Below are 223,970 nucleotides of genomic sequence, written 5' to 3'. Positions count from 1 at the left end.
GCGCGACGGCCATCGACCTCGCCGGCCGCGACGTGTTCGAGGCCGTCCAGGTGTCGGTCAACCCCAAGGTCATCGAGACGCCGTCGATCGCGGCGATCGCCAAGGACGGCATCCAGGTGCGGGCGCTGGCCCGCGTGACCGTCCGCGCCAACATCGAGCGGCTCGTGGGCGGGGCGGGCGAGGAGACCATCATCGCGCGCGTCGGCGAGGGCATCGTGTCCACGATCGGCTCGTCGAACACGCACCTCGTGGTGCTCGAGAACCCCGACAACATCTCGAAGACCGTGCTCGCGAAGGGGCTCGACTCGGGGACCGCCTTCGAGATCCTCTCCATCGACATCGCCGACGTGGACGTGGGCGAGAACATCGGGGCCAAGCTCCAGACCGACCAGGCCGAGGCCGACCTCCGCGTCGCGCGCGCCAAGGCCGAGGAGCGCCGCGCGGCGGCCGTCGCCGCCGAGCAGGAAGAGCGGGCCAACCTCATCCGCGCCGAGGCCGAGATCCCGCAGGCGATGGCCGAGGCGTTCCGGGCCGGCAACCTCGGCATCATGGACTACTACAACCTCCGCAACATCGAGGCCGACACCCAGATGCGGACGACGATCGGCGGGGCGGAGGGCCGGGCGGGCCAGGACCTGTCGTAGATGGCTGAGCCCCCGACGGATTCCGGGCGGACCGCCGCCCTCGCCGCCCGGGTCGTCGCGTTCGCGGCGCCCGCCGCGCTCTCGACCACGCAGGACGTCGTCCGCCGCGCCCTCCCCGCCCTCACGGACCAGGCCGACCCCGGCCTAGTGGCCGAGGAGACGCTCACGCTCCTGGCGACCGTCACGGCGCGGGCCGCCGAGGTCGGGCTCCGCCAGAACCGCCCCGCCCTCGAAGCGGCCGGGCCGGCGCTCGCCGAGCTCCCGTTCCTCTACCACGACTTCCTCCTGGGCGCCGAGTACGTGGCGGGCGGGGCGGAGGGCGACGTCGAGCCGGACCAGAGCGTGTACGCGCGGCTCGAACGGAAAGCGGCGTTCTACGGCGCGCACCTCCCGCCGGGCCGGTTCCCGGGGCCGAGCGTGCTCGGGGAGAAGCTGCCGCTGTGGATGGGCCGCGTCTCGCCGCCCAAGCTCCCGACGACGCCCGACGCCCGCCTCGCGGACCTCGGCGTGGTCGAGATGGTGGCGGCCCACGCGCGGCTCGTCCTCGCGTTCGCGCAGCGGGCGGCGGGCGGGTAGCGGCGGGCGGGGCGGTCAGGCGGGCGGGGCGGTGCCGGCGACGAGCGCCGCGACCTCGCCCGGTTCCGCCCGGCGGCCCTCCGGCGAGGCGGCGTCGAACACGCGCGCGTCCGCCCCGCCGGTTTGCGGTCCGCCCAGGACCTCGACGCGGGCGCCGTCGACGCGGAGCGCCGTGCCTTCGGGCAGGCCGACGACCGGCGCGTCGGGGTTGGCGGCCACGAACTCGGCCAGCCGCTGCGCCCGCGTCTCGCCCTGGTGGCCCGTGGGGTGGGCGTCCGTGTAGTGCGGGTTGATCTGGACCGGGACGAGCCCGAGCGCCTCGAACGACGGCGGCTCGACGACGGGCATGTCGTTCGTCGTGCGGATCGTCGGGCACGCGAGGTTGGCCCCGGCGCTCCACCCGACGTAGGGCGCCCCGGCGCCGACACGCGCGCGGATGGCGTCGACGAGCCCGTGCTCGTAGCACGAGCGGAGCAGGTGGAATGTGTTGCCCCCGCCCACGAACACGGCGTCGGCGTCCGCGACGGCCTGGGCGGGGCGGTCCGAGGTGTGGACGCCCTCGATCTCCAGGCCGAGCCCGTCGAGCGCGTCCGCCACGCGCCGCGTGTAGTCGTCGTAGCTGAAGGTGACGGCGGCGTAGGGCACGAACGCGATCCGCCCCGCCCCGCCGGTTTGCGGTCCGCCTACGGCGTCGGCGATCCAGTCGCGGGCGTGGGCGAGGTACGGCTGGCCGGGGGAGGTGGAGTTGCTGAGCAGGAGGAGCATGGGAGGGAAGAGGGAAGAGGGAAGAGGGAAGAGGGAAGAGGGAAGAGGGAAGAGGGAAGAGGGAAGAGGGAAGAGGCGAGGGGAAAAGTTCCGCCCTGCCTGGCGGCGGGCATTCGTAGGGACACGGCTTGCCGTGTCCGATGCGGGCGGGGCGGGGCGGTCCTGGAACCCTCCGCCCCGCCCTGGCGCGACCGCCCCGCCCATGGCGCGACCGCCCCGCCCATGGCGCGACCGCCCCGCCCGTGGCGAGGACGGGGAGGTCATCTTCCGCTCGCCGCTCGCCGCCGCTACGCCAGCGCGAGCGCGCCGACCGACACCGCCGCCCCGCCCTCGGCGAGCGTCCGGGCCGCCGCCGCCGCCGTGGCGCCCGTCGTGAGGACGTCGTCGACGAGGAGGACGCGGCGGCCGGCCACGTCGGCTCCGGCGCGGAGGGCGAACGCGCCCTCGACGTTGGCCACGCGGGCGGGGCGGGCGAGCGTCGCCTGCCGCTGCGTGGCGCGCGTCCGCGCGAGGAGGTCCGGCGCCACCTCGGCGCCGAGCGCGTCGGCGACGCCGTCGGCGAGCGCGGCGGCCTGGTTGTAGCCCCGCTCCAGCAGGCGGGTCGGCGAGAGGGGGACGGGCACGACGAGGTCCGCCCCGCCTGCCCCGCCGGCTCGGAGGGCACGGCCGAGGAGGCGGCCGAGCGGGACGCCCAGGCTCGGCCGCCCGCCGTACTTCAGCGCGTGCTGGACCCGCTGGACCGCCCCGCCCGCGTCGAACGCCCACAGCGCGACGGCCGCCTCGACCGGCGCCGCGCCGAGAAGGGCGCGCGCCGCGTCGGGCTCGGGCCGCGGCAGGCCGCGGAGGCACGACGCGCACAGCGCGGCCGGCGGCCCGTCCGCGGCGAGCCGCCGCTCGCAGCCGAGGCAGAGGGCGGGGTAGAGGAGCCCGGCGAGGCCGGCCCCGATGTCGCCGATCAGGGAGCGGAGGGAAAAGGGCATCGGCGCGCGGGGAGCAGGGCGGGGCGGCCCCGAGGGGCGGGGCGGCGTCTGGGGAATATCTTGGCCGCCCTCTCCCCTCACAACCCCGACCCCATGCCCGAACGCCGCGGGATGATCATCAAGAACGTGTCCGAGGACCCCATCGACCTCCAGCTCCAAGGGCGGACCGTCCACCTCGACGCGGGCGACGAAAAGGTGGTCTCGGCCGTCGAGGTCCGCGACGCCGTGCTCCGCGAGGCCCTGCAGGTCCGGCGCCTCGCCATCGTGCGCCCGTCGACCGACGAGGAGGCCGCCGGGCTCGACCCGGCGTGACGCGCGCGCCCCGCCCCAGGGGCCGCCGCCCCGCCCTCAGGAGCCGCCCCGCCCCGTGAACGTCCTGTTTCTCGAACCGTGGTACGGCGGCTCGCGCCGGCGCTTCCTCGACGGCCTCGTAGCCCACAGCGCCCACGAGGTCCGCGCCGTCACGATGGCCCCGCGTTACTGGACGTGGCGGGTCCAGGGCGGGGCGGTCACGCTCGCCGAGAAGGCCGGCGAGGTCCTGGACGAGGGCTGGCGGCCCGACCTCGTCGTGGCGTCCGACATGGTCCACCTGCCGGCGTTCCTCGCGCTCACGCGCGATCGGTTGGCCGCGACGCCCGTCGTCCTCTACCTCCACGAGGACCGGCTGACGTACCCGCTGGACGAGGGCGAGGTCCGCGACGACGCCTACGCGTCGGTCAACTACCTCTCGGCGCTGGCGGCCGACCGGGTCGTGTTCAACTCGGCGTTCCACCGCGACGACTTTTTCCGCGTGCTCCCCGACCTGCTCCGGCGGTTCCCGGACTACACGCACGTCGGCGCGCTCCCCGGGCTCCGGGCCAAGAGCGGCGTGCTGCACCCGGGCCTCGACCTCGCCGGCCTCGACGCGGCCCGCCCCGCCGCCGAGGCGCAGCGGGCGCGCGAACGGCAGGTCGGCGAGGGCCAGCCCGGCCTGCCGGTCGTGCTGTGGAACCACCGCTGGGAGTATGACAAGGACCCGGCCGCCTTTTTCCGCGTGATGAACCGGCTCGACGACGCGGGCGCGCGGTTCCGGCTGGTCCTGGCCGGCAAGACGTTCGCCGAGCAGCCGGCGGCGTTCGAGGCCGGCTTCCGGCGCTACGCCGAGCGCGTGCTCCACTACGGCTACGCCGAGTCGTTCGCCGACTACGCCGCGCTCCTCTGGCGCTCCGACGTCGTCGTGTCCACGTCGGTCCACGAGTTTTTCGACCTCTCGACGCTCGAGGCCATCCACTGCGGCTGCCACCCGCTCCTGCCCGACCGCCTGACGTACCCCGAGCTGGTGCCGGAGCGGCTGCACCGGCCGCTCCTCCACGCGCCGGTCCTCTACGAGGGCGAGGAGGGCCTGTTCGAGACGCTCCGCGCGGTCCTCGGCGGCGAGGCACAGCGGCTCCCCACGCCGGTCTTGCGTGAGATCCCGGCCGACCTCGCGTGGCCGCTCCAGGCGCCCCGCTTCGACGCGCTGTTCGAGGAGGTGGCGGGCCAGTAGGTCGGTGGGAATCAGTGGGGCAGTAGAGGACCAGTGAGTCCGTAGGGGATCAGTGGCCTCGACGGGGCGGGGCGGCCGGAGCCGGGCCGGGCGGCGCTGCGGGCGGTGCCGGAGCAAGGCGCCGCCCCGCCCCCGGTGCCGCACGGGCGGGGCGGGCGCTTTTGCTGACTCGCCGACCTACTGACCCACTGGCCCACCGACTACGAGTCCTCCCCCAGGAGACCGCCCAGGAGGCCGCCGGCGGCCAGGCCTCCGAGCGCCCCGAGCGCGCCCGCCCCGCCCCGGCTCGTCTCGCCCTGGCGGCCGTAGGCGCGGCTGGCCGCCACGATGCGGTCGGCGAGGCGCGAGAACGGGAGGCTCTGGAGGTAGACGCGGCCCGGCCCTTCGAGGCGGGCCAGGAACAGGCCCTCGCCGCCGAAGAGCGCGTTCTTGAAGCCGCCCTGGAACTCGATGTCGTAGTCGACCGACGGCGCAAAGGCGACGAGGCAGCCGGTGTCCACGCGGAGCGTCTCGCCGGGGGCGAGGTCGCGCTCGATGACGGTGCCGCCCGCGTGGCAGAACGCGAGGCCGTCGCCTTCGAGGCGCTGGAGGATGAAGCCCTCGCCGCCGAACAAGCCGGCCCCCATCTTCTTCGTGAACGCGACCTCGATCTCGATCCCCGACGCCGCGCAGAGGAACGTGTCCTTCTGGCACAGGAACCGGCCGCCGAGCGCGCCCAGGTCGAGCGGGATAACCTTGCCGGGGTAGGGCGCGCTGAACGCGACGCGCGCCGTCCCGTCGGTTTGCGAGCCGCCCCGCCCGGCGTTCGTGAACGAGGTGATAAAGAAGCTCTCGCCCGTGATCCGGCGCTTGAGCCCCTTCATAAACCCGCCGCCCGTGCCCGTGTCCATCTGGACGCCGGCTTCCATGTAGAGCATGGCGCCGGCTTCGGCGCGGACGGTCTCGCCAGGGTCGAGCTCGACCTCGACGATCTGGAGGTCGTCGCCGATCAGGCGGTAGTCGATGTCGTGGGCGGGCATGGCGTAGGGGAGGGGGTTGTCCTCAACACTACGGATTCGGCCCCGACTGTCGGTCGCCGACTCTCTTAGGCGCGGGCGACGCGGCCGGGCCGGCGCGTGCGGCGGGCGGTCCGCTCGCGGCGGGCGAGGCGGCCCGGGGCGGCCGGCGTCTCGGCGGGCGGGGCGGCGAGGTCGCGGAGGCAGGCGGTGTAGCGGGTCCAGGCGGCGCCGTCGCCGGAGAGCCAGGCGGCGCGGGCCTGGGCGAGCGCGGGGGACGAGATCATGGGGGGCGGGGTGGAATAGGCCTCTCCTCCTGCCAAGACCGGGCCACGGCCCCGCAGAGCGCTCAGCCGCCCCGCCCAGGCCGATTGGCCTGGGAGTAGGCTGGAAAAAAGGAACGCCGTCGTGACGATTCCACCCCGCCCCACGCGGTCCGCGGCGGGGCGCGCACGGATCTCTGGCCCGCCGGTCGGGTACGACTCGGGACATGCCTGCTGCCGCCCCGCCCGCCGCCCCGATCGCCGAGAACGCCGCCCGCGTGCGCGACCGCATCGCCGCCGCCGCCGACCGGGCGGGGCGGGACGCGGCCGACGTCACGCTCGTGGCCGTGACCAAGACGCGCAGCCTGGACACCGTCCGCGCCGCCGTCGCGGCCGGGCTCACGGACCTGGGCGAGAACCGGGTAGGCGAGCTGGTCGAGAAGTCCGACGCGGTCCCGGGCGAGGCCGAGGGCGGGGCGGTCCGGTGGCACCTGATCGGCTCGCTCCAGCGCAACAAGGCCCGCGACGCTGCCGCCCGCGCCGACCTGTTCCACGCGCTCGACTCGGTCCGCCTGGCTGATGCGCTCGAGCGGCGGGCTGAGCAGGCGGGCCGCGTGCTCCCGGTCTTGGTCCAGGTCAACGTGTCGGACGAGGAGGCCAAGGGCGGCGTCGAGCCCGACGCGGCCCACGACCTGCTGGCGTACGCGGCCGAGCAGGACCACCTCCGCCCGGTCGGCCTCATGGGCATGGCGGCCATCGCCGAAGACGACCGCGACCTCGACCGGATTGTCCGCCCGGCGTTCCGGCGGCTCCGCGACCTGTTCGAGGCGTATGCGCCCGCGGGCGGGGCGGGGCCGCTCTCGGTCCTCTCGATGGGGATGAGCGGCGACTTCGAGGTGGCCGTCGAGGAGGGCGCCACGCACGTCCGCGTGGGGACGGCGCTGTTCGGGCCGCGCTAGCCACTGTTGGGGGCTCGCGTGGCGCGTCCGTAGTTTGGCGCCGTGGGGCTCGCCGCGCCGTTTGGTCTCCCGCTCCGCCGGATCGCCCGGCCCTGTAGGCCGTTCGACGTGGTGGACCGACGATCCCGCGTCCTCCGCGCAACGGCGCCCCGCCCCGCCCGCGAGCGACGCGGCCCACCCGGTCGCCGACTGCCCCCGCCGCCCCGCCTCCGCCGCGCCTGCCCGACCATGACCCTCACGCCCCTCGACATCCGACGGCAGCAGTTCACGAAAGCGTTCCGGGGCTACGAGCCCGCCGAGGTCGACGCGTTCCTCAAGCAGGTCTCGGAGCACCACGAGGGGCTCCTCGACCAGATCCGCCAGAGCCGCGAGCGGACGGACCAGATGGAGACGAAGCTGACCCACTACGAGCGCGTCGAGCTCGCGCTCCAGGAGGCGCTGGAGTCGGCGAAGGAGTCGGCGCGGCGGGCCGAGGCGGCGGCAAAAGAGCGGGCCTCGCTGATCGTCGAGCAGGCCGAGCTGCGCGCGCGGGCCATCGTGCAGGACGCCGAGCGCGAGCGGCACGAGCTCCGCCAGGACCTCGTCCAGCTCTCGTCGCGGCAGACCGAGGTGGCCGCCCGGCTCCGCGGCTTCCTGCTCTCCGAGCTCGACGTGCTCGCGCAGTTCCAGGGCGAGGCCCCCGCCGGGTACCCCCAGCTCGCAGCCCCCGCCCCGCCCGACGTCTCCGCGGCCCCCGCTCTGCCCGAGGCCGTCGCCGTGCCGGAGGCTCCCGCCCCGCCCGCGAGCGTTCCTCTGCTGGAGGAGTCCACTCTGCCTGAGACGCCCGCCCCGCCCGCCGACGTCTCTGAGGCGACCGCCGAGCCGTCTCCCGCGCCGGCCGACGTCTCGGACGAGAGCGGCTACGTCCCGCTGTGGGCGCGCGCGATGCCGGACGAGCCCCAGGACCCGTCTCCCGCGCCGGCCACCGAGGACGCACCTGGCGACGCGCCTGCGGGCGGGGCGGACGATGCCGAGGCCGCCGAGGGCGGGGCGGCCGGAGACGAGCTGGGCGGGGCGGGCGACGCCGAGCCGAGCGCGCCCGACAGCGCGCCCGCCGCCCCGCCCCTGGTCGTCGGCGGGTGGGACCTCCGCTCGCTCGTGACTGGCGAGGAGCGCGGGGCGGCCGCGTCGGACGCCGAGCGCGAGCGGATCCGCCGCATCCTCGACGACCTCGACTGAGCGGGGCGGGCGGGGCGGTGCGATCTTTCGCGCTCCCCCAGCCCCACCCCGCCCATGACGCCCGACCCCGACACCGCCCGCGCCCAGGTCCAGGAGGCCGCCGACGTGCTCCGCGACCGCGCCGGCGACGCGGCCCGCGTCGGGATCATCCTGGGGACCGGGCTGGGCGCCCTCGCCGACGAGATCGAGGTCCGCGAGACGGTGCCCTACGAGGACGTCCCGCACGTGCCTGCGCCGACGGTCGAGAGCCACAGCGGGCGGTTCCTGGCGGGGCGGCTCCGCGGCGTCGACGTGCTCGCGATGCAGGGGCGGTTCCACCTCTACGAGGGGTACACCCCGTGGCAGGTCACGCTGCCCGTTCGCGTTTTCGCCGCGCTGGGCATCGAGACGCTCCTGATCTCGAACGCGGCCGGCGGCATGAACCCGCTCTACCGCCGCGGCGACCTCATGCTGGTGACCGACCACATCCACCTCCAGGGGTCGAACCCGCTCACGGGCGCGAACGTGGACGCGTGGGGGCCGCGGTTCCCGGACATGTCGGAGCCGTACGACCCCGCGCTCAGGCAGGCTGCCGCCGACGCCGCCTTGGAGCGGGGCGTCCGTCTCCGAGAGGGCGTCTACGCGTCGGTCCTCGGCCCCAACCTGGAGACGCGGGCCGAGTACCGCTTCCTGCGGCAGGCCGGCGCCGACGTGGTCGGCATGAGCACGACGCCCGAGGTCATCGTAGCCCGCCACGCCGGGATGCGCGTGCTGGCCGTCTCGGTCGTCACCGACGAGTGCTTCCCCGACGCCCTGGAGCCCGTCGTCCTCGCCGACATCCTGGCCGCCGCCGCCGAGGCCGAACCGAGGCTGACGCAGATCCTCGGCGACGTGGTCGCGACGCTGGCGTAGCCGCCCCGCCCAGGCGCGCGGGCGGGGTGGCGGGGGCGGGGCGGATCCTCTACTCTTGAACCACCCCGCCCACTGGCCCATGCCCGTCTCCACCGCCCGAGCCCTCACGTTCACGCCGGAGGAGTACTTCGATTGGGAGGAGACGCAGGACGTCCGCCACGAGTATGCGGCTGGCAAGGTGCACCGGCTTCCAGCTGAGTCCTCCGACCACCACCTCGTCGTCTCCAACTGCATCGCATTCTTAGGGAACGAGGTCGACCGGAGCGGCAGGTACGTCCTGTCGAGTGGGATGCGGCTCCAAATCCACGACGCACGCTACGTCTACGCCGACGCGAGCGTGGTCTTCGGCCCGCCAGCGTTGCGCGACGAGACCCGGCGCGTGCTCCTCAATCCGGCGGTCGTCGTCGAAGTGCTCTCCGACCGTACGGCCGTCTACGATCGGGGAGAAAAGTTCGCTCTTTACCGCGAGGTCCCGTCCATCCACACCGTCGTCTGGGTCGACTCCACGCGACGCTGGGCCGAGGTCGCTGCCAAAACGAACGGGGTGTGGGCCGTCCCGGCGCCGGTCACGGGCGGGGCGGTCCGGCTCCCGTCGCTCGGCGTCGACCTCGCGCTGGACGGCCTGTACCACGGGGTCGAGGTCTAGCCACCCCGCCCCCACAAGCGGCGCGGCGCGAGGGCGGGGCGGCGAATCCGGCCGCGCTTCAACGCCGCGGGCGGGGCGGCGGGCTAGCTTCGGCGGGACCGCCCCGCCCCGTTGAGCCTCGCATCGGGAGGCGGTGGGCAGTGGGCGGGACGCCGCCTGACGCACTGACCCACCGACCCACTGCCCCACCCCGCCCATGCCCCGCTACCCCGAGGTCGAGCGCTTCGACCAGGTCTCCGTCGAGCGCGACGTGCTCGCCCGCTGGGAGGCCGACGACACGTTCGCGCAGTCGCTCGCCGCCCGCGAGGGCGCCCCGCACTTCGTGTTCTACGAGGGGCCGCCGACGGCCAACGGCAAGCCGGGCATCCACCACGTGATGGCGCGGACCATCAAGGACCTGTTCTGCCGCTACAAGACCATGCGCGGCTTCCGGGTCGACCGCAAGGCGGGGTGGGACACGCACGGGCTCCCGGTCGAGATCGAGGTCGAGCGGGAGCTGGGGCTGGAGGGCCGCCACGCGGTCGAGGACTACGGGATCGCCGCCTACAACGCGGCCTGCCGCCGGAGCGTCCTCCGGTACAAGGACCTCTGGGACGACCTCACGCGCCGCATGGGCTACTGGGTGGACCTGGAGCACCCCTACGTCACGTTCCAGAACGACTACGTCGAGTCGGTCTGGAACCTGCTCCAGCGGATCTGGGGCAAGGGGCTGCTCTACGAGGGCCACAAGATCCAGTGGTACAGCCCGGCGAACGGGACCGTGCTGTCGTCGCACGAGGTGTCGCTGGGGTACAAAGAGGTCCAGGACGTGAGCGTCACAGTCCGCTTCCCGCTCGTGGACGAGCCTGACACGTCGCTGCTGGCGTGGACCACGACGCCGTGGACGCTGCCCTCGAACGCGGCGCTCGCCGTGGCCCCCAAGACGGAGTACGTCAAGGTGCGCCTCGTGGCGGAGGCCGGGCCGGACGACCAGCCGGGCGAGGAGAAGGTGTGGATCGCCGAGAAGCTCCTGGGCAAGCTGAAGGTCGAGGACCCCGAGATCGTGGACCGCAAGACGGGCGCCGAGCTCGTCGGCCTCGAGTACGTCCCGCCGTACAACCACGCCGAGGTCCGCCACCTCTACGGCCTCGCCGACGCGCTCCAGGACGACGACGCGCCCGGCGACGTGTGGCGCGTCGTCGCCGCCGACTACGTGACCGTGGACGACGGAACGGGCATCGTCCACACGGCGCCCGCGTTCGGCATGGACGACTGGGCGACGGGCCAGAAGGAGGGGCTCCCCGTCCTCAACCCGGTCGAGCCCGACGGCCGCTTCCGGGAGGGCTTCCCGCTCGTCGGCGGCATGTGGTTCAAGGACGCCGACCGGCCCATCCTGCGCGACCTGCGCGACCGCGGCCTGCTCTTCCGCGAGGACTCCTACGTCCACAACTACCCGCACGACTGGCGCAAGGGGACGCCGCTCATGCAGTACCCGGTCGAAAGCTGGTTCGTCCAGACGACGGCCGTCAAGGACCGGATGGTGGCGCTGAACGAGACCATCAACTGGCAGCCCGAGGGGATCGGGGCGGGGCGGTTCGGCGGGTGGCTCGAAAACAACGTCGACTGGGCGCTCAGCCGCAGCCGCTACTGGGGCACCCCGCTCCCGATCTGGGTCAGCGACCGCGACCCGGAGCAGAAGGAGGTCGTCGGCTCCATCGAGGAGCTCCGCGAGAAGGTCGGCGGGGAGTTTCCGCCCGAAGCCATCAACCCGGACCTGGGCACGATCGACCTCCACCGGCCCTACGTCGACGCCATCACCTGGCCCGACGGGCGGGGCGGGACCATGCGCCGCGTGCCCGACCTCGTCGACGTGTGGTTCGACTCGGGCGCCATGCCCTACGCGCAGTGGCATTACCCGTTCGAGAACGTCGAGCGGTTCGAGGCCAACGTTCCCGCCGACTTTATCGCTGAGGGCGTCGACCAGACGCGGGGGTGGTTCTACACGCTCCACGCGATCGCGGCGATCGTCGACGACCGGGTCGCGTACAAGAACGTCGTCGTGAACGGGCTCGTCCTCGACGCCGAGGGCGAGAAGATGTCGAAGTCGAAGGGCAACGCCGTCGAGCCGTTCGCGGCGATTGATCGCCACGGCGTCGACCCGATCCGGTGGTCCATGATGGCGGCCTCCCCGCCCTGGGAGAACCTCCGGTACTCGGACGCGGCCGTCGAGGAGACGCGGCGGAAGCTGTTCGGGACGCTCGTCAACACGTACCGCTTTTTCGAGACGTACGCCGCCGTCGACGGCTACGCCTACCCCCCCGCCCAGACCGTGCCCGCCGCGGAGCGGACCGAGCTCGACCGCTGGGTCCTCAGCCGCCTCCAGTCGACGGCGGCCGAGGCGGTCGAGGCCCTCGACGCCTACCACCCGACGCGCGCGGCCCGTGCCATCGAAGCGTTCGTCGACGACCTATCGAACTGGTACCTCCGACGGAGCCGCCGCCGGTTCTGGGAAAAGGGTACTTCTGCTAATATGATTAGACATATGCAGCAGGATGGTAAAGATCCTGCAGTGGTCGAGTCAAATCAATCTGCCTTTGCGGCTATTGATCACTTGCTCGGTGGAGTAGAGGAGGGTTACATTCTGCAGTTCCCCAAAGAAAAAAGGGCTGCTTTTGATACCTTGTTCGAGTGCCTGGAGTCCGTCGCGCGGCTCATGGCACCCATCGCCCCGTTTACGGCCGAGTGGCTGTACGGCATGCTCGGCCACGAGGCGTCGGTCCACCTCCAGGACTACCCCGCGCCCCGCCCCGCCCTCCACGACGCCGGCCTGGAAGGGCGGATGGCGCTCGCGCGGGCCGTCGCGACGGCCACGCTCGCCCTGCGGAACGAGGCCGGCATCAACGTGCGCCAGCCGCTGGGCTCGGTCCTCGTGGTGACGGGCGTGGGCGGGGTAGAGGAGGACGTCCTGCGGTCGGTCGAGGACGTCGTGCTCGACGAGGTCAACGTGAAGCGGCTGGAGACGGCGGCGGGCGACAGCGGCGTGGTCCAGAAAAGCGCGAAGCCCAACTTCAAGGCGCTCGGGCGCCGCCTGGGCAAGCAGATGAAGGAGGCGAACGCGGCGATCCGCGACCTCACAAATGATCAGATCGCCGCGTACGAGTCCACAGGCTCGCTCGCCCTCGACCTCCCGAGCGGGGCGGTCGCGTTGGAGCCGGGCGATCTGGAGGTGACGTCCGAGGGCGTCGAGGGCCGCGTCGTCCGCCAGGAGACGGCGGCCGACGGGCGGGGCGGGACGCTCGCGGTGACGGTCGCGCTCGACACGGCGCTCGACGACGCGCTCCGCGCTGAGGGCTTCGCGCGCGAGTTCGTGAACCGCGTCCAGGGGCTCCGCAAAGAGGCCGGGTTCGACGTGGCCGACCGGATCGCCGTCGAGTTTGCCGCCCCGCCCGCGCTCCTCGCCCACGTGGGCGGGGCGGGCGGTCTCGTGGGGCAAGGCGGTCTCGCGGGGCAAGGCGGTCTCGCGGGCGCGTTCGCTCGGCCGGTCCAGGCCGAGACGCTGGCCACGTCGCTGGCCCTCGTCGACGCGCCGGCCGGCGACCTCGTCCGCGACGTCGAGATCGGGGGCGAGACGCTGACGGTCGGCGTTCGCCGAGTACAGGGTGACGAGTGATGAGTGACGGGCGCATCCATCCCGCCCCGAGCGCGGGCGGGCCGGGGCGGGGTGACGGGCGAGGCCCCTTCCGGCTCGTCACCCGTCACTCATAACCCGTCACCCACATGAGCACCGCCGCCGCCCCGCCCGCGTTGGGCGCCCCGAGTCCCCCCGCCCCTATGCGCGTCCTCTGGATCTCGTTTGCGATCGTCGTCTTCGACCAGATCACGAAGGTGGTGGTCAAAACGCAGATGGCGTACGGCGACTCGATCCCCGTCGTTGGCCGGCTGTTCCGGTTCACGTTCACCGAGAACCCCGGCATGGCGTTCGGGCTGACGGTCGGGAGCAAGATGTTCCTGACGATCTTTTCGGTCGTCGCGACGGTCCTCATCTTCGTCTACCTCCGCCACGTCCGCTGGGCGCCGACGGGCTACCGCGTGGCGCTGGCGCTGGTGCTGGGCGGGGCGTTCGGGAACGTGATCGACCGCGTGTTCTACGGGTCGATCTGGGGCGAGTGCGCGCCGTCGCCGCCCGGATCGAGCCGGCTGCTCTACGGGTGCGTCGTGGACTTTATCCACCTCGACGTGTGGCGCGGGGTGATCCCCGAGGCCGTCCCCTTCATGGGCGGCAAGTACGTGGCCCTGTTCCCGATCGGCAACATCGCTGACGTGGCCATCATCGCGGGCGTCGTCCTCATCCTGATCACGCAGGGCGCCTTCCACGAGGCGGCGCTGCGGCACGAGGCGGACCGGCGGGCGACGAACGCCGCGGGCGGACCGCCGGCGGGCGGGGTGGAGGCCGCCCCGCCCGGTGAGACGGTGGGCTAGGAGAAGATGCTGCCGAGCAGGCTCCCCCACGTCTCGCCGGCGGTGTGCACGAAGTGCGTTGCGAAGTAGAGGGCGCCGAACAGCAAGACCGCCACGAAGTACGCCCCGTACGCTACCGTCATCGCCACCCCGCCCCGGAAGAAGGAGCCCAGGGGCGGGGCGGTCGGGTAGAACGAGATCGCCGCCCACGCTACGAGGAGGACGTAGATGCCCGCTGCGACGAACGTCCACAGGATGGACCCCACGGCCCCGAGTCCGAGGACGAAGAACGGGGCGATCACGGCCCCGACGGCGTAGAGAGCGAAGACGCTGACCTCCGCCACGTTCCTCTCGGAGCCAAACAGGAGGCGAAGTGGGGGCACCAGGAACAGGGCCAGGAGGAACGTGAGTGGAGTGTTGAACCGGACCATCCCCTCGTACATGACCCGGACCGCAGTCTGGCCTCCGTCGTCGAAGAGCTCCTCGTAGGCCGCGTCGAAGCGGGCCTCGCGCTCCGCTTCCTCCGGCGTCATCTCGTGGCCGGGCTCGCGGGGCGGGGTGATGTCCTCCGGCGCTCCCGCTGCGGTGTGACCGTCGGAGTAGCCTTGGGCAAACGAACTGGAAGCCGAGACGTCTAGTAGGGCGTCGTCGTACAGCCCGTACATGAGCAGGCTGAGAGCGGTGGCGAGCAGGAAGAAGCTGAGCGGGTTCGTGTACGTCCGCCGCCGCCCCTCGACGTAGTCGCGCGGCACCGAGCCCGGGCTGCGCGCCAGCGACGTGACCGTGTGCAGCAGCCCACGATCGAGGTTGAACACGCGGCTCGAGAACTCGCGCCACAGGCCGCGCAGCGTGAGCCGCCCGCCGAGCTCACGCTGCCCGCACCCGGCGCAGAACCGCCCCGCCCGCGCCTCGCCGCAGTTGGGACAGAGCGCGGGGGCGGGGCGGGGGCCGAAGGCGCGAGGCTCGGGGTCGGTGGCGAGGCCGAGGGCGGCCGCCTCGGTGAGGACGTCGGGCATGGCGCGGTCGGTGAACGGTCTGGGAAGAAACCGCCGCCGCCCCGCCCCGTCAACCGCCCCGCCCGACGGCTCTGCGCGGTCCGGCTACCTCCGCAGCTCCTCGTTGTACGTGTCGACCGCTCGGTTCAGCGAACGGCGGGCACGGAACGAGATGGGAACTGAGACGACGGCGAGGCCGGCTGCCCCAGCCGCCATGCCCACCTCCACGCCGCCGCTGAGGAGGTCGAATGGGTCGAGTGCCCCGAGGAAGTACAGCGCGGTCGCGCCGTTGACGAGCCAGCCCGACGTCCGCAGGTCCCGCTCGTAGGCGCGAGCGTGCATGAGGGCCGCCGGAGAACCAGACACGGCCGCCGCGATTGGAGGGGGGCCGAGGCCGAGCGGCCCCCCATTCGGGAGGGGCTCCCCGGAGCGGACCAGGCGGAAGCTCAGGAGCCTCTGGTCGATCTGGAGCGCGCAGGTCGCGTAGGTGCACGCCGAATCGGGAACGGCCTCTTGGGAACGGGCCGGCGTGACGAACGAGAGCGCGGCGGCGAGGAGAACGAGGCGCATGGGGCGGGGTGGGAGACGGCCCACCCTACGCGCCGCCCCGCCCGGCGGTCAAGGCACGCGACGGCGCCCTTCGGGGGCGGTCCCGCCCCGCCCGGTCAACCGCCCCGCTCAGGCCGCCCGCCGCGGGCGGCCGAGGACGACGACGAGGAACACGCTCGACACCACGAGCGCCGCGCCGCCCACGCTCAGCAGGTCGAGGCTGTCGCCCAGGAAGACAACGCCCCAGACGAACGCGAGCACGACCTGGACGTAGCCGATGGCCGAGGCCGTCCCCGCCTCCAAGAGCTGCATCCCCTTCGTCAGCCCGACCTGGCCGACGTGCGTGGCCAGCCCGATCGCCAGGAGCAGGGGCCACTGCCAGCCCGTCGGCATGGGCCAGCCGCCGAGCGCGAACGGGGCCGACCCGACCATGCCGATCCACGAGAGGTAGAAGATGATGGTCATCGGCTGGTCCGTCTGCCGGAGCTTGCGGACGAACGTGTAGGCCAGCCCCGAGAGCACGGAGGCGCCCGCGACGGCCGCCACGCCCAGCCCGTCGAGCGGGGCGGCGGCGTTCCCGAACAGGATCAACGGCCGCGACACGAGGACCACGCCGCACAGCGACAGCACCGCGCCGAGGAGCACGACGGGCCGGAGCCGCTCGCCGATCAGGACCGCCGCCGTCAGCGCCGTCCACACGGGCGCCGTGTACTGGATGGTGACGGCGTCGCCGAGAGGGAGCCGGCCGATCCCGAAGTAGAACAGGCTGAGGGCCGTCGCTCCGACGGCGCCGCGGAGGAACAGCGTCCGCCGGTCCCGGCCCAGCGCCTTCCCGCCGGTGCGCCGGATGACGGTGAACGTGAGGACGGCCATGAACGCCGAGCGCGCGAACACGAGCTCCATCGTGGGCAGGCTGTCCGAGACCAGCTTCACGCACAGGCTCATGATGCTGAACCCGAGCGCGCTCGCCAGCATCCAGAGCACGCCGCGCAGGCGGTCGCGGCCCTCGGCGTCGACGTCGTACGCGTCCTCAGCGGGGAGCGAGTCCGGCGGCGCGGCGGCCTCCGATGGAGCGACCTCCAGCGGAGCGGCGTCGGGCGGGGCGGGAGCAGAGGGGGGAGCGGTCACTCTGGCCCAACGGACGCGCCGCGCGCCCGTTCACGCGGTCCAGCCGCTTCCGGTCGTCTTCACTGCCCCTGCGGCGGGGCTCCATCGTCGATGACCTCGGCGTCCTCGATGCCGGGGCCGCCCCGCCCGATGTGCGGTCCGAAGGGCGGGGCGGCGTGCGGACCGAACGGCGGCGCGCCCGCCCCGCCCCCGAACGAGGCGCTCCCAAAGGAGCCGCTCACCACGCGGACCGCCCCCTGTTGCACGGCCGCCTCAAACCGGCGCCGCAGGGTGCGGCGGAGGACGGCGCGCGTGGGCGGGAACAGGCCGAGGAGCCCGACGAGGTCGGTCAGGAAGCCGGGCGTGATGAGGAGCGTGCCGGCGATCAGGATGAGGAGGCCGTCGATGAGCTCCGGCCCCGGCACCCCGCCCGCCGTCATCTTCCGCTGGACGCGCTGCCACGCAGCGACCCCCTCGCGCCGCGCCAGCCACGAGCCCAGGAGCGCGCTCGCGACCGCGATCCCGAACGTGGGCCAGAAGCCGATCCGCCCGCCGACCGCGATGAGCAGCGCGAGGTCGAGGATCGGGACGACGAGGAACAGGAGGAACAGGCGTCCAAACACGGCAGGGCGCGGGGCAGACCCGGAGGGCGGACCCCAGAGGGCAGGGGCGGGACAGGGGGAACGGTGAACCCCGGCGCGACCTTGCGGGTCCGCCGCCCTGCCTTTTGAACCCGCCCGCCCCCGACCTGCGCCATGTCTACCCGCCCCGCCCGTTTCGCTCTCGGCCTCGCCGCCGTTCTGCTCACGGGCCTCGCCGCCCACCCCGCCCTCGCGCAAGACGGACCGGCGGTCCGCGCGCTCTCGGTCGACCTGGGCGATGCGCAGCGGGCGCACCTGTGGCGCGTCGGCGCGTGGGGCGTGGCGAACGCCGTGGGCGGGGCGGCGCTCTGGCTCGCCTCCAGCCCCGAGACGTCGGCGGGGTGGCGCGCGTTCGGGCTCCAGTCGGCGGCGTGGGGCGCCGTCAACACGGGCATCGCCGCCTTCGGCCTCGCGGGCGGGGCGGGCGACCCGGCGGCGGACTGGGCGGCGGCGCTCGGGGCCGAGAACGGCTACGCCGACGTGCTCCTCGTCAACCTCGGCCTCACCGTGGGCTACGCGGCCGTCGGCGCGACGCTGTGGGCGGTTTCGGGCCGCGGCGTCGCGGACCCGGCGGCGTGGCGTGGGCACGGGATCGCGCTCGTGATCCAGGGCGCCGGCCTCTTCGTGCTCGACGGGATCGCGTACCTGGGCACGCGCGCCCGCCTCGGCGCGCTCGTGGACCTCGCCAACGGGGCGTCGATCACGGCCGGGCCGGGCGGGGTGGCGCTGGTGGTCGGGCTGTGAGGAGAGGGATAAGCGACGGAGGGATGCGTGGAGTGGCGCCACCCCGCCCATGCCGCGTCGGGCGGGGCGGCGGCTTCCCTCTGCCCATTCCTCAATCCCTCCCAACGACGGTGAACGTGCCCGGGCAGGCGATCTCGACGAGGACGAGGTCGGCCGGGGCGTAGTACGTGTAGAGGATCTCGCGGTCGGGCTCCGACGGCCGCCGGAAGGCGCACGTCGCGATGCGCTCGGCGAGCGGGCACGCGCCGGGCTCGAACGCTGCGGCCGGCGCGCCGGCGCAGTTGGCGCGCGCCGCGCGGGGCGTCCACCCCGCCCCGGTGTAGGCGAAGCAGTAGCCCTCGGTCGCCCGCACGTCGCAGCTCCCCGACGGGCCGCCCCCGGGCGGGGCGGGCGGCGGCGGCTCCGGGCGGGGCGACGGCTGCGGCCCCCGCGGCGTCGGCGCGTCCGGCACCTCGGGGATGCGAACCACGACCTCGGGCGGCTCGGTCGTGTCGAACACGACGGGCGCCGCCCGGCCCTCGCGCAGGGCGGGGCGGACGTCGTGGGGCGGGGCGGTGGCCGGCGGCTCGGGCGGCTCGACGCCGCACCCGGCGACCAACAAGAAGACGGCGAGAGGCAGACGGCCCATGCCGCAGTCTAGCCCCGCCCCGCCCCCCGCAGCGAGTCCACGGGTCCGTCGATCGCCGCCCGGTCGTCCCAGCGGTGGCGGTACGTGTCCGGCGCGCGGTACTGGTCGATCCACCGGCGGTCGACGCCGTGCTTGAGGCGGAGGAACGCGCCGCCCTTCAGGGCGAGCGGGCCGACGGCGTACCACGCCGCGCGGCCGCCGGTCGAGAGCACGAGCGGGGCGGCGGGGTACGGCCGCCACGGCTCCAGGTCGACGGCGTCGGGCGCCCCGCCCCGCCCGAGCGCCCGCGCCACGCGGCCCACGTTCTCGCGGAGCGTCGGCCCCTGCTTGACGGCGTGGACCCCGATCCGCGCCAGCCCCTCGTGCCCCGCGACCGCCGCCGCGTCGCCGGCCACGAACACGCGGGCGTCGTCGACCGACCGGAGCCCCGGGCCGACGCGCACGAGGCCTTTGTCCGTCACCGATAGCCCGGCGGCGCCCAGCCAGTCCGGCCCGACCGATCCCGTCGCCCACAGCACGGCGTCGGCGCCGATCCGCTCTCCTCTCGCCAGACGCACGCCGCCGGCGTCCGATTGCTCGACGCGCGCGCCGAGCCGGACGTCCGCGCCCCGCTCGCGGAGCACGCAGGCCGCCCACGCTCCCACGCGCTCGGGCAGCGACGACACCAGGCGCTCGCCCGGCTCCAGAACGACCACGCGGAGGGCGGGGAGGTCGGGCCGCGCCGTCACGTTGAGGGCCGTCTCGACGCCCGCCGCCCCGCCCCCGACGACGACCAGCCGCCGCGGGCCGCTCGGGTCCTGCGCCGCGGCGTCGAGGAACCGGCCGAGCGCCTCGACCCGGTGGAGCGGCTTCGTGTGGATGGCGCCGTCCGCGTCGCCCGGGTTCACGGCGCCCACGTCGAACGCGACGAGGTCGTACGGGACGCGCTCGCCGCCGCCCGTCGTCACCTCGCGCGCCGAGCGGTCGAGGCCGACGGCCGCGCCCTCGACGAACCGGACGCCTTGGTCGGCGCAGATCCGGTCCAGCGGGACCGTCACGTCGGCGCGGCTGTAGACGCCGCCCAGCCACTCGGGCGTCATCCCCGAGTACCACAGATCAGGCCGGTCGGAAAGGAGCGTGACCTCGGCGCAAAGCTCACGGGCGTGGGCGAGCAGCGGGAGGCTGGCGTGGCCGCCGCCGACGACGAGCAGGCGCATGAGGATGGGGGATGGGGGATGGGGGATGGGGGATGGGGGATGGGGGATGGGGGATGGGGGATGGGGCGGGCGCCGCGAAATGTTCCGGCCGCCCCGCCCCCGTGGCACCCGTAGGGACGCGACTCGTCGTGTCCGGGGCGGGCGGACCCAAAGGGCGGGGCGGCACGAGTTTGTCTAGGCCCCCTCGCTTCGAGCACCCACAGAGCGTTTCACGCCGCGATCAGGCCGAGCGGGGCGGCAAACGCAACCACCCCGCCCTCAACTCCGCACGGGATTGGGTTGACGAGGCGGGGCGGGGCGGGCACCTTCCGCTCTTCCGCTCTTCCGCTCTTCCGCTCTTCCGCTCTTCCGCTCTTCCGCTCTTCCGCTCTTCCGCTCTTCCGCTCTTCCGCCCGTGCCCGCCGCCCCGCCCGCCGATGCCCTCGACGCCCTCCGCAGCCGGTGGGGCTACAGCGCGTTCCGGCCCGGGCAGGACGAGGCCGTCGCCGCGGCGCTCGCCGGCCGCGACGTGCTCGCGGTGCTCCCGACGGGCGGGGGGAAGTCGCTCGTGTACCAGGTGCCCGCCGTCGTCCGCCCCGGCGTGGTCCTCGTCGTCTCGCCGCTCGTGGCCCTCATGCGCGACCAGGTCGACGCGCTCGCGCGGCGCGGCGTGCCGGCCGTCGCCGTCCACGGGCGGCTCTCGCCGCGCGAGGCCGACCAGGTGTGGACGAACGCCGAGTTTGGGCGCTACCGGCTCGTCTACCTCACGCCCGAGCGGCTCCAGACGGAGCTGTTCCAGGCCCGGGCGCCGCGCCTCGACGTCTCGCTCCTGGCCGTCGACGAGGCCCACTGCGTGAGCGAGTGGGGCCACGATTTCCGCCCGGCCTACCGCCGCATCGCCGAGGCGCGCCCGCTCCTCACCGACGCCGAGGGCCGCCCCGCCCCGGCCGTCGCCGTGACGGCCACGGCGACGCCCGAGGTGCGCCGCGACGTGCTCGACCAACTCGCCCTGCGCGACCCGGCCGTCGTCGTGCGCGGGTTCGACCGGCCCAACCTCGTGTGGAGCGTCCACCACGTCCAGGACCCGGGGCGCCAGGTGCTCGACGTGTTCACGGGCGTGGCTGGGGCAGGGCTCGTCTACGCTGGCACGCGGCGGGGGACCGAAGAGGCGGCGCGGCGGCTCGCGCGTGAGGGCATCTCAGCCGAGCCCTACCACGCCGGCCTCGACCCGGACCGCCGCGACGCCACGCAGCGGCGGTGGCTGGAGGGCGAGACGCGCGTGATCGCAGCGACGAGCGCGTTCGGGATGGGCATCGACAAGCCCGACGTGCGTGCCGTCGTGCACACCGCCCCGCCCCTCACGATCGAGTCGTACTACCAGGAGGCCGGGCGGGCGGGGCGGGACGGGCAGCGGGCCTACGCCGCGCTCGCGCTGGGGCCGGACGCCGCGCGCGGCCCGCGTGCGCTCGTCGAGGCCAGCCACCCGACGGCGGCCGAGGTGCAGGCCGTCTATGACGCGGCGGGCAGCCTCGCGCAACTCGCCGTGGGCGCGCTCCCCGACGGCCCGACCGTGCTCGACCTCGCCCGCGTCGCCGCCGTCGCCGGCGTGTCCGGGGCGACGGTCCGCGCCGCCGCCGACCGCCTCGCCGCGGCCGGCGCGTGGGACGTCGTGCGCGAGCGCGAGGGCGTCGTCCATGTTCGCGTCCCAAACGGGCTCGACCGGCTTGCCGACCTGGGCGGGGCGGACGGACTCCGCGCCTTCGTCCGCGCCCTGTCGCGCGAGCTGCCCCCAGCCGCCGCCGCCGGGTGGACGGCCGTCCGCCTCGACCGGCTCGCACCGTCGCTCGGGCTGGCGCCCGCGCGCCTCGACGCCGGGCTCGACCACCTCGCCGGGCGCGGCGCCATCGAGGTCCGCCGCCCCGCCCAGGGCCTCACGCTCGCGTGGGCGGCCCCCCGCTCGCGCTTTGCGCCGACGGACGGCGGCGCCCTCGGCGGCGACCGCCGCCGGGCGGGGCGGCGCCTGGACGACGTGCTCGCCTACGCCTCGGGCGCCGGGTGCCGCCGCCAGCACCTGTTGGCCTACTTCGGCGAGCCCGCCCCGCCCCGGTGCGGGCGCTGCGACGTGTGTCTGGGCCGGCACCGCGCCGGCGAGGTCACGCCGGCCGACGAGCCCGCGCTCCGCGGCCTCCTCCGCGCCGCCGAACAGGGCGAGACGGCCGCCGCGCCGGGCCGCCGCGAACGCGAGCTGGCCGACTGGCTCGCGCACGAGGGTTACCTCCGCCTCACCGACCCGCTCGCCGTCCGCTACGAGCTGACGCCGAAGGGCCAGCGGCACCTGGAGCGGGGCGGGTAGGGCGCGGCCGCCCCGCCCCCGAGTCTGATCCCGGCTCTGACGGTTTGCTATGCATCTGTCTCGCGCCGCCCCGCCCTACGAAGTCCCCTGCTGGGAGAGGGACACCGCGCAGCGTCGGCGCAGCCAGGGTGAGGGGTCTCGGGCCGGGCGGGGTGGTGGACCGACGCGCGGGGCGGGGTGGCTCCACCCCGCCGCCCCGCCCGCCTGTGCGGCACGGCCGCTACCGGACGAAGGTCACGCGGCGCGTGGCCTCGACGCCGTCGCCGACCACGCGGACGACGTAGACGCCGGCCGTCAGCGCGGCGCCGTCAACCGTCAGCGCGAGGTCCCGCCCCGCCCCCACCTCGCCGGCGTACAGCGTGCGGACGTGCCGCCCCGCCGCGTCGTAGAGGTCGGCGCGGACCGTCTGGGCCGTCGCCACCTGGAGCGTGAGGCGGGCGGTCCCGGGCGTCGGGTTGGGGGCGGGCGCCGAAAGGGCGAAGGTGCCGTCGGGGCGGGGCTCGCTGGCCGTAGACCGCAGGACGTCAGGGCGGAGCACGAACAGCCCGTAGGCCCGGTCGTTGGCGATCACCAGACCGCTCTCGAAGTACGGATAGTTGCTCCACTGCCCCGAAAACGACACCGCGTTCGCGTCGGGGTAGGTGTCGAAAAAGGCCACCTCCCGGAGCTTCCCGCTCGCCACCCCGCCCAGGTCCACGATGCGGAGGCCGGCCTCGTAGTTGCTCTCGAAGGCGTAGCCGCCGCGGATGTACAGGTTGTGGTCGGCCGTCGTGAGGCCCGAGTCGTAGGCGCCGATAAACTCCGGTGCGTCCAGGTCCCCCAGGTCGAACAAGATCGTCCGCTGAGTCGGCGTGGTCCCTGTCATCTCGTCGAGTTCGTCGTTGACCAGGAAAAACCGTTGGTCGTCGGTCAGCCACCCCTGGTGCGTGTAGGCCTCGCCGGGGTACTCCGCCTGCGACACGATGCGGGCGTCGCTCTTGTCGGTCACGTCGAAGACGGTCACGACGTCCTCGTTCGAGGCCACGCACAGTTCGCGACCGGCGTAGTCGGCGTCCGGGCCGCGGTAGACGACGCACTGCGCGTCGTGCGTGTAGCCCGGGGTGCGGGAGCCCGTCTCGACGGCGGCGTCCGAGAAGCACCCGGCAAACGTGGGGCTTTTCGGGTCCTGGATGTTGATGGCGTGGAAGCCGGGCACGTCGCACGACGCGGGCAGGCCCGCCTCGGAGGAGGGCCGCGATCCGACGGCGTACGCGAACCCCGTCTCCTCGTCGATCACGATGTTGTGGGCCGAGCTGAGGCGGTCGTACACGGCGTCCGCCGCGAACGTCACGGGCGTTTCGCCCGCGTCGCGGAGCCGGGTCAGGTCGAACACCTGGACCCCGTGGCCGCGGGCCTCGGAGACGACGAACGCGTGGTCGCGGTACGTCTTGACGTCGCGCCACCCGCTCGGCGTGCTCTGCGTCGGCAGCTTTCCGACGAGGCGCGGGCGGGTCGGGATCGAAAGGTCCACGAACGCCGTCCCGTTCTCGGTCCCGACGAGCGCGTACTCGGTCCCCGTCTCGGGGTCGGTCCACCCCCAGATGTCGTTGTTCGCCCCGGCCGCTGGCGATTCTTCCGTAGCGAACGCGTCGACCGGGAGGCGGCCGGCGAGGCCCACGCCGTCGCACGCGAACGCGCCGACGTCTGGCACGGAGACCACCCCGCCCTCGCACGCGAGCTCCTGGGCCTGGGCGGGGAGGGCGGCCGCCCCGCCCACGAGAGTCGCGAGGCCGAGGAGGAGTCTGTGCATGGGGGCGGGGCGGTGGAGCTCGATAAAAAACGGGGGACTCCAGCGCCGGCCGGAGTCCCCCGTGGTACGAGCGGGGCGGGGTGGGTTCCCGCTGCCGTGCCTAGAGCCCGCCCACCGGCTCCACGGCCTCGATACGCGGCATGAGCACGAACAGGCCGTTGTCGCCGTCGTTGGCGACCACGATCCCGCTCTCGAAGTACGGGTAGTTGCTCCACTGCCCCGCGAAGTTGATCTCGGTCCCCTGCGGGTAGGTGTCGAAAAAGCCGACCTCGCGGAGCACGCCGTTCTCAGCGTCCGAGTGGTCGAGGACGCGGAGCCCCGACTGGTAGTTGCTCTGGTAGTTGAGGTCGCCGACGACGTACAGGTTGTGGTCGATCGACGCGAGGCCGGAGTCGTAGGCGCCGATAAACTCCGGGTTGTCGAGGTCCTCGGTGTTGAAGATCAGCGTCCGCTGGGTCGGCGTCGTCCCCGTCTGCTCGTCGAGCTCGTCGTTGGCGAGCACGAACCGGCGGTCCTCGGTAAACCAGTTCTGGTGCGTGTAGGCGTCGCCGGGGTAGGCCGCCGTCGAGATCACGCGGACGTCGTCCTTGTCGGTCACGTCGAAGAACGTGACGACGTCCTCGTTCGAGCCCACGCAGATCTCGCGGCCCGTGTAGTCGGCGTCCGGTCCGTCGTAGTTGATGCACTGGGCGTCGTGCGTGTAGCCCGGGGCCGAGACCGGGCCGGCGTCGCTCGCGGCGTCGGAGAAGCACCCGGCGAACTTGGGGTTCTTCGGGTCCTGAACGTTGATGGCGTGGAAGCCCGGGGCGCCGCAGGCGGCCGGCAGGTCGTCGCCGCGCGAGCCGGAGCCGACGGCGTAGGCGAACCCGCTCTCCTCGTTGACCACGATGTTGTGGACGTTCGTGACGCCGGTGTACATGGCGTCAGGCTCGAACCGCCGCGCCGGGTCGGCCGAGAGGCCACGGAGCTTTGTCAGGTCGAACACCTGGACCCCGTGGTCGCGGGCTTCGGAGACGATGAGCGCGTGGTCCTGGTACGTTTTGATGTCGCGCCACACGGTCTCGACGGTCGCCGTCGGCAGCGTGCCCAGGTGGACCGGCCCGGTCGGCGTCGAGACGTCGACGAAGGCGGTCCCGTTGGTCAGGCCGACGAGCGCGTACTCCTTGCCGGTTTCGGGGTCGGTCCACCCCCAGATGTCGTTGCCGCCCTGGGCCGTCGGGTCCAGCTCGGCCACCGAGAGGCGGGCCAGCAGGTCGACGTTGCTGCACTCGTAGGGGCCGGCGCCGGGGCCGGACGCGTTCGGGAGCGTAGCTAGGCCGTCGACGCAGGGAGCCACCGGCGTCAGCGCCGCGGCGTCGGGCGCCGCGCCGTCGGCGGTCATGGGGTCGGAGGCCGTCGAGGCGCACCCGGCGAGGGCGGCGCCGAGGAGGAGGAGAGAGAGTCGCTTCATCGGGGGGGAGTCAGGGGCAGGGCGGAGAACGGGCGGGCGCCCGGCGGTGGTACGCGGGGGCGGGGCGGTCAAGACGCGGGCGCCTCGACGAAGCGGTTGCCCGCGCGGTCCTTGCGGACGTGCTCGGGGTCGAACACGCGGCCGTTCATGGCCACGTACACGCCCGGCCCGAGCGTCTGCACGGCGGCCGCGGCAAAGCCCACGTTGAACTCGGCGTCGGTCGCCTTGAACCGGGCCGGAGCGAGCGAGCCCACGAAGACGACCGTCTTGGCCGCCCCGCCCGAGTCCGCGGCCAGGCGCTCGGAGACGGCGCGGGCCGTCTCGGGCATCGTGTCCGTCCCGTGCGTGACCACGACGCGCGTGGCGTCGCACGCGGCGATGCGGTCGGCGACGAGGGCGCGGTCGGCGTCCGTCAGGTCGAGGCTGTCCTTCTGAAACAGGGCGTCGACGTCGAACGAGAACGCGACGCCGGCCTGGCGGAAGACGTCAGCGATGAGCGGGTCGCCCACCTCGAACGCGCTCTTGGCGTCGAAGTAGACCTTGTCGATCGTGCCGCCGGTCGTGAATACCTGGACGTGCATGCGGGGCGGGGCGGCCCCGGGGCGGGGCGGGAGGAGGGCTCAGGGGTCGGGGGCGGGTCCCGAGGTCCCCCAGCGCTCGTCGCGGAGGCGCTGGGCGACGGCGGCGTACGTGGCCTCGGCGAGGGCGGGGTCGCGGGCGAGCCGGTCGAGCGCCCGGTCGAGCGCGGCGTCGTCGAGGCCGTGGGCCGCGAGGGCGACGGCGCGGAGGCTGTCGGCCGCCCCGCCCGGCGACGGCGCCCGCCCCGCCCCGCCCGTGGTGTCGGCGAGGGCCGCGCGGGCGTCGGCGAGGGCCACGTCGGCGAGGGCGTCGACGAGCGTCGAATCTACGGCCGGCGCCACCCCGCCCGCCGCCCCGCCGCAGCCGGCGAGGGCGACGAGCGCGGCGGCGGCCCACGGCCTCACGCGGCCCACGGCCTCACGCGGCTTCGGACGACGCGGTCTCGGACGACGCGGTCTCGGGCGGGGCGGGCACGTCCATGCGGAGCAGGTGCGCGGCGTACGTCTTGCCCTGGGCGTCGAGCTTGAGCGAGACCGTGCCGCCGCCGCCGAGCGCCCCGTGGAGCAGGAAGTTGAGGGCCGAGAGGTTCGGGAGCTCGAACCGCTCGACCTCGCCGTCCACGCGCGGCCCGAAGTGCTCTTTCACGCGCTCGGCCGTGACCGTCTCGCGGAGCCAGTCGTAGTGGCCCGGGTCGCGGGCGATGAGGCCGACGTTGACGGCGTCGCCCTTGTCGCCGGAGCGGCCAAAGCAGAGGTCGAGGAGCTTCATGAATGCGGAAGGTTGAAGGCGGAATGCGGAAAAGGGATCGGCAGCGAGCGTTGAGGGATCGGGTGCGAGGCCCTTCCGCATTCAACATTCGCCATTCCGCATTCTACGGGATCATCTTGTTCAGCGGGTACTCGAAGATCCCCTCGGCGCCGAGCCGCTTGAGCTCGGGGATCAGCGTGCGCACCTGGCGCTCCTCGATGATCGTCTCAATCGCCACCCACTCCTCGTCGAAGAGCGGGGCGACGGTCGGGTTGCGGAGGGCGGGGAGGCGCTCGACGACGGCGTCCAGGTCGGTCCGGCGGACGTTCATCTTGAGCCCGACGCGGCCCTCGGCCCGGATGGCGCCCTCCAGCAGCAGGGCCAGGTTCTCGATCTTCTCCCGCTTCCAGTCGTCGGCCCACGCCGCCTTGTTGGCGACGAGCTGCGTGTTCGAGGACAGCAGCACCTCGACGATGCGGAGCTTGTTGGCGCGCAGCGAGTTGCCCGTCTCCGTCACCTCGACGATGGCGTCGACGAGGTCGGGCGCCTTGACCTCGGTGGCGCCCCACGAGAACTCGACCTCGGCCGAGACCCCGTGCGACTCCAGCCACCGCCGCGTGAGGCCGACGACTTCCGTCGCGATCCGCTTGCCCTCCAGGTCCTGCACGCTCTGGATGTCCGAGTCCTCGGGCACAGCGAGCACCCAGCGGACCGGCCGCATCGAGGCCTTCGAGTACACGAGGTCGGCGACGACGTGGACGTCGGCGTTCGTCTCGGCGATCCAGTCGAGCCCGGTGATCCCGGCGTCGAACACGCCGTCCTGGACGTACTTCCCCATCTCCTGCGCGCGCACGAGCATGGCCGTCAGCTCGTCGTCGTCGATCGACGGGAAGTAGCTCCGCGAGCGGACGGAGAACGAGTAGCCGGCCTTGTCGAGCAGGTCGAACGTGGACTCCTGGAGGCTCCCTTTGGGGAGCCCGAGCCGGAGCACGGGGGCGTCGCCGGTCCCGTTCGTGGTGGCGGCGGAGGGGGCGGTCTGCGTGGGCATAGGGCGGGGTGGGGTGGGGGCGGTGGGCGCCGCCTGGAAGCTCCCCCCATTGTCATCCTGAGGAGCGAAGCGACGAAGGATCTCAGCGCCGGCGGGTTGTCGCGGCGCCACCTCCCCCTACGACGGACGCCTCTCGCCGAGATCCTTCGTTTCACTCAGGATGGCAAGAAGAATCCGGAGGAGCACGCCGCCCCGCCCAGACGGTACCGCCCGGCGACACGGCAGGGGCGGGGTGGCCCCTACGACTCCGCCCCGCCCTCGGCCGCCCCGCCCTCGGCGCGCGCCTCGGCCTCCAGGTCGGCGCGCGTGCGGAACGTGTAGGCGACGGCCTCCATCTGGCGGAGGAACGAGCGCTTGTCGAGCCGGCGGTCGGGCGCGAACGTCATCCCGTAGAAGACGTACAGCCGGTCGGTCGCGGGGTCCACGAACGCGTAGCGGACGAACGAGCCGCCCATGATGTCGTTCGTCATGTACCAGAACCCGCGCGTCTCCTGGGCGGGGCGGCCGGCGATCTCGGCCGTGTCCCGCGTCATCGGCCGCTGGTCGTCGAGCTGGACGTAGGAGCTGTCGAGCGTGCCTCGCGCGAACGTCTCCAAGAGGTCGTTCGTGATCCGGTCGATCTCGGCCGGCGGCGGGAGCGTCTCGACGCCGTCGGCGGCGAACACGAAAAAGTCGCGCCAGGTGTCCGAGAGCACGCGGCGGTAGCGGACGAAGCTGCCGTCGAGCCCGCCCGCCGTCGCCGCCGTGTCCTGGACCTGGACGTAGTCGTGCTGGATCTGGACGCGGTAGTCGTGGGCGTCGAGGAGGTCGGCTTCGAGGTCCTCCTGGCGGAGCCGGGCGAACATCTCGCCCGTCGTGTTCTCGCGGGCCAGCGCGTTGAACGCGGCGCGGAGCTCCGGCCCGCGCTGGAGGAACTCGCGGGCGAGCGCGCGCTCGTCGGCGGCCGTGGCGATCACGACGAGCTGGCCGTTGGCCCACAGGTCCGGCCGGAGGTTGAAGGCCGCCACCCCGCCCGAGCGGACGGCGTCGAGCCCGCCCTCGCCGACGCGGGCGCGGATAAAGTCGCCGATCGGCCCATCGGCGTCGATCGGCGCGGCGAACACGAGGGCGCGGCGGAGCTTGAGCTGGTCGAAAAAGCGGCTCGTCAGCGGCTGGAAGTTGAGCTTGAACGCGCCCTGGTTGCCGGGGAGCGTGGCGATGGGCTGCGCCAGCTCGGCGCGGATGGCCTCGCCCACCGGCCCCGCCCAGGTCGCGCTGTCCGAGACGACGGTGATCTCTTCGACGTCGCCGCGCGCGGTGGTCTGCCCCGCGAAGGACTCGCACCCGGCGAGAACGGCGAGAACGACAGCGAGGGCGGCGGCGAGCGGGGCGGGGCGGGGGAGGCCGGTCATGGGCGGGGCGGGGTGGGGGCGCCCTCCTTCAACGCCCGAGCCCACGTTTCCACCTGCTCACGCCGTTCGGAATCGGTGAGACCCGGGTCGTCCCAGAGCCGCTCCACGAGGCGGATGAGGGCGCTCCCGACGATGAACCCGTCGGTGTGGCGCGTGAGGCGGGCGGCGTCGGCCGGCGTCGAGATCCCGAACCCGACGAGCAGCGGCTGCTCGACGAGCGCGCGGGCGCGGGCGAGGTAGGCGTCGGTCGCGTCGGCGTCGCCGAGGCCGGAGCCCGTGAGGCCCGCCACGCTCACGGCGTAGACGAACCCGGTCGAGCGGGCGTCGACGAGGCGGACGCGGTCGTCGGAGGTGTTGGGCGCGATGAGGTGGGTGATGGAGAGGCTGTGCTGGGCGGCGGCCTCTTCCAACTCCTCGGCCTCTTCGGGCGGGAGGTCGGGGAGGATGAGGCCGTCCACGCCCGAAGACGCGGCGTCGGCGCAAAAGTCGCCCGCGCCGTAGCGCAGGACCGGGTTGGCGTAGCCCATGAGCACGAGCGGCGTGTCGGACTCGGCGCGGAAGGCGGCGGCGGTCTCGAACGTGCCGGCCATGGTCGCCCCCTGGCGCAGTGCCCGCTCCGATGCCATCTGGATGGGCAGCCCCTCGGCGACCGGATCCGAGAACGGCATCCCCAGCTCCAGGAAGTCCGCCCCGCCCGCGTCGGCCGCGCGGAGCACGTCGAGCGTGGCGCCGGGCGACGGGAAGCCGGCAGTGAGGAACAGGCCCATCGCCGCCCCGCCGGCCTGCGGTCCGCCCCGCTCGCGGAGAGTATCGAGGTGGGCACGGAGTCGAGTCACGGGAAATGGGAAATAGGAAAAGGGGGCGGGCGGGGTGGCGCCGGCTGCCGCTTTCTTGCTCTACCTGCTCTACCTGCTCTACCTGCTCTACCTGCTCTACCTGCTCTACCTGCTCTACCTGCTCTACCTGCTCTACCCCGTCCCGTCCAGCCACGCCGAGATCGTGGCCATGTCCTTGTCGCCCCGCCCGGAGCAGTTGAGGACGATCGTCGCCGCCCCGCCCATCTCGGCGGCGAGGGCGGGGAGGGCGGCGACGGCGTGGGCCGTCTCGAGGGCGGGGATGATGCCCTCGGTCTCGCTCAGGAGCCGGACCCCGTCCATTGCCTCGGCGTCGGTCGCCGTCCGCACCTCGACGCGGCCGGTGTCCTTGAGGTAGGCGTGCTCCGGCCCGACGCCGGGGTAGTCCAGCCCGGCGGAGACCGAGTGGGCGATCTCGACCTGGCCGTCGGCGTCCTGGAGCAGGTAGGTCCGCGTGCCGTGGAAGACGGCCGGCTCGCCGCGCGAGAGCGTCGCCGCGTGGCGGCCGCCCAGCCCCTCGCCCGCCGCCTCGACGCCGATCAGGCGGACGTCCTCGTCTCCGACGAATGGTGCCCAGATGCCGATCGCGTTGGACCCGCCGCCGACGCACGCCACGACGGCGTCGGGCGTCTCAGACCCGGTCTGCTCCAGCAGCTGCCGCCGCGTCTCGTCCCCAATGACCCGGTGCAGCTCGCGGACGAGGCCGGGGTACGGGTGCGGGCCGATCGCGGAGCCGATGATGTAGTACGTCGAGTCGGGGTTGGAGACCCAGTCGCGGAACGCCTCGTTCGTCGCGTCCTTGAGCGTCCGGCTCCCGCTCTCGGCCGGGCGGACGGTCGCGCCCAGGAGCCGCATCCGCTGGACGTTCAGGTTCTGGCGCTCGATGTCCTCGGTCCCCATGTAGACCACGCACTCGACGCCGAAGAGCGCGCACGCCGTCGCCGTGGCCACGCCGTGCTGGCCGGCCCCGGTCTCGGCGATGATCCGCTCCTTGCCCATGCGCCGCGCGAGGAGCACCTGCCCGACCGCGTTGTTGATCTTGTGGGCGCCCGTGTGGCAGAGGTCCTCGCGCTTGGCGTAGATGGTCGCCCCGCCCAGACGCTCCGTCAGCCGGTCGAGCCGGGTGAGCGGGGTGGGGCGGCCGACGTAGTCGCGCAGCAGCCGGTGGTACTCGGCCCAGAACGCGTCGTCGGCCTGCGCCTCGGCCCACGCCCGCTTCAGGTCCTCCAAGACCGGGTGCAGGATCTCGGGGACGAACGCGCCGCCAAAGGCGCCGAAGCGCCCCCGTTCGTCGGGGGTTTGGGTACGGGGTACGGGGTACGAGGTACGGGGCGGGGCGGAGGTGGCCATGGGGGCGGGGCGGTTCGGGGCGGGAACGTCGGCGTAGGGACACCATGCATGGTGTCCGCATGGGCGGGGTGGCAGGCAGGGCGGGGTGGGGGGCGTACCCGGTACCTCGTACCCGGTACCCGCCGCCGCTAGGCGGCCGTCGCCGCGCGGAAGGCGTCGAAAAAGTCGGCCAGCTTGTCCAGGTCCTTGACGCCGGGGCTCTCCTCGACGCTCGACGACAGGTCGACGGCGTACGGCCGCATCGTGTCGACGGCCTCGGCCACGTTCGCCGCCGAGATCCCGCCGGCGAGGAACACGTCGACCACCCCGCCCAGCTCGCGCGCGACGCGCCAGTTGAAGCTCTCGCCGGTCCCGCCCCAGAGGCTCGTGTGGTGCGTGTCGAGGAGCACGAAGTCGACCACGTCGAGGTAGGGCTCGACGAGCGCGCGGACCTGCTCGGAGGAGGCGTCGTGCTGGACCGAGACGGCCTTGATGACGGGCACGTCGACGGCCGCGCACGTCTCGGGCGTCTCGTGACCGTGGAGCTGCGCGAGCCGGAACCCGACATCCGCGCACCGCGCGTTGATCGCGTCGGCGCTCTCGTTCACGAACACGCCGACCGGCTCCGGCCCCCGCACCCACTCGATGATCTCCTTGGCCACGGGCGGGGCGACGTAGCGCGGGCTCTCGTCGTGCTGGACGAACCCGAGAAAGTCGGCCCCGCTCGCCGCCGCCGTGCGGGCGTCGTGGAGCCGCGTGATGCCGCAGATTTTGACCTTGGTCATGGGGTACGGGGTACAGGGTGCGAGGTACAGGACGAGGTCATGGTGCGGGCACCGTACCCCGTACCGCGTACCCCGTACCGCTCGCCAGAGCCACGGCCGTCTCGCGGCGAAGGGCGGCGAGGGCGCGGCCGGGGTCGGCGCTCCGCATGAGGTGCGTGCCGACCAGAAAGGCGTCGGCGCCGGAGGCCCGGAGGCGGGCGGCGTCCTCGGCGGTGCGGATCCCGCTCTCGGCCACGCGGACGATCCGGGCGGGGAGGTGCGCGAAGACCCGCCCCGCCCGGTCCAGGTCCACTCTGAACGTCTTGAGGTCGCGGCTGTTCGCGCCGAGCACGTCGACCCGGTCGAGGTCGATGGCGTCCAGCTCGCGCTCGTCGTGGACCTCGACGAGCACGCCGAGGCCGAGGTCGCGGGCGGCGTCCAGCAGGTCGTGCAGGAGGGCGCGGTCGAGGGCCGCCGCGATGAGCAGCACGGCGTCGGCGCCGTAGGCGCGGGCCTCGACGAGCTGGTAGTCGTCGACCACGAAGTCCTTGCGCAGGACCGGCAGGTCGACCGCGTGGCGGACGGCGGCGAGGTGCTCCAGCGAGCCCTGAAAATGCGTGGGCTCGGTGAGGACCGAGATCGCCGCGGCCGCCGCTTGCTTGTAGGCCCGGGCCGTCGCGGCCGGGTCGTACTCGGGCCGGATGACGCCCTCCGACGGGCTCGCCCGCTTGCACTCGGCGACGTAGGCCGGCCCGTCCGGGCGGCGGAGCGCGCGCGCGAGCGACAGCGTCGGCGCGTGGAACGCCGGCCGCTTGGTGAGCGCCGCCGCCGGCGTGACGGCCCGGCGCTCGGCGACGAGCGCGCGCGTGTCGGCGAGGATCTGGTCGAGGATGGTGCTCACGGGTGATGAGTGATGAGTAATGAGTGACGGGCGGAATGTGGGAGAGTGACGGCTCATCACTCATACCCCTTCACTCGTCACCTCATGCCGCCTCGGCGAGCTCGTTGGACGCCTCGACGAGCGCGTCCAGCTTGGCCAGCGCCGCCCCGCTCCCGACGCTCTCACGGGCCGCGTCCAGGCAGTCGTCGAGCGAGCCGTACTCGCCGGACGCCAGGAGCGCGTAGGCCGCGTTGAGGAGCACGATGTCCGTCTGCGGCCCGCCCGCCCCGCCCAGGACCGCGCGGACGATCTCGGCGTTCTCGTCGGCCGTGCCGCCCTGGAGCGCCGCCGCCGAGACGCGGGCCAGCCCGAACCGCTCGGGCACCACCTCCTGCTCCAACAGCCCGCCCTCGTAGGCGTGCGAGCCTGTCTGGTAGATCGTCGTCGGGCTCGTCGTCGAGAGCTCGTCCAGCCCGTCGTGGGCGTAGACCACGACGACGTGCTCGCTGCCCAACCGCAGCAGGATCCGCGCCATCATCTTCGCGACCGGGTCCGAGAACGCGCCGACCAGCTGGCGCTTGACGCCGGCCGGGTTGCAGAGCGGCCCCAGGATGTTGAAGAACGTCCGGACGCCGAGCGCCCGCCGCACCGGCCCCACGTGCTTGAGGGCGGGGTGGAACTGGGGAGCGAACAGGAACGCGATGCCGGTCTCCTGGAGGCACCGCGCCACCCCGCCCGCGTCGAGGTCGGACCGCACGCCGAGCGCGCCCAGCACGTCGGCCGAGCCGCTCGACGACGAGACGCCCTTGTTGCCGTGCTTGGCGACCGGCACGCCCGCGCCGGCGGCGACGAAGCTGGCGGCCGTCGAGATGTTGAACGAGCCCGAGTGGTCGCCGCCGGTCCCGCACAGGTCGATGGGGTCGAGGTCGCCGGTCGCGACGGGCACGGCGTACTCGCGCATCACGCGCGTGAAGCCGGTCAGCTCGTCGAGCGTCTCGCCGCGCGAGCGGAGCCCCAGCAGCAGCGCGGCCACCTGGACCGGGTCGGCCTCCCCGCCCAGCATCACGTGCATGGCGGAGGCGGCCTGCGCCTCGGTCAGCGTCTCGCCCTCGGCAACAGCTTGTAAGATCGGTTTCAACGGTTCAGGGTTCGGGGTTCAGGGTTTCGTCGTCGCTGACGTCGAGAGACCATTCGGCGCCAGGCTCCCGAGTGGCTCGGGGCGGGGCGGTTCGGAGGTAGCGAGCGAGCCCGCCGCACGCCCCGCCCGCGCGGCGAGCGAGGTCGTAGAGCGCGTCGAAGGTGTCCGTGTCGAGGTAGCCCAGGTCGAGGGCGAGGTAGAGTTGGGAGCGGACCTCGGCGGCCGAGGCCCGCGCAATCGTCAGGAAGCGGGCGAAGTCGGCGGGAGACCGGCGCGCGTAGCCCTCGGCGACGTTCGAGGAGACCGAGATCGACGCGCGCCGGATTTGGTCCCGGAGCGCGAAGTCTTTGGCGAACGCGCCACCTGCCGTCGCTTCGTACACGAGCCGGTTCAGCTCCCGCCCCAGCTTCCACGCCTCGATCTCCTCGAATCGCCTGAACGTCCCCATCACGCGCCCTCGGCTGTGCCGACCGCCCCACCCCGCCCTTGCGAACCCTGAACCCCGAACCCCAACACCCCCCGGACCCAGTTCCGCACCAGCCTCGGCCCCTCGGTCGTGAGCACGCTCTCCGGGTGGAACTGGACGCCCTCGACCGGGTGCTCGCGGTGGCGGAAGCCCATGACCACCCCGCCCTCGGTCTCGGCCGAGACCTCCAAGACGTCCGGGAGCGAGGCGCGGTCGACGACGAGCGAGTGGTAGCGCGTCGCGACGAAGTCCTGCTCGACGTCCTCGAACACGGTCCGGCCGTCGTGGTGGACCCGGCTGGTCTTCCCGTGCATGAGCGTCGGCGCGTGGACGACGCGGCCGCCGTAGACCTCGCCGATCGCCTGGTGTCCCAGGCACACGCCAAGGACCGGCGTCGACGGCCCGAACCGCTCGACGACCGCCTCGCTCACGCCGGCCTGGGCGGGGCGGCCCGGCCCGGGCGAGATCAGGATGCCCGCCGGCGCGAGCGCCTCGACCTCGTCCAGCGTGACGGCGTCGTTCCGCACCACGCGGTAGGCGTCCGTCTCCGCGCCCACGAGGTGGACGAGGTTGTACGTGAACGAGTCGTAGTTGTCGATGACGAGGATCATAGTCGGTACGGGGTACTCGGTACGGGGTACGAAGGGAGTAGGCGTCGAGGCTAGGCCGTACCCCGTACCTCGTACCCCGTACCCGCATTCAAGAAGCCGACCGCCTCGCGGACCTCGCCCAGCACCTCGGCCGCGCGCGCCCGGGCCGCCGCCCCGCCCGCGGCGAGCACGTCGCGGACGTCGTCGGGCCGCTCGGCGAGGGCGCGGCGCCGCTCGCGGGCCTCGCCGAAGTAGTCGGTGACGAGCGCCAGCAGCTCTTTTTTGGCGTGGCCGTAGCCGTAGCCGCCGGCCCGGTACGCTGCGGCGACCTCGGCCTGCTTCGCCTCGTCCGCGAACAGGCGGATGAGGGCGAACACGTTGTCGGCGTCCGGGTCCTTCGGCTCCTCCAGAGGCGTCGAGTCGGTGACGATCGACATCACCTTCTTCTTGAGCGCCGCGCCCTCGTCGAAGATGCCGATCGTGTTGCCGTAGCTCTTCGACATTTTGCGCCCGTCGAGGCCCGGGACCACGGCGACGTCGTCGAGGATGAGCGGCTCGGGGAGCGGGAAGAGGCCGCCCCGCCCCGGCTCTGTCCCATCGTCCGCCCCGCCCTCGCTGGCCGCCCCGCCCGTGCCGAACGTCTGGTTAAAGCGGGCGGCCGTGTCGCGGCTGATCTCGAGGTTCTGCTTCTGGTCCGCCCCGACCGGCACGATCAGGCCGCGGCCCGGCGCCGCGTAGGCGAGGATGTCGGCGGCCTGGAGGATGGGGTAGGTCAAGAGGCCCGCGTTCGCGCTCGCGCCCTGGGCCGTCTTGTCCTTGTAGGCCACGCCCTTTTCCAGGAGCGACGTGGGCGTGAGGCACAGGAAGACCCACGTCAGCTCGCCGAGCTGGGGCACGTCGGACTGGACGAACAGGTGGGTCCGGTCGGGGTCGAGGCCGAGCGCGAGGTAGTCGAGCGCGGCGTCGAGCGTGTTCCGGCGGAGCGCCTCTGGGGCGCGGAGCGTGGTCAGCGCGTGGTAGTCGGCCACGAACAGGAACGCCTCGCTCCGGCGGGCGGGGTCGTTCGCGAGCGCGATGTTCTGGCGGAGCGCGCCGAGGTAGTTGCCCACGTGGAGCGTCCCCGACGGCTGGATGCCGGACACGAGCACGGGCGGCGCCGCGTGGGCGGCGTCCGTCGCGGGCGGGGCGGGGCGGGGGGCGGGCATTCGGGTGGCGGGCGGGGGGACGGGTGACGAGCCGGGGGCGGGGCGGGGCCGTGCTCCACCTCGCCGCCCGTGCCCGTCGCGCTCTACGCCGTCTGCAAGTCGGCGGCGAGGTCGCGGAGCGCGCCGCGGCGGGCGTCGGACGCCTCGGCGTTGTGGGTCAGGATGGCCCGCGTCCGCTCCTGGTGGTGAACGGCGTCGACCTCGTTGCGGATGGCGCCGCCGAAGTCACGCTCGGCGTCGAGGAGCGCGTCGACGTGGTCGAGGGCGGGGCGGCCGGCGGCCGAGTCCGCCTCGGGCAGGTCCAGCCCGCCCGGCACGCGGCGCACGCCGCTCGGGGGCGTCCCGCCCAGGCTCAGGATCGTCTCGGACATCTTGGCGATCTCGGTGCGGAGGTACGGCATGAGCGCTTCGAGCCGCTCCTTCGGCAGCCCGGCGGGCAGGCCGTCGAGGATGGCCTCGTAGGCGTACATCAGGTCGATGTGGCGCTCGGCGATGGGCTGCAACCGCTCGGCGCTGTGGGCGCGCGAGATGTAGCGCCCGGCGCCGCCTTTGTTCAGGATCGGGCGGAGGGAGGGGAACATGGGCGGGGTGGGTTCGGGGTTGGGAGGTTCAGGGCTCGGGGTTCAACGGCCGGGCGGACGACCCTGAACGCCCCAACCCTGAACCATCAGAGCAGGTCGGAGGTGGCGGAGCGCATGGCGGCAAAGAGGGCGGCGGCCTTGGCGCGCGTCTCGTCGTACTCGGCCGCCGGGTCCGAGTCGGCGACGACGCCGGCGCCGGCCTGGACGTAGGCCGCCTGCCGCCCCGCCCCGTCCTCCTTGACGATCATCGTGCGGATGGCGATGCAGGTGTCGAGCGCGCCGTCGAAGCCGGCGTAGCCAACGGCGCCCGCGTAGGGACCGCGGCGGATGGGCTCGAGCTCGTCGATGATCTCCATGGCCCGCACCTTGGGGGCGCCGGAGACGGTGCCGGCCGGGAAGCAGGCCGCGAGCACGTCGACGGCCCGGCGGTCGCCGACCGCCCCGCTCACGCTCGACACGAGGTGCATGACGTGGCTAAAGCGCTCGACCTCGGCAAAGCGGTCGACCGTCACCGTGCCCACGTCGGACACGCGGCCGACGTCGTTGCGGCCGAGGTCGACGAGCATGAGGTGCTCGGCGCGCTCCTTGGGGTCGGCCAGGAGGTCGGCCTCGCGCTCGGCGTCCTCGGCGTCGGTCTCGCCGCGCCGGCGCGTGCCGGCGATGGGGAGCACGAGCGCCCGCCGCCCCGCCCCGCGCGGGTCCACGCGCGTGAGCACCTCGGGCGACGAGCCGACGAGCGTGAACGGCCCCTCGGCGCTGTCCAGGCCGTCGACGTCGAGGTAGAACAGGTAGGGCGAGGGGTTCACCTGGCGGAGCGCCCGATACAGGTTGAAGCGGTCGCCCGCGAACGGCATCGCGAACCGCTGTGAGAGCACGACCTGGAACACGTCGCCCTCGTAGACATGCTCCTTCCCGCGGCGCACGGCGGCCTCGTAGTCGGCCCGCTCGACTGACGCCTGGGGCTCGTCGGCCAGCAGGCGCACGGGCTCGCCCGTCTGGACGCCCCGCAGCAGGTCGTCCTCCAGCTCCAGGAGCCGCGTGGTCGCCTCGGCGTAGGCCGCGCCCAGGTCGGTCTCGGCGTCCACGAAGACGGTCGCCATGAGCACGAGCTGGTGGCGGACGTGGTCGAAGGCGGCGACGGTGTCGTAGAACCCCCACACGCCGTCGGGCAGCCCGAGCACGTCGGGCGGGCCGGGCGGGAGCGACTCGACCTGGCGCACGGCGTCGTAGCCGGCGAACCCGACGGCGCCCGACGTGAGGCGCGGGAGGCCGGGCACGCGGGCCTGCTCGGTCGCCTCCAGGACCTCGCCGAGCGCGTCGAACACGCTCCCCGCCCGGCTCTCGACGTCGTGCGGCGCCCCGTCGCCGCCGACGGCCCCGGCGGGGCGGTGCGTGAGCACGCGGCCGCCCCGCGACTCGACGACGAGGTACGGCCGCTTGCCCAGGAACGAGTACCGCCCCAGCCGCTCGCCGCCCTCGACCGACTCGAACAGGAACCCGAACTGGCCCGGCTCGCGGAGCGCGAGGAACGCGGCGACCGGCGTGAGCAGGTCGGCCGAGCGGCGGACGTAGACGGGCACGGCCAGCTTCCGCCCGTCGGCGGGGAGCTGCTCGCGCACGGTCGTCTCGAACTCGGAGAGCGTCATCGGGTGCGGAAGGTGGGGCGCGGGGCGCGGGCGGGGTGGGGAGGTCCGGCCAATAAAAAAGCCCCCTGCTCGCTGGAACAGTGGGCTCGCGTCGGGAGGCGCGTTCGCGTCAGGCCACTGGCCGTCCGCCCACTGGGTGTGGGGGCCACCAGGGCCAGACGAGCGGAGTGCGGCGTGCCATGCGGCCAAGCTAGCGGCATTCGGCGGGCGCGGCAACTGCGGGCCGCCCCGCCCGCACGGCCACGCCCCTGGGCTCCCCCCGTCCGCGCGCCCATCGCAGAGGCTCCGCCTCCGCTCAGCGGAGCGACCGGCCGAACGGCGGGGGGAGCGCGGGCGGGGCGGTCGGCCTCGGCTTGTCCGCCCCGCCCGCGCGCTATCGCTCGTGGCGGGGCGGGGCGGCGGGCGGGACCACGCGCCGCGCCGGCGGTCGGGCGGGGCGGCGGACCGGGACGGCCTCGGCCACCCCGCCCGCGCACAGGTTCGGCATCGGGACCGGCGGCGGCCCGGTGCGCTCCGCCTCGGGCATCGGGGCCGGCGCCGCCCCGCCCGCGCCGAACGGCGTCGGCATCGGCGCGCCGGCGTCGCACCGTGGGGTGGCGCCGGGCAAGTTGTCCAGCGTCCTCGCCAGCCGCTCTGTACGTCGGTCGAGGAAGTGGCGGAGCCGCCCCTGCTCTTCCTCCAGCGTCTCGTCCTGGTCCCGCCACGGCTCGAACCCGTCTGGGCTGTCGCGGGGAGCCGCGGGCGGGGCGGGGTCTTGGGCCACGGCCGGCGCGGCGATCAGGAGCGCGAGGGCGGGGAGGAGGCGCATGGCGTCACGAGGCGTCGTCGGGGGCGGGGCGGGCGCGGCCGAGCGCGGCGGCCAGCGCCGCGTCGTAGCCGTACGGGTCGGCATAGAGCCGGAGCGCCCCGCCCTCCTCGGCCCAGGCCGTGAAGTAGACGAAGTGCGTCCGCACCGGGCGCTCCAGGCGGACGCCCCGGCGTGGGCCGCCCCGCCACGCGGCCCGCGCGCGCCCCGGCTCCCAGCCGTTGACCGTCGTCATCAGGTGCTCGGCGAGCTCGTCCGGCGCCGACGCCTGCACGCACCCGCTCGACATCGACGAGCCCGAGCCGTCGTCGAACGTGTACCGCTTGTTCGTGTCGTGGATGAGGATGGCATACGGGTTGTGCATCAAGAACTTGACGCGCCCGAGCGGGTTGGCTGGGCCGGGCCGCTGCACGAACCGGAAGGACGAGACCGAGACCGAGTCCCACGGCACGAGGCGCGAGTCGACCGCCTGCCCGTTCTGGTACACCTCGAACCCCTGGCGGTGGAGCGAGAGGCTGTCGCGCTGGGCCATCGGGAGCACTTGGGCGGCGGCCAGCGAGCGCGGGACGTACCACGCCGGCTGGAATTCGAGCGTGTGGATGGAGTCCGAGATCACCGGCGTCGTCCACCCCGTTGTCTGCGCGTTGCCGATGTTGGCCGGCATCCGCAGGGACTCGGCCACCCCGCCCGTCGAGTCTCGCATGAACGCGCGGATCTCGAAGGCCGGCAGGTTCACCCACACGTAGTGCTCGCCGAAGTCGTCGGGGAGCCAGCGCCAGCGCTCCAGGTTGAGCGCGAGCCGGTCGCGGAGCCCGTCCAGGTCGGCGTTGAGCGCATCCGTCACCGAGGCATCGAGCACGCTGTCGGACGCGAGGCCGTGGGCGCTCTCGAAGCGGGCGAGCCCGGCGGCGAGCGAGTCGTCGAGGAGGTAGGCGTCGGGGCGCGTCCAGGCGTCGAGCGAGTCGGCGGGGAGCCAGCCCAGCGCGTCCAGCCGCTCGCGGAGGTGCGGCACGCGGACCGACCGGCCGCCGGGGCGGAGCGCCGTGCCCTCGGGCACCGGCGCGAGGTCGTCGCCCAGCGCGTCCAGCCGCGCACGCAGCCGGCGGTACCCGGCGTGGGCGGGGCGGAGCCCGCCGAGCGCTGCCGCCACGCGCCGCGCGTCGCCCGAGCGGACGGCGGCCTGGAGGCCGGCCCAGCGCTCGCCGTCCGGGTCGCGGTCGGTCGCGTGCCACACGCCGGGGTAGAGCGAGGCGGGGTCCGCGCGCTCGCCCAGGAGCGCCCCGCCCAGGCGGAGCGCGCCGTCGGTCAGCAGCACGTCGAGCGCGGCGACGAGGGCGGGGCGGGGGTCGGCGAGCGTGTCGCGGGCGGCGCCGTCGAGCGCCTCCCACTGGGCCTCGGCCTCGGCCAGCCGCGCGTCGAGCAGGTCGAGCGTGGGCGCGTGGACTTCGGCCGGGCGGAGCCCGTCGGCCGCCGCCTCGCCGATCGCCCGGCGGAGCGTCCGGCGTTCGGCCGGCAGCGCCCACAGCGCGGCGCCCCCAGCGTACGCCGCCCGCGTCTCGGGCCGGAGCGCGGCGGCCGCCCCGCCCACGCGGATCGTCTGCGCCGAGGCGTGCGCGGCGGCCAGCGCGTCGACGGCCTCGGCGGCGGGCGGGGCGGCGGCCTCGTCGTCGGCGCCGAACCAGTCGGAGAACGGTCCCCACCCGAGCAGGGCGGCGAGGGCGACGGCGAGCAGAGGGGAGACGGGCGGCACGGCGGGGGGGCAGACGAGGGACGATCAACGTCGGGCGGCCGCCGAAAGTACGGTGCGCCCTTCCCGGAGCCGCGTGGGGGCGGCCCTGAAGCGGAGCCGGTCCCGGCTCGGGCGCGTACGGTCCGCTCCCCGCCCCGCCCCCATGAGCGCCGCCCCGCCCGCCCGCACCGACACGCCCGCCCCGCCCGGCGCCGTCGTGCTCGACTTCGACCCCGCCCGCGACGGGTTCTCGTTCCCCAACCGCTTCGAGTGGACCGACGGCGACCTCGACGTGCTCGCGGGCGCGCTCCGCCCGCTCGCCGCGCTCCCGTTTGCGCTCGGCGGCGCGCTCGGCGGTCGCTTCGGCGGGGGCAGCGATCAGGGCGGGGCGGGAACCGCTGCGGGCGCCGCCGTCGCGGGCGGGGCGGGGTGGGCCGTGGGCGGCGGGCTCGTCCGCTCGGTCGCCCGCCGCTGGCCGACGTTCGGGCTGTGCGGCGGGATGGCGCTCGCGGCCGTCGAGCGGTGGCCGGCGCGCGGCCGCGTCGCCACGGCGGCGCTGGAGCGAGAGCCCATGCGCGCGCTCCTCCGGCGCCGCCAGGAGGCCACGCTGCGCGCGTCGTTGCCCCGGTTCGCGCGCTACTGGGCGCTCGTCCGCTTCACGCCCGGCGCCATGCCGCACGCCCCGCTCGCGGGCGCGCTGGCCGCCGAACTCGACCGCGTCGAGGCGGCGCTCCGGGCCGGCCGCCCCGCCCTCCTCGGCCTCGTCGGCGACGCGCCCGACCCGTTCACGCTCCACCAGGTCGTCGCCTTCGGGGTCGACCGCCGCGGCCGCCTCGACGCGACGCTCCAGGTCTACGACCCCAACGCGCCCGGCCAGACGCGCACGATCACGACGGGCGGGGCGGGGGCGGGGCGGACTGCGATCTCGACGGACCTCCCGACGGGCCGCCGCGCCGACGGCCGCGTCCACATCTCGACGCGGCCGGGGCACCTGTCGCACCTGTTCGTGATCGACCCGGACGCGTGACGAGCCGGGGGCGGGGCGGCGCCGCGCCGCCGTGCGCAGGCGGCGGAGCGGTCGCCCCTACGCCGTGTCCCGCTCGGCCTCCGCCTTGATCGCCCGGTTCATGGCCTCGAACCCGCCGCGCGTGTCGGTGTCGAGGCTCCGGCGCAGGAGCGGGACGAGGAGCCCGCCGAACGCTTCGCCGTGGTGGAACCGCGTCCGCCCCGCCCCGAGCGGCTCCAGGCGGAACGCGTGCTCGCCGCGGAAGAGCCACCCCGCCCCCAGCGTGCCCCGCCACGAGAGCGCGCGCCCCGGCTCGGCGCGCGTCACGACGGGCTTGAACGTCATCGGCTTTTTGCCCGGCGGTCCGAGGCGGGCAAAGAGCCGGGCGCCCTCGCGGACCTCGCCGCGGATCTCGTGGATGAACGGGTTCCAGTCCTGGCGCTCAAAGTCCGTGAGCACGGCCCACACGCGCTCGGGCGGGGCGTCGATGTCGATCTGCGTCTGGATCTGCACGGGCGGGGCGGGCTGGAGGAGGCGCCGCGCGTACGTGCCGCTCGGGTGGCGGTTGCGGACGGCTGGGGGAGCCCGCGCTCGCCACCCCGCCCGCGCTCGCCCCTACCCCTGGTTCTTGATCACCGGCGGCTCGGCGGCCGCCCCGTCGCCGGACCGGGCCACGTCGGGGACGTCGGCCTCGCCGGGCGGGGTGGGCGCGCCGGGCGGGGCGGCCCGCTCCTCGCGGCGCGTGGCGATCCACGACGCCACGGACGCCGTCCCGATCGAGACCGCGATGACCGTGAGCGAGACCCACGTCGGGAGGTGGCCGTCGATGAACGGCTCGGCCAGCATCTTCCCGCCGATGAACACGAGCACGAACCCGAGCCCGTAATGGAGGTAGCGGACGCGCTCGATGATCCCGGCCAGCAGGAAGTACAGCGCGCGCAGGCCCACGACGGCCATGATGTTCGAGCTGTAGGCGATGAACGGGTCGGTCGTGATGCCGAGGATGGCCGGAATCGAGTCGACCGCGAACACGACGTCCGTCAGCTCGATCATGATGAGGACCAGGAACAGCGGGGTCGCCCACAGCTTCCCCTTCAGGCGGACGAAGAAGTGCTCCTCGTGGTACGACTCCGTGACCGGCAGCTTGCGGCGGAGGAACACGAGCAGCTTGTTCTGCGACACGTCGGCGGCGTCGTCGTTGTCCCGGAACATGCGGAGCCCGGTGAGCACGAGGAACGCCCCGAACACGTAGAGCAGCCAGTGGAAGCGGTCGATGAGCGCGACGCCGACGAGGATCATGAACCCCCGCATCAGGATGGCCCCGAAGATCCCCCAGAACAGGACGCGGTGCTGGTACTGGGCCGGGACCCCGAAGTACCCGAACAGGACCGCGATCACGAACAGGTTGTCGACCGAGAGCGACTTCTCGACGATGTAGGCCGTGAAGAACGTGAGCGCGGGTTCATGCCCAAAGCCGATCCAGATGGCCGCGTTCACGGCCAGCGAGGCGGCCACGAAAAAGGCCGAGAGCCAGGCGGCCTCCTTCCACTCGATCTTGTGGGCCTCCTTATTGAACCCGAACAGGTCCACTAGGAGGAGCCCGATGATGTAGGCGTTCAGCGCCAGCCAGGCCCAGGCGGGAACGTCGAGGTGAGTCGTAGGGGACACAGGCACGTAGCGATCAGTCGTCCGTGAACGCGGCCTCTGCCGGCCGGTTCGGCGTTTCCCGGAACGTTCCTACGGCGCCTCCCCGCACGGCCCCGGCGGTAAAGCCTGGGGCGGGGCGGCTACCCGCTGAGGTCGCGGTGCCCGAAGTAGTACAGGCAGAACGCGAGCTTCTTCGCCTTCATCGGCCCGAACCCGGGCAGCGCGCGGACCCGGCGCTGGACGTCGGCCGCCCCGCCCTCGGCCCAGATCTGCGCGGCGTCGCCGCCGTAGTCGTCGGCCAGGCGGCGGGCCACGTCTTGCGTAAGGTCGACCATCTTGTTCGTGAAGCGGTGGACGGCCGGGGACTCGGTAAAGACGGCGGCGAAGGCGTCGCGGTCCATCTCCGCGATCCGGCGCATGTCGAGGTGGCCGAGCCGCTGCTTCAGCTTGAGTGGCCCAGTGAACGCGGTCTCGGCGAGCACGCGCTGGTCGTAGAGGAGCCCGAGGAGGACGGCGTTGGGGTCGTCGCGGAGGAGTTGGTCGGCGTCGCGGTCCTTCGTCGCCGTGCCCTCGGCCTGGAGCCGGTCGAGCATGCGGACGAGGCCGCCTTCGAGCGAGGAGTAGTCGGAGGCGTCGATCACGGGCGGGGCGGTAGAGTCGGTGAGTCGGTAGGTCGGTGGTCACGGGCGGGGCGGCCGACCACTCCGCTCGCGCTCGCCCTCTGCGTGAGGGGCGCCTCGCCCTCGGCGTGAGCGGCGGCGCAGCCAGGCCGAGCGGGCGAGAGTCTACGGCCCGCGCCGGGACGGTGCCGAGGGCGGGGCGGCCCGTCCCTATCCTGGCCGTGCCTCCTCACCCGCCCCGCCCCGCCATGCCCACGCTCCCGACCGCCCCGCTCGCCTCACGGTCCGCGCGGCTCCGCGCCTCGGTCTTCGCTGCCCTCCTGGCCGCCCCGCTCCTCGTCACCGGGTGCGACAGCGGCGACGACGACGCGAGCGGCGCCGAGGTCCGCGTGATGAGCCAGAACCTCTACCTCGGCGGCGACCTGTTCACGGTCACCGCCGAGACCGACGCCCAGCGCGTCCCGCTCCGCGTGGCCGAGCTCTACGCCACGATCGAGGCCTCGGACCCCGCCGCGCGGATGGCGGCCATCGCCGCCGAGATCGCCGACATCGAGCCTGACCTCGTCGGGCTCCAGGAGGTCGCGACCTACGCCGTCCAAACGCCGGCGGACAACCTGCCGGGCGGGGCGGCGACCGCGGCCACGGACGTGACCTACGACCTCCTCGACCTCCTCCTCGACGCGCTCGCCGCCGAGGGCGCGAGCTACACCGTCGCCGCCCGCAGCGACAACGCCGACGTCGAGTTCCCGGCGACGGCCGACGGACGGACCTTCTTCGACGTCCGCTACCGCGACGCCGACGTAATCCTCGCCCGGTCGGGCGTCGAGACCTCGGGCGCGACGGCCACCGTGTTCCAGGCCATCCTCACGGTGCCGGTGGGCGGCGTCGAGCAGGCGTTCGTCCGGTCCTACCAGTCGGTCCGGGCGACGGTCGACGGCGCCACGTTCGCGTTTTTCAACACGCACCTCGAAGTGGGCGGCCCCGCCGGTCCGGTCCAGGAGGCTCAGGGCGCTGAGCTGGCCGCGGCCGTCGCGCGCGTCCCGAGTCCGCTCGTCCTCGTCGGCGACCTGAACTCGGACGCGGGCGGGACCGGCACCGCGACCTACGGGATCGTCACGCGCGTCCTCGACGACGCGGCGGGGGCAGGCGCAGGCACGCCCACGTGCTGCCAGGACGCCGATCTCCGCAACGACGCGTCCGACCTGTCCACGCGGATCGACCTCGTCCTCACGCGCGGGTTCCAGGTCGAGGCGTTCGAGACCGTCCTCGACGAGCCCGCGGACCGGATCGGCGACCTCTGGCCGAGCGACCACGCCGGCGTCTGGGCCGACCTCGTCCTGGGTGACGACGCTTAAGAGCTTCGGGCAGGTACGGGGTACCCGGTGCGAGGTACGGCGCTAGCGCTCTGTCGAGCAGTCGTCGTCGGGCGGGGTGGTGCGCCCGGCGCGCGACGGGGGCGGGGCGGGGGAGAGGCGCCGCCCCGCCCTCAGGCTCGGCGCCACTCGGGGCCGGCCGGCGTGTCCATGACCTTGACGCCGAGGCGGTCGAGCTCGTCGCGGACAGCGTCGGCGCTCGCCCAGTCTTTCTGCTCACGTGCGACCATGCGTTCAACTAAGAGGTCCTCGACCTGCTTGCGTAACTTGTCATCGTCCGCGCCCGCGTCCGCCCCGCCCGCGGGCTCGCCGTATTCGGAGCGGACGACGCCGAGCAGCGCGTTCACGCGGTCGAGGAACGCCGCCGCCGAGGCCGCGCTCGCCGCCGAGAGCGGGGCGGCCCGGTGCGCGGCGAGGACCGCGTTCGCGCCCCGGTAGGCCGCCGCGAGGGCGACCGGCGTGTTGAGGTCGTCGGCCATCGCCGCGAGCGCCTCGGCCCAGGCCGCGTCGAGGTCGTCGGCCAGGACGTCCGCCCCGCCCCGCCCCGCTTCGAGCGCGTCGCGTGCGGCGTCGTCGGCCTCGCGGTAGCGGGCGACGTTTTTCTGGGCGTCGGCGAGCGCCTTCTGCGTGAGGTTGAACGGGCGGGCGTAGTGGCCCGAGATCAGGACGAGCCGGAGCGCGAGCGGGTCGACCGGCGCGCCCCAGTCCGCGCGGCCCGTCGGGGGCGGGGCGGTCAGGTCGCGGACGGTGAGGAAGTTGCCCTTCGACTTCGACATCTTCTCGCCCTCGACCTGGAGGAACCGCGTGTGGATCCAGTAGCGCGAGAACGGCTCGCCGGTCAGCGCCTCGGCCTGCGCGATCTCGCACTCGTGGTGGGGGAACCGGAGGTCCTCGCCGCCGCCGTGGAGGTCGATCGTCTCGCCCAGGTACTTCTGCGCCATCACCGAGCACTCGAGGTGCCACCCGGGAAAGCCCCACCCCGCCGCCGGTCCGTCGGTGAACGGGCTGAACCACTGCATCAGGTGGCCGGGGTCCTTTTTCCAGAGCGCGAAGTCGCGGGGGTCCCGCTTGTCGTCGTCGCGGACGACGTCGCGCGTGCCCTCCAGCGTCTCGGCGTCGGTGTTGCCGGAGAGCTTGCCGTAGTCGGGGAACGAGGGGACGTGGAAGTAGACGCCGCTCTCGGTCTCGTAGGCGTGGCCGGACTCGACGAGCGCCTGGGCCGCCTCGATCTGCTCGCGGACGTGCTCGGTCGCGCGCGGCCGCAGGTCGGGCTCGCGGAGGTTGAGGGCCTGCCAGTCGGCCTCCAGCGCGGCCGTGTAGTGGCGGGCGAGGTCCCAGACGGTCTCGAACCGCTCGCCCTCTTTGGAGGCGAGGGCCTTCGCCATCTTGTCCTCGCCCTCGCTGTCGGCCACGTCGTCCTCGGTCAGGTGCCCCACGTCGGTCACGTTCGAGACGTAGCGGACGGCCCACCCCAGCGCCTCGGCCGTGCGGACCACGAGGTCGGCGGTCAGGAACGTGCGGAAGTTGCCGATGTGGGCGTAGCTGTAGACGGTCGGCCCGCACGAGTAGAACCGGAGGAGCGGCCGGCCGTCGTCGGTGAACGCGGCGGGCTCGACGGTCTCGACGCGCCGCGTGAGCGTGTCGTGGAGGCGGAGGGGCGGGGTGGTCTCGGACATGGGCGGACCCAAAGGGCGGGGCGGCCAACCTACCCGCCCCGCCCCGCGGAGGGGAAGAGGAGGGGGAGGAGAAGAAGGGCGGGGCGGCCGGGCGTGGGCACGGCGCCGCCCCGCTCAGTACCGCGCCGACGACGTGTTGAGCCCGGCGAGCAGGCTCAGCCGCGCCCCGCCCGCGCCGAGCACGACGGCCGCGTTCACGGGCACGCTCACGCCGTCGAGACGGGCGTTCACGCCGGCCACGAGCGCGAGCCCCAGGCGGACATCGGCGCCCACGACGTCCTGGTCGCCCCGGCGGTCGGGCCTCTCGTGGACGCTCACCGACACGTTCGGCCCGGCGCCGACCTCGACGCCGCCCGGCGTCCGCAGGCCGGAGACGAAGGTGAGGCTGGGGAGGAGGAGCCCACGGTCGAGCCCGCTGAGCAGCGGGACCACCTCGGCCACGCCCGTCGCCCCGCTCGCCGTCTGGAACGTCTGGAACTCGAACTGCCACCCGAACTGCGTCACGACCGGGAACGACGGGTCGATCCGGTCGCCCGTGCCGCCGTCGCGGGTCGCCTCGTTGATGCGCGCGACGACGCCCGGCGCGAGGTACGTCACGCCGACGCGCGGGCCGCTCTGGCGGTGCGGCCCGACCTGCGCCTGCGCGGCCGGCGCCAACGTGACGAGCAAGACGAGGGCGGCGAGCGGGGCGGGCAACATGGCGGTCGGGGAGCGTGAGGTCCCAACGTCGGTCCCGGCCCGCCCCGCCCGTTGGTCCGCGCGGACGGGGCGGGGTGGTCCTTTCGGACCAGACGCGGGAGGGCGGGGCGGCCGCCCCGCCCAGGCGCCTCCTGAGCCGGCGTCGGGCTGGAACCGGGCGGGGCGGGGCGGGCTTGCACCGCGCGGCGGGCGAGGAGCCCGCTGCCCACCACCCGACCCGCCGCCCGTGCCCGCCACCCCGCCCGGCCTCCGCTACGCCGACGACTCCCGCCCCGGCATCACCCGCGTCCGCCGCGGGACCGGGTTCTCGTACCACCGGCCCGACGGCGAGCTCGTGTCGCCGGAGGTCCGCGAGCGGATCGAGGCGCTCGCCATCCCGCCCGCCTACGACGACGTCTGGATCTGCCCCCTCCCCAACGGCCACCTCCAGGCGACCGGCCGCGACGCCAAGGGCCGCAAGCAGTACCGCTACCACCCGGACTGGGAGGCCCACCGGAACCGGCTCAAGTTCGACCGGATGGTCGGGTTCGCCGAGGCGCTCCCCGCCCTCCGCGCCCGCGTCGAGGCCGATCTCAAGGACGGGGGCACCGACCGCGAGACGGTCCTCGCGCTCTGCGTCCGGCTCCTCGACGAGACGCTGATCCGCGTGGGGAACGAGCAGTACGCGGCCCAGAACGGGTCGTACGGGCTCACCACGATCCGCGACAAGCACGCCACGTTCGAGGAGAAAGGGGTCCGTTTGGAGTTTACCGGCAAGAGCGGGAAGACGCGGGCGCTGGCCGTCCGCGACCCGCGCCTCGCCGAGCTCGTCAAGGCGTGCCGCGACATCCCCGGCTACGACCTGTTCCAGTTCTACGACGAGGCCGGCGACAAGCAGGACGTCGAGAGCGGCCACGTCAACGGCTACCTCCAGGAGACGACCGGCGAGGACTTTTCGGCCAAGGACTTCCGCACCTGGGGCGGCACCGTCACGGCCGCCGAGCGCCTCGCCGAGCGCGGCGACGACCTCCCCGACGACGAGCTCGACGGCGCCGTCGTGCAGGCCGTTAAGGACACGGCCGAGCGGCTGGGCAACACGCCCGCCGTCTGCCGCCAGTACTACGTCCACCCCGACGTCCTCGACGCCTTCCGCGAGCGCGACCTGGCGGGGCGGCTCCGGCGCCGGAACGCCGGCAACACGCCGAGGGGCCTCCGCCCGAGCGAGGCGGCCGTGCTCGACCTGCTGAAAGAGCGGGCGGGGTGAGGCCCGCCGTCGGGCGGGGCGGGGCGGCTAGAGGAGGACGGTGCGGAGCGCGGCGAGGTGCGCCGCGTCGTCGAACAGCGCGCGCGTGGGGACGGAGAACCCCGGCACCACCCCGCTCACGAGGATCGTCCCCACCTCCTCGCTGCGGTAGCGGCCGCCCTCGATCCGGTGGGCGACGACCGTCTCGTCGTCGGCGTCGACGATCCAGTACTCGGCGACCTCGTGGGCCTCGTAGTCTTCGCGCTTGACGCCGCGGTCGCGCCCGGCCGTGCTCGCGCTGAGGACCTCGGCGACGAGGTCGGGGGCGGGGTAGACGAGCGTGTCGCGCCCGATCTGCTCCGCCTTGCCCGCCCCCCAGAACGCCACGTCCGGCCCGTAGTCGTTCCGCGTCAGCCCGACGAGCGCCTTCTCGGCGGCGACCACCCCGCCCACCGCGTTCGCGTCGTTGTAGGCGCGGAGAAGGGACGACAGACGGCCAACGACTTGGTTGTGGGCGTCTCGGGCGGGCGAGTGCATGACGATCTCTCCGTTGATGAACTCGGCCTTCGTGGACGGCGTGAGCTGGTCCCGGAACCGCTCGCGCGCTTCGCCTTCGGCGCGGAGCGCGGCCCGGAGCGCCTCGACGTGCCGGGGCAGCGCGGGCGAGTCGAGGAGCGGCTGGAGGACGGCGTCGGGCATGGGTCCGGGGGCGGGGCGGTCGTCAGAATAGGGAACGCGCCGCGGGCGGGGCGGCGTCTGCCCACCCCGCCCACGCCGAGGGCGATCTCTGACCACGGGCGACCGCCGGTCGCCCCTACGCCACCCCGCCCACGGCGGGGGCGGGGCGGTCCCGGATGGCGTCGCGGGCGGGGTGGTGCATTTTGCCCGCTGCCCGCTGCCCGCTGCCCGCTGCCCGCTGCCCGCTGCCCGCTGCCCGCTGCCCGCTGCCCTACGCGGCCTCCGCCTCGGCGCCCACGAGCGCGAGCGCGGCCCGCTCGATCCCGTCCGGCCCGATGCCGACCTCGTCGTGGAGCTGCCGCTGCGTCCCGTGCTCGACGAACCGGTCGGGCAGCCCGAGCCGGACCACCTCCACGCCGTCCAGCGCGCCCGCGTCGGCCGCCCATTCGAGGACGGCCGAGCCCGCCCCGCCCTCGCGGACGCCGTCCTCGACCGTGACCACGCGCCGGAACCGGCCGAACACTTCGGTGAGGAGCGCGCCGTCGATGGGCTTGGCGAACCGGAGGTCGTAGTGGGCCGCCGAGACGCCCCGCGCAGCCAGGCGCTCGCGGACTTCGGGGACGTAGGTGCCGATGGCCCCGTAGGTCACGATCGCCACGTCGTCGCCGTCGGCGACGCGGCGGCCCTTGCCGATGGGGAGCGCCTCGAACCCGTCGCGGAGCGCCATGCCCGTCGCCGCGCCGCGCGGGTAGCGGATCGCGAACGGGCCGTCGTCGTGGCCGAGCGCCGTGAACATCAGGTCGCGGAGGTCCTGCTCGTCGAGCGGGGCGGCGACGACCATGCCCTGGACGGCCCTCATGATCGGCACGTCGAGCGTCCCGTGGTGGGTCGGCCCGTCGGCGCCGACGACGCCGGCGCGGTCCATGCAGAACACGACGGGCAGGTGCTGGAGCGCCACGTCGTGGACGACGCCGTCGTACGCCCGCTGGAGGAACGTCGAGTAGATGGCGCAGAACGGGCGCATCCCCTGCGTCGCGAGGCCGGCTGCGAACACGACCGCGTGCATCTCGGCGATGCCGACGTCGAACGCCCGGTCCGGCATGGCCTCCATCATGGTGCCCAGGCTCGTCCCCGACGGCATGGCCGCCGTGATGCCGACGACGCGCTCGTCCAGTTCGGCGAGCTCGACGAGGGCGTCGCCGAACACGTCCTGCCACTTGGGCGGCTTGGTCCCGGCCGCCGTCGGGACGGCCAGGCTCTTGCCCGTCACCTTGTCGAACGGGCTCGACTGCGCGTGCCACTTGACCTGGTCGGCCTCGGCCGGCGCGAATCCCTTGCCCTTGACCGTCAGCGTGTGGAGGAGGATCGGGCCGGAGAGCCCGCGGAGCTCCTTGAGGCGCCGGGCGAGCGTGACCACGTCGTGGCCGTCGGTGGGGCCGATGTAGCGGAACCCGAAGGCTTCGAACAGCATGCCCGGCGTGAGCACGGCCTTGACGCCGTCCTCGAGCCGCGAGGCTAGGCGCTGGAGCGTCCCCCCGCCCATGCCTTTGAGCTCGTCGAGCGCGCTCCAGACGCCGCCCTTGAGCGCGTTCCACCCGCCCGACGCCGAGAGCCCGGCGAGGTACTCGTGGAGGGCGCCGACGTTGGGGTCGATCGAGATCCGGTTGTCGTTGAGGACGACGAGGAGGTCGGTGTGGGCCGCGCCCGCGTTGTTGAGCCCCTCGAAGGCGAGCCCGCCCGTCATCGACCCGTCGCCGATGACGGCGACGACGCGCTGGTCGGTCCGCTTCAGGTCGCGGGCCTTGGCCATGCCGAGGGCGGCCGAGATCGACGTCGAGGCGTGGCCCACGCCGAACGTGTCGTACTCGCTCTCGGAGCGTTTGGGGAAGCCGCTGACGCCGCCGTACGTCCGGTTCGTCGGGAACGCGTCGCGGCGGCCGGTCAGGATCTTATGCCCGTACGCCTGGTGCCCGACGTCCCACACGAGCTGGTCGTCCGGCGTGTCGTACGCCCAGTGGAGCGCGACCGTCAGCTCGACGACGCCCAGCGACGCCCCAAAGTGCCCGCCGTGGACCGACACGATGTCGATGATGTGCGCGCGGAGCTCGTCGCAGAGCTGGGGCAGCCGCTCGACGGGCAGCGCGCGGACGTCCGCGGGGCGCTCGATGGTGGCGAGGAGGGGGCCGGGCGTGAGGGGCGGGACGGCCTCGGACATAGACGCTGGGGGCAGACCCAGGGGCGGGTAGCCAAAGATAGAGGGGCGACCGTCGGACACGGGGCCGCCGCGTGTGGTTTCAGCGCGAGTTGAAAGGGAAGTGGGAAGTGGGAAGTGGGAAGTGGGAAGTGGGAAGTGGGAAGTGGGAAGTGGGAAGTGGGAAGTGGGCGGGGTGGCGCCGGTTTTGTTCCACCCCGCCCCGCTCGGGCGATTGGCGAGGGCGGGGTGGTCGGAGGCGAGACTGCCATCAACTGGAGGCGGCGGCAGTTCCCCTCTTGGACACCGCGCAGCGTCGGCGAAGCCAAGAGGGCTAGGGGTGGTCGTTGGGCAGGCGGGGCGGTCTGACCCGGCGCCGCCTCGCCCATCGTGCCCTGACTACGGGCGACCGCCGGTCGCCCCTACGACGCCGCCCCGCCCAGCGAGGGGCACCCGTAGGGACACGACGTGTCGTGTCCAGGGCGAGCGGGGCGGTTCTGGACGCCGCGGCCCGTCACCGCCCCACCCCGCCCATTGCCACCCCGCCCCCGCCGGCGGCGGGGCGGTCTCGGATGGCATCGCGGGCGGGGTGGCGCATCTTCGCTGCCCGCTGCCCGCTGCCCGCTGCCCGCTGCCCGCTGCCCGCTGCCCGCTGCCCGCTGCCCGCTGCCCGCCTCAGCCCAGGCCGCGCCCGAACCCGCGCAGGAGCGCGAGGAAAAACGGGACGCCGCAGATCGCCGTCAGCACGCCGACGGGCACCTCCTGGCCGGGCAGCACCGTCCGCGCGGCGAGGTCGGCGAGGAGCAGGAACAGGGCGCCGCCGGCGAACGCGAGCGGGACGAGCCGCCGGTGCGTGGCGCCGATGAGGAGGCGGGCGGCGTGGGGCACGATGAGCCCGACGAACCCGATGACCCCGGCCGACGCGACCAGCACGCCCGTCGCTACGGCGGCGACGGCCACGAGCGTCCGCTTCAGCGCCTCGACCGGGACGCCCAGCGCCGCCGCCGGCTCCTCGCCCATCGTCAGCAGGTCGAGCGGACGCGCGAGCGCCCACAGCGCCCCGCCCGCCCCGAGCGAGACGGCCAGCGGCGCCCACACCTCCGACCACCGGGCGCGCGTGAGCGAGCCGAGCAGCCAGAACAGGACGGTCCGAAGCTTGTCCGGCTCGGGCGAGGCGTAGGTCACGAAGGCCGTCACCGACCCCAGGAGCGCCGACATCGCCACGCCGGCCAGCAGCAGCCGCGTCGTCGAGAGCGTCGGTCCGCGCCGGGCGACGGCGAACACGGCGGCCACGGCCAGCCACGCGCCGGCGACGGCCGCGACCGGCATCGACACGGCGCGCGAGACGACGGGCGGCAGGAAGCCGAGAAAGAAGAGGGCGGCCCCGGCGCTCGCCCCGCTCGACGCGCCCAGGATGTACGGCTCGGCGAGCGGGTTGCGCACGAGCGCCTGCATCGCCACGCCCACGACGGCGAGGCCGCCGCCGACCGAGAGCGCGAGGACCACGCGCGGGAGCCGGAGCGACCACACGATCGTCCGGTCGGTCGCCGTGCCGCCGCCGACGAGCGCGGCCCAGACCCGCCCCGCCCCCAGGTCCGCGCTCCCCCAGACCACGCTCGCCACGACGGCGAGCGCGACGGCGGCCCCCAGCCCGAGCGCGACGAGGGGCGTGCCGTGCGCGGCGAACGTCGAGCGGGGTGGTTTGGGAGGCCGCCGCCGCCGCTCGGTGCGGGCGGGGCGGTCCGGCGGCAGCCCCGCCCCGCCCCGCTCGCGGACGCGCCGTGCCCGGCCAGGCGGGGCGGGGCGGCTCACGCGGCGCCGGCGGCGAACGCCTCCGGGTGCAGGAGCCGGGCCAGCCGCTCCAGGCCCTCGGCGAGGCGCGGCCCCGCCCGGCTCACGAGGTCCGCGTCGAGCCCGTAGACGCGCCCGCTGCGGACGGCCGGGAGGTCGAGGAACGCCGGGTGTTTCTCGAACAGCCGCTCGGCGTCGTAGTCCGCCCCCCCGAGCACGACGACGACCTCGGGGGCCGCCTCCAGGATCGCCTCCTCGCTGGGCTGCGCCGCGCGGCCGGGGAACGCGTCGGTCACGTTGTCGCCGCCGGCCAGCCGCACGAGCTCGCTCGCGTGCGAGTCGCGGCCGAACGCGTACAGCGACTCGTCTCCGACCAGGAGCAGGACGCGCGGGCGGCTGTACGAGCGCACGGCCCGCTCGACGGCGCGGACGCGGTCCTCGAACGCCGCCGCCGCTGCCGCCCCGCCCGACGACGCGAGCAGCGTGTCGAGCGTGCGGAGCGCGCGCGGCACGTCGGCCACCTCGTCGAAGGCGAACAGGTAGGTCGGCACGCCGAGCGCGGCCAGCCCGTCGGCCTGGTCGGTCGGGTTCACGTCGTCGGAGCCGACTGCGAGGTCGGGGTCGAGCGCGACGACGGCCTCGGTGTCCAGCGGGTACGACTGGAACCGCGGGAGCCCGGTCACGGCCGGCGGGAAGTCGTCGGCGACGGCCACGCCCGCGAGCCGGTCGGCGCCTGCGGCGGCCACGACGAGCTCGGTGACGTTGGGGGCGAGCGGGAGCACGCTCCGCGGCGTCGCGTCCAGGTCGACGGCCCGGCCCAGGTCGTCGGCCACCCCGCCCGGCGCGTCGGCGCGGCAGCCGGCGACGGCCACGAGCGCGGCGAGCACGAGGAGGGCGGGGCGGGGCGGGCGCATGGGCGGGGCTGTCGGAGGCGGGGCCGCTCGGGGGCGGGGCGGAGCCGGCTAAGTTACCGGCCGCCCATGTCCGCCCTCGTCCTCCTCAACCCCGCCGCCGCCGACGGCCGCGCCGGCCGCCGCCGCCCCGCCCTCGTGGCCGCCCTCGCCGCGGCCGGCCTCGACGCCGACGTCGTCGCGACGCGCGGGCCGGGCGACGCCGAGCGCCTCGCTCGCGGGGCCGGCCGCGCCGCCCTCGTCGTGGCCGCGGGCGGCGACGGGACGGTCTACGAGGTCGTCAACGGCCTGACAGCCCACGGGCGGGGCGGCCCGGCGCTCGGCGTGCTCCCGCTCGGCACCGGCGACGACTTCGCGTCGGCGCTCGGCGTGCCGCCCCGGCTGGACGACGCGGCGCGGGTGCTGACCGCCACCCCGCCCCGCCCGCTCGACCTGGGCGAGGTGACGTGGGACGACGTCGCCGGCGCCCACGTCCGCCGGTTTGCCAACGCCCTCGGCGCCGGGTTCGACGCCCACGTCGCGTGGCTCGTGGCGGAGACAAAGTGGCTGGGCGGCCGGGCCGCCTACCTTGCCGCCGTGCCCCGCGCGCTGTGGGCGTGGCGACGGCCCACCGTGTCTGCGCGCGTGTCCGTGGGCGGGGCGGTCGTGTTCGACGGGCCGCTGTTCCTGTGCGAGGTGGGCAACGGGCCGTCCGTCGGCGGCGGGTTCCGGCTCACGCCTGACGCTGTGCTCGACGACGGCCTCCTGGACGTGTGCCTCGCCGGCCACCTCACACCGACCCGGGCGGTCCGCCTCCTGCCCCGGTCACTCACGGGCGCCCACACGGCGGCCCCCGAGGTCGTGACGGGGCGGGGCCGGCGCGTCGAGGTCGAGGCCACCGCGGGCCCCCTCACGCTCCACGCCGACGGCGAGGTGCTCGCGCTCGACGCCCGCCGCGTCCGCGCTGACGTGCTCCCGGGCGCCCTCCGGGTCGTCGCCCCGGCGCTCGCGGGCGGGGCGGGGCGGGGGCAACTCCTTATGGCGGCGGGGGAGTACGATTCGTAACCTGGTGCAAACCCGCGTCCGCCTCTTTCCCCTCGGAGCATGAGTCAAAAGCGCATCTTCGTCGTCGACGACGACCCCAAGATCGGCGAGCTTTTCGCCAAGGTCCTCACCCGCGACGGCTACGCCACCCAGGGGTTCACGTCCGCCGAGCCGCTGCTCCAGGCCGTCGACGACGGGACGGCCCCGGACCTCGTGCTCACGGACCTCATGATGCCCGACGTCTCGGGCATGCAGCTGATCGAGGCGCTCCGCAAGCGGGGGCTTACGATCCCGGTCATCGTCATGACCGCGCACTCGTCGGTCCAGACGGCCGTCGAGGCCATGCGGCTGGGGGCGTTCCACTACCTCCAGAAGCCGGTCAACCTGGAGGAGATGCGGGCGCTCTTGGCCAAGGCGCTCGACCTGTATGAGGACAAAAAGGAGCTCCAGGAGATCAAGAAGGTCCGCAAGAAGAAGCACTCAGTCGGCCGCATCATCGGGACGAGCGGGCCGGTCCAGGCCGTCCGCGACACGATCGAGACGCTCAAGGACATCCCCAACACGACGGTCCTCGTGCGCGGCGAGACGGGCACGGGCAAGAACCTCGTGGCCCAGACGCTCCACTACGCCTCGAAGTGGGCCGGCGGCCGGTTCATGGAGATCAACTGCGCCGCGCTGCCGGACAACCTCCTGGAGAGCGAGCTGTTCGGGTACGAAAAGGGCGCCTTCACCGACGCCCGCGCCGCCAAGCCCGGCCTCCTGGAGGTGGCCGACGGCGGCACGCTGTTCCTGGACGAGATCGACTCGATGAGCCTCGGGCTCCAGGCCAAGCTCCTCAGCTTCCTCGAGAGCCGCCAGTTCCGGCGCCTCGGCGGCACCGACGAGATCAAGGTGACGACGCGGATCGTGTGCGCGACGAACGCGAACCTCCAGGAGAAGGTGGCCGAGAAGGAGTTCCGCAAGGACCTCCTGTTCCGCATCAACGTGGTGTCGGTCGACCTCCCGCCGCTGCGTCGCATGGGCAACGACGTGCTCGCGATCGCCGAAAAGGTGGCCAGCGGGTTCGCCGACGAGTTCGGGAAGCCGTTCGAGGGCTTCACCGACGCCGCCCGCGCCAAGCTCACGGGCCACGAGTGGCCGGGCAACGTGCGCGAGCTGCGGAACGTCCTGGAGCGGGCCATGATCTTCGCCCAGACGCCGACGCTGGACGCGGGCGACCTCGTGCTGCTCCAGACGGATGCCTTCGACGGCGCCGAGTCAGACGCCGACACGTTCCGCTTCCGCGCCGGGGCCTCGCTCGAAGACCTGGAGTACGAGTACATCAAGCACACGCTCGCCAACAACCGCTCGTCGTCCTACGCCGACGTCGCCAAGCTCCTCGGGATCTCGAAAAAGACGCTCTGGGAAAAGCGCAAGCGGTACAACCTGGACGAGGAGATCGAGGAGATGACGGCGTAGAGTGGAGGGATGGAGGGATAGGGGATGAAGAGGGAGGGGCGGGCGGCTCCCTCTGCTCGTCCCTCGTATCCCTCCGTCCCGCATTCCTCCCCACCGATGACCGACCAGCAAAAGACCGCCCTCGCCGACCGCCTCGCCGCCCCGCCCGCCGCGGGTCCGCGCTCCTCGGGGCCGCCCCGCCCGAACGGCGAGGGCGGGGCGGAGGCCTCCCCGCCCGAGCGGCCGGGGCGGGGCGGGGACGGGCTGTCCGGGGCGCTCGAACGGATGGTCGGCGCTGGAGCCGCCCGGTTCGGGCTCAAGGCCGACCGCACGGGGCCGGGCGACGCCTGCGCGCTCGCCCCGACGCTCGCGCGGATGATCGACCACACGGCGCTCAAGCCCGACACCACCGAGGCCGACGTCCGCGCCCTGTGCGCCGAGGCCCGCGAGCATTGCTTCGCGAGCGTCTGCATCAGCCCCGTCTGGGTGCCCGTGGCCGCCGAAGAGCTGGCGGGGCGGTCGCCGCTCGTGTGCACGGTGGTCGGGTTCCCCCACGGCGCCAACCGGACGGCGACCAAGGCGTTCGAGACCGAGCAGGCCGTCCGCGACGGGGCCGAGGAGATCGACATGGTCCTGGCCATCGCGCTCCTCAAGTCCGAGCGCTACGACGACGTCGAGGCCGACATCCGCGCGGTCGTCGAGGCCGCCGCGGGGCGGACGGTCAAGGTCATCCTGGAGACGGCGCTCCTGACCGACGAGGAAAAGGTGATCGCGTGCGTGCTCGCCCAGAACGCCCACGCCGACTTTGTCAAGACCTCGACCGGCTTCGCGTCGTCGGGGGCGAGCCCGCAGGACGTGGCCCTCATGCGCCGCGTCGTCGGCGACACGATGGGCGTCAAGGCGTCGGGCGGGGTGCGGTCGGCCGAGGACGCGCGCGTCATGGTCGAGGCCGGGGCTACGCGGCTCGGGGCGTCGGCGGGCGTCGCTATTTTGAAGGGGCTCACCTCGACCGACTCGTACTAGTCGGGCGGGGTGGGGGATGTGAGGGACGGGCAGAAGCGCCTGGTCCCGCGTCCCTCTGCCCCTCGACTCCTCCCCGCCATGCGCCCGCTCCTCGTCCTCGCCGCCGCCCTCACGCTCTCGGCGTGCGCCACGACCGCCCCGCCCGGCGGCCCCGCCCCGCCCGACGACGAGGCGCCCGCGCCGGGCTACCCGGCGTATGAGACGTTCGACCCGTCGGGCTACGACGCCGAGCCGGAGCGCCGCACCGACGTCGAGCACGACGTGCCGGAGAGCGTCATGGCCGGCCGCGTCGTCGTCCCGGGCGGGGCGGCCCCGACGCCCGCCCCGCCGCCGCCGGCCGGCGCGCGCGAGGTGGACGGGTACCGCGTCCAGGTGTTTTCGAGCAACAGCCGGGGGGCGGCCGAGCGCGTCCGCGCGCAGGCGCTCGCGTGGTGGCAGGGGGCCAAGTCGCAGGCCGGCGCGCCGGCCTCGCTCAAGGCCAGCGTCGTGTACCTCCAGCCGTACTACCGCGTCCGCCTCGGCGCCTTCGCGACGCGCGAGCAGGCCGATGCTGCGCTCCGGCTCGTCCGCGACGAGTTCCCCGAGGCATTCCTGGTGGCCGACCGGGTGACGGTGGGCGGGTAGGGCGGGGTGGTCGACCGCCCCGCCCAAACGGCTTGAGCGGGGTGGACTGTCGTCCCTTACGCCCCGCCCACCTCGATCTGCGCGCCGTCCCAGCCCCACGACGTCTCCGCGAACACGGCCCGCGCCGCCGCGAGCCCGTCGTCGGACGCGTCGGGCGGGGCGTGGACGAGGACGAGCCGCCCCGCCCCGGCGTCGGCCGCGACCTGCGCTGCCTCCTTGGGCGAACTGTGGACGCCCGGCGTCGACCCGGTAGCCTCGTGGATCAGGAGGTCGGCGCCGCGCGCGAGGTCAGCGACAGCGTCTGTTGGCGCGGTGTCGCACGAGTAGGCGACGCGCATGCCGTCGGCCGCGAAGCACAGGCCGATCGTCGGGACCGGGTGGTCAACCGGCGTCGCCGTGATTTCCACCCCGCCCAGGTCCACGACGTGGGCGCCGGGGGCAGCCTCGACGTCGTGGTAGCGGATCTCAGGCAGGCCCTCCCAGCCGTCCGTGCTGAAGACGGCGAAGAGCGCGCGCGCCTTGGCCAGCGTCGGCGCTAGGCCGTAGACGTCGATGGGGGCAGTCCGCCCTCGGAGCCACATCTTCTCGACGAGCAGCGGGAAGCCTGCAAGGTGGTCCGGGTGCTCGTGCGTGAGGACCACGGCGGTCAGGTCCTCCGGCGTCAACCCCGCCGACAGCATCCGTTGGCCCGCGTCGCCTCCGCAGTCGACGAGGACGGTCGTCGGACCGTGCTCGACGGTGAGCATGGTCGTGGTGCGGTCGGGGCCGCCGTCGGCGGAGCCGGTGCCGAGAAGGTGGACGGTCATGGGGCAGGGGCGGGGCGGCTCCGGGGACGTGTCGCTCAGGATACCGCCCCGCCCGCGGGAGAGGGCAGGGAGAAAGAGAGCGGGGAGAAGAGGCGGGGACGGGAAGGGGACGGCCCGCCCCGCCCGGGAGAGGAGGCGGACCGCCGCCCGACCACCCCGCCCACGTCGAGACGAACAGGCCGAGGCGGAAGCGCGTCGCCCTTTTCCTACCGCTTCCGCTCGACGACATACGCGCACAGCCCGACGAGCGCGTCGCGGGCCGGCGACGGCGGGAAGGCGAGCAGCGCGTCGGCGGCGTCGGCCGCCAGCGCCTCCATCCGCGCCCGGGCCGCCGCCGTCCCGCCGGTGCGCTCGACGAACGCGAGCACGTCGCGGACCTCGGCCCGGCTCTTCCGCCGCTTGCGGACGATCCGGCGCACGCGCCGCGCCTCGGCGGGCGGGGCGGCGTCCAGCGCGGCGATGAGCGGGAGCGTCATCTTGCGGTCCTGGAGGTCGAGCCCGGCCGGCTTGCCCACGCTCGCCGCGCCGTCGTAGTCGAACAGGTCGTCGCGGATCTGGAACGCAAGCCCGATCGTCTCGCCGATGGCCTTAGCGCGCGCCACGGTCTCATCGTCGGCCCCGGCGCTCGCGGCGCCGGCCGCGAGGCAGGCGGCGATGAGCGAGCCCGTCTTGTCGGCGATGATCTGGAAGTACCGCTCCTCGGTCATGTTGAGCCTCCGGGCCGTCTCGATCTGGAGCAGCTCGCCCTCGGACATCCGCCGGACGGCGTCGGAGACGACGTGGAGCAGGTCGTAGTCGCGGTCGTCGAGGGCCAGGAGGAGCCCGCGCGACAGGAGGTAGTCGCCGAGCAGCACGCCCACCTTGTTCTTCCAGAGCGCCTTCACCGACGGCACGCCCCGCCGCTCGTCCGACTCGTCGACCACATCGTCGTGGACGAGCGTGGCCGTGTGGAGCAGCTCGACGAGCGTGGCCGCCCGGTACGTCCGCTCGGTGATGCCGCCGGCGAGCTCGGCCGAGAGGAGCACGAGCGTGGGCCGGATCTGCTTCCCCTTCCGCTTGAGCAGGTACTGCACGACGGCGTCGAGCAGCCCGACGCGCGAGCGCATGGCGTCGCGGAACTGGCGGCGGAACACGCGGAGGTGCTCGTCGACCGGCGCCCGGAGCGCGTCGAGCCCCACGGGCACGGCGTTCGCGACGGCGGCGGGCGGGGCGGGGCCGGTCGAGCCGTCGCCGTGCGGCATGTCGGGCAGGGCGGCGAGCGTGTCGGGCGGGGGAGGCATCAGCGAACTTTCAGTCTCGGGTGAAAGCCGGTACTCCCCGACCGACGGCAAGTTGCAGGAGCGGAGAGGAATGGGCGGGGCGGAGGGATGGGGAATGGAGGGATGAGAAATGGGCAGAGGGACAAGCCGCCCCGCTCCTGGCCAGGAAGGCCGACCCAGAGGGCGGGGTGGTTGCCGGCGCGGGCGGGGCGGCCTGGACAGGAGACAGGGCCGTTACGCTCTAGACCCTCGTGACGTATAGACCTTCAAAGTGAACGTCATTCCCGCGCAGGCGGGAATCCAGGAAGGGCGGGCGGGGCGGCCGGCTCCGCCTGGACGGCAACTCGGGCGTCGTCATCGAGACTCTTGGCGAGACGCCGTCCCCACGGGGTCGCTCCGCTCAGGATGACAAGTGGTAGCAGAACGTAGCAGCCCCGCATGCCAGGACGGGATAGGACCCGATGGGCGGACCCAAGGGGCGGGGTGGTTGTCGACGCGGCCTGGGCAGGAGCCGCCCCGCCCGGTGGCGGCGCCCGTAGGGACACAGCGCACCGTGTCCGGGGCGGGCGGGGCGGTCTGAACAGGCACCACCCCGCCCCGCCCATGCGCCCCGCCCGACGGCGTTGCATGCAACGCCGCTACAGGACGGTGCCACAGGGAGCATGCCTCGTGCCCGCTTTATCTGCTCATCCCTCCTCTATCCCTCAATCCCCTATCCCTCCACCCCGCCCGCCAGCCCCGGGTACAGCGCCAGGCCGACGGCGCACCGCGCGCAGCGTCCCTCGTCGCAGTAGGCCCGCGCGAGCTGGTGGAGCCCCTGCGATTCGAGCGCCCCACCCGGCCGGAACCCGGCGTCGCGGAACCGGCGTGCGACGCGGTCCGACGCCGCCGGGAGCGCGTCGAGCGCCTGCGCGACGGCGTCCTCGGCCGCCGGGCTCTCGCGCTGCTCAGCGTCCAGGAGCAGGACCGGGAGCACGGCGTCGACCCAGACCGTCCGCGCGCGGTCGGCGCCCAGCCGCGGGCCGCGCGCGGCGGGGGCGGGGCGGACCAGGTCGAGAGCGCCGTCGAGGCCGCGCCCGAGCGCCTCGGCGAGGCGCGCCACGGGCTCGTCGCGGAGGAGGCCGCCCCGCCCGAGGAGCGCCGCCGCCTGGACGATGCGCGTCCGCGGCGCGTTCGCCGGCCGCCCGCCGCGACGCCACGCCTCAGGCCGCATGGCCGCCCCGCCCAGCGCGGGCTCCACGCCGGCCGCCGCCCCGCCCGCGTCGAACAGGTCGGGCGCGTCCAGGCCCGAGAGCGCGAGGAGCCGGTCGCGGACCTCGACCTCGCTCTCGGGCGGGGCGGAGAGCGCAAAGCGGCGGGCGAGCTCCTCCATCGCGTCGGCGTTCGCGGCGTAGCCCAGCGCGCGGAACACGCGGGCGACCAGGAGCCGGTCGAGGTCGGGCCGGTGCCCGTAGGCGCGGCCCAGCGCCCGCGTCCGCTCGCGGAGCCGCTGCACGCCCAGCGCCCGGACCCACGCCCGCACGACGCCCGCGTCCACGTCGGGCCACCGGGCGGCGCAGTGCGGGGCCTCGCGCGGCTCGACGTAGAACGCGCGGAGCAGCGACCGGAGCGAGCGGTCGAGGTGGGGGAGCAGGACGAGCTCGGGGAGCGCCGACCCGTCGCTGCGTCGGAGCGTGCCCGTCCGGCGGTCGGCCGCGAGGACGACGTGCAGGACCACGCGGCGGTAGGCCGGGTCGGCGTCGTGGCCGTGGCTCTCCCACTCCGCACTCGTGCGGTGGATCTCGACGTCGCCGGCCCAGACGAGCCCGCCGATCTCGACGCGAGCGCCGGCCACGTCCGGCCCCGAGTCCCGGTTGAGGCGGCCCCGGTCGATCACGCGGACGACCTCGCCATCGGTCGTCCGCAGCGCGCGGGCGTCGAACAGGCCACGGACCCAGGCGTCCTGGATCAGGGCCTCGGGGACGCGGGCCGCGACCTCGGCCGCCCCGCCCACGGGCGGCTCGTGGACGGCGCCGGCAGCGCGCGGCGTCTGGGCGGGGCGGGGCGGCGGGTCGGGCATGGCCGCTAGACCCGCCGCCCCGCCCGATCTACCCCTCGTCGTCGGCGGTGCCCTGCGAGAGCGTGCGGTCGACGAGCCAGACGAGGGCGCCCTTGGGCGCGACGTAGGCGATAGGCGGGCCGTCAGTCTCGCCGTCGTAGGCGTCGAGGACGTCGCCGAAGGCGGGCCGCTTGGCCTCGCCGTGGGCGGCCACGAGGCACAGCCGGGCGCCGTCGAGGACCGGGAACGTCAGCGTGAGCCGGTCGCGGACGGCGGCGCTCGCCGGCGCCGTCGTGTGGACCACGCGGCGGCCGGTCTCGCTGAGGGCGGGGCTGCCGGGGAAGAGCGACGCCGTGTGCCCGTCGTCGCCCATCCCCAGGTGGAGGACGTCGAACCGGACCTCGTCCCCGAAAAACTGCGCGAGCGCCTGCTCGTAGATGACGGCTCCTTCGTCCGGCGGGCACTCGCCCGGCATCCGGTGCACGTTGGAGTCGGGGATGCCGGCGCGGTCGAGGAGCGTCCGCTTGGCGAGCGCGTAGTTGCTCTCGGGGTGGTCCTTCGGCACGCACCGCTCGTCGCCCCAGAACACGTGGACGCGGCCCCAGTCAACGTCCTCCGCCCCGCCCAGGCGCTCGTAGGCGGGGGCGGGCGTCGAGCCGCCGGTAAGGCAAAGCGTCACGCGCGGCTGGGCGTCGAGCGCGGCGCGGAGGGCGCGGGCCGTCCGGTCGGCCAGGGCCTCGGCGACGGCGGCGGGGGAGGGGAGGACGACGATCTCGGCGTTCATGGCGGCGGGGTGGTCGGGACGGGGGGCAGAAGGCGCATACGATCCAGGCGCCCGTTTGGATCGGGGGCGGGGCGGCCGCCCGTGCGCTCGACTCGGCAACCGCTCCGCCCGCACGGGCGACCGCCGGTCGCCCCTACGGTTCCACCCCGCCCACGGCCCGGGCGGGACGGGGCGGGGCGCCTGCGCCGCTACACCGCTTCCTCGGCCGGCGGCGTCGCCTGGACGAAGCGGTCGGCGGCCTCCGGCCCCCACGTGCCCGAGGCGTAGACGGGGACGTCGCCGTGGTCGAGGAGAGGGGCCACGATGCGCCACGCCTCCTCGGCCTCCTCGGCCTCGACGAACAGCGACGGGTCGCCCTCGGCGATGTCGCGGAGGAGCGTGTCGTAGGCCTCGGGAAAGTCGCCGAATGCCTCCTCGTAGTTGAACGTGAGCGCCTGCGTCGCCACGCCGAACCCCTCGCCCGGCGTCTTGACGTCGAACGTGATCTGGAACGCCTCGTGCGGCTGGAGCCGGATGCGGAGCACGTTGCGGACCGGGGCCGCGTCGGTCGGCTGGAACAGGGCGACCGGCGGCTGGCGGAACACGACGGCCACCTCGGTCAGCTTCTCCGGCATCCGCTTGCCGGTCCGCAGCACGAACGGGACGCCCTTCCAGCGCCAGTTGTCGACGTGGAGGCGGACGGCCGCGAACGTGTCGGTCGTCGAGCCCTCGGCCACGCCCTCGTGGTCGCGGTACGCCTCCTTGCCGTCGCCGGCGCCGTACTGGCCCAGCGCGGCGTCGTCGGGCTCGGCCTGGCGCGTCGAGCGGAGCACCTTCACGCGCTCCGCGCGCAGGCCCTCGGCGTCGAGCCGCGCCGGCGGCTCCATGGCCGTGAACGCGAAGATCTGCATGAGGTGGTTCTGGATCATGTCGCGGACCGTCCCGGCCTCGTCGAAATACCCCGCGCGGCCCTCGGCGTCGTTCGTCTCGGCGACCAGGATCTCGACGCGCTCGACGTGGTCCCGATTCCAGACCGACTCGAAAAGTGTGTTGGCGAACCGGACGACGAGCAGGTTCTGGACCGTCCCCTTGCCCAGAAAGTGGTCGATCCGGTACACCTGCCCCTCGGTAAAGTGCTCGTGGACGACCGAGTTCAGCGCCTCAGCACTCGCGAGGTCGGTCCCAAACGGCTTCTCGATGACGAGGCGGACCCACGGGGCGTCGTCGTCGAGGTGCTCGCCGACGGTGCCGCGCTCGGCCTCGTGCTCGCCGAGCGCCGTGATCGTGTCGGGGAACGCGTCGGGCGGGAGCGCGAGGTAGTAGACGCGGTCGCCGTCCAGCCCGCGCTCGTCCTCGAGCGTCCGGGCTGCCTCGAAGACCGGGTCGAGCTGGTCGTACCCCTCGACGCGCGCGAACCGGAGCGTTTTCTCGGCCCACGCGCGGGCGTCCGATTCGTCCACCCCGCCCTCGGTGATCGCGTCGACGGCGGCGTCCTGGAGCCGCCCGTCGTCCCAGTCGGAGCGGCCGACGCCGAGGACGGTCGCCGTCTCGGGCGCGTCGTCCCGCGTCGTGGTCCGGTAGAGGGCGGGGAACAGCTTGACTTTGGCGAGGTCGCCGGTGGCGCCGAAGAGGACGAACAGGGAGGGCTTCATAGCAGGGGCGGGGCGGGAGGGGCGGGGTGAATGACCGGGCGGGGCGGGAGGTTCGAGGAATGGGAAAAGGGAAAAGGGAAAAGGGAAAAGGGAAAAGGGAAAAGGGAAAAGGGAAAAGGGAAAAGGGAAAAGCGGGCGGGGTGATGCCCGTTTTTGTTCCGCCCCGCCCGTTCACACCTGGGCGGGGCGGTGAGAGGCGAGGCCGTCGTCACCTGGAGGCGAGGCCAGGCCCCCTCCTGGACACCGCGCAGCGTCGGCGCAGCCAGGAGGGGCTAGGGGTGGTTGCCGGGCGGGCGGGGCGGTCGGGACGAGCGCCACCCCGCCCGGCGTCACCCCTGTCCACGGCGTGGGCGGGGCGGTACGCGCCCGAGCGGACACACACGCGTGGCGTCTCTACGAACCCGGGCCGTCGTGCCCGCCCCGCCCATCGTGCCCTGCCTACGGGCGGCCGCCGGTCGCCCCTACGACGCCGCCCCGCCCCTGCACCCTGCGGGCGGGGCGGCCGAACTGGATACACTGCCGTTCGTTGACGGCCGTTATCCTCCCGGACCCTCACCCACCCCGCACATGAACACCACGTTTGCCCCGCCCGTCGCCGCGCTCGGCGACGACGCCCGCGCCGCCTTCCTGGTGCGGACCTACACGCACCTGCTCGGCGCCATCCTCCTGTTCGCCGGGATCGAAATCTTCTTCTTCACGTCAGGCCTCGCGATCCCGATGGCGCAGGCCATGCTCGGGGTCAACTGGCTCCTCGTGCTCGGCGGGTTCGTCATCGTGAGCTGGTTCGCCTCGTCGGCCGCCGTGCGCGCGGAGTCGAAGGCGGCCCAGTACGCCGCGCTCGGCGCGTTCGTGCTCGCCGAGGCCATCATCTTCGTCCCGCTCCTGGTGCTCGCGGCCGTCAACGTCGGCCCGAGCGTGATCGGCGCTGCCGCCTGGACTACGCTCATCGGGTTCTCGGTGCTGACGGCCATCGTGTTCTTTACCGGCAAGGACTTCTCGTTCCTCGGCGGCCTCGTCAAGTGGGGGATGGGCCTCGCGCTCGTGGCGATTGTGGTCGGCGTGCTCACCGGGTTCAACCTGGGCACGTGGTTCTCGGTCGCCATGATCGGGCTGGCCGGCGCGGCCATCCTGTACGACACCTCGAAGGTCCTCAACGAGTACCCCGAGGACCGCTACGTGGCCGCGGCGCTCACGCTCTTCGCGTCGGTCGCGCTCATGTTCTGGTACGTCCTCCGGCTGTTCATGAGCCGGCGGTAACGCGGAGGCGAGGCCCACAGCTTCGCCCGCCCCGCCCATGGCTTCTGTCCGCCCTGCCCGGCGTCGTTCGGGCGGGGCGGTTTCGTTTGGCCGAGCGCCGGGCGGGGTGGTCCGGCGCCCCCTCGTGCCCCGCCCGCGGGAGCCGCGGGCGAGCGGCCGCGTATGCCCCCCATGCGCCGCCTCGGACCCGTCTTCCTCACGTCCGCCGCCGCCGTGGGCGGGGCGGCCCTCGCCGTCGCCGTGTGGCGGCGGTGGGCGATCCCCGTCCGCGAGGAGGTCCGCGACGTGGCGCGCGCGCCGGCCGCCCCCGACGTGCCCGACGTCGAGCCCGAGGGGCACCGGCGAATCCTGCACGAGGAGGACGGCGAAGGCCCACGCTTCCACCGCCGCTACGAGGTCGACGTGGAGGCGACGACGAAGACGCCCGAGGAGCTCGTCGCCTGCATCGGCGCCGATATCCAGGACTACGTGCCCGACGAGATCGCCGTGTTCGACAAGACGGTCGGGGAGCCCGGGCGGCTGGCCGTCGGCGACGAGTTCGACATCGAGATTCGGTCGCCGTGGAACGGGCCGGTCCGCGTGGTCGAGGCCGAGCCGACGCGGTTCACGCTCGCCACGCTCGAGGGCCACATGGAGGCCGGGCTCATCCGGTTCGAGGCCGCGGACCACCCCGCCCGGCCCGGCGCGCTCCGGTTCGCCATCGAGTCGTGGGCGCGGAGCGCGGACGGTGTCGTGGACCTCGCGTACGACGGGCTGGGGGTGGCGAAGGCCGGCCAGACGGCGATGTGGACGTTCTTCTGCGAGCGCGTGGCCGAGGACTGCGGCGGGCGTCGGGCCGGCGAGGTCCGCGTGACGACCGAGCGGGAGGAGACGGACCCCGAGACGCCCGCCGCCCCGCCCCGCCCCGCCCGCGACGGCTCGGAAAGCGGCGGCCTCGTCGCCCGCTATGTCCCTGGCCGCCCCGACTGGACCCGCTACGCCGACCGCCTCGACGCCATCCGGGCGGGGCGGCTCAACTTCGAGGCCGACCACGAGGTGACCGAGGCGGCCGGGTGGCACCTCGACACGTACGACGTCGACCTCGTGCCCGAGCCGCCCGGGCCGCCGCTGCCGGCCGGCGACGCCGGCGCGTCGTGGGCCGTCGCCTGCCGGCTCGTGCGCGACTACGCGTTCCCCGACCCCAAGCTCATCACCGGCATCTTCTCGCCGGACGACCCGCTGCCGGGGCGGCCCATGCTGCTCCGCGCGCGGTTCCTCTTTTTCACGTTCTGGTTCGGCGTCCGCGTCGGCGACGAGGTCGACGAGGTCCGCGAGGCGACGGACGCCGGCGTCGGCCGCGTCTGGGCGTGGGGCTACGACTACGCCACGCTCGAAGGCCACTTTGAGCGGGGGCGGATCACGTTCGAGGTCCGCAAGGAGGAGGCGACGGGCCGCGTCCGGTTCCACATCGACGCGTTCTCGAAGCCCGACCGCATCCGCAACCCGTTCTACCGGATCGGCTTCAAGCTGTTCGGGCGGCGGCTCCAGCTCCAGTTTGCGCGCTCGGCGTGCGAGCGGATGCAGCGGTTCGTCCGCGAGGAGCTGGCCGCGCGCGCCGCGGGCGGGGCGGCCCCGCCGCGCGAGACCGTCGAGCCCGCCGCCCCGCCCGACGACGTGCCCGTCCCCGACGCCGCCCCGCCCGGATGACGCTGCGCCCCACGCTCCGCCCCGCCCGCCTCGGTGCGCTCGCGCTGCTGTGCGCGCTCGTCGCGCCGGCCTCGGCCCAAGACGCTTCGGCGCAGGGCGCCGACGGCGTCCGCGCCGCGGTCGCCCAGCTGTTCGACGGGATGCGCGCGGCCGACACGACAGCGATTCGCGCCGTGCTCCACCCTGAGGCCCGCCTGTTCACGGCCACGGGCGGGGTGGAAGCCCTGATGCCCACGGGCATCGACTCGTTCCTCGCCGCCGTCGCGGACGCGCCGGTGACGTTCGACGAGCGCGTCGGCGAGGTCGAGGTCCGCACCGACGGCGCCCTCGCGACGGCCTGGATGCCGTACCGCTTCTACGCCGGCGACCGCTTTAGCCACTGCGGCGTGAACGCCGTGCAGCTCGCGTACGCCGACTCGCCGGGCGGGGCGGGGTGGCGGATCGTCCAGGTCATCGACACGCGGCGGACCGAGGGCTGCGAGTAGCGGGCGCGGCGGCGGCGCGTCGCAGGCGTTCTCGCGTTGGGCCTTTGCCTGGAACGAACGGGCTTTCCCACCTGTCCCTTGCTCCCCGTTCACCACCCCGCCCCGCCATGATGCAGCCCGTCTCCTACGAGGACGCGCCCGCCGACCTCGACCAGCGCCAGCACAACTTTTCCGCCGGCCCCGGCGCGCTCCCCACCGAGGTTCTAGAGGAAGTCCGCGCTGAGTTGCCCGTGTACCCCGGCGTCGGCGCGTCGGTCATGGAGATCAGCCACCGTTCGCCGGCCTACTCCGAGATCCACGAGCGGGCGGCGTCGCGGATGAGGGGGCTCCTCGGCATGGGCGACGACTGGCACGTGCTGTTCCTCCAGGGCGGGGCGTCGATGCAGTTCCACCAGGTCCCGCTCAACTTCCTGCCGGACGACGGCTCGGCCGACTACATCGACACGGGCGCGTGGAGCGCCAAGGCCATCAAGGAGGCCGAGATCGTCGGGGCGGGGCGGAACGCCGGCCCGCGCGTGGCCGCGTCGAGCCGCGACGACGACTACACGTACATCCCGGGCGCCGACGCGTGGGACCTCAACGACGGCGCGGCCTACCTCCACTTTACGAGCAACAACACGATCTACGGGACCCAGTTCGCCGCGGAGCCCGAGGCCGCCGCCCCGCTCGTGTGCGACGCGTCGAGCGACTTCCTGAGCCGCCCGCTCGACGTCGACCGCTACGGGCTGATCTACGCCGGCGCGCAGAAGAACATCGGCCCGGCCGGCGTGACGGCCGTCCTCGTCCGCGACGACTTTTTGGAGCGGCGCCACGCCGACCTGCCGACGATGCTGGACTACGGGACGCACGCGGCCAAGATCTTCAACACCCCGCCCGTGTTCGCCGTCTACCTCGTCGACAAGGTGCTCGGGTGGATCGAGGCGAATGGCGGCCTCGCCGGCATGGTCGAGCGGAACCAGGGCAAGGCGGACGCGCTCTACGGCGCGATCGACGCGAGCGACTTTTACCGGGGAACGGTCCGCCCCGACAGCCGGTCGCAGATGAACGTGTGCTTCCGGCTGCCGTCGGAAGAGCTGGAGGCCCGGTTCGTAAAGGAGGCGAAGGGGGCAGGGCTCCTCGCCCTCAAGGGCCACCGCTCGGTCGGCGGCGTCCGCGCGTCGATCTACAACGCCATCGAGCCCGCGTCCGTCACCGCGCTCGTGGACTTTATGGGCCGCTTCGAGGCCGCCAACGGCTGACCAACCGGCCACCCCGCCCGCGTCGTTCGTGGGCGGGGCGGTCCTAGCTTCCAAGACCTCACCCCTCCCCGCTCCATGCGCGCCCTCGCCCTCACCGCCCTCGCCCTCACGCTCCCGCTCGCCGCCTGCGAGTCCGAGGAGGCCGTCCCCGACGAGGTCCCGGCCCTCGCCGGTCCGGCCCCCGCCCCGCCCGAGCCCGTCGCCGACGCCGTCGGACAGGGCGGGGCGGTACTCCTCAACCTGAACACGACGGCCGAGGAGGACTTCCAGCAGGTCCCCGGCGTGGGCGAGCGGATGGCCCACGAGTTCGAAGAGTACCGGCCGTACGTGAGCATCCAGGAGTTCCGCCGCGAGATCGGGAAGTACGTCGATGAGGCGACGGTCGCGAGCTACGAACCGTACGTGTTCGTGCCGGTGCGGCCGAACGAGAGCGACGCCGAGACGCTCGCGCAGCTCCCGGGCGTCGGCCCGCAGGAGGCCGAGGCGCTCGCGGCGGGGCGGCCCTACGCCTCGGACGCCGCCTTCCTCGACCGCTACGCCGACGTCGCCCCGGGCGCGGACCGCGAGCGGGCCGCGTTGTACCTCGACGGCGGCTCGTGACGCCCGCGCCGGCCGCCCCGCCCCACGAGGCCGCCCCGCGTGCAGGGCGGGGCGGGGAGGTTGCCGCGGACGCGGCCGTCGCGTCGCAGTACCGGCGGTTCCTGCTGGGGACCGCCGTCGCCATCTACGTCGGCGCGGCGGCCGAACTGGCGCTCGTGGGCCACTACGAGGGGTGGACGCAGGTCGTCCCGTTCGTCCTCATCGCGCTCGGCCTCGGGGCCGTGCTGTGGGCGCATATCGGGAGCCGTGCGGGCGGGGCGCAACCCGGCGGGGCGCAGACCGCTGGGGCGGGGCGGCGGGCGCTCCTCGCCGTCCGCCTGACGTCGGCGCTCGTCGTCGCGGGCAGCGTGGTCGGCGTCGGGCTCCACGTCCGCGGCAACTTCGCGTTCGAGCGCGAAATCCACCCGGCCGCCCCGCTCGGCGGCGCGCTGTGGGAGGCGGCGCGGGGCGCGAGCCCCCTCCTGGCGCCCGGCGCTCTGGCACTGGCCGGCGTGCTCGCCGCCGCGGCCATGTGGCGCCACCCCGCCCTCAGACAGACGCCGCCGCCCCGCCCGCCGGGCGCGTAGGGCGGGGTGGTGCCGTCGCAGAAAAGGCGGCGCGTACCTTTCGGGACTCCCGCCCCTGCCCGCTCTCGCTGTGCCCCGGCCATCCCGAGAGCCCGCGCAGGCCCCGCCTGCAGAGGCTCGTCGGCGCGTGGGGCCGCCCGCGGCCTTTCGCGGGCTGTTGGCGGAGCGCTCACACGGGGGGCACGTCGCGGCACGCGCGGCAGCGTATCCCTGTGAAAGACCCCACCACCCCGCCCGTATGAGCTGGTACGACAAACTCAACGAATACTTTCCCGTCGAGGAGATGAAGTCGAAGCAGCACGTCGAGGCGCTGCTCGCCGAGCGGTCCGACGTGTACCGGATCGACCAAGGCCCGAACCACGTCCTGCTCTACGTCGAGGGCACAGACTTTACGTTCGTCGACTACCTCCTCGTGACGGCCGGGGCGCGGGGGCAAGGGCTCGGGCGGACGCTCCTGGACCGGCTCAAGGCGATCGGCAAGCCGATCCTCCTCGAGGTCGAGCCGGCCTCGTACGAGGACACCGACACCGTCAAGCGCCATCGGTTCTACGAGCGCGAGGGGTTCCGCCGGGCCGAGTCGTTCACCTACCGCCGCCGGTCGCTCGCGACGGGCGAGGAGAACGACCTGGAGATCCTCTACTGGTCGCCCGACCCGTCGACGTCCGACGCCGACGTCTACGACCACATGCGGGCGATCTACGAGCACGTCCACACGTGGCGCGACCGGGAGTTCTACGGCGAGTCGTACCAGCCGGCCGACGAGGTCCTCCGGTTCGCCGACGCGCCGGCCGACTCCTCGACTGAATCCTCGACGGACGCACCGGCCGACTCCTCGACCGACTAGCGTCCCGCCGGCCGCCCCGCTCGGGCGGGGCGGCCCCTATCCTGCGCCCCGCCTTCAGAACCGCCCCGCCCATGCACCTGTCCCGCCCCGACGCCCGGATCTACGTGGCCGGCCACCGCGGGCTCGTCGGCTCCGCCGTCGTGCGCAATCTGGAGGCCGCCGGGTACGACGACCTCGTCGTGCGGACGCGGGCCGAGACCGACCTCCGCGACCGGGCCGCCGTCGACGCCTTGTTCGAGGAGGAGCGGCCGGACCACGTCGTCGTCGCCGCGGCGACCGTCGGCGGCATCCTCGCCAACAGCACGCGCCCGGCCGACTTTCTGGCCGACAACCTCGCGATTGCCCTCAACGTGATCGAGGCGGCCCACGAGAGCGGGGTGGGGCAGCGCGGGCGGCTCCTGTTCCTGGGCTCGTCGTGCATCTACCCGAAGCTGGCCCCGCAGCCCATGCGCGAGGAGCACCTGCTGACCGGGCCGCTCGAGCCGACGAACCGGGCCTACGCCGTCGCCAAGATCGCCGGGCTCGAACTCGCCGAGGTGTTCCACCGCCAGCACGGTGACGACATGGTGAGCCTCATGCCGACCAACCTCTACGGGCCGGGCGACAGCTTCGACCCGGAGTCCAGCCACGTCCTCCCCGCCCTCATCCGCAAGGCGCACGAGGCGCGCGGCGCCGGGCCGGGCGGGGCGGACGCCGACCTGGAGCTCTGGGGCTCGGGCACGCCGCGCCGCGAGTTCCTGCACGCCGACGACCTCGCCGCGGCCGTCCGCTTCGTGCTGGAGACGCCTCAAGACCGGCTGCGCGAGGCGGCGCCGGACGGGCTCCTCAACGCGGGCGTGGGCGAGGACCTCTCCATCCTGGAGCTGGCCCAGACCGTGCAGGACGTCGTGGGCGGGGCGGGGCGGATCGTGCTCGACCCGTCCAAGCCCGACGGCACGCCGCGCAAGCTCCTCGACGTCTCGCGCCTCCACGGCCTCGGGTGGACCGCCGAGACCGCCCTCCGCGACGGCATCGCACAGACCTACGCGTGGTACCGCGAGGCGCTCGCCGACGCCTGACGCCACCCCGCCCGCCGCCGCCCCGCCCACCACGGGCCTCTGCCGGGGACGGGGCGGCCCCGACCGATGACCGACCGCCCCGCCCCGACCGGAACCGCCAACGGCGCCGCCCCGCCCGCGCGCTCGGCGCGTCCGCGCGCGCTCGTCACCGGCGTCACGGGCCAGGACGGGTCGTACCTCGCCGAGCTCCTGCTCGCCAAGGGGTACGAGGTCCACGGGCTCAAGCGGCGCGCGAGCTCGTTCAACACGGACCGCGTGGATCACCTCTACCAGGACCCCCACGAGGACGACGTCCGGTTCCGGCTCCACTACGGCGACATGACCGACTCGACCAACCTCATCCGGTTGGTCCAGGACGTCCGCCCGGACGAGGTCTACAACCTGGCCGCGCAGAGCCACGTGGCCGTCTCGTTCGAGACGCCCGAGTACACGGCCAACGCCGACGGCGTGGGCGCGCTCCGCCTGCTCGACGCCATCCGCATCCTGGGGCTGGGCGGCACGACGCGGTTCTACCAGGCGTCGACGAGCGAGCTCTACGGGAAGGCTGTCGAGACGCCGCAGTCGGAGACGACGCCGTTCTACCCGCGCTCACCGTACGCCGCGGCCAAGCTCTACGCCTACTGGATGACGGTCAACTACCGCGAGGCGTACGGCATGCACGCCTCGAACGGCATCCTGTTCAACCACGAGAGCCCGCGCCGCGGCGAGACGTTCGTGACGCGCAAGATCACGCGGGCCGCGGCCCGGATCGCGCTGGGCACCAGGGAGACCGTCTACCTGGGCAACCTCGACGCCCGCCGCGACTGGGGCCACGCGCGCGACTACGTCGAGGGCATGTGGAGGATCGTCCGCCACGACGCGCCGGGCGACTGGGTGCTCGCGACCGGCCGCACGACGACGGTCCGCGCCTTTTGCGAGTGGGCGTTCGCCGCCGCCTTCGCCGCCGTCGGGCGCGACGTGGGGATCGAGTGGGGCGGGGCGGGCGAGGGCGAGGTCGGCCGGCGGACGGACACCGGCGCCGCCGTCGTCCGCGTCGACCCGGCCTACTACCGGCCGACCGAAGTGGACCTGCTCCTGGGCGACGCCTCGAAGGCCGAGCGAGAGCTGGGCTGGCGGCCCACGACGACGGTCGAGGAGCTGGCGGCCGAGATGGTGGCCCACGACCTCGCCGAGGCCGAGCGCGAGGCGCGCGCCAGCGCCGGCCCGTCGGACGCCCGCGTGCCCGCCCCGCCCGCGTAGCGGGGCGTCTGGGCGGGGCGGTTCTTGTAGCGCCGGCCGCCCCGCTCTTCCAGCACGTTTGAGGGGGGTACGGGGTACGAGGTGCAGGGTACACGGCCCGAGAGGCTTGTACCAGCTCTGGACGTTTATGCCTCACCCGAGCCGCCCCGCCCGTCCACCACCCCTGGCTGCGCCGACGCTGCGCGGTGTCCCCTCCTATCCAGGAGGGGGACTCGTCCCACCCCGCCCCGCTCGGTCTGGACGCTGAACACTCAGAAGATCGTCCGATCCTGCACGAGAGTCGTACCTCGTACCCTGTACCTACCCTGAGGGGGCCTCCTGCCCGTTCGCCGCGAACGCCGGGGCGGGGCGGTCGGCCACGCTCTCGTCCTCGCGGATGAGGTCGAGGAGGTGGACGAGCGTGTCGCGGAGCTCGGTGCGCGGGACGATCCGGTCGACGAAGCCCTCGTCGACGAGGAACTCGGCCGTCTGGAAGCCGCGCGGGAGGTCGCGCCCGATCGTCTCACGGATCACGCGCGGGCCGGCAAAGCCGATGAGCGCGCCGGGCTCGGCCAGGTTGAGGTCGCCCAGCATGGCGAACGAGGCTGTCACCCCGCCCGTCGTCGGGTGCGTGAGGAGCGAGACGTAGGGGAGCCCGCGCTCGGCGAGGACCGCGAGGTTGGCGCTCGTCTTCGCCATCTGCATGAGCGAGAGCGCGCCCTCCATCATGCGCGCCCCGCCCGACTGGCTGATCACGAGGCACCCGCGGTCTTCGTCCACGGCCCGGCGGATGGCGCGCGTGATGATCTCGCCGACGACCGAGCCCATCGAGCCGCCGATAAACGAGAAGTCCATGGCCGCGATCGACATGGGGTGCCCGCCGACGGTCCCGGTGCCGCTCACGACGGCGTCGTTGAGGCCGGTCTTCTCCTCGGCCGCCGCGATCCGCTCGGGGTACGCCTTGCGGTCGACGAAGTCGAGCGGGTCGATCGAGTGGAGGTCGGCGTCCCAGCGCGTGAACGCGCCCTGGTCGAAGAGGAGGCGGAGGTAGCCTAGCCCAGCCATCGGGAAGTGGTGGCCGCACGACGGGCACACGAGCACGTTCTCCTCCAGCTCGTGCTGGCTCGTGACCGTCCCGCACTCGGGGCACTTTTGCCAGTAGCCCTCGGGCGTCTCGTTCCGGTCGCGGCGCGGGGTCTGGATGCCGGCCGACTGGCGCTTAAACCATGCCATGGGAAGGGGGCCGCAGGGGGCGGGGTGGACTCAGCCGGGGAAGATACCCCGGGGGCGGACGGCCGCGACCGGCTTGAGGTAGGCCGGCTCGGCGGCGGCGAGGTCGGCCAGCCGCCCCGCCCGCGCCTCGGCCTGCCCGCGGCGGGCGACGGCGACGGCGTCGGGCACGAGCGCGAGGCGCCGCCACGGGCGCTCGGGGTCGGCGTCCGCGATCCGCCCCGCCCCCGGGCCGCCGAGGGCGAAGCCGCCGGGCGGGGCGGGGGGGAGCCAGCCGGCGAGGTCGTCGAGGGCGAGCGCCGTCGGCTCGCGGACCTCGGCGTCGCCGTCGTAGAGCGCCGCGTAGACCTCGCCGCGCCGCGACGGGAGCGCCACGACGACCGCCCCGCCCACGCCGTCGGCGAGGGCGCGGAGCGTGGGGACGGCCGCGAGGCCGGCGCCGGTCGACAGGCACAGGCCCTTGGCCGTCGACATCCCGATGCGGAGGCCGGTGTAGGAGCCCGGTCCGGCCGAGACGGCGACGAGGTCGAGGTCGGCGGCGTCGCGCCCGGCGTGGGCCAGCGCCTCGGCGACGAGCGGGGCCAGCCGCCGCCCGTGCGCCCGCGGCACGTGGACGGCCGAGCGCACGAGGAGGTCGTCGCCGTCGAGCAGGGCGACGGCGCAGACGTCGGCGGCGGTCTCGATACCGAGCGTGAGCATGGCGGACCCAAAGGGTGGGGCGGGGTGGAGCAGAGGGCGGGGCGAAGGCCGCAAGATCGCTCCGCCCTTTGGGTCCGCCCTCCTGGTCCGCCCCGCCCGCGCGGGCTACTGCGCGCGGAGGCGGACCGCGCCGCTCCCGGTGTCGACCGTGAGGCGGGGGCCGCCCCCTGCGACCGTGCCCTCGACCTCGCGGCGCTCGCGGCGGCCGCGGAAGTCGAGCGCGTCGTCGATGGAGACGCGGCCGCCGTCGAGCTCGACGTCGAACCCGGCGCCCCGGGCGAGCACGATCGAGACGGAGCCCGAGCCCGTGTCCACCTCGGTCTCCGCCGCGGACGCGAGCGTCAGCGAGACGGCGCCGGAGCCCGTGTCGATGGACGCCGGCCCGTCGACAGATCCAACGGCGACGGCGCCCGAACCGGTGTCGATCGAGACGTTGCCCACGAGCCGACCGGCGCGGACGGCGCCCGAGCCGGTCTCGATCTCGATCCGCCCGCCCGTCACGTCGCCGACGCGGACGGCGCCGGAGCCCGTGTCGACGAGGAGGTCGCCGCGGAGGCTGGGACCGACACGGACGGCGCCGGACCCGACGTCGACAGACACGTTGAACCGCTCGGGCACGCGGACGGTGACCGTGAACTGGGCGTCCGTCCGGCCCATGCGGAAGCCGCGCCGGGGCGGGTCGGTGCGCACGTCGAGCCGGCCGCGCGTGGCGCGCGCCGTGAACCGGCGGCGCTCGAACTCGCGCCGGGCGTCGCGCCCTCGGCCCTCGACCGTCACGAGCGCCCGGTCGCCGGAGCCCGTCTCGACGACGACGGCCTCGGACCCGAGGTCGACCACGAGGTCGTCGCCGGGGCGGACGTCGAACGACTCGCGGAACAGCTCGTCGGCCGCGGCCGACAGCAGGGCGGGCGGGGCGGCTGGCGCCTCGGCCGACGCGGGCGGGGCGGCCTCGGCGAGCCGGTCGGCGCCGAGCGCGACCAGGAGCGCGCCGAGGACGAGGAGCGCGAGGCGCTGGAAGCGGGGGCGGGGAGGCGTCGGCATGGGCGGACCGCCGCGGGGGCGGGGTGGGTAGGACGTGCGCTCCGCAGACGGGCCTGCCGCCCGCCGAGTTACACCGCCCCGCCCGCTCGCCCCCGCGTTCGCCCCGTGCCCGCCCCGCCCCGACCGCTCGACCGCGCCTTTTTCGCCCGCCCCACGCTCGACGTCGCGCGCGACCTGCTGGGCGCGCTCCTCGTGTACGAGTCGCCCGACGACGGCCGCCTCGCGGGCCGCGTCGTCGAGACCGAAGCCTACCTCGCCGACGACCCCGCTATGCACGGGTGGAAGGCGACGTTCGGGCCGACCGGCCGCGTTCAGCCCGAGGGCCGCGCGCGCGACCTGTTCGCCGCGCCGGGCACGGCCTACGTGTACAACGTGTACTACACGAATTGGCTGCTCAACGTGGTGACCGAGCCCGAGGGCGAGCCCGGCGCCGTGCTCGTCCGCGCCATCGAGCCGGTCGAGGGCGAGGAGGCCATGACGCGGAACCGCCCGCCGTCCGTCCGCCGCCGGCGCGACCTCACGAACGGCCCGGGCAAGCTGACGCAGGCGCTGGGGATCGCCGAGGGGCCGGGCGCCACGGCCAGCCGGTTCCACGGGGCCGACCTGACCACCCCGCCCCTGTACTTCGCGCGCGGCGAGGGCGGGGCGGTCGAGGACGCGCGCGTAGCGGTGTCGAGCCGGATCGGGATCTCGCGCGGGGCGGACCTCGACTACCGCTTTTTCGTCACCGACAGCCCGTTCGTGTCGCCCGGCGAGCCCAGCGACGTCCGCCTCGCGCGCAAGACGGGGCGGGGCGGGCGGTGACAGCTTCCCCCCGCCTACCGGAAGGCACCTGTAGGGACACGGCTCGCCGTGTCCGATGCGAGCGGGGCGGCCAGAGAAGGCGCCGCCCCGCCCGTGGCCGCCCCGCCCACCGCTCGGGCGCCTTGCTCTCGCTGCCCGCTCAGCATGCCCCTGGTGCTGAGCGGGGCGGGGATCTTCGCCCGCGTCCGGCGCGGTCTCACGGCCGCCCCGCCCGCTGCCCCGCCACGCCCTGCCCATGCCCCCGATCCGCGCCCGCGTCCTCGACACCTGGGACACCGTCCGCTCGAGCTACTGGTTCATCCCGTCGCTCATGGCGGTTGCGGCGGCGGCGCTCGCGCTGGGCCTCACGCGCGCGGACGGGCTTGTCGGGGCGGGGTGGGTCGAGGCCGTCTCGTTCCTCCAGGACGGGACCCGGCCCGAGGGCGCCCGGGCTTTCCTGTCGACCGTCGCCGGGTCCATGATCGGCGTGGCCGGCGTCACGTTCTCGATCACGATCGCGAGCGTGGTCTACGCGACGGGCCAGTACGGGCCGCGGCTCTTGACCAACTTCATGGACGACCGCGGCAACCAAGTCACGCTCGGCACCTTTATCGCCACCTTCCTCTACTGCCTCCTCGTGCTCCGCACGGTCCGCTCGGCCGACGAGGCGGGCGGGGTGGGCGAGTTCGTGCCGCACCTCGCCATCCTGGGGGCGCTCGCGCTCACGCTGGCCTCGATCGGCGTGTTCATCTTCTTCATCCACCACGTCCCCGAGAGCATCCACGTCTCGAACCTCGTGGCCGGCGTGGGCCGCGACCTCCTCGACCGGACCGAGTCGCTGTTCCCCGAGCGGATCGGGGAGGCCGGGACGACGCGTGAGGCCGGGCGGGACCCGACTGCGCAGACGTCGATGCCCGACGGCTTTTTCGACGAGGCCCGTCGGGTCGCGGCCGACGGCGCCGGCTACGTCCGCGGCGTCGACGCCGAGGCGCTCCTCGACCTCGCGACGGCGCACGACCTCGTCGTCCGCGTGCGCCACCGGCCGGGCGACTTCGTGGCCGCCGGCGACGCGCTCGTCCTGGCGTGGCCGCCCGACCGCGTGACGGACGAGGTCGCGGCCGACGTCCGCGCGTCGTTCGCGTGGGGCTCGCAGCGGACGGCCCGCCAGGACACGCGCTTCCTCGTCGACGAGCTAGTCGAGATCGCCGCGCGCGCGCTCTCGCCCGGCGTCAACGACCCGTTCACGGCCGTCTCGTGCCTCGACTGGCTGAGCGCGGCGCTCAAGAGCCTGGCCGCCCGCGACTTCCCCGAACCGACCCGCCACGACGAGGGCGGTGCGCTCCGTGTGGTCGCCCAGCCGACGACCTTCGGAGAGTTCGTCGAGGACGTCTACAGTCAGCTCCGCCCGTACGTCGTCGCCGACCGGAACGCGACGCTCCACGCCCTCACGACGATCGGCGAGGTGGCCGGCCGCGTCGCGGACCGCTCGCAGCGCGAGGCCCTCCGCGAGCAGGCCGACGCGCTGCTCCAGGGGGCGACGGACTCGCTCACCATCGACGCCGACCGCCGCGACGTCCGCGAGCGCCACCGCGACGTGTCCCGGCTGCTGGCCGGCCACGTCGGCTTCGAAGCGCTCGCGGCCCAGACCGACGTCGTCGGCGGCACGGCCTGACCGCCCCGCCCGGGCGGGGCGGTCGGTGTGCCTTGAACGGGGCGGGGCGGCCGCCGTACGCTCGCCGGGCTTCGCCCTGACTCCGCCCCCATGCGCCGCCCCGCCCTCGCCGCTGTTCTCCTCGTCGCCGCCGGGTGCGACTCCAACGGGGCGCCCGTGTCCGACGCCGAGCTGCTGACGGACGCCCGCGCCTACCGCGCCCAGGTCACGAGCTCCGCCGTCACGTTCGAGGCCGGCCTGACCTACACCAACGCGTCCGACGAGACGGTCTACTTCACAGGGTGCCAATTGCCCGAGTCGCCGGTCTTGGAAAAGCGCGTGGGCAGCGAATGGGTCGTGGCCGTCAACCCCGTCTACTTGCTCTGCCTCAGCCAGCCCCTGGCCGTCGCGCCGGGTGAGTCGGTGGACTACGTAGCCGGCTTCCACGGCTGCACGGGTGACCGCTGCGCGCCGGAGTGGCTGCCGGGGCCGGCGCCCGAGACCGTGCCCGGTACGTACCGGCTCGTGACCGCCGTGGCGACGGCCGTCGAGGGCGGGCTGCCCGCGGAGTCCCGCGCCGTCGTCTCGAACGAGTTCCGCGTCGACGTCGCGGGCGGCCTCCGCTGAGGGGCAGCCGCCCCGCCCGCTCGGGCGTCTCCTGAGCGCCCCGCCCGGCGCGGTACGGGCGAGCGGGGTGGACCACCCCCGAACCGGCCGCCCCGCCCGAACTGGCGAGGGCGGGGCGGCGTGAGGGGCCGTCGCACTCCTCCCCGACACATGTCCCGATACACCCCCCTCCTCGTCCTCCTCCCCGCCCTCGCGCTCGCCGCGTGCGACAGCGACGACGACGACATCATCGACCGGGTGGCAACGGCCGAGATCTCGGCCCCCACCGACACCACGACCGGCGTGACCGGGACGGTTGCGTTCCGGCAAACCGGCGACGTCCTCCGCATGGAGGTCGCGCTCGCCGGCCTCGCCCCCAACTCGGTCCACGGCTTCCACCTCCACACCGTCGGCGACTGCGGGCGGGGCGACCACGACGCGGACGGCTTCGCCGAAGTGGGCGGGGCGGCTGGCGGCCACTACGACCCGCTCGACACCAACGACCACGGGGCGCCGACCGATGACGCCGACGACAAGCACGCCGGCGACTTCGGCAACGTGACGGCCGACGCGGCTGGTCGCGTCTCGGCCATCGTGGCGACCGATGAGGTCTCGCTCGACGGCGTCCGTCCCGTCGAGGGCCGCTCGGTCGTCGTCCACGCGAACCGCGACGACCTCGAAACCGACCCCGGCGGCAACTCGGGCGGCCGGATCGGCTGCGGCGTGATCTCGGACGCCCGGGACTTCCTGTAAGCGCGCCCAGAGCGGGCGCCCGCCCCGCCCGCGCGCACCGGCGCCCGCTGCCTTCCTTGGCGGCGGGCGCCGTTCCGTTCCGCCCCGCCCGCGCGAGTCCGCCCGCGGGGGCGGGGCGGCGGCATCGGGCTTCTTGAGGCGGGGGCGCCTCTGCGGGAGCGGCTTTCTAATCGGGCGGGGAGACGTCTGCGCCGCGCGCCGCGGCTCGGACGCGTACGGCGGGCGTTAAGCCGGCGACCTCGGCAACGTCACCGGCGGCGGCCGGAGCGCCGTTGGCCGTGCAGTGACGGTCACGCCGGCCGCGACGACCTATCGAGCGGGGTGGAGGACCATTCATCCGCCGATCTCGACAGTTCGGGGCGGGGTGGGGAATCGGATGACGCGGCCGTGGAGAAATGGCGTAGACTAGCGCCTGATTTCTCGGTTTACCTGCCGACTCTCCATGATCCTTTCTACGAACCGGGCCGCCCTCGTGGTGGCCTTCGTGCTCCTCCCCGCCCTCGCCTCGGCTCAGACCGTGAGCGGGACCGTCACCGACGCTTCCAGCGGCCAGCCAATCCCCGGCGCGACCGTCGTCGTCCTCGCCTCGACGATCGGCGTCCGCACCGACGTCGACGGGGGGTACGAGATCGAGTTGCCGCCGGGCCAGCGCCGGCTCGAGTACTCGTTCGTCGGCTACCGGACGGAGACCGTGACCGTCGAGCCCGGCCAGACCGTGGTCGACGTGGCCCTCGAGGAGGACCTCCTCGGGCTCGACGAAGTCGTCGTGACCGGGCTCGGGACGTCGGTGAAGCGGTCGAACTCGGCCATCTCGGTCGAGACCATCTCGGCCCGCGAGCTCTCCGAGGTCACGACGCCGCAGACGCTCGACGGCGCGCTCAACGGCAAGATCACTGGGGCCGTCGTGAACTCGAACTCCGGCGCCCCCGGCGGCGGCATCAACATCCGGCTCCGCGGGATCACGACGATCAACGGCAACAGCCAGCCGCTCTACGTCGTCGACGGCGTGATCGTGTCGAACGACGCGGTCTCGAACGGGACCAACGCGGTCTCGGAGGCGTCGGGCGGCGGGAACGCCTCGAGCCAGGACAACCCCGTCAGCCGGATCGCCGACCTCCCCGCCGAGGACATCGAGTCGATCGAGGTCCTGAAAGGGCCGTCGGCCGCCGCCATCTACGGCGCCCGCGCCTCGAACGGCGTCGTCGTGATCCGCACGAAGAGCGGGGCGGCGGGTCGGACGGAGGTCTCGCTCTCGCAGACGGTCGGGGTCGCCTCGATCCAGCGGACGCTGGGGAGCCGCCAGTTTACCGCCGCGACCGCCGAGGCCACGTACGGCCCTGCCGGGCTCGCCGCGTTCAACGCCGCCGGCGGCCGGACCTTCGACCTCGAAGAGGAGCTGTTCGGGAACGACGGGCTCCTCCTCACGACGAACCTCTCGGTCTCGGGCGGCAACGACCGGACCCAGTTCTACGTCTCCGGCATCGTCAAGGACGACGAGGGGATCGTCGCCGGGACCGGCTACGAGAAGCAGTCGGGCCGGATCAACCTGACGCACCGGCTGAGCGACCTGTTCGAGGTCGACGCCAACGCCAACTACGTCCGTTCGGTCGCCAACCGCGGGATCACCGGCAACGACAACTCGGGGGCCACGTTCGGCGTCGGGCTCCTCGCCACGCCCAGCTTCGTCGACCTCCGGCCGGGCGCCGACGGCGAGTTCCCGGACAACCCGTTCAACGCGGCCAACCCGCTCCAGACCCGCGACCTCGCGACGATCGAGGAGACGAACAACCGCTTTTTCGGGTCGGGCAAGGCGACCGTGAACCTGCTCACGAGCGCGACGCAGTCGCTCCAGCTGATCGGCGTCGGCGGCGTCGACTACTACGCGCTCGACCAGGCCAACCTGTTCCCGGTCCAGCTCCAGTTCGAGCCCGACGACGAGCTGCCCGGGACGTCGTCGCTGGGGCGGACGACGAACCTCAACACGAACGTCCAACTCCTCGCCGTCCACGCCTACGCGCCCGAGGGCCGGGACCTCTCGTTCACGACGCAGGCCGGGCTCACGGCGTTCGACCAGGAGTTCGACAACGTGCTCACGGTGTCCCGTGGGCTCATCCCGGACCAGCAGAACCTGAACTTGGCCTCGTCGATCCAGACGAACCAGAACCGCTTTTTCCAGAACGACCGGGCGCTCTTCGCGCAGGAGGAGGTCAGCTACCGCGACGCCGTCATCGCGACGGCGGGCCTCCGCGTCGAGCGGTCGTCGGCCAACGGCGACGTCAGCGATTACTACGCCTACCCGAAGGCCGGGCTCGCGCTCAACCTCACGAACCTGGGCGTCCTCGAGGGCGGGGCGGTCGACCTCTTCAAGCTCCGCGCGGCGTTCGGGCAGACGGGGAACACGGCCCCGTTCGGGTCCAAGTTCACCACGTTCGGAACCTCGACGATCGCCAGCAACGCCGGACTCGTGCTCGAGGGCCGGCGCGGGTTCGCCGGCATCGAGCCTGAGCGGGCGACGGAATTCGAGGGCGGCCTCGACCTCACGCTCTTCGGCGGCCGCGTCAACCTCGAAGCGACGGCCTACACCAAGGTCGTCGACAACCTCATCCTCGACCGCCAGGTCGAGCCGTCGAGCGGGTTCACGATCGAGACGTTCAACGGGGGCCAGCTCCGGAACAACGGGGTCGAGCTCGGGCTCAGCCTCGTCCCCGTGAGCACCGACCTCGTCCAGTGGATCTCGCGGACCAGCTTCTGGGCCAACGACGCCGAGATCACGGAGCTGACCGTGCCCCCGTTCCAGGCCATCGGCGGCGGGTTTGGGAACACGCTCGGGTCGATTCGGATCGAGGAGGGCCGGAGCCCGACCCAGATCGTCGGGACGGACGAGGACGGGGAGGTCGTCGCGCTCGGCGACGTCTCACCAGACTTCCAGATGTCGTTCTTCAACGACATCGCCATCGCCCGGCGCCTCCGCCTGACTGTGTTTGGGCACTGGAAAAAGGGGGGCGACAACATCAACCTCACCGAGCTCCTCTCGGACCTCCTCGGCACGAGCCCCGACTTCGACGAGGACAACGACGGCGACGGCACGGCGGACGGCCTCCAGCGGCTGGACGCGTCGGGCGCCCGCCGGTTCGTCCAGAACGCGTCGTACTTCAAGCTCCGCGAGGTCGGCCTGTACTACGACGTGGCCCCGTCCCTGTTCGGCCCGCTCGCCGGCGGCCTGCGGACGCTCCGCGTCGGGGTCTCGGCCAACAACCTGTTCACGATCACGCCTTACAAGAGCTACGACCCCGAGGTGAGCAACTTCGGAAGCAGCCCGGTCGCGTCGGGCGTCGAGGTGGCCCCGTTCCCGTCGTCGCGGACGTTCAACGTCCACGTCCGCGTCGGCCTCTAAGGTGCCCGTTGGGGTTGCCCGCCCCGCCCCCGGCTCTCCTCCCCTCCTGCGTCCTATGATCTCCCCCCGCACCGCCGCCGCCGCCCTCGCGCTCGCCGTCCTGGCCTCGGGCTGCGACCTCGTCGAGGTGAACGACCGGCCGAACCCGAACGGCCCGGCCCTCGAAGACATCCTCAACAACCCGACCGAGGCGGCCATCGCGAACGTCGCCGTCGGCGTCGAGTCCTCGGCTCGGACCGGGCTCGGGACGTACCTGGCGGACGTCGGCGTGATCGGCCGCGAGTACTACCGGATCAGCCCGTCCGACCCGCGCCTGACGCAGGACCTCCTGGGCGGCGGCTCGTCGGTCCTCGACAACAACACGTTCTACCTCCTGACCCCGTGGATCTCGCGGTACCGGACGATCCGGAACGCGAACACGATGCTCGTCGCGCTCGACGCCAACGAGACGCTCCCGGACGCCGAGACGTCGGCGGCCCGCGGGTTCGCCCAGACGTGGATCGCGTACCAGTACCTCCTGAACCTGAACCTCACGTTCGAGAACGGCATCCGGTTTATCGAGCCGGGCGAGGACGCGGCCGGCGAGGTCGTGGGGTACGACGAGGCGCTCGACCGGATCGCGGCGCTCTTCGACGAGGGGGCGCAGAACTTGGCCTCCGGCTCGGAGGAGTTCTTCTTCGAGACGACGATCGGGCAGGACGTCCCGCAGACGGTCGCCGGGTACCGCCAGATCAACCGGGCGCTCGCCGCCCGCGTCGACGCCTACCGCGAGGACTGGCAGGGCGTGCTCGACGCGCTCGACGGCTCGTTCATTGACAGCGAGGCCCCGCTCACGATCGGCGCCTACCACGTGTTCTCGACCGGCGCCGGCGACGTGCAGAACCCGTTCTTCTTCGCGCTCGGCGGGGGCGGGGAGGGGGTCCTCGCCCAGCCCGGGTTCGTCGACGACATCGAGGACGGCGACACGCGGATCTCGAAGGTCGAGGAGCGCGAGACGGCCCGGACCTTCGACGGGCTCACGTCGAAGTTCGACACAGACGTGTACGAGACGTCGGTTTCGCCCATCCCGATTGTCCGCAACGCCGAACTGGTCCTGCTGCGCGCCGAGGCCAACGCCCAACTCGGTGATCGCGCCGCGGCGGTCCAGGACGTCAACGTGATCCGCAACAACGCCTCCCTCAGCGACTACGCCGGCGACTCGCTGATCGACGAGATTCTCCGCCAGCGGCGGTACGAGCTCTACGCCGAGGGCCACCGCTGGATCGACCTCCGCCGGTACGACCGGCTGGGCACGCTCCCGATCGACCGGGAGGGCGACGATGTGTTCCGGCAGTTCCCGATCCCGGAGACCGAGAACGTCTAGCCGCCCCGCCCCCGGCCGCACAGGCAGGGCCGTTACGTTAGAGAAGCGGGGGATCTCAACCCCGACGGCCGCGCCCGTCTGAAGCCGTCCTGCGGGTACTCCACGCCCCGCCCTCGCCCCTGGATTCCCGCCTGCGCGGGAATGACGGAGTGGGTGGGACGTTGCCAGAGGAGAACCTAACAGCCCTGCGGGCGCACAGGGGTTGGAGAATCCCCGACCGCCCCGACCGCCCCGACCGACCGCTCCGGGCGGGGCGGCGTCGGTTTGGGTGACCGCCCCGCCCGCCGTGCGGCGAGGGCGGGGTGGCGTGCCACGACGGCGGCACCGGGCGCCGCTAGCTTGCGGACCACGCGACAACCGGGCACCGTGGCTGAGCAGAACGACCTCTTCCTGTCCAAGAAGGACCAGACGCGCCAGAAGCAGACGCCGCTCATGCGGCAGTACTGGAAGATCAAGGACCGCCACCCCGGCGCGCTCCTCCTCTTCCGCATGGGCGACTTCTACGAGACGTTCGAGGACGACGCCGTCGTCGTCGCCGACGTGCTCGGGATCACGCTGACGAAGCGGGGGAACGGGGCGGCCGAGGACACGCCGCTCGCGGGCTTCCCGCACCACGCGCTCGACCAGCACCTGCCCAAGCTGGTCCAGGCCGGCCACCGCGTCGCCGTCTGCGAGCAGCTGGAGGACCCGAAGTACGCGCGCAAGATCGTAAAGCGCGGCGTGGTCGAGGTGGTGACGCCGGGCGTCGCGTTCCGCGACCCGCTCTTGCAGTCCAAGCGCTCGACCTACCTCGCCGCCGTGGCCTGGGGCGAGCCGTCTGGCCGGCGCGGCCAGGGCGCAGGCACGGTCGGGCTCGCCTTTGCCGACGCCTCGACGGGCGAGTTCTACCTGACCGAAGCGCCCGCCGAGCGGCTGGGCTCGCTCTTGCAGACCGTGGCCCCGGCCGAGGTCGTCGTCGACAAGCGGCACGTGGACCGGCTCCACGACGCGGTGCGGGCCGTCCAGGGCGGGGCGGTGCCGTTCGCCGTCACCAAGCAGGAGGACTGGGTGTTCGGGCTCGACTTCGCGACCGAGACGCTCCTCCGCCACTTCCAGACCCACAGCCTCAAAGGGTTCGGCGTCGACGACCTGACGGTCGGCGTGACGGCGGCGGGCGCGGCGCTGTACTACCTGGGCGAGACGCAGAAGGGGCGCATCCCGCACGTCCGCCGGCTCCAGCGGTACCGCTCCGAGGACCACATCGCCCTCGACCCGGCGACCAAGCGGAACCTGGAGCTCGTGGCGTCCATGCAGGACGGCCGCCGCGACGGCTCGCTCGTCGGCGTGCTCGACGCGACGCTCACGCCGATGGGCGGGCGGCTCTTGAGGCAGTGGCTCGTGCGCCCGCTCCGCGACGTCGGCCGCATCACGGCCCGGCTGGACGCCGTCGACGCCCTCTACACGTCGCCCCGGCTGCGGCGGGCGGTCCGCGAGGAGTTGAGGCACGTGGGCGACCTGGAGCGGTTGTGCGGGAAGGTGTGCACGGCCCGCGCCACGCCGCGCGACCTCGTGGCGCTGGGCACCACGCTCCGGCGCGTGCCGGCTGTCCAGGCCGCGCTGGGCGGGGAAGACGCGGGGCTCCTGGGCCGCCTCCGCGAGCGCCTCACGCCGTGCGACGAGACGGCCGACCAGATCGGGGCGGCCCTCGCCGACGAGCCGCCGGCGACGCTCGCCGCGGGCGGGGCGATCCGCGCCGGCTACTCGGCCGAGCTCGACGAGCTCCGCGAGACGGCCGGCTCGGGCAAGGAGTACCTCACCACGCTCCAGGCGCGCGAGTCGAAGCGGACTGGCATCCCCAGCCTCAAGGTGGGGTACAACAAGGTGTTCGGGTACTACCTCGAGGTCACGAACGCCCACAAGGACAAGGCCCCGCCCGAGTGGACGCGGAAGCAGACGCTCGTCAACGCCGAGCGCTACATCACGCCCGAACTCAAGGAGTACGAGGAGACGATCCTGACGGCGCAGGAAAAGTCGGTCGCCCTGGAGACGCGGCTGTTTACCGAGCTCCGCGACGCCGTTGCCGAGGCCGTCGAGCCGGTCCAGGAAAACGCCCGCGCGCTCGCGGCCCTCGACGTGGTCGCGTCGTTCGCCGAAGTCGCCGAGCGGAACGGGTACGCCCGCCCCCAGGTGGACGACTCCCTCGTGCTCGACGTCGTCGACGGGCGGCACCCGGTCGTCGAGCAGGCGCTGCCGGCCGGCGAGGCGTTCATCCCCAACTCGGTCCGCCTGGCCGCCCCGCCCCGCCCGAGCGGCGCCGCCCCGCCCGAGGGGGACGGCGGGGCGGTCGAGGCCGATGCGGGCGGGGCGGGCGAGAAGAGCGCAGACGTGGGCGGGGCGGGGCAGGTCCTCCTCATCACCGGGCCGAACATGGCCGGCAAGAGCGTGGTCCTGCGGCAGACGGCGCTCGTGGTGCTGCTGGCCCAGGTCGGGTGCTTCGTGCCGGCGGCGCGCGCGCGCGTGGGCGTGGTCGACGCGCTGTTCACGCGCGTCGGCGCGTCGGACAATCTGGCGGCCGGCGAGTCGACGTTCCTCGTCGAGATGAACGAGACGGCCAACATCCTCAACAACGCGACCGAGCGGAGCCTCATCCTGCTCGACGAGGTGGGCCGCGGCACGAGCACGTTCGACGGCCTGAGCCTGGCCTGGGCCATCGTCGAGCACCTCCACGAGACGCCGGAGAAGGCGGCGCGTACGCTCTTCGCGACCCACTACCACGAGCTCGACGCGCTCTCGGAGCGGCTCGCGCGCGTCCAGAGCTACAGCGTCCGCGTGCAGGAGCACGACGGCCGCGTCGTCTTCCTGCGCACGCTCGTTCCGGGCGGGGCGGACCACAGCTACGGGATCGAGGTGGCGCGCATGGCGGGCCTCCCGCCCGAGGTCGTGGCACGCGCCAAGGACGTGCTCCGCCACCTCGAGGCGAACGACGTGGCCGCCGAGGTCGGCGTCCGCGGCGCCGCCCCGCCCGCGGGCGGCGACGGCGTGCCCGCCCCGCCCCGAGCGGCGGTCGGCGGGGTGCCGGCCCCGTCCGAGGCGCCGGTCGCCCTCCACCTCCCGGACCCCATCGCGACGGACGTCCTGGACCGGCTCGGCGCCCTCGACCCCGACCGCATGACGCCCATCGAAGCGCTCATGGCTCTCGCGGAGTTAAAACGAACAGCAGAGGGGTAGGGAACCATCTGGGGGAACGCTCAGGTAAGAGGGGGACTCTTCACCCCCCCCCCCGCATCACCCATGCGCGCATTCACCCTAGCCCTTGCCCTTTCCCTCCCCATCGGCCTCGCCGCCTGCGCGGACAGCCCGACGGAGGAGGCCTACGAGGAGGGCGCCCCGGTCGGCGACCGCGCCGACGTCATCGGCGACGGCGAGATCATCGACGAGCCCGGTGAGCCGGACGCCGACGTCCTCGGCGACGGCTTCGCCACCTACGACATCGACACGGACGGCTTCATCTCCGAGGACGAGTACAACACCGGGATCGGCGACGCCGACTTCGGCACGTACGACGCCAACGCGGACGGCCTGCTCGACGAGAACGAGTACAGCGTCTACGAGACGAACCGGATGAGCATGTAGGGCTCAGACGTCTGACCCCGTGGCGGGGCGGTCCTCTCGGGGGCCGCCCCGCTTTTGTTGTTACCCACCCCGCCCACCATGAGCCGAGCCTTTGTCAAGGAAGGCGCCCCCGAAGCGCCGCTCGTCATCCCGCCCCGCCCGCCGCTCCCGCAGGGCGTTCCCAACTACGTCACGCCGGCCGGGCTGGCCGCGCTCCGCGCCGAGAAAGCTGGCCTGGAGGCCGAGCGGACCGCACTGGGAACAGAAGACGCCGACGCCCGCGAGCGGGAGTGGGTCACGGGCCGGCTCAAAGTGCTCGTCGAGCGGATCGCGACCGCCCAGATCGTCGACCCCGAGCGCGTGTCGCTCGACCGCGTCCGGTTCGGGACGGCCGTCGAGGTCGAGGGCGCCGACGGTGACCGCCGCACGTTCGAGATCGTCGGCGTGGACGAGGCGGCCGCGCGCGGCGGCTCGCCGCAGGGCGGGGCGGTCGCGTTCACGGCCCCCATCGCCCGGGCCGTCATCGGCAAGGCGGTCGGCGAGACGGGCCTGCTGAAGACGCCGCGCGGGGAGGAGCCGCTGACCGTCGTGTCCATCGCCCGCGCGGACGCCGCCCCGCCCCCAGACGTCGACTCTCCGTAGAGGGCGGGGCGGCGGGCAGCCCGGACAGACGGGCGGGGCGGCCGACTCGCGCCGACCGCCCCGCTCACGCGTTGCTGTCCCGCCGCCGAGGGCGGGGCGGGGGAGCGCTACTTCGGGTTGAGCGCCGTCCCTGGCGTCTCGTCGCCGCGCGTGTCGTGGACGTCGTCGGCCAGCCGGGCGTTCGACGTCTTGGTGCCCGCCCCGCCCGCGGCCTGCTTCGACAGGTCCGGCGCCTCGTTGACCGAGCGGAGCTCGGGGTCGCCGGGCGTGGGCTCGAGCTCGGTCGAGATGCCCTGGATCTCGTCCGGCCGCGAGCCGCCACCGAGGGCGATGCCGGCCGCCTTGATGTAGCCGCCGAGGCGGCGGAGCGGGTCGCGGAGGTGGTCCTCGTCGACGGTGCCGGCGGCCTCGGCGGTGTGGGCGCCGAGCCGTTCCATCGTGTTGCCGATGTCGGCGGCCGTCGCCGTCCCCTCGGCCTGCTGGTCGTCGAGCTGGCGGGCGAGCGTGCGGAGCCCGTCGCGGATGCCGTTGAGCTCGGGGCGGTCGGCGGCCTCGATCTTCTCCATCCACCCGCGGCACACGTCGGCGGCGGCAGAGCGGGAGAGGGTCGTTGTGAGGCCGTCCTTGAAGGCGTCGAGCGTGCTGAAAATCGAGATGCCGTCGTCGGTCGGTCGGTCGGTGGGCATAGTGTAGAGAAGGGTAGAGTAGAAGGGGGAAGAGAAGATGCGGCCGCCCCGCCCGCAGTCCAGCCGCGGGGCGGGGCGGCGGGCGCTAGGCGCCGAGCGCCGTCGCGGCGCGGCCGAGGTTCGTGGCGAGCCGCTCCAGCGTGGGCCGGAGGCGGTCGTCGTCGGCCTGCGCGGCGGCGGCCTGCGTCGAGTCGGCGAGGCCGGCGAGCGTGTCGGCGATGGCGCGGCCGTCGAGCGAGTCGCCCGAGAGGAGGTCGCGGAGGTCGCTGAGGCCGGCGGCGACGCCGCTGAGGTCCATGCCGTCGGCGTCCAGGCAGGCCGTCCGCCACAGGTCGACCATGCCGAGGGCGGCGGACGGCGTGAGGCTCGTGATCGGCCCGTCGAGGGCCGCCGCGGTCTGGTCGAGCGTGTCGCGGTTGGTGTCGGGTGTCGATCCGCGCATGTCTAGAGGTCGTTGGTCGTCGAGGAGGGAGCGCCGGTCATGGCGGCGCCGGCGTGGCGGAGGAGCGAGCCCAGCCGCTGGAGCCCCTTGACGAGGTCCTCGTTGGTGTCGCCGGTCGTCGCCGGGGCCACGTTGCCAGCGGCCTCCTCGGTCTGCTCGCCCAGGCGGACCAAGATCGAGCCGATGCGGACGCCGTCGACGCCCTCGCCGACGAGCGACTGGTGGAGTTCGCCGAGCCCGGCCGCGATCGGCTGGAGGTCCTCGCGCTCCGTCTCGGTCACTTTCCGCCGCCAGTCGTCGATCCGGTTGATGGCCTTGGCCAGCGGGATCTGCAAGAGCCCGCCTTCGAGCGAGTCGACGAGGGCGCTGACTTCAGCGGCTTCGGTTTCGTTGGGAATGGTGTCCATTAGGGAGAAATCAGGGGGTGAGAAGAGAGAGGGAGAAGGAGCCGCCCCGCCCGGCGCGCTCGTAGGGGCGGGGCGGCCGCCCCGCCCGAGGGGCTAGAGCGTCGTCTCGCGGTCCGTCGGCGCCGGGACGACGCCGTCCGGGAGGCCGTCGCCGCTGGACGGGGGGAAGTCGGGGCCGCTGGGCTCGGGGATGCCGCCGAGGAACTCCTCGCGGGCCACCTGCGCCACCTTCGCCGTCACGTAGCCGTCGGAGGCCGCCCCGATCACCCCGCCCACGAGCGGGATGCCGCGGAGGAGCCGCCGCCGGACGGTCCGCGTGGCCGCCTTTTTGGCGCCCCACTTGGCCGCACGCGCGGCGTTCGAGACGACAAAGTTCAGGCCGCGCTCGGCCAGCTTGAGCCCGAAGCGGTCGAGCGTCTCCTGCTCGGCGTCGCGGGCGGGGTCGGCGGGCGTGGAGCCCACGAGGCACCCCAGCACGCGCTGGCGGGTCCCGCCCTGGCGCGGGTCGTGGCCGGCCAGCGCCGCGATCGACGCGGCCATGTGGATCTGGATCGAGGCCACGCCGACAAGGTTGGCCGGGAGCACGACGGGGAGCGTGATCCACCCGCCGAGCCCGCTCAGGAAGCCGGCCGCGCTCGAGAGCGCGACGTGGCGGCGGACGAGCCGGTCGGCCTGCTCGTCGACCGTGCCGCCTTGGGCGCGGGCGCTCGCGGCGAACTCGGCGGGCGTCCCCAGCGACGGGAGGCCGTCGACGACGGACGGGTAGAGGCGGTCGAGGACGAACCGGCGGACGGTGGCGTTCATGGGGTCGGGGGTGGGGCGGAGGGGGCGAACGCGTCGAGCTCACGCTCGATCTCGCGCCGGAGGGCGCGGCGGAACGGCCGGGCGGCGAGCCCGAGCGAGGCCGTCACGCGGACGGCCGTGGGCTGGGCGTCGAGGCGGCCCCGGACGCCCCGTCCATCGAGGCGGATCGAGTCGCCCTCCCACTCCGCCGTCACGCCGTACTCCCGGCGGAGCCGCTCGGCGACGGCGTCGGCCGCACGCCGTGCGCCGTCGAGGCCGAGGTCGTGCGGGCGGGTCAGGTCGATGTCGGCCACAGACGGGCGGGGTGGGAGAGGGGGAGGGGCGTACGCCACCCCGCCCCCACGGTTCGGTCCGCGCGGTCGGGGCATCCCCGAGAAGGGCGGCGCGCCGAGGGCGGGGCGGCCCGGCGTCGGCGCCTGACTCTGGCAGCCACCCCGCCCCCGGAACGCCAGCGCCGCGGGGCGGGGTGGTGATCTTCCTCCGGTTGCACCGGGCGGGGCGGCCGCACACCTTCCCAGTCCCCAGTCCCCAGTCCCCAGTCCCCAGTCCCCAGTCCCCAGTCCCCAGTCCCCATGACCTCCGCTTTCCTCGGCCGCTCCCCCCGCCTCGGGTCGCCCGTGTTCGTCGCCGACACCGCCGCCGTCGTCGGCGACGTCACGCTGGGCGACGGGGCCAGCGTGTGGTACGGCGCCTCGCTCCGCGGCGACGTCCACTGGATTGAGGTCGGGGCCGGCTCGAACGTCCAGGACAACGCGACCGTCCACGTCTCGCGCGGGACGCACCCGTGCCGAATCGGGGCCGACGTGACCGTCGGCCACAACGCCGTCGTCCACGGGTGCACAGTCGAGGACGGCGTGCTCATCGGAATGGGCGCCGTCGTGCTCGACGGCGCCGTGATCGGAGCGGGGAGCATCGTCGGGGCCGGGGCGCTCGTAGCGGGCGGGGTGGTCGTCCCGCCCCGCTCGCTGGTCGTCGGCCTCCCCGCCCGCGTCGTGCGGCCGCTGACCGACGACGAGGTGGAGGCCAACCGCGCCAACGCCCGGCACTACGTCCGCATGAGCCGGATGTACCTGGGGCTGGACCGCCCCGACCCGGGCGGCGGCGCAGCCAACCCGTTCTACACCGACGACCGCCCGGGTCGATCGTAACGCGACCGCACCGGCTCGCCCTGGCGGTGGCCGCCCCGCTCGGCGGGCGGGGCGGTCCGCTGTCCCGCGTGCGACCCCGTCCGGGCAGCTAAAGACGGCGGCGGCGACGCTTCCCCTTGTTTGGCTTGACGTTTGGGGGAGCTGCGCGCATCGCCCGCCTCCGCGCCCATGTCCCTGCTCCGCCTGGGGTCGCTCGCCGCCGTCGGCCTCGCCTGCCTCGCCTCGTTCCTCGTCCTCCACCGGACCGCCCCGCCCCGCCCGCTCGACGTGCTCGACCGAGTCTACGGGTAGCGCGCGGTGGCGCGCCGTCCGTCGCCGAAGGTCGGTCTCTAAAAGAGTTCCCCGAGCGGGGCGGCGTGCGTAACTAGGGGGACGCCGGACCCGTAGGCCGGCGCTGCCCTACACGCCACCCCGCCCGCGCGTCCATGACGACGCTCTACTGGTACTGCCTCGGCGGCGGCTTTGCCGTCTCGCTCCTCCTCGTCCTCGCCGGCGAGGCGCTGGAGGCGGTCATCGACGCGCTCGACGGCGTGCTCGACGCGGTCGACGCCTTCGACCCGCTCTCGGGCGTCGCCGGCGTGACCGTGTTCGGCGGGGCGGGCCTGCTCCTGGACGCCTACGCCGACCTCGCGCCCGTGCCCGAGGTGGCCGCCGCCGCCGCGATCGCCGTGCTCGCGGCCGTCGTGCTCCACGTGGCCTACGTGCGGCCGATGAAGCAGAGCGAGAACTCGACCGGGTTCTCCGTCCGCGAGTACGCCGGCAAGACGGGCGAGCTGACGACGGGCGTGCCGGCCGGCGGCTTCGGCGAGGTCGTGGTCCGCATGGGGGCGAGCACCACGTTCCAGACGGCCGCCTCGTTCTCGGGCGACCCCATCGCGTCGGGCACGGCGGTCGTCGTCGTCGAGGTGGGCCGCGACGGCGTGCTCCTCGTCGCCCCGCTCGACCGGACCGACACCGAGACCTCGCCCGAGCAGCGGGCGCTCCCGCCCCGCCTCCAGACGCGCTGACGCGCAGGTACGGGGTACCGGGTACGCGGTACTGCCTCCCGTACCCTGTACCCCGTACCGAGTACCCCCAGCTCCCATGGACCCGACCCTCCTCGCGATCGTCCTCCCCGTCGTCGCCGTCGTGCTCATCGTGATGCTCGTCGCGAGCCGCTACAAGACGGTCTCGCCCGACGAGGCCATGATCATCACCGGCGCCGCGCTCGGCGGCAAAAACGTCTTGACCGACGAGAGCGCCCGGAAAGTCAAGATCGTCCGCGGGGGCGGGGCGTTCATCGTCCCCATCGTGCAGCAGCGCGAGCACCTCTCGCTGCTCTCGCACAAGCTCGACGTCATGACGCCCGAGGTTTACACGGCCGAGGGCGTCCCGGTCATGACCGACGGCGTGGCCGTGATCAAGGTGGGCTCGTCGGTCGAGCACGTGGCGACGGCCGCCGAGCAGTTCCTGGGCAAGCCCGACGAGGAGCTCCGCGTCGAGGCCCGCGAGGTGCTCGAAGGCCACCTCCGCGCCATCCTCGGTACGCTGACCGTCGAGGAGGTCTACCGCAACCGCGACAAGTTCGCCCAGGAGGTCCAGTCGGTCGCCGCGCGCGACCTGCAGAAGATGGGGCTCCAGATCGTGAGCTTCACGATCAAGGACGTCCGCGACAAGAACGGGTACCTCGAAGCGCTCGGCCGCCCGCGCATCGCGGCCATCAAGCGCGACGCCGACATCGCCGAGGCCGAGGCCACGCGCGACGCCCGCATCAAAAAGGCGAACGCCGACGAGGAGGGCCAGAAGGCCGAGCTCGTCCGCGACACGAACGTGGCCGAGGCGACGATGGAGCGCGAGCTGAAGGTGGCCGCGTTCAAGAAGGACGAGGACACGGCCAAGGCCGCGGCCGACCTCGCGTACTCGGTCCAGGAGGCGTCGAGCCAGCGGGCCGTCGTCGAGGAGCAGATGCAGGTCGAGCTCGTGCGGAAGCAGCGCGAGGTGGACCTCGAGAAGCTGGAGATCGAGCGGCGCGAAAAGCAGTACGACTCCGAGGTCAAGAAAAAGGCCGACGCCGACCGCTACGCCGTCGAGCAGGCGGCCGAGGCCGACAAGCTCCGCCAGATGCGCCGGGCCGAGGCGCGCCAGTTCGAGATCGAGGCCGAGGCCCGCGCCCGCGCCGAGGGCGCCCGCGCCGAGGGTCTCGCCGAGGCCGAGGTTATCCGCGAGCGCGGGTTCGCCGAGGCCGAGGCCAAGGAAAAGCTGGCTGACGCGTTCGAGAAGTACGGCGAGGCCGCCGTGCTTGACCTGCTGGCCAAGATGATGCCCGAGCTGGCCCGCGAGGTCTCGAAGCCGCTCGCGTCCATCGACAAGCTGACGGTCGTGGACACGGGCTCGGGCGCCGGCGCCGGCCGCGTGACCGACACCGTCGCGCAGCTCATGGCGACGACGCCGGAGCTCGTCCGCGGCATCACGGGCGTCGACCTGGGCGCGCTCGCGCAGCGCTTCGCCACGGGCGGGGCGGAGCGGCGCGACGGGCGGGGCGAGACGAAGCGCACGGCGTCAGTCTCCGGCGACGGCTCGGCACCCCCGGCCGCCCCGCCCTCCCTCATCGCGCCGGGCGGGGCGGAGAAGTAAGGCCGGCCGCTCGGCGGGGGCGGGGCGGTCCTGGACGACGCCGCCCCGCCCGTGACGTGGCGCCCGATCCCGCCGTCGCACACTGCGCCGCCCACGCGGGCGGCCGCCGGTCGCCCCTACAGCGTCCGATCTGCCCCGCGTCGCGGGCGGGGTGGTGCACCGCCCGCTGCCCGCTCAGCCGCCGCGCCGGCGGAACCGCCCCGCCAGGGCGCGGATGGGGTCGCGCCACGCCGGGTCGCGCGTCTCGCGCGCCACGAGGTAGACGCCGAGGGCGCCGACGATGACGTTGGCCGCCCACATCCCCACCGCCGGCGGCAGCGTCTCGCGGTCGGCCAGCTTCTCGCCCAGGACCAGCGACACCCAGTAGAACAGGAACACGCCCACGGCGAGTGCCGCCACGACACCCACGCCGGCCCGCGAGATCGACAGCCCGAGCGGGACGCCGACGAGCACGAACACGAGGCACGCCAGCGCGATCGAGTTCTTTTTGTAGATCTCGACCCGGTAGCGGTCGGCCTGCTGGCCCTCCAGCGAGGCCGCCGCCGCCGCCGCCCCGGCGGCGTACTGGACGGCGCGGGCGCGCTCGGCCGCGAGGTCGTAGGCCGCCTCGCGCGCCGCCCCGCCCAGGCCGGAGAGGGCGGGGCGGTCGGCGCCGACGGCCGCCGAGTCGGGCGGCGAGTCCGCGGCCGCCCCGCCCCGCTCGGCGGCCGAGTCCGCCGCCCCGCCCGCGACCACGACCGTGCCGAGGGCGGGGCGGTCGGTGGGCCGCACGAGGAGGTCCGGCGTGACGTCGCCGGCGGCCGCCCCGCCCCGTGCGAGCGCGGCGCGGACCGAGTCGTGGCGGGCGTCCACGAGGCGGTCCAGCGAGTCGAGAACGACGAGCATGTCGGTCGTGCGCATCGAGCGGTCGGTGCGGCCGCCGCCGGCCTCGCGGCGCTCGAAGCCGCCCAGCGACGAGAGGTCGAACGCCATGCGGTGGCGCCCGAACGCGAGCCGCTCGTAGGCGTCGGCCGTCCCCTCCGGGCGCCGGTGGTGGACCTCGCCGTCCTCGAGCAGCATCGTCAGCCGCTGCCCGCCGTACTGCGTCTGGAGCCGCGCGCGGTCGGCCGTGAGGACCGCCGAGCCCCCGCCCGCCGACCGCGACTCGAAGACGGTCACGCCGACCAGGAGCCCCGTCGAGTCGGGCGGGATGGCGTCGGCGCGGATGGCGTACCCGCTCACGCCCGTGTAGAACTCGCCCGGCGTGAGCGCGAACCCGGGCCGGCTCACCTTGATGTCGCGCCACAGCCCGCTCATCCGGTAGTTGGCCTCGGGCAGCATCTGGTTGTTGAAGACCATCATTCCGCCCGTGAGCAGCAGCCCGGCCACGGCCACCGGCCACGCCAGCCGCGGCAGCGACACGCCCGCGCTCTTGGCCACGAGGTACGCCCGGCTCTCGCCCAGCTGCCCGAACGCGGCCAGCAGCGCGATGAGCCACGCCATGGGGACGGCCAGCGTGAGCATGTACGCCAGGCTGTACGCGACGAGCTCGACGAGCGCCCCGAACGGCAGCCCCCGCCCGACGAGCTCGGGGAGGTACCGGATGAGGAACTGCATGAGCAGCAGGAACAGCAGCGTCACGAGCGCCGCCGCGAACGGGAGCGGCAGGCTCTTGAGCAGCGAGCGGTGGAGGCGCGTGAGCATGGGCGGGTGCCGGCGGCGGCAAGCTACCGGGGGAACGCCGCCCCGCCCGGCGTCCGCGTACGGGCGGGAAAAGGGAAAAGGGAAAAGGGAAAAGGGAAAAGGGAAAAGGGAAAAGGGAAAAGGGAAGCGCGGGCGGGGTGGCGCCCGTTTTTGTTCCGCCCCGCCCGTTCACACTTGGGTGGGGCGGTGACAGGCGAGGCCGTCGTCACCTGGAGGCGCCGGCAGTCCCTCTCCTGGCCACCGCGCAGCGTCGGCGCAGCCAAGAGGGGCTAGGGGTGGTGGACGACGAGAGCGGGACGGTCCGGCATGGCCCCGCCCCGCCCGATGCCGCCCCGCCCACGTCGCGGGCGGGGTGGCGCATCTTCTGCCCGCTGCCCGCTGCCCGCTGCCCGCTGCCCGCTGCCCGCTGCCCGCTGCCCGCTGCCCGCTGCCCGCTGCCCGCTGCAATTCCAGCCGTCTTCCGCCCCGCCCGGCGAACGCCGCGGGCGGGGTGGTGCACTTTGCCTTCCGCCTTCCGCCTTCCGCCTTCCGCCTTCCGCCTTCCGCCTTGAACGCGCCCGACCTGTCCGCCTCCGACCCGTCCTGGACCCCGCTCATCCCGTTCTGGGAGATGATCGGCACGCGGTCGTTCGTGTCGTCCGACGACGGCGACCGCATCCGCGTCCGCTACTACGCCGGCGGCGGGCGGACGTGGGCGCGGGCATGGTTCGGCCCGGGCGCTGAGGGGCCGCCGGGGCACGTCCACGGCGGCGCGCTCGCGGCGCTCCTCGACGAGGCCATGGGCATGGCCGCCCTCGCGACGGGCCGCGTCGTCGTGGCGGGGCGGATCGAGGTCGACTTCCGCGCGATGGTCCCGCTCGGGACGGTCGTGACGGCCGAGGTGGCGGTCGAGCCGGCCGTGGGCAAAAAGACGCCGGTCCGCGCCGTGCTCCGCGGCCCAGACGGCGGCGTCGTGTGCGAGGCGACGGGCCTGTTCGTCCAAATCAGCACGGAGAACCTGGACGAGGCCGTCGAGCGGGTGGGGCGCGAGGCGAAGGGCGGGGGGGCGTAGGAGGCGGGACGCCCCGGCTCGGTCTCCGACGCCGGCCCTGCGCCCTCGTCACCCCGCCCGACGGCGGGGGCGGGGCGGGGTAAGGCGGCGGAACCGCGCGCCGTCTGCTCGGCGTTGCTTTCGGACTCCGCCCCCCGACCTATGCCCACCCCGCCCGCCCTCACCGAAACGATCGGCGCCGACCGCTCGGCCGCCTGGGACCGCGCGCAGACCTTCGCCGAGTTTCTCCCGACCGCCGAGGACAACGTCGGCCTGTGGGAGCAGAACTACTCGCGCGCGCGCATCCCGCAGGACCTCGCTGACCGCGCCGAGGGCGCCCTCGGGACGTGGCGGCTCCTCGTCCTCAGCGAGGACTGGTGCGGCGACGCCGCCAACACGGTCCCCGTGCTGGCCGCCTTTGCGGACGCCGTCTCGAACCTCGACCTCCGGCTGCTCGCCCGTGACGAGAACCTCGACCTCATGGACGAGCACCTGACGGGCACCAGCCGCTCGATCCCCGTCGTCTTGGTCCTCGACGGCGACGGCGTCGAACGCGCGTGGTGGGGGCCGCGGCCGGTCGACCTCCAGGCGTGGGTGATGGGGCCGGGCAAGGAGATGGAGCCGAGCGACCGCTACCGCGAGGTCCGCAAATGGTACGCCCGCGACCATGGGCGGACAACGGTTATGGAGGTCGTGGAACGTGTCGAGCAGGCCTCTGGGGCGGGGCGCGTCGCCTGAGGTGCCTGCCCCGCCCGGCCCGAACCTCCGGGCGGGGCGGCCGCTCTCGTCTTCTGGTTCCACCCCGCCCCTCGGGGCCGTCACAACATTCTGCCCGTGCCCCTCGACCCACCCATCGGCCCCGACGATCATGTCACGGGTCCCGACGACGCCGTCGTCCACCTCGTCCACTACGGCGACTTTGAGTGCCCGTACTCGAAGGACGTCTACGACATCGTGACCGAGATCCGCGAGCGGCACCCGGACCGGGTTCGGCTCGCGTTCCGGCACTTCCCGGTCCGCTCGCACCCGCACGCGCTGGCGGCGGCGGTCGCGGCCGAGGCGGCCGGGCGGCAGGGGGCGTTCTGGCCGTTCCACGACCGGCTCTACGCGCACCAACTCCAGCTCCGCCCCGACCAACTCGTCGGCCACGCCGAGGCGCTCGGGCTGGACGGCGCCGCCGTCCGCGCGGCGCTCGACGACGAGGGCGGGGCGGCGCCCGTGCTGGCCCAGAAGCGGGCCGGCGTCCGCTCGGGCGTCCGCTCCACACTCGGGCTCTGGATCGACAACGTGTGGTACGAGGAGGACGCGCTCGAAGACGCGCTCGTGGACCGCGTGATCCGCCCGCTCCAGGAGGCCGAGGCGTAGGGCGGGTCCCGCCCGTGTCACGCAAACACGACGTTCGGGCGGGGTGGACGGGGGGGCGGGAGCCGTCGGGCGGGGTGGCCGGTCACACGTCACCCCCCGTTACGCCACCCCGCCCATGTCCTCGACCGCCGCCTACCTCCTCGGCTTCCTCGTCCTCACCGCCGGCCTCGCGATGGGCGCGCACCTGGCCGGCGTGCCCGCCGCCTGGATCGGCGCCGGGGGCGTCGCGATGATCGGCGTGGGCATCCTGCTGTCGGTGACCAAGACGCGGCGGCCCGAGGCGTCGCCCGGCGACCGGCGGGTCCGGTAACCTCGCCGGGCGGGGGTGGCTCTCGCCCGACCACCCCGCCCGCACGACACAGACCGCCCCGCCCACGTAGATCGCGGGCGGGGCGGATTCGGGGCCAGGGCGGGGTGGCGCCTTTAGCGGACCGTGTTGCCGTCGGCGTCGATAATCTCGACCGGGCCGAGGCCGAGCGCGCGGACGGGCGCCTCGATCTCGGACAGGTCGCCGACGACGACCCAGACCACGTTGTCCGGGCGGACGAGCGACTGCGCGGCGCGCGCCACGCGCTCGGTGTCGAGCGCCGTGATCTCGCCGGCGTAGCGCTGGTAGTAGTCGTCGTCGAGGTCGTACTGGACGATCTCGGCCACCGACGAGCCCAGCGCGCCTAGCGTCTCCCACCGGCCCGAGAGCGTGAGCGTCTGGCCGGCCTTGGCCTGCGCCACCTCGGCCGCCGTGGCGGGGCGGCCGCCCACGACGTCGCGGAGCTCGCGGACGATCTCGCCCATCGACTCGCCCGTTTTATCGGTCTGGACCGGGGCGAACACGAGGAACGGCCGCTGGCCGCGCGCGCCGAGCAGGAGCGACTGGGCGCCGTAGCTCCAGCCCTTGTCCTCGCGCAGGTTCATGTTGACGCGCGACGTGAAGCTGCCGCCGAACAGCGTGTTCAGCGTCTCGGTCGCCAGGTCGTTCGGGTCGTCGCGGCCCGGGGCGAGGTGGGCCGCCATCACGATCGACTGCTGCGCGCCGGGCCGGTCGAGCAGGTACACCCGGGGCTCGGGCTGCTCGACGGTCGCCACGTTCTTGGCTGGCACGTCGCCCCGCTCCCAGCCGGCGAACTGCCGTTCGAGCTGGGCCACGAGCGCGTCCATCGTCACGTCGCCGGCGACGACGAGCGTGGCGTTGTTCGGGCGGAACCACGTGTCGTGGAAGGCGGCGAGGTCGTCGCGCGTGAAGCTCTGGACGGCGGCCTCGGTCCCGGACCCGCTCAGCGGGAGGCCGTAGGCGTGGCCCTCGCCGTAGAGCTTGGCCGGGAGCACGCGGATGGCGAGGCCGACCGGCTGCGACTTCTCGGACTGGATCTGGGCCAGCCGCTGCTGGCGGAGCCGCTCCAAGTCGGCGGCCGGGAAGTCGGACCGGAGCGCGATGTCGGCCATGAGGTCGAGCGTCTCGGCCAGGTTCGCCGTGAGCGCGGACGCCGAGACCGTCAGCACGTCGATCGCGGCGCCCGTCCCGATCTCGGCGCCAAGCGCCGCCTCGCGCTCGGCGATTTCGAGCGCGTCGAGCCCGGCGGCCCCCTCGTCCATCATGTCCATCGTGAGGCTCGCGAGGCCGGGCCGGGCCGGGTCGTCGGCCGCGTAGCCGGCGTCGACGATCAGGCGCATCTCGACGAGCGGGATGTCATGGCGCTCGGCGAGCACCACGTCGAGCCCGTTCGAGAGCGTCCGCCGCTGGAGGTCCGGGAACGTCACGGCGGGGACGCCGCCGGCGGGCTCCGGCACGCCGGCCGTCCGGTCGACGGCCGAGGCCGTGGCCGAGAGCTCGGGGCGGGGGACGGTGACGAGTGTGTAGCTCCCGGTCGTCATCCAGCGCTGGGCGGCGTCCTGGACCTGCGACGGCGTGGCCACGAGCGCCTCGGCGAGGTCCGCGCGGTAGGCGTCGGGGCTGCCCAGGTAGACTTGGCTCTCGGCGAGCACGTCGCTCTTGCCGCCGAACCCGCCGATCCGCTCGACGCCGCGGACGAAGTCGGCCCTGATCCCGGTCTGGACCCGGTCGAGCTCGGCCTGCGTCGGGCCGGTCTGGAGGAACCGCGCCATCTCCTCGTCGAGCGCCGCCTCGACGGCCGCGACGTCGGCGCCCGGTTGGGCCGTCGCGACGATGGTGAGCTGGCTCCCGATCTCGCCCGTGTTGACGTAGGCGTAGACGTCGGTCGCGATCTGGTCGCGGTAGACGAGCCGCTCGTAGAGCCGCGACGTCTTGCCGGAGGCGAGCACCGAGGCGGCGACGGAGAGCAGGTTGGCGTCGGTCGAGCCGACCTCGGGGACGTTCCAGACGCGCGTGATCCGGGCGGCCGGCACGCGGTCTTCCGTGATCTGGCGGCGGTCGCCGTCCATCGGCGCGACCCAGCGCTCGAACGAGGCCACGGGCGGGCCGGGCTCGATGTCGCCGAAGTAGCGCTCGACCTTCTCCAGCGCGACCTCGGGCGTCACGTCGCCGGCGACGACCACGACGGCGTTGTTCGGGCCGTAGTAGGTGCGGAACCACTCCTGGACGTCCTCGAGCGAGGCCGCGTTGAGGTCCTCCATCGACCCGATCGTTGTGTGGTCGTAGGGGTGGCCCTCGGGGTAGGTCGCGTCGTTGACGAGCTGGCGCGTCATCCCGTACGGGTTGTTCTCGCCCTGCCGCTTCTCGTTCTGGACCACCCCGCGCTGCTCGTCGAGCTTGGCTTGGTCGACGGCCCCGAGCAGGTGCCCCATCCGGTCGGACTCCATGAACAGGACGGCGTCGAGCGCCTCGGTCGGCACGTTCTGGAAGTAGTTGGTCCGGTCCGGGTTGGTGGTCCCGTTGAGGTCCGTCGCGCCGACGCGCTCCAAGACCTGGAAGTAGTCGTCGTTGAAGTTCTCGGACCCGTTGAACATGAGGTGCTCGAACAGGTGCGCGAACCCGCTCTTGCCGTCGGGCTCGTCCTTAGACCCGACGTGGTACCACACGTTGACGGCCACGATGGGCGCCTTGTGGTCTTCGTGGACGATGAGCGTGAGCCCGTTGTCGAGCACGAACGTCTCGTAGGGGATGTCGGGGAGGCCGGCGAGCGGATCGTCCTGGGCCGCGGCGAGCGGGGCGAGGAGGACGGCGAGCGCGGCGAACGTGGCCAAGCGCATGGGCGGGGCGGGATTGTGTAGGGGCAGGATACTTGCGGCCACCCCGCCCACGGAAGCCCTTCCGGCGTGACCGGAGCGGGAGCGGGGTGGCGGCGGTCGGGCGCTACGGGCGGGGTGGCTGTCTGTTGCGCCCGCCCCGCTCTCGGCGGCGCGGGCGGGGTGGGGCGGCGGACTCGTTGCGGCCGCCCCGCCCGTGGCACACCGCCCCGCCCGTGGCACACCGCCCCGCCCGTTCACGCGGGGCGGGGCGGCTCGTCGTCGGCGGCGTAGCGCTGGACGCGCTTCTCGATCGACTCCTCGTCGTCGCGCGCCCGGAGGTCGGCGAGGCGCTGCCCGAGCCGCGCCTCGTAGCCCTGGTCGCTGGGCTCGTAGAAGTACGTCCCCTGCATGCCGCCCGGGAGGTACTGCTCGGGGACGTAGTGGCCGCGGTAGGCGTGGGGGTACTTGTAGCCCTCGCCGTGGCCGAGCCCCTTCTTGTCGCGCGAGCCGTCCTTGAGCGGGTTGGGCACGTCGCGCGTCTGCTCCTTCTCGACGTGCTCGAGCGCGGCGAAAAAGGCGAAGCCCGAGTTCGACTTGGGCGCGGTCGCGAGGTAGACGCACAGCTGGCCCAGCATGAACCGGCCCTCGGGCATCCCGACCACGTCGAACGCCTGCTGGCAGGCCACGGCCTGGCGGACCGCGTTGGGGTCGGCGAGGCCGACGTCCTCGCACGCGAAGATGAGCATCCGCCGGAGCACGAAGCGGGGGTCCTCGCCGGCGTAGATCATCCGGGCCATCCAGTAGAGCGCGGCGTCGGGGTCCGACCCGCGCATCGACTTGATGAAGGCCGAGATCGTGTCGTAGTGGGCGTCGCCGTCCTTGTCGTAGAGGACGGCCCGGCGCTGGATCGAGTCCTCGGCCACGGCCAGCGTCACGTGGATCGCCCCACCCTCGGCCTCGGGCGGGGTGGTCTCGACGGCCAGCTCGAGCGCGTTGAGGAGCGAGCGGGCGTCGCCGTTGGCCGTCGAGACGAGGTGGGCGAGCGCGTCGTCGTCGATCTGGACGTCGCGGTCGCCGTAGCCCCGCTCGCGGTCGGCGAGCGCCTGGGCCACGACGGCGCCCAGGTCGGCCTCGGTGAGCGTGTGGAGCTCGAAGATCCGGCTCCGCGACACGAGCGCCTTGTTGACCTCGAAGTACGGGTTCTCGGTCGTGGCGCCCACGAACGTGACCGTCCCGTTCTCGACGTGGGGCAGGAGCGCGTCCTGCTGCGCCTTGTTAAAGCGGTGGACCTCGTCGACGAACAGGATCGTCCGCTGGCCGTGGAGCCGGAGCCGCTCCTGGGCCGCCGCGACTTGTTCGCGGATGTCCTTGACGCCGGCGAGGACGGCGTTCAAGGACGCGAAGTGCTTCCGCGTCGTGTTCGCCACGATTCGCGCGAGCGTGGTCTTGCCGGTCCCCGGCGGGCCGTACAGGATGAGGCTCGTCACGCGGTCGGCCTCGACGGCCCGGCGGAGCAGCGTGCCCGGCCCGAGCACGTGGGGCTGCCCGACGTACTCGTCGAGCGTGCGCGGCCGCATCCGGTCGGCGAGCGGGGCGGAGCGGGCGCGTCGCGTCGCGGCGGCGGCGTCGAACAGGTCGTCGGGCATGCCCGAAGCTACTGCCCCGCCCGTCCCGCTCCGGCGGGCGGGGCGGCGTGTAACCGGCGGTCCGAGGCCGCGTACGCCGGCGCCTCCCGCTGGCCGCCCCGCCCATGACCGCCCTCGACCGCCTCCACGCCCGGGCCGTCCGCTCGCGCCCGCTCCAGCGGTTTATGGCCGTTACGCGCGTGCTCCTCGCGATCGGGTTCGTGATCCCGGGGATGACGAAGGTGCGCGGGCACCGGTTTACGTCCCTGCCGACGAGCGACCCCGTCGGCTACTTTTTCGACGCGTTCTTTCAGGCCAGCGAGTTCTACGCCTTCGTAGGGATCGCGCAGGTGACGGCGGGCCTCCTCCTGCTCTGGCCGGCGACGGCCACCCTGGGCGCCGTGATCTACTTCCCGATCATCCTCAACATCGCCGTCATCACGGTCGCGGTCGGCTTCCAGGGCACGTGGGTCATCACGGTGCTGATGACGCTGGCGTGCCTCTGGCTCCTCGTCTGGGACTACGACCGGCTCCGGGCGATCCTCCCCGCCCGGCGGGCGGCGGGGTGGGGGTACGGGGCGCGCGAATACGCGCTTCAGGTGGGCGTGTGGAGCGGGGCGGGAGCCGCGCTGGTCGCCCTCGCTGCGGCCGTGCGCGACGTGGCCGCCCGCGACGTACTCGTGCTGTCCGGCCTGCTGGTGGTCGGCGGAGCGTTCTTCGGCCTCGTCGTCGCGTGGCACCTCCGGCACCTCCCCGCCCCGCCCGCGCTCGATGGGCGGGGCGGGGCGGCTACTCCGCCAGGAACGCGAGCAGCTCGCGGTTGACCGCCTCCGGCGCCTCGTGCTGGACCCAGTGCGACACGCCGGGGAGCGTGACGAGCCGGCCCTGTGGGCAGTACGCCAGCGACCGCTCGGCGAGGCGCGCGTCGAGCGCCACGTCGGCCGTCCCCCACAGGATGAGCGTCGGCGGGCGGACCGTCGGGTTGAAAGGCGTCAGCTGCCGCCGCCCCGCCCGCCGCACGAGTGCGCGGTACCACGAGATCATCCCGTGCGCCGCGCCGGGGCGCCGCCACGCCGCCCGGTAGTGGGCGAGGTCGGCGTCGGAGAACGTGCCCGGCGCGCTGGTCATCATGAGCGCCCGCGTCCCGAACCGGCGGAGCGCCCGCTCGGGGAGCGCGGGGAGCTGGAAAAAGCCGACGTACCAGCTCCGCAGCAGCTGCGACGGCGCCCGCGGGGCGAACCGCGTGAACGCCTCGGGGTGCGGCACGTTGAGGATCGCGAGCCGCTCGACGCGCTCGGGCTCCCGCAGCGCGAGCCACCACGCGACGAGCGCGCCCCAGTCGTGCCCGACGACGCGCGCCCGCTCGGCGCCGGCCGCGTCGAGGAGCGCGACCACGTCGTCCGCCAGCCGGTCGACGTCATAGGCGGCCACGTCGGGCGGGGCGGTGGAGAGGTTGTACCCGCGCTGGTCGGGCGCCCACACGCGCCACCCCGCCCGCGCGAGCGGGGCGATCTGGTGGTGCCAGCCGTACCAGAACTCAGGGAAGCCGTGGAGCAGGACGACGAGCGGCCCGTCCGCCGGCCCGGCCTCGACGACGTGGAGCCGCGCGCCGGCGGTGTCGACGAACCGCGAGCGGAGGGGGACGCCCAAGTCGGGGAGCTCGTGCATGGGCTACGCCAGCAGGTCCTGCGTCTCGGGGTGGCCGTCCATGTACGACGCCACGAACGGGCACTGCGGGACGACGGTGTAGTCGTTCTCGCGCGCCCACGCGAGCCCGGCCTCGACGAGCGACGAGCCGACGTTGCCGCCCCGCGCCGGCTCGGGCACGAACGTGTGGACAAACGTCACGGTGTCGCCGGTGTGCTGGTACTCCAGCTCGGCCGCCCCGCCCTCGACGTCGGCGGAAAAGGTGTGGGCGGCGGGGTCGTGGTGGACGTCGGGCATGATGAGGGGGCGGGGTGGGGGAGATCGTTGTAGCGTAGCGCGTGGGCTCGTGACGGCCGGCTCTCGTCACAGTTCCAGCACCGCCGAAGCCGCGCACGTCGGCGGGCGGATTCGCGCGACGCGACGCGGCCGGGGCGTTCTGGAGCGACACGCAAATGGGTACAGGGTACCCGGTGCGGGGTACGCGCGCGCCGAGATCAGATCGGGGCGTACCCCGTACCCCGTACCCACCCGAAGGGTGTTCTAGCTTGGGCGGATGCCGCCCCGCCCGTTCGCCCTCGCCCTCGTCCTCGTCCTCCTCGCCGCCTCGGCGGGCGCCCAGGAGGCCGCGCCCGACTCGCTCCCGCCCCAGACCGACGCCCTCGACGTCCGCGTGCTCCGCGCCGTCTACGGCGTCGACGCCCCGGCGTTTACCGGGCCGATGCGCGCCGTCAACGCGGCGGCGTACCCCGTCTTTATCGGCGCCGCGCCGGCGCTCGGGCTCGGCGCGCTCGCGGGCGGGGCGGACCTCGACCCGGCCCTCCGCCTGGGCGCCGCCGAGGGCGGGGCGCTCGCGCTGACGTACGTGCTCAAGCGGCTCGTCCGCCGGCCCCGCCCGTACGCGGCCGTCGCGGGCGTCGACGCCCGCGACCGCCAGCACCAGGGCGACGACGTGTTCGACCCCTACTCCTTCCCCTCCGGCCACACGTCGACGGCGTTCGCGCTCGCCACCTCGCTGAGCCTGTCGTACCCCGAGTGGTACGTGGTCGGGCCGGCGCTGGCGTGGGCCGGCGCGGCGGGCGTCGCCCGCGTGTGGCACGGGGTCCACTACCCAAGCGACGTGCTCGTCGGCGCGGGCGTCGGGGCGGGCGCCGCCGTGCTCGTCCACCTCCTGGCGCCCAACGTGTTCGGCGACGACGACCGCGAGGGCGGGGCGGTCGTCCCGCTCGTCCTCGTCGTCCCGCTGTAGGCCGCCCCGCCCGCCGGCCCGCCGTGGGCGGTAGGGTCGGCCCTGTTCGTCGAGGTCGAGGTCGACGCCATCGTGGGGTAGCTTCCCGGGCCACCCCGCCCCGCCCGCTCCGCTCCCGCATGGCCCTCCTCCACGTCGTCACGATTGCCCTCCACGTCCTGTTTGCCGCCGCGTGGTTCGGGCTCGGTCTCGCCCTTCCCACGCTGTCGCGGGCGGCGCTCGCGGGCGGGGCGGCCGGACGCGAGGCCGGCGCGGCCAACGGCGGCCGCGTCGTGGTCATGATGACCGGCTCCGTGCTGCTGTTCTACGCCTTCGCCGTCCTCAACTGGACGCTCGGGATGCAGCTGGGCTACGAGCTCCAGTACAACGCGTGGCCCTACCACGCCTCGCTGACGCTCGGGCTCGTCCTGGTCGCCGCGCAGCTCGTCCTGATCCGGCCGGGCTGGAACAAGCTCACGGCCGGGCCGGACACGGCCGACGCGGGCCGCAAGCGGATCATGGCCGGCATCGGCATCGGGCACCTGACCTGGATCGTGATCTTCATCCTGATGTATGTCGGCCGAGGCGTGATCGGGTAAGTGGAGCGGGGCGGGGGGAACGAGGAGCGGGGGAGGTTTTCCAGAGTGCCACCCCGCCCTGCCACGCCGCAGCGCTCCGGGCGGGGCGAACAACTACGGGATGAAGGCGCCCCGCCCGCTGGCGCAGAGGGCGGGGCGCACTCATCCCTCGGCCGCTCGGCGGAGCCGGTCCATGAGCGCCCGGCCCAGCCCGGTCTCCGGCACGCGCTCCGCGTCGATGGAGGCGAGCCCGGCCGCGTCCGCCCGGCGGAACAGGTCGAACAGGCGGCGCGCGTAGGTCTCCACGTCCGGGCACACCTCGACGAGCCCGTACCCCGGGGGCGGGGCGGCGAGCCCGATCCAGGCCGCCTCGGCGTCGCCCCGCTCGGGCGGCACGTTGGCCAGGCGGACGCGCGCGCGCGGCGCGTAGTGCCGGTGCCGGAGGCCGGGAGAGCGAACCGCCCCGCCCCGCTCCGCCAGCAGCGACGTGTCGGGAAACCGCTCGCGGAGCGCCTCGAAGGAGACGGCCCCGGGCCGGAGCACGACCGGCGCCTCGCCCGTCGCGTCCACGACGGTCGACTCCAGCCCGACGTCGGCGAGCGGGCCGCGGAGCACGGCGTCGACGCGCCCGCCCAGGTCGTCGACCACGGCCCGCCACGTCGTCGGGCTCGGCCGCCCGCTCCGGTTCGCCGACGGCGCCACGACCGGCGCGCCGGCCGCCTCCAGCAGCGCGCGGGCGGGGCGGTGTCCCGGCACGCGGACGGCGACCGTGTCGAGCCCGGCCGTCACGGCGTCCGGGAGCCCGCCCCGCCCCGGCAGCACGACGCTGAGCGGTCCGGGCGCAAACGCCTCCAGCAGCGCCGCCCCGAGCGGCGTCACGAGGGCCACGCCCGCCACGTCCGCCACGCGCGCGACGTGGACGATGAGCGGGTTGTCGGCCGGCCGGCCCTTGGCCGCGAACACGCGCGCGACGGCGTCGGCGTCACGCGCGAGGGCGCCCAGACCGTACACCGTTTCGGTCGGGAACGCGACCAGGCCGCCCCGCCGGAGCACGGCGGCGGCCTCGGCCGGCGAGTCGGTCAGGAGCGGGGGCACGAGACGTGAGGGCAGGGCGGTCAAGTTCGGGACCGGCCGGTCCCTCCGCGGCACGGGCGGGAAATGGGAAATGGGAAATGGGAAATGGCGCGCGCGGGCGGGGTGGCGCCCGTTTTGTTCCGCCCCGCCCTGTGTAGACGCGGGCGGGGCGGTGACAAGTGAGGCCGCTGTCAACTGGAGGCGCCGGCAGTCCCCCTCCTGGACACCGCGCAGCGTCGGCGAAGCCAAGAGGGGCTAGGGGTGGTGGACGATGCGGGCGGGGTGGTCCTGAACAGCACCGCCCCACCCATCGCCGCCCCGCCCGGACGCCGCGGCTCGACGGCGTTGCATGGGACGCCGCTACGACGGCCGCCCCGCCCTCACACATTGCGGGCGGGGTGGCGCATCTTCGCTGCCCGTTGCCCTACACCGCCGACTCCATCAGGTCGTTCCGAATCGACGCGAACAGGACGGCGTGGGCCTCCTCGGGCGTGCCGGCGGCGAGCAGCGCCTCGACCTCCGCCTCGGAGCGGACGAGCCGGGCGGTCACGGCGAGCGACCGGAGGTACGCATCGGGCGCCATCGACTCCGGCGCGAGGAGCACCAGGAGCACGTGCGCCGGCCCGCTCGCGTGGGGGAGCGCCACCCCGCCCGGGCACACGCCGACGAACGTCCGGGGCGCGTCGACGGCGTCCGTGTGCGCGTGGTAGAACACGACGCCCGGCGTCACCTCGGGCGCGTCCTCGGCGCCGTCGCCGACGAGCGCCTCGGCCAGACGGGCGGCCGTGCTCGGGGCGTCGGGGAAGCCGCCGTAGAGGACGCGCCGGAGCATGGAGTCGGGCGCCGCCGGGGCCAGGTCGAGCGCGATGTGCGCCGGCGGGAGCACGAGGTCCTCGTGGCCGTCGGCGTTGACGGCCTCGGCCAAGACCGGGACCAGCTCGGCCTCGGAGAGCGTGACCGAGAGGAGGTCCAGCGTCGGGTGCCGGCGCGCGAGCACGCGCGGGAGCCGCTGGAGCGCCGGCCGCCACGCGACCGCCCCGCTCCGCACGCCCACGATCACGAGCACGTCGTCGGCTTGGGCGAGCGTGTCGAGGTGGCGCACGGCGCGGCGCCAGTCGGCCAGCGCCACGACCTCGACGGCCGCCTCGGGCCGGGCCTCGTCGAACCGCGCCGTCACCTCGGGCGCGTCGGCCTCGGCCGCGAGGACCATCACGCGCAGGCCCTTCTGCGACGCCAGCACCTTCAGCACGCGGACCGCCCGCGCGAACCCGACCTCGCGCCACACGAGGGGCGGGGCGAGGACCACGAGCCGCTTCGCCGCCGCCAGCGGCGAGACCAGCCGGGCGACGACCGCCATCGACCGCGTCTCGCCGACGACCTCGTCGACCACGTGTCCGAACGCGAGCGCGCCCGGCGAGATCTGCCCGTTCCACCCCGCCACGATCTCGGACGCCCGGAGCTCGCGGGCCGCCCGCGTGACGCCGGCCGCTGGGTTGTCGTCGATGCGGACGGTCGGGACGCAGGGGACGCTCGCGGCCGTCGCCCAGGTCACGGCCCGCTCCATCAGGCGCTCGGCGTCGGCCACGCGGCCGGCCTCCTCGTGCCCGCTCCGCGCGACGGCCACGGGGTAGACCGGCTCCTCGCTCTGAGCGCTCCGCAGCAGCAGCGCGAGCTCCATGAGCTCCTCGGCCGTCTCCGGGTTCGAGAGCGCGACCAAAATCCGCTCCGGGGCCTCGGCCGGCTCGTACGGCCGCTCGGCCTCGGCCAGCGCGAGGCGCCGCCCGAACGCCTGCACCAGCGACGGCCCCACGAGGCACGACAGGACGATGACGACCACGACCGCGTTGACCGCCGTCTGGTCGAAGAGCCCGATGTCGAACCCGATGAGCGTGACGGCCAGCGTCGCCGCCGCCTGCGGGATCGTGAGCCCGGCCACCGCCCCGCTCTCGTCGCGCGAGAACCCGAACGCCGGGATGCTGAGGAACGCCGCCCCGCCCTTGCCCACGACCACGAGCGCGAAGAACAGGAGCGCCAGCCCCCACACCTCGAGCGACCCCAGCACGCGGACGTCGACGAGCAGCCCGACCGACACCAGGAAAAACGGGACGAGGATGGCGTCGCCGACGAACTGGAGCCGCGTCATGAGCGGGCTCTGCTTCGGGATCAGCCGGTTGAGCGCGATCCCGGCCAGGAACGCGCCGATGATCGACGCGAGCCCGGCGAGCTCGGCCGCCCACGCCGAGAAGAACACGGCCGCGAGCAGGAACGCGAACGCCGCGTCGTCCTCGCGCCGGACGCGCCGGAAAAACGACCGGGCGACACGCGGGAGCAGCCACAGCACGGCCGCCGCCCAGACGGCCGCCCGCGCCGCGAAGGCGAGCCAGAATCCTGCCCCGCCCCCGCCGCCCTCGACGCCCTGCACGACGGCGAGGACCAGGAGCGAGAGGAGGTCGGTCACGAGCGTGGCCCCGGTCGCCACCACGATCGCCCGGTTCGTCGAGATCCCGAGCCGGCCCGCGAGCGGGAGCGCGAGCAGCGTGTGGCTCCCGACGATGCTCCCCAGGAGCGCCGCCGCCGGCAGCCCGTACCCCAGCACGCCCACGCCCGCCGCCAACGCGAGCCCCATCGGGAGCGCGAACGAGAGCGCCCCGAACGCGATCGCCGTCCGCCGCTGCCGGGCAAACTCGGCGAGGTCCAGCGTGACGCCGGCCGTGAACATGAGGTACAGCAGCCCGAGCGTGCCCAGGAGCACGAACGTGTCGTCGCGCTCGAGGAGCCCCGTCACGCTCGGCCCGGCCACGGCGCCCAGCGCGATGAGCCCGACGAGGCCCGGGATCCGCAGCCGCTCGAACAGGAGCGGCCCCACGAGCAAAATCCCCATCGTGATGGCCACGATGAGGACGGGGTCGGTAATGGGGAGCTCGGGGACGGGGAGGTCCAACGGCGGGGCGGGCGGGGTGGAGCAGGATCGAGGCGCCCCCGAACCACCCGCGCGGCGTCCGGTTGCACGGCGGCCGGCGAATCCTCCGTTCCCTCGCCGCCGCCCCGCCCGCGTCGGCTGCGGTCGGCGCACGTGCTGGGGGCGGGGCGGTAGCTTTCCCGCACCCGCCCCGCCCGTCGGGTCGCTGCCCTCTGGATCCGCCCCGCCCATGCCCCGAAAAGAGCGCCCCGCCCCGCCCGCCGGCTACGACACGCACGAGATCGGCGGGTACGAGGTCCTCGTCGGCCAGTCGGCCAAGGACAACGACCGGCTCACGTTCAAGGTGGCCGCGCCGCAGGACGTGTGGCTCCACGTCGGCGGCGGCACGCCGGGCAGCCACGTCGTCGTGCGCACGCCCGAGGGCGGCGACGTCCCGCGCGCCGTGATCAAGGAGGCCGCGGCCCTCGCCGTCCGCCACTCCAAGGCGAAAAACGCCAGTGGCAAGGTCGACGTCCACGTCTGCCGCGCCTGCGACGTGACGAAGCCGCGCGGGGCCAAGCCGGGCTCGGTCCAGCTCCGGCGCTACGACTCGGTCAAGGTCTACGCCGCCTGACGGCCGCCGGCGAGGGCGGGGCGGGGGAACGCCTCGTCGCCCCCGACGCGGCGGTGCTCGGCGAACCGGGCGCGGACGCGGTACGCCCGCTCGCGCTCGGCCTCGGCCGCCGTGAGCCCGGTCTCCGGGTCGCGTGCGGCCTCGCGCGCCGCGAGCCGGTCCAGGAAGTCGACGAACCGGGCGCCCCGCTCGCTCTCGACGTGCGCGCGGCGGACGGCGGCGATGAGGAACGACGGGGCGGGGAGGTCGAGCGGCATGGGGGCGGGGCGGGCGGTTCCCCACGCCCTGCCCCGCACCGTGCCGTCCGCCCGCCGCCGCCGTTTGGGGCGGGGCGGCCGTCGCGCTCGCGTTCCGCCCCGCCCTCTGAGACGGCCCGGCGGGACCGCCCCGCCCGGTGACGCAGGGCGGGGCGGAGCCCGTCGGCGAACGACGAGCTAGGCGCCCGTGGCCTCCAGCACCACCTCGCGCGCGGCCCCGTCGCCCGAGGGCGGGGGTGGGGGCGGGGTGGGCGGCGGCGGCTCGTCGTCGCCGGCGTCGTCGTCGCCCAGGCGGAGGAGGTGCGGGGCGAAGTAGCTCACGACGAGGAGCAGCGCGCCCAGCCCCAGGAACAGGGCGATCCGCCACGGGACGGCGATCGCGTCCAGGTCGAACAGGAGCACCTTCGCCGCCGTCGCCAAGACCGTGTACAGCCCGAGCGGCCGGAGCAGCCCGTCGCGGAGCCGGAGCCCGACCACGAGGAGCGCGATCGCGTAGAGCCCCCACCCGAGCGACACGAGCGCGGCGCCGTCGCCGAGCGGCCGGAGCGCGAGGCGGAGCCAGGCGAGCGCGACGAGGTGCGCCGCCGTCACGTAGACGGCGCGCGTGGCCGATCCCCGCCCCGCCCGGAAGCCGACGAGCGCGAGCGCCGCCCCGCCCAGGAGGGCCGCCGTCGTCAGCTCGGCAAAGCGGCCGGGGCGGAGCGGGGCGACCGCGTCCCACGGCCACCCGAGCGACAACGCGAGCCACGCCGCCAGCCACAGCCCGCCCCCGAGCGCGGCGAGGTCGCCCAGGCGCGCGAGGTCGCGGCGCCCCTCGTGGCGCCCCAGCGCGGCGACGGCGGCCGCCGCGGCGACGGCCGCGCCCAGCGTCCGCACGTCGGAGCTGCCCAGGAGCCGTCCGGCGCCCCACGCGGCGAGCGCGCCGGCGGCCAGCGCGAACGGCCCGAGTAGGAGCGCCCGCGCCTCGGCCGACACGGGCGGGGTGGAGGCGCCCAGCGCGGGCGGGGCGGGCGCCAGCAGGCGGCGGACGCCCAGGCCGTAGCCCGCCGCCCCGCCCGCGGCGAGCGCGGCGGCGAACGCCGGCGGCCACGACCACGCGGCGTCCAGGAACCCGAGCGTGAGGAGCGGGGCGGCCAGGACTGCCAGCCCTTCGGGACGGAGCAGGCGCGGCCACCGCCTGGACGCCACGGGCACGTCGGGCGCCGGCCGGTAGAGCGCGCGCCAGACGGGCAGCGCCCCCGTCACCCCGGCCACGGCGCCGACCAGCGCCGTGAACGCGAGCCGCTCCGCCCCGCCCGCCGCCGCCGCCTCGGGCCGCACGCCGACGTCCCACGCCACGAGCGCCACGCCCCACCCGCCCAGCGCCGCCGCGCCCGCGAGCGCCGGCCACCCGCGCCGCGCGTAGACCGCGCCGGCCGCGCCGACCAGGAGCGCCCCGTACGCCGCGAGCGGCACGACCGGCCCGGCGCCGCGGTACAGGAGGAGCGGGGTGAGGAGCCCGCCGAGTGTGGCCACGACCGAGAGCGCCGCGTCGCGCTCGCGCTCGGCCAGGACCAGGGCGAGCGCGGCCACGCCGGCCAGCCCGGCGAACGCGGCGCCCAGCGGGATCAGCCCGTAGAGCTGGCTCGCCGCCCACAGCGTCCCGTAGAGTGTCGCCACCCCGCCGCCCTCCAGGAGTCGCCCGAGCGTGGGCCGCCCGCGCCGGCTCAGCCGGAGCCCCAGCGCGAGGAGCGCCGCCCCCAGCGCGCCCGCCCCGCCCACGCGGACGGCCGGTGTCAGCAGGTCGAGGTCGAGGGCGTACTGGAGCAGGAACAGGACGCCGATGAGGAGGAGCGCGATGCCGGCCTTCCCCAGCACGTCCTCGCTCCGCACCTCGCTCCACCGCATCCACGGCGGCCGCGCCCGCTCGACCCGCTCGCCCAGCGTGCGGGCGGGGCGGACGCGCGCCTGGGCCAGCCGGGCTTCCAGGTCGGCCACGCGCTCTTCGAGCGCGGCGATCCGGGCGTCGGCCGAGCGCGGGCCGTCGGCGCCGTCGGCGCCGGTCGCGGGGGGGCGGGGCGGGTCGGTCGGGGGCACGGCGCGAAAGCTACGCGCCGACCGGGCGGGGCGGACCTGGGGCGGCCGCCCCGCCCTCGACGACCGCTCCGACGCCCGCCCCACTCCCCTCCCTTGGGTCCGTCCCTCTCCCGGCGGGGGAGGGAGAACCTCTACCGAACAGTTTCTTGGTGCTCTGCCAAGCCGTTACTGCCGGGCGGGGCGGGCTCCGAGATCGGCCGGGGAGTCCCCCTCCTGTCCAGGAGGGGCTAGGGGTGGTGGATGAGACCGAGCACGGGCCTATCAGTAGGGGCTTGACGCGGCACGTAGCGAGGGCTCGCTCTGCGGGCGGGGCGGTTCTTGCCGGGCGGGGCGGCTAGGCCGTCGCGCCGGCGGTCGGGGCGTAGAGCTGCTCGACGTAGTCGGTCACCATGCGCTCGGCGCTGAAGCGGTCGCGCGTCGACTGGATACTCGCCCGCATCATCTCCGTCCACCGCTCGCGGTCGTCGTAGTACGTCGGGACGACCTCGTCGAGGAGCACGCGGTAGAGGTCGGCGAGGTCGTGGGCGTCCTGGGCCGCCTCGTCCGGGCTCTCGAAGCCGCCGCCGATCTGCCACCCGTTCACGCCGTCCTCGGCGGCCTCGGGCCACCAGCCGTCGAGGACGCTCAGGTTGAGGACCCCGTTCATGGCCGCCTTCATCCCGCTCGTCCCGCTCGCCTCCTTCGGCCGGCGCGGGTTGTTCAGCCACACGTCGGTGCCCCGCGTCATGGCCCGGCCGATGGGCATCCCGTAGTCCTCGAGGAACACGACGCCGCGCGGGTACTTCCGCGCCATCGCGACGAGGCGCGCGACGATGGCCTTGCCGCCCTCGTCCGACGGGTGGGCCTTGCCCGAGAACACGAGCTGGAGCCGACCGCTCTCGAGGAGCGGGGCGATCCGGTCCTCGTCCTCGAACACGAGCGGGGCGCGCTTGTAGGTGGCCGCGCGGCGCGCGAACCCGATGATGAGGTTGTCCGGGTCGAGGCGCTGCCCCGTCCGCTCCTCGACGAAATCGGCGAGCGCGCGCTTGTTCTCCAGGTGCGGCGTCCAGAGGTCGCCGCCCCGCTCGGCCGCGTCGAGCATAGCGGGGTCGACCCACGTCGGGCGGTGGACGCCGTTCGTGATGGGGAGGATGGGCGGGCGGCCGTCGACGAAGTCCCACATCTGGTTCGCCGTCTGCGCGTGGAGCGCCGCGACGGCGTTCGCGCGCGACGCGAGGCGGAGCGCGGCGACGGTCATGCTGAACGGGTCGCCGCCGAGCGCTTCGAGCTGGGCGTCGGAGAGCGGCCCGGCCGCGCCGATCGTGCGGAGCCGCTCGACGGGGTGCGTTTCGTTGCCGGCGAGGACCGGCGTGTGCGTCGTGAACACGACCTCCTGCTCGGTCGCCGCGAGCGCGTCGTCGTACTCCGCCCCGCCCTCCATCTTCTCGCGGACCAGCTCGAAGGCCGCCAGCAGCGCGTGGCCCTCGTTAAAGTGGTACAGGTCGACGTCGAGGTCGAGGGCTCGGAGCGCGCGCACCCCGCCCACGCCGAGCACGATCTCCTGGGCCACGCGCGCGTCCGGGCCGCCGCCGTAGAGCCGGGCCGTCGTGTCGCGGTGCGGGTTGCCGTCGAGGTCGGTGTCGAGGAGGTAGAGCGGGACGTTCCCGAACCCGTCCGCCTTCCACACCTTGCAGCGGACGTCGTCGCCCCGGATCTGGACCGTCACCTCGACGCCCGTGTCGTCGAGGAGGTCGTCGGCCGGGTAGTCACGGTAGACGTCGACCTGGCGGCCGTCGTCGGAGATCGTCTGCGTCGTGTACCCCTGCGCCCAGCGGATGCCCAGCGCCACCATCGGGACGCCGAGGTCGTGGGCGGCCTTGAGCGTGTCGCCGGCCAAGATGCCGAGCCCGCCGGAGTAGGTGCGGAGGCGCTCGTCGAGCCCGTACTCCATGCAGAAGTAGGCGACGCGGGGGGAGTCTGTCATCGGGCGGACCCAGAGGGCGGGGCGGGGTGGGGGACGTTCGGCGGCCTAAGATATTCCCCGAGACGCGGGGCTCGGCCCCGCCCCGCCCACCGGCCGAGCGCGCGCTGCCCGCAGCGTTCCGCCCCGCCCGCGCTGCACCGCCCCGCCCGCAGCATGGGGGCGGGGCGGTCTGGGCGCTCAAGAGAGCGCGCACAAAAACGCCGGGCCTGAAGACAGGCCCGGCGTCGGTAGTAGCGGGGGCAGGATTCGAACCTGCGATCTTCGGGTTATGAGCCCGACGAGATACCACTTCTCCACCCCGCGGTGTGGACTCCCATGATACCGCCCGACCGCCCCGCCCGCAAGCCGCGCGTGCGCAGCGTCTGTGAAGAGCGGGGCGGGGCGGGGCGAACGCGGGCAAACCGAGGGGGATGGGGGGTGAACGCGCCGGCCCGCCCGACTATCTTGCGCGCTCCACCCGCCCCGCACTCTGTCCGTATGGCCTCCGTCCGCCCGTTCCGCGCGCTCCGTCCCGCGCCCGAGCACGCCGAGCACGTCGCGTCCGTCCCCTACGACGTGGTCTCGACCGCCGAGGCCCGCGACCTCGCCGAGGGCAACCCGCGCTCGTTCCTCCACGTCATCCGCCCCGAGATCGACCTCCCCGAGGGGACCGACGAGCACGACGACGCCGTCTACGAGAAGGGCGCCGAAAACCTCCGGGCGCTCGCCGAGAGCGACGCCTTCGTGCGCGAGGACGCCCCCGCCCTCTACGTCTACCGGCTCGTCATGAACGGGCGCGCGCAGACGGGCGTCGTCGGCCTCGTCTCCGTCGAGGAGTACGACAGCGGCCGCATCCTCAAGCACGAGGACACGCGGCCCGACAAGGAGGACGACCGGACGCGCCACCTCGTCGCGCAGCGCGCGCACGCCGAGCCCGTCATGCTCACCTACCGCGGCGTGGCCGACATCGACGACCTCGTCGCCGAGGCCATGGAGGGCGAGCCGCTCTACGACTTCCGCGCCAAGGACTACGTCGAGCACACGCTCTGGAAGCTCGACGACCCCGGCGCCCTCGCCGACGCCTTCGCCGACGTCGACGCGCTCTACGTCGCCGACGGCCACCACCGGAGCGCGGCCGCCTCGCGGGCGGCCGCCGAGACCGCCGACGACGGCGCCGCCCACTTCCTCGCCGTCCTGTTCCCGTACGAGGACATGGAGATCCTCCCGTACAACCGGGTCGTCCGCGAGCTCCCCGTGGGGCCGGGCAAGTTCCTCGAGCAGCTCCGGCGGAAGTTCGAGGTCGACGAGGCCCTGTTCGCCGAGCCCGACGAGCCGGGGACCGTCGCGTTCTACCTCGGCATGGACTTCGGCTGGTACACGCTCGCGCTCCCCGAGACCGGGCGGGGCGGCGTCGCCGACACGCTCGACGTGGCGCGCCTGGGCGAGTTCGTGCTCGAGCCCATGCTCGGGATCACGAACCCGCGGACGGACGACAACGTCGCCTTCGTCGGCGGCATCCGCGGGACCGAGGAGCTCGAGCGGCTCGTGGACTCGGGCGAGGCCGAGGTCGCCTTCTCCATGTTCCCGACGGCCGCCGAGGACCTCCTCGACGTCTCCGACGCCGGCGAGCGGATGCCGCCCAAGTCGACCTGGTTCGAGCCCAAGCTCCGCAGCGGCCTGTTGGTTCACACGTTCTAAAGGCGGAATGCGAAAGGGACCGGGGGAGGCGCCGCGCGCTGAGAGGGCGGGGCGGTGACGGGAACGACTCCTGCCCGCCCCGCCCAACTGCCCCGTCCCGCTCGCTCCTGCCGCCTCGCCCGTTCCGCCCCGCCCCGTTCCGCATTCATCATTCCGCGTTCCGCATTCCCGTGACCGTTCTGGTTGCCGACTCCGTTTCCGACGCCGCCCTCGACGCGATCCGCGAGGGCGGGCACGACGTGGTCGAAGACCCCGGGCTCAAGGGCGACGCGCTCGTCGACGCGCTCCGCGAGCACGACCCGGCCGTCCTCGTGGTGCGCTCGACCAAGGTGCCGGCTGAAGCGCTCGACGCGGCGCCGTCGCTCGAGCTCGTGGTCCGCGCCGGCGCCGGCGTCGACACGATCGACGTGGCGGGCGCGTCGACGCGCGGCGTGTTCGTCGCCAACTGCCCGGGCAAGAACGCGGCGGCCGTCGCCGAGCTCGCCTTCGGGCTCCTCCTCGCGCTCGACCGCCGCATCCCCGACAACGTGATCGCGGCGCGGGCGGGGCGGTGGGACAAAAAGGGCTTCGCCTCGGCGCGCGGCGTCCGCGGGCGGACGCTCGGGCTGCTCGGCATGGGCAGCATCGGGCGCGAGATGGCGGAGCGCGCGCGCGCCTTCGGGATGCCGGTCGTGGCCTGGAGCCGGTCGCTCACCGACGACGACGCCCGCGCTCTCGGCGTGACGCGCGCGGACACGCCGCTCGACGTGGCACGGCAGGCCGACATGGTCTCGGTTCATGTGGCCTCGACGCCCGAAACGCGGCACCTGGTCGACGCCGATTTCCTGGAGGCCATGCCCGAGGGCGCCGCCCTCGTCAACACGGCGCGGGCGGACGTGGTCGACGAGGCGGCCGTGGCGCGCGCGGTCGACACGCGCGGCCTCCGCTACGCGACCGATGTGCCCGCCGGCGAGCCGGCGGCCAAGCAGGGCGACTTCGAGCACCCGCTCGCCGACGCCGCCTACATCACGCACCACGTCGGCGCCTCGACCGACCAGGCGACCGAGGCCATCGGCCAGGAGGCCGCCCGCGTGGTCCTGGCCTACGCCGAGACCGGGCGCGTGCCTAACAGCGTCAACTTGGCCGACCAGACGGCGGCGACGCACCTGCTCACGGTCCGCCACCTCGACCGCGTGGGCGTGCTGGCCGGCGTGCTCGCCGTGGTCCGCGAGGCGGGGTGGAACGTGCAGGAGATGGAGAACCTCGTGTTCACCGGGGGCGGGGCGGCCGTCGCCCGCGTCCGCTTCGACGGGGCGCCCTCGGACGAGGCGCTCGCGCGCATCCGCGAGGTCGAGCACGTCCTGAACGCGACGGTGATCGCGGTCTGAGAGGAGGCCGCCCCGCCCTCGCCGTGGGGTTATTTGGTTCGGGGTTGTCGGGTTCAGGGTTCTGAAGGTTGAGCCGCAGCCGGCGGCTCCGCTCGGCATGAGCGGGCGGGACGAGCGCCGAGACCGCCGCCCCGCCCTCGCCTCTGCGGGCGGGGTGGGTCCTCGTCGGCGAGCGAGGCTGACGCGGGGGAACCCCGAACCCCGAACCCCGAACCCCGAACCCCGAACCCCGAACCCCGAACCCTACGCCGCCCCGAACCCCGAACCCTACGCCGCCCCGCCCCGCCCGCTCGCCGCGGTCCGCCGGCTCCACAGGCCGAGCGCGACGCCGGCCGCGAGGCCCACGAGGTCGGCGAGGACGTCGTACGGGTCGCCAAAGCGGCCGATGGGGAGCACCGTCTGCCACACCTCGATGGCGAGCGCGAACGCGGCGCCGCCGGCCACGACGGTCCACGTCCGGCTCCCCGCCCGGAGCCACAGCCACGCGAGTCCGAGGAACATCAGGACGTGAACGACCTTGTCGGGCGAGACCAAGCGGAGCTCGACGTCGGGGACCTGGTTGCCCGGGATCGTGCAGGCGACGACGATGAGGACCGTCCAGACGACGGCGAGGCGGCGGGCGGTCATGGGCGGGGAAACAGTTCGGCGGCGGCGCGGGGCATGCGGTCGAGGAGGTCGGAGGCGACGAGTCCGCCGGCGCCGTGGTCGCGCGCCCACGCGTCGGCCGCGGCGGCGCCCAGGTGGAGCGCGCAGACGGCGGCGTCGGCGGGGTCGAGCCCTTGCGCGAGGAGCCCGGCGACGGTGCCGGCGAGGACGTCGCCGGTGCCGGCGGTCGCGAGGGCGGGGCGGCCGGGCGGCCCGACGACCACGCGCCCGTCCGGCGTGCCGACGACGCTCGGCATTCCTTTGAGGACGAGAACGGCGCCCCACCGCACGGCCAGGCGGCGGACGGTCTCGATGCGGTCCTCGGGGTCGAAGCCATCGTCGCCGAGGAGCCGGCGGAGCTCTCCCAGGTGCGGCGTGAGCACGAGCGGGGCGGACCGCTCGCCCAGCGCGTCGGCGCCGCCGGCGAACGCTGAAAAGCCGTCGGCGTCGAGCACGAGCGGGGCGGACACCTCCTGGACGAGCGCGCGCACGAGCCGCAGCGTCTCGTCGTCGCGGCCCAGTCCGCACCCGACGAGCACGGCGTCGGCGGACTCGGCGCGCTCGCGGACGCCGTCGAGGGCGGCCCAGGCGAGCGTCCCGCCGTCAGTCTCGGGTTGGGCGTCGACCATGACCTCGACGTTCTGGGCGTCGACCGTCGCCTGGGCACTCTGCGGCGTGCAGGCGACGACGGCACCGGCGCCGGCCCGGTACGCCGCGGCTGTCGAGAGGACGGCGGCGCCCGTAAAGTGGCCGCTCCCGACGACGCAGACGGCCGTCCCCGCCGAGTACTTGTAGGCGTCGGCCGCCCGGCGCGGGAGGTGCGCCGCCACCCAGGCATCTGTGGCCGTGTGCGCGGCGGCCGCGCGGTCGACCTCGGCGCGAGGAATCCCCATCTCCGCCACGACGACCTCGCCGGCCACCTGCGGTCCATCGCCCAGCACGAGGCCCGCCTTCACGCCGGCGAACGTCACCGTGAGGTCCGCGCGCGGCGTCTCGTCGGCCGCCCCGCCCGTCGTCGCGTCGAGGCCGGAGGGAAGGTCGACGGCCACGACCGGGGCGCTCTGCCGCCCCGCCCACGCGCACAGGCCGCGGACGGGCTCGCGGAGCGGGCCGGAGGCGCCGATCCCCAGCAGGGCGTCGACGACGAGGTCGGCTGGGGCGTCTGCGGCCTGGCGGGCGTCGTCGAACGGGACGACCTCGACGCGGTCCGAGGCGTCGGCGAGGCGCGTCAGCAGGCGCAGATTGGCCGCCGTGTCGGCCGACGCCTCGGCCTCGGTGGCGAGCGTGAGGCAGCGGACGTGGGCGCCGCGGGCGGCCAGCACGCGGGCGATCACCAGGCCGTCGCCGCCGTTGTTGCCCCGCCCCGCCAGGACCGTCACGCGCGCGCCCTCGACCGCGTAGCGGGCCGCGATCGCGTCGACGGCCGCGCGCCCGGCCGTCTCCATCAGCACGCGGCCGGGCACGCCCCAGTCGCCCATCGTCGCGCGGTCGGCGGCGCGCATGCCGTCGGCCGTCAGGAGCGGAAAGAGGCCGTCGGGCGGGGCGGGCGGGGGCGTGGACACGGGCGGGGCGGGAGTGGGGGGTGACGGGCGAAAGGGGACGGGCGGGGCGGTCGGTCCGGTCGGCACGTCAGGGGCGCGCGAGACCATCACCCGCACGCCCGACTCACCGACTTACGGACCTGCGGACTCGCTGGCACGGGCGGGGAGGACGACTGGCGGCACCTCGGTGTCCCACCGCGCCCGGACGCTCGCGGCGTTGAGCAGGATCCGCAGCGGCTCGGCCGGGCGGTACGGGACGAGCGAGCCGCCGCTCCACCGGCCGTCGCCGTCCATGTCGATCCACACGCGGAGCCCGGCGGGGCCGGGCGCGAGGCGCTCGACCGTGAACCGGCCGTCGGGCTCGGCGCGGACCACGACCGGCGGGCCGCTGGCCGGCGTGACCTCGACGTAGACCGCCCCGCCCGCCCCGCCCTCGACGCGGCCGACGAGGGCGCCCGTCGCGTCGTCGCCCAGGCGGACGTAGCGGCGGCTCTGGTCGCCGGCCGCGAGCGTGAACCGCGGCGGCAGCGAGTCGGCGGCGACGGTAAACCGGACGCCGTCGGCGGTCTCTAGAGGGACCGGTCGGGCCTCGCCGTCCACCTCCAGCGTCACGGCGCCCTCGGCGGGCGGGGCGGAAAACACGACGCCCGGCGCCTCGCCCCGTGCGAGCACCTGCGCCGAGTCGGCCGCGACGACGGCCGCGGGCAGAAACTCGACGACGCGCGCGGCCAGCGTGTCCGGCCGGTCGGCCGGCGAGAACGAGAGGTTGAACGGGGCGACGGCGTTGCCCGCCGAGTCCGCGAGCGCCGCCCCGCCCTCGCCGGGGCCAGCGTAGGTCACGCGCGAGCGCGCCGCCAGCGGGGCGGCCGTCTGGAGCGCGACCTCGAACGGGGCGCCGGGCGCCTGGTAGACGGCGGCGAGCTCGACAGGTTGGCCGCTCGCCGAGTCGGCCACGGCCCACGGCCCGAGCTCCGCCCCGCCCAGGCGGACGGGCTCGTCGAAGCGGACGGCGAGGCGGGTGCTGGAGAGCGTCCGCACGCGGAGCGGGGCGGGCGCCGTCGAGTCCCGCGTCGTCACCCAGAACCCGGGCGCCGCTCCCGCCCCGACGATGCGGAGCCCGTCCGGGAGCGCTCCGGCCCCAGGCGGCTCGGCCGCCCCGCCCGTCGTGTCGGCCGCCGCGCGCGGCGCTTCGGTGGCGACCGCCGTGAGGGCGGGGCGGGGCGGGGCGGCAAACCGCTCGCCGGCGTCGGCGCGGCCGTTCCGGTTCCGGTCGTCGACCGCTACGATGTAGTACGGGCCGGGGCGGAGGTACGCGAACTCGAACGCGCCGTCGGCGCCCGTCCCCGTCCGGTAGTCGGGGGCGACCGCGCGGACGTCGGGGAGCGCCAGCGTGTCGGCGAGCGCGTAGGCCCAGACGGCGAGGTCGCCCACCCCGCCCCCGGTCTCGGGGTCGCCCACGGCGCCGTCGAGCGCGCCGCGGTCGATCGTCGGGCCGGTCGCAAACGCGACCACGATGGGAGCGGCGAGCGCCACGCCGGCCCGCTGGTCCTGTAGCTCGGTCCCGACGGTCACCACGTAGGTCGTCGCCTCGCGGAGCTCGGGGAGCACGATCTCGATCTCGCTCCCCCGCACGCGGACCTCGGCCGGCTCGTCGCCCTCGGGCGTCACGGTGACGGCCTGGGCGCCGGACGGATCGAGCCGTTCCGAGAACATGAGGCGGACCGTCCGCCCGGTCACGTTCACGGCGCCCTCGGCCGGGAGCGAGCCGACGAGCGCCGGCGGCGTCCGGTCCGGCGGCCCGCCCGAGGGCGCGATCGGCGTGGCGCACGCGGCGAGCGCGAGGAGGAGGACGAGGAGGGCGGGGCGGGTCACGGGGCGAGAACGAGGTCGGCCCCGAAGTTCGGGCGCCGGCGGCCGCCCCGCCCTCACCGGATCTCAAACGGGGCGGTGGCGAGCGTGTCGCGGACGGAGAGGGCGCGCCCCGCGAGAGACGGCCGCGTCGTCTCCGTCTGGAAGCGGTACGTCCCCGGCTCCAGCCGGCGGCTCAGCCGGACCGCGTAGCAGACCGCCCGCCCCGCCCGCGCAGCGTAGAGCATGTCGTTGCACACGTCGGCCGCCACGCCGCGCGCGCGGTCCTCGTCGCTCAGGAACCGGAAGGAGCCGCGCTCGCGAGCCCACCGCCCCGCCCGGCGCCGCTCCAGCAGAGCGTGGCAGAGGTTGTACTCGAGGTACGCCGTCGGGACCAGGCGGAGGACGAGCGAGTCGCCGGGAGCGTAGGCGCTCCGGTCCGTCGAGAAGCCGAGCGGGGCGGCGGCGGCCGCAGGCTCGCACTCGAATTCTGCGACTTCCCGCGTCAAATCGGGCGGGGTGGTCTGCGTTTGGAGCCGTCCCCACACCCCGCCCCGAGGAGCAGAGCCAGGAGGGCGGGGCGGAGTCGGGGCAGCGGCACCGGCTCCAAACGCAGACCACCCCGCCCACGGTGCGCGGGCAGCGGGACGAGCGGGTGGGGTGGGTCAGCCGAGCAGCCCGTCGTATTCGGCGTGGGTCCCGATCCACACCCACACGACGCCCTCCGGCTTGTCCAACCCGAGCGCGGGGTGCCCGATGCCGACGCGGGCGGACCACAGCTGCTTCCGTCGGCCGACCTTCTTGAAGTGGAGCGACGGGTGGAGCGGGTTGGCCTGTAGCCGCTCGAACTGTCGGTCGGCCAGACGTCGGACGTCCCGGGGCAGCGCGTCGTAGTGCTTCCAGAAGCTGGCGAGCGTGGTGTGCGTCACAGCGGCCGGACGTCCCCGGCCTCGTACTCCGCTTCGGCGGCGGCGAGGAACGAGTCGAGGCGGCCCTCGTCCAGGTCCCGCCCGATCTGCTCGTCCCACTCGCGGTTGCGGTAGTCGGCCAGCCACACGGCGAGCTTCTCGACGTCTTGGGGCGAGAGCTTCTCGATGGCGCGTTCGATCTCGTGGACGCTCATGCCGTGGCGGGCGGTGTTGGGAAGGTAGACGGTCGGTGCGTGCGGCCGTTCCGCTCGATGCGCACGCCACCAGGAGGCCGAAACGCAGACCGCCCCGCCCACGGTGCGCGGGCGGGGCGGCAGGCCGCGTGGGCGGGGCGGGCTAGGCGTAGATGCCGCGCATCTTGAGCGCCCCCGCCACCTTCTCGATCGCGATCACGTAGGCCCCGATGCGCATGCTCGTGTCGTACGTCTCGGCCGCGTCGTAGACGCGGTTGAACGCGCCGCGCATCATCCGGTCGAGCCGGCGGTTGACGCGGTCGGCGCTCCAAAAGTAGCCCTGGCGGTCCTGGACCCACTCGAAGTAGCTGACCGTCACCCCGCCCGCGTTGGCCAGGATGTCGGGGATGACGAGCACGCCGTTCTCGTTGAGGACCGCGTCGGCCTCGGGCGTCGTGGGGCCGTTGGCGCCCTCGGCGACGATCTTTGCCTTCACGTCGCCAGCGTTCTCGGCCGTGATCTGGTTTTCCTTGGCGCACGGCGCGAGCACGTCGACGTCGAGTGCGAGGAGCTCCTCGTTGGTGAGCGGCTCGGCCCCGTCGAAGCCGGCCAGCGAGCGGTCGTGCTCAGCCGCGTACGCGGCGGCCGCGTCGATGTCGATGCCGTCGGCGTTGTAGTAGCCGCCCGAGACGTCGGAGACGGCGACCACCTTGCAGCCCTGCTCGCGGAGGAGCTTGGCGGCGACCGAGCCCACGTTCCCGAAGCCCTGTACGGCGACGGTCGCCTGGGAGGCGCGCATCCCGAGCCGCTCCATGGCCGCCAGCGTCGTCGTCATGACGCCCCGGCCGGTCGCCTCGCGGCGCCCTTCGGAGCCGCCGATGAGGAGCGGCTTGCCCGTCACGACGGCCGTCTCGGTCCGCCGCGCGTGCATCGAGTACGTGTCGAGCAGCCACGCCATGACCTGCTCGTTCGTGTTCATGTCGGGGGCCGGGATGTCCTTGTCCGGCCCGAACACGTCGATGAGGTTGGCCGTGTAGCGCCGCGTGAGGCGCTCGACTTCGCCGGCCGACATCGTCGACGGGTCGCAGGTCACGCCGCCCTTGGCGCCGCCGAACGGGACGCCGACGACGGCGCACTTCCACGTCATCCAGGCCGCCAGCGCCTTGACCTCGTCCACGTGGACGTCCGGGGCGAACCGGATGCCGCCCTTCGACGGCCCGAGCACCTCGGAGTGGATGACGCGGTAGCCCTCGAAGACGCGGAGCCGCCCGTCGTCCATGACGACGGGGATGCTGGTGATGTGGATCCGCGACGGCGACCGGAGCACGTCGTAGAGCCCGGTGTCGAGCTCCAGCAGCTCGGCGGCCACGTCGAACCGCTCCATCATCGACTGGAACGGGTTGTCCTTGTCGATGTGCGGCGCGGGCTCCTGGTAGAGCGCGCGGGTCTTGACGTCGCGCTTGAACGGTGTCGGCATGGGGCCGGGGGCGGGGGGGCGGAGGACGAGGGGGATCGCCATCGAAGGTACGCGGGGGGACGCCGCGGGCGGGGAGGGGGCGGGCCGGGGAGGCCGAAAAACGACGGGGTGCGGAAGCGCTTCCGGCCGTCCGGCTCCCGAAGGTATCGGCGCTTTGGCGTGTGCTCCTGCGTCTCCTGCGTCCCCGCACGCGATTCGCGGCCCCGCCCCGCCCCTGGATCGGGGGGCGCCCCAGGCGAGCGATCTTTAGCGGTCCACCCCGCCCCGCCCGCATGACCCGCCAGCGCCTCAAGGACATCGCCTCGCTCGCCCGCAAAAAGGGCCGCGTCGCGCACGGTCAGTTCCTGGTCGAGGGCGTCCGCTCGGTCGAGGCCGCGGTCGCCGCGGGCGCCCCGCTCGTCGAGGTGTTGGTCTCGCACGAGGCGGCCGAGGCCGACCGCGTCGCCGCCCTCGCCGACCGCGCGGCGGCCCCGGTCTCGCGCCTCCCCGCCCGCGACCTCGACCGCGTCGGCGACGCGCGGACGTCGCAGGGCGTCGTGGCCGTCGCGTCGTCGGTGGTGCGCAGCGCGCTCGGCGGCACGGGCGGGGCGGTCCTGGCCCTCGACGGCGTGCAGGACCCCGGCAACGTGGGCGCCCTCGTCCGCACCGCCGCCTGGTTCGGCGTAGACGCCGTCGTGGCCGACGAGAAGACGGCCGACTTCGAGACGCCAAAGGCCGTCCGCGCGTCGATGGGCGGGCTGTGGGACCTGGACCTCGTGCGCCTCCCCGCCCTCGCCCCGGCCCTCGACGCGCTCGCCGCCGACGGCCACGCCGTGTGGGGCGCCGACCTGGGCGGCACGTCCGTCTCGGAGTGGGCGCCCGGCCCGCGCGCCGTGCTCGTGCTCGGGAGCGAGGCCCACGGCCTTTCCGCCGACGTCGCCGGGCGCCTGCGCGAGCGGGGCGGCACGGTCCACGTCCCCGGCCGGGCGGGGCGGGGCGGCGTCGAGTCGCTGAACGTGGGCGTCGCGGCCGGCGTGCTCCTCGCGCGGTGGCGGGGGTAGGGAAAAGGGAAAAGGGAAAAGGGAAAAGGGAAAAGGGAAAAGGGAAAAGGGAAAAGGGAAAAGGGAAAAGGGAAAAGGGAAAAGGGAAAAGGGAAAAGGGAAAAGGGAAGCGCGGGCGGGGTGGCGCCGGTTTTGTTCCGCCCCGCCCCTTTCAATCCTGGGCGGGGCGGTCGAAGGCGACGCGGAGGTCGAACCGGAGCGGCGGCAGTCCCCCTCCTGGCCAGGAGGGGCTAGGGGTGGTTGCCGGGCGGGCGGGGCAGTCGGAGACAGGCGCCGCCCCGCCCGATGCCGCCCCGCCCAACGACGGGCACCCGTAGGGACACGACTCGTCGTGTCTGGGGCGGGTCGTCGTGTTTGGGGCGGGCGGGGCGATCCCAAACAGCGCCGCCCCGCCCGCATGCCCCGCCCCGCCTGACGGCACCGCCCGACGGCGTTGCGTGCAACGCCGCTACAACGGCCACCCCGCCCTCGTGCGGTGCGGGCGGGGTGGGGCACCTTCGCTGCCTGCTGCCTGCTGCCTGCTGCCTGCTGCCTGCTGCCTGCTGCCTGCTGCCTGCTGCCCGCTGCCCGCTGCCCGCTGCCCGCTGCCCGCGCAGTAGCTTCCCCGGATGGAAATCCCCGCCATCCAGGGTCTCAGCGTCGAGACCACGCTCCTCCCCCTCGAAAAGCGCGCGGCCGTCGGCGAGGCCCAGCAGCGGCTCCGCATCGGCATACCGAGTGAGGCCCCGAACGGCGAGCGCCGCGTGGCGCTGGCGCCCTACGCCGCGGCGCTCCTCATCGCGAACGGTCACGAGGTGCGGATCGAGACCGGCGCTGGCGAGGCCGCCCAGTTCACCGACGTCGAGTACTCCGAGGCCGGGTGCGACGTGGTCGAGTCGGCCGGCGAGGTCTACGCCGACAGCGACCTCGTGGCCAAGGTGTTCCCGCCCCGCCCGGACGAGCTCGCGCTCATGCGCGAGCGCCAGGTGCTCATCTCGGCGCTCCACCTGGGTGGGATCCAGCCGGACACGCTCAAGCGCCTCATGGACCTCCGCGTGACCGGCATCGGGTTCGAGTTTATCGCCGACCCCGACGGGACGCTCCCCATCGTCCGCATGATGCACGAGATCTCGGGGTCGGTCGCCGTCCAGACGGCCGCGCGCCTGCTCGAGTCCGAGCCGCCGGCGCCCGGCGGGCGGGGCGGCCGCGGGCTCATGCTCGGCGGGATCTCGGGCGTGCCCCCGGCGACCGTCGTCATCCTCGGCGCCGGCGTGATCGGCGAGTGGGCGGCCCGGACGGCGCTCGGGTTCGGCGCCCACACCATCGTCCTCGACACGGACCTCCCCGCCCTCCGCTTTATCGAGCACGTCCTCGACCGCCGCGTCACGACGGCGATGGCCAACCCGACCTACGTCGAGGGCGCGGTCAAGAGCGCCGACGTCGTCATCGGCGCGGCCATGCTGTCGGGCCAGCGCTCGCCGGTCGTCGTCACCGAGGAGATGGTGGCGGGGATGCGGCCGGGCTCGGTCGTCGTCGACCTCGTGATCGACCAGGGCGGGTGCATCGAGACGAGCCGGCCGACGACGCCGGGCGAGCCGACCTTCGTGGCCCACGACGTCGTCCACCACTGCGTCCCCAACCTGCCGTCGCTCGTGGCCCGGACCTCGACCTACGCGCTCTCGAACGCGCTCGTCCCGTTCCTCCTCGAGATCGGCGAGGCCGGCAGCATCAACGACGCCCTCTGGTCCAACGTCTCGCTGCGGACGGGGACTTACGTCTACCGCCGACACCTCACGAAAAAGAACCTGGCGGCCATGTTCGGGATGCCCCACCGCGACATCGAGCTGCTGATCGCGAGCGGGATCTAGGGAAAAGGGAAAAGGGAAAAGGGAAAAGGGAAAAGGGAAAAGGGAAAAGGGAAAAGGGAAAAGGGGCGCGTGGGCGGGGTGGCGCCGGGTTTGTTCCATCCCGCCCCGCTCAATCCTGGGCGGGGCGGTCGAAGGCGACGCGGAGGTCGAACCGGAGCGGCGGCAGTCCCCCTCCTGGTCAGGAGGGGGTAGGGGTGGTTGTCGGGCGGGGTGGGGCGGGCAAGCCACGACGCCAGCCGCGCCGTCACGGCGTCGTCCGACAGGAGGTCGAGGTGCGACCGGCCGACAGCCACCCACTGCCGCTCGGGCGGCACGCCCAGGTCGCGGGCGGGGTCCGCGTGGCGGCCGAGCGCGCTGTCCAGCGGCACGAGCCCGTCGCCCACCGTCCGGTCCCTCGCCCCGCCCCGCCCGTCGCCCGTCGTCGCGGCGACGACGTAGCACGCGACGCCCGGCGGGAGCGGCGTGGGGCGGCGCGCGTCCGGCGCCCGGTCGAAGCGGCCCCGCCCCGCCCAGTCCTCCTCCACGACGTTCCCGAAGCGGAGGTCGGTCACGCCCGCGCTCCGCGCCTGGCCGACCGCGGCGAGCGGGGCGGTGTAGCGCGTGGCGCCGAGGAACGCGTCGACCAGGCTGCCCAGACGTTCGAGCGGGGCGCCGTGGTGGGGCGTCCCCAGCGTGACGAGCGCGGCGTCGAGGCCCGGCCATGCGTGGCCCGCCTCGGCCGCGTAGTGGAGCGCGCTCCGCGCGACGAGCCCGCCCATGCTGTGCCCCACCACGACGAGGCGGCGGACGCGCCGGGGCCACGCGGCCACGAGCGCGTCGAGCGCGACGGCCAGGTCGCGCCCGCTCTCCGAGACGTGCCGCCCGCTGTTGTAGCGGACCGCTACGCGCGTGGCGCCGAGCGCGTCGGCGAGCGCGGCGCCCGGGTCGACCCCGCCCCGCCCCCACTGCCCGTCGTGCATGCACAAGCCGTGGATCTGCACGAGCAGGACACCGCGCGGGTCTGCGACGGCGCGGGCGACCGACGCCGTGTCCAGGACGAGCCGCCGCCCGCCGTAGCGGACCTGGAACGGCGTGGCGAGCGGGTTGCCCTGCGCCGCGAGCGAGTCGCCGAACGCGCCGTTGAGCGCCGCGACGACCGCGTCCCGGGCGGGGTGGCCGTCCGCTGAGCCGCCCCGCCCGACGGCGCCCAGCGCGGCGTCCAGCGAGCGGCCGACGCCGCGCGTCACCCAGCGCACGGCGCCGTACGCCCACCCGGCGACGCGGCCCACGCGCCCGCGCCGCCCGAACGGAGCGGGGACCGCCCCGTGGACGCCCTCGACCACGTCGGCCACGCCCGACACGGCGCCCGTCACGAGGCGGACGGCGCCGCGGAGGTCGGAGGTGGGAAACGGGCGGGGCAGGAGTCGGCGGAAGAGGGCGGGGTGGACGCTCCGCACGGCCCGGAGTTGCGGGTCGCCCCGCCCGGGCGCCGCGAACCCGAGCGGGGCGGGGCGGTCTGACAGACCATGACCGACCCCGCCCCGCCCGGCCCTATCTGGGCCGAGACCGACCTCGACGCCATCCGCCACAACGCGCGCCTGCTCATGGAGAAGGCGCGGCCCGACGAGGCCGTCGCCGTCGTCAAAGCGAACGCCTATGGGCACGGGGCCGCTCCGGTCGCGCGGGCGCTGGGCGGGGTGGGCGTCCGCCGGTTCGCCGTCGCGCGTCTGGACGAGGCCGTCGCGCTCCGCGAGGCCGGCGTCGACGGTCCGCTCCTCGTCTTTGCCGCCCCGCTCGACGGCGAGCTCGCGGCCTACGAGCGCCACGGCCTCACGGCGGCCGTCTCCTCGCCCGAGGTCGCCGCCGCGGTCGCCGAGCGGGGCGGGCTCACGGTCCACGTCAAGGTCGACACCGGGATGCACCGGCTGGGGTTCGCGCCCGAGGCCGCCGCCGACGCCGTCCGCCGGCTCCAGGCCGCGCCCGGCGTAACGGTCGAGGCGCTGTGGACGCACCTGGCGACGGCCGACGGCGACGACGCCGCGTTCGCGCTCGAGCAGGTCCGCCGGTTCGACGGCGTGCTCCGCGACCTGGGCGACGCCGCCCCGCCCCTCATCCACGTCCGCAACGGGCCAGCCGTCGTGCGGCTGCCGCCGCTCACGTCGCGGCCCGCGCTCGCGCGCCTGGGCGGCGTCCTCTACGGGCTGGCCTCGGACCCCGCCCTGCTCCCGTTCATGGGCGGCCTCCGCCCCGCCCTCCGCCTCGTCTCGCGCGTGGTCCACGTTCAGACGGTCGCCGCCGGCGAGTCCGTCAGCTACGGGCGGACGTGGACGGCCGAGCGCCCGACACGCGTGGCGACGCTCGCCGTCGGCTACGCCGACGGCGTCCCCCGCGCGCTCTCGAACCGGGGCGAGGTCGGCCTCGGCGGGCGCCGCTTCCCCGTCGCCGGGCGCGTGTGCATGGACCTCCTGCTCGTGGACCTGGGCGCCCCCGACGGCCCGGGCGGGGCGGTCCGGCGCGGCGACGAGGCGGTCGTGTTCGGGCGGGGCGGCCCGAGCGCCGAGGAGGCCGCGGCGGCGGCCGGGACGATGGCGTACGAGCTCACGTGCGGCCTCGCCGCGCGCGTCCCCCGCGTGTTCCGGGGCCAGAATGCGGGATAAACGGGGGCGGGGCGGCCGGTGGAGGAGAACCCGACCGCCCCGCCCGCGTCTACCGAGCGGGTTGGTATCTTCACAATTCCCCTCACCACGCCCTTTGGGTCTGCCCCCGTCCACATGGCTACGTCCACCCCCCAGGAGATCACCGTTCTCGTCGTCGACGACGAGGAGGACGTGGTCGAGATCGTCTCCCACTTCCTCCGCGAGGCCGGCTACAACGTCCTCACCGCCTTCGACGCCGACGAGGCGCTGAGCAAGGCCGGCCCCGACGTCGACGCCATCCTCCTCGACGTCATGCTCCCGGGCATGAGCGGGTTCGAGATCGCCAAGCGCCTGCGCGGCCGGGTCGAGACTGAAACGATCCCGATCATCATGATGACGGCGAAGACCGAGGAGCAGGACCAGCTCCAGGGCCTCGAAAACGCCGACCAGTACCTGACCAAGCCGGTCAGCCCCAAGGTGGTCCTCGCCAACCTCCGCGCCGTCCTCCGGCGGACCGGGACCGAGGAGTCGAAGACGCTCTCGACGTCCGGCCTCACGATCTACGAGGACGAGTACCGCGCGACGCTCGACGGCGACGACCTCGGCCTCACGCTGACGGAGTTCGAGCTGCTCCGCTACCTCGTCCGCCACCCGCGCAAGGCGTTCACGCGCCAGCAGCTGCTGGAGACGATCTGGAAGGACGCCATGATGGTGACCGAGCGGACCGTCGACGCTCACATCAAGAACCTCCGCGAAAAGCTGGGCGAGTTCGCCAAGCACATCCAGACCGTCCGCGGCGTGGGCTACCGCTTCGTCGAGGAGGCCGAGCAGGAAGCGTGACGAGCGACGGGTGATCAGTACAGAGCCTTTGCCCGTCACCCGTCACTCCTAGCCCGTCACCCCCTATGCGCTGGCGCACTGTCCGCGAGCTGTTCTACCCGCGCCGGGCCTCGACCCAGACGTGGATGATGCTCACGTTCGCGGTGTTCGTGGGCCTGGCTGTGGTCGGGGTCGGGCTGTACTCGTTCCTCGTGCTGCGTGGGCAGATCGGCGAGGCCGAGCGGGCCACGCTCCGCGACCAAGCCGCCCGGTTCGCCGTCCAGCTCGAGGCGGTCCCTGACCGGGCCTCGCGGCTCGCCGTCGGCGCGCAGATCGCCGGGCTCACGAACGTCGACGTGGCCGTGGCCACGACCGACGAGGTGCTCGGCGACTTCCAGGCGGGCGGGGAGGCCGCGCGGACCGACGGCGGCGCGTTCTTCGACAGCCCCGAGGTGGCCGCCGCGCTCTCGGCGGTCGACCACGTCGGGTTCGCCGAGCGGGCCGGGCCGGGCGGGGAGGAGCGGCTCTACGTGGCGCTGTACCGGCCGGAGAGCGGGCTGCTCGTGCGCCTGGGTGAGCCGCTCCCGCCGCTCCTCGTCGCCATCCAGCGCGTCCAGGCCGTGCTCGCCGTGGGCATGGCGCTGGCCCTCGTGCTCGCGCTGCTCGGGGCGTGGCTCGCCGCGCGGCGCGTGACGCGGCCGCTCCAGGCCATCACGCGGAGCGCCCAGCGGATCAACGAGGGCGACCTCGACGGGCGGATCCAGGTCAAGACGCGGGCGGCCGAGTTCCAGGACCTCGCCCGGAGCCTGAACCACATGGCGGGGCGGTTCCGCAACGACATCCACGAGCTCCAGCGGATGCAGCGGGTCCAGAACGAGTTTATCGGCAACGTGGGCCACGAGGTCAAAAACCCGATCCACGCCGTGTTCGGGTACCTCGAGGCGCTCGCGTCGGACTCGCTCGCGCCCGATCAGCGCAAAAAGTACGCGCACAAGGGGCTCGCCAACCTCCAGCGCCTGAACAGCCTGTTCTCGGACCTCATCGAGATCGCCCGGCTGGAGTACCGCGAGGACATGATCCGCCCGACGACGTTCGACCTCCAGGACCTGATCGAGGAGGTGGGCGAGATGCTCGAGCCGAAGGCGAACGAGAAGATGCTCGAGCTGGCCTACGACAACCCCAGCCTCGCCGTCCACGCCGACCGGAACCGGGTGCGGCAGGTGCTCACGAACCTGATCGACAACGCGATCGCGTACTCCGACCAGGGGTCCGTGCGGTGCCGGATGCGGCGGCACCTGGACAAGGCCCGCATCGAGGTCGTAGACACGGGGCGCGGCATCTCGGCCGATCACCTCGACCGCGTGTTCGACCGCTTCTACCGGGTCGATACGGCGCGCTCGCGCAAGGAGGGGGGAACCGGGCTGGGGCTGGCCATCGTCAAGCAGATCCTCGAAGCCCACGGCGAGACCATCCACGTCGAGAGCACGAAGGGGCGGGGCACGCGGTTCTGGTTCGAGCTCCCGCTGGCCCCGGCCGGCGGCGACGGCCAGGTGGCCGAGGCGGTCGCGGCGAGGGCGTAGCGGCTTCTCTCTGACCCCCGGGGCGGGGCGTGATCGGCGGTGGCCACCCCGCCCGCTGCACGTCGGGAGCGGGGCGGTGGACCGGGCGGAGCGGCACCCGCCCCGCCCTCGGCGCAGGGGTGGGGCGGGAGAGCCGGGGCGGGTGGTCGGCGCGGCCGGATCGGGGGCGGGGCGGGAGAGTCGGGCGGAGCCGGAGGGGCATCGCGGGGCCGCCGCGTATCTTGCGCGCGGTGGCGCGAGGCCGCCGAGCATTCGCGTTCACGTCCTCTCTCTCCCTCTATGGCTATGGACCCCGAGACCTCCCCCGACCGCCCCGCCCGCTACACGGCCCGTCCGCTTCTCCTCCCGGACGAGGAGGCGGGCGACGGCGCCGCGAACGCCGACGCCGCCCCGCCCTCCGCCGCGGGTGGGGCGGACGCCGTGACCGACGACACCGACGAGGTCACGGGCGAGGTCGACGCCGCGTTCGCCTTCGAGACGAACGCGGCCAAGGCCGACGAGCCGGCCCCGGCCGAGATCGAGGGCGACCTCGACGTGACCCTCCTCGGGCCGGACGACTTCGAGCCGGAGGAGCTGAAGGACGTGCTCCGCACGATGCTCACGTCGCGCCGGCTCGACGAGAAGATGCTGACGCTGCTGAAGCAGGGGAAGGGCTTTTTCCACATCGGCTCGTCCGGCCACGAGGCGACGCAGGTGGCGCTGGGGCGCGAGTTCGAGGGCGGCCGCGACTGGTTCTGCTTCTACTACCGTGACCTGGGCACGGCGCTCGCCGTCGGCGTGACGCCGGCGGAGGTGCTGCGCGCCCACTTTGGGAAGCCGTCGGACCCGTTCGGCGGCGGCCGCCAGATGCCGGAGCACTTTGGGCACCGCGATCTCAACATCATGTCGACCTCTTCGTCGGTCGGGGCGCAGTACCTGCCGGCCGTCGGGTTCGGGCTCGGCGTCCAGCGCGAGGACGCCGACGAGCAAGAGGGCGGGGCGGGGCGGGCCGTCTACACGTCGGGCGGCGAGGGCTCGACGAGTCAGGGCGCGTTCCACGAGGCGCTCAACTGGGCCGCCCGCGAGGCGCTCCCGGTCGTGTTCCACATCCAGGACAACAAGTACGCGATCTCGGTGCCGGTCGCGGAGCAGACAGCCGGCGGCTCGATCTGGCCCCTGTTCGAGGGCTACACCGGCATGAAGCGGGCGCGCTACGACGGGACCGACTTTTTCCAGTCGGCGTCGGTCGCCCGCGCCACGCTCGAACACGTCCGGGCGGGGCGGGGGCCGGTCGCGCTTCACGCCGACGTGGTGCGCCTGCTGCCGCACTCGTCGTCGGACGACCACCGGAAGTACCGCGAGGAGGACTCGATCTCGGCCGACGCCGCGCGTGACCCGATCCCGGCCTTCGTCGCTCGGCTCGTCGAGGCCGGCATCGTGACGGACGACGAGGTCGAGGCGATGCGGGAGGAGATCCGCGTCGAGATCGACCGGATCGCCCGCGAGGTCGCGGCCGAGCCCGACCCGGACCCGGCGACGGCCACGGACCACGTCTACTTCGAGGGCGAGGACACGCGCGAGTACGAGACGGACGGCGAGGCGGGTGACCTCGTCGTCATGGTCGACGCCATCAACCACGCGCTCGACGAGGAGATGGACCGCGACGAGCGCGTGCTCGTCTACGGCGAGGACGTGGGCGGCGGCAAGGGCGGGGTGTTCACGGCCACGCGCGGGCTGACGGCCAAGCACGGCCGCGACCGCTGCTTTAACGCCCCGCTCGCCGAGCACTCGATCATTGGGAGCGCCGTCGGGCTCGCGTGCGCCGGCTACATGCCCGTCGTCGAGATCCAGTTTGCCGACTACATCTGGCCCGGGATGCAGCCGCTCCGCAACCAGGTGGCGTCGATGCGCTACCGCTCGAACGGCGACTGGGCGTGCCCGATGGTCATCCGCGTGCCGGCCGGCGGGTACATCCACGGCGGCCTCTGCCACAGCCAGAACGTCGAGGCTCTGTTCGGCCACTTCCCCGGCCTCCAGGTCGTCATGCCGTCGAACGCGGCCGACGCGAAGGGCCTGCTCAAGAGCGCGATCCGCGGCGAGGACCCGGTCCTGTTCCTGGAGCACAAGGCGCTCTACCGCCAGGGGCCGGCCCGCTCGCCGGAGCCGCACGCCGACTACCTCGTCCCGCTGGGCAAGGCCCGCGTCGCGCGCGAGGGGACCGACCTCACGATCGTGACGTGGGGCGCCATCGTCTACAAGGCGCTCGCGGCCGCGAAGGCGCTCGGCAAGGAGGGCGTCTCGGTCGAGGTCATCGACGTGCGCTCGTTCCTCCCGTTCGACAGCGAGACGGTCCTCGCGTCGGCGCGCAAGACGGGCCGCGTGCTCGTGGCCTACGAGGACCACGAGTTTATGGGCTTCGGGGCCGAGATCGCCGCCCAGATCTCGGACGCCGCGTTCGGGTCGCTCGACGCGCCCGTCAAGCGCGTGGCCGGCGCCTTCTCCTCGATCCCCTACGCCGACGCGCTGGAAAAGGCCGTGCTGCCGCAGGACGAGGACGTGCTGGAGGCGGCCCGCGAGGTGCTCGCGTTTTGACGAGAGGGGTGAGCGGAGGGATCGCCCCGCTCGTGCTCTCGCCTGCCCCGCCCGTGTACCGCGCCGTGCCGCCCCGCCCCGACCAGGGGCGGGGCGGTCTGCGTTGGTGCCCGCCCCGCCCGCGCCGAGCCGTTGGGGCGGGGTGGAGGAACCCGCCCCGCCCGCCGGGCGCTTGACAGGCATGATGCGACTCCCCACCCTGCTCGCCGTCCTCCTCGTCACCGCTGGCGCGGCCGCTGCCCAAGGCCGGCTCGCGGTCGACGCCCCGACCCACGACTTCGGCCGGATCGCCGAGGCCGAGGCCGCGCAGCACACGTTCCGGTTCACGAACGCGGGCGACGCCCCGCTCCGCCTCACGCGCGTCGAGGCCGCTTGCGGCTGCACGACGCCCTCGTGGACCGATACGGCGGTGCCGCCGGGCGGGGAGGGGCAGGTGGAGGTCGCGTTCGACCCGGAGGGCCGCTCGGGGCCGTTCGAGAAGACGGTCTACGTCGTCGCCGAGGGGGCAGACCCGGCGGCGCTCACGCTCCGCATCGCGGGCACGGTCGTGCCGTCGTTCGTCGCGGGCGGGGTGGCACAGGGCTCGCTCACGTTCGAGCGCGACCGGGTCGAGGTCGCCTCCGAGGGCGGGGCGGCGCAAGCCGCCGGGGCGCAACCCGCCGAGGCGCAAACGTCGTTCCGGTTCGCGAACACAGGCGAGCGGCCGATCCGCATCGAGCGCGTGGAGGCGCCGGCGGGCGTCGACGTCGTGTTCCCCGAGCGGCCGGTGTTCCCGGACCAGACGGGCGGGCTGTTCGTGACCGTGCCGGCGGGGTCGCCGGCCGACGTCGAGCTCGTGCTCCACACGACGGACGCCGACGTGCCGGTCAAGCGGCTGGCGCTCCGCGTCGGGCCGCCCCGCCCGGCTGGCGGAGAGTAGCAGGTACGGCGGGGCGGGGTGGAGGCGTTGGGCCGTCATGCCGCTGACCCGTTTCGCCAGGGCGCTCCGCCCCGCCCCCGCCGTTTTCCTCGTGCTCCTCGCCGCGTCCGCGACGGCGCAGCCGGCCGTTGAGGCGCCGCTCGACCGCGTGCTCGGCGCCGTCGTCGGGACCGACGGGCTCGTCGACTACCGCCTTTTGGCTCGGGAGCACCGGGCCGATCTCGACGCCGCGCTCGCGGCCGTCGCCGAGCAGGACCCGAGCGCGCTCCGCACGGATGACCAGAAGACGGCCTTCCTGCTCAACGCGTACAACGCCCACGTGCTCGCCCTCGTCCTCCAGACGGACGCGGCCAATCTGGAGGACGAGGACCTGTTCGAGCGCTTTTTCGAGACGCCCGTTCGCATCGCGGGCGGGGCGGCGACGCTGAACCAGATCGAGCACGGAGCGCTCCGCCGCCAGGACCGGGTCGACGGGGCGGCCGTGCCGCGCGCGGTCCAGGCGCTCCGCCCCGCCCGCGTCGACCGGCGCGTCCACGTCGGGCTGAACTGCGCGGCCGTCTCGTGCCCGCCGCTCGGGCGCCGGGCGTTCCGAGCGTCCACGCTCGACGCCGACCTGGGCCGGGCGTGGCGGGCGTTCGTGGCCTCGCCCCGAGCGGCCCGCGTCGACGGCGGCCGTGTGGTCCTGTCGTCCCTGTTCGACTGGTTCGCGGACGACTTCGAGACGCCGCGCCGTCCGCTCGGCGACCTGCTCGCGGGCGCGTTCGCGAGCCGACCCGACGCCGCCCCGCTCCGCCGCGCGCTCGCGGGCCGCACGGCGGCGGACCTGCGGGCGGACCGCGACGTGCAGTTCGACTACGATTGGACGGTCAACCGGAGGTAAGTCTCAGCAAGGCCGGCGGGCGGGAGGTGCCGCCCCGCCCCATCGCGAACCCGCGGGGAGAACGAGCGCCCGCCCCGCCCGTGTACGGATCGCCCGACGGCGTGCCCGACGGCGTTGCATGCAACTACGGCCGCCCCGCCCTCGGCGCGGGCGGGGCGGTCGTCTTCTGCTCGCTGCCCGCTGACATTTCGGCCGTCTTCCGCCCCGCCCGCGTGCTGAGGCCGGGCGGGGTAGGCATCTTCCGCCTTCCGCCTTCCGCCTTCCGCCTTCCGCCTTCCGCCTTCCGCCTTCCGATGTCCGCTCGCGTGCTCCAGATCAACGTCTCGCCCGGCGGCGTGCCCAAGCGCGCCGTAGCGTCCGCGTTCGTCGGGCGGGGCGGGCTTGAGGGCGATGCCGTAAACCATCCCAAGATCCACGGCGGGCCGGAGCGGGCCGTGTGCCTGTTCTCGCTCGACCTCGTCCAGGCGCTCCAGGCGGAGGGCCACCCGGTCTTCCCCGGGTCCACGGGCGAGAACCTGACCGTCGCCGGGCTGGACTGGTCGGCCCTCGCGCCCGACGCCGTGCTGGCCGTGGGCGGGGCGGTCCGGCTCCAGCTCACGACGCGCGTCGAGCCGTGCCGGACGATCGCGGACTCGTTCGCCGACGGCGGCTTTAAGCGCATCCAGCCCAAGCGCGTGCCCGATGAGACGCGGTGGTACGCGCGCGTCCTCGCCGAAGGCACCGTCCGCCCCGGCGACGAGATTCGCGTAGAGTCGTAGCCCCGCCCCGCCCTATGCGCCGTCGTCAGAGGACAGGCCGCCCCGCCCGCCGGAGGCTGGGCCGAGGCCCTGGCCCGTCGGGTCGTCGGCGTAGCCGTCCTGGCCGGGGGCGGGGCGGGGGTCGAGCCGCGCCATCAGAAGCCCCTCGCGGACGGCCGCCACCAGCCACGCCGCGAGGAGCACGACGACGGCGACGGCCGCGAGCGCGTCGAACACGGTCCCGCTCCACCCCGCCACCGACACGGTCGGGTTACCCGCCAGCCACAGGCCGGTGTTCGCCGCGATGAGGACGAGGCGGCCCTCCGTCGGGCCGACGCCGGCGAACGAGATCTTGAACACGCCGCGCGCGATCGTGACCAGGTTCACGAGGTTGAACAGCATGAGCACGACGGCGCCCAGCCCGAGCGCGAGGTCGAGCCGCAGGAGCGGCCCTGCCCCTAGCCCGCCGAACAAGAGCGCGACCGTCGCCACGTCGCAGACGTGGTCGACGTAGAACCCGTACCGCTCGCGCCGGATCTGGCGGACGCGCGCGACCGTTCCGTCGAGGCTGTCGCCCCACCAGTTGAGCACGAGCCCGAACGACGCGAGGTGGACGAAGGCCAGGCTCCGCCCCGCCAGCGCGTAGCCGGCGAACGCGAGCACGGCGCCGACGAGCGCCGTCGCCGTCAGCGTGTCTGGCCCGACCCACGGTGGCAAGCGCCGGGCCATCGCCGGGAGCGCCCACCGCTCGAAGCGGGCGAGCGCGATGTCGTTGACCCGCGTCCTGGCAGCGGGCGCGGCGTCAGCGTCCGCCCCGCCCTCGGCATCGGGCGGGGCGGCGGGTGGGGCGGAGGGGGATGGGGCGGGCACGGCGACAGCGAGTCCGCTGTAGGATCGCGCTGGGGCGGGGCGGTCGGGGGCGCTAGAGCGACGCGAGCGCCCGGTCGAGGTCGGCCACGAGGTCGGCTTCGTCCTCGACGCCCACGCTCAGGCGCACCAGGCTGTCGGGGAGCCCGGCCGCGCGGCGGACGTCGCCGGGGATCGAGCCGTGCGTCATCGTCGACGGGTGCGACACGAGGCTCTCCACCCCGCCCAGGCTCTCGGCCAGCGAGAACACGCGGAGCGCCTGCATAAAGCGGACCGCCGTCTCGACCTCGTCGTCCTCCAGGACCAGCGACACCATGCCGCCAAAGTCGCGCATCTGGCGCGCGGCGACGTCGTGGGCGGGGTGGTCCTCGAAGCCCGGCCACATCACGCGAGCCACGCCGTCGTGGCCGCGGAGAAAGTGGGCCACGGCGCGCGCGTTCTGGCAGTGCCGCTCCATGCGCAGGTGGAGCGTCTTTGTCGCCCGCAGCAGGAGGAAGCAGTCGAGCGGGCCGGGCGCCGCGCCTGCCGCCTTGATCTGGAACCGGAGGTGGTCGGCCCACTCGTCGCTCGACGTGAGCACCGCCCCGCCCACGACGTCCGAGTGCCCGCCGAGGTACTTCGTCGTCGAGTGCAGGACGAGGTCGGCGCCGAGCGCGAGCGGCGTCTGGAGGTAGGGCGAGGCGAACGTGTTGTCGACGGCCACGTCGACGCCGCATGCGTGCGCCACGTCGCACAGCGCGGCGATGTCGTAGACGCGGAGGAGCGGGTTGGTCGGCGTCTCGATCCAGACCAGCTTCGTGGCGTCGGTGATGGCCGCGTCGAGGTCGTCCGGGCTCCCCAGGTCGACGAACGTGAACTCGACGCCGAACGGCTCCCACACCTGGCGCATCAGCCGGTAGGTCCCGCCGTAGAGGTCGTTCGTGGACACGACGTGGTCGCCGGGCCGGAGCCGCCGGAGGATGGCGTCGATGCCGGCCACGCCGGACGCGAACGCGACCCCGTGGGCGGCGCCTTCGAGCGAGGCCAGGTTGGCCTCGAGCGCCGTCCGCGTCGGGTTGCCCACGCGGGCGTAGTCGTACCCCTTGTGGACGTCGGGCGCCTCCTGCACGTAGGTGCTCGTGAGGTAGACCGGCGTCATGATGGCGCCCGTCGTGGGGTCCGGGGCCTGCCCGGCGTGGATGGCCCGCGTGCCGAAGCCGAGGTCGGCCTCGGGAGAGCCGAGCGCGTCGGGCGGGGCGTCGGAAACGGCGTCGACGACGTGGGCGCCGTTGGTGGGGGGCGGGGTGGAGGACATACAGAGGGGGGGAAGAAAACGGCGGGGGCGCGGACGTGCCGTGCCCCCGCCGAGGGAAGTCTAAAGTCGGGCGGGGCGGCCTAAAGCGCCACCCCGCCCCGCTCCGCCTAGTTCATCGAGATGCCGGCGCACTCCGAGACGACCTCGGCCTCCGAGATCCGCCCGAGCTGAGTGTAGACGCGGAAGAGCGCCGAGCACGCGTCGGCCTCGTTGTCGGTCCCGGCCGAGATCTCGCGGGCGCGCTGGAGGTACGGGAGTGCCGCCTCCAGGTTCTCGTCCCGCTCGCCCGTCAGCCGAGCCGACTCGGCGTCGTCCTCGGTCGTGTTGGCCTGCTCGTTGAGCGCGGCCGCCTTGTTCTGGTAGGCGGCGCCGAGGTTGTAGAACGCATCGACGTTCGTGCCGTCGAGCTCCGTCGCCCGCTCAAGCTGCTCGATGGCGTCGTCGAACCGCTCGGCCTGCAGGAGAAGCGCGCCGTAGTTGTAGCGCACGACGGGGTCGGTCGGGAGCGCCTGGATCGACTGCTCGTAGCGCTCGATGGCGCGGTCGGTCTGGCCGCTCCGGGCGTACGCGTTGAGGAGCGTCGTCTCGATGTCCTCGTCGTCCGGGAACTGGGCGCTTGCGGCCTCGAGCACGGTGACGGCGTCGGCCGCCTGGTCCGAGAAGAGGAGCGCGCGGCCGTAGTAGATGGCCGGGCCGGGGTCGTTCGGCGAGAGCTCAGCGGCCCGGCGGAGCGGGTCGACGGCGTTCGCGGCGTCGGCGCCACGGAGACGGGCGAGGCCCATCCCGTAGTAGCCCTGGACGGAGTCCGGCGAGGCCATCGTGCCGATCTCGAACAGCTCGGCGGCGACGACGTTGTCGGCGTCGGGGTCGCGGATGAGGTCGTTGCCGGCGTTGACCGACGTGGCCCACAGGTTGAGGGCCGCGTTGCGGACCTCCTCGTCCTCGGGGGCCACCTCCTGCGCACGGCGGACGGCGTCGAGCGCGGCCTGGAGCGCTTCGAGCTTCAGGGCCGGGTCAGCGGCCGCCTCGGCCTGCTGCCGGCGGACGTCGGCGAGGAGGACGAGGGCGTCGACGTCCTGGGGGTTGGCCGCGAGCGCCGCGTCGAGGCTCGTGACCGCAGAGTCGAAGTTGCCCTGGGCGATGGCCAACTGGGCGGCCCCGACTTCAGGGCTGCTGCTGGTAGAGCCGCCCGCCGCCGTGCAGCCGGCGGTAAAGGCGACGAGAGCCAGGAGAGTGAGGAAAGGAGAGAGGCGGGAGCGCATGGTCGTAGCGGTAGGCGCGGGGCAGATGGGAGGCGCTCGGGGGAGCGCCGTATGTTCTCAGACGCAAAACTACGCCCGTGGGTCCCTCCGGCCCCGCGCCGCCGCCCCGCCCGCCATGTCTCCCGGCCCCCGCGCCTTCCTCGCCGACCTCGTCGACTACGCCGGCCTGTTCCCGCCGGCCGCCCTCGACCTCGGGCCCGCCGTCCGCAACTTCGCGGCGTACCGGGGCGGGGCGGACGCCTGGATGCTCGCCCGGTTTATCGTCCCGGCCGGGCGCCTGGACGACCTCGACGCCTTTGCCGACCTGTTCGCGGCCGCCCCGCCCGCCCGGTTTTCCGTGCTGGGCCACGCGCCGGAGGAGGGCGGGGCGGAGGCCTGGGCCGCCGCCGCGCGCCGCACGCTCGACGACGCCCGCGCCTTCGAGCGCCGCCACCCCGCCCAGGTCGCCTGCGACCGCTTCGAGCTCCGCCTCCCCGCCGCGCTCGCCTCTGACGCCGACCGGCTCGCCGAGGCCCTGGGCGAGCTCGACGCCGCCTTCCGCGACGGGGCCGCCACGCCTCCGCGCGCGGCCGTCGAGGTCCCGTTTCTCGAACACCCCGGCACGGTCGGGCCGGCGGCGCAGGCCGTGGCCGACGCGAACGGGCGGGCGGGGCGGCCCGCGTTCGCGCTCAAGCTCCGGTGCGGCGGCGTCACGCCTGACCTCGTCCCCGGCGTCGAGGCGCTGGCCGAGGCGCTGGCGACGGCCCGCGACGGCGGCGCCCCGTTCAAGGCGACCGCCGGGCTCCACCACCCGTTCCGCAACGACGACGAGGCCGTCGGCGCGACCATGCACGGGTTCGTCAACGTGTTCGGCGGGGCGATCCTGGCGCGTGTCCATGGGCTGAGCGCGAGCGACCTCGCCGAAGTCCTGGACGACGCCGACGCCGCGCACTGGCGCCTGGACGACGACGGCCTCGGGTGGCGCTCGCTCCAGACCACCCCGCCCGAGGTCGCCGACGCGCGCGAGCAGTTCGCGCTCAGCTACGGCTCGTGCTCGTTCGACGAGCCCCGCGAGGACCTCCGCGCCCTCGGCTGGATCCGGTAGGGCCGTGGGTCGGTGGATCAGTGAGTCAGGACGATCAGTAGGCCCGTTGCGGGCGGGGCGGGACGTCCGGTTGAGCCGCCCACCCCGCCCGACGCTTCCGACGAGCGGCGCGGCGCTTACAGCATGAACCGCTCCCCAGGGCTCTCTCTGACCCACCGATCTCTACCGACCCACCGACTCCCTGGATATGAACCCCTTCCTCGACGTCCCCGCTGACTCCGGCTTCGGCCTCCACAACTTGCCCTACGGCGTGTTCTCGCACGGCGACGGGGGCGCCCGCGTGGGCGTCCGCCTGGGCGACTACGTCGTGGACCTGGCCGCGCTCGAAACGCACGGGCTCGTCGCGGCGGCGGGGGCGGGGCGGGCGCCCGTCTTTTCGCAGCCGGCGCTCAACGCGTTGATGGCGCTCGGGCCGGACGCGTGGTCGGCCGTCCGCGAGCGGCTCCAGGACCTCTTGTCGGACAGCGGCGACCCGGCCCTCCGCGAGGGCGGGGCGGTCCGCGAGGCGGCGGTCCTCCCGCTCGCCGACGTCACGATGCACCTCCCCGCCCGCATCGGCGACTACACCGACTTCTACTCATCGCGCCAGCACGCGACGAACGTGGGGACCATGTTCCGGGGGCCGGAGAACGCGCTCAAGCCGAACTGGCTGCACCTGCCGGTGGGCTACCACGGCCGGGCCTCGTCGGTCGTCGTGAGCGGGACCGACGTCGTGCGGCCGAGCGGGCAGACACGGCCGGACGACGACGCGCCGCCGACGTTCGGGCCGTCAAAGCGGCTCGACATCGAGCTCGAACTGGGGTTCTTCGTCGGACCGGGCAACGAGTTGGGCGACCCCATCTCGATCTCGGACGCCGACCGCCACATCTTCGGGTTCGTGCTCGTCAACGACTGGAGCGCCCGCGACATCCAGAAGTGGGAGTACGTCCCGCTCGGGCCGTTCCTGGGCAAGAGCTTCGCCACGTCGGTCTCGCCGTGGGTGGTCCCGTACGAGGCGCTCGCGCCGTTCCGCGTCGACGGCGAGCCGCAGGACGCGACGGCCGGCAACCCCGAGCCGCTCCCGTACCTCCGCCAGCGCGGACCGCGGGCGCTCGACGTCGACCTCGAAGTCCGGCTCCAGACCTCGTCGATGGACGAGGGCGGGGAGGTCGTCGCGCAGACGACGGCGCGCAACCTCTACTGGAGCCCCGAGCAGCAGCTGGCTCACCACACGGTCAACGGCTGCAACGCACGGCCGGGCGACCTCATGGCGAGCGGGACGATCTCGGGCGAGGACCCGGGCAGCTACGGGTCGCTCCTGGAGATGACGTGGAGCGGCAAGAACCCGCTGAGCCTCCCGGGCGGCGAGACGCGCACGTTCCTCGAAGACGGCGACCGCGTAACGATCACGGGCGAGGCGCGGCGCGACGGCGTCGCCGTCGGGTTCGGCGAGGTCACGGGCCGCGTCCTCCCGCCCCGCCCGTAGCTCCGGGCGGGGCGGCGACCCCCGCGACGAGGGCGGGGCGGCCGGTCTCCCGGGCCGTGGGGGCGGTTGGCGCTCCGTCATCCGCCTGTATTCCCGGTCGCTCCATGTTTTGGTGCGGGCTTGGCGGTGGCTCGCTCCCCCTCGTGACCCGGCTCCTCATGGTCGTTGCGCCCCCGCCTTTCCTGCACCGCACGCTCCGGCTGAGCGACTTCGACTACGAGTACCCCCGCGGGCTGATCGCGGCCTACCCGGCCGAGCCCCGCGACGCCGCCCGGCTCATGGTCGTCGACCGGGCGGCGGGGACCGTCGAGCACCGGACGGTCGGGGACCTGCCCGACTACTTTTCTGAGGGCGACGTGCTGGTGGCGAACGACACGATGGTGTTTCCCGCCCGGCTCCGGGGAACCAAAGAGACGACGGGCGCCCGCGTCGAGGTCTTCCTGCTCCGCGAGCTGAGCGCCGAGAGCCGGTTGTGGGACACCGTGGTGGACCCCGCCCGGAAGGTCCGCGTCGGCAACAAGCTCGTGTTCTCGGACCGTCTCGCCGCCGAGGTCCTCGACAACACGACGAGCCGGGGACGGACGCTCCGGCTCATCTTCGACGGCACGCCGGCCGAGCTCTACGACGCCATCGACCGGATCGGCGAGACGCCCATCCCGCCCTACCTCCGCCGGTCGTCCGAGCTGGCCGACAGCGTCCGCTACCAGACCGTGTTCGCGGCGGAGCGGGGCGCCGTCGCGGCGCCGTCGGCCGGCCTCCACTTTACGCCTGGCCTCCTCCGCACCCTCCGCGCGCGGGGCGCCCGCGTCGAGACGGTCACGCTCCACAGCGGGCTGGGCTCGTTCCAGTCGGTCGAGGTCGAGGATCTCTCGAAGCACCGCATGGCGTCGGAGTGCTTCCAGGTCGGCGCGGGCGCCGTCGAGTCGGTCAACCGCGCGCTCGCGAGCCGCGAGGCTACGGTCACCGCCTGCGACACGACGACCGTCCGGGCGCTCGAGTCGTCGCTCTCGGCCCACCGCACGCTCCGGGCGGGGGCGGGGTGGACCGACGCGTTCATCTACCCGACGCACACGTTCCACGTCACCGAGCGGCTCCTGGCCAACTTCCACCCGCCCCGCTCGACGCTGTTCATGATGAAGGCGGCGTTCGCGGGCTACTCCCTGCTGCGGCACGCCTACGAGGAGGCCGTCCGCGAGGAGTACCGCCTGTTCGCGTTCGGCGACGCGATGCTGATCTTGTAAGGGAAGGGGGAGAACGGCAGCCGCCGCTGACGTCCGGCCGCCCCGCCCTCCACTCCGTTCCCCCGCCCCGACCACGACCACCCCGCCCCCATGACCGACACCTTTGGCGTCGTGCTGCCCGCGGGCGGGGCGGGGCGGCGGATGGGGGGCGACGTGCCCAAGCAGTTCCGCCTGTTGGGCGGGGCGCCCGTCCTCGTGCAGACGCTCCGCGCGTTCGCGCGCCACCCCGCCCTGGGGGCGGCCGTCGTGGTCGTGCCGGCGGGCGAGGAGGCGGCGGCGGGCGCGCGGCTCCGCGAGCACGGCGCCGCGGCCGCCGTCGTCGCGGGCGGGCCGACGCGGCAGGCGTCGGTGGCGAACGGCGTGGCGGCGCTCCCCGCAGACGTCAACCTCGTCCTGGTCCACGACGCCGTGCGCCCGTTCGTCTCGGCCGACGTCGTCTCGCGTGTGGTCGCGGCGGCCCGCGCGGGCGGGGCGGCCGCGGCGGCCGTCCCCGTCGCTGACACGCTGCGGCAGGGCGGGGCGGGGCCGCTGTTCGGCGAGACCGTCCCGCGCGACGGCCTGTGGGCCATGCAGACGCCGCAGGGCGCCCGCCGCGACTGGCTCGTGCGGGCGCACGCGAACGCGGGGCGCTCGGTCGCCACGGACGAGGTCGGGCTCTTGCAGGGCGCCGGCTACCCGGTCCGCATCGTCGAGGGCGACGCCCGCAACCTCAAGCTGACGCGGCCGTCGGACTGGGCGCTGGCCGAGGCGCTGTGGCCGGCGTGGATGAGGGATGAGGGATGAGGGATGAGGGATGAGGGATGAGGGATCGCGCGGGCGAGGCGACGTGCCAGGTTTGTTCCGCGCCGCCCGCGGGGACAGCGTGCGGCGAGCAGCGGGCGGGGTGGGAGGAGTCCCCCTCCTGGACAGGAGGGGCTAGGGGTGGTGGATGATGCGGGCGGGGCGGCCGGAGAAAGACGCCGCCCCGCCCGGGCGCCGCGGCCCGACGGCGTTGCATGCAACGCCGCTACGGCGACCGCCCCGCCCGTGGCGTGGGCGGGGTGGTGATCTTCCGCTGCCCGCTGCCCGCTGCCCGCTGCCCGCTGCCCGCTGCCCGCTGCCCGCTGCCCGCTGCTCTTCCGACCGTCTTCCACCCCGCCCGGTGGCCCCCCGCCCCGCCCGCCGCCATCTTCCTGTACCCCGTACCCCGTACCCCGTACCCCGTACCCCGTCATGCGCATCGGCCACGGCTACGACGTCCACCGACTGGTCTCCGGCCGGCCGCTCATCCTGGGCGGGGTGGGAGTCCCGTCCGATGTCGGGCTCGACGGCCACTCCGACGCCGACGTCCTGACGCACGCCGTCATCGACGCGCTCCTCGGCGCGGCGGCGCTGGGCGACATCGGCGCTCTGTTCCCCGACACCGACGCCGAGTGGGCTGGGGCCGACAGCCTCGACCTCCTCCGGCGCGTCGTCGAGCGCGTGGGCCGGGCGGGGTGGGACATCGGCAACGTCGACGCGACGGTCGTGCTCCAGCGACCTAAGCTCCGCCCGCACGTCGACGCCATGCGGGCGGCGCTCGCGGGCGCCCTCGGCGTCGACGTCGGCCGCGTGTCCGTCAAGGCGACGACCGGCGAGGGCATGGGGTTCGTCGGGACCGGCGAGGGCGCGGCGGCCCACGCCGTCTGCCTCCTGACGGCGCACTAGGTGGAGGCGCTCGCCACCGACTTTGTCGACTGGCTCCAGGCGCTCCCGCCGGGCGGGATCTACGCGGTCCTGCTCGCGATCTCGTACCTCGAGAACCTCGTGCCGCCCATCTGGGGCGACACCGTCATCGTCGTCTGCGGGTCGCTCGTCGGCCTGGGCACGCTCGCGTTCGGGCCGACGCTCGCGCTCGCCACGCTCGGCGGCTCGCTCGGCTTCCTCACCGTGTTCGCGATCGGCCGCCGTCTGGGGGAGGCGGTCCAGGACCCCACGCGCCTCCGGTGGATCCCGCGCGGGCCGGTCGCCCGCGTCGAGCGGTGGCTCGAGCGGCGGGGCTACGCCGTCGTCGCGGCCAACCGCTTCCTCAGCGGCGGGCGCTCGGTGATCGGCCTGCTCGCCGGCGCCTCCGACCTCCGGTGGGGGCCGACGACGCTCTGGGCCACGGTCAGCGCGCTCGCGTGGAGCGCGCTGCTCGTTGGGGGCGGGGCGGCGCTCGGGTCGCAGTGGACGCGCGTCCTCGACGGGCTCGCCGTTTACGGCCGCGCGGTGACGGTCGTGCTCGTGGCGGTCCTCGCCGTCGCCGCAGTGCGCTGGTGGCGGGGCAAGAAACCACGAAGAGCGCCCGACCACCCCGCCCCGCCCGCCTAGCCGGTTGCCCCCGAGGGCGGGGCGGCCTAGCTTGGCCCTCCGCGACGCTCCGGTGCGCGGCGTGCCCAGACCACGGGCCGCGCCGTCTGGCTGGCGTAGCTCAGCTGGTAGAGCAGCTGATTTGTAATCAGCAGGTCGGGGGTTCGAGCCCCTCCGCCAGCTCCGCCGGTGGGCGTCGCGCCGTTCTTTTTCTGGGCAGGTGGCCGAGTGGTTAAAGGCGACAGACTGTAAATCTGTTCTCGTAAGAGTACGGAGGTTCGAATCCTTCCCTGCCCACGTTTTGACGACCCGCCCCGCCCTGGGGCGCCCTGCGGGAGTAGCTCAGCTGGTAGAGCATCAGCCTTCCAAGCTGAGGGTCGCGGGTTCGAATCCCGTCTCCCGCTCCCTCGAAACGCTGAATGCTGAACGGCGAACGCTGAAGGTCTTTCCCTTCATCGTTCAGCCTTTGTCATTCATCGTTCCGTCCGCCTCCTTAGCTCAGCGGTAGAGCACTTCCATGGTAAGGAAGGGGTCCCGGGTTCAATTCCCGGAGGAGGCTCCTCCGCCCCGCCCGGGCGGCACACGTAGACCCACGACACCGCGCGCCTTGCGCACAGACGATACAGACCCATGGCGAAGGAACAGTTCCAGCGGACGAAGCCGCACGTCAACGTCGGCACGATCGGCCACGTCGACCACGGGAAGACGACGCTGACGGCGGCGATCACGAAGGTGCTCGCCGAGGCGTCCGGCGGGGAGGCCAAGGCGTTCGAGGACATCGACAACGCCCCCGAGGAGCGCGAGCGCGGCATCACGATCGCCACGGCCCACGTCGAGTACGAGACGGCCGAGCGGCACTACGCCCACGTCGACTGCCCGGGCCACGCCGACTACGTGAAGAACATGGTCACGGGCGCCGCCCAGATGGACGGGGCCATCCTGGTGGTCGCCGCCACGGACGGCCCGATGCCGCAGACCCGCGAGCACATCCTCTTGGCCCGCCAGGTCGGCGTGCCCTACGTGGTGGTGTTCATGAACAAGGCCGACCTCGTCGACGACGAGGAGCTCCTGGAGCTCGTCGAGATGGAGGTCCGCGAGCTGCTCTCGTCGTACGAGTTCCCGGGCGACGACCTCCCGGTCGTGCAGGGCTCGGCGCTGGGCGCCTTGAACGGGGAGGACGCGTGGGTGGCCAAGGTCATGGAGCTCATGACGGCCGTCGACGACTACATCCCGACGCCGGAGCGGGCCGTCGACCGCCCGTTCCTGATGCCGGTCGAGGACGTGTTCTCGATCACGGGCCGGGGGACGGTGGTGACGGGCCGGGTCGAGCGGGGCCAGATCAAGGTGGGCGAGCCGGTGGAGCTCATCGGGATGCAGGAGGAGAAGATGGCCTCGACGGTGACGGGCGTCGAGATGTTCAGGAAGCTCCTGGACTCGGCGCAGGCCGGGGACAACGCGGGCGTGCTGCTGCGCGGGATCGAGAAGGACGCGGTCGAGCGCGGGATGGTGGTGTGCAAGCCGGGCTCGGTCACGCCGCACAAGCAGTTCGAGTGCGAGGTGTACATCTTGTCGAAGGACGAGGGCGGCCGGCACACGCCGTTCTTCAAGGGGTACCGCCCGCAGTTCTACTTCCGGACGACGGACGTGACGGGGGACATCGAGCTGGCGGAGGGGGTGGAGATGGTGATGCCGGGGGACAACACGCAGTTCAAGGTGGACCTCATCGTGCCGGTGGCGATGGAGGAGGGGCTGCGGTTCGCGATCCGCGAGGGCGGGCGGACGGTGGGCGCCGGCGTCGTCTCCAAAATCCTCGACTAGACCGGCTCGGGTGGGGGCGGGGCGGTTCTCCACCGTCCCTCCGAACCATCCGCCCCGCCGGCCCGTAGATTGAACCGACCGCCGGCGCTCCTCGGGGCGCCGGCGGTCCGCTGAACGGGCGTAGCTCAATTGGCAGAGCAGCGGTCTCCAAAACCGCAGGTTGTAGGTTCGAGTCCTGCCGCCCGTGCCCGCTGACCCCTCCGACACCCGCCGCGCGTGCGGCCTCCAGCATGGCGACCCAAACCCAAACGAAGGCCCCGGGCGGGGCGGCCGGCAACTACGTCGCCGAAGTCCGCAAGGAGATGCGGAAGGTGAACTGGCCGAAGCGGAAGGAGCTGATCGACAACACGGTCCTTACGCTTCTGGCGTCCCTCGTCCTCTCGCTGTTCATTTTCGGGGCGGACAAGGTCATCAGCCTGGTCCTCCAACTCGTTTACGGAAGCTAGACCGCCCCGCCCACGCCCCATGTCTTTGACCCGCACCGTCCGCAAGTGGTACGTCCTCCGCACCTTCTCGGGACACGAGAAGAAGGTCGAGGAGTACCTCATGCGTGAGATCGAGCGTCTGGGCTACGACGACAAGCTGAGCCAGATCGTCATCCCGACCGAGACCGTGTTCGAGATGCGGGCGGGGAAGAAGAAGACGCGCGAGAAGACGTCGTTTCCGGGTTACATCCTCATCGAGGCCCTGATCGACCCGTACCTCAAGGAGCTCATCAGCGGCGCGCCGTCGACGATCGGGTTCCTCGGCGCCAACGGCGAGCCGGTCCCGCTCCGCCCCGACGAGGTCAGCCGCATCCTCGGGCGGATGGACGAGGACCAGGGCGAGCAGCCGGAGATCCCGTTCAAGACGGGCGACCCGGTCAAGGTCGTCGACGGCCCGTTCAACACGTTCACCGGGTTCGTCGAGGAGGTCTACCCGGACAAGATGAAGGTCCGCGTGATGGTCTCCATCTTCGGCCGCAAGACGCCGCTCGAGCTCGACTACCTCCAGGTCGAACACGAGGGGTAGCCGCCCCGCCCGGACCGCCTGTTCGACCGCCCCGCCCTCACCGTTTGAGGGCGGGGCGGTTCTGCGTCGGGCCGCTCTGCTCGTGGACTGGCAGCGGGAGATCGCCGGTCGTCCCTACGAGGCGTTTGGGGGCGGGGCGGCCCGCACCGTCAGGCGCACCTCGTTGGTCCCGCGGTCCCATCGGTAGGCCACGTCGTCGACCAGGCGGCGGATGAGGTGGAGCCCGTAGCCGTGCTTGGCCCGCGCGCGGAGGGCGGCGTCGGGCGGGGCGGCCGGCGCCGTGGTCGGGTCGAACCGGGCGCCGCGGTAGCGGATCGTCACCGTGAGCCCGCCCCGCCCGGGCGCGCCGCGCACGACGACGCGGCGGCCGGCGCCGAGCCCGTGCTCGATGGCATTCGCGACCGTCTCGTCGACGGCCAGTTGGATGCGCCGCCCCGCCCGCGCCGGTAGCCCGGACGCCTCGGCCCACGCCGCCACGCGCCGGCGGACGCGGGCGAGCTCGGCCGTCTGGCCGCGGACCCAGAGCGTTTCGGGCGGGGCGGCCACGGCTCAGCGGGCGTCGAATGCTCCGACGGCCGCCTCGACCGTCGGCGCCATGTCGAACACGGTGGGGAAGCCGAGCAGGTCGAACACCTCGAACACGCGGTCCGGCAGCGCCGCGATCTTCAGGTCGCCCCCCGCGGTCCGGGCCGGCTCGACGAACGCCATGAACACGCCGAGCCCGGCCGACGAGACGTAGTCCAGCCCGGCGCCGTCGACGACCAGGCGGGCGTCGCCATCGTCGAGGCACGCCTGGAGCGCGGCCTCGAAGTCGGGCGCGGTGTGGGCGTCGAGCTCGCCCGACGGGGCGAGCACGCGGACCGGCGCCTCGGGCGGCCCCTCGCGGCGGTCGAAGCGGACGGAAAAGTGGCTCATGGGGCGGGCGGGGTGGGGAAGGCGGGGCGCTCGGTGACGGGCGGGGCGGCCGGCGCGGGCGCGGGCGTGGGACCGCCCCGCCCGACCCAACGGACGACAACGAACGTGGTGTCGTCGTCGGGGTCGGCGCCGGACCACGTTCTGTGCTCGTCGAGGAGGAGGTCGCGGAGGGTGTCGGCGTCGCGGTCGCGGTGGCGGGCCACGAAGGCGGCGAGCCGGTCGTAGCCGTACTCCGCCCCGCCCGCGTCGCGGGCCTCGACCAGGCCGTCCGTGTACAGGAGGAGCGTGTCGCCCGGCGCGAGCGCCACGGTTTGCTCGACGAGCGCGCGGCGGAACGTGGCGCCCTCGCGGTCGAGACCAATCGCGAGGCCGTCGCCGCGGAGCAGCCACGTCCCGCCGTCCGGGCGGGCCTCGTCGCGGGCGAGGACCGTCGGCGTGTGGCCGGCGCGGGCCAGCGCGAGCGTCTCTGCGTCGGCGTCGAGCACGGCGTAAGCGGCCGAGACGAAGTCGCCCCGCCCCAGCGACGGGCCGAGCGCGGCGTTGGCTTCGGCGAGGTAGGCGCCCGGCGCACGGGCCAGGCGGCTCCCGGCCTGGAACGTCCCCTTCATCATGGCCATGTAGAACGCGGCCGCGGCCCCCTTCCCCGACACGTCGGCCACGAGCACGCCCAGGCAGGCGGGGCCGAGCCGGACCACGTCGTAGTAGTCGCCGCCGACCTCGCGGGCGGGGCGCTCGGCCGCCGCGATCTGGACGCCGGCCACATCGGGGATCGCCTGGGGGAACAGCCGCCGCTGGACCTCGCGGGCCAGCGTCAGCTCGCGGGCGAGCCGATCGCGCTCCAAGGCGTCGGCGAACAGGTCGGCGTGGGAGATCGAGAGCGCGGCCTGCCCGGCGAACGTTTCGAGCGCCGCCAGGTCGTCCGGCGCGAACGCGTCGGCCGTCGGGCGGGCCACGAACAGCGCCCCGCGGACGAGCCCGACCGCCCCGCCCCCGTCGGCGGCGTCGGGTGGGGAGGAGCCGCTCGCCTGCCGCGCGGTCCCCAGCGGGAGCACGGCGAGGCTGCCCACGCCGCTCCCCGGCCGGGCGCGGACGCGGTGGTCGGCCTCGGCGTGGTCGAGGAGGAGCGCCTCGCCGTCCTCGACCGCGCGGGCGAGTGCCGCTACGTCGACGGCCGCCGCCGCCGCCTCGACCGAGACGCCCTCGGCCGCCACGACCGCGGGCGCGACGGCGCCGGTGCGGACGTCCGAGAGCGCCACCCACGCGAGGTCGCCCAGTCCGGCCTCGACCGGCCCCCGCGCGACGGCGGCCGCGAGGGCGGGGCGGTCGAGGAGCCGGCCCGAGAGGTCGGCCAGCTGGCGGAGCGCCCGCCGCTCGCCCGTCCGGTCGTCCTCGGCGGCCGGCGCGCCGAGGAGGAGCACGAGCCCGGCGGCGAGCGCGTAGAGGCCGCCCACGACGGTCACGAGGAGCGTCCCCGCCCCCAGTGGGCGGCTGAGGAGCGACGTGTACCCGATGGCCCCGACCGCCCCGCTCCCGTCGCCGACCGGGAGCGTCGCCGGCCCGGCGCTGCGGACGACGACCAAGCCCACGAGGACGGCCGCGAGCGCGAGCGCGAGCGCCGCCGCCGCCCCGCGCTGCCGCCGCCCGAGCGCCGCCGTCCACGACTGCCGCGCCGAGAGCGCCGCGCCCAGGAGCACGGTCGCCGCCGTGAGCAGGGAGAGCGCCGGCGGGGGCAGCTCCGTCACCGGCCGCCCCGCCAGCAACACGGCTGTCGCCAGACCCAGCCCCACGAGCGCGCGCCACGCGAGCACGACGCCGCGCCGGGGCCGCCGGAGCACGAGCGGGCGGAGGGCCACGAGGACCGTCACCGACAAGACGCCGTCGGCCGCACCGACGACGCCGCCCAGGACCGCCGTCGCGAGGTCGAGCGGGAGGGCTGTCTTGGGATCCACCCCGCCCTCGTGGAGCCATCCCACGCCGGCCTCGACGGCGAGCACGCCGAGCGCCACCAGGAGCGGCGTCGAGAGCGTGCGCAGCGACGGCGGCCGCCCCGCCCCGGCCGCCACGAGCGCCGCGTACGCGGCCGCGAGCGCCACGACGACGGCCAGGTCGAGCGCGACCGCGACCCCGAACGGGGGCGGCGTGTGGGCGGCGGCTTCGACCACGCGCACGGCCGCCACGCCGGCGACGCCGAGTACGGCGACGGCTCCAACGCCGAGCCGCCGGGGGCGGGTCGCGACGACGGCGCGGGGCGGGGCGGCGTAGGTCAGAGCGGAGGGGTGGGGGCGGCCGCCCGTGTTCGGGCGGCCCGGAGCCGGAGTTGCAGCAAGATCAGGACGCCGCCCCGCCCCGGCAACTCTGCGGCCGCCCCGCCGTAGCGGCCGCGATGCGCGCCACCCTGTCCCGCCTGCTCCTGCTCGCCCTCCTCGTCCTGGGCGTCGTCGTCGCCGTTCGGTCGGGGGCCGAGGCCGCCGACGGCGTCGTGTCGCTCGCGGGCGTCGGCGTGGACCGGCTGGAGCACCAGGCGTTCCGGGTGTCCGGGCCGGCGGTGCTCGCCGTCGACGCGGCCGGTTCGTTCGAGGAGGCGGGGAGCCCGACGTCGGACACGACGCTCGCCGCGACCGCCTGGATCGTCCGCCGCGCGGACGGCGCCGTCGTCTGGCAGATGCGGCCGCCCCGCCCCGCCCGCGGCACGTTCGCCGCCGTCCAAGACACGGTGCGCCTGCCGGCCGGCCTCTACGACGCCTACGTCGCGTCCTACGGCGACCCGCTCGTGCGCGCCCCGGCGCCGCCGTCCCCGTCGCTCGGCGAGCGGCTGCGGACGGCGCTCAACCGGAGCGGCCGAGCGTGGCGCGGTGACGCTGGCCGGTGGCGGCTCGTTGTCCGGGCCGTCGGCGCGGGCGGGGCGGTCGAGCGCGTCAGCGGCGACCCGGCCGACGACGCGCTCGACCGGGGCGGGGCGGACTCGGCGGTCGTCTGGCGCGCCTGGGGCGTCGGCAGCGGCGAGCGGCGCGAGTCCTTGTTCCGCGTCACGGCGCCGGCCCGCGTCCGCGTTCGCGCGCTCGTCGAGGCGACCGACGGCGTCCTCGCCGATTCGGCCTTCGTCGTGCGCCTGGGCACCCGCGATACCGTCTGGGCCGCGCGCCCGGAGCGGACGGCGTGGGCGGGCGGGTCGCTCAAGAACCGGCTCGCTACGGGCGAGCTCGCGCTCGCGCCCGGCTACTACCGCGCCGTCTACCTCTCCGACCGCGACCACGCCTACGATTCGTGGACGTCCAACCCGCCTTGGGCGCCGTGGCAGTGGGGGATGGAGGTCCAGGGCGGGGCGGCCGTCGCCCCGCTCGACGTGGACGACGTGGACCTCCCCGAGGTTGCGGCCATCCGGTGCGCCGGCCCAGACGACGGCTCCACGCTCGTTTTCACGCTCGACGCCCCCGCCGACGTCCTCGTCGTCACCGTCGGCGAGGTCGTCGGCGGCAGCCGCTACGACTGGGGCGCCCTCGACCGCGAGGCCCCCGGGGGCGGGTGGAACGAGGTGTGGGAGATGCCCCGGAGCGACCTCGAACCCGCGGGCGGGGCGGACCGGAACCGTCAAGCGACCGCCGCGCTCTCGCTCGACACCGGCACGTACCGGCTCCGCTACGAGACCGACGCCTCGCACGACTGCCAGAGCGGGTTCAGGGGCGAGGGCGGCCCCCGCGCCGAGCTGTGGGGCGTCGTGCTCTACGCCCTCGACCCCGCGTTCGACCCGGCTTTGGTCGGCCGCCCCGCCCCGCCCCCGGAGGTCGAGACGGTGCTCGCCGAGGCCATCGCGGGCGAGGGCGGGGCGGAGCAGGCGGTGCCCTTCACGCTCGAAGTCGACGCCGCACTCGCCGTCGCGGGCGCCGGCGTGTTTATGAGCGACGTCCTCGTCGAGACGGGCTGGATCGTGGACGAGGACGGCCGCCGCGTATGGGAGATGACGCGCGACAACACCGACCCCGTGGGCGGATCCCCGGTCTTCCGCCAGTTCCGCGGCGTGGTCGACCTCCCCGCCGGCGCCTACGTGCTCCACCACCAGGCCGACGCGACGGGAGCGGCCGGCGCGCTCGCCGGGGCCGTCGACCCAGACGTGCAACGGGGCGTCCGCGTCGTCCGCGCGCGGTAGCGTGGGGCACCCCGCCCGCCGGGGCGCGTAGGGGCCGCCCCGCCCGCCCCGCCCGCCCCGCCCATGCCCGACACGCTCCGCCTCACGCTCACCGTCTCGCCCGACGCCCGCGAAGCGCTCGTGGCCGACCTCGCGGACTGGGGCTTCGACGCCTTCGAGGAGACGGACGACGGCGTCGTCGCCTATGCGCCCGTCGCCCGGTGGGACGCCCCGACGCGCGAGGCCGTTGACCGCCGCGTGGGCGGGGCGGGGTGGCGCGCCGAGACGGTCGAGGACCAGGACTGGAACGCGACGTGGGAGGCCAGCCTGGAGCCGGTCGTCGCCGGCCCGTTCGTGGTGGCGCCGTCGTGGGCAGACCTCGGCCCGGAGCACGACGGCCGCACACGGCTGACGGTCGACCCGAAGATGGCGTTCGGGACGGGCTACCACGAGAGCACGCGGCTCGTGCTCCGGCTCCTCCCCGACATCGTGCTCCCGGACGCTCGCGTCCTCGACGTAGGGACCGGGACAGGCATCCTATCTATCGCCGCCCTCGCTCTCGGCGCCTCGTCGGCGCTGGGCGTAGATATCGACCCGTGGAGCGTGACGAACGGGGACGAGAACGCGACCCGCAACGGCGTACAGGACCGTTTCGAGGTCCGCGAGGGCTCGCTCGACGTGGTGCCGGAGGACGGGTTCGACCTCGTCCTCGCCAACATCATCCGGTCCGTCCTGGTGCCCATGCTCCCGGACCTCGTGCAGAAGGCGACGCCCCGTGCTCCCATCGTCCTGGCTGGCCTCCTCGTGACCGAGCGAGAGGCGCTCCTCGATGCCGCGGGCGGGGCGGGACTCGCGCTGGAGCACGAGGCGTCGGAGAACGAGTGGTGGGCGTGCGTGCTGCGGAGGGATGAGGGATGAGGGATGAGGGATGAGGGATGAGGGATGAGGGATGAGGGATGAGGGATCGCGCGGGCGGGGCGGCCCTCGAAAAGTTCCGCCGATGTCCACCCCGCCCGGTAGCCCGCCGCCCCGCCCGCCGGCATCTTCCCGTACCCCGTACCCCGTACCCCGTACCCCGTACCCCGTACCCCATGCGCGTCTGCGCCATCGACGTTGGAACGAACACGGTCGTCAGCCTCGTCGCGGACGTGGAGGACGGCCGCCTCGACGTGGTCGCCGACGAGGAGCGGTTCGCCCGGCTTGGCCAGGGCGTCGACGCCTCGGGGCGGCTGGCGGACGACGCGATGGACCGCGTGGTCGACCGCCTCACGGCGGCCCGCGCGACGGCCGACCGGCTCGGCGCCGAGCGCGTCGTGATCGGGGCGACGAGCGCGAGCCGCGACGCCCAAAACGTCGGCGTGCTCCGCGACCGGGTCCGCGACGCGCTCGGCCTGGATTATCGCGTGATTCCGGGCGTCGAGGAGGCCGCGCTGAGCTTCCGCGGCGCGCTCGCCCTGCTCCCCGACGTCGCCGAAGCGGCCGTCGTGGACGTGGGCGGCGGCTCGACCGAGGTCGTCGCCGGGACGCGCGCGGGCGGGGTGACGTACCGGACGAGCCTGGACGTCGGGAGCGTCCGCCTGACCGAGCGGCACCTGGGCGAGCGCCCGCCCGCCCCGTCCGCCGTCCGCGTGGCTGAGACCGACGTGGCGGCGGCGCTCGCGACCGTCGACCGGGACGCCGTGCGTGGCCTCCCTCTGCTCGCAACCGGGAGCGTGGCGCGGCTGCTCGCACGGCTGTCCGAGGCCGCCGGCGATCCCCCGTTCGTGCCCCTGGGCGAGATCGAGGCGTGGCGGGACCGGCTCCTCGGGCTCACGCCGGCCCAGGCGCTCGCGCTCGCGCCCGACACGCTGGCGGGGCGGGAAGACGTGGCGGCCGCGTCGGTCCTGGTGCTCGCCGCCGTCGTCCGCGCGCTCGGCGCGGGCGGGTACGTCGCCACGCCCGGCGCGCTTCGGCACGGGCTCGCGCTCTGGGCGGCCGAGCAGGCGTAGGCTCCCGCCCCGCCCCGCCCCGCCCACGCGGCGAATCGACTCGGGCGGGGTGGCGCGGGCGAACGTCGGGGGAAGGCGCGGGGAGCGCGGAACCCCGCCCCGCCCGCCGGGTGCCCTCCCCGAGCTTCCCCGAGACCCATGGCCGACCCCACGCCGCCCGCCGCCCCCGCCCCGCCCACGGCCCCGAAGGGCGTCCGCGGAGTCAAAAACTTTATCGCCGTCGCGAGCGGGAAGGGCGGGGTGGGCAAGAGCACCGTGGCCGCCAACCTCGCCGTCGCGCTCGCCGAGGGCGGGGCGGCCGTCGGGCTCCTCGACGCCGACATCTACGGCCCGAGCGTCCCGCTCATGTTCGGCGTGCCGCCGAGCGAGAAGCCGCGCGTGAACGACGACCGCGACATCGTCCCGCTCGTCCGCTACGGGGTCAAGGTGCTGTCGATGGGGTTTCTGGTCGACGACGCGAACGCGGTCATTTGGCGCGGGCCGATGGTGTCGAGCGCCGTGCGCCAGCTGCTCGGGCAGGCCGCGTGGGGCGAGCTCGACTACCTCGTCCTCGACCTCCCGCCCGGCACCGGCGACATCCAGCTCACGCTCGTCCAGACGGTCCCGCTGACCGGCGCCGTCGTGGTCTCGACGCCGCAGGACGTGGCGCTGGCCGACGCGCGCAAGGCGGTCGCCATGTTCCGCAGCGTCCACGTGCCCGTGCTCGGCGTGGTCGAGAACATGGCGTACTTCACCCCGCCCGATCTCCCCGACCGCCGGTACTACCTGTTCGGCGAGGCCGGCGCGCAGAAGCTGGCCGCCGAGCTCGACGTGCCGGTTCTGGCCGAAGTCCCCATTGAGCAGGCCACACGTGAGGCCGGCGACCGCGGGACGCCCGTCGTGCTGAAGGAGCCAGAGAGCGCGGCGGCCCGGGCGTTCGCGCAGGCCGCCGAGCGCGTCGTGGCGGAGGTCGAGCGCCGCAACGACGCCGCCCCGCCCACGCAGCCCATCGAGATCCTGTACAAGTAGGGCGAGGGCGGGGCGGTCTGGAGACGAAGTCCCACCCCACCCGCAGCGTCCTGCAACGTGAAGACGGCCGCCGGGGCGGGGCGGCGGGTACGACTCCCGCTCCCCAGCGCGTCTCTCCGGCACACGCGACCCAAGCCGGACCGACCGCCGGCCCGGTGTTATCCTCCCGACTCACCCTTCTGCGGACATGGCCGACGCTTCTGTACTCGACCCCGCCGACCCCGACTTCCGCCAGCGGATCGAGACCACTCTCGACTCCATCCGGCCCTACATGATGGCCGACGGCGGGAGCGTCCGGCTCCAGAACGTGACCGACGACATGGTCGTCGAGCTCGAGCTGCTCGGCGCGTGCGGCACGTGCCCCATGAGCATGATGACGCTGCGCGCGGGGATCGAGCAGGCCATCAAGCGTGCGGTCCCCGAGGTCACGCGCGTCGAAGCCGTGGCCCCGGCCGCGCGCTAGCGGCCCGTCGAGCCCTCCGCTTCCGCCCCGCCCACCGGAGCCTGATGGACCTTGAGACAGACGGCGTGGCCCCCGCGGGCTGTGCAAAGACACACGAGACGGAAGGGGGCGGGGAGCGCCGGCTCCACCACGTCACCCGGATCGACATTGAGCCCTCCGAGGCCCACCCCCGCCGCCACCCGACGCACGGGTGGCAGGTGCGCGCGCGGCGCGACGGGACGCGGCTCTCCAAGTTTTTCGCCGACGCCAAGCACGGCGGCCGCGATGCCGCCCTCGACGCTGCCATGACGTACCGCGACGACCTCCTCGCGTCCATCACCCCGCCCGACGACCCCAAGCCGCGCAAGGCGTGGAGCAACACGGGCGTCGTGGGCCTCTCGGTCCGCGAAAAGACCGAGGGGGACAAGACCAAGCTCTACGTCCAGCTCAACTGGGTCAACGCGGCCGGCAAGCGCCGGGCGGGGTCGTACTCGGTGGAGAAGTGGGGCTTCCGGCGGGCGCTCTGGAACGGGTGCCTCCGGCTCTACCGCGAACGCGCGGCGGCCGGGTCGCCGGTCGAGGAGGTCCACGTCATGTTCGCCCGGGCGCAGGAGCCGTTCGCCGACCTCGTCGCCGAAGAGATCGCGGCCGAGAAGGCGGCCGAGCGCGAGGCGGCCCGCGAAGAGGCTGAGCAGAAGCGGTCGGACGAGAACCGAGAGCAGTTCGAGAGCCCCGAGGCCCGTGCCGCTCGCGAGGAGGACCGCCTGCGCAAGCTGGAAGACACCCTGTTCGGCTAGGGCGGGGCGGATGATCAGATGGTGCCTCGCCACCCGGGGGCGGGGCGATGCCCTCGTCGCGCCACCCTGCCCCGTTCCACAGGACGCGACGAGTTGTGTAGCGCGGCACTCGGGCGGGGCGGCGGGATTTCACATGAGGGGGCCGCAGGCCGATACGCCCCTACCGCCCCGCCCGCCCCCGTTGCCCGAGAGAATTCGCTGGGCGGGGCGGTCGGGCGGAACCGCGTCGGCGGGCAGAGCCGTACCTTTAGAACCCGTCCAGATAACCCGCCACCCCGCCCGCCGGCGCCCGCCATGTCTGCCAGCCCCGCCCCGGTCACTGCGTTCGCCGCTGGCAAGCGGGTCCGGCTGTGCTTCATGGGTCTCGACGAGGCCACGTGCGCCCGGCTCCGCGAGCTCGGCGTCCGCGAGGGGTGCGACGCCTGCGTGATGTCGACCGGCGACAAGTGCGTGCTCGGCCTGGGCGCCGCGCGCGTGGCGCTCCGCCGCGAGGTGGCCATGGGCCTGTTCGCGACGGACGCCGACGGGTAGCGCCTTGTCCGTCACGCTCGACACGCTCGCCGCCGGCGCCCGCGCGACCGTCACGGGCTACGCCGCCGGCGACCCGCCGGGCCGGCTGCTCGAGATGGGGCTCGTGCCCGGGACGACCGTCGAAGTCGTCCGCCTCGCCCCGCTCGGCGACCCGATGGACCTCCGCGTGCGCGGGTTCCACCTCTCGGTCCGCAAGCAGGAGGCCGCGCACGTGATCGTTACTCCGGCCTAACCCACCCCGCCCCGGTTTGCCCGTGGAGACCCTCCGCCCCGCCCCGCCCGCGACGCGTCCCGCCCCGGCCCGAGTCCAGACCGTGGCGCTCGCGGGGAACCCGAACGTGGGTAAGACGACGCTGTTCAACGCGCTCACGGGCAGCCACCAGAAGGTGGCCAACTACCCCGGCGTGACCGTCGAACGCAAGTCGGGCCGCCTGGCCCGGAGCGGGCGGGGCGGGGCGGAGGGCGTCGAGGTCGTCGACCTGCCGGGCACCTACAGCCTGAGCCCCAAGTCGGTCGACGAGCGCGTCGCCTTCGACGCCCTCGTCGGGCGGATCCCGGGCGAGCCGGCGCCCGACGTGGTCGCGTGCGTCGTCGACGCGACGAACCTCGAGCGCAACCTCTACCTCGTGACCCAGGTCCTCGACCTCGGGCTCCCGGTCGTCGTCGCGCTCAACATGACCGACGCGGCCGCCGAGGCCGGCATCGAGGTCGACGCCGACGCGCTCGCCGACGCGCTCGGCACGCCGGTCGTCCCCATCTCGGCCAAGACGGGCGACGGGCTGGACGCGCTCCGCCGGGCCGTGCTCGACCCGCCCCGCCCCGCGGGCGGGGTGGCTTGGGAGGCGATGCCGGCCGTGGACGAGGCGCTGGACGCGCTCGCCGAACGGCTGGGCGCTGAGGCGCCCGACGTGCCGGCCGCGCGCCGCCGCTTCGAGGCGCTCGGCGCGCTCACCGCCGACCCGCTGCTCGCGCCCTGGGCGGGGCGGGCGCCGGGCTTCCACCAGGCCGTGCTCGACACGCGCGCCGAGTTCGAGGCCCGGCCGGTCCCGTACAAGATGGCCGAGATGATGGGCCGCTACGGCTGGATCAGCCCGGTCGCCGCCCGCGTCGTCCAGCACACGGCCGCGGCCGACGAGCGGACGCTCTCGGACCGGATCGACGCCGTCGTCACGCACCGGATCTGGGGGCCGCTCATCTTCGGCGGCGTCCTGCTCGTCATCTTCCAGGCCGTCTTTAGCTGGGCCGTCCCGGCGATGGACGGCATCGAGTGGCTGGTGGGCGTGACGGGCGAGGGGATGCGCGCCGTGCTGCCGGACGGCGTCATCGAGGACGTGCTCGTCGAGGGCGCGCTCTCGGGCGTGGGCAACGTGCTGGTGTTCCTGCCCCAGATCCTCCTCCTGTTCCTGTTCCTGGGCCTCATGGAGGACTCGGGCTACATGGCGCGGACGGCGTTCATCATGGACCGCGCCATGCGCCGGGTCGGCCTGAGTGGGGCGTCGGTCGTGCCCATGCTCTCGGCCTACGCCTGCGCCATCCCCGGCATCATGGCCGCGCGCACGCTGGCCGACGAGCGCGACCGGATCATCACGATCATGGTCGTGCCCTTGCAAGGGTGTTCGGCGCGGCTGCCGGTCTACGTCCTCTTTATCGCCGCGTTCATCCCGGCCGGCACGCTGTTCGGCGTCGTCGGGTACCAGGGGCTGGCGATGACAGGGCTCTACGTCCTGGGGACCGTCATGGCGTTTGTGTCGGCCCTCGTGCTGCGGCGGTTCGTGTTCAAGGGCGAGGGCTCATCGTTCGTGATGGAGCTGCCGCCGTACCGGATGCCGCAGCCGAAGTACCTCTGGCGGCGCATGGTCGACCGCTCGAAGGTGTTCGTGGTCCGCGCGGGGAAGATCATCTTCGCGCTCTCGATCGTGCTCTGGTTCATGGCGAGCTACCCGAAGGTGGAGCCGCCCCCGGAGCTGGCCGCGCGCGCGGCGGCGGCGGACGTGGCAGTCGAGGAGGCGACCGAGTCGCTCGTCCGCATCAACCCCGCCGCCGCGGCCGAGCTGCACGCGACCGAGCGGGCGTCGATCGAGTCGGCGCTGGAGGCGGCGGACGTGGAGCGGGCGGCGGTCCAGAACGAGATCGCCGGGTACCAGGTGCGGAACAGCCTCATCGGCCGGTTCGGACACGCCATCGAGCCCATCATGCGTCCACTCGGGTTCGACTGGAAGATTTCGGCCGGCATCGTGGCCTCGTTCGCCGCTCGCGAAGTGATCGTGAGCGCGCTCGCCACGATCTACAGCGCCGGCGCCGACGCGAACGAGGAGAGCCTCGCCCTCCGCGACGCGATCAAGGCCGACCGCTACCCCGACGGGACGCCGGTCTTCACCCCGCTCGTGGCGGTCAGCCTGCTGGTGTTCTTCGTGTTCGCGCTCCAGTGCATGAGCACGCTCGCGATCGCCAAGCGCGAGCTGAACTCGTGGTTCTGGCCGGCCGTGATGTGGGGGTACATGTTCGCGCTGGCCTACGGGTTCTCGTTCGCGATCTACCAAGGCGGGAAGCTGTTGGGGCTCGGGTAGGCCGCCCCGCCCGGGTGGGGCGGTCGTCTATCTTGACCCGATGGAGACACCGGACCCCCTCGCCGCGCCGACCGACGCCCACGTCCAGGACGCCGTGAGGCGTCTCGTACGGACGCTCGACCCGCTCCGCGTGGCCGTGTTCGGGTCCGTCGCGCGGGGGGAGGCCAGGCCGGGGAGCGACCTCGACCTCCTCGTCGTCCTCGCCCACGCGGACGACCGGCGGGCTCTGCGGCTGGCCGCCCGGCGGGCGCTCGTAGACCTGGACGTGGCCAAGGACGTTGTCGTGACGACGCCGGAGGAGATCGGCCGGAGGGGCGGGGTGGTCGGGACCGTGCTCCACGAGGCGCTCCGCGAGGGGCGCACGGTGTACGAGCGGCCCGGGGGCGGGGTGGCCCGGTGAGCGCGGAGACCCTCCGCGAGGCCTCGAGGTGGCTCCGCTACGCACAGGAGGATCTTGCCACCGCCCGCGCCCTCACGGGAACGTCTTCTGTCCCGCCCCGGCACGCGGCGTGGCTCGCTCAGCAGGCGGCGGAGAAGGCGATCAAAGCCGTCCTGATCGCCCTCCAGATCCCCTTCCCGTTCGTCCACGACTTGGACCGGCTCGTGGCGCTCGTTCCCGAAGCGTGGGGCGTGTGCGACGTAGACGCCGACCTGACCGCGCTCACCGAGTTCGCCGTCGACGCTCGGTACCCCGATGACCTCCCCGACGTGAGTGCTCCCGAGGCCCAGGCTGGCGTCGTGGACGCGGAGCGCGTTGTGGCTTCCGTGGAATCCCAACTGGTCCCCTGGTTGCGGGCGTGGGGCGGCGCGGAGAGTTGACGGTCGCGTAACCGGGCGGGGTGGGGGCATGTGAACCTTCCCTCCGCCACCCCGCCCCGCTCCGCTACGCCCGCCGCCCTCCTCCTGCTCTTCGCCTGCGTGCCCTCCCCGCCCGACTCGGTCGCTCCGCGGCCTCCGGTCCTCGTCATCGCCCACCGGGGCGCGAGCGGCGACCGCCCCGAGCACACGCTCGCCGCCTACCGCCTCGCCATCGAGCAGGGCGCCAACGTGATCGAGCCCGACCTCGTCATCACGCGCGACGGCGTGCTCGTCGCCCGCCACGAAAACGAGATTTCGGAAACGACCGACGTCGCCTCGCGTCCCGAGTTCGCCGGCCGCCGCACGACCAAGACCATCGATGGTGAGGAGCGGGCGGGGTGGTTCACCGAGGACTTTACCCTCGCCGAGCTCAAGACGCTCCGGGCCGTTGAGCGCCTCCCCGCCCTCCGCCCCGCCAGCGCGGCCTACGACGGACGATTCGGGGTGCCGACGCTGAACGAGGTCATCGCGCTCGCGCAGGAGATGGGCGAGGCTCGGGGCCGCCCGGTCGGGCTCTACCCCGAGACCAAGCACCCGGCGCACGCCCGCGCGCTCGGGCTGCCGCTCGAAGAGCCGCTCGTCGCCGCGCTCCACGCCGCCGGCTACACGTCGGCTGAGGACCCCGTGTGGATCCAGTCGTTCGAGGTCGGCAGCCTGGAGCGTCTGGATGGGCTGACGAACCTCCGGCTCGTCCAGCTCGCGCACCCGGGCGGAGCGCCGGCCGACCGCCCCGCCCTCGGCTACGACGAGATGATGACGCCGGAGGGTCTGGGCGGGGTGGCGCAGTACGCCGACGCCGTCGGCGTGGCCAAGGCGTTCGTTCTGGGCGACCGCCTCGCGCCCACGCCGCTCGTCGCCGACGCGCACGCCGCCGGCCTCGCCGTCCACGTGTGGACCGTCCGCGCCGAGAACGCTTTCCTCCCCGCCCCGCTCCGCTCCTCTAGCGACCCGGCCGCGCTCGGCGACGTCGCCGCCGAGGTCCGCGCGCTCGTGGCGGCCGGCATGGACGGCCTGTTCACCGACCACCCCGCCCTCGTCCTGGCGGCGCTCGGGCGGGGCGTGACGAGCGGGAGGTGGTGAGGAGGCACGGCCCACCCCGCCCTCACGACGGCGGGCGGGGTGGGCGACGTCCCATTACCCGCTCACAGCGCCGCGAACGCGGACTGGAAGGCCTCCGCCGCCGTCTCGACCACGTCCGGCGTGTGGGCGCTCGACGTGAAGCACGCCTCGAACGGCGACGGCGGGAGGTAGACGCGGCGCTCCAGGAGCAGGCCGTGGAGGCGCGAGAACGCGGCCTTGTCGCTCGTCTGGACGTCCTCGAAGGAGAACAGCGAGCGGTCGTTGAAGAAGAACCCGAACATGGTCCCGACGGCGTCCGTCACGACGGGGACGCCGGCGGCGTCGGCGGCGCTCTGGACGGCTTCGGCCGTCGTGCGGGCCGCCTCGGCGGCCGCCTCCCACGCGCCCGTCGCGTCGACCTCGCCCAAGAGCGCGAGGCCGGCGGCCATCGCGAGCGGGTTGCCCGAGAGCGTGCCGGCCTGATAGACGGGGCCGTCCGGGGCCACGAGCTTCATGACGTCGGCGCGGCCGCCGTAGGCGCCGACAGGGAGGCCGCCGCCAATGACTTTGCCCAAGACCGTCAGGTCCGGGGTGACGTCGTAGAGCGCCTGCGCCCCGCCCGGGTGCACGCGGAACCCAACCATCACCTCGTCGAAGACGAGCAGCGCCCCGTGCGTCTCCGTTACCTCGCGGAGCATCTGCAAGTACCCGTCGCGCGGGCGGACGAGCCCCATGTTGCCGGCGATGGGCTCGACGAGGAGCGCCGCGATCTCGCTGCCCTCGCGCTCAAACACCTCGCGAACGGCGGCCTCGTCGTTGAACGGGATCACGAGCGTATCGGCGGTCACGGCGGCCGGGACGCCGGGCGAGTCCGGCAGCCCGAGCGTCGCCACCCCGCTCCCGGCCTTCGCGAGCAGGAGATCGGCGTGGCCGTGGTAGTGGCCGTCGAACTTGACGACCTTGTTGCGGCCCGTGAACGCGCGCGCGGCGCGGACGGCGCTCATGGCGCCCTCGGTCCCCGAGTTCACGAACCGGAGCCGCTCCATCGACGGGTAACGGTCCTGGATCTGGTGCGCGAGGCGGACTTCGAGCGGGCTCGGCGCGCCGTAGCTCGTGCCCTTCGCCGCCTGCTCCGTAATCGCCTGCGTGACGGCGTCGGGCGCGTGCCCCAGGAGGAGCGGGCCGAACGAGAGCACGTAGTCGATGTAGCGGTTCCCGTCCACGTCGACGAGGTACGGCCCCTCGCCCCGCTCGATAAACCGGGGCACGCCGCTGACCGACTTGAACGCGCGGACGGGCGAGGAGACGCCGCCGGGCATGAGGCCCTGGGCCTCGGCAAACAGGTCTTCGGAACGGGCGGTCGACACGGTGTCAGTCATCGGAGGGGGGGAGAGAGCAGGGAGTCGGCGGCGGACTGGGCGCCCGCGATCACGTCGGGGAGCCCGACGCCGCCGAGCGCGGCGCCGGCGAGGGCGAGGGCGGGGTGGCGAGCGGCCGCGGCCCGCGCGGCGGCGAGGCGGGCGGGGTGGCCCATCGTGTACCGCGGCGAGACGGACCGCCAGCGGTGGACGAACTGGAGCACGGGCTCGCCCTCCAACCCGACGACGCGCGCGAGGTGCCGGCGCGCGGCGTCCAGAAGCGCGTCGTCGTCCCGGTCGAGCGCGTCGGGGCGGAAAAAGACGCGGGCGAGGTCGTGGCCGGGCGGGGCGGTCCCGGCGTGTTTTCTAGATAGCATCGTGACGGCCTGCACCGCCCCGCCCTCTGACCGTGGCACGAGCCACCCGGAGACGTCGGGCACGCGCGGCGCGTCGGCCGTCTGGAACCCGACAATCGCGACGGCCGCGCTCCCCATCGGGACGCCCGCGAGCGGGGCGGCGAGCGCAGCGTCAAGGGGCTCCAGCACGCGCGCGGCGGCCGGGGCGGGGAGGGCGACGAGGAGGGCGGCGGCCTCGCGCTCGGTCCCGTCCGCGCACGTGACGGCGTAGCCGCCCCGCCCGGGCGCGCCGGCGTTGGGCGGGGCGGGGAGGACGGCGGTGACGGCGGTGTTGGTCTCGACCTCCGCCCCGCCCGCGCGGAGGGCGGCCTCGAGCGCGCTCGTCAGCCGGTCCATGCCGCCGACAGGGCGCTGGAAGGGCGAGGCGCCGCCCACGTTCGCCACCGTCCCGCCCCGGAGGCGGAGGAGCGCGCCGGACCGCTCGCGCTCGTGGAGGTGGGGGAGCGTCGCGCGCAGCGAGATCGGCCCGGCGTCGGCGCCGTAGAGGCCGCCGAGCAGCGGCTCGACGAGCCCCTCCCACGCGCCCCGCCCAAAGCGGCGGACGGCGAAGTCTTCCAGGCTCTCGTCCTCGTCGCCAGCGCGGGCGCGGACGAGCGGCTCGAAGGCGGCGCGGAGCCGGGCGCCGAGCCCGAGCGCGGGCGTAGTCAGGAGCGGCCGGAGCTGCCCGGGTACGAGCCCGCTCAGACCCGCCGGCAGGGGGTGGAGCCGTCCGTTTCTCTGGATAAGCGCGCCGCCCCGCGGCGTCGCCGTCTCGACGTCCAGGTGCGCGCAGAGCGCGGGCGCCGCCGGCTTGCGCGCGACGAACACGTCCGGCCCAACGTCGGCCTCGAACTGCGCAGCAGACGGCGAAGCCAAGCCGTCGCGGCGGACGGTCCGCACCACCCCGCCCAGGCGGTCGGACGCTTCGAGCAGGCGCACGCTCCGCCCGCCCTCCACGAGCCGGAGGGCGCCGACGAGCCCGGCCACCCCGCCCCCGAGGACGAGCACGTCAGTGCGGACGGGGCGGTCGGTGGGCATGGGCGGGGTGGGGCGGTCGATTCGCTCCCCCCGTCTGCGCGCCCGTTACGGCGGCAAGGCCGCCGCTCAGCGGGCGCTCAGGCTGTCCCCTCACGCGTGAGGGGGACAGCCCGTGCCGTACGGAGCGAAGCGATGGCGGCGTGGGCGGGGGGAGAGCGCTTCGGGCGGGGTGGGGCTCGAGGGCGGGGCGGCTACGCGGGCATCGCCGTGCCCTCCGGCATCGGCATCGAGGGCTCGCCGGCCGACGCCGCGCGGACGTCGGACTCGATCCACCCCGCCTTGGCCGCGCGGCCCTCGACGAGCTCGGCGAGGAGGCGCGTAAAGCGGGGGTCGTCGTTCAAGGACGGCGGGCGGACGAGCGTCATCCCGCGCTCCTTGGCCGCCTTCTGCGCCTCGATGTCGATGTCGAACAGGATCTCGACGTGGTCCGACACGAACCCGATGGCCAGGCTCACGACCTTGTCCACGCCGCGCTCGTCCTGGAGCGCCGGGACGTGGTCCTCCAGCTGCGGGCCGAGCCACGGCTCCGGGCTCCGGCCCTCAGACTGGTAGCTCCAGCTCCACTGGTCCTCGCGGAGCCCGGCGCGCTCGGCGATGAGCCGGGCCGTCGTCCAGAGCTGGTCCTGGTACGGGTCGCCCATCTTGAGGATGCGGACGGGCAGGCTGTGCGCGCTGAGGACCACGTGCACGTCGTCGCGCTCGTCCTCGGGGAACTGCTCGATCCCCTCACGGACGCGCGCCGCGAACGCCTCAATCAAAAGGTCAGCGTCGAAGTAGGCGTCGACGTAGGCCACGTCCAGGTCGCCGCGGTACAGCTCGAGCCCGGCCTTGACCTTGGCCTGGTACTTCGCGATCGACATGGACGAAAAGTGCGGGGCGAGCACGATGGCGACAGCCCGCTCGATGCCGTCGTCCAGCATCTGACCCACCGTCTCCTCGATCCACGGCGCCCAGTGGCGCATGCCGAGGTAGGCTTTGAACCGCTCGGGCTCGCCGGGCGGGTTGGCGTCGCCGTCCGCTTCGCGGTTGAGGTGGGCCATCGCGCCGGCGATCTGCTCCTTCGTCAGCCCCATGATGGGCGACTTGCCGCCGATCATGCGGTAGTTGTTCGTGATCTCGTCCAGGACCGCCGTCGTCGTCGGCCGTCCGTGGCGGATGTCGGAGAGGTAGCCGGGGATCTCGTCGAGCGACTCCGGCCCGCCGTAGGCCATGAAGAGGACGCCGATCGGTTTGTCTGTGCTGGGCATGGGCGGGGTGGGGGAGAGGGTACGAGGTACGAGCGGGGCGGCTCGATACGTGACGAGTGATGCGTGAGGGTGCTCGTGGAGAGCCGCGTGTCACTCATCACGCATCCGGCTCAGCGCGCCGTGACCTCGTGGACGTAGTCGGTGAGCCGCGCGACGGCGTCGGGCGGGGTGGCGGGGACGAGCCCGTGGCCCGTGTTAAACACGTGGCCCGTGGCCGGCGCCTCGGCGAGCACGCGGTCGGCCTGCGCCTTCAGCTCGCGCCACGGGGCCTGCAGGAGGTACGGGTCGAGGTTGCCCTGGAGCGGCTTCCCGCCGACGCGCTCGGACGCCTCCGTGAGGGTCGGGCCGGAGTCCACGCCGATGGCGTCGCCGCCGGCCGCGGCCACGGCGTCGAGGTGCCCGGCCGTCCCCGTCGTAAAGTGGACGACCGGCTTGCCGGTCTTCTGGGCGATCTCGATGAGCTGCTTCGTGTACGGCGCCGCGTAGCGCTCGTAGTCGTAGCGCGAGAGCGCGCCGGCCCAGCTGTCGAACACCTGGAGCGCGTCGGCGCCGGCCTTGGCCTGCTCCGTCAGGAAGCTGCCGGCGACGGTCACGAGCTTCTCCATGAGGCGCCGCCACGCGGCGGGCTCGCGGTACATGAACACGCGCGTCTTCTCGTACTTCTTGCTCCCCCCGCCCTCGATGGCGTAGGCCGCGAGCGTGAACGGGGCGCCGGCAAAGCCGAGGACGGGAATCCCCTTGGGCTCCAACTCGGCCTTGACCAGCTTGATCGCCTCGGGCGTGTACATCAGCGTCTCGCTCGCGGGCGGGGTGGCCAGCAGGTCGACGTCCTTCGTCGTGTTGATCGGGTTCTCGATCACCGGCCCGACGCCCTTCTCGAAGTGGAGCCCCAGCCCCATCGTCTGGAGCGGCGGGAGGAGGTCCGAGTAGATGACGGCGGCGTCGAGGTCGAACCGGCGGATCGGCTGGAGCGTGATCTCGGCCGCGATCTCGGGCGTCTTCACCATCGTCAGGAAGTCGCGGTCTTTGCGGACCTCGCGGTACTCGGGCAGGTACCGCCCCGCCTGGCGCATAAACCACACGGGTGTGGCGTCGACGGGTTTGCCCGCGAGGGCGTCGAGGAATCGGGACATTCGGTGAGGTACGGGGTACCTGGTGCGGGGTACAAGTGCGAGAGCCGGTCGTACCGGGTACCCTGTACCCCGTACCCCGGCGGAGCCGGTTAGTGGCCGGCGGCTTGGTGGCTCAGCGCCCACTCGAACGGCCCGGCGCTCTGCCAGACGGCGCGGCCGACGAAGAACGGGCCGAGGCGGTCGATGAACTCGGACGTCTGGCGCGTGGCCCGCATCCGCTGGACGACGGCCGAGAGCGGGTGGAGGTCCTTCCCCACCAAGCCGGCGACGAAGTCGTTGTCGTTGGGGTCGAGCCCGTGGCACGCGAGGCGGACGTCGTGGGCGAGGTCGCTCTCGCCGAAGGCCCGCCCGATCCCGCCGTGCTCCATGAGCATCCGGCGCTGCTCCTCGCGCGACTCGCGCTCGAACCGGCCCGACCGCCGGAGCGGGTACCACACGGCCCACGGCCAGTCCCGGTTCGTCATCGTGCGCACGGGCCGGGCGACGAGCGTGTCGTCGAGGTCGGTCTCGTAGCCGATCGAGTACGTCCGCCCGAACATGGTGAGGGCGGGGCGGGGCGTGAGGTCGCGGAACGGGGCGCTCGTGTGGAGCGCGCGGCCGTCCTCGACGAAGAACGCCGGGTCCTCGTGGAACGTGACGACGGCGACGCCTCGCGGGTCCTGCGCGCCCTGGTACACCACCCCGCCCACGCCCAGCTTGTCGGCCTGCTCGGCGAGCGCGGTGGGGTCGGAGCAGCCGGTGTAGGCGAGGAGCTGGACGTAGAGGCGGCGGTCGAGCGACTGCGGGGCGCCGTCGGGCGTCTTGCCGCGTTCGGCGAGGCTCAGGCCGCCCCGCTCGGTCGTCTCGGGCTCGGCGCGCTGGATGTCGAGGGCCATGTTCTTTCAGCTAGAGGTGAAAGGTTCTGTCGGGGCCTACGCGGGCGGGGCGGCGGGGATCGCGGGCGGGGCGGGGTTCACGGACGGTTGGCGGAGCCGCCCCGCCCCCGTCGCGCGGGCGGGGCGGCGTAGGTTGAGCGCATGAAGGTGCGCGACGTCATCCGGCAGATCGAGAGCGACGGGTGGGTGCAGGTCGCACGAAAGGGAGCCACCGTCAGTTCAAGCACGCGGAGAAGCCAGGAACGGTAACTGTGGCGGGGAAGCCCAGCCTCGACCTCCCACCAGGCACCTTGAGCAGCATCCTGAAACAAGCCGGACTGAAATAGCCATGCCGTACGCAGTCGTTATCGAGCGGGGCGAGAGCAGCGTCGGAGCGTACGTCCCTGACTTGCCCGGGTGCGTCGCCGTGGGGGAGACCGAGTCGGAGGTGCGCGGGCTGATCCGCGAGGCCATCGCGTTCCACTTGGAAGGGATGCGCGAGGACGGGGACCCGGTGCCGGCTCCGAGCGCGCATGTCGAGTACGTCGAGGTCACCTAGGGCGGGGCTCCTCGGCCGCCGCCCCGCCCTCGCGCCGCCTCACCCCGCCTCACCCTTTGGGTCCGCCCTCGGACAGCCACTCGGCCGCCTCGGTCGCGTAGTACGTGATGACGATGTCGGCGCCGGCGCGCTTGATCGACGTCAGCGCTTCGAGCGCCGCGCGGCGCTCGTCGATCCAGCCCCGCTCGGCGGCCGCCTTGAGCATGGCGTACTCGCCCGAGACGTGGTAGGCCCCGAGCGGCCGGTCCGGGAACGCCTCGCGGACGCGCCAGATCACGTCGAGGTACGACAGCGCCGGCTTCACCATGAGCAGGTCGGCCCCCTCGTCGACGTCGAGGGCCGCCTCGCGGAGCGCCTCGCGCGCGTTCGCCGGGTCCATCTGGTGGCCGCGGCGGTCGCCGAAGACGGGCGCGCTGTCGGCGGCGTCGCGGAACGGGCCGTAGAACGCGCTCGCGTACTTGACGGCGTAGCTGAAGATGCCGACGTGCCCGAACCCGGCCGCGTCCAGCCCGTCGCGGATGGCGCCCACGACCCCGTCGATCATCGACGACGGCGCGACGAGGTCGGCCCCGGCGCGGGCGTGGCTCACGGCGGCGGCCACGTGCTGCGGGAGCGACGACTCCAACTCCAGCGCGCCGTCGGTGCCTAGGAAGCCGCAGTGCCCGTGGTCGGTGTACTCGCAGAGGCACACGTCGGTGACGACCGCCAGGTCCGGCACCTCAGCCTTGATCGCGCGCACGGCCCGCTGCACGGCCTCGTCATCCGCCGTCGCCGCCGAGCCCTCGGCGTCCTTGTGCTGGGGGATCCCGAACAGGAGCACGCCCGAGACGCCGAGCCGCCCCGCCCGCGCGGCCTCGCGTACGGCCTCGTCGACGGAGAGCTGGTAGACGCCGGGCATGGACGTGATCTCGTCGCGGAGCCCGTCCCCGTCCTTCACGAACAGGGGCAGCACGAGGTCGGCCGGCGACAGGCGCGTCTCGCGGACGAGCCCGCGGAGCGCGGACGTCCGGCGGAGGCGCATCGGGCGGTCGGGGCGGGGCATGAGGGCGATGGGTGAGGGGTGACGAGTGATGGGCAAGAGGCGGCGGGCGGCCCGCTCGGCCGCCCCGCCCGCAGCGGGCGGGGCGGTCAGGAGAACAGGCGGACGAGCGTGTCGAGCAAGCCGCTCACCGTGTGCGGGTCGGCGACGGCGTCGGCCTCCAGCCCGAACGGCGCCAGCGCCTCGGCGGTGACGGGGCCAATCGCCACGAGCGCCGCCCCGCCCAGGTCGAGCGGGCGCTCGGGCGGGGCGGGGCTTTCGGGCGGGGCGGTGAGGGCGCCCAGGAAGCCGCGGACGGTCGACGGCGACGTGAACGTGATGGCGTCGGGTGTCTGGGCGAGCGCGGCGGCGGCCGCCGCGGGGTCGGCCTCGGAGACTGTGCGGTAGGCCGTCACGTCCTCGACGACCGCGCCGCGCGCGGCCAGGCCGGTCGCAATGGCCTCGCGGCCGATGTCGGAGCGGAGGAGGACCACGCGGTCGCCCTCCGCAAGAGGTAGCTCCTCGATCAGCACGTCGCCGAGCGCCTCGCGCGGGACGAAGTCGACCGGCGCGCCGGCGGCCTCCAGCGCCTCGGCCGTGCCCGAACCAATCGCCGCCACGCGGATGCCCGCCGGCAGTCCGCCCGCCGCCCGCACGGCGGCCCACCCGAAGCGGACGCCGACGGCGCTCGTGAACACGAGCCACGCCGCCCCGCCCAAGCCGCCCGCCGCCTCGGCCAGCACGTCCGGGCGGGGCGGCGGCAGAAAGCGGAGCGCGGGGACGAGGAGCGGCTCGGCGCCCCGCTCGCGCAGGCCGTCGACGAGCGTGCCTGCCTGATCCTCGGCGCGCGTCACGACGACGCGGCGGTCCTGGAGCGGCGCGCGGCTCACGCGCTCGCCTCGGCGAGCACAACCGCGGCGCCCTGGGCGAGCGCGTCTTGCGCGGCGGCCTCGCCGACCTCCCGCCCCGCCCGGGCGGGGTGGTGCGGGTCGAACGGCGCCTCGGCCTCGACCTCGACGGTCTGGGCGCCGTCCAGCGACACGACGCGGCCGCGGAGGTGGAGCCGGCCGCCCTCGACCGTGCTGTAGGCCGCGATCGGCGCGCTGCACCCGCCGCCGAGGCTCGCGAGGAACTGCCGCTCGGCCGTGACGGCGGCCCGCGTCTCGGCGTGGTCCAGGGCGCCGACGAGGCGGCGGACGGCGTCGTCGTCGGCCCGCACCTGGACGCCGAGCGCGGCCTGGCCCGGCGCCGGGAGCATCGTGTCGAGGTCGAGGATCGAGGCCGCCTCGCCCTCGATCTCCAGGCGCGAGAGCCCGGCCAGGGCGAGGACGCCGGCGTGGTAGCCGCCCTCCTTCACCTTGCGGATGCGCGTCTCGACGTTCCCGCGGATCGACCGGATCACGAGGTCGGGCCGCCGGCGCAGGAGCTGCGAGCCGCGGCGGAGGCTGCTCGTGCCGACGGTCGCGCCCGGCGGCAGGTCGTCCACCCCGCCCCCGGCGGGGCAGATCCAGGCGTCGCGCGGGTCCTCGCGCCGGGTCGTCGCGCCGACCGTAAGGCCCGGCGGATCGTCGGTCGGCAGGTCCTTGAGCGAGTGGACGGCGAGGTCGATCCGCCCCGCCCCCAGCGCGGCTTCGAGCTCGACCGTGAACAAGCCCTTGCCGCCGATCTCGGGCAGCGGTTTGTCGAGCACCTTGTCGCCCTCGGTCACGAACGGCACCTTCTCCACGACGAGCCCAGGCCACGCCGCCTCCAGCTCGGCGGCGACGTGGTTGGCCTGCCACGTCGCCAGCCGCGAGGTGCGCGTGCCGAGGCGGAGGACCGTGGGCGGGGCGGGGCGGGGCGTCGGCTCGGGGCTAGTCATCGGCGTCGAGCGCGAACAGGCGGCGGAGAGCGCTTTCGTCGAGGCTGGACGGACGGTCGCGGAGGCCGGCCGAGAGGTCGTGGAACAGCCGCGTCGTGAGCGTGCGCGTGAGGAGGTCGGGGTCGCTGCACCGGGCCGGGCCGGTGGTGGACTCGCACGTGCGGTCGGAGCACTTGCCGCACACGTAGTCCAGCGTCTCGCGGCGGACCCGCTCGGCCCGGCGGCGGACGTCGGCCACGAGCGCCTCGCGGCGGAGCGAGTCGAGCTCGGTGCGGAGCGCGTCGAGCGTCTCCTCGACGAGCGCCTCGGCCTGCGGCACGGCCGCCTCGCGCGCCCGGAGCCCGGCGTCGACGACGGCCCCGAGCGCGTCGATGTCGTAGAGCGCGACGCCGGGGAGCGCGCCGACCTCGGCCTCGACGTTCCGCGGCAGGCCCAGGTCCACGACCGTCCGCGCGCGCCCGTCGGCCCACCCCGCCCGGGCGGCGTCGACGTCGAAGGCCGTCCCGTCGGTCGCCGTGAACACGACGTCGGCGTCGGGGAGCACGGACGCGATGTGGGCGGGGCGGACCACGCGGAAGCCGGCGTGCTCCGGCGCGTGCGCCGAGACGAGCGTGACCGACGCCGGCCGCGCCGACGGGAGCACCTTGAGCAGGAGCCGACCGATCTGGCCGCCCCCGAACACGACCACGTTCCGGCGCCGCACCCCGCCCCGCTCGGCCTGCGCGAGGCGGACGGCGGCGGTCGCCGTCGAGGCCGCGCCGCGCCCCAGGTCGGTCATCCGCCGGATCCACTGGCCGGCGCGGACGGCGGCGCCGAACGCGGCCCGGAGCGGTGGCGAGAGCACGCCGGCGGCCTCGGCCTCGGCGCGCGCACGGCGCACCTGGCCCAGAATCTGCGCCTCGCCCAACACGGCCGACTCGAGCCCGGCGGCCACGCGGACGAGGTGGCGGAGCGCGTCGTCGCCCTGGCTCTCGGCGAACGCGCCGAGCGGGGCGGCGGGCCGGGCCTCGGCCAGCCGCGCGCGGCCCCACGCCAGCAGCTCGGGGGCGGGGCGGTGATCGGCCAGGAGCAGCTCGACGCGGAAGCACGTCGAGACGAGGCACGCGCCCAGTCCGTCGCGGCGCGCGGCGGCGTAGAGCGCCAGGGTATCGTCGGCGTCGAGCGCCCACGCCTCGCGGTCGCCCACGGGCGCCGCGTCGCCGTCGAGGCCGAGCCGGACAATGGTCGCTTCGGGCGTCATGCGAGCGGACCCGATACGGGCGGGGTGGCGGGCAGGGGCGGGGCGGCCTCGTACGCCGCGGCGATCGCGAGCTGGACCTCGTTCATGAACTCGTTCACCTTCCGCAGCAGGGCCACCTGCGCGCCCACCGGGCGCTCGTCGAGGTGCGGGTAGTAGGCGGTCGACTCGGTGAGGGCGTCGCGGAAGAAGAGCGTGGCCCGGAGCGCCTCGCCCTGGCTCAGCCCGCGCTCCCGCATCTGGCCGGCGTAGACGTGCGACAGGCGCCCGACCTCGTCCCACAGCCCGGCCTCGTCGTCGGTGCCGGCGATGTGGCGGAGGAGGAGCCCCATGAGGCGCGTCCCGTTCTCGCGGCTCTGCTCGCGGTCGGCGTCCGTGAGGGCGTCGCTCCACGCCCCGCGCGGCCGCGTCTGCGCCTCGTGCCGCGTGTGGACGATGGCGTGCTGCGCCCACGTCTGGTCGGCCGCGTCGCCGGCGTCCGGGAGCGCCGCCCCGCCCGCGCGGTCTGCGCCGTCCGCCCCGCCCCGGAGGCGGTCGACGGCCTCGCGCGGGATGCGGCGGTGGCCGCCGGGCGTCCGCGCCTCGGGCAGCTTGCCCTCGCCCGTCCACCGCCGGACGGTGTCGACGTGGACGCCGAGGAGGTCGGCCGCGGCGCTGACGCTGAGGAGGTCGGTAGGGGGCACGTGCGGAGGTTTGCCTAGGATTGAAGGTCGCCCCCCTCACACGCCGGACGGGTGAAGATTGGTGCGTCTCCGCCCCGCCCCCCATGGTGTTCACGGCCTCTCCGACGGCGTGCAGGGCGGCGGCGCGGCGGCCTGTGGGGGAGCCCCCGGCACCCCGCCTGCGAGGGCGGGGCGGACGCGGGCGGGGCGGCGCTCTCGGGTATCGGCACGTCGGCCCACAGGGTTAACGGCCTCCGAGCCGCCCCGCCCCTCTGCGTGGGCGGGGCTGTGCGGGCGGGGTGGGTGAGCCAACTGTCCGCTACCACGTCAATGACGTACCTTCGAGACGAGGCCTACCCCCGATGACGTTTACCGCGTACTGTCTCCGCCGGTCAGCGACCACGGCCTCCCGGTAGACCACGTTCTGACGGCTCTCCGTCACGAGATCGACCAGAGCGTGCAGCATGACGGACGGGTCCGCATCTGGGGGTGGGTCGCCGAGATCGACAAGTGCCTGCGCGTGGTCGTCGAGTCTGACGGCGAGACGGTGATGAACGCGATGCCCGACCGGAAGTGCACGAACGCCCACCGCCCCTAAGCCCGATGCGAGTCCTCTTTGATCCCGAGACGGACATGGTCGTCGTGTCTCTCGTCCCGGTCCCGTACGACGCGGGCGGGGCGGAAGACACGTCGGACCCCGACGTCGTCCTGCACTACACCGGCGACGGCCGCCTTGCCGAGGTCGAGGTGGCGCGGGCGTCGAGTCGGCTCGACCTCACGGCGCTCCGCCGAAGCCCGGCGTTCGAGGAGGTGCACCGGGAGCTCGACGTGCGAGCGATCCGCGAGGGGCTCGGGCTCTCGCAGGACAGATTCGCGGCTTACCTCGACGTGAGCGTCGGGACGATCCGCAACTGGGAGCAAGGGCGACGGACGCCCCGTGGCCCCGCTCGCCGTCTCCTCGAACTGTCTCGGGACCGGCCCGGGATGCTCTTCGACCGGCCCCAGGCCACGAGCGAAGCCCCCGCCCCGCCCGCCACTCCAGAGACGGGCGGCGCTACAGCATGACCTCGTCCTCGTAGCACCAGCCCCACGTCTCGCTGGGCTCGATGGACCGCGCGACCGGGTGCCCCGTCGCGTGGTAGTGCTCTGTCGCGTGCTTGTTCGGCGACGAGTCGCAGCACCCGACGTGCCCGCACTCCATGCACACGCGGAGGTGGACCCAGCGGTCGCCGGCCTCCAGGCACTCCTGGCAGCCCTGCGTGCCCGGCGTCACGTCGTGGACATGGTCGAGGTGCGTGCACCCGGCGTCGGGGTCCGCGTCGAGGTGGACGGGCGCGGAGGTGTCGATCCACGGAGCGGTCTGCGCGGGCATGGCGGGGAGGTCGGGCGGGGCGGGCGCCGAGGCGTCGGACGTGCGGAACAGGTCGGCGGCGTCGACGAACGCCTGCGGCGTGCCGCCGAAGAGGACCACGTCGCCCGGCGCGAGCGCGGCCGCCCCGCCCGGCTCGCGGAGCGTCTCGCCCGCGCGGTCGATCTGGACGGCGTGGAGGAGCCGGCGGTCGAGGTCGAGGTCCGCCAGCGTCTTCCCCGCCGCGGCGGCGCCCTCGCGGATCGTGACCGTCCGCGTCGAGAAGCAGTCGTCGTCGAGCTCGCAGCGGACGGCGGGGCGGTCCATGACGGCGCCGTCGAACGCCTGGTAGCTCCCGCGCCGGAGCGTCTCCTCGTGGCGGAGGATCTCGGCCGGCTCGACCTGGTAGCGCCGCAGGACGTCGTCGAACAGGCCGAGGACGGCCTCCAGGTCGGTCGCGATCGCCCGGTCGGCGCCGGCCTCGACCAGCTCCTCGGCCTCCTCCATCGTCGTCGCCGTGGCGACGATGCGGACGGTGGGCGAGAGCGCGCGGGCCACCGAGACCACGCGGTGCGTCATGCCCGGCGTGTCGTCGGGGACGACCATCATCTTGGCGCGGTCCAGCCCGACGGTCCCCAGGATGTGCCGCTTGGCGTAGTCGCCGCGGAGCACGCGGCGGCCCTCGGCCTCGGCCTCGCGCGCGCCGTCCGGCGACAGCGTGACGATCGCGAACGGGATGCCCGAGTCGTCGAGGACGTGGACGAGCCGGCGCGCGGCGGCGCCGTAGCCGGCCACGATCACGTGGTTCTCCAGGTCCGCGAACGCCTCGGGGTCCGGGGGCGGGGTGGCGGCCGCGTCCCGCCCCGCCCCCCGCTCGCGGAGCCGCCCCGCCAGCCGCCCCGCCCACGGCGCGGCCAGGGGCGTGAGCGCCATCGACACGACGGTCGCCGCGATAAAGAGCGGCGCGCCCGCGCCGTCCATCCCGAGCGGCGTCAGGCCGACCTCGCGGCCCGACCGCTCGAGCACGAACGAGAACTCGCCCACCTGCGCCAGCCACAGCGCCGACGCCGCCGCGACCGGCGTCGCCCGCCCGACCACGCGGACGGCCACGAACGTCGTCAGCAGCTTGATGGCGACGACCGCGACGAGCGCGCCCAGCACCAGGCCTAGGTTCCGCACGAAAAAGCCCACGTCGAGGAGCAGCCCGACCGACACGAAGAACGTGGCCGAGAACAGGATCTGGAGCGGCAGGATCTCCGACAGCGCGTGCTCTGAGAACCGGCTCTGGCTGACCACGAGGCCGGCCAAGAACGCCCCGAGCGAGATCGACACGCCGGCCAGCCCGACCGCGTAGGCCGTCCCAAAGCAGATGGCGATGATGGTCAAGAGGAACAGCTCGGGCGAGCACGTCCGCGCGACGTGCTCCAGGAGCGGCGGGAGCAGCCGCCGCGCGACCACGAGCACGAACACGATGATGGCCGCGGCCGTGCCCAGCGCGATCGCCAGCTCCCCGCCCGTCACGTCGCCGCCGCCGAGCGCCGGCACCAGGAGCACCATGAGGATGACGACGAGGTCCTGGAAGATGAGGAGCCCGACGGCGCCCTGGCCCGCATCCGTCCCCGTCTCGCCGCGGTCGCCCAGCAGCTTCGTCACGATCGCCGTCGACGACAGCGCGACGAGGAAGCCGGTAAACACGGCCGGCCGCCACCCAACCCCGAACGCCAGGCACAGCCCGGCCACGAGCGCCGTCGTGAGCCCGACCTGCACGCCGCCGCCGACGAAGATGAGCCGCTTGATCCGGGCCAGCTTGTCGAGCGAGAACTCGATCCCGATCGTGAACAGGAGCAGCAGTACGCCCACCTCGGCCGCCGCGTCGATCAGCTCGGGGTCGCGCACGAGCCGCAGCCCGCTCGGCCCGATCAGGACGCCCGCGAGCAGGAACCCGACGATCGGGACCAGCCCCAGGCGCTGCGACACGTACGCCACGACCGCCGCCGCCATGACGATGGCGACCACTTCGACGAGGAACGGGGGGACGGCGCCGGCGGCGAGGACGAACGGCATACGCGAGGGCGGACCCAAAGGGCGGACCCGAAGGGCGAGGTGAGGGCGGACCGCCCCGCCCACAGCGACATCCAGGGTGACATCAGGATCCTGCCGGCGGGCGGGGCGGGTGTTCGTCCGCCGCCCCGCCCGGGTTCCGCAGCACTGCCGCCGCCTGGGCGGGGCGGCCTACGCGGGCACCGCCCGCGCGAGGGGCGCCCACGCCGCCGCTTATTGGAGGCCGCGGACGGGCACGCGGAGCGCCAGCGTTTGCCCCTCCGCAAAGTCGAGGGCGAGGTCGACCGTGTCGCCTTCGGCGAGGCCGCGGCGGAGGTCGAGGAGCATGACGTGGAGGCCGCCCGGCTCGAACGCAACCGCCCCGCCCGCCGGGACCGCCACGCGGTCGGCCTCCCGCATCCCGCGGAGGCCATCGGCGCTCTCGGTCGTCTCATGGACCTGGACGCGCGAGGCCGCGTCGGTCCGGGCGGCGACGAGCGTGTCGGGCGTGGCCGTCCCGTTTTCGAGGCGGAAGAACACGGCGCTCACCCCGCCCGCCGGCGCCGCGCGGACGTAGGCGTCGGCCGCGGCGAGGGACGCGGCCTCCGCCACGGGCGGGGCGGGGGGAGCAGGCGGCGCGGCGGCTGGCTCGGGCGCGTCGGCACAGCCGGCGGCGAGGAACGCGAGAACAGCGAGGGGCGGGGCGGGACGCATGGGCGGGGTGGAGTCGGGATCCAGCCTTACAGGAGCGCGCGGGCGTCCTCGGCGACCATCTCGGGCGGGGCGGCGCTCCCCCCGTACGTCTCGACCACGCGGCCGTCAGCGTCGAGGAGCAGCGAGAGGTCGGAGTGGTCCAGGAGCGTGGCGACGGCGCCCGACTCCAACGTGTCGGACCGCGAGACGCGGACGCGGACGCCAAGCCGCTCCATGAGGCGGTCCACCTCGTCCGGGTCGCCGGTCGCGAGCGTCCAGTCGTCGCCGAGCTCCCAGACGTCGGCGTACTGGCGGAGCACGGCGGGCCGGTCGCGCTCGGGGTCGAACGTGAGCGTGACGAACCGGACGGCCGCCGCGTCGGCTCCGAGCGCCTCGCGGACCCGCTTCGTCTGCTGCATCGTCGCGAGGCACACGTCGGGGCAGTGCGTGTAGACGGCCGTGACGTAGGCGGGGCGGCCGGCGAGGTCGTCCGGGAACGCGAACGCGACCGAGTCTCGGTCGACGAGCGACCACGAGGCGTCGGAGAGGTCGTCCTCGGGCGCGAGGTGGTCGGGGCGCCCGCCGCAGGCGGCGAGGAGCAGGGCGAGGGCTGCGAGGGCGGGGAGGCGTGCGGTCATCGGTCGGCGCGGTCGAGCGGGAAGTCGGCGGCGAGCGGTCCCCAGGCGAGCCGGAGCGCCGAGCCGTCGTCGGCGAACGACCACGTGAGGGCGTCGAGCGGCTCGGCCAGCGACTCAGGCGCGACGGGCACGGTCACGTGGGCGGGGTGGTGCTGGGCCTCGGCCCGTGGGGCGAGGGCCGCGAGGGCGAGGGCAAACAGGACGGGGCGCACAGGCTTCCGCAGCGGAGATTTCCCCCAACGCGCGCCGCCCCGTCCAGGTGTCGCCGCCCGCCGTGTAGACCGCGCGAGGACCGCCCCGTCCACCGCCGCCCCGCCCGCGTCGACCTGCCCCCGGGGGCGGGGCGGTCGGAGAAGGCGCCTCCCCGTCCCGTGCCATGCCACTCGGCGCCACCCCGCCCGAACACGCCCCGTTCGCGCTCCGGCCGCTGCGCTGTCGCTTCGCCGCCCCTCCGTCGCACAAACGGTTCCCCTTGAACAAGGGGACAGCCGTACGCCCTTGAGCGGAGCGGTGGGCGTGCGGCGGGGGGTGCGCTCCGCCCCGCCCACGGGCGACCGCCAGTCGCCCCTACGGCACCACCCCGCCCGTGCAGTGAGGGCGGGGCGGCGCATCTTCCGCTCGCCGCTCGCCGCTCGCCGCTCGCCGCTCGCCGCTCGCCGCTCGCCGCTCGCCGCTCGCCGCTCGCCGCTCGCCGCTCGCCGCCCCTACACCCGCTCGACCTCCGCCAGCGCCGTCAGCCGGCTCGTCGTGCGCGCGAACTTGTCCGCGATGGCCGCCTCCAGGCCGCCCCGCCCCTCGGCGGCGAACCACTCGGCGGGCGGGGCGGCGGCCGTGAAGTAGAGCGTGGGCGGGGCGGGCAGGCCGTAGAGGTCGTCGGCCACGCGGAGCAGGCGGAGCGCGTCGTCGGTGTCGGCCACGTCGATGCCGTCGAGGAACAGGGCGCCGCTCTGGGCCAGCCGCTCGGCGAGCCGCGTGCGCTCGACCTCGGTCGTGAGCCGGAGGAGCTCGTCGAACGCCAGCCACCGCTTGGGCTCGGGCGCCGCCTCGTAGGCCCGGCGCATGGCGGCCCGCGCCGCGTCGGGCGCGCCGACCCACGCGCGGCCCTCCTTCTCCAGCCCCTGCCGGAAGTCGTCGCCGCCGACGAAGACGACGTGGTACTGGCGCTCGAACTCCTCGGAGATGAACCGTTCGAGCCGGTCGCGCCCGAGGTGGCCCGAGACGAACCGCTCGGGCTCGGCGTTCGACGTCGCCGCCAGCGTCACGCCCCGCTCGCGGAGCGCCCGGAGCACGGCGATCAGGCGGACCTCGCCGGCCGGGTCGTCCAACTCGACCTCGTCGAGGCACAGGACGCGGGCCTCGGCCGCGACCCGGTCGGCGTAGGCGCCGGGCGGCTCGGTCGCCCGGAAAAGGGCCGACGAGTGCGTGTAGGCGCACGGCACCGGCTCCGCCCCGCCCTCCGGCGCCGCCAGCGCGTGGTAGATCGACGCCAGCAGGTGCGTCTTGCCCGTCCCCACCGGGCCGACGAGGTAGAGCCCGCCGCGGAGCCCGTCGTCGCGCTGGAACAGCCGGAGCCACGACGGCCGCCCCGCCCGCACGCGGACGAGCCGGACGAATTGGCGGGCCTTCTGGAGCGCCTCGGCCTGGCTCTCCGTCTGCGGCCGGTACCCGTCGAGCCGGGCGTCGTCGTAGCGGGCGGGGGGGCGGAGGTCGGTCATAGGGCGGGGCGGCAGCTCGCGCGCTGCGTGTCGGGGGCGGCGAGAACAAGCGGCGGGGTGGTTAAGCTCCAGGGCCGATCGGCCGATACGGCGCCGACGGTCGCCGCCCCGTCCGGAGCCCTCCCCGACATGATGTGCCCGATGAAAGAAGACGTCCCCACCTACCTCGCCCGCCGCGCCCGCCGCGAGCGGATGCTCTCGCGCGTGGTCCCCGCCGTTCTTCTGGTCGTGCTCATCGTGTTCGTCGTCGTCGTGCTCCACTACGTCATGGGGCACGGGCCGCTCAGCCCGTGGCTCCCCGGCCAGTAGTCAGCCCCCGACGCGGTCGCGCGTGAGGGGGAGCGAGACCAGGTTGGCGACGAGCCGCCACGCGCCCGGGTTGAGCGCGTCCAGCTGGCGGTACCACACGAGCGGGCTGTAGACGTAGGTCCCCGCCCCGACCTCGGCGTACAGGATGCCCGACCGGAGCGGCGCCTCGCCGGGGTCGCCCGTGGCCACGAGCTCCTGGTAGCGGCCATCGTAGTCGTCGGGGAAGTAGAGGCCGCGCTCCTGGACCCACCCCGCCCAGTCGGCGGCGTCGATCTCGTGCGGCGCGTGGAAGACCGGGTGGGCGGGGGCGAGGACGTCGACGGGCGCCTCCTCGACCGTCACGCGGTCGCGGCCCAGGTGGAGCGGGTAGGGCGCGATCCCGCCGGGGCCGCCGTCGGCCCCCGGCTCGTTCCACTCGAACGACTTGTGGTAGCCCACGACGAGGTGCCCGCCCCCGCGGACCCACGCGAGCAGCTGGTCGCGGGCCGCCGCGAGGTCGGGGCGGACGAGGAGCGCGCGGATGTCGAGCACGATCGCGTCGAGCCCGTCGAAGTCGCCCTGCGCGAGCGCCGCGCTGTCGAGCGGGACGACGTCGGCGCCCATCACGCGGAGCGCGCTCTCGGTCACGTCGTCGTACGACCGCACGAACCCGACGCGGAGGCCGGGCGCGACCGACACGTCGGGGAGCACGGCCGCCGGGCGCCCCACCGTCGCCAGACCGTCGACGGCCGCCGCGTCGGCCACGACGCGGAGCCGGTACCGCCCCGCCCCGGCCGTCTCCGGCACGTCGAGCGTGAGGCGGACCGTGTCGGCCGACGCCGGGACCGTCCGCGCCGCCGTCGCGACCGCGTCGACGTAGTCCGGCGCCTCGACGGCCGCGTGGACGCGGACGCGGTCGACCGAGTGGTCGTAGACGTCGAGCGCTACGGCCACGGGGTTCGGCCCGGGCTCCAGCCGCACCGGCCCCGGCGCGAGGTCGACGACGACGGGCGGGGCGGTCTCGGTTTGGTCGACGACCGCGCCCGCCCCGCCCTCGGCGAGACGGTAGGCCCCGGGCGGGGCGGCCGTGGGCCGGTCGTACTGCGCGCGGTAGGCCGGCAGCGTCGGTGCCTCCCCGACGACCACACGGTCCTCGTTCTCGACCGCGGTGACGGGCAGCCGCCCGGTCTCGACGAGCGTGGCGAGGTCGAGGTCGCGGGCCGCCGGGTTCGGGCCGAGCCCGGCCGCGAGGTCCGTCGCGCCCGGCGGCAGGGGCGGGGCGGCGGGCGCCGCCTTCAGGAGCGCGAAGTACGTCGTGTCGCGGCGGAACCGCGGGGCGAACGTGTCGAACCCCTGGCTCACGTGCTGGGCCGCCGCCGCGACGGCCCGGTCGGCGCAGCTCTCAGCGGGGCGGTCGGGGAGCACGCGGCAGGCGTCGCCGACGGGCACGGCCACGTCGTACCGCTCCGGCGCCCCGCTCTGGAACCCGCCGACGCGGACGAACAGCCGCTGCGGCTGCCACAGGTCCACGCCCGGCTCCGCGAGCTGCTCGGGGTGGAAGGCCGGGTCGGCGGCGCGGTCGAACGCCTCGGCCGCCGAAATCCCGACGGCCTGGTGGTGCCCGTGCTGGGCGTCGGGCCACGCCGTCGACGTGTCGTGGTTCGTGAACAGGACGTCGGGCTTGTAGCGGCGGACGACGCGGACGAGGTCGGCCACCAGCATCTCGCGCCCGGCGTCGGCGCCGCGGCGCGAGGCGAGCTCCTCCCAGAACCCGGCGCGCCCGCGCGACCACTCGTCGAACGCCTCGGCCGCGTGCTTCGAGAACCCGAAGTCGTAGCGGTTGAGGTAGGTCACGCGCGTGCCCAGGATGCGGGCGGCCCGCTCGGTCTCGGCCGTGCGGATGGCGCCCAGCCGCTCGTAGAGGTCCGGCCCGGCCTCGTTCTGGCCGCCCTCGCCGCGCGTGAACACGACCGAGTACACGGCGGCGTCCTGGTTGCCGCGGTAGTACGCCATCGTGAGCCCGTCCTCGTCGTCGGGGTGGGCGGCCAGGTTCATGACGACGAGCGGGCGCGTCGGGAGCGCCGCCCCGCCCAGGTCGTCCGCGCCGAGGCGGTCCGCCCCGCCCGCCGCCGTCGGGGCCGCTCCATCCGAGCGGGGCGGGGCGGCGGGCGCCTGGGCCGGGGCGCACCCGGCGGCGGCGGCCACGAGGGCCAGGAGGACGGCGAAGCGGGGGACAAATCGGGCCATGCGAGGAACGGCGGCGGCGGGCGGGGCGAACCTACCCCGGCCGCCCGGGCGCCGATCCCGGGCCGCGGCCAGCCTCTCCGTCTCTCCACCCCGCCCCCCTGCGCCCGCCCATGCCGATCTCCGACGACGACCGCGCGTTCCTCTTCGACCTTCTCCGCACGCCCTCGCCCACCGGGTTCGAGGCGCCGGGCCAGCGGCTCTGGGCCGCCCGCGCAGCCGAGTTCGCCGACGCCGTCGACAGCGACGCCTACGGCAGCGCGTGGGCCACGAAGCGGGGCGCCAACGACGCGGCCCCGACCGTGCTCCTCGAAGCCCACGCCGACGAGATCGGCTTCGCGCTCAAGTACGTCACCGACGAGGGCTTCCTCCGCGTCGACCGGATCGGCGGGTCGGACCACGCGATCGCACGCGCGCGCCGCGTCGTGTTCCTGGGGTCGAAGGGGCCGGTCGCCGGCGTGCTCGGCAACACGGCCATCCACCTCCGCGACCGCGAGAAGGACGAGAAGGCCCCGAAGATCGAGGAGCTGTTCGTCGACGTCGGCGCGTCGTCGCGCGAGGAGGTCGCGGACCTCGGCCTCCGCGTCGGGCACCCCGCCGTCTACGCCGACGCGGCCGAGCTGCTCACCGAGAGCCGCGTGACGGGCCGGGCGCTGGACAACCGGCTGGGCGGGTTCGTGCTCACGCAGGTGCTGGCGGCGCTGAAGACCGGCGACCGGCCCCAGGCCGCGACCGTCGCGCTCAACGCGGTCCAGGAGGAGATCGGCGGGAACGGCGCCAAGATGGCGACCTACGCGATCGCCCCCGACGTGGCCGTGGTCCTCGACGTGACGCATGCGACGGACTCGCCGGGCATCGAGAAGGCCAAGCACGGCGACGTAAAGCTGGGCGGCGGCCCGACCGTCACGCACGGGACGGTCAACCACCCCGCCGTCGTGGCGCGCCTGGTCGAGGTGGCGGAGAAGGAGGGCATCGCGCTCCAGCACGAGTCGTCCAGCCGCTACTCGGGGACCGACACCGACGTCGTGTTCACGACCAAGGCCGGCATCCCGGCCGCGCTCGTCTCGATCCCCATGCGCTACATGCACTCGACGGTCGAGACGGTCGACCTGGGCGACGTCGAGGCCACGGTCCGCCTGCTCGAAGCGTTCGTCCGTTCGGTCCGCGCCGACGACACGTTCCGCACGGAGATCCTGTAGCGCGGGGCGACAGACGGGGCGGGGCGGGGTGGAGGCCCGGGGGCGGGGCGGCGTATCCTCCGCGCTCCCGAGCCGCCCCGCCCATGCCCGAGACGGATCCCGCGATCACGCCGACCTGCGCGCACTGCGGGTCGGACGCCGTCATCCCCGATGCTTTCCTCTACCCCAAGGACTCGGGCGGGGGCACGGGCACGCTCCAGCTCGGCCTCCACCGGAACCCGAGCGCCCTGATGCTGAAGCAGACGGAGCGGACCGACACGCGCGTCCAGGTGTGCGGCGACTGCGGGTTCGTCGCCCTGTTCAGCACCGACGCGCGGGCGCTCTGGGACGCCCACGTCGACCGTCTTTCGCGCGAGTTCGGCGCCTAGGATGAAGGGTACGGGGTACGCGGTCCGGGAATCCCGCCTCGGGCCGTACCTCGTACCCGGTACCTCGTACCCCCTGCGTCCCCAGAGGGCGCCCTCGCCACCCCGCCCCGCCCTCGCCACGGGCGGGGCGGCCGCCCGCTACAGCCGCAGCCCGCGCGGGATGGCCACCCGACCCGCCAGGCTGAACAGGCCCTGGACCGCGAGCGCCAGGACCGCCGCGGGCACGGCCCCCTCCAGGATCAGCCCGACGTCGTCGAGGCGGATGCCGGTCAGGATGGGCTGGCCGTAGCCGCCGGCGCCGACGAGCGCGCCGAGCGTGGCCGTGCCCACGTTGATGACGGCGCTCGTCTGCACGCCGGCCAAGACCGACGGCGCCGCGAGCGGCAGCTCGACGCGCCGCAGGCGCACGCGGGCGGGGAGGCCGAGCGCCGCCGCGCTCTCGCGCAGCTCCGGCGCGATGCCGACGAGCCCGGCGTGCGTGTTGCGGACGATGGGGAGCAGGCTGTACAGGAACAGCGCCGCGAGCGCCGGCGGCGCGCCGATCCCCAGCACGGGCAGCATGAACACGAGCAGCGCCAGCGACGGGATCGTGTACGCCACGCTGACCACGCCGAGCACGGGCGCCTCCAGCCACGGCACCTTGGCCGCCGCGATCCCGAGCGGGATGGCCACGACGATCGCCGCCGCGAGCGACAGGCCCACGAGTGCGAGGTGCTCCTTCGTCCGCTGCCAGACCCGCCCCGCCCGGCCGACCGTCTCGACCTGGGCGTCGACGCCGAACCGGGCGCGCACGAACGCCGCCGCGACGGCCGCCTCGGTCTCGCCGTCGATCTTGACGCGGGCGTTGAGGGCCGCCACCGAGTCGGCCGTGAGCGCCCCGGCAAGCCGGCCCCAGGCGGCGACGACGGCCGGCGCGCGCTCGGCGAGGTCGGCGCGGTAGAGGAGGACGGCGTCGTAGCGGGGGAAAAAGCCGCGGTCGTCCTCCAGCACGCGGAGCCCGTAGTACGGGACCTCGGCGTCGGTCGAGTACAGGTCGACGGCGTCGAGGTCGCCGGCGGCGAGGGCGCGGTAGGCGAGGTCGTGGTCGAGCCCGCGCACGTCGGCCTGGGGCAGCCCGTAGGCGCGCCGCAGGCCGGGCCAGCCGTCCTCGCGGTCCAGGAACTCGTTCGAGAACCCGAACCGGAGGGCGGGGTGGGCGCGCAGGTCCGAGAGCGTCTCGACACCCAGCGCCTCGGCCCGCGACTCGGTCATCCCGACCGCGTACGTGTTGTTGAACCCGAGGGGCGGCGTCGCGCGGACGCCCTCGCGCGCGAGCGCCGCCCGCAGCGCCTCGGGCGTCGACACGTCCTCGTCCGCGAAGATCTCCTGGGCGAGCGTGCCCGTGTACTCGGGATAGGCGTCGACGTCGCCGCGGAGGAGCGCCCCCCAGACCACGCGCGTCCCGCCGATCTCGCGCCGGTGCGTGGCGTCGGCGCCGGCGTCGCGGGCGAGGTCCGTGGCGATCTCGCCCAGCACGACGCTCTCGGTAAACACCTTCGACCCCACGACGACCTCGGCCGCCACCCCGCCCGCGCGCTCCGGGGGCGGGGCGGTCTGCGCCCCGGCGGTCTGCGCCGCCCCGCCCCGCCCGGCGAGCGCGAGGAGGACGAGGGCGGGGAGGAGGCGCAGGAGGTGGCCGACGGCGGAACGGGGGGGAGCAGCGGCCACCCCGCCCGGCCCGGTCGGCGAGGGCGGGGCGGCGGGTGCTAGAGCACCCTTCGGGTTGGTACGGGGTACCGAGTACGAGGTACGGCCCGATTTGACCTCGGCGCGCGCGGACCCCGTACCGAGTACCCTGTACCTCCCTGCACGTTGTTGTAGGGGCGGGGCGGTCGTCATGGGAGCGCGTAGCGTTGGGCCTCGACGAACGCCTGGACGAACGGCGTCGCCGGGGCGTCGGCGATCTCCTCCAGCCGCCCGCGCTGGACGATCCGGCCGCCGTCCATGACGGCCACGCGGTCGGCGAGCACGGCCGCTTCGCGGAGGTCGTGGGTGACCAGGAGGACGGTCGTGCCGAGGTCGGCGACGATCCCGGCCAGGTCGCGCTGGAGGCCGTCGCGCGTGACCGGGTCGAGCGCGCCGAGCGGCTCGTCGAGCAGCAGCACGTCGGGGCTCAGGACGAGCGCCCGGAGCAGGGCCACGCGTTGGCGCTGGCCGCCCGAGAGCTCGGCGGGGAAGCGGCCGAGCGTGTCGGGCGCGAGCCGCGCGAGCTCGGCCAGCTCGGCGAGGCGCGTGTCGAGGCGCGCGTCGCTCCAGCCGAGGTGCCGGGGCAGGAGGCCGGCGTTGCCGCGCGCCGTGAGGTGCGGGAACAGACCGCCGCCCTGGATCACGTAGCCCGCCCGCCGTCGGACCTCCAGCGCCGTCGCGTCCGTGACCTCGACGCCGTCGACCGCGACCGTCCCCGCGTCCGGCACGACGAGGCGGAGCACGGCGCGGAGCAGCGTCGACTTGCCGCTCCCGCTCGTGCCCAGCAGCGCGAGCACGTCGCCCCGCCCGACGGCGAGACTGGTCGGGTGGAGGGCGACCGTCGGGCCGTACCGCTTGGCGACGCCGTGGAGCTGGATCAAGGGGGAGAAGGGGGGACGAGGAACGGGGAACGGGGAACGGGCAGGCGGGTGCCCGAACGCTGCCGCCCCGCCCGGTACGGGGTACGGGGTACGGGGTACGGGGTACGGGGTACGGGGTACGGGGGGCGCACGGGCGGGGTGGTGCGCGCTTTGTTCCGCCCCGCCCGCGGGTCTGCGTGCGGCGTGCGGGGCGGTCAGGGAGGCGGTGCCCCGCCCGTGGCCGCCCCGCCGTTGCACGAAAGGGCGCTGCGTGGGGCGGGGCGGCCGGTTTTGACGCTCGGATAGGGGCGGGCACCCTTCCGCCTTCCGCCTTCCGCCTTCCGCCTTCCGCCTTCCGCCTTCCGCCTTACTCCGCCCGTTCGGCGAGCTCGGCCCAGCGATCGACGTCGGCCTCCAGCTGGGTGACGAGCGCTGCGAGCTCGGCGGAGAGCGACACGACCGCCTCGGCGTCCGTCGCGCGCTCGGCGAGCGCCGCCTCCAGCTCCGGCTGCCGCGCCTCGGCGTCGGCGATGCGCGCCTCGACCGTCTCCAGCTCCCGCTTTTCCTTGTACGACAGCTTGGCCGCCCCGCCCGCCTGCGGTCCGCCCGCCGCCCCGCCCGTCCCGTTTTGCGCGGGCGGGGCGGGGGCCGACGCCGCGGGGGCGGGGCGGGACTTCGCCGCGCGCTCGGCCTCGGCCGCCTCGCGGGCCTGGATCTCCAGCCACGCGCTGTAGCCGCCGGGGATCTCGCGGACCGCCCCGCCCTCGCCGATGCGGAACAGGTGAGCGGCCGTCCGGTCGAGGAAGTAGCGGTCGTGCGAGACCGTGATGAGCGCGCCGGCGAACGTGTCGAGGTAGTCCTCGAGGGCCACGAGCGTCGGGATGTCGAGGTCGTTCGTGGGCTCGTCGAGCAGGAGCACGTTGGGCGCCCCCATGAGCACGCGGAGCAGGTAGAGCCGCCGCCGCTCGCCGCCGGAGAGGAGCCCGATGGGCGTCCGCTGCTGCTTCGGGGGGAACAGGAACCGCTCCAGCATCTGGCTCGCCGTGATCACGCTCCCGTCGGCCGTGACCACGTTCTCGGCCACGTCCTCGATGTAGTCGAGGATGCGCTGGTCGTCGTCGAGCGCGCGGCTTTCCTGGTCGTAGTAGCCGATCGAGACGGTCGGCCCGATCTCGACGGTCCCGGCGTCCGGCGCGAGGCGGCCGGCGATCATCTCCAGGAGCGTGGTCTTGCCCGAGCCGTTGGCCCCGATGATCCCGATCCGGTCGCCGCGGGGGACGAGGTAGGTGAAGTCGCGGATGAGCGTCCGCCCGTCGAACCCTTTCGTCACGCCGTGGAGCTCGACGACTTTTTTGCCCAGCCGCGTCGACGCCGAGGCGATCTCGATCTCGGCGTCGGGCGCGTCCGGCGCCGCGTCGAGGAGCGCGTGGGCGCGGTCGATGCGCGACTTCGACTTCGAGGTCCGCGCCTTGGCCCCGCGCCGCAGCCAGGCCAGCTCGCGCTTGGCGAGGTTGGCGCGCTTCGCTTCCTCGGCGGCCTCAACCACTTCTTGCGCCGCCTTCTGCTCCAGGTAGTCCGAGTAGCTTCCGACGTAGCGCGTGACCGCCCCGCCCCCGACTTCCAGCATCCGGTTCGTGACGCGGTCGAGGAAGTAGCGGTCGTGCGTGACGAGGAGGAGCGCGCCGGTCCACGCCGAGAGGAAGCCTTCGAGCCAGCCGACGGTCTCGGCGTCGAGGTGGTTGGTCGGCTCGTCCAGGATGAGGAGGTCGGGCCGCTCGACGAGCACGCGCGCGAGGGCCACGCGCTTGCGCTGGCCGCCGCTCAGCGTGCCCACGAGCGCGTCGGTGTCGGTGATGTCGAGGCGGTCGAGGACGGCCCGCGCCTGGGCCTCCAGGTCCCACCCGCCCACGGCGTCGAGGCGGGCGGCGAGGCGCGTCATCTCCGTCACGCGCTCGGCGTCGTCCGGGTGTTGTTCGAGGGCGTGGACGGCCGCCTCGTAGTCGCGCAACAGCTGCATCGACGGCCCCTCGCCGGCGAACACGGCGTCGAGCACGGTCTGGCCGTCGTCGAAGTCGGGCCGCTGCGGGAGGAACCCGACGCGCGCGCCGCTCGCCTGGAGCACGCGCCCGCCGTCGGGCCGTTCGACGCCGGCGGCCAGCCGCAGCAGCGTCGTCTTGCCCGACCCGTTGGCGCCGATCACGCCCACCTTCTCGTCGGCCTCGACGACGAACGAGACGTCGTCGAGGAGCGGCTTGGTGCCGTAGTCCTTGAGGACGCGGTCGAACGTGAGGAGGGCCATCGGGCGGGCGGCGGGGCGGCAACGGGCGGGGCGGCAAGATCGCTCGGCCGCCCCGCTCGGTCCTCCTCGCGGCCTCCACCCCGCCCACGACGCTGGCGCCCCGCGTGGTGCCGAGCGGGGGCGGGGTGGACTGGGCACCACCCCGCCCACATCCGTGAGGGCGGGGCGGGCATTCCCGCTATCCTCTGCCCCGGGCGGGGCGGTTCACCGGGATTTCGGCTGGGGGCGGGTTGGCGCGCTTGGGCCGGGTGCGTAGGTTTTGGGTCCGTCGCGAGGCGGCACGCCAACGTAGCTCAGGGGTAGAGCAGCTCACTCGTAATGAGCAGGTCGTCAGTTCAAATCTGACCGTTGGCTCCATGAAAACGCCCCGGACAGTCCGTTCGGGGCGTTTTGCCTCGTGCTTGTCGGCACAAGACTGCACTGCCCAACGCGAGTTTGTGGAACACGTGTAGAACGGCCTGCCGGCGTTCCACAGACCACCCGGTAGACAACTGAGGGTCTCCCGGTCTTCCAGAGAGGCCGTAGACTCGTTCGTCGTACGTTTCCAGGAAGTCGTAGGGGGTGATCGTCGGTTGGGGTGGCTGAACCCACGAGACTCGCTACGCTACCCTCGGGACTGGGGGCTCTACGCGCTGCGGCCGGCGGTCGCGGCCGGCGTCCTACGCGAGGCCAAGACGTCGTAGTGCCTCCCGCGCCCGTACGTGTGAAACTCATCGAGTCCGGCCCCTCGCAGCCGGTCTAAGACGGCCTCTGCATCGGTCCATCGCTCGTCTAGCTCGAAGAAGACGGCCATGAGCCGGTCGGCCTGAGCCGAGCCCGTTAGCTCGTGCAGGGCGACGGTCTCGTGGCCCTCCACGTCCACCTTCGCGAAGATGGGAAGGCCGGAGAAGAGAGAAGGGTCAAGGTCGTCCAGGCGAGTGAGCCGGACGGGCTCGGACCGTTCCCCGGACGCGTCCGCGAGGTGACCCCCAAGCGTCGCGACCCCACTGTGCGACGCGGACACGGTCATGGTGCCCGACCCGGTCCGGTCGGAGAGCGCGCACTGAACTGCCACCACTCGGTCTTCCAGGCGGTTGGCCGCGATGTTGGCGCACAGCGCCTGGTAGGTGGCTGCGACAGGCTCCAACGCGACCGCCCGGCGGCAATGTGGGTTGCGCGCGGCGAGGAGCGAGAACAAACCCTGGTTCGCCCCGACATCGAGAAAAACGAAGGGCCGGTCGATTGCCTCGATCAGGTCAGCGAGGTAGGGGCCGTAGGTCCCGTAGTAACAGTAGGCGAACGTCTTGTCGGACCACTCCGGCACCATCCGTACGCCGTAAGTGGTGCGGACCGGGCTGCGGTCACGCGCGCTCACGTTGTGGATCCGACGCATGACCCGGGCGCGGGCCACCCTGAGGTGGCGCAGCACCAAGAAGTCCAGGGCCATCCGCAACCGGGGGTGCTCCGGCCACCGCGGAGCCGGGTCAACATGCTCGGGCCTCTCAGGTGGGGTCTCAGTTGGCTCAGGCATCGGAGGTGGAAGCGGGGGGACCAGCAAAGCTACGCGCCGCCGACCGAGAGGAGCCTCCGTGGCCCCCAGCTCGTAGCCGACCAACAGCTCCGCCGGTCGTTGGATTCTTGGTCCGCCGAGTTCCTTCAGCGGCTCTCGGTGGACCGCCGGAGGTCTACTCAATCGGGCGGGGGCCATCCGGTCTGGCCGCTGGGGGTGTGGGTCCGACCGCGGGATTCGGGCTCGGGACGTCCAACCGCCCCGCTGTGGTGGAGAGGGCGCCTGGGCCTCGGGGGCGGGCGCCGCGGCTCAGGCCGAGAAACGCAACCGCGGCGACCACGAGCGGGGCGTAGAACAGGGTCAGCCGCCACGCCGCCGTCGCGAGCCCGAGCACCGAGATCGGTACGAACGGGCTGTAGAGAGCGGCAAAGACAGCCTCCGCGCCCCCGGCCGCACCCGGCGTGGGGACCGCGTTCATGGCCGTGAACGCGGTCCACTGGAGGAGCCACGAGAGAACAGGGTCGACCGGGACGCCGAGAAAGGCGAGCACGGCCGCCGCGACCGAGTATTTGGCCGTCCACTGAGCAGCCGCGAGGGCAACCCCGAGGGCGAGGCGCCCTTTCCCCCGACGGGCCACGAGACGGGCCACGAGTTGGGCGTCTACGAACGGCCGCCGGAGTCGGCCCCGCCACCGGGCAGCGAGGCGGCGCGGGGTGCGCCCGAGCGCCCCGCGCGCCGCGCCCCACGCGGCGAGCCCAAGGGCCACCAAGGCGGCGACGGCGACGGCGAGGAGCGGGGCGAGGCCCGCGCCCGCGCGGCTGAGCGTGTCCCGCAAGACGGGCACATCGGCCGCCGCCGTCACAACGACGGCGGCCGGGACGGCGACGGCCATGAACGCCGCGTTCTCGACGGTCTCGACGACGAGGAGCGACCCGACTCGGCCGGCCGGCACACCGTGCCGAGCCAGGAGCGCCCACTTCAGCGTCGCCCCGCCCGACCCGGTCGGCGTGACGGCGGACCCGAGGAGCCCCCCGAGAACGACCCGGAGCGCGGTCCGGAACCGGAGCGGGTAGCCAACGAACGAGGTCCAGAGCTGGAGCCGGAGCGCGTTGGCCGTCCACGGAACGACGGCGAGGGCACCCGCAAGCGCGAGCGGGGCGAGCGGGAGCCCGGCTACGGCGTCGAGCACCGCCCGTTCGGTCGTCAGCAGCGTGAGCGCGACGTTGCCAACCACGCCCAGCGGGACGAGGACGGCGGCGGCGCGGGCGATCGTCCCGAAACGGTCCGCGGGGGACGTGCCCCTCACCGGCTCGCCTGGGGCGCGTCGGCCGGCGCGCCCACCCGTCGGTCGGTCAGGACCCTGTCGTAGAGGGCCAGGAGCCGCTGGAACGTCTCGTCCCACGAGAAGCGAGCCGCGACGTAGGCCCGGGCGCGGCGGCGGATTCCGGATCCATCGGCGAGCACGGCCTCGACGCCCGCCGCGAGCGCGGCCGGGTCCCCGGCGGGGGAGAGGTGGCCCAGCCCCGGCGGGACGCGGTCGGGCATGGCCCCCGAGCGGACCCCGACGACGGGGAGCCCCGACGCTTGGGCCTCGACGACCGAGATCCCGAACGTCTCGTGCGGCATGGCCGAGACGTAGACGTCGGCCGAGGCGAGGATCCGGGCATAGCGGTCGCGGTCGGCGACAAATCCGAGCACATGGACGCGGGGATCCCGGGCGGTGGCGGCCTCGATCTCCGCCCGTTGCGGGCCGTCCCCGGCCAGGGCGAGGTGGGCACCGAGCGCAGGGGGGAGCTGGCGGAAGGCATCCAGCACCTCGAGCGGGCGTTTCTCGGCGTCGAGCCGGCCGGCGTAAACGAGGAGCGGGGAGCCGGCTCCGACACCGAGCGCGGCCCTCAACTGGGGGTCACGCCAGCGCGGGTGGAACCGCTCAAGGTCGACCCCGAGCGGGAGGAGCTCGCTGTCGACCCCGAGCTCCGCCAGCTTCTCCCGGGGCGTCGGCGAGAGCGTGTAGACGGCGTCGAACCGGGCGTAGAGTCTGGCCACGTAGCGGTACCCGAGCGCCGCCGCGTGCCGCCCCGCCCACTCTCCAAGGACACCGCCGACGAGCGGCTCGACGTAGGCCGAGGGGAAATCGGTCCGATAGCCCCCGACGACGGCGCAGGACGGGTCCACCTCGCGCTGATGGCGGAGGGCGGCCCACGGGAGGTTATACGCGCACAGGCACTCGACGGCGTCAGGGCGCTCGGCCCCTAGGAGCTCGCGGACACGGCCGTTGCGGAGGAGGAGCCGGTACGCCGACGATCCAGGTACCGGCGGCGACTGGACGAAATGGGTTACATGACGGCCCTCATGCTCGACGGCGTCCTCGGGTCCAGGCACGATGAGGACGTGGCCGACATCGGTGTTGGCGTCGAGCCACGCGCGCTTGGCGTGGACGTAGGTGCGGATGCCCCCGCCGGTGGCGGCGTACGACTGGGTGAGATCGCAGAGAGTAAGAGGGACTGCCACTACAGGGGTGCTGCTCGGGGAACTACGGTAGGGGCGGCTTCCAAGCTTACCCCGCCTCGGCGGCTGCTCTACACTCCTGTGATCGGGACGAGCCTGAATGAACGGTAGCTACACAGTCTAGACCACGCCAAACGATGAGATCTCGCAACAACATCCGCTGTCATACCCGACCTCTGCGTGGCGCCACCGCCTACGATTAGGAGAGAGCCTCCGCACCGGCCTGCGCGACGGCGTGGTCGTTGCCGACCGTGCTCCCGGAGACGCCGACGGCGCCGATGATCTGTCCGTCGCCGTCCTCCAGGGGGATTCCGCCGGGGAACGAGACGAGCCCACCGTTCGAGTGCTCGATCGAGTAGAGCGAGCCGCCGGGCTGCGACATCTCCCCCAGTTCACCCGTTGGCATGTCGAAATAGCGGGCGGTCTTAGCCTTGGTGATCGCGATGTCGACGGATCCGAGCCACGCGCCATCCATGCGGCGGAAGGCAAGTAGGTTAGCCCCGGCGTCGACGACCGCGATGTTCTGCTTGATGCCCATAGCCTCGGCCTTCTCCTGGGCCGCGTCGAGAACGGCCGTGGCCTGGGCGGTGGTGACGGTAGTCATGGGAGTGGGGGGCACGTCAGAGGGCACAGCGGTTAGGAACGGCGACAGCATACGGCACCGCCCCGCCCAGAGCACGCGCGCCGGCCGCTCCGTGTCGGCCTACACCATACCATTAGCGCCAGACGAGGAGACCCCGGCAGACAGACCTTCCGGATCGTCACAACCCTTCCGTCTGCCGCCGAGGCCCGCCATGAAGATCCGTTCTATCCCCGCTCCTGACAAGGCCCGCCCCGTCCTCCTGCTCGCCGCCGACGTCTCCCGCGACACGCTCCACCTCTTCAGCCGGTTCGAGTCCGGGCACCACGAGGTCGTCGCCGAGGACGTCATTCCCAACCGGACCGAAGCCGTCGAGCGAGCGCTCGCCGAGGCGGCCACGCTCGCGGCCGAGCACGGGCTCCGCGGCGTCCGCGTGCTCTGCGAGGCCTCGGGCGGCTACGAGCGGGCGCTCCTCGCCGTCGCCCGCCGCGCCGGGCACCAGACGGCGCTGATCAGCGCCGAGCAGGTCGGCCAGCTCACGAAGGCCGAGTCGCTCGACACGGGCAAGACCGACCGGAAGGACGCCCGCGTCATCCACCTCGCCGCCGCGATGGGCCGGACGCAGCGCCACCGCGACCTGCCCGAGCCCTACGTCGTGCTCCGCCACCTGACCGCGTTCCACGACGACGAGGTCCGGGTCACGTCGGCCATCCGCACGCGGCTGCAGGCGACGCTGCGCGACCTCTTCCCGGACTACGACCGCTCGGCTCAGTTCACGTTCTCGAAGACCGGCCGGGCGCTCCTCCACGGGCGGCTCCTGTGCCCGCACCGGCTGGCCCAGCTCGGCCGGACGCGGCTCTTGGCCACGCTCCGGCGCCGGGTGCCTGGGGTCAAGACCGCGACCGGCGAGCGGCTCGTGACCGCCGCCGAGGCCTCGGTCCGGTCCGCCCCGCCCCCGGCCGTGGCCGCTGTGCTCTCGGGCCGGCTGGCCGCGCTCGTGGCCGAGCTCGAGGTCCACGAGGGTCAAGCGGAGGCGCTGAAGGAGCGCATCGAGGCGCTGGGGGCCGAGCTCAAAGCGCGCGACCAGTTGCCGCCCATCGACGAGGCCGTCTCCGGGATCACGCTGTTCAACCTGGCCCGGATCGTCGGGCAGACCGGGCCGCTCTCGGACTTCGCGACCAAGCGCCAGCTCCTCCGGTACGCCGGGATGAACCTCCGGGAACGCGAGAGCGGCCAGTACAAAGGCCAGACGCGGCTGTCGAAGAAGGGGCGGCCGATGCTCCGCAAGGTGCTGGGGCAGGCGGTCTTCCCCGTCCTCCGTGGCGACCGGCTCCTCGGCGCCCGCTACGCCGAGCGCCGGGAGCGGATGGTGGAGCAGAAGGCGCGCGTGGCCGCGATGCGGAAGCTGCTCACCGTCGTGTGGGGCGCCCACCGGAGCCGTGAGCCGTTCGACCCGGCCCGGGTCCACGTCTGCCAGAGCGAGTACGCCCTCGCCGCCTAGCCACCCCGCCCTCCGCTTCTACCGACCGCTGGGGCGCCCCCCCGCCCCGCACCCCCTGCCGCCGAGAGGACCGACAACCGCCCGTCAAGCCTCGTGGACCCCGTCCTCAGAGAGCTTCGCCGTGCACCATCGGGCGCCCCCGCACCTGCGGGGCCAGCTCGTCCCTCGGCGGCACCCCCCGCTTCGCAGAGCCAATAGGGGATGTTCCTCGTCGCTCCGTGCTTCGGCACCGGAGACGACCGATCCCAGCCAGCATAGCTCGCGACCGACCGGGGTGACGCGCTCAGACGTTCGTCCGCCGCACCTCCGCGGCGGGCTAAGGACGTCGTGTCTCGTCCGCCGCCCCGCCCCTCCTCGCAAGCCCATTCCGCCCAAATCGACCGGAATCGCCGTCGACCCCTTGACTTCCAGCTAATACCAGCGGCGGGTTATATGCCGTTTTACTTTTGAAATGTCACGCGCAAGCTAGGATAGAAGGTCGCGATGGGATTGTCGGTGGACTCTTCGTCTTCCATTGAGCGCCAGACTTGATTTGATATTTCAGATCGGTAGACGTCTAGCTGGGGGACGAGCGTGAAAATATTCGTCGTGTCGATCTTGATCGTTCTATACTGATCGATGTCGAATGGTATGCGGTCCGCGCTTCTTACAGCGTAGCTCAGTCGGGTAGGAAGGCGTAGCCGCAGTGCGCGATCCACCCGGAGGCGTCCGATGGTGTGACCGCGGAAACGGCTTCGTCGAGCGCGTCGAGCAGCGCGTCCCGGGCGTCGGCCAGCTTCTGCTTGACGATCGCCTTCACCTTCGACCACATCGGCTCGATCGCGTTGAGATCCGGGCTGTACGGCGGCTGCGGGAGCACGCGGGCACCGACGGCCTCAACGAGTGCGATTGCAGCCGGGCTGTGGATCCGGGCGTTGTCCCAGATCACTACGTCGCCCTCCTCCAAGCACGGCACCAGGCTCTCGGCCACGAACGCCTCGAAGTGGGGGGCCTTGACGGACCCCTCGTGTGCCCGCACCGACCCGCACGTCGCGGCCATCCACCCGATGAGGTTGACCCGCTTGCCGACCCGGAAAGGGGCGACCTCGACGCACCGCGTGCCGATGGGCGCGAACCCGTACGCCGACCGCGCGCCGATCTGAATCCCCGACTCGTCGACGAAAACCAACCGCTCGGCTGGGATCGCCGCGACCTCCGCCAAGAACGCCTCGCGCTTGGCGACCACATCCGGGCGGAAGCGCTGGGAGGCGATCATGGACTTTTTTTTCGGGTGACCCGCCACAGACCCAGCATCCGCTGGACGGTCTGGCGGCTGATGGCGCGTCCGGTGTCGGCCTCGAACCGGCGGGCGATGGTCGCGTGCGGCATCGAAGGGTTCTCGGCGAGGTACCCGTCGAAGAGCGGGCGGTCGTCGTCGGTCACGAGCGGGGTATGGCCACCGCCGTGGGGCCGAGGCTCGACGGACCCCTGAATGCGGTCGAGGTGGCGGAGCCGGTGGACGGTCGAGACGGAGACGCCGAAGCGGGCGGCGACGACGGGGGCAGTGGCCGAGCGGGCGGCGTCGAGGACGCGGCGACGGAGGTCGACGGAGAGCGGGGCGGGCATGGCCGAAGCTACCCTGTCAACCCGGGATGGCTTCGCTGTATGATCTGAACCGTAGGTCTACGTGTCGCGTGACGCAGGGCTAACTCGTAGAACACGTTTGGGTTGTGATATGACAGGTCGGCTACGACAAGCCTCGACTTCACGATGTGCTCGATGACTTGCCCTGTAATCATACCTGGCTTTCCAATATGATCCGCACGAACTACCCTTAGGCCAAACTCCTCAAGAGCAGGCTCGACGATATGACGCAGGAATAGGTCCGAGTGCTGACGGTGCTCAGACCCGTCCTCGCCTATGGGTGTGATGTAGAAACAGGTTGTGTCCCACGACTCTGAACTGTCTCCCGAGCGTGGTGGACTGAGTAGAGAAGGCCCTGAGAGTGGAGGCGGGGAATCCTTGGCGTCGCTGAACCCGTCGCCGGAAATCTGGTCCTTCGGCGCTGCTGGCGTTTCTTCCAGCGCGTGCTCGATTGGGACAACGGTCTCGGCCCCGGAAAGAGTTTTGAGAACCCCGACCTGCTTCGCGTTGACGATGAAGGTGTCCACGCACTCTGAGACCTCCGTCTCTGAGTATCCGTTGTCCAACAAGTAATCCGTGAGAACCTTCTTGGACGGCAAACGGTTATTTTGAAGCTTCTCGTACAATTCCCGGAACGGTTTGATCTCCGAGATCGCGAGCTTGAATTCAAGTCGTCGTTTCTCGCGCGGAGGCGTTCCTGGGCCAGTAACCTTTGCTCCGTCTGGGGTCAGCTTTAGGTGCTCCGAGTTATAGTTGCCTTCGATTAGCCCGTACCGACTCGCATTTGTCACGAGTTGACGGCTATGGCCGCTGGACGGCGCTTTGCCTAGATGATCGAAGAGGGTAAGCCGCCTGACCTGTTGGCCCGCAGCGTACTTCTGGATGGCCCTGGGTACAAGTAGGGCGTCCTCGAAAGTCGCCGCTGGGAACGATCTGGAAACAGACCGGCGCTTCTTTGTCTTCTCCTGCCCGTTCGCGGCAGCGTCTTCGTCTTTGGTAGCCATTATCGAGAAGGTTTATTTGAGCAGGGCCGGAGGCATATAACCAGAACTTCAGTGGAGCCCCGCCGCCTGAAGCCCCGCGGGACGCCCGGATTGCGGAACGGACGCCGCAGTATAGGCCGCCCCGCCCCGCCCGCGCGAATGCGTTCCGTCTAACGGGAAGGTTACGGGGCTTCACGCCGCGAGTCTACCGGGAGAGCCACCCGCCCCGCCCGCGCGCCCCGCTATGTCCGAGCTCCTCGACGCCACCCGCGCCGCTCTCCGGTCGCGGCAGATGAGCCTCCGCACGGAGCAGACCTACGTCTACTGGATCAAGCGCTACGCCCGGTTCCACGACCTCCGCCACCCCGCCCAGATGGCCGAGCCCGAGGTGCAGGCGTTCCTCAACCATCTCGCCGTCGAGCGGGACGTCGCCGCCAGCACCCAGACGCTCGCGCTCTCCGCGCTCCTCTTCCTCTACGACGCCGTCCTCGGCCGACCTCTGGGCACGATGGGCGGGCTGGTCCGCGTGCGGAAGCCCCCGAAGCTCCCCGTCGTGCTCACGAGGCAGGAGGTCCTCGACGTCCTCGGCCGGATGAGCGGGGTGGACCGCACGGTCGCCTCGCTCCTCTACGGCTCCGGCCTCCGCCTCTCCGGCGCCCTCCGGCTTCGCCTCCAGGACCTCGACCTCGACCGTCACCAGATCACCGTGCGGGAGGGGAAGGGGGCGAAGGACCGGGTCGCGATCCTCCCGCGGTCGCTCGTGGCCCCGCTCGCGGCCCAGGCCGACCGCGCGCGCCGGCTCCACCAGGCCGACCTCGCCGACGGGGGCGGGGAGGCCGTCCTGCCCCACGCCCTGGAGCGGAAGTACCGGGGCGCCGGCCGCCGGCCCGAGTGGCAGTTCCTGTTTCCCGCCGCCCGGCTCTCCGCCGACCCGCGGACTGGGCGGATCCACCGCCACCACCGGGCGCCGTCGTCGGTCCAGAAGGCGGTTCGCACGGCGGTCCGGGCCGCGGGCATCCCGAAGCGGGCCTCCTGCCACACCCTCCGGCACTCGTTCGCGACCCACCTCCTCGAGGACGGCGTCGACGTCCGCACCGTGCAGCACCTCCTCGGGCACGCCAAGCTGGCCACGACCCAGGTCTACCTCCACGTCGTCGGCCACACGGGGCTGCGCGTGCAGAGCCCGCTCGACCGGCTCGACGACCCGCCGCCCCGCCCCGCGTGAGGGCCGGGCGGGGTGGGGGAGAGGGCTCCCCGCCCCGCCCGCCGAGGCCGTTTTCCCTTCGCCACCCCGCCCACGCGCGGGGGCGGGGCGGCCATCTTCCCGCTTCCCGCTTCCCGCTTCCCGCTTCCCGCTTCCCGCTTCCCGCTTCCCGCTTCCCGCTTCCCGCTTCCCGCTCTACGACCGCTTGAGCGCGAAGGCGGCCGCGAGCGCGAACAGCGGTCCCCACAGGAACCACGGGCCGCCCGCCGTCACGGCGATGACGCCCGAGACCAGGCTGGCGCCCGACAGGAGCGCTGTTCGCAGGCCGGCCAAGGGCGACGTGGCCGGCGCCCGCATCCGGGTCTCGACAAAGCGGATGCCCTCGGACATCAGCGTCGGGCTCTTCACGATGAGGTCGACGAGCTCGGGCGCGCCGCGGAAGCTCTCCTTGAGGAGCGCGACCGGGTTGAACTGGCTGCGGAACAGGCTGTTGACGTGCTTCCGGCTCACCTCGGCCACGTCGAACCCGGGCAGGAGCGTCTGGCCCACGCCCTCGAACGTGACCAGCGCCTTCGTCATCAGCACCATCTCGACCGGGAAGTACATCCGGTACTGGCCCGCCAGCCCGACCGACTCCAGGATGAGCTGGCCCACGTTGACCTCGCCGTACCGCTGCGCCCGGTAGAACCGCCGGCACAGCTCGGCGACCGCCCGCTGGAACCCGCGAGGGTCCGCCTTTTTGCCCGCCTCGGACACGGCGGCGAGGTAGCGCGCCGCGTTCTCGGCGTCGCCGGTCACGAGCGAGAAGTAGTAGTACAAAAGCGTCCGCCGGAGGTCGCCGTCGAAGTAGCCGACCATGCCGAGGTCGATAAAGCCGATCTCGGGGTGGACCTCGCCGGTCTCGGGGTCGGGCTCGGTGTCGAGCAAGAACATGTTGCCCGGGTGGAGGTCGGCGTGGAAGAAGCCGTCCTGGTAGAGCATGCGGATGATGCTCAGCGCGCCCAGGTCCACGAGCTCCTCGCGGGCCGCGAGCGGGAGCGCGTGGGCGGCGGGCGAGTCCGGGCGGAGCCCGCGGAACCGCTCCATCGTGAGCACGAGCCGCGACGAGTACTCGCGGTAGATCGTCGGGAAGCGGACGCCCGGGACGTCGGCGAAGTTGATCGCGAACTGCTCGGCGTTGTCGGCCTCGCGCCGCAGGTCGACCTCGCGGAGCGTGTACTCGGCGAACTCGTCGAGCACCTTCTTGGGCTGGTAGCGCGCAAAGAACACCTGGAGGAACGAGCCGAAAAAGCCCAGCAGCCGCGCGTCCCGCTTGAGGATCACGTAGATGTGCGGCTTGACCACCTTCAGAATCACGTCGTCGCCGCCGACCGTCCGGGCGGGGTGGATCTGGCCGATCGACGCGCTCCCCAAGGGCTTCGGGTCGATGTGCGCGAACATTTCGTCGACCGGCCGCCCGAGCCCCTTCGCCACGCGGTCGAGGTACTCGGGGAACGGCATGACCGGGAGCCGGTCGAGCAGGTTGTTCAGCTCCTCGGTCACGAACCGCGGCAGGAGGTCCTCGCGGAGCGCAAGCACCTGGCCCAGCTTGATGTACGTCGGCCCGAGCAGCTCGAGCCGCCGCCGGAGCTGGACCTCGAGCGGGAGCCCGCGGAGGTCGCGCCGGACGAGCGGGCGGACGAAGAACGCCGCGATCTTGATGAGGAACAGCGGCAGCCCGCGCACCCACGAGAACTGCTCGCGGTCGCGGGCCACGGCCACGGCGCTCCCGTAGACGAGCCCGAGCGCGTGGCGGAGCGTCGTGAAGTAGCGGCGGACGAGCGACGGCGGCTCGCCGCTCACGTCCATGACCTCGAACCCGGCCTCGCGGGCCACGGCCGTGTCGGGGTCGAGCGCCTCGCGCCGTGCCCGGGCGCGGCGCGTGAGGTCGGCGGCGACCGCCCGCTCGCTTTCCGCCCCGCCCGCCCGCCCGGGCGGGGCGGTGGGCGCGGCGCGGACGGGGCCGGGCGCGGCCTGGGCGTGGCGCGTGGCGGCGGGCGTGTCGCCACCCGGTCCGGCCGGGCGGGCGTCGCCCTCGGCGGCGCGGTCGCGTTCGGCCTCGGTCAGCGACGGCGCGTCGGCGCGGTCGTTCGTGCCGACGCCGTCATAGGCTTCGGCCGGCTCGGGACCGTCGGCGGCCGCGTCGGGCGAGTGCGTGCCGGGGCCGATGTCGGAGACGGGCACGAGGTCGCGTCCTTCCGCCCCGCCCGCCCCGTCGCCGGCGCCCGGGCGGCGCGGCGCGGCGCCCTCGCCCACCGGGGCGGGGTCGTCGGGGAGCGGGGTGGGGCGGTCGGGCGGGTCCGGCATGGCGGACAGTGTACCGCCGCCCCGCCCGGGGGCTCCGCGCGCCACGTGCGGGCGGGGCGGGACCGCGGGGGCGGGGCGGGACCGCACGCCGCGGCCCGACGGCGTTGCACGCCGCTACGATTGCCGCCCCGCCCTGCCCGGCCACGACCGCTTGGGCGGGGCGGTGTGTCGTGCTCCGTGCGAACACCACGCGTGGTGTCCCTACGGATCCGCCCCGCCCTCGCGCGTCGTGCCCGCCCACGGGCGACCGCCGGTCGCCCCTACGGCATCGCCCCGCCCATGGCGCGGGCGGGGTGGCGGATCTTCTGCCCGCTGCCCTACCGATTCCGCCCGTACTGCTCGTGGCTGGAGACCCAGTCGTTCGACGAGATCGCGCTCGCCAGGCTGATCTCGCCGGCCAGCACCACGCCGGCCACGATCTCGGCCAGCTTGCGCACCTTGCCCTCGCCGTAGCACCCGAGCATGTCGAGGCACTCGCGCTGCGTCGCCAGGCCGGTGCCGCCGCCGTAGGTGGCTACGATGAGCGACGGGATCGTAATCGACATGTAGAGGTCGTCGTCGTCCGTGTGCTCGGCGTAGAGGATGGCGGCCGACGACTCAGACACGTTGGCGACGTCCTGGCCGGTCGCGATGAAGAGCGCCGTGATCCCGTTCGGACTGTGGAGCCCGTTGTTGTTGGCGCCCGAGAGCACGGAGCCGATCCCGGCGGCCACGCCCCAGTGGTAGGCCAGCCCCTTGGGCTCGACGCGCATGACCTCGCGGAGCACCTCGCCCGAGATCTTGCACTCGGCCGTGACCCGCTTGCCGCGCGTCTTCATGATGTTGACCATCGACGCCTTTTTGTCGGTCGCGAAGTTGGACTCCAGGTAGAAGCGCCGGATCGTGTCGTTGTGCTCCAGGATCCACGAGCACGCGGCGAAGGTGGCCCGGCCGACCATGTTCTGCCCGGCCGCGTCGCCCGTCGAGAAGTTGAAGCGGCAGAACGCGAAGTGGTTCGAGAGGTAGGTGTCGATGTACTGGAGCTTCCCGCGCGAGGTCGTCGACTCGGCCTGGGCCGCGATCTCGTCGACGTGCTCGTCCAGCCACGCCTTGAAGTCGCGGGCGCCGCGGGCGTCCTCGAAGATGAAGACGGGCGCCCGCTGCATGGCGTCGTCGGAGACCGTGCACTTGACGCCGCCCGAGAGGTTCAGCACCTTCATGCCGCGGTTGTAGCTGGCCACGAGCGTGCCCTCGGCCGTGGCGAGCGGGACCAGGAACTCGCCCTCGGCGTGCTCGCCGTTCACGCGGAGCGGGCCGGCCACGCCGATCGGGACCTGGGCCACGCCCACGAACGACTCGACGTTGCCGGCCACCGAGCGCGCGTCGAACGAGTAGCTCGATACGTGGTCGAGCGCGCACGCCGTGTAGCCCTCGACGAACCGCCGCCGCGCCCCGATCGCCTCGTCCGAGTAGTCGTCGGCGTCATCGCGGGGGACCGTCACGCGGCCGGGCCGCTCGGGCTGGACCGAGTCCTTGACCTTGAACTTCAGGTCGCCCATGCCGTCGATCGCGAACCGCAGCCGGATCTCGTGGACGCCCTCGCCGGCCTCGATCCCAGGCACGCCGACCGTGACCACGCGCCGGAGCGGGAAGTCGACGGGGCTCGTCGACGAGACCTCGGACGCCCGGAGCGTCTCGCCGCCGTCGAGCGACAGCGTGAGGTCGTCCGCCCCGACCTCGCGGCCGTCGACCGTCACGCTCTGGAGCGCGGTGAGCTTGGCGTCGGTCAGCCGGTTCTTGAGGCGGAACGCGACGCCGTCGGCCGTCGGCGTCAGGCTCCCGTTCGTGTACAGCTGGCGGAGGACGAGCGACGGGATCTTCATGGCGGCGGGGGAGAGCCCTCGGGGCGGCCAAGCTAGTCGAAAGCGGTTCCGGCGCACGTCGGGGTGCGGCAGGGCGGGGCGGGTGGGTTCGAGGTTGTCTGGTTCGGGCGGGGCGGTGGACAACGCGGGGACAACCACCCCGCCCCGCCCTTGGCATCGCGGGCGGGGCGGCCATCATCTTTGCTGAACCCTGAACCCTACCCGCTCACCCCGCCCCACATCACGTAGTGCGGGCCGATGCCCGGGATGTCGAACTCCGGCCCGACGGCGCGCATCCCCAGCCGCTCATAGAACGGGACGGCGCCGAGGCGCGCGTTGCACCACAGGAACCGGCCGTCCCCGTTGCGGACGGCGGCGAAGCACTCTTGGAGAACGGCGCGGCCGAGGCCGGATCCGCGCGCGGCGTCGGAGGTCGCCATGCCGCGGAGGCGCCATGCCGCACCGGGCGCGTAGGCGGCCGGTGGAATCTCGCCGCGGTGCGCGTCCGGCGGAGCCTCGGCGTAGATCGTCCCCACCCCGCCCACAGCCTCGCCGTCGTACGCGGCCACGTGGACCGTGCCCGGGTCGTCGTCCTCGGGGTAGGTGGCGAGGCGGTCGGTCCACGTCGGGCGGAGGATTGCCGTGCGCAGCGGGCGGACGACGGCGGCCGGCACGCGGCGGACGGTCGGGGAGGACTCCGAGGGGGCGGGGCGGTCGGGCATGGCGCGGAGAGTGGATCTAGCAGGGCCGGCCTCGCGGGGCGGGGCGGAGTCGGGGGCTTCCCCAAAAGCTACCCGCCCCGCCCGCCGCGCGAACCTCGGCGGCCGGGCGGGGTGGCACGGCATGGACCTGTTCTCCGACGACGCGCCCGCCCCGCCCGATCCGGCGGCGGCCGCCCCGCCCGACCCGGCGGCGGTCGCCCTGCACGAGAAGGCGCTCGTCGTGCACGACCGGCTGTGTGAGGCGTACGGGTGCCCCATCGACTTTTTCTCGACCAAGGACCCGCTCTCCGAGCTCGTGTCCGCGCTCCTCTCGCACCGGACGAAGAACGCCGACAGCGGGCGGGCCTACACGCAGCTCCGCGAGCGCTTCCCGACGTGGGAGGCCGTCCGCGACGCGCCGACGGACGAGGTCAAGGAGGCGCTCGCGCCGTGCACGTGGCCCGAGCAGAAGGCGCCCCGCGTGCAGGCCGTGCTCCGCGCCATCACCGACGCCCCTGAGACCGACGGCCTCTCGCTCGACGTGCTCGCCGACTGGCCGGTCGACCGGGCGCGGCGGTGGCTCCAGGCGTTTAAGGGCGTCGGCCCCAAGACGAGCGCGGCCGTCCTCCTGTTCAGCACGCTCCGCCGCCCCGCCCTGCCGGTCGACAGCCACCACCACCGGGTTGCCCAGCGGCTCGGGCTCATCCCGCCGACGATGGCCGTCGGCCCGTCGCACGACGCGCTCGCCGCGCTGCTCCCGCTCGACTGGGACGCGCAGACGGTCTACGACGACCACGAGGCGCTCATGCTCCACGGCCAGAAGTGCTGCTTCTGGCGGAACCCGGCCTGCGGGCGGTGCCCGGTCTACGACCTGTGCGTGTGGCCGGAGAAGAAGGGGCGGGGCGGGGCGGCGTAGGGGCCGGCGGCCTCCGCTCTTGTCCGTCTTGCGCCCACGAGCGACGTCCTACGGCGCCAGCGTGCGCGCGAGCTGGAGTGCGCCCTCGGCGGGCGCCACGTCGGCGTGCGAGACGGTCCACCCGGGGAGGTGCCGTCCGAGGGCGCTTTCGAGCGAGGCGCGGTAGACGGCCTCGCGCGCCAGCCCGCCCGACATCGCCACGCGCTGCGCGACCGAGTCGCCGGCGCGCGTGGCGAGCCACCCCGCCTGCTGCGCGAGCGCGTTCGTCTCGCGCGCGAGGAGCGCCTCGGCCGTCCAGTCGCCGCCCTCGGCGGCGGCCAGCAGGAGGCCGGCGAACGAGGCCAGCGGCCGCTTGTCGACGTAGATCGCCCCGACCACGTCGTCGAGCGTGCCCAGTCCGTCGGCCGCCGCGCGGTCGACGAGCGCCGTCGGCGGTCCGCCGTCGAGGGCCGCCAGGACGGCCCGGAGCGCGGCCCGGCCGAGCGCCGCCCCGCCCCCGTCGTCGCCCAGCAGGGCGCCCCAGCCCCCGGCGCGGAGGGTCTCGCCGGCCTCGGTCCGCGCGGCCAGAAACGAGCCCGTGCCCACGAGCGCGAGCAGGCCGCTCTCGTCGCCCCAGGCAGCCCGGTAGGCCACGTCGCCGTCGTGCGTCACCGCGACGGCGGCGCCGTCGAGTCGGGGGCGGAGCGCGGCCGCGACCGCCTCCTGCGCCCCGATCCGCCCCGCCCCGGCCAGCCCGACGGCGACGCCTCCGAGCGGCGCTCCGCGGAAGGCCCGCCGCGCCTCCTCGACGAGCGCCACGAGCGTCGACGCCGTCGCCTCGACGCCGTCGCGGAGGAGCTGCGCGCCGGGGCCGTCGAACCGCTGGGGCTCGCCGCCCGCGGCGGCGAGCGCAGCCGTTTTCGTGCCGCCGGCGTCGAGGCCGATGTAGAGCGGGGCGGGGGGCATGGGCGGGGCGGGGCTAGCGGGGCGGCGAGAGCACGAGGCGCCGCGCGGGCATCGCAGCTCGGGGGTCGAGGGCGACGACGAACCCGCCCGCGTCGGCTCCCACGTCGAGGACGCCGGAGGCCGCCGGCCGCCCCGCCGGCGTGCGGACGAACGTCCGGCCGTCGTCCAGCCGCGACCACACGGTCCACACGGCCAGCGGCGGGTGGGCGCGCTCGAACACCAGGCTCGGGCCGGGGACGAGCGCCGTCGGGTGGCCGCCGGGGAACGGCAGCGGCTCGGCGTAGGACCGCGCCGCGACGCCGCCCCGCCCGCCGAGGACCGGGAACCGGGGGCCGTCGCCCAGGAGGTGCCCCCAGCGCCACTCGGTCGGGAGCGTCCCGTAGCGGTCGCGGAGCTCGGCGCGGGCGATCCGCAGCGTGTAGGGGAGGAGCGCGGCGTCGAGCGAGTCGGCCGGGTCGGGAAGGTGCCCCGTGTAGTCGCGGTGGGCCACGAGCCACCACTCGAAGACCGACGGGCCGATGGCGTCGGCGCGGTACCCGCCGTCCCAGCTCCGCAGGTACGAGTAGGGGACCTGGAGGGCGAGCCCCAGCGAGTCGCGGTCGCCCAGCGCGGCGAGGAGGCGGGCGTTGAGGCGGGCGGCCCACGGGCTCACGGCGTCCTCGGCGAGGTCTTCGGGCGTGAGCCGCTGCGCCGCGGGCGCTCCGCCCGGTGGCGCCTCCGCGTCGGGGCGGGGGGGGGCGGGGCGGCCGACCAGGCGGGCGAGGCGGTCGGCCGCGTAGCGTGCGAGCGAATCGCGGGCGACGAGCGCGTAGCCCAACCCGGACGCGGCGACCACCGGCCGCCCGAGCACGCGCGTCTCGGCCCGCGTCGCCACGAGCCCCTCGCGCGCGAACAGCGCGAACGCGTCCGGCACGCGCCCCGCCCGGAGCGCCGCGAACGCGCCCAGGTCCGTGCCCGGCCGGAACCCCCGCCACCGGACGCGCCAGCCGCTCGGGGCCGTCGAGTCCGCCGCCGCCGAGTCGGCCGCCGCCCCGTCCGGGGACGCCAGCGGACTCGCCGTGGGCGGGGTGGTCAGGCCGGGCGTCTCTCCGCCCCGCCCGGCGGCGCCGGATGCCGCCGTGTCCTGCGTTGCCGGCCGCCGCGGGGCCGCGCTCCGCCCCGCCCGGAGCACGAGCCCGCTCGTGTCGCGGGCCACCTCCAGGAGCGTCTCGTTCCCAGCGCGGTCGACGACCCGGCTAAAGACGGGGGCGGGGGCGGGGCCGCCGTACGGTTCGAGGCGGAGGTCGCTCCCCAGGAGGAGCCCCCAGCCGAGCCCGCCGGACCACCCCGCCGGCGAGACGAGCGTGCCCGGGATCGTGGCCGCGACCGCCACGCGCGACCCGACGCGGAGCACGGCCGGCGCGAGAAGCGGGAGCGCCGAGGAGCCCGCCGAAACCTGGCTCGCCAGCGTCGCCGCCCCGCCCGACGTCGCGGCGTAGACGCGGCCGCCGGCCTGGGACGGGGCGCCGAGGAAGGTCCGGAACGCCGAGTCGGCGGCGGCAAAGCGGACGACGGCGGAGTCGGACGCGGCGGCCGCCCAGCGCGCGGCGTCGGCCGAGTCGGCGCGGGCGGAGTCGAGCCGGAGCGGGGAGGAGGCGAGGTAGGCATGGAGGCGCTCGACGGCCAGGGCGTCCCACGGGCGCCACGGCTCGGGCACGACGCCGCCCGCGAGGAACGCGTCGGACTGGGCCACGCCGGGGTCGGCCAGCCCCCGCGAGGCGCCCCGCGCGTAGGCGTCGAGGACCGCCTGCTGCTCGGGCGGCAGGGCCGCGTAGGTCTGCTGCGCGAGGTCGGCAAAGCCCAGCGCGCGGGCGTGGAGGTCGAGCGCACGGTTGGAGCCGCCGAACCACTCGGCCAGTCCGCCCCGCGCCGCCTGCCGCCACAGGGTCATCGCCCACGCGTGGTCGACGGCGTGGGCGTAACCCAGGCCCGCCGCGAGGTCGGCCTCGGTCTGGGCCTCGACGAACACGCCCCCGCTGTCGCTCCAGGCGACCGTCACCGGCCCGCTCAGGCCGTCGAGGCGGAGCGTCCCCTCGCGCGCGGGCTCGGTCCCGTAGGCGAGCGCGACCGTCGCCGCGACGAGTCCTGCGAGGAGCGCGAGCGCGAGGCCCAGAAAAACGAAGACGCGGGTCACGAGGGGGTGGTGGGGAGCAGGAAGCTACGCGGGCGGGGTGGGGGAGCGGCGGGTCAGCAGGGCGGGGCGGTCGAGGATGTCGCCAAGGACCGCGGGAGGCGGCGGCAGTCCCCCTCCTAGCCACCGCGCAGCGTCGGCGTAGCCAAGAGGGGCCAGGGGTGGTTGTCGGGAGGGCGGGGCGGTCTGAACAGGCACCGCCCCGCCCGCTGCCGCCCCGCCCACGGGCGACCGCCGGTCGCCCCTACGGCCCACCCCGCCCGCGGTGAGAGCGGGGCGGCCGCATCTTCTGCACGCTGCACGCTGCACTACCGCCCCGCCCCGCCCAGCCACGCCGCCAACTCGCTAGAGGTCTTCGACGTCAGCGAGCCCTCGGCCGTCAGGCCGCCCTTCTGGGCCGACGCGACGCCCCAGCGCGTGTCGTCGAGCCCGTCCGTCGAGTGGGCGTCGGGGTTGACCGAGACGAGCACGCCGCGCTCGCGGGCCGCCCGCACCCACGTCCAGTCGACGTCGAGGCGCCACGGGTTCGCGTTCAGCTCGACGGCCACGCCGTGCTCGGCGCACGCGTCGAGGACCGCCTCGTGGTCGAGCGGGTACCCCTCGCGGCGGAGCAGGAGCCGCCCCGTCGGGTGCCCCAGCACGTCGACGTGCGGGTTCGACACGGCCCGGACCACGCGCGCGGTCGCCTCGGCCTCGGTCATGTTGAACCCCTGGTGCACGCTCGCGACGACGACGTCGAGTTGGGCGAGCACGCTGTCGGGAAAGTCCATCGAGCCGTCGGCCAGGATGTCCACCTCGGACCCCGAGAACACGCGGAAGCCGACGCCCTCGGCCGCGTAGTCGTCGTTGAGACGGGCGACCTCCTCGACCTGCCCGAGCACGGCGTCGACGCTCAGCCCGTGGGCGATCTGGAGGCTCCGGCTGTGGTCGCACACGCCGAAGTAGCCCAGCCCGCGCTCGCGCGCCGCGTCGCACATCTCGCGGAGCGTGGCGCTCCCGTCCGACGCCGTCGTGTGGTTGTGGACCGTCCCCCTCAAGTCGGCCGACGTCAGGAGGGCGGGGCGGTCGCCGCTGTCGAGCCAGTGCGGGTCGTCGCGGAGCGGGGCGGGAATGGGCTCGACGCCGGCCGCGCGGTACACGTCGTCCTCGTCGGCGTGGTCGCCCGCCCCGCCCCGCTCGCGGACGGCGGCGACGTGGGCGTCGGGGCCGGTGTGCTCGAAGAGCGCGCTCCCGTACGCCGCGGGCGGGGCGGACCAGACGGCGAGCGGCAGCCCGAGCGGGAGCCGGCCCTCGACCCGGCCGTCCTCCGCCCCGCCCGGGCGCGCCGCGCCCCAGTCGGCGAGCGCCGCGGCGGCGGCCTCGGGCGGGGCGGTCGTGACGAGGGCGGCGCCCTCGACCACGTTGCACTGGCGGCGGACGGCGCCGGCGAGGTCGGCGGCGTGGCCCGCCTGGCGGAGCGCGTCGCGCGCGGCGACGGCCTCGGCCCACGCGTCGCGGAGGTGGGCCTTGCCGCGGTACGCCTTGAGCTGCTCGACGGCGCCCAGGATGTTCTGGACCGTCTTGGCGCCGAACCCGTCGAGCGCCTCCAGCCGGCCCGAGACGGCCGCCGCCTCCAGGTCCTCGATCGACGTGACGCCGGCCTCGGTCCACAGCGCCCGCACCTTCTTGACGCCGAGCCCCTTCACGCGGAGCACCTCGGGGATCCCGGGCGGGAGCGACTGGAGCAGCGTCTCGGTCACGCCCATCGTCCCCGTCTGGAGCAGCTCGCCGATCTCGGCGGCCAGCCCCTTCCCGATCCCCTTGACCCCGACCAGCTCGCCGGCCGCCAGCAGCTCGGCGACGGGCTCCTCCAGCCGCTCGACGGTCCGCGCGCCCGACGCGAAGGCCCGCGCGCGGAACGGGTTGCCGCCGGTCAGTTCGACGAGGTCGGCGGTGAGCTTGAGGTGGCGGGCGACGGCTTTGTTGGTCACGGGCGGTCCCTGGGGCGGGGTGGGGGAGACGGGGCGGGTAGGGCGCGGGGCGGGAAACGTTCCACCGGACGCCGCCCCGCCCGGTGTCGCCGCCGCCTCGCGCCTGCGGGCGGGGCGGTTGCCTTGTGCCCGCCGCTCGCCTTGCCCGACGGGCGACCGCCGGTCGCCCCTGCGGCGGCCGCCCCGCCCTCGCACGGGCGGGGTGGCGTCCCTCTCGTGCCGGTTCCCCTTCCCCTCCCGCAACCCCGCCCCGCCCCGCGCGTCCGACTCACACCAACGCTGCTCCGCCTCCGTTCGAGCGGTCCTCCTTTGCCCGCCCCCCGCATGCCCCGCATCCGCATCCGCCCCCTTTTTGCCGCCGGGCTGCTCGCCGTCGGGCTCGTCGTCGGCGCCCAGGTCCAGGACGCCGTCTCCGGCTCCGACGACGTCGAGCAGCTGAGGAAGATCGAGGAGGCGTACGAGTACATCAGCCGCGCCTACGTCGAGGAGGTCGACTCGGCGCAGCTCGCCGAGGACGCCATCGACGGCATGCTCGCCGGGCTCGACCCGCACTCGATCTACATCTCGGCCGAGGACATGCGCGCCGTCCGCGAAAGCTTCGACGCGAGCTTCGAGGGCATCGGGATCTACTACGAGTTCATCGAGGGCCGCGAGGGCGTCGACACGCTCGTGGTCCTCATGCCCATCGCGGGCGGGCCGTCCGACGAGGCCGGGCTCCAGCCGGGCGACCGGATCGTAGGCATCGACGGCGAGGGCGCCATCGGGATCGACCCCGACGAGGTCCCGCTGAAGCTGAAGGGGCCGCGCGGGACGTCCGTCGACCTCGAGGTCTCGCGGCCGGGCTACCGGCAGCCGCTGAGCTTCTCGATTGAGCGCGACAAGATCCCGCTCAACACCGTCATCGCCCACTACATGGTCGACGACGAGACCGGCCTCGTCCGCCTCCAGCGCTTTGCGCGGACCAGCCACGACGAGGTCCGCGACGCCATCCGCGATCTGAAGGCGCAGGGCATGGAGCGGCTCGTGCTCGACCTCCGCGGCAACGCCGGCGGCCTGCTCGACCAGGCCTACGCCATCGCCGACGAGTTCCTCCCGGCCGGCGACATGATCGTCTACACCGAGAGCCGGCACGCTGGCAACCGCCGCCAGTACCGGGCCAAGTCGGGCGGCGTCTTCGAGGACTCCCCGGTCATCGTGCTCGTCGACGAGAACTCGGCGAGCGCCTCGGAGATCGTCGCGGGCGCGCTCCAGGACCACGACCGCGCGCTCCTCGTCGGGCGGCGGACGTTCGGGAAGGGGCTCGTCCAGCAGCAGTTCCCCATGACCGACGGGAGCGTGCTCCAGATGACCGTCAGCCGCTACTACACGCCGGCCGGCCGCCTCATCCAGACCCCGTACACGCTCGGCGAGAGCGACGAGGACTACGGGGCCGACAAGCTGGCCATCCGCGAGGCCATCGAGGACCGGCTGGCCCCAGACGGCGGCCTGATCGACGCGAGCGCGTTCGCGTCCGAGGTCCCCGACTCGCTCGTCTTCCAGACCGACGGCGGCCGGACGGTCTACGGCGGCGGCGGCATCCTCCCCGACTACATCGTCACGCGCGACTCGATCGGGGCCGCCCTCCGCACGGTCATCGGGCGGAACTTGGACAACGAGTTCGCCCGCGTCGAGATCGAGCGCCGCGGCGACCCGTTCCGGGAGCGGTGGGAGAACAGCGGCGAGGCCGCCTTCCGCACGGGCTTCGAGGTCGACGACGCGACGTACGACCGCTTCCTCGAGTTCGCCTCGGACCACGGCGTCCGGGTCGTGGCCGAGCGCCCGGACGGCGACGGCGGCGACGAGGCCGTCCTCGTCCGCCCCGAGGTCGACGCCGTCCGCGACGACGTCGAGACGCGGATCAAGGCGTTCATGGCCCGGCGCCTCTTCGGCGCTGACGCGTTCTACCCGGTCATCGGCGACCTCGACCCGACGCTCCAGGAGGCCACGGGGCTGTGGCGGGACGCGGCGACGCTGGCCGCCCGCCGCTAACCCACGCCTCGCGTGCCCTCGGCCGACCGCCCCGCTCCCGGCGCACGCCGCGGGCGGGGCGGTGTCGTGTCGGCGGGTCCCGCTGGGCGGGGTGGGGCGCGGGGTCTCGGGCGGGGCGGCAACCTCTGCGGCCGCGCCGGGTCCTAGGTCCGGGGCGCAACTCCTGTGCCGGCCCATCTTCGTGTCGCGTTGACATTCCCGGGGGCGGTGGGGATATTGGCCTCCTCCTCCGGCGCGACTGCGCCACCCCCGCCTTTGCGGGGCGCTGCCCTACCGGCCGCCCCGCTCGCCCTCCCCCAACCCGACTCGAGGTCCTGACCCCATGACGTTCTTCGCACTGCTCCAGGCCGCCGACGCCGGCTTCGCCAACGGGCTCGTCTACCGCTTCAACGAGGGCGGCAACTTTATGTGGCCCGTGCTGATCACGCTGATCATCGGGCTCGCCATCGCCTTCGAGCGCATCCTCTCGCTCAACCGGGCCGACATCAACGCCCAGAAGTTCCTGGGCCGCGTCAAGGAGGCGCTCGACAACGGCGGCGTCTCGGCCGCCGAGGACGTGTGCGCCAACACGCGCGGGCCGGTCGCCTCGGTCGTGCAGGCCGGGCTCACGCGCTACGACGAGGGCATGGACGCGGTCGAGAAGGCCGTCGTCTCCTACGGCTCGATCGAGATGAGCTTCCTCGAGCGCGGCCTCGTGTGGCTCTCGCTCTTTATCTCGCTGGCCCCGATGTTCGGGTTCCTCGGGACGGTCGTCGGGATGGTCGAGGCCTTCGACGCCATCGAGGCGGCCGGCGACATCTCGCCGTCGCTCGTCGCCGGCGGCATCAAGATCGCCCTCCTCACGACGGTCTTCGGGCTCATCGCAGCCATCATCCTGCAGGTGTTCTACAACTACTGCGTCTCCAAGATCGACCGGATCACGGCCGACATGGAGGAGGCCTCGGTCGAGCTCATCGACTCGCTCTCGATGATGTCGGTCGGCCGCCCCGCCCTCAGCGGCCGCACGCGGGCCACGCTCCCCGACCCGAAGCGCGAGCTCGGCACCGGCGACGACGTCACCAAGGTCGACCTCACCTAAGCCGGCCCTTCTGCACGGGGGCGGGGTGGGGGAGCAGCTCTCCCGCCCCGCCCCGCACTGACCCCCGCTATGGAAACCGCACTGATCTGGCTCTGCCTCATCCTCATCGGCCTCGGCCTGCTCATGATGGTCGGGTTCGGCCTCAAGAACGCCAGCCACCGCCTCGCCGGCGAGAGCAAGATGGGCCTGGCCGCCTTTGCCCTCCCCGTCCTCATCCTCATCGTCGCCTACTTCGCGTCGGGGGACTGGACGTCTGCCTTTGTGATGGCCGCCGTGTTCACGGCGCTCTCGGGGCTGCTCGCCCTCGTCATCGCGGGCGCGAAAAGCTTCTTCTCCTGAGTTAGAAGACCTGGAACCCTCCCGATCCCCATGCCGCTCCTGAAGCCCCGCAAAAAGCGCGACGCCGAGATCCCATCGTCCTCGATGGCCGACATCGCGTTCCTGCTCCTGATCTTCTTCCTCGTCACCACGACGATCGACGCGGACAAGGGGATCTACATGCAGCTCCCGCCGAAGCTGGATGAGTCGAACCCGCCGCCGGAGATCAACCAGCGGAACCTGCTCAACATCCTCGTCGCCGCCGACGGCCAGGTGCTCGTCGACAACGAGGTGACGGCGATCCCGCAGATCCGCAACATCGTCAAGCGCCACGTGCTCAACAACGGCCGCGAGCCCAGCCTCTCGGTGAGCCCGGACAAGGCCGTCGTGTCGTTCAAGACCAAGCGCGGGCTCTCGTACGAGAACTACATCGGCGTGCTCGACGAGATCAAGTCGGCGTACAACGAGCTCCGCGACGACGCCTCGCAGCAGCAGTTCGGCGTCGACTACGGGCAGTACAAGTCCCGGCTCGAGCAGGACCCGGTGACGGGCGAGACGGAGACCGACGTGATCTCCGAGCAGATCCCGGTCAAGATCTCGCTCGCCGAGCCCGACGACGACTAGGCCTGCCACCCCGCCCGCTCGGCTCTACGGCCACCTCTATACTCCGTTATGTCTGCACATTTTAAAAAGAAGAGCTCCAACACGAAGGAGGAGATCCCGACAGCCTCGCTGCCGGACATCATCTTCATGCTCCTCATCTTCTTCATGGTGACGACCGTGCTCCGCGAGACGGACCTGCTCGTCAACGTGTCGATCCCGCAGGCCGAGGCCGTGGAGAAGATTGACCAGAAGCGGCTGATCCAGTACGTCTACATCGGGCCGGAGCGGCGCGAGACGGGCGGGCTGGGCGAGCCGGCTGTCCAGGTCGACGACGCCATCGTCCGCGACCTCCCGGACATTCGGCAGGCCATGTTCCGCCGGCTCCGCGAGGAGCCCCGGACCATCATCTCGATGCGCGTCGACCGCGACATCGAGACCGGCCTGCTCTACGACGTCCAGCAGGAGCTCCGTGAGGCCGAGGCCCTCCGCGTCAACTACTCGACGAGCCGGGAGGCGGACTAGGCCGCCCCGCCCACTCGCACGCCTTTGCCGGGGCGCTCCGCCAGGGGCGCCCCGGCTTTTTCGTGGGGGCGGGGTGGGGCCAGCCGCCCCGCCCTGGCCGCCCGTTGAGCGGGGCGGCGGGCGATCCTGGAACGACCGCCCCGCCCGGCGGGAGCGGGGCAGGGCATCGCGCTGCGGGCGGGGCGGCCGCATTCGCGCGGGTTCCACGTCGGCTTCGGGCGCCGCCCGCCTAGCTTGCAACTCCCACCCCGCCCCTTTGCATGGCTTACGCAGCGACCCTCATCCCCGGCGACGGCATCGGACCCGAAGTCACGGCGGCCACCGTCAGCGTTCTGGAGGCGACCGGCGTCGCGTTCGACTGGGACGAGCAGCAGGCCGGCGTGGGCGCCTACGAGGCGACCGGCGACGCGCTCCCGGACGCGACCGTCGCGTCCATCGAGCGGACGCGGCTGGCGCTCAAGGGGCCGCTCACGACGCCCGTCGGGACCGGCTTCCGCAGCATCAACGTCCGCCTGCGGCAGCACTTCGACTGCTACGCCAACGTCCGCCCCTGCGAGACGCTGCCGAACACGCACGGGCCGTTCGAGGGCGTCGACCTCCTGCTCTACCGCGAGAACACCGAGGGGCTCTACGCCGGCATCGAGTACTTCGACGAGCGGAACCAGATCGCCGACTCGATCAACCGGATCACGCGCACGGGGTCGGAGCGGATCATCCGGTACGCGTTCGAAGACGCAAAGCGGCGGGGCCGCAAGCGGCTCACGCTCGTCCACAAAGCCAACATCCTGAAGGAGTCGAGCGGCATGTTCCTCCGGATCGGGCGCGAGATCGCGGCCGACTACCCCGACGTCGAGTTCGACGACCGGATCATCGACAACATGGCGATGCAGCTCGTGATCCGCCCCGATGAGTACGACGCGATCGTCACGACGAACATGTTCGGCGACATCCTCTCCGACCTCATGTCGGGCCTCGTCGGCGGGCTGGGCGTGACGGGCTCGGCCAACATCGGCGAGGACTGCGCGCTCTTCGAGGCCGTCCACGGCTCGGCGCCGGACATCGCCGGCCAGGGCATCGCCAACCCGACGGCGCTCGTCCGCTCGGGCGAGATGATGCTCCGCTACCTCGGTGAGGACGCCGCCGCCGAGGCCATCCGGCAGGCGCTCCACGACGTCTACTCCGACCCGTCGACGCTCACGAGCGACCTGGGCGGCGACGCGTCGACGTCCGCATTCGGCGACCGCGTGGCCGACCGCGTCCGCGCCGTCCTCGCCTAAGGGCGGGGCGGCCGCCCCGCCCGCGCTTTTCCACCCCGCTCCGGCAGTCTCCCCGACCGACGTGATCCAGCGCATTCAAACCCTCTATCTCGTCCTCGCCGCGCTCCTGCTCGCGCTCTTCGTCGGGCTCGCCAGCGGATGGGCTGAGGCCATCGCCCTGGACTCGGCGTGGCTCGGGTGGGTCGGCTACGGGCTCGCCGTGGTGACGGCGTTCGTGGCCCTCGCCGCCGTCGGGCTGTACAAGGACCGGCCGCTCCAGCGGCGCGTGATCTACGTGGCCCAGTGGCTCGACCTGGCCCTCGTGGTCGTCGTGCTGGTCGGGCTCTTCGTCGTGACCGATCCCGCGGCGACGACGGCGCCGGTCGGCCTGTACCTCGTGGCGCTCCAGCCGATCGTGGCCTACCTCTTCCTGCGCATGGCGCGGCAGCGCGTGACGGCCGACATCGAGGTCGTCAAGTCGATGGACCGGCTCCGCTAGCGTGGCCGCCCCGCCCTCCGAGCCAGTCGGCGTCGAATCCGCCGGGCGGGGTGGGGACGCCGTGCCGCCGGGCATCTGGGCGCTGCTCGCGCTCGCGCTGGTCGCCGTCGGCACGTCGCCGATCCTGGTCCGCCTGGCCGGCGACGTGCCGGCGCTCGCGCTCGCCGCGTGGCGGACCGTGTTCGTGTCGGTGCTGCTGGTGCCGGTCGCGGCCGTTCGCGTGCGGGGCGAGATCCGGGCGCTGCCGCGCCGGGACGTCGGGCTGATCGCCGTCGCCGGGGTGTTCCTCGGGCTCCACTTTATGGCGTGGATCACGTCGGTCCAGCTGACGAGCGTGGCCAGCGCGTCGGTCCTCGTCACGCTGTCGCCGGTCTTCATCGTCATCCTCGGCGCCGTGTTCCTCCACGAGCGGCCCGACCGGCGGACGGCCGTGGCGATCGCGGCGGCCGTCGCGGGCGCGGCCCTTATCGGCGCGACGGGGGGCGATGGAGGCATATACCCAGACCCGCTGCTCGGGAACGCGCTCGCGCTCCTGGCCGCCTTCCTCGTCGCCGTCTACCTCCTCATCAGCCGGTCGGTCCGCCAGCGCACGTCGTTCCTGGCGACGTTCGTCCCGCTCAACACGGCCGCCGCGCTCACGTGCCTCGCCGTGTGCGTCGCGCTCGGCGTGCCGCTCGGGCTGCCCCTCCCCGCCCTCGCGCTCGCGTTCGCGCTCGGGATCGGCCCGGGGTTGGTGGGCCACGGCTCGTTCAGCCTGGCCCTCCGCTACGTCACCGCCGCGCTCATCGGGCTGCTCACGCTGGCCGAGCCGGTGATCTCGACGGCCATCGCGTTCGCGTGGTTCGGCGAGCGCCCCGCCCCGCTCGCGTTCGTCGGCATGGCCGTCGTGCTCGCCGCGATCTCGGCCGTCGTGGTGGGGCGGGCGTCACCCGAGGAAAGGGGAAAGAGGAAATAGGAACGGGCAGAGGCAGGGGCCACCCCGCCCGCTATTCCTCTGCGTCCCTCCATCCCGCATCCCTCCATCCCTCCTCGGGCAAGTCGGAAAAGCGGCGGCGGCCGCGCAGGAAGTAGTCGACGACGACGGAGCGGCGGTAGGGGGGGAGCACGACGCGCTCGCCGGGGCGGGGCGGGGTGACGGCGTTGATGCGCTCGCGGGCGTCGCGCCACGCGCGGCGGATCGCGGCGGCCTCGTCGCGGCGGCCGGCGGCGAGTGCGCGCGCCGCGGCGGCGGCGTCGAAGGCGCGGCGCGCGGCGAGCACGCGGCGGAACGCTGGGGCGGGGAGGTTCTTGGCCAGCATCACGAGCCCGTTGCGCACGTTGAAGTACATCTTCCGCGGGCTGCCCTGGGGCAGCGACGCGCCGCCCAGGTGGTACGCCTCCGACGCCGGCTCGACGCGGACGCGCCACCCCGCCCGCTGGAGCCGCCAGCACAGGTCGATCTCCTCCATGTGCATCCCGAACGACTCGTCGAACCCGCCGGCCGCCTCGAACGCCGCGCGGCGGACGACGAGCGCGGCGCCGGTCGCCCAGAAAACGTCGCGGGCGTCGTCGTACTGGCCGCGGTCGGGTTCGAGCGTGTCGAACAGGCGCCCGCGCGTGAACGGGTAGCCGAACGCGTCGAGAAAGCCGCCCGACGCGCCGGCATACTCGAACTGCCCGCGGTCGCCGTGCTGGAGCAGCTTCGGCTGGACGGCGGCCACGCCGGGGTTGTCGAACGCGGCGACGAGTGGGCCGAGCCACCCCGCCGGCACCTCGACGTCGTTGTTCAGGAAGCACAGGAGGTCGCCCGTCGCGTGGGGCACGGCGAGGTTGTTGCCGCGCGCGAACAGCGCGTTCTCGGCGTGGCGCATGACGGTGACGTCCGGGTGCGCCTCGGCCAGCCACTCGGCCGTTCCGTCGGTCGAGGCGTTGTCGGCCACGACGATCTCCAGGTCTGGGTAGTCGCTGGCGAGGACGGACGGGAGGAACCGCTCAAGCAGGCCCCGCCCGTTCCAGGTAACGACGATGACGGAAACGCGAGGCACGGGAGAGGGGGGCGGGGCGGGCGCTGCGAAAAGTACCGGCCGCCCCGCTCGCGGGTCGTAGGGGCGACCAGCGGTCGACCGTGGGCGGGGCGGCACCTGAGCCGCCCGGCCCGGCGGCGGGCACCCTGGGGCGGGGCGGTCATGGCCGGCGCCACCCCGCCCGATGTCGCCCCGCCCGTGGGCGGCGGCCCGACGGCGTTGCACGCAACGCCGCTACAAGATGCCACCCCGCCCGATGCCGCCCCGCCCCGCATCTTCCCGACCCCCGAACCCCTACAGCTCCGCCTCGAACATCGCGTACTCCTTGTCGCGCGTGGCCCCCAGCTTTTCCAGCCCGTTGATCATCGGCTTGTTCGTGTCCAGCACCCAGCTCAGCTCGGCCGCCTGGTAGCCCACGCCGCGGCCGTTCACGATCGTGTGGTGGATGAGGAACGAGTCCAGGCCCGCGTTCCGGTACGCCGGGATCACGCCCATGAGCGCCATGCGGACCTCGTAGATCGACCCCGACTTGACCGCCGCGAACGCCCTGGCGATGCCCGCCGGGCGGAGCCGGCCGCGCGGGAGCTCCTTGAGCGCCCGGTTGTAGTTCGGGATCGACGTCGCGAACGCGATGGGCTCGCCGTCCAGTTCGGCGAACAGGAACAGGTCCTCCTCGATCACCGGCTTCAGCTCTTTCGCCAAGTGGATCGCCTCGCGGTCCGTGTACGGGACGTGGCCCCAGTTCGCGGCCCACGCCTCGTTGTAGATCCGCATGGCCGTCACCACGTCCTCCTCGAACCGCTCGGGGTCGAGCGGGCGGATGCGGATGCCCGGGTGCCGGCGCTCCACGATGGCCGCGCCACGCGCCATGCGCTCGGTGTCCATGTACGCCTCGTGGACGTAGAACGCCCACATCGTCATGGCCCGCCGGAAGCCCCACCGCTCCAGGAAGTCCTGGTAGTACGGGTAGTTGTACGGGAGGAGGATCGACGGCGGGCGGTCGAACCGGGCCACGAGGAGCCCGGCCACGTCGTTCATGGTCGGGTTGGCCGGGCCGCGCACGCCCGTCAGCCCGCGCGCGCGGAGCCAGCCGGCCGCGGCGTCGAGGAGCGCCTCGGCGACGGCGTAGTCCTCGACGGTGTCGAAAAAGCCGAAGAACCCGTTGCCATCGGCGTACTTCGCTAGGTGCTGCCCGTTCTCGATCGCCGCCACGCGCCCGACGACCGCCCCGCCCCGATCGGCCAGGAACAGCTCCATGGCGCCGTGCTCGAAGAAC

Annotated in this window: 207 protein-coding genes, 7 tRNA genes and 1 pseudogene (2 of these 215 cut by a window edge); 105 read left to right on the top strand and 110 right to left on the bottom strand. The window is 74.0% G+C overall.

Annotation, left to right across the window (positions count from 1 at the left end; genetic code table 11):
- Together floA and RQM47_RS15185 are read left to right on the top strand one after the other, a co-directional pair.
- Positions 1–644 carry the 3' portion of a flotillin-like protein FloA gene (gene floA / locus RQM47_RS15190; RefSeq protein WP_311664414.1) on the top strand. The gene continues 331 nt to the left of window position 1, outside the view, so 644 of the gene's 975 nt are visible here — the last part of the coding sequence; the start codon falls outside the window, past its left edge; it ends in the stop codon at positions 642–644.
- Positions 645–1,220 (top strand): hypothetical protein, encoded by a 576-nt coding sequence (locus tag RQM47_RS15185; RefSeq protein ID WP_311664412.1) that lies wholly within the window; start codon positions 645–647, stop codon positions 1,218–1,220.
- 15 nt (positions 1,221–1,235) lie between these two features.
- Here the strand turns inward: RQM47_RS15185 and pepE are convergent, their stop codons facing one another.
- Both pepE and RQM47_RS15175 read right to left on the bottom strand, forming a co-directional pair.
- A complete protein-coding gene (gene pepE, locus RQM47_RS15180; RefSeq protein ID WP_311664410.1) occupies positions 1,236–1,985 on the bottom strand; it encodes a dipeptidase PepE in 750 nt (249 codons plus the stop codon).
- A gap of 287 nt (positions 1,986–2,272) precedes the next feature.
- Positions 2,273–2,965: a ComF family protein gene (locus RQM47_RS15175; protein ID WP_311664408.1), complete on the bottom strand. Its 693-nt coding sequence runs from the start codon at positions 2,963–2,965 to the stop codon at positions 2,273–2,275.
- A gap of 93 nt (positions 2,966–3,058) precedes the next feature.
- Between RQM47_RS15175 and RQM47_RS15170 the strand changes: the two genes are divergently transcribed.
- Together RQM47_RS15170 and RQM47_RS15165 are read left to right on the top strand one after the other, a co-directional pair.
- Positions 3,059–3,277, top strand: a complete 219-nt coding sequence (locus RQM47_RS15170) for a hypothetical protein (protein ID WP_311664406.1) — start codon at positions 3,059–3,061, stop codon at positions 3,275–3,277.
- A 55-nt stretch (positions 3,278–3,332) separates the two neighbouring features.
- Positions 3,333–4,490, top strand: a complete 1,158-nt coding sequence (locus RQM47_RS15165; protein ID WP_311664404.1) for a DUF3524 domain-containing protein — start codon at positions 3,333–3,335, stop codon at positions 4,488–4,490.
- Between the two features lie 200 nt (positions 4,491–4,690).
- Here the strand turns inward: RQM47_RS15165 and RQM47_RS15160 are convergent, their stop codons facing one another.
- Positions 4,691–5,509: a TIGR00266 family protein gene (locus RQM47_RS15160; RefSeq protein WP_311664402.1), complete on the bottom strand. Its 819-nt coding sequence runs from the start codon at positions 5,507–5,509 to the stop codon at positions 4,691–4,693.
- Positions 5,510–5,574: 65 nt separating this feature from the next.
- Entirely contained in the window at positions 5,575–5,772 is a 198-nt protein-coding gene (locus tag RQM47_RS15155) for a hypothetical protein (RefSeq protein ID WP_311664400.1), read from the bottom strand.
- 203 nt (positions 5,773–5,975) lie between these two features.
- On the opposite strand from RQM47_RS15155, the gene RQM47_RS15150 reads away from it, so the two are divergent.
- The 6 genes from RQM47_RS15150 to RQM47_RS15125 all read left to right on the top strand — a co-directional run bounded on the left by RQM47_RS15150 (position 5,976) and on the right by RQM47_RS15125 (position 13,920).
- On the top strand, positions 5,976–6,707 hold the full coding sequence (locus tag RQM47_RS15150) for a YggS family pyridoxal phosphate-dependent enzyme (protein WP_311664398.1): 732 nt from the start codon (positions 5,976–5,978) through the stop codon (positions 6,705–6,707).
- A 228-nt stretch (positions 6,708–6,935) separates the two neighbouring features.
- Positions 6,936–7,925, top strand: a complete 990-nt coding sequence (locus tag RQM47_RS15145; RefSeq protein WP_311664396.1) for a DivIVA domain-containing protein — start codon at positions 6,936–6,938, stop codon at positions 7,923–7,925.
- Between the two features lie 54 nt (positions 7,926–7,979).
- On the top strand, positions 7,980–8,816 hold the full coding sequence (locus RQM47_RS15140; RefSeq protein WP_311664394.1) for a purine-nucleoside phosphorylase: 837 nt from the start codon (positions 7,980–7,982) through the stop codon (positions 8,814–8,816).
- Between the two features lie 79 nt (positions 8,817–8,895).
- On the top strand, positions 8,896–9,462 hold the full coding sequence (locus tag RQM47_RS15135; RefSeq protein ID WP_311664392.1) for a Uma2 family endonuclease: 567 nt from the start codon (positions 8,896–8,898) through the stop codon (positions 9,460–9,462).
- Between the two features lie 196 nt (positions 9,463–9,658).
- Positions 9,659–13,111: an isoleucine--tRNA ligase gene (gene ileS / locus RQM47_RS15130; RefSeq protein WP_311664390.1), complete on the top strand. Its 3,453-nt coding sequence runs from the start codon at positions 9,659–9,661 to the stop codon at positions 13,109–13,111.
- A gap of 161 nt (positions 13,112–13,272) precedes the next feature.
- Positions 13,273–13,920 carry a signal peptidase II gene (locus tag RQM47_RS15125; RefSeq protein ID WP_311664388.1) on the top strand — a complete coding sequence of 216 codons (648 nt, stop codon included), beginning with the start codon at positions 13,273–13,275 and terminating at the stop codon, positions 13,918–13,920.
- On the opposite strand, the gene RQM47_RS15120 is transcribed toward RQM47_RS15125, so the two are convergent.
- The 4 genes from RQM47_RS15120 to RQM47_RS15105 form a co-directional block, all read right to left on the bottom strand.
- Positions 13,917–14,915, bottom strand: coding sequence for a DUF3667 domain-containing protein (locus RQM47_RS15120; protein ID WP_311664386.1), 999 nt, complete (start codon positions 14,913–14,915; stop codon positions 13,917–13,919). The two genes, RQM47_RS15125 and RQM47_RS15120, sit on opposite strands and share 4 nt — an antisense overlap.
- A gap of 84 nt (positions 14,916–14,999) precedes the next feature.
- On the bottom strand, positions 15,000–15,464 hold the full coding sequence (locus RQM47_RS15115; protein WP_311664384.1) for a hypothetical protein: 465 nt from the start codon (positions 15,462–15,464) through the stop codon (positions 15,000–15,002).
- 108 nt (positions 15,465–15,572) lie between these two features.
- Positions 15,573–16,571: a DMT family transporter gene (locus tag RQM47_RS15110; protein ID WP_311664382.1), complete on the bottom strand. Its 999-nt coding sequence runs from the start codon at positions 16,569–16,571 to the stop codon at positions 15,573–15,575.
- Between the two features lie 59 nt (positions 16,572–16,630).
- Positions 16,631–17,173, bottom strand: a complete 543-nt coding sequence (locus RQM47_RS15105; RefSeq protein ID WP_311664380.1) for an FxsA family protein — start codon at positions 17,171–17,173, stop codon at positions 16,631–16,633.
- A 132-nt stretch (positions 17,174–17,305) separates the two neighbouring features.
- Here RQM47_RS15105 and RQM47_RS15100 point away from each other — a divergent pair, with 132 nt between their 5' ends.
- Positions 17,306–17,935 carry a DUF6992 family protein gene (locus RQM47_RS15100; protein ID WP_314009417.1) on the top strand — a complete coding sequence of 210 codons (630 nt, stop codon included), beginning with the start codon at positions 17,306–17,308 and terminating at the stop codon, positions 17,933–17,935.
- Between the two features lie 91 nt (positions 17,936–18,026).
- Here the strand turns inward: RQM47_RS15100 and RQM47_RS15095 are convergent, their stop codons facing one another.
- Positions 18,027–18,563: a hypothetical protein gene (locus tag RQM47_RS15095; RefSeq protein WP_311664377.1), complete on the bottom strand. Its 537-nt coding sequence runs from the start codon at positions 18,561–18,563 to the stop codon at positions 18,027–18,029.
- 8 nt (positions 18,564–18,571) lie between these two features.
- The gene (locus RQM47_RS15090; RefSeq protein ID WP_311664375.1) at positions 18,572–19,759 is read right to left on the bottom strand and encodes an NAD(P)/FAD-dependent oxidoreductase; all 1,188 of its coding nucleotides are present in this window, start codon (positions 19,757–19,759) and stop codon (positions 18,572–18,574) included.
- Positions 19,760–20,153: 394 nt separating this feature from the next.
- Between RQM47_RS15090 and RQM47_RS15085 the strand changes: the two genes are divergently transcribed.
- Complete coding sequence (locus RQM47_RS15085) at positions 20,154–22,091, top strand: RecQ family ATP-dependent DNA helicase (RefSeq protein ID WP_314009416.1); 1,938 nt, start codon at positions 20,154–20,156, stop codon at positions 22,089–22,091.
- Positions 22,092–22,311: 220 nt separating this feature from the next.
- Here the strand turns inward: RQM47_RS15085 and RQM47_RS15080 are convergent, their stop codons facing one another.
- The 19 genes from RQM47_RS15080 to RQM47_RS14990 form a co-directional block, all read right to left on the bottom strand.
- Positions 22,312–23,880 carry a choice-of-anchor B family protein gene (locus RQM47_RS15080; RefSeq protein ID WP_311663334.1) on the bottom strand — a complete coding sequence of 523 codons (1,569 nt, stop codon included), beginning with the start codon at positions 23,878–23,880 and terminating at the stop codon, positions 22,312–22,314.
- A gap of 100 nt (positions 23,881–23,980) precedes the next feature.
- Positions 23,981–25,330, bottom strand: coding sequence for a choice-of-anchor B family protein (locus RQM47_RS15075; protein ID WP_311663332.1), 1,350 nt, complete (start codon positions 25,328–25,330; stop codon positions 23,981–23,983).
- A 68-nt stretch (positions 25,331–25,398) separates the two neighbouring features.
- On the bottom strand, positions 25,399–25,911 hold the full coding sequence (locus RQM47_RS15070; RefSeq protein ID WP_311663331.1) for an asparaginase domain-containing protein: 513 nt from the start codon (positions 25,909–25,911) through the stop codon (positions 25,399–25,401).
- A 39-nt stretch (positions 25,912–25,950) separates the two neighbouring features.
- The gene (locus tag RQM47_RS15065) at positions 25,951–26,313 is read right to left on the bottom strand and encodes a hypothetical protein (protein WP_311663330.1); all 363 of its coding nucleotides are present in this window, start codon (positions 26,311–26,313) and stop codon (positions 25,951–25,953) included.
- Between the two features lie 13 nt (positions 26,314–26,326).
- A complete protein-coding gene (locus RQM47_RS15060; protein ID WP_311663329.1) occupies positions 26,327–26,677 on the bottom strand; it encodes a hypothetical protein in 351 nt (116 codons plus the stop codon).
- A 103-nt stretch (positions 26,678–26,780) separates the two neighbouring features.
- Entirely contained in the window at positions 26,781–27,704 is a 924-nt protein-coding gene (hisG, locus tag RQM47_RS15055; RefSeq protein ID WP_311663327.1) for an ATP phosphoribosyltransferase, read from the bottom strand.
- A 239-nt stretch (positions 27,705–27,943) separates the two neighbouring features.
- Entirely contained in the window at positions 27,944–29,095 is a 1,152-nt protein-coding gene (locus tag RQM47_RS15050) for a DUF4837 family protein (protein ID WP_311663325.1), read from the bottom strand.
- The gene (gene trpA, locus RQM47_RS15045; protein ID WP_311663323.1) at positions 29,092–29,931 is read right to left on the bottom strand and encodes a tryptophan synthase subunit alpha; all 840 of its coding nucleotides are present in this window, start codon (positions 29,929–29,931) and stop codon (positions 29,092–29,094) included. Before trpA ends, RQM47_RS15050 begins: the two co-directional genes overlap by 4 nt.
- Before the next feature lie 132 nt (positions 29,932–30,063).
- Positions 30,064–31,299, bottom strand: a complete 1,236-nt coding sequence (gene trpB, locus RQM47_RS15040; protein ID WP_311663322.1) for a tryptophan synthase subunit beta — start codon at positions 31,297–31,299, stop codon at positions 30,064–30,066.
- A 128-nt stretch (positions 31,300–31,427) separates the two neighbouring features.
- The gene (locus tag RQM47_RS15035) at positions 31,428–32,063 is read right to left on the bottom strand and encodes a phosphoribosylanthranilate isomerase (protein ID WP_311663320.1); all 636 of its coding nucleotides are present in this window, start codon (positions 32,061–32,063) and stop codon (positions 31,428–31,430) included.
- Positions 32,064–32,100: 37 nt separating this feature from the next.
- Positions 32,101–32,943, bottom strand: coding sequence for an indole-3-glycerol phosphate synthase TrpC (gene trpC / locus RQM47_RS15030; protein ID WP_311663319.1), 843 nt, complete (start codon positions 32,941–32,943; stop codon positions 32,101–32,103).
- A gap of 82 nt (positions 32,944–33,025) precedes the next feature.
- Positions 33,026–34,060, bottom strand: a complete 1,035-nt coding sequence (trpD, locus tag RQM47_RS15025) for an anthranilate phosphoribosyltransferase (RefSeq protein ID WP_311663318.1) — start codon at positions 34,058–34,060, stop codon at positions 33,026–33,028.
- A 4-nt stretch (positions 34,061–34,064) separates the two neighbouring features.
- Positions 34,065–34,508 (bottom strand): four helix bundle protein, encoded by a 444-nt coding sequence (locus tag RQM47_RS15020; protein WP_311663338.1) that lies wholly within the window; start codon positions 34,506–34,508, stop codon positions 34,065–34,067.
- Positions 34,508–35,137 (bottom strand): aminodeoxychorismate/anthranilate synthase component II, encoded by a 630-nt coding sequence (locus RQM47_RS15015; protein WP_311663317.1) that lies wholly within the window; start codon positions 35,135–35,137, stop codon positions 34,508–34,510. Before RQM47_RS15015 ends, RQM47_RS15020 begins: the two co-directional genes overlap by 1 nt.
- A 50-nt stretch (positions 35,138–35,187) precedes the next feature.
- The gene (gene trpS, locus RQM47_RS15010) at positions 35,188–36,321 is read right to left on the bottom strand and encodes a tryptophan--tRNA ligase (protein ID WP_311663315.1); all 1,134 of its coding nucleotides are present in this window, start codon (positions 36,319–36,321) and stop codon (positions 35,188–35,190) included.
- Positions 36,322–36,404: 83 nt separating this feature from the next.
- Positions 36,405–36,902, bottom strand: a complete 498-nt coding sequence (locus RQM47_RS15005; RefSeq protein ID WP_311663313.1) for a hypothetical protein — start codon at positions 36,900–36,902, stop codon at positions 36,405–36,407.
- Positions 36,903–36,988: 86 nt separating this feature from the next.
- Entirely contained in the window at positions 36,989–38,548 is a 1,560-nt protein-coding gene (locus RQM47_RS15000; RefSeq protein WP_311663311.1) for an anthranilate synthase component I family protein, read from the bottom strand.
- 373 nt (positions 38,549–38,921) lie between these two features.
- Positions 38,922–39,356 (bottom strand): hypothetical protein, encoded by a 435-nt coding sequence (locus RQM47_RS14995; RefSeq protein WP_311663309.1) that lies wholly within the window; start codon positions 39,354–39,356, stop codon positions 38,922–38,924.
- 4 nt (positions 39,357–39,360) lie between these two features.
- On the bottom strand, positions 39,361–41,103 hold the full coding sequence (locus RQM47_RS14990; RefSeq protein WP_311663308.1) for a L,D-transpeptidase family protein: 1,743 nt from the start codon (positions 41,101–41,103) through the stop codon (positions 39,361–39,363).
- A gap of 142 nt (positions 41,104–41,245) precedes the next feature.
- On the opposite strand from RQM47_RS14990, the gene RQM47_RS14985 reads away from it, so the two are divergent.
- Entirely contained in the window at positions 41,246–42,109 is an 864-nt protein-coding gene (locus tag RQM47_RS14985) for a hypothetical protein (protein ID WP_311663307.1), read from the top strand.
- A 57-nt stretch (positions 42,110–42,166) separates the two neighbouring features.
- On the opposite strand, the gene RQM47_RS14980 is transcribed toward RQM47_RS14985, so the two are convergent.
- The 3 genes from RQM47_RS14980 to RQM47_RS14970 form a co-directional block, all read right to left on the bottom strand.
- A complete protein-coding gene (locus RQM47_RS14980) occupies positions 42,167–42,601 on the bottom strand; it encodes an SRPBCC domain-containing protein (RefSeq protein ID WP_311663306.1) in 435 nt (144 codons plus the stop codon).
- Between the two features lie 102 nt (positions 42,602–42,703).
- Positions 42,704–43,756: a TerC family protein gene (locus tag RQM47_RS14975; RefSeq protein ID WP_311663305.1), complete on the bottom strand. Its 1,053-nt coding sequence runs from the start codon at positions 43,754–43,756 to the stop codon at positions 42,704–42,706.
- A gap of 119 nt (positions 43,757–43,875) precedes the next feature.
- On the bottom strand, positions 43,876–44,376 hold the full coding sequence (locus tag RQM47_RS14970) for a hypothetical protein (RefSeq protein WP_311663304.1): 501 nt from the start codon (positions 44,374–44,376) through the stop codon (positions 43,876–43,878).
- Positions 44,377–44,603: 227 nt separating this feature from the next.
- Between RQM47_RS14970 and RQM47_RS14965 the strand changes: the two genes are divergently transcribed.
- On the top strand, positions 44,604–45,710 hold the full coding sequence (locus tag RQM47_RS14965) for an endonuclease/exonuclease/phosphatase family protein (protein WP_311663303.1): 1,107 nt from the start codon (positions 44,604–44,606) through the stop codon (positions 45,708–45,710).
- A 131-nt stretch (positions 45,711–45,841) separates the two neighbouring features.
- On the opposite strand, the gene cysS is transcribed toward RQM47_RS14965, so the two are convergent.
- Both cysS and RQM47_RS14955 read right to left on the bottom strand, forming a co-directional pair.
- Positions 45,842–47,404, bottom strand: a complete 1,563-nt coding sequence (gene cysS, locus RQM47_RS14960; protein ID WP_314009415.1) for a cysteine--tRNA ligase — start codon at positions 47,402–47,404, stop codon at positions 45,842–45,844.
- Positions 47,405–47,518: 114 nt separating this feature from the next.
- The gene (locus RQM47_RS14955) at positions 47,519–48,103 is read right to left on the bottom strand and encodes a hypothetical protein (RefSeq protein ID WP_314009414.1); all 585 of its coding nucleotides are present in this window, start codon (positions 48,101–48,103) and stop codon (positions 47,519–47,521) included.
- Positions 48,104–48,329: 226 nt separating this feature from the next.
- On the opposite strand from RQM47_RS14955, the gene RQM47_RS14950 reads away from it, so the two are divergent.
- Entirely contained in the window at positions 48,330–49,346 is a 1,017-nt protein-coding gene (locus RQM47_RS14950; protein WP_314009413.1) for a hypothetical protein, read from the top strand.
- Between the two features lie 27 nt (positions 49,347–49,373).
- Here the strand turns inward: RQM47_RS14950 and RQM47_RS14945 are convergent, their stop codons facing one another.
- From RQM47_RS14945 to RQM47_RS14930, 4 genes are all read right to left on the bottom strand, one after another.
- Positions 49,374–50,024: a Uma2 family endonuclease gene (locus RQM47_RS14945; RefSeq protein WP_314009412.1), complete on the bottom strand. Its 651-nt coding sequence runs from the start codon at positions 50,022–50,024 to the stop codon at positions 49,374–49,376.
- Positions 50,025–50,274: 250 nt separating this feature from the next.
- A complete protein-coding gene (dxs, locus tag RQM47_RS14940; RefSeq protein ID WP_311663297.1) occupies positions 50,275–52,218 on the bottom strand; it encodes a 1-deoxy-D-xylulose-5-phosphate synthase in 1,944 nt (647 codons plus the stop codon).
- Positions 52,219–52,869: 651 nt separating this feature from the next.
- Complete coding sequence (locus RQM47_RS14935; RefSeq protein ID WP_311663296.1) at positions 52,870–54,006, bottom strand: iron ABC transporter permease; 1,137 nt, start codon at positions 54,004–54,006, stop codon at positions 52,870–52,872.
- Complete coding sequence (locus tag RQM47_RS14930; RefSeq protein WP_311663295.1) at positions 54,003–54,899, bottom strand: ABC transporter substrate-binding protein; 897 nt, start codon at positions 54,897–54,899, stop codon at positions 54,003–54,005. The genes RQM47_RS14935 and RQM47_RS14930 overlap by 4 nt, the downstream gene beginning before the upstream one ends.
- A 66-nt stretch (positions 54,900–54,965) precedes the next feature.
- Between RQM47_RS14930 and RQM47_RS14925 the strand changes: the two genes are divergently transcribed.
- From RQM47_RS14925 to RQM47_RS14910, 4 genes are all read left to right on the top strand, one after another.
- Positions 54,966–55,940 (top strand): diacylglycerol kinase family lipid kinase, encoded by a 975-nt coding sequence (locus RQM47_RS14925; protein ID WP_311663293.1) that lies wholly within the window; start codon positions 54,966–54,968, stop codon positions 55,938–55,940.
- Between the two features lie 39 nt (positions 55,941–55,979).
- Positions 55,980–57,377: a sigma-54 dependent transcriptional regulator gene (locus tag RQM47_RS14920; protein ID WP_311663291.1), complete on the top strand. Its 1,398-nt coding sequence runs from the start codon at positions 55,980–55,982 to the stop codon at positions 57,375–57,377.
- Positions 57,378–57,731: 354 nt separating this feature from the next.
- Positions 57,732–58,379, top strand: coding sequence for a deoxyribose-phosphate aldolase (gene deoC, locus RQM47_RS14915; protein ID WP_349256311.1), 648 nt, complete (start codon positions 57,732–57,734; stop codon positions 58,377–58,379).
- Positions 58,380–58,457: 78 nt separating this feature from the next.
- Positions 58,458–59,003, top strand: coding sequence for an SPOR domain-containing protein (locus RQM47_RS14910; protein WP_314009411.1), 546 nt, complete (start codon positions 58,458–58,460; stop codon positions 59,001–59,003).
- A 56-nt stretch (positions 59,004–59,059) separates the two neighbouring features.
- Here the strand turns inward: RQM47_RS14910 and RQM47_RS14905 are convergent, their stop codons facing one another.
- The 5 genes from RQM47_RS14905 to zwf form a co-directional block, all read right to left on the bottom strand.
- Positions 59,060–59,809, bottom strand: coding sequence for an MBL fold metallo-hydrolase (locus RQM47_RS14905; protein WP_314009410.1), 750 nt, complete (start codon positions 59,807–59,809; stop codon positions 59,060–59,062).
- A gap of 206 nt (positions 59,810–60,015) precedes the next feature.
- The gene (locus RQM47_RS14900; protein ID WP_314009409.1) at positions 60,016–61,089 is read right to left on the bottom strand and encodes a polyprenyl synthetase family protein; all 1,074 of its coding nucleotides are present in this window, start codon (positions 61,087–61,089) and stop codon (positions 60,016–60,018) included.
- A 691-nt stretch (positions 61,090–61,780) separates the two neighbouring features.
- Complete coding sequence (locus RQM47_RS14895; RefSeq protein ID WP_311663282.1) at positions 61,781–63,127, bottom strand: DUF2851 family protein; 1,347 nt, start codon at positions 63,125–63,127, stop codon at positions 61,781–61,783.
- Between the two features lie 28 nt (positions 63,128–63,155).
- On the bottom strand, positions 63,156–63,890 hold the full coding sequence (gene pgl / locus RQM47_RS14890) for a 6-phosphogluconolactonase (RefSeq protein WP_311663280.1): 735 nt from the start codon (positions 63,888–63,890) through the stop codon (positions 63,156–63,158).
- A gap of 188 nt (positions 63,891–64,078) precedes the next feature.
- Positions 64,079–65,521, bottom strand: coding sequence for a glucose-6-phosphate dehydrogenase (zwf, locus tag RQM47_RS14885; protein ID WP_314009408.1), 1,443 nt, complete (start codon positions 65,519–65,521; stop codon positions 64,079–64,081).
- Positions 65,522–66,088: 567 nt separating this feature from the next.
- On the opposite strand from zwf, the gene RQM47_RS14880 reads away from it, so the two are divergent.
- The 9 genes from RQM47_RS14880 to gmd all read left to right on the top strand — a co-directional run bounded on the left by RQM47_RS14880 (position 66,089) and on the right by gmd (position 74,494).
- Positions 66,089–66,778, top strand: a complete 690-nt coding sequence (locus RQM47_RS14880) for a Bax inhibitor-1 family protein (RefSeq protein ID WP_314009407.1) — start codon at positions 66,089–66,091, stop codon at positions 66,776–66,778.
- Positions 66,779–66,949: 171 nt separating this feature from the next.
- On the top strand, positions 66,950–68,464 hold the full coding sequence (locus RQM47_RS14875) for a DUF1990 family protein (protein WP_314009406.1): 1,515 nt from the start codon (positions 66,950–66,952) through the stop codon (positions 68,462–68,464).
- On the top strand, positions 68,461–68,949 hold the full coding sequence (locus RQM47_RS14870; RefSeq protein WP_314009405.1) for a nuclear transport factor 2 family protein: 489 nt from the start codon (positions 68,461–68,463) through the stop codon (positions 68,947–68,949). Before RQM47_RS14875 ends, RQM47_RS14870 begins: the two co-directional genes overlap by 4 nt.
- A gap of 107 nt (positions 68,950–69,056) precedes the next feature.
- Complete coding sequence (serC, locus tag RQM47_RS14865) at positions 69,057–70,187, top strand: 3-phosphoserine/phosphohydroxythreonine transaminase (protein WP_311663271.1); 1,131 nt, start codon at positions 69,057–69,059, stop codon at positions 70,185–70,187.
- A 75-nt stretch (positions 70,188–70,262) separates the two neighbouring features.
- Positions 70,263–70,787, top strand: a complete 525-nt coding sequence (locus RQM47_RS14860; RefSeq protein WP_311663269.1) for a helix-hairpin-helix domain-containing protein — start codon at positions 70,263–70,265, stop codon at positions 70,785–70,787.
- Complete coding sequence (locus RQM47_RS14855; protein ID WP_311663267.1) at positions 70,784–71,353, top strand: hypothetical protein; 570 nt, start codon at positions 70,784–70,786, stop codon at positions 71,351–71,353. The genes RQM47_RS14860 and RQM47_RS14855 overlap by 4 nt, the downstream gene beginning before the upstream one ends.
- Positions 71,354–71,591: 238 nt before the next feature.
- Entirely contained in the window at positions 71,592–72,197 is a 606-nt protein-coding gene (locus RQM47_RS14850) for a GNAT family N-acetyltransferase (RefSeq protein ID WP_311663265.1), read from the top strand.
- A 71-nt stretch (positions 72,198–72,268) separates the two neighbouring features.
- Positions 72,269–73,255 carry a GDP-L-fucose synthase gene (locus tag RQM47_RS14845; RefSeq protein ID WP_311663263.1) on the top strand — a complete coding sequence of 329 codons (987 nt, stop codon included), beginning with the start codon at positions 72,269–72,271 and terminating at the stop codon, positions 73,253–73,255.
- A gap of 66 nt (positions 73,256–73,321) precedes the next feature.
- A complete protein-coding gene (gmd, locus tag RQM47_RS14840; RefSeq protein WP_311663261.1) occupies positions 73,322–74,494 on the top strand; it encodes a GDP-mannose 4,6-dehydratase in 1,173 nt (390 codons plus the stop codon).
- 300 nt (positions 74,495–74,794) lie between these two features.
- Here the strand turns inward: gmd and accD are convergent, their stop codons facing one another.
- From accD to RQM47_RS14825, 3 genes are all read right to left on the bottom strand, one after another.
- The gene (gene accD, locus RQM47_RS14835) at positions 74,795–75,706 is read right to left on the bottom strand and encodes an acetyl-CoA carboxylase, carboxyltransferase subunit beta (RefSeq protein WP_311663259.1); all 912 of its coding nucleotides are present in this window, start codon (positions 75,704–75,706) and stop codon (positions 74,795–74,797) included.
- Positions 75,707–75,736: 30 nt separating this feature from the next.
- Positions 75,737–76,402 carry a tRNA (adenosine(37)-N6)-threonylcarbamoyltransferase complex dimerization subunit type 1 TsaB gene (gene tsaB / locus RQM47_RS14830; RefSeq protein WP_311663257.1) on the bottom strand — a complete coding sequence of 222 codons (666 nt, stop codon included), beginning with the start codon at positions 76,400–76,402 and terminating at the stop codon, positions 75,737–75,739.
- Positions 76,403–76,507: 105 nt separating this feature from the next.
- Positions 76,508–77,443, bottom strand: a complete 936-nt coding sequence (locus RQM47_RS14825) for a DUF4097 family beta strand repeat-containing protein (protein WP_314009404.1) — start codon at positions 77,441–77,443, stop codon at positions 76,508–76,510.
- Positions 77,444–77,548: 105 nt separating this feature from the next.
- Between RQM47_RS14825 and RQM47_RS14820 the strand changes: the two genes are divergently transcribed.
- The 9 genes from RQM47_RS14820 (at position 77,549) to RQM47_RS14780 (ending at position 90,226) form a co-directional block, all read left to right on the top strand.
- Entirely contained in the window at positions 77,549–78,247 is a 699-nt protein-coding gene (locus tag RQM47_RS14820; RefSeq protein WP_311663253.1) for a DNA-3-methyladenine glycosylase, read from the top strand.
- A 235-nt stretch (positions 78,248–78,482) separates the two neighbouring features.
- Positions 78,483–79,898 carry a DUF2254 domain-containing protein gene (locus RQM47_RS14815; protein WP_311663251.1) on the top strand — a complete coding sequence of 472 codons (1,416 nt, stop codon included), beginning with the start codon at positions 78,483–78,485 and terminating at the stop codon, positions 79,896–79,898.
- A gap of 90 nt (positions 79,899–79,988) precedes the next feature.
- Positions 79,989–80,504, top strand: coding sequence for a hypothetical protein (locus RQM47_RS14810; protein ID WP_311663249.1), 516 nt, complete (start codon positions 79,989–79,991; stop codon positions 80,502–80,504).
- A 150-nt stretch (positions 80,505–80,654) separates the two neighbouring features.
- Positions 80,655–81,236: a superoxide dismutase family protein gene (locus RQM47_RS14805; protein WP_311663247.1), complete on the top strand. Its 582-nt coding sequence runs from the start codon at positions 80,655–80,657 to the stop codon at positions 81,234–81,236.
- 442 nt (positions 81,237–81,678) lie between these two features.
- Positions 81,679–84,630 (top strand): SusC/RagA family TonB-linked outer membrane protein, encoded by a 2,952-nt coding sequence (locus RQM47_RS14800; RefSeq protein WP_311663245.1) that lies wholly within the window; start codon positions 81,679–81,681, stop codon positions 84,628–84,630.
- Between the two features lie 55 nt (positions 84,631–84,685).
- Positions 84,686–85,993 carry a RagB/SusD family nutrient uptake outer membrane protein gene (locus RQM47_RS14795; RefSeq protein ID WP_311663242.1) on the top strand — a complete coding sequence of 436 codons (1,308 nt, stop codon included), beginning with the start codon at positions 84,686–84,688 and terminating at the stop codon, positions 85,991–85,993.
- A gap of 366 nt (positions 85,994–86,359) precedes the next feature.
- Entirely contained in the window at positions 86,360–89,200 is a 2,841-nt protein-coding gene (gene mutS, locus RQM47_RS14790) for a DNA mismatch repair protein MutS (RefSeq protein WP_314009403.1), read from the top strand.
- Positions 89,201–89,263: 63 nt separating this feature from the next.
- Positions 89,264–89,605 (top strand): hypothetical protein, encoded by a 342-nt coding sequence (locus RQM47_RS14785; protein WP_311663238.1) that lies wholly within the window; start codon positions 89,264–89,266, stop codon positions 89,603–89,605.
- Positions 89,606–89,683: 78 nt separating this feature from the next.
- Positions 89,684–90,226 (top strand): GreA/GreB family elongation factor, encoded by a 543-nt coding sequence (locus RQM47_RS14780; protein WP_314009402.1) that lies wholly within the window; start codon positions 89,684–89,686, stop codon positions 90,224–90,226.
- Positions 90,227–90,333: 107 nt separating this feature from the next.
- Here the strand turns inward: RQM47_RS14780 and RQM47_RS14775 are convergent, their stop codons facing one another.
- From RQM47_RS14775 to RQM47_RS14755, 5 genes are all read right to left on the bottom strand, one after another.
- The gene (locus RQM47_RS14775; RefSeq protein ID WP_311663234.1) at positions 90,334–90,912 is read right to left on the bottom strand and encodes a hypothetical protein; all 579 of its coding nucleotides are present in this window, start codon (positions 90,910–90,912) and stop codon (positions 90,334–90,336) included.
- A gap of 85 nt (positions 90,913–90,997) precedes the next feature.
- Positions 90,998–91,354 (bottom strand): hypothetical protein, encoded by a 357-nt coding sequence (locus RQM47_RS14770; protein ID WP_311663232.1) that lies wholly within the window; start codon positions 91,352–91,354, stop codon positions 90,998–91,000.
- A gap of 2 nt (positions 91,355–91,356) precedes the next feature.
- Entirely contained in the window at positions 91,357–91,761 is a 405-nt protein-coding gene (locus RQM47_RS14765; protein WP_311663230.1) for a hypothetical protein, read from the bottom strand.
- A gap of 93 nt (positions 91,762–91,854) precedes the next feature.
- On the bottom strand, positions 91,855–92,565 hold the full coding sequence (locus tag RQM47_RS14760; RefSeq protein WP_311663228.1) for an EcsC family protein: 711 nt from the start codon (positions 92,563–92,565) through the stop codon (positions 91,855–91,857).
- On the bottom strand, positions 92,562–92,858 hold the full coding sequence (locus tag RQM47_RS14755; RefSeq protein ID WP_311663226.1) for a polyhydroxyalkanoic acid system family protein: 297 nt from the start codon (positions 92,856–92,858) through the stop codon (positions 92,562–92,564). The genes RQM47_RS14760 and RQM47_RS14755 overlap by 4 nt, the downstream gene beginning before the upstream one ends.
- A 279-nt stretch (positions 92,859–93,137) precedes the next feature.
- On the opposite strand from RQM47_RS14755, the gene RQM47_RS14750 reads away from it, so the two are divergent.
- The 4 genes from RQM47_RS14750 to RQM47_RS14735 all read left to right on the top strand — a co-directional run bounded on the left by RQM47_RS14750 (position 93,138) and on the right by RQM47_RS14735 (position 96,326).
- Positions 93,138–93,713 carry a gamma carbonic anhydrase family protein gene (locus RQM47_RS14750; protein WP_311663224.1) on the top strand — a complete coding sequence of 192 codons (576 nt, stop codon included), beginning with the start codon at positions 93,138–93,140 and terminating at the stop codon, positions 93,711–93,713.
- A gap of 168 nt (positions 93,714–93,881) precedes the next feature.
- The gene (locus RQM47_RS14745) at positions 93,882–94,004 is read left to right on the top strand and encodes a hypothetical protein (RefSeq protein ID WP_311663222.1); all 123 of its coding nucleotides are present in this window, start codon (positions 93,882–93,884) and stop codon (positions 94,002–94,004) included.
- A gap of 134 nt (positions 94,005–94,138) precedes the next feature.
- Complete coding sequence (locus tag RQM47_RS14740; protein ID WP_314009401.1) at positions 94,139–94,720, top strand: hypothetical protein; 582 nt, start codon at positions 94,139–94,141, stop codon at positions 94,718–94,720.
- A gap of 76 nt (positions 94,721–94,796) precedes the next feature.
- Positions 94,797–96,326: a flotillin family protein gene (locus RQM47_RS14735; RefSeq protein WP_311663218.1), complete on the top strand. Its 1,530-nt coding sequence runs from the start codon at positions 94,797–94,799 to the stop codon at positions 96,324–96,326.
- 174 nt (positions 96,327–96,500) lie between these two features.
- On the opposite strand, the gene RQM47_RS14730 is transcribed toward RQM47_RS14735, so the two are convergent.
- On the bottom strand, positions 96,501–98,009 hold the full coding sequence (locus RQM47_RS14730; RefSeq protein WP_314009400.1) for an LptF/LptG family permease: 1,509 nt from the start codon (positions 98,007–98,009) through the stop codon (positions 96,501–96,503).
- A gap of 547 nt (positions 98,010–98,556) precedes the next feature.
- On the opposite strand from RQM47_RS14730, the gene RQM47_RS14725 reads away from it, so the two are divergent.
- The 4 genes from RQM47_RS14725 (at position 98,557) to RQM47_RS14710 (ending at position 100,714) form a co-directional block, all read left to right on the top strand.
- On the top strand, positions 98,557–99,060 hold the full coding sequence (locus RQM47_RS14725; RefSeq protein WP_314009399.1) for a PaaI family thioesterase: 504 nt from the start codon (positions 98,557–98,559) through the stop codon (positions 99,058–99,060).
- A 141-nt stretch (positions 99,061–99,201) separates the two neighbouring features.
- Positions 99,202–99,777 (top strand): thioredoxin family protein, encoded by a 576-nt coding sequence (locus tag RQM47_RS14720; RefSeq protein ID WP_311665957.1) that lies wholly within the window; start codon positions 99,202–99,204, stop codon positions 99,775–99,777.
- Between the two features lie 96 nt (positions 99,778–99,873).
- On the top strand, positions 99,874–100,404 hold the full coding sequence (locus RQM47_RS14715) for a DsbA family protein (RefSeq protein ID WP_311665955.1): 531 nt from the start codon (positions 99,874–99,876) through the stop codon (positions 100,402–100,404).
- Between the two features lie 115 nt (positions 100,405–100,519).
- Complete coding sequence (locus RQM47_RS14710; protein ID WP_311665953.1) at positions 100,520–100,714, top strand: hypothetical protein; 195 nt, start codon at positions 100,520–100,522, stop codon at positions 100,712–100,714.
- 113 nt (positions 100,715–100,827) lie between these two features.
- Here the strand turns inward: RQM47_RS14710 and RQM47_RS14705 are convergent, their stop codons facing one another.
- Entirely contained in the window at positions 100,828–103,569 is a 2,742-nt protein-coding gene (locus tag RQM47_RS14705; protein ID WP_314009398.1) for a pitrilysin family protein, read from the bottom strand.
- A gap of 233 nt (positions 103,570–103,802) precedes the next feature.
- On the bottom strand, positions 103,803–105,194 hold the full coding sequence (locus RQM47_RS14700; RefSeq protein ID WP_314009397.1) for an AAA family ATPase: 1,392 nt from the start codon (positions 105,192–105,194) through the stop codon (positions 103,803–103,805).
- Positions 105,195–105,298: 104 nt separating this feature from the next.
- Between RQM47_RS14700 and RQM47_RS14695 the strand changes: the two genes are divergently transcribed.
- Positions 105,299–105,997: a hypothetical protein gene (locus RQM47_RS14695; RefSeq protein ID WP_311665416.1), complete on the top strand. Its 699-nt coding sequence runs from the start codon at positions 105,299–105,301 to the stop codon at positions 105,995–105,997.
- On the opposite strand, the gene RQM47_RS14690 is transcribed toward RQM47_RS14695, so the two are convergent.
- Both RQM47_RS14690 and RQM47_RS14685 read right to left on the bottom strand, forming a co-directional pair.
- Entirely contained in the window at positions 105,963–106,841 is an 879-nt protein-coding gene (locus RQM47_RS14690; protein ID WP_311665418.1) for an alpha/beta hydrolase, read from the bottom strand. The two genes, RQM47_RS14695 and RQM47_RS14690, sit on opposite strands and share 35 nt — an antisense overlap.
- A 3-nt stretch (positions 106,842–106,844) precedes the next feature.
- Positions 106,845–107,117: a GNAT family N-acetyltransferase gene (locus tag RQM47_RS14685; protein WP_311665420.1), complete on the bottom strand. Its 273-nt coding sequence runs from the start codon at positions 107,115–107,117 to the stop codon at positions 106,845–106,847.
- A gap of 256 nt (positions 107,118–107,373) precedes the next feature.
- On the opposite strand from RQM47_RS14685, the gene RQM47_RS14680 reads away from it, so the two are divergent.
- Together RQM47_RS14680 and RQM47_RS14675 are read left to right on the top strand one after the other, a co-directional pair.
- Positions 107,374–108,066, top strand: a complete 693-nt coding sequence (locus RQM47_RS14680; protein ID WP_311665422.1) for a phosphatase PAP2 family protein — start codon at positions 107,374–107,376, stop codon at positions 108,064–108,066.
- Positions 108,067–108,185: 119 nt separating this feature from the next.
- Entirely contained in the window at positions 108,186–108,644 is a 459-nt protein-coding gene (locus RQM47_RS14675; protein ID WP_311665424.1) for a hypothetical protein, read from the top strand.
- A gap of 141 nt (positions 108,645–108,785) precedes the next feature.
- Here RQM47_RS14675 and RQM47_RS14670 read toward each other — a convergent pair whose 3' ends face one another.
- Entirely contained in the window at positions 108,786–109,742 is a 957-nt protein-coding gene (locus RQM47_RS14670) for an L-threonylcarbamoyladenylate synthase (protein WP_311665426.1), read from the bottom strand.
- Between the two features lie 379 nt (positions 109,743–110,121).
- Positions 110,122–112,638 carry a cation:proton antiporter gene (locus RQM47_RS14665; protein ID WP_311665428.1) on the bottom strand — a complete coding sequence of 839 codons (2,517 nt, stop codon included), beginning with the start codon at positions 112,636–112,638 and terminating at the stop codon, positions 110,122–110,124.
- Between the two features lie 208 nt (positions 112,639–112,846).
- Between RQM47_RS14665 and RQM47_RS14660 the strand changes: the two genes are divergently transcribed.
- The gene (locus RQM47_RS14660; RefSeq protein ID WP_311665430.1) at positions 112,847–113,230 is read left to right on the top strand and encodes an NFACT RNA binding domain-containing protein; all 384 of its coding nucleotides are present in this window, start codon (positions 112,847–112,849) and stop codon (positions 113,228–113,230) included.
- On the opposite strand, the gene RQM47_RS14655 is transcribed toward RQM47_RS14660, so the two are convergent.
- The 4 genes from RQM47_RS14655 to RQM47_RS14640 form a co-directional block, all read right to left on the bottom strand.
- On the bottom strand, positions 113,218–113,487 hold the full coding sequence (locus RQM47_RS14655) for a hypothetical protein (RefSeq protein WP_311665432.1): 270 nt from the start codon (positions 113,485–113,487) through the stop codon (positions 113,218–113,220). The genes RQM47_RS14660 and RQM47_RS14655 overlap by 13 nt on opposite strands.
- Positions 113,488–113,664: 177 nt before the next feature.
- The gene (locus RQM47_RS14650) at positions 113,665–115,563 is read right to left on the bottom strand and encodes a DUF2339 domain-containing protein (RefSeq protein WP_311665434.1); all 1,899 of its coding nucleotides are present in this window, start codon (positions 115,561–115,563) and stop codon (positions 113,665–113,667) included.
- A 334-nt stretch (positions 115,564–115,897) separates the two neighbouring features.
- Entirely contained in the window at positions 115,898–117,526 is a 1,629-nt protein-coding gene (gene glgP / locus RQM47_RS14645; protein ID WP_311665436.1) for an alpha-glucan family phosphorylase, read from the bottom strand.
- A 231-nt stretch (positions 117,527–117,757) separates the two neighbouring features.
- Positions 117,758–117,829 (bottom strand) — tRNA-Met (locus RQM47_RS14640).
- Between the two features lie 174 nt (positions 117,830–118,003).
- Here RQM47_RS14640 and RQM47_RS14635 point away from each other — a divergent pair.
- On the top strand, positions 118,004–119,203 hold the full coding sequence (locus RQM47_RS14635) for a DUF1015 domain-containing protein (RefSeq protein WP_314009396.1): 1,200 nt from the start codon (positions 118,004–118,006) through the stop codon (positions 119,201–119,203).
- 170 nt (positions 119,204–119,373) lie between these two features.
- Positions 119,374–120,570: a 3-phosphoglycerate dehydrogenase family protein gene (locus RQM47_RS14630; RefSeq protein ID WP_311665440.1), complete on the top strand. Its 1,197-nt coding sequence runs from the start codon at positions 119,374–119,376 to the stop codon at positions 120,568–120,570.
- Between the two features lie 267 nt (positions 120,571–120,837).
- On the opposite strand, the gene RQM47_RS14625 is transcribed toward RQM47_RS14630, so the two are convergent.
- From RQM47_RS14625 to RQM47_RS14595, 7 genes are all read right to left on the bottom strand, one after another.
- On the bottom strand, positions 120,838–121,197 hold the full coding sequence (locus tag RQM47_RS14625; RefSeq protein ID WP_314009395.1) for a VanZ family protein: 360 nt from the start codon (positions 121,195–121,197) through the stop codon (positions 120,838–120,840).
- Positions 121,194–122,777 carry an NAD(P)H-hydrate dehydratase gene (locus RQM47_RS14620; RefSeq protein ID WP_314009394.1) on the bottom strand — a complete coding sequence of 528 codons (1,584 nt, stop codon included), beginning with the start codon at positions 122,775–122,777 and terminating at the stop codon, positions 121,194–121,196. Before RQM47_RS14620 ends, RQM47_RS14625 begins: the two co-directional genes overlap by 4 nt.
- Positions 122,778–122,888: 111 nt before the next feature.
- Entirely contained in the window at positions 122,889–124,628 is a 1,740-nt protein-coding gene (locus RQM47_RS14615) for an Ig-like domain-containing protein (protein WP_314009393.1), read from the bottom strand.
- Between the two features lie 53 nt (positions 124,629–124,681).
- Positions 124,682–125,113, bottom strand: a complete 432-nt coding sequence (locus tag RQM47_RS14610) for a hypothetical protein (protein WP_314009392.1) — start codon at positions 125,111–125,113, stop codon at positions 124,682–124,684.
- 156 nt (positions 125,114–125,269) lie between these two features.
- Positions 125,270–125,533, bottom strand: a complete 264-nt coding sequence (locus RQM47_RS14605) for a hypothetical protein (protein WP_314009391.1) — start codon at positions 125,531–125,533, stop codon at positions 125,270–125,272.
- Positions 125,530–125,727: a hypothetical protein gene (locus RQM47_RS14600; RefSeq protein WP_314009390.1), complete on the bottom strand. Its 198-nt coding sequence runs from the start codon at positions 125,725–125,727 to the stop codon at positions 125,530–125,532. The genes RQM47_RS14605 and RQM47_RS14600 overlap by 4 nt, the downstream gene beginning before the upstream one ends.
- Before the next feature lie 142 nt (positions 125,728–125,869).
- On the bottom strand, positions 125,870–127,183 hold the full coding sequence (locus RQM47_RS14595; protein WP_314009389.1) for a Glu/Leu/Phe/Val dehydrogenase: 1,314 nt from the start codon (positions 127,181–127,183) through the stop codon (positions 125,870–125,872).
- Positions 127,184–127,455: 272 nt separating this feature from the next.
- On the opposite strand from RQM47_RS14595, the gene RQM47_RS14590 reads away from it, so the two are divergent.
- Together RQM47_RS14590 and RQM47_RS14585 are read left to right on the top strand one after the other, a co-directional pair.
- Positions 127,456–128,223, top strand: coding sequence for an RNA methyltransferase (locus RQM47_RS14590; RefSeq protein WP_314009388.1), 768 nt, complete (start codon positions 127,456–127,458; stop codon positions 128,221–128,223).
- Between the two features lie 608 nt (positions 128,224–128,831).
- Entirely contained in the window at positions 128,832–130,070 is a 1,239-nt protein-coding gene (locus RQM47_RS14585; RefSeq protein WP_311666062.1) for an alanine dehydrogenase, read from the top strand.
- Here RQM47_RS14585 and RQM47_RS14580 read toward each other — a convergent pair.
- Positions 130,067–131,506, bottom strand: coding sequence for a hypothetical protein (locus RQM47_RS14580; RefSeq protein ID WP_314009387.1), 1,440 nt, complete (start codon positions 131,504–131,506; stop codon positions 130,067–130,069). The two genes, RQM47_RS14585 and RQM47_RS14580, sit on opposite strands and share 4 nt — an antisense overlap.
- A 69-nt stretch (positions 131,507–131,575) precedes the next feature.
- On the opposite strand from RQM47_RS14580, the gene alr reads away from it, so the two are divergent.
- The 7 genes from alr to RQM47_RS14545 all read left to right on the top strand — a co-directional run bounded on the left by alr (position 131,576) and on the right by RQM47_RS14545 (position 140,212).
- Complete coding sequence (gene alr / locus RQM47_RS14575; RefSeq protein WP_314009386.1) at positions 131,576–132,706, top strand: alanine racemase; 1,131 nt, start codon at positions 131,576–131,578, stop codon at positions 132,704–132,706.
- Positions 132,707–132,820: 114 nt separating this feature from the next.
- Positions 132,821–133,525, top strand: coding sequence for a response regulator transcription factor (locus RQM47_RS14570; protein WP_311665640.1), 705 nt, complete (start codon positions 132,821–132,823; stop codon positions 133,523–133,525).
- A gap of 65 nt (positions 133,526–133,590) precedes the next feature.
- Entirely contained in the window at positions 133,591–135,084 is a 1,494-nt protein-coding gene (locus RQM47_RS14565; RefSeq protein WP_314009385.1) for a HAMP domain-containing sensor histidine kinase, read from the top strand.
- A 279-nt stretch (positions 135,085–135,363) separates the two neighbouring features.
- Positions 135,364–137,655: a dehydrogenase E1 component subunit alpha/beta gene (locus RQM47_RS14560; protein ID WP_314009384.1), complete on the top strand. Its 2,292-nt coding sequence runs from the start codon at positions 135,364–135,366 to the stop codon at positions 137,653–137,655.
- 184 nt (positions 137,656–137,839) lie between these two features.
- Positions 137,840–138,574: a DUF1573 domain-containing protein gene (locus tag RQM47_RS14555; RefSeq protein WP_314009383.1), complete on the top strand. Its 735-nt coding sequence runs from the start codon at positions 137,840–137,842 to the stop codon at positions 138,572–138,574.
- A gap of 37 nt (positions 138,575–138,611) precedes the next feature.
- Positions 138,612–139,454, top strand: coding sequence for a DUF547 domain-containing protein (locus RQM47_RS14550; RefSeq protein ID WP_311665647.1), 843 nt, complete (start codon positions 138,612–138,614; stop codon positions 139,452–139,454).
- 80 nt (positions 139,455–139,534) lie between these two features.
- Positions 139,535–140,212, top strand: coding sequence for an MOSC domain-containing protein (locus RQM47_RS14545; RefSeq protein WP_314009382.1), 678 nt, complete (start codon positions 139,535–139,537; stop codon positions 140,210–140,212).
- 12 nt (positions 140,213–140,224) lie between these two features.
- Here the strand turns inward: RQM47_RS14545 and RQM47_RS14540 are convergent, their stop codons facing one another.
- From RQM47_RS14540 to RQM47_RS14530, 3 genes are all read right to left on the bottom strand, one after another.
- A complete protein-coding gene (locus RQM47_RS14540; protein ID WP_311665651.1) occupies positions 140,225–141,061 on the bottom strand; it encodes a CDP-alcohol phosphatidyltransferase family protein in 837 nt (278 codons plus the stop codon).
- A 52-nt stretch (positions 141,062–141,113) separates the two neighbouring features.
- On the bottom strand, positions 141,114–142,352 hold the full coding sequence (locus RQM47_RS14535) for a cystathionine gamma-synthase (protein WP_311665654.1): 1,239 nt from the start codon (positions 142,350–142,352) through the stop codon (positions 141,114–141,116).
- Positions 142,353–142,459: 107 nt separating this feature from the next.
- Positions 142,460–143,614 (bottom strand): tetratricopeptide repeat protein, encoded by a 1,155-nt coding sequence (locus tag RQM47_RS14530; RefSeq protein WP_311665656.1) that lies wholly within the window; start codon positions 143,612–143,614, stop codon positions 142,460–142,462.
- Positions 143,615–143,729: 115 nt separating this feature from the next.
- Here RQM47_RS14530 and RQM47_RS14525 point away from each other — a divergent pair, with 115 nt between their 5' ends.
- The 14 genes from RQM47_RS14525 (at position 143,730) to nusG (ending at position 152,543) form a co-directional block, all read left to right on the top strand.
- The gene (locus RQM47_RS14525; RefSeq protein WP_314009381.1) at positions 143,730–144,698 is read left to right on the top strand and encodes a hypothetical protein; all 969 of its coding nucleotides are present in this window, start codon (positions 143,730–143,732) and stop codon (positions 144,696–144,698) included.
- A gap of 187 nt (positions 144,699–144,885) precedes the next feature.
- Entirely contained in the window at positions 144,886–146,163 is a 1,278-nt protein-coding gene (gene fahA / locus RQM47_RS14520) for a fumarylacetoacetase (RefSeq protein WP_314009380.1), read from the top strand.
- A 158-nt stretch (positions 146,164–146,321) separates the two neighbouring features.
- On the top strand, positions 146,322–147,404 hold the full coding sequence (queA, locus tag RQM47_RS14515) for a tRNA preQ1(34) S-adenosylmethionine ribosyltransferase-isomerase QueA (protein ID WP_314009379.1): 1,083 nt from the start codon (positions 146,322–146,324) through the stop codon (positions 147,402–147,404).
- A 90-nt stretch (positions 147,405–147,494) separates the two neighbouring features.
- Complete coding sequence (ispD, locus tag RQM47_RS14510) at positions 147,495–148,187, top strand: 2-C-methyl-D-erythritol 4-phosphate cytidylyltransferase (protein ID WP_311665666.1); 693 nt, start codon at positions 147,495–147,497, stop codon at positions 148,185–148,187.
- 429 nt (positions 148,188–148,616) lie between these two features.
- The gene (gene ispF, locus RQM47_RS14505; protein ID WP_311666054.1) at positions 148,617–149,090 is read left to right on the top strand and encodes a 2-C-methyl-D-erythritol 2,4-cyclodiphosphate synthase; all 474 of its coding nucleotides are present in this window, start codon (positions 148,617–148,619) and stop codon (positions 149,088–149,090) included.
- A complete protein-coding gene (locus RQM47_RS14500; protein ID WP_311666052.1) occupies positions 149,091–149,735 on the top strand; it encodes a DedA family protein in 645 nt (214 codons plus the stop codon). It begins immediately after the preceding gene.
- Between the two features lie 89 nt (positions 149,736–149,824).
- A tRNA-Thr gene (locus RQM47_RS14495) sits at positions 149,825–149,897 on the top strand.
- A gap of 31 nt (positions 149,898–149,928) precedes the next feature.
- Positions 149,929–150,011, top strand: a tRNA-Tyr gene (locus RQM47_RS14490).
- 34 nt (positions 150,012–150,045) lie between these two features.
- Positions 150,046–150,118 (top strand) — tRNA-Gly (locus RQM47_RS14485).
- An 83-nt stretch (positions 150,119–150,201) separates the two neighbouring features.
- A tRNA-Thr gene (locus RQM47_RS14480) sits at positions 150,202–150,273 on the top strand.
- Between the two features lie 71 nt (positions 150,274–150,344).
- On the top strand, positions 150,345–151,532 hold the full coding sequence (gene tuf, locus RQM47_RS14475) for an elongation factor Tu (protein ID WP_311666076.1): 1,188 nt from the start codon (positions 150,345–150,347) through the stop codon (positions 151,530–151,532).
- A gap of 114 nt (positions 151,533–151,646) precedes the next feature.
- Positions 151,647–151,719 (top strand) — tRNA-Trp (locus RQM47_RS14470).
- Positions 151,720–151,762: 43 nt separating this feature from the next.
- Entirely contained in the window at positions 151,763–151,978 is a 216-nt protein-coding gene (gene secE, locus RQM47_RS14465) for a preprotein translocase subunit SecE (protein ID WP_311664805.1), read from the top strand.
- A gap of 19 nt (positions 151,979–151,997) precedes the next feature.
- Entirely contained in the window at positions 151,998–152,543 is a 546-nt protein-coding gene (nusG, locus tag RQM47_RS14460; RefSeq protein WP_311664806.1) for a transcription termination/antitermination protein NusG, read from the top strand.
- Between the two features lie 114 nt (positions 152,544–152,657).
- Here the strand turns inward: nusG and RQM47_RS14455 are convergent, their stop codons facing one another.
- Genes RQM47_RS14455 through RQM47_RS14445 form a run of 3 tightly spaced genes read right to left on the bottom strand, consistent with a single transcriptional unit; the run spans position 152,658 to position 155,626 of the window.
- Entirely contained in the window at positions 152,658–153,089 is a 432-nt protein-coding gene (locus RQM47_RS14455) for an ATP-binding protein (protein ID WP_314009378.1), read from the bottom strand.
- 3 nt (positions 153,090–153,092) lie between these two features.
- Positions 153,093–153,458: an STAS domain-containing protein gene (locus RQM47_RS14450; protein WP_314009377.1), complete on the bottom strand. Its 366-nt coding sequence runs from the start codon at positions 153,456–153,458 to the stop codon at positions 153,093–153,095.
- On the bottom strand, positions 153,455–155,626 hold the full coding sequence (locus tag RQM47_RS14445) for a PP2C family protein-serine/threonine phosphatase (RefSeq protein WP_314009376.1): 2,172 nt from the start codon (positions 155,624–155,626) through the stop codon (positions 153,455–153,457). The genes RQM47_RS14450 and RQM47_RS14445 overlap by 4 nt, the downstream gene beginning before the upstream one ends.
- A gap of 215 nt (positions 155,627–155,841) precedes the next feature.
- Between RQM47_RS14445 and RQM47_RS14440 the strand changes: the two genes are divergently transcribed.
- From RQM47_RS14440 to RQM47_RS14385, 12 genes are all read left to right on the top strand, one after another.
- Positions 155,842–157,602, top strand: a complete 1,761-nt coding sequence (locus tag RQM47_RS14440) for a hypothetical protein (protein WP_314009375.1) — start codon at positions 155,842–155,844, stop codon at positions 157,600–157,602.
- Between the two features lie 63 nt (positions 157,603–157,665).
- Positions 157,666–158,499 (top strand): 50S ribosomal protein L11 methyltransferase, encoded by an 834-nt coding sequence (gene prmA / locus RQM47_RS14435; protein ID WP_311664816.1) that lies wholly within the window; start codon positions 157,666–157,668, stop codon positions 158,497–158,499.
- A gap of 173 nt (positions 158,500–158,672) precedes the next feature.
- On the top strand, positions 158,673–159,569 hold the full coding sequence (locus tag RQM47_RS14430; RefSeq protein ID WP_311664818.1) for an exopolyphosphatase: 897 nt from the start codon (positions 158,673–158,675) through the stop codon (positions 159,567–159,569).
- Between the two features lie 138 nt (positions 159,570–159,707).
- Complete coding sequence (locus tag RQM47_RS14425) at positions 159,708–160,577, top strand: Mrp/NBP35 family ATP-binding protein (protein ID WP_311664820.1); 870 nt, start codon at positions 159,708–159,710, stop codon at positions 160,575–160,577.
- Between the two features lie 187 nt (positions 160,578–160,764).
- Complete coding sequence (locus tag RQM47_RS14420) at positions 160,765–161,040, top strand: NifU family protein (protein WP_311664822.1); 276 nt, start codon at positions 160,765–160,767, stop codon at positions 161,038–161,040.
- 44 nt (positions 161,041–161,084) lie between these two features.
- On the top strand, positions 161,085–161,816 hold the full coding sequence (locus tag RQM47_RS14415) for a hypothetical protein (protein ID WP_311664824.1): 732 nt from the start codon (positions 161,085–161,087) through the stop codon (positions 161,814–161,816).
- A 294-nt stretch (positions 161,817–162,110) separates the two neighbouring features.
- Positions 162,111–162,347, top strand: a complete 237-nt coding sequence (locus RQM47_RS14410; RefSeq protein ID WP_311664826.1) for a ferrous iron transport protein A — start codon at positions 162,111–162,113, stop codon at positions 162,345–162,347.
- A gap of 4 nt (positions 162,348–162,351) precedes the next feature.
- A complete protein-coding gene (locus RQM47_RS14405; RefSeq protein WP_311664828.1) occupies positions 162,352–162,579 on the top strand; it encodes a FeoA family protein in 228 nt (75 codons plus the stop codon).
- A gap of 22 nt (positions 162,580–162,601) precedes the next feature.
- Entirely contained in the window at positions 162,602–164,914 is a 2,313-nt protein-coding gene (gene feoB / locus RQM47_RS14400; protein ID WP_314009374.1) for a ferrous iron transport protein B, read from the top strand.
- 40 nt (positions 164,915–164,954) lie between these two features.
- Positions 164,955–165,314, top strand: a complete 360-nt coding sequence (locus tag RQM47_RS14395) for a nucleotidyltransferase domain-containing protein (protein WP_311664833.1) — start codon at positions 164,955–164,957, stop codon at positions 165,312–165,314.
- Entirely contained in the window at positions 165,311–165,733 is a 423-nt protein-coding gene (locus RQM47_RS14390; RefSeq protein ID WP_311664835.1) for a HEPN domain-containing protein, read from the top strand. Before RQM47_RS14395 ends, RQM47_RS14390 begins: the two co-directional genes overlap by 4 nt.
- A 99-nt stretch (positions 165,734–165,832) precedes the next feature.
- Positions 165,833–166,852: a glycerophosphodiester phosphodiesterase gene (locus RQM47_RS14385; RefSeq protein WP_314009373.1), complete on the top strand. Its 1,020-nt coding sequence runs from the start codon at positions 165,833–165,835 to the stop codon at positions 166,850–166,852.
- A 62-nt stretch (positions 166,853–166,914) separates the two neighbouring features.
- Here RQM47_RS14385 and hemL read toward each other — a convergent pair whose 3' ends face one another.
- The 5 genes from hemL to RQM47_RS14360 all read right to left on the bottom strand — a co-directional run bounded on the left by hemL (position 166,915) and on the right by RQM47_RS14360 (position 172,877).
- Positions 166,915–168,210 (bottom strand): glutamate-1-semialdehyde 2,1-aminomutase, encoded by a 1,296-nt coding sequence (gene hemL, locus RQM47_RS14380; protein ID WP_311664839.1) that lies wholly within the window; start codon positions 168,208–168,210, stop codon positions 166,915–166,917.
- Positions 168,207–169,622, bottom strand: a complete 1,416-nt coding sequence (gene hemG, locus RQM47_RS14375; protein WP_311664841.1) for a protoporphyrinogen oxidase — start codon at positions 169,620–169,622, stop codon at positions 168,207–168,209. Before hemG ends, hemL begins: the two co-directional genes overlap by 4 nt.
- Positions 169,623–169,813: 191 nt before the next feature.
- Positions 169,814–170,869: a ferrochelatase gene (hemH, locus tag RQM47_RS14370; RefSeq protein ID WP_311664843.1), complete on the bottom strand. Its 1,056-nt coding sequence runs from the start codon at positions 170,867–170,869 to the stop codon at positions 169,814–169,816.
- 110 nt (positions 170,870–170,979) lie between these two features.
- The gene (gene hemE, locus RQM47_RS14365) at positions 170,980–172,002 is read right to left on the bottom strand and encodes a uroporphyrinogen decarboxylase (RefSeq protein ID WP_311664845.1); all 1,023 of its coding nucleotides are present in this window, start codon (positions 172,000–172,002) and stop codon (positions 170,980–170,982) included.
- Positions 172,003–172,091: 89 nt separating this feature from the next.
- Complete coding sequence (locus tag RQM47_RS14360; RefSeq protein ID WP_311664847.1) at positions 172,092–172,877, bottom strand: chlorite dismutase family protein; 786 nt, start codon at positions 172,875–172,877, stop codon at positions 172,092–172,094.
- Positions 172,878–173,018: 141 nt separating this feature from the next.
- Here RQM47_RS14360 and RQM47_RS17490 point away from each other — a divergent pair.
- Positions 173,019–173,203: pseudogene (locus RQM47_RS17490) on the top strand (type II toxin-antitoxin system HicA family toxin).
- Between the two features lie 2 nt (positions 173,204–173,205).
- Positions 173,206–173,415: a type II toxin-antitoxin system HicB family antitoxin gene (locus RQM47_RS14355; protein WP_311664849.1), complete on the top strand. Its 210-nt coding sequence runs from the start codon at positions 173,206–173,208 to the stop codon at positions 173,413–173,415.
- A gap of 49 nt (positions 173,416–173,464) precedes the next feature.
- On the opposite strand, the gene hemB is transcribed toward RQM47_RS14355, so the two are convergent.
- The 5 genes from hemB to RQM47_RS14330 form a co-directional block, all read right to left on the bottom strand.
- Positions 173,465–174,457 (bottom strand): porphobilinogen synthase, encoded by a 993-nt coding sequence (hemB, locus tag RQM47_RS14350; protein ID WP_311664851.1) that lies wholly within the window; start codon positions 174,455–174,457, stop codon positions 173,465–173,467.
- An 86-nt stretch (positions 174,458–174,543) separates the two neighbouring features.
- A complete protein-coding gene (locus tag RQM47_RS14345) occupies positions 174,544–175,323 on the bottom strand; it encodes a uroporphyrinogen-III synthase (RefSeq protein WP_314009372.1) in 780 nt (259 codons plus the stop codon).
- Positions 175,320–176,294: a hydroxymethylbilane synthase gene (gene hemC / locus RQM47_RS14340; RefSeq protein ID WP_314009371.1), complete on the bottom strand. Its 975-nt coding sequence runs from the start codon at positions 176,292–176,294 to the stop codon at positions 175,320–175,322. Before hemC ends, RQM47_RS14345 begins: the two co-directional genes overlap by 4 nt.
- Entirely contained in the window at positions 176,287–177,534 is a 1,248-nt protein-coding gene (locus tag RQM47_RS14335; protein WP_314009370.1) for an NAD(P)-dependent oxidoreductase, read from the bottom strand. The genes hemC and RQM47_RS14335 overlap by 8 nt, the downstream gene beginning before the upstream one ends.
- On the bottom strand, positions 177,531–178,214 hold the full coding sequence (locus RQM47_RS14330; protein WP_311664859.1) for a helix-turn-helix domain-containing protein: 684 nt from the start codon (positions 178,212–178,214) through the stop codon (positions 177,531–177,533). Before RQM47_RS14330 ends, RQM47_RS14335 begins: the two co-directional genes overlap by 4 nt.
- Before the next feature lie 436 nt (positions 178,215–178,650).
- Between RQM47_RS14330 and RQM47_RS14325 the strand changes: the two genes are divergently transcribed.
- Positions 178,651–178,791 carry a hypothetical protein gene (locus tag RQM47_RS14325; RefSeq protein WP_311664860.1) on the top strand — a complete coding sequence of 47 codons (141 nt, stop codon included), beginning with the start codon at positions 178,651–178,653 and terminating at the stop codon, positions 178,789–178,791.
- 5 nt (positions 178,792–178,796) lie between these two features.
- Positions 178,797–179,258, top strand: coding sequence for a helix-turn-helix domain-containing protein (locus tag RQM47_RS14320; RefSeq protein ID WP_311664861.1), 462 nt, complete (start codon positions 178,797–178,799; stop codon positions 179,256–179,258).
- Here RQM47_RS14320 and RQM47_RS14315 read toward each other — a convergent pair.
- The 5 genes from RQM47_RS14315 to zapE all read right to left on the bottom strand — a co-directional run bounded on the left by RQM47_RS14315 (position 179,248) and on the right by zapE (position 184,627).
- Positions 179,248–181,605 (bottom strand): cation:proton antiporter, encoded by a 2,358-nt coding sequence (locus RQM47_RS14315; protein WP_314009369.1) that lies wholly within the window; start codon positions 181,603–181,605, stop codon positions 179,248–179,250. The genes RQM47_RS14320 and RQM47_RS14315 overlap by 11 nt on opposite strands.
- A 210-nt stretch (positions 181,606–181,815) precedes the next feature.
- The gene (locus RQM47_RS14310; protein ID WP_314009368.1) at positions 181,816–182,295 is read right to left on the bottom strand and encodes a copper chaperone PCu(A)C; all 480 of its coding nucleotides are present in this window, start codon (positions 182,293–182,295) and stop codon (positions 181,816–181,818) included.
- Positions 182,296–182,321: 26 nt separating this feature from the next.
- On the bottom strand, positions 182,322–182,912 hold the full coding sequence (locus RQM47_RS14305; RefSeq protein ID WP_314009367.1) for an SCO family protein: 591 nt from the start codon (positions 182,910–182,912) through the stop codon (positions 182,322–182,324).
- Entirely contained in the window at positions 182,909–183,124 is a 216-nt protein-coding gene (locus RQM47_RS14300) for a hypothetical protein (RefSeq protein WP_314009366.1), read from the bottom strand. Before RQM47_RS14300 ends, RQM47_RS14305 begins: the two co-directional genes overlap by 4 nt.
- 492 nt (positions 183,125–183,616) lie before the next feature.
- Positions 183,617–184,627, bottom strand: coding sequence for an AFG1/ZapE family ATPase (zapE, locus tag RQM47_RS14295; RefSeq protein WP_314009365.1), 1,011 nt, complete (start codon positions 184,625–184,627; stop codon positions 183,617–183,619).
- Positions 184,628–184,768: 141 nt separating this feature from the next.
- Between zapE and RQM47_RS14290 the strand changes: the two genes are divergently transcribed.
- A complete protein-coding gene (locus tag RQM47_RS14290; RefSeq protein WP_314009364.1) occupies positions 184,769–184,936 on the top strand; it encodes a hypothetical protein in 168 nt (55 codons plus the stop codon).
- Here RQM47_RS14290 and RQM47_RS14285 read toward each other — a convergent pair whose 3' ends face one another.
- On the bottom strand, positions 184,937–187,162 hold the full coding sequence (locus tag RQM47_RS14285; RefSeq protein ID WP_314009363.1) for a PIG-L family deacetylase: 2,226 nt from the start codon (positions 187,160–187,162) through the stop codon (positions 184,937–184,939).
- Positions 187,163–187,272: 110 nt separating this feature from the next.
- Between RQM47_RS14285 and RQM47_RS14280 the strand changes: the two genes are divergently transcribed.
- Both RQM47_RS14280 and RQM47_RS14275 read left to right on the top strand, forming a co-directional pair.
- Positions 187,273–188,358: a M20/M25/M40 family metallo-hydrolase gene (locus RQM47_RS14280; RefSeq protein WP_314009362.1), complete on the top strand. Its 1,086-nt coding sequence runs from the start codon at positions 187,273–187,275 to the stop codon at positions 188,356–188,358.
- Positions 188,359–188,441: 83 nt separating this feature from the next.
- The gene (locus RQM47_RS14275) at positions 188,442–188,726 is read left to right on the top strand and encodes a hypothetical protein (protein ID WP_311664878.1); all 285 of its coding nucleotides are present in this window, start codon (positions 188,442–188,444) and stop codon (positions 188,724–188,726) included.
- A 138-nt stretch (positions 188,727–188,864) separates the two neighbouring features.
- Here the strand turns inward: RQM47_RS14275 and RQM47_RS14270 are convergent, their stop codons facing one another.
- From RQM47_RS14270 to RQM47_RS14260, 3 genes are all read right to left on the bottom strand, one after another.
- Positions 188,865–190,433, bottom strand: coding sequence for a glycine betaine ABC transporter substrate-binding protein (locus RQM47_RS14270; protein WP_314009361.1), 1,569 nt, complete (start codon positions 190,431–190,433; stop codon positions 188,865–188,867).
- Between the two features lie 167 nt (positions 190,434–190,600).
- Positions 190,601–191,332 carry an ATP-binding cassette domain-containing protein gene (locus RQM47_RS14265; protein ID WP_314009360.1) on the bottom strand — a complete coding sequence of 244 codons (732 nt, stop codon included), beginning with the start codon at positions 191,330–191,332 and terminating at the stop codon, positions 190,601–190,603.
- Positions 191,333–191,678: 346 nt separating this feature from the next.
- Positions 191,679–193,610, bottom strand: coding sequence for an ABC-F family ATP-binding cassette domain-containing protein (locus RQM47_RS14260; protein ID WP_314009359.1), 1,932 nt, complete (start codon positions 193,608–193,610; stop codon positions 191,679–191,681).
- A gap of 282 nt (positions 193,611–193,892) precedes the next feature.
- Here RQM47_RS14260 and RQM47_RS14255 point away from each other — a divergent pair.
- Positions 193,893–193,967, top strand: a tRNA-Thr gene (locus RQM47_RS14255).
- A 268-nt stretch (positions 193,968–194,235) separates the two neighbouring features.
- Here the strand turns inward: RQM47_RS14255 and RQM47_RS14250 are convergent.
- The 4 genes from RQM47_RS14250 to RQM47_RS14235 form a co-directional block, all read right to left on the bottom strand.
- On the bottom strand, positions 194,236–195,036 hold the full coding sequence (locus tag RQM47_RS14250) for an FkbM family methyltransferase (protein WP_311665947.1): 801 nt from the start codon (positions 195,034–195,036) through the stop codon (positions 194,236–194,238).
- 238 nt (positions 195,037–195,274) lie between these two features.
- Entirely contained in the window at positions 195,275–196,405 is a 1,131-nt protein-coding gene (locus tag RQM47_RS14245) for a lysylphosphatidylglycerol synthase transmembrane domain-containing protein (protein ID WP_311665945.1), read from the bottom strand.
- Entirely contained in the window at positions 196,402–197,610 is a 1,209-nt protein-coding gene (locus RQM47_RS14240) for a glycosyltransferase (RefSeq protein ID WP_311665943.1), read from the bottom strand. The genes RQM47_RS14245 and RQM47_RS14240 overlap by 4 nt, the downstream gene beginning before the upstream one ends.
- 196 nt (positions 197,611–197,806) lie before the next feature.
- Complete coding sequence (locus tag RQM47_RS14235; RefSeq protein WP_311665941.1) at positions 197,807–198,211, bottom strand: heme-binding protein; 405 nt, start codon at positions 198,209–198,211, stop codon at positions 197,807–197,809.
- 190 nt (positions 198,212–198,401) lie between these two features.
- Here RQM47_RS14235 and RQM47_RS14230 point away from each other — a divergent pair, with 190 nt between their 5' ends.
- Entirely contained in the window at positions 198,402–199,688 is a 1,287-nt protein-coding gene (locus RQM47_RS14230; protein ID WP_314007313.1) for a transposase, read from the top strand.
- A gap of 658 nt (positions 199,689–200,346) precedes the next feature.
- Here RQM47_RS14230 and RQM47_RS14225 read toward each other — a convergent pair.
- Genes RQM47_RS14225 through RQM47_RS14215 form a run of 3 tightly spaced genes read right to left on the bottom strand, consistent with a single transcriptional unit; the run spans position 200,347 to position 202,315 of the window.
- On the bottom strand, positions 200,347–200,943 hold the full coding sequence (locus RQM47_RS14225; protein WP_311666088.1) for a transposase: 597 nt from the start codon (positions 200,941–200,943) through the stop codon (positions 200,347–200,349).
- Positions 200,940–201,293, bottom strand: coding sequence for a helix-turn-helix domain-containing protein (locus RQM47_RS14220; protein ID WP_311666090.1), 354 nt, complete (start codon positions 201,291–201,293; stop codon positions 200,940–200,942). The genes RQM47_RS14225 and RQM47_RS14220 overlap by 4 nt, the downstream gene beginning before the upstream one ends.
- Positions 201,294–201,301: 8 nt before the next feature.
- Entirely contained in the window at positions 201,302–202,315 is a 1,014-nt protein-coding gene (locus tag RQM47_RS14215; RefSeq protein ID WP_314009358.1) for a hypothetical protein, read from the bottom strand.
- A gap of 223 nt (positions 202,316–202,538) precedes the next feature.
- Between RQM47_RS14215 and RQM47_RS14210 the strand changes: the two genes are divergently transcribed.
- Positions 202,539–203,519 carry an integron integrase gene (locus tag RQM47_RS14210; RefSeq protein WP_314009357.1) on the top strand — a complete coding sequence of 327 codons (981 nt, stop codon included), beginning with the start codon at positions 202,539–202,541 and terminating at the stop codon, positions 203,517–203,519.
- A 174-nt stretch (positions 203,520–203,693) separates the two neighbouring features.
- On the opposite strand, the gene RQM47_RS14205 is transcribed toward RQM47_RS14210, so the two are convergent.
- From RQM47_RS14205 to RQM47_RS14195, 3 genes are all read right to left on the bottom strand, one after another.
- Complete coding sequence (locus tag RQM47_RS14205) at positions 203,694–205,844, bottom strand: ABC1 kinase family protein (RefSeq protein WP_311665243.1); 2,151 nt, start codon at positions 205,842–205,844, stop codon at positions 203,694–203,696.
- 317 nt (positions 205,845–206,161) lie between these two features.
- Entirely contained in the window at positions 206,162–207,706 is a 1,545-nt protein-coding gene (locus tag RQM47_RS14200) for a hydroxymethylglutaryl-CoA reductase (protein WP_311665241.1), read from the bottom strand.
- 197 nt (positions 207,707–207,903) lie between these two features.
- Complete coding sequence (locus RQM47_RS14195) at positions 207,904–208,407, bottom strand: GNAT family N-acetyltransferase (RefSeq protein WP_311665239.1); 504 nt, start codon at positions 208,405–208,407, stop codon at positions 207,904–207,906.
- Positions 208,408–208,528: 121 nt separating this feature from the next.
- On the opposite strand from RQM47_RS14195, the gene nth reads away from it, so the two are divergent.
- Complete coding sequence (nth, locus tag RQM47_RS14190; RefSeq protein ID WP_311665237.1) at positions 208,529–209,302, top strand: hypothetical protein; 774 nt, start codon at positions 208,529–208,531, stop codon at positions 209,300–209,302.
- A 48-nt stretch (positions 209,303–209,350) separates the two neighbouring features.
- Here nth and RQM47_RS14185 read toward each other — a convergent pair whose 3' ends face one another.
- From RQM47_RS14185 to RQM47_RS14175, 3 genes are all read right to left on the bottom strand, one after another.
- On the bottom strand, positions 209,351–210,247 hold the full coding sequence (locus tag RQM47_RS14185; RefSeq protein ID WP_311665235.1) for a BadF/BadG/BcrA/BcrD ATPase family protein: 897 nt from the start codon (positions 210,245–210,247) through the stop codon (positions 209,351–209,353).
- Between the two features lie 13 nt (positions 210,248–210,260).
- On the bottom strand, positions 210,261–212,420 hold the full coding sequence (locus RQM47_RS14180; RefSeq protein WP_314009356.1) for a penicillin acylase family protein: 2,160 nt from the start codon (positions 212,418–212,420) through the stop codon (positions 210,261–210,263).
- Between the two features lie 305 nt (positions 212,421–212,725).
- Positions 212,726–214,387, bottom strand: coding sequence for a helix-hairpin-helix domain-containing protein (locus RQM47_RS14175; protein WP_314009355.1), 1,662 nt, complete (start codon positions 214,385–214,387; stop codon positions 212,726–212,728).
- 324 nt (positions 214,388–214,711) lie between these two features.
- Here RQM47_RS14175 and RQM47_RS14170 point away from each other — a divergent pair, with 324 nt between their 5' ends.
- From RQM47_RS14170 to RQM47_RS14135, 8 genes are all read left to right on the top strand, one after another.
- Positions 214,712–216,415 (top strand): S41 family peptidase, encoded by a 1,704-nt coding sequence (locus RQM47_RS14170; RefSeq protein WP_311665229.1) that lies wholly within the window; start codon positions 214,712–214,714, stop codon positions 216,413–216,415.
- A 322-nt stretch (positions 216,416–216,737) separates the two neighbouring features.
- Positions 216,738–217,493, top strand: a complete 756-nt coding sequence (locus RQM47_RS14165) for a MotA/TolQ/ExbB proton channel family protein (RefSeq protein ID WP_311665227.1) — start codon at positions 216,738–216,740, stop codon at positions 217,491–217,493.
- Positions 217,494–217,562: 69 nt separating this feature from the next.
- Positions 217,563–217,832, top strand: a complete 270-nt coding sequence (locus tag RQM47_RS14160; protein WP_314009354.1) for a hypothetical protein — start codon at positions 217,563–217,565, stop codon at positions 217,830–217,832.
- Positions 217,833–217,862: 30 nt separating this feature from the next.
- Positions 217,863–218,435, top strand: a complete 573-nt coding sequence (locus RQM47_RS14155; protein WP_311665223.1) for a biopolymer transporter ExbD — start codon at positions 217,863–217,865, stop codon at positions 218,433–218,435.
- 48 nt (positions 218,436–218,483) lie between these two features.
- Positions 218,484–218,936 (top strand): biopolymer transporter ExbD, encoded by a 453-nt coding sequence (locus RQM47_RS14150; RefSeq protein WP_311665220.1) that lies wholly within the window; start codon positions 218,484–218,486, stop codon positions 218,934–218,936.
- A 260-nt stretch (positions 218,937–219,196) separates the two neighbouring features.
- Positions 219,197–220,213, top strand: coding sequence for an isocitrate/isopropylmalate dehydrogenase family protein (locus tag RQM47_RS14145; RefSeq protein ID WP_314009353.1), 1,017 nt, complete (start codon positions 219,197–219,199; stop codon positions 220,211–220,213).
- A 61-nt stretch (positions 220,214–220,274) separates the two neighbouring features.
- Entirely contained in the window at positions 220,275–220,691 is a 417-nt protein-coding gene (locus tag RQM47_RS14140; RefSeq protein WP_311665217.1) for a DUF4293 family protein, read from the top strand.
- A gap of 1 nt (position 220,692) precedes the next feature.
- Positions 220,693–221,646: a DMT family transporter gene (locus RQM47_RS14135; RefSeq protein ID WP_314009352.1), complete on the top strand. Its 954-nt coding sequence runs from the start codon at positions 220,693–220,695 to the stop codon at positions 221,644–221,646.
- A gap of 31 nt (positions 221,647–221,677) precedes the next feature.
- Here the strand turns inward: RQM47_RS14135 and RQM47_RS14130 are convergent, their stop codons facing one another.
- Together RQM47_RS14130 and RQM47_RS14125 are read right to left on the bottom strand one after the other, a co-directional pair.
- A complete protein-coding gene (locus tag RQM47_RS14130) occupies positions 221,678–222,715 on the bottom strand; it encodes a glycosyltransferase family 2 protein (protein ID WP_314009351.1) in 1,038 nt (345 codons plus the stop codon).
- 273 nt (positions 222,716–222,988) lie between these two features.
- A protein-coding gene (locus RQM47_RS14125) for a GNAT family N-acetyltransferase (protein ID WP_314009350.1) crosses the window boundary here: on the bottom strand, positions 222,989–223,970 show its 3' portion. Its footprint extends 203 nt past the window's final position; 982 of the gene's 1,185 nt are visible here — the last part of the coding sequence; the start codon falls outside the window, past its right edge — the gene reads right to left on this strand; its stop codon occupies positions 222,989–222,991.

Source organism: Rubrivirga sp. S365, assembly GCF_032248475.1.
Taxonomy (GTDB): Bacteria; Bacteroidota; Rhodothermia; order Rhodothermales; family Rubricoccaceae; genus Rubrivirga; species Rubrivirga litoralis.
This window is presented reverse-complemented; position numbering and strand designations above follow the sequence as displayed.

What these genes read in the sequence shown, in the direction of transcription:
- RQM47_RS14870 (WP_314009405.1), top strand. Translation starts at nt 68,461, where the DNA reads ATGACGCTGCGCCCCACGCTCCGCCCCGCCCGCCTCGGTGCGCTCGCG.
- RQM47_RS15135 (WP_311664392.1), top strand. Translation starts at nt 8,896, where the DNA reads ATGCCCGTCTCCACCGCCCGAGCCCTCACGTTCACGCCGGAGGAGTAC.
- RQM47_RS14280 (WP_314009362.1), top strand. Translation starts at nt 187,273, where the DNA reads ATGCCGATCTCCGACGACGACCGCGCGTTCCTCTTCGACCTTCTCCGC.
- RQM47_RS14530 (WP_311665656.1), bottom strand. Translation starts at nt 143,614, where the DNA reads ATGCGCTCCCGCCTCTCTCCTTTCCTCACTCTCCTGGCTCTCGTCGCC.
- fahA (WP_314009380.1), top strand. Translation starts at nt 144,886, where the DNA reads ATGAACCCCTTCCTCGACGTCCCCGCTGACTCCGGCTTCGGCCTCCAC.
- RQM47_RS14150 (WP_311665220.1), top strand. Translation starts at nt 218,484, where the DNA reads ATGTCTGCACATTTTAAAAAGAAGAGCTCCAACACGAAGGAGGAGATC.
- RQM47_RS14910 (WP_314009411.1), top strand. Translation starts at nt 58,458, where the DNA reads ATGCGCCCGCTCCTCGTCCTCGCCGCCGCCCTCACGCTCTCGGCGTGC.
- RQM47_RS14600 (WP_314009390.1), bottom strand. Translation starts at nt 125,727, where the DNA reads ATGAGCGTCCACGAGATCGAACGCGCCATCGAGAAGCTCTCGCCCCAA.
- RQM47_RS14555 (WP_314009383.1), top strand. Translation starts at nt 137,840, where the DNA reads ATGCGACTCCCCACCCTGCTCGCCGTCCTCCTCGTCACCGCTGGCGCG.
- RQM47_RS14795 (WP_311663242.1), top strand. Translation starts at nt 84,686, where the DNA reads ATGATCTCCCCCCGCACCGCCGCCGCCGCCCTCGCGCTCGCCGTCCTG.
- accD (WP_311663259.1), bottom strand. Translation starts at nt 75,706, where the DNA reads ATGGCATGGTTTAAGCGCCAGTCGGCCGGCATCCAGACCCCGCGCCGC.
- RQM47_RS14925 (WP_311663293.1), top strand. Translation starts at nt 54,966, where the DNA reads ATGTCCGCCCTCGTCCTCCTCAACCCCGCCGCCGCCGACGGCCGCGCC.
- RQM47_RS14315 (WP_314009369.1), bottom strand. Translation starts at nt 181,605, where the DNA reads ATGCCGTTCGTCCTCGCCGCCGGCGCCGTCCCCCCGTTCCTCGTCGAA.
- RQM47_RS14860 (WP_311663269.1), top strand. Translation starts at nt 70,263, where the DNA reads ATGCGCGCCCTCGCCCTCACCGCCCTCGCCCTCACGCTCCCGCTCGCC.
- RQM47_RS14920 (WP_311663291.1), top strand. Translation starts at nt 55,980, where the DNA reads ATGAGTCAAAAGCGCATCTTCGTCGTCGACGACGACCCCAAGATCGGC.
- RQM47_RS14260 (WP_314009359.1), bottom strand. Translation starts at nt 193,610, where the DNA reads ATGGCCCTCCTCACGTTCGACCGCGTCCTCAAGGACTACGGCACCAAG.
- RQM47_RS14985 (WP_311663307.1), top strand. Translation starts at nt 41,246, where the DNA reads ATGAGCGCCGCCCCGCCCGCCCGCACCGACACGCCCGCCCCGCCCGGC.
- ispD (WP_311665666.1), top strand. Translation starts at nt 147,495, where the DNA reads ATGACCGACACCTTTGGCGTCGTGCTGCCCGCGGGCGGGGCGGGGCGG.
- RQM47_RS14875 (WP_314009406.1), top strand. Translation starts at nt 66,950, where the DNA reads ATGCGCCGCCTCGGACCCGTCTTCCTCACGTCCGCCGCCGCCGTGGGC.
- RQM47_RS14215 (WP_314009358.1), bottom strand. Translation starts at nt 202,315, where the DNA reads ATGGCTACCAAAGACGAAGACGCTGCCGCGAACGGGCAGGAGAAGACA.
- RQM47_RS14655 (WP_311665432.1), bottom strand. Translation starts at nt 113,487, where the DNA reads ATGCCGCTCGACCTCCCCGCCCCGTCGTTCCTCATCGCCGCCGTCCGC.
- RQM47_RS14525 (WP_314009381.1), top strand. Translation starts at nt 143,730, where the DNA reads ATGTCTCCCGGCCCCCGCGCCTTCCTCGCCGACCTCGTCGACTACGCC.
- RQM47_RS14155 (WP_311665223.1), top strand. Translation starts at nt 217,863, where the DNA reads ATGCCGCTCCTGAAGCCCCGCAAAAAGCGCGACGCCGAGATCCCATCG.
- RQM47_RS14160 (WP_314009354.1), top strand. Translation starts at nt 217,563, where the DNA reads ATGGAAACCGCACTGATCTGGCTCTGCCTCATCCTCATCGGCCTCGGC.
- RQM47_RS15095 (WP_311664377.1), bottom strand. Translation starts at nt 18,563, where the DNA reads ATGGGCCGTCTGCCTCTCGCCGTCTTCTTGTTGGTCGCCGGGTGCGGC.
- tsaB (WP_311663257.1), bottom strand. Translation starts at nt 76,402, where the DNA reads ATGCTCACGCTCGGTATCGAGACCGCCGCCGACGTCTGCGCCGTCGCC.
- RQM47_RS14310 (WP_314009368.1), bottom strand. Translation starts at nt 182,295, where the DNA reads ATGCGTCCCGCCCCGCCCCTCGCTGTTCTCGCGTTCCTCGCCGCCGGC.
- trpS (WP_311663315.1), bottom strand. Translation starts at nt 36,321, where the DNA reads ATGCCCGCCCCCCGCCCCGCCCCGCCCGCGACGGACGCCGCCCACGCG.
- RQM47_RS15090 (WP_311664375.1), bottom strand. Translation starts at nt 19,759, where the DNA reads ATGCGCCTGCTCGTCGTCGGCGGCGGCCACGCCAGCCTCCCGCTGCTC.
- RQM47_RS14200 (WP_311665241.1), bottom strand. Translation starts at nt 207,706, where the DNA reads ATGAAGATCCCGTCGCTCGTCCTCCGCCAGCTGTACACGAACGGGAGC.
- RQM47_RS14720 (WP_311665957.1), top strand. Translation starts at nt 99,202, where the DNA reads ATGCCCACCCCGCCCGCCCTCACCGAAACGATCGGCGCCGACCGCTCG.
- RQM47_RS14550 (WP_311665647.1), top strand. Translation starts at nt 138,612, where the DNA reads ATGCCGCTGACCCGTTTCGCCAGGGCGCTCCGCCCCGCCCCCGCCGTT.
- queA (WP_314009379.1), top strand. Translation starts at nt 146,322, where the DNA reads ATGGTCGTTGCGCCCCCGCCTTTCCTGCACCGCACGCTCCGGCTGAGC.
- RQM47_RS14710 (WP_311665953.1), top strand. Translation starts at nt 100,520, where the DNA reads ATGTCCTCGACCGCCGCCTACCTCCTCGGCTTCCTCGTCCTCACCGCC.
- RQM47_RS14420 (WP_311664822.1), top strand. Translation starts at nt 160,765, where the DNA reads ATGGCCGACGCTTCTGTACTCGACCCCGCCGACCCCGACTTCCGCCAG.
- RQM47_RS15075 (WP_311663332.1), bottom strand. Translation starts at nt 25,330, where the DNA reads ATGAAGCGACTCTCTCTCCTCCTCCTCGGCGCCGCCCTCGCCGGGTGC.
- RQM47_RS14275 (WP_311664878.1), top strand. Translation starts at nt 188,442, where the DNA reads ATGCCCGAGACGGATCCCGCGATCACGCCGACCTGCGCGCACTGCGGG.
- RQM47_RS14230 (WP_314007313.1), top strand. Translation starts at nt 198,402, where the DNA reads ATGAAGATCCGTTCTATCCCCGCTCCTGACAAGGCCCGCCCCGTCCTC.
- RQM47_RS14250 (WP_311665947.1), bottom strand. Translation starts at nt 195,036, where the DNA reads ATGGCCCTGGACTTCTTGGTGCTGCGCCACCTCAGGGTGGCCCGCGCC.
- dxs (WP_311663297.1), bottom strand. Translation starts at nt 52,218, where the DNA reads ATGTCCGAGGCCGTCCCGCCCCTCACGCCCGGCCCCCTCCTCGCCACC.
- hemL (WP_311664839.1), bottom strand. Translation starts at nt 168,210, where the DNA reads ATGACTGACACCGTGTCGACCGCCCGTTCCGAAGACCTGTTTGCCGAG.
- RQM47_RS14850 (WP_311663265.1), top strand. Translation starts at nt 71,592, where the DNA reads ATGAGCTGGTACGACAAACTCAACGAATACTTTCCCGTCGAGGAGATG.
- RQM47_RS14565 (WP_314009385.1), top strand. Translation starts at nt 133,591, where the DNA reads ATGCGCTGGCGCACTGTCCGCGAGCTGTTCTACCCGCGCCGGGCCTCG.
- RQM47_RS14205 (WP_311665243.1), bottom strand. Translation starts at nt 205,844, where the DNA reads ATGCCGGACCCGCCCGACCGCCCCACCCCGCTCCCCGACGACCCCGCC.
- RQM47_RS15120 (WP_311664386.1), bottom strand. Translation starts at nt 14,915, where the DNA reads ATGCCCGACGTCCTCACCGAGGCGGCCGCCCTCGGCCTCGCCACCGAC.
- zapE (WP_314009365.1), bottom strand. Translation starts at nt 184,627, where the DNA reads ATGACCGACCTCCGCCCCCCCGCCCGCTACGACGACGCCCGGCTCGAC.
- RQM47_RS15035 (WP_311663320.1), bottom strand. Translation starts at nt 32,063, where the DNA reads ATGACCAAGGTCAAAATCTGCGGCATCACGCGGCTCCACGACGCCCGC.
- RQM47_RS14220 (WP_311666090.1), bottom strand. Translation starts at nt 201,293, where the DNA reads ATGCCCGCCCCGCTCTCCGTCGACCTCCGTCGCCGCGTCCTCGACGCC.
- RQM47_RS14730 (WP_314009400.1), bottom strand. Translation starts at nt 98,009, where the DNA reads ATGCTCACGCGCCTCCACCGCTCGCTGCTCAAGAGCCTGCCGCTCCCG.
- trpB (WP_311663322.1), bottom strand. Translation starts at nt 31,299, where the DNA reads ATGGCCACCTCCGCCCCGCCCCGTACCTCGTACCCCGTACCCCGTACC.
- RQM47_RS14440 (WP_314009375.1), top strand. Translation starts at nt 155,842, where the DNA reads ATGCGCGCCACCCTGTCCCGCCTGCTCCTGCTCGCCCTCCTCGTCCTG.
- RQM47_RS14195 (WP_311665239.1), bottom strand. Translation starts at nt 208,407, where the DNA reads ATGCCCGACCGCCCCGCCCCCTCGGAGTCCTCCCCGACCGTCCGCCGC.
- RQM47_RS14770 (WP_311663232.1), bottom strand. Translation starts at nt 91,354, where the DNA reads ATGCGCGGATCGACACCCGACACCAACCGCGACACGCTCGACCAGACC.
- RQM47_RS14895 (WP_311663282.1), bottom strand. Translation starts at nt 63,127, where the DNA reads ATGCCCGACCCGCCGCCCCGCCCCGCCCAGACGCCGCGCGCTGCCGGC.
- RQM47_RS14430 (WP_311664818.1), top strand. Translation starts at nt 158,673, where the DNA reads ATGCGCGTCTGCGCCATCGACGTTGGAACGAACACGGTCGTCAGCCTC.
- RQM47_RS14695 (WP_311665416.1), top strand. Translation starts at nt 105,299, where the DNA reads ATGACCGCCCTCGACCGCCTCCACGCCCGGGCCGTCCGCTCGCGCCCG.
- RQM47_RS14210 (WP_314009357.1), top strand. Translation starts at nt 202,539, where the DNA reads ATGTCCGAGCTCCTCGACGCCACCCGCGCCGCTCTCCGGTCGCGGCAG.
- RQM47_RS14635 (WP_314009396.1), top strand. Translation starts at nt 118,004, where the DNA reads ATGGCCTCCGTCCGCCCGTTCCGCGCGCTCCGTCCCGCGCCCGAGCAC.
- hemB (WP_311664851.1), bottom strand. Translation starts at nt 174,457, where the DNA reads ATGCCCCGCCCCGACCGCCCGATGCGCCTCCGCCGGACGTCCGCGCTC.
- alr (WP_314009386.1), top strand. Translation starts at nt 131,576, where the DNA reads ATGACCGACCCCGCCCCGCCCGGCCCTATCTGGGCCGAGACCGACCTC.
- RQM47_RS14595 (WP_314009389.1), bottom strand. Translation starts at nt 127,183, where the DNA reads ATGCCGACACCGTTCAAGCGCGACGTCAAGACCCGCGCGCTCTACCAG.
- RQM47_RS15125 (WP_311664388.1), top strand. Translation starts at nt 13,273, where the DNA reads ATGCGCGTCCTCTGGATCTCGTTTGCGATCGTCGTCTTCGACCAGATC.
- RQM47_RS14815 (WP_311663251.1), top strand. Translation starts at nt 78,483, where the DNA reads ATGCCCCCGATCCGCGCCCGCGTCCTCGACACCTGGGACACCGTCCGC.
- RQM47_RS14900 (WP_314009409.1), bottom strand. Translation starts at nt 61,089, where the DNA reads ATGCCTCCCCCGCCCGACACGCTCGCCGCCCTGCCCGACATGCCGCAC.
- RQM47_RS14415 (WP_311664824.1), top strand. Translation starts at nt 161,085, where the DNA reads ATGGACCTTGAGACAGACGGCGTGGCCCCCGCGGGCTGTGCAAAGACA.
- RQM47_RS14930 (WP_311663295.1), bottom strand. Translation starts at nt 54,899, where the DNA reads ATGCGCCCGCCCCGCCCCGCCCTCCTCGTGCTCGCCGCGCTCGTGGCC.
- RQM47_RS14775 (WP_311663234.1), bottom strand. Translation starts at nt 90,912, where the DNA reads ATGCCCACCGACCGACCGACCGACGACGGCATCTCGATTTTCAGCACG.
- RQM47_RS14570 (WP_311665640.1), top strand. Translation starts at nt 132,821, where the DNA reads ATGGCTACGTCCACCCCCCAGGAGATCACCGTTCTCGTCGTCGACGAC.
- RQM47_RS15140 (WP_311664394.1), top strand. Translation starts at nt 7,980, where the DNA reads ATGACGCCCGACCCCGACACCGCCCGCGCCCAGGTCCAGGAGGCCGCC.
- RQM47_RS14785 (WP_311663238.1), top strand. Translation starts at nt 89,264, where the DNA reads ATGCGCGCATTCACCCTAGCCCTTGCCCTTTCCCTCCCCATCGGCCTC.
- RQM47_RS14425 (WP_311664820.1), top strand. Translation starts at nt 159,708, where the DNA reads ATGGCCGACCCCACGCCGCCCGCCGCCCCCGCCCCGCCCACGGCCCCG.
- hisG (WP_311663327.1), bottom strand. Translation starts at nt 27,704, where the DNA reads ATGCCCACGCAGACCGCCCCCTCCGCCGCCACCACGAACGGGACCGGC.
- RQM47_RS14360 (WP_311664847.1), bottom strand. Translation starts at nt 172,877, where the DNA reads ATGGCCCTCGACATCCAGCGCGCCGAGCCCGAGACGACCGAGCGGGGC.
- RQM47_RS15185 (WP_311664412.1), top strand. Translation starts at nt 645, where the DNA reads ATGGCTGAGCCCCCGACGGATTCCGGGCGGACCGCCGCCCTCGCCGCC.
- pepE (WP_311664410.1), bottom strand. Translation starts at nt 1,985, where the DNA reads ATGCTCCTCCTGCTCAGCAACTCCACCTCCCCCGGCCAGCCGTACCTC.
- RQM47_RS14880 (WP_314009407.1), top strand. Translation starts at nt 66,089, where the DNA reads ATGAACACCACGTTTGCCCCGCCCGTCGCCGCGCTCGGCGACGACGCC.
- nusG (WP_311664806.1), top strand. Translation starts at nt 151,998, where the DNA reads ATGTCTTTGACCCGCACCGTCCGCAAGTGGTACGTCCTCCGCACCTTC.
- RQM47_RS14825 (WP_314009404.1), bottom strand. Translation starts at nt 77,443, where the DNA reads ATGCCGACGCCTCCCCGCCCCCGCTTCCAGCGCCTCGCGCTCCTCGTC.
- RQM47_RS14560 (WP_314009384.1), top strand. Translation starts at nt 135,364, where the DNA reads ATGGCTATGGACCCCGAGACCTCCCCCGACCGCCCCGCCCGCTACACG.
- hemH (WP_311664843.1), bottom strand. Translation starts at nt 170,869, where the DNA reads ATGCCCAGCACAGACAAACCGATCGGCGTCCTCTTCATGGCCTACGGC.
- RQM47_RS14740 (WP_314009401.1), top strand. Translation starts at nt 94,139, where the DNA reads ATGACGACGCTCTACTGGTACTGCCTCGGCGGCGGCTTTGCCGTCTCG.
- RQM47_RS14290 (WP_314009364.1), top strand. Translation starts at nt 184,769, where the DNA reads ATGAAAGAAGACGTCCCCACCTACCTCGCCCGCCGCGCCCGCCGCGAG.
- RQM47_RS14945 (WP_314009412.1), bottom strand. Translation starts at nt 50,024, where the DNA reads ATGCCCGACGCCGTCCTCCAGCCGCTCCTCGACTCGCCCGCGCTGCCC.
- RQM47_RS14680 (WP_311665422.1), top strand. Translation starts at nt 107,374, where the DNA reads ATGCCGCCCCGCCCGTTCGCCCTCGCCCTCGTCCTCGTCCTCCTCGCC.
- tuf (WP_311666076.1), top strand. Translation starts at nt 150,345, where the DNA reads ATGGCGAAGGAACAGTTCCAGCGGACGAAGCCGCACGTCAACGTCGGC.
- RQM47_RS14395 (WP_311664833.1), top strand. Translation starts at nt 164,955, where the DNA reads ATGGAGACACCGGACCCCCTCGCCGCGCCGACCGACGCCCACGTCCAG.
- RQM47_RS15000 (WP_311663311.1), bottom strand. Translation starts at nt 38,548, where the DNA reads ATGACGCTCTCCGAGTTCGAGACGACCGTGCGCGAGCAGCTCCCCGCC.
- RQM47_RS14585 (WP_311666062.1), top strand. Translation starts at nt 128,832, where the DNA reads ATGGAAATCCCCGCCATCCAGGGTCTCAGCGTCGAGACCACGCTCCTC.
- RQM47_RS15115 (WP_311664384.1), bottom strand. Translation starts at nt 15,464, where the DNA reads ATGCGCCTCGTTCTCCTCGCCGCCGCGCTCTCGTTCGTCACGCCGGCC.
- pgl (WP_311663280.1), bottom strand. Translation starts at nt 63,890, where the DNA reads ATGAACGCCGAGATCGTCGTCCTCCCCTCCCCCGCCGCCGTCGCCGAG.
- hemG (WP_311664841.1), bottom strand. Translation starts at nt 169,622, where the DNA reads ATGCCCACCGACCGCCCCGTCCGCACTGACGTGCTCGTCCTCGGGGGC.
- RQM47_RS15160 (WP_311664402.1), bottom strand. Translation starts at nt 5,509, where the DNA reads ATGCCCGCCCACGACATCGACTACCGCCTGATCGGCGACGACCTCCAG.
- RQM47_RS15145 (WP_311664396.1), top strand. Translation starts at nt 6,936, where the DNA reads ATGACCCTCACGCCCCTCGACATCCGACGGCAGCAGTTCACGAAAGCG.
- RQM47_RS15005 (WP_311663313.1), bottom strand. Translation starts at nt 36,902, where the DNA reads ATGTTCCCCTCCCTCCGCCCGATCCTGAACAAAGGCGGCGCCGGGCGC.
- RQM47_RS14355 (WP_311664849.1), top strand. Translation starts at nt 173,206, where the DNA reads ATGCCGTACGCAGTCGTTATCGAGCGGGGCGAGAGCAGCGTCGGAGCG.
- RQM47_RS14660 (WP_311665430.1), top strand. Translation starts at nt 112,847, where the DNA reads ATGCCCCGAAAAGAGCGCCCCGCCCCGCCCGCCGGCTACGACACGCAC.
- RQM47_RS14965 (WP_311663303.1), top strand. Translation starts at nt 44,604, where the DNA reads ATGCCCACGCTCCCGACCGCCCCGCTCGCCTCACGGTCCGCGCGGCTC.
- hemC (WP_314009371.1), bottom strand. Translation starts at nt 176,294, where the DNA reads ATGACTAGCCCCGAGCCGACGCCCCGCCCCGCCCCGCCCACGGTCCTC.
- RQM47_RS14335 (WP_314009370.1), bottom strand. Translation starts at nt 177,534, where the DNA reads ATGACGCCCGAAGCGACCATTGTCCGGCTCGGCCTCGACGGCGACGCG.
- RQM47_RS14170 (WP_311665229.1), top strand. Translation starts at nt 214,712, where the DNA reads ATGCCCCGCATCCGCATCCGCCCCCTTTTTGCCGCCGGGCTGCTCGCC.
- RQM47_RS14705 (WP_314009398.1), bottom strand. Translation starts at nt 103,569, where the DNA reads ATGCGCTTGGCCACGTTCGCCGCGCTCGCCGTCCTCCTCGCCCCGCTC.
- glgP (WP_311665436.1), bottom strand. Translation starts at nt 117,526, where the DNA reads ATGACAGACTCCCCCCGCGTCGCCTACTTCTGCATGGAGTACGGGCTC.
- RQM47_RS15150 (WP_311664398.1), top strand. Translation starts at nt 5,976, where the DNA reads ATGCCTGCTGCCGCCCCGCCCGCCGCCCCGATCGCCGAGAACGCCGCC.
- RQM47_RS14700 (WP_314009397.1), bottom strand. Translation starts at nt 105,194, where the DNA reads ATGCCCGACGACCTGTTCGACGCCGCCGCCGCGACGCGACGCGCCCGC.
- RQM47_RS14745 (WP_311663222.1), top strand. Translation starts at nt 93,882, where the DNA reads ATGTCCCTGCTCCGCCTGGGGTCGCTCGCCGCCGTCGGCCTCGCCTGC.
- RQM47_RS15060 (WP_311663329.1), bottom strand. Translation starts at nt 26,677, where the DNA reads ATGAAGCTCCTCGACCTCTGCTTTGGCCGCTCCGGCGACAAGGGCGAC.
- RQM47_RS14810 (WP_311663249.1), top strand. Translation starts at nt 79,989, where the DNA reads ATGCGCCGCCCCGCCCTCGCCGCTGTTCTCCTCGTCGCCGCCGGGTGC.
- RQM47_RS15080 (WP_311663334.1), bottom strand. Translation starts at nt 23,880, where the DNA reads ATGCACAGACTCCTCCTCGGCCTCGCGACTCTCGTGGGCGGGGCGGCC.
- RQM47_RS14625 (WP_314009395.1), bottom strand. Translation starts at nt 121,197, where the DNA reads ATGACCGCCCGCCGCCTCGCCGTCGTCTGGACGGTCCTCATCGTCGTC.
- RQM47_RS14685 (WP_311665420.1), bottom strand. Translation starts at nt 107,117, where the DNA reads ATGCCCGACGTCCACCACGACCCCGCCGCCCACACCTTTTCCGCCGAC.
- RQM47_RS15050 (WP_311663325.1), bottom strand. Translation starts at nt 29,095, where the DNA reads ATGACCGGCCTCCCCCGCCCCGCCCCGCTCGCCGCCGCCCTCGCTGTC.
- prmA (WP_311664816.1), top strand. Translation starts at nt 157,666, where the DNA reads ATGCCCGACACGCTCCGCCTCACGCTCACCGTCTCGCCCGACGCCCGC.
- secE (WP_311664805.1), top strand. Translation starts at nt 151,763, where the DNA reads ATGGCGACCCAAACCCAAACGAAGGCCCCGGGCGGGGCGGCCGGCAAC.
- RQM47_RS14955 (WP_314009414.1), bottom strand. Translation starts at nt 48,103, where the DNA reads ATGTTGCCCGCCCCGCTCGCCGCCCTCGTCTTGCTCGTCACGTTGGCG.
- RQM47_RS14805 (WP_311663247.1), top strand. Translation starts at nt 80,655, where the DNA reads ATGTCCCGATACACCCCCCTCCTCGTCCTCCTCCCCGCCCTCGCGCTC.
- RQM47_RS15170 (WP_311664406.1), top strand. Translation starts at nt 3,059, where the DNA reads ATGCCCGAACGCCGCGGGATGATCATCAAGAACGTGTCCGAGGACCCC.
- RQM47_RS14145 (WP_314009353.1), top strand. Translation starts at nt 219,197, where the DNA reads ATGGCTTACGCAGCGACCCTCATCCCCGGCGACGGCATCGGACCCGAA.
- serC (WP_311663271.1), top strand. Translation starts at nt 69,057, where the DNA reads ATGATGCAGCCCGTCTCCTACGAGGACGCGCCCGCCGACCTCGACCAG.
- RQM47_RS14905 (WP_314009410.1), bottom strand. Translation starts at nt 59,809, where the DNA reads ATGACCGTCCACCTTCTCGGCACCGGCTCCGCCGACGGCGGCCCCGAC.
- RQM47_RS14780 (WP_314009402.1), top strand. Translation starts at nt 89,684, where the DNA reads ATGAGCCGAGCCTTTGTCAAGGAAGGCGCCCCCGAAGCGCCGCTCGTC.
- RQM47_RS15070 (WP_311663331.1), bottom strand. Translation starts at nt 25,911, where the DNA reads ATGCACGTCCAGGTATTCACGACCGGCGGCACGATCGACAAGGTCTAC.
- RQM47_RS14800 (WP_311663245.1), top strand. Translation starts at nt 81,679, where the DNA reads ATGATCCTTTCTACGAACCGGGCCGCCCTCGTGGTGGCCTTCGTGCTC.
- RQM47_RS15020 (WP_311663338.1), bottom strand. Translation starts at nt 34,508, where the DNA reads ATGGGGACGTTCAGGCGATTCGAGGAGATCGAGGCGTGGAAGCTGGGG.
- RQM47_RS15015 (WP_311663317.1), bottom strand. Translation starts at nt 35,137, where the DNA reads ATGATCCTCGTCATCGACAACTACGACTCGTTCACGTACAACCTCGTC.
- cysS (WP_314009415.1), bottom strand. Translation starts at nt 47,404, where the DNA reads ATGTCCGAGACCACCCCGCCCCTCCGCCTCCACGACACGCTCACGCGG.
- RQM47_RS14760 (WP_311663228.1), bottom strand. Translation starts at nt 92,565, where the DNA reads ATGAACGCCACCGTCCGCCGGTTCGTCCTCGACCGCCTCTACCCGTCC.
- nth (WP_311665237.1), top strand. Translation starts at nt 208,529, where the DNA reads ATGGACCTGTTCTCCGACGACGCGCCCGCCCCGCCCGATCCGGCGGCG.
- RQM47_RS15175 (WP_311664408.1), bottom strand. Translation starts at nt 2,965, where the DNA reads ATGCCCTTTTCCCTCCGCTCCCTGATCGGCGACATCGGGGCCGGCCTC.
- zwf (WP_314009408.1), bottom strand. Translation starts at nt 65,521, where the DNA reads ATGAAGCCCTCCCTGTTCGTCCTCTTCGGCGCCACCGGCGACCTCGCC.
- ispF (WP_311666054.1), top strand. Translation starts at nt 148,617, where the DNA reads ATGCGCATCGGCCACGGCTACGACGTCCACCGACTGGTCTCCGGCCGG.
- RQM47_RS14320 (WP_311664861.1), top strand. Translation starts at nt 178,797, where the DNA reads ATGCGAGTCCTCTTTGATCCCGAGACGGACATGGTCGTCGTGTCTCTC.
- RQM47_RS14735 (WP_311663218.1), top strand. Translation starts at nt 94,797, where the DNA reads ATGGACCCGACCCTCCTCGCGATCGTCCTCCCCGTCGTCGCCGTCGTG.
- RQM47_RS14305 (WP_314009367.1), bottom strand. Translation starts at nt 182,912, where the DNA reads ATGACCGCACGCCTCCCCGCCCTCGCAGCCCTCGCCCTGCTCCTCGCC.
- RQM47_RS14590 (WP_314009388.1), top strand. Translation starts at nt 127,456, where the DNA reads ATGACCCGCCAGCGCCTCAAGGACATCGCCTCGCTCGCCCGCAAAAAG.
- RQM47_RS14765 (WP_311663230.1), bottom strand. Translation starts at nt 91,761, where the DNA reads ATGGACACCATTCCCAACGAAACCGAAGCCGCTGAAGTCAGCGCCCTC.
- ileS (WP_311664390.1), top strand. Translation starts at nt 9,659, where the DNA reads ATGCCCCGCTACCCCGAGGTCGAGCGCTTCGACCAGGTCTCCGTCGAG.
- RQM47_RS14285 (WP_314009363.1), bottom strand. Translation starts at nt 187,162, where the DNA reads ATGGCCCGATTTGTCCCCCGCTTCGCCGTCCTCCTGGCCCTCGTGGCC.
- hemE (WP_311664845.1), bottom strand. Translation starts at nt 172,002, where the DNA reads ATGTCCCGATTCCTCGACGCCCTCGCGGGCAAACCCGTCGACGCCACA.
- RQM47_RS14185 (WP_311665235.1), bottom strand. Translation starts at nt 210,247, where the DNA reads ATGCCCCCCGCCCCGCTCTACATCGGCCTCGACGCCGGCGGCACGAAA.
- RQM47_RS14675 (WP_311665424.1), top strand. Translation starts at nt 108,186, where the DNA reads ATGGCCCTCCTCCACGTCGTCACGATTGCCCTCCACGTCCTGTTTGCC.
- RQM47_RS14535 (WP_311665654.1), bottom strand. Translation starts at nt 142,352, where the DNA reads ATGTCCTCCACCCCGCCCCCCACCAACGGCGCCCACGTCGTCGACGCC.
- RQM47_RS14450 (WP_314009377.1), bottom strand. Translation starts at nt 153,458, where the DNA reads ATGAGCCACTTTTCCGTCCGCTTCGACCGCCGCGAGGGGCCGCCCGAG.
- deoC (WP_349256311.1), top strand. Translation starts at nt 57,732, where the DNA reads ATGATCGACCACACGGCGCTCAAGCCCGACACCACCGAGGCCGACGTC.
- RQM47_RS14995 (WP_311663309.1), bottom strand. Translation starts at nt 39,356, where the DNA reads ATGCGCCTCCTCCCCGCCCTCGCGCTCCTGATCGCCGCGCCGGCCGTG.
- RQM47_RS14165 (WP_311665227.1), top strand. Translation starts at nt 216,738, where the DNA reads ATGACGTTCTTCGCACTGCTCCAGGCCGCCGACGCCGGCTTCGCCAAC.
- gmd (WP_311663261.1), top strand. Translation starts at nt 73,322, where the DNA reads ATGACCGACCGCCCCGCCCCGACCGGAACCGCCAACGGCGCCGCCCCG.
- RQM47_RS15100 (WP_314009417.1), top strand. Translation starts at nt 17,306, where the DNA reads ATGTCTACCCGCCCCGCCCGTTTCGCTCTCGGCCTCGCCGCCGTTCTG.
- RQM47_RS14235 (WP_311665941.1), bottom strand. Translation starts at nt 198,211, where the DNA reads ATGACTACCGTCACCACCGCCCAGGCCACGGCCGTTCTCGACGCGGCC.
- RQM47_RS14845 (WP_311663263.1), top strand. Translation starts at nt 72,269, where the DNA reads ATGCACCTGTCCCGCCCCGACGCCCGGATCTACGTGGCCGGCCACCGC.
- RQM47_RS15155 (WP_311664400.1), bottom strand. Translation starts at nt 5,772, where the DNA reads ATGATCTCGTCCCCCGCGCTCGCCCAGGCCCGCGCCGCCTGGCTCTCC.
- RQM47_RS14690 (WP_311665418.1), bottom strand. Translation starts at nt 106,841, where the DNA reads ATGCACGAGCTCCCCGACTTGGGCGTCCCCCTCCGCTCGCGGTTCGTC.
- RQM47_RS14225 (WP_311666088.1), bottom strand. Translation starts at nt 200,943, where the DNA reads ATGATCGCCTCCCAGCGCTTCCGCCCGGATGTGGTCGCCAAGCGCGAG.
- RQM47_RS14750 (WP_311663224.1), top strand. Translation starts at nt 93,138, where the DNA reads ATGACCTCCGCTTTCCTCGGCCGCTCCCCCCGCCTCGGGTCGCCCGTG.
- RQM47_RS14410 (WP_311664826.1), top strand. Translation starts at nt 162,111, where the DNA reads ATGTCTGCCAGCCCCGCCCCGGTCACTGCGTTCGCCGCTGGCAAGCGG.